General features: G+C 59.4%; 207 protein-coding genes and 3 tRNA genes (1 of these 210 running past the window's edge). 97 read left to right on the top strand and 113 right to left on the bottom strand.

Annotated features, from left to right (window positions below; genetic code table 11):
- The 4 genes from MHZ97_RS04775 to MHZ97_RS04760 form a co-directional block, all read right to left on the bottom strand.
- Positions 1 to 89: hypothetical protein (locus MHZ97_RS04775; protein ID WP_239313698.1), on the bottom strand; the 89-nt coding region annotated here is incomplete at its 3' end.
- Position 90: 1 nt separating this feature from the next.
- Complete coding sequence (locus MHZ97_RS04770; protein ID WP_239313307.1) at positions 91 to 444, bottom strand: hypothetical protein; 354 nt, start codon at positions 442 to 444, stop codon at positions 91 to 93.
- Between the two features lie 10 nt (positions 445 to 454).
- Positions 455 to 823 carry a flagellar hook-basal body complex protein FliE gene (fliE, locus tag MHZ97_RS04765; RefSeq protein ID WP_239313310.1) on the bottom strand — a complete coding sequence of 123 codons (369 nt, stop codon included), beginning with the start codon at positions 821 to 823 and terminating at the stop codon, positions 455 to 457.
- An 18-nt stretch (positions 824 to 841) separates the two neighbouring features.
- Complete coding sequence (locus tag MHZ97_RS04760; protein ID WP_374044223.1) at positions 842 to 1,861, bottom strand: sigma-54 interaction domain-containing protein; 1,020 nt, start codon at positions 1,859 to 1,861, stop codon at positions 842 to 844.
- A gap of 546 nt (positions 1,862 to 2,407) precedes the next feature.
- Here MHZ97_RS04760 and MHZ97_RS04755 point away from each other — a divergent pair.
- Genes MHZ97_RS04755 through MHZ97_RS04725 form a run of 7 tightly spaced genes read left to right on the top strand, consistent with a single transcriptional unit; the run spans position 2,408 to position 8,700 of the window.
- Complete coding sequence (locus MHZ97_RS04755; protein WP_239313330.1) at positions 2,408 to 3,292, top strand: FliM/FliN family flagellar motor switch protein; 885 nt, start codon at positions 2,408 to 2,410, stop codon at positions 3,290 to 3,292.
- Complete coding sequence (gene fliN, locus MHZ97_RS04750) at positions 3,285 to 3,683, top strand: flagellar motor switch protein FliN (RefSeq protein WP_239313333.1); 399 nt, start codon at positions 3,285 to 3,287, stop codon at positions 3,681 to 3,683. Before MHZ97_RS04755 ends, fliN begins: the two co-directional genes overlap by 8 nt.
- A complete protein-coding gene (gene fliP / locus MHZ97_RS04745) occupies positions 3,680 to 4,429 on the top strand; it encodes a flagellar type III secretion system pore protein FliP (RefSeq protein ID WP_239313346.1) in 750 nt (249 codons plus the stop codon). Before fliN ends, fliP begins: the two co-directional genes overlap by 4 nt.
- Positions 4,430 to 4,431: 2 nt before the next feature.
- Positions 4,432 to 4,704 carry a flagellar biosynthesis protein FliQ gene (gene fliQ / locus MHZ97_RS04740; protein ID WP_239313347.1) on the top strand — a complete coding sequence of 91 codons (273 nt, stop codon included), beginning with the start codon at positions 4,432 to 4,434 and terminating at the stop codon, positions 4,702 to 4,704.
- Between the two features lie 6 nt (positions 4,705 to 4,710).
- Positions 4,711 to 5,484, top strand: a complete 774-nt coding sequence (fliR, locus tag MHZ97_RS04735; RefSeq protein WP_239313349.1) for a flagellar biosynthetic protein FliR — start codon at positions 4,711 to 4,713, stop codon at positions 5,482 to 5,484.
- Positions 5,484 to 6,617, top strand: a complete 1,134-nt coding sequence (gene flhB / locus MHZ97_RS04730; RefSeq protein ID WP_239313351.1) for a flagellar biosynthesis protein FlhB — start codon at positions 5,484 to 5,486, stop codon at positions 6,615 to 6,617. Before fliR ends, flhB begins: the two co-directional genes overlap by 1 nt.
- Positions 6,604 to 8,700 (top strand): flagellar biosynthesis protein FlhA, encoded by a 2,097-nt coding sequence (locus tag MHZ97_RS04725; RefSeq protein WP_239313353.1) that lies wholly within the window; start codon positions 6,604 to 6,606, stop codon positions 8,698 to 8,700. The genes flhB and MHZ97_RS04725 overlap by 14 nt, the downstream gene beginning before the upstream one ends.
- Positions 8,701 to 8,730: 30 nt before the next feature.
- Here MHZ97_RS04725 and MHZ97_RS04720 read toward each other — a convergent pair whose 3' ends face one another.
- Entirely contained in the window at positions 8,731 to 9,720 is a 990-nt protein-coding gene (locus MHZ97_RS04720) for a lysozyme inhibitor LprI family protein (RefSeq protein ID WP_239313355.1), read from the bottom strand.
- A gap of 494 nt (positions 9,721 to 10,214) precedes the next feature.
- Here MHZ97_RS04720 and MHZ97_RS04715 point away from each other — a divergent pair, with 494 nt between their 5' ends.
- The 3 genes from MHZ97_RS04715 to MHZ97_RS04705 all read left to right on the top strand — a co-directional run bounded on the left by MHZ97_RS04715 (position 10,215) and on the right by MHZ97_RS04705 (position 12,253).
- On the top strand, positions 10,215 to 10,736 hold the full coding sequence (locus MHZ97_RS04715; protein WP_103794034.1) for a DUF2501 domain-containing protein: 522 nt from the start codon (positions 10,215 to 10,217) through the stop codon (positions 10,734 to 10,736).
- A 169-nt stretch (positions 10,737 to 10,905) separates the two neighbouring features.
- Positions 10,906 to 11,541, top strand: coding sequence for a hypothetical protein (locus MHZ97_RS04710; protein WP_103793828.1), 636 nt, complete (start codon positions 10,906 to 10,908; stop codon positions 11,539 to 11,541).
- A 34-nt stretch (positions 11,542 to 11,575) separates the two neighbouring features.
- Positions 11,576 to 12,253, top strand: a complete 678-nt coding sequence (locus MHZ97_RS04705; RefSeq protein WP_103793827.1) for a MarC family NAAT transporter — start codon at positions 11,576 to 11,578, stop codon at positions 12,251 to 12,253.
- Positions 12,254 to 12,447: 194 nt separating this feature from the next.
- Here MHZ97_RS04705 and MHZ97_RS04700 read toward each other — a convergent pair whose 3' ends face one another.
- The 3 genes from MHZ97_RS04700 to MHZ97_RS04690 are packed head-to-tail and all read right to left on the bottom strand — an operon-like array spanning position 12,448 to position 16,241.
- Positions 12,448 to 13,704 carry a cytochrome c gene (locus MHZ97_RS04700; protein ID WP_103793826.1) on the bottom strand — a complete coding sequence of 419 codons (1,257 nt, stop codon included), beginning with the start codon at positions 13,702 to 13,704 and terminating at the stop codon, positions 12,448 to 12,450.
- A 4-nt stretch (positions 13,705 to 13,708) separates the two neighbouring features.
- Positions 13,709 to 15,478 (bottom strand): GMC family oxidoreductase, encoded by a 1,770-nt coding sequence (locus MHZ97_RS04695; RefSeq protein ID WP_103793825.1) that lies wholly within the window; start codon positions 15,476 to 15,478, stop codon positions 13,709 to 13,711.
- Between the two features lie 34 nt (positions 15,479 to 15,512).
- Positions 15,513 to 16,241, bottom strand: coding sequence for a gluconate 2-dehydrogenase subunit 3 family protein (locus MHZ97_RS04690; protein WP_103793824.1), 729 nt, complete (start codon positions 16,239 to 16,241; stop codon positions 15,513 to 15,515).
- Positions 16,242 to 16,814: 573 nt separating this feature from the next.
- On the opposite strand from MHZ97_RS04690, the gene MHZ97_RS04685 reads away from it, so the two are divergent.
- From MHZ97_RS04685 to MHZ97_RS04675, 3 genes are all read left to right on the top strand, one after another.
- On the top strand, positions 16,815 to 18,386 hold the full coding sequence (locus MHZ97_RS04685) for an ABC transporter substrate-binding protein (RefSeq protein ID WP_103793823.1): 1,572 nt from the start codon (positions 16,815 to 16,817) through the stop codon (positions 18,384 to 18,386).
- A gap of 139 nt (positions 18,387 to 18,525) precedes the next feature.
- Positions 18,526 to 20,028 carry a helicase HerA-like C-terminal domain-containing protein gene (locus tag MHZ97_RS04680; RefSeq protein WP_239313357.1) on the top strand — a complete coding sequence of 501 codons (1,503 nt, stop codon included), beginning with the start codon at positions 18,526 to 18,528 and terminating at the stop codon, positions 20,026 to 20,028.
- A 41-nt stretch (positions 20,029 to 20,069) separates the two neighbouring features.
- Complete coding sequence (locus MHZ97_RS04675) at positions 20,070 to 21,350, top strand: DUF445 domain-containing protein (protein ID WP_239313360.1); 1,281 nt, start codon at positions 20,070 to 20,072, stop codon at positions 21,348 to 21,350.
- An 84-nt stretch (positions 21,351 to 21,434) separates the two neighbouring features.
- Here MHZ97_RS04675 and MHZ97_RS04670 read toward each other — a convergent pair whose 3' ends face one another.
- The 3 genes from MHZ97_RS04670 to lptF form a co-directional block, all read right to left on the bottom strand.
- A complete protein-coding gene (locus MHZ97_RS04670) occupies positions 21,435 to 22,340 on the bottom strand; it encodes an Rpn family recombination-promoting nuclease/putative transposase (RefSeq protein ID WP_239313363.1) in 906 nt (301 codons plus the stop codon).
- Between the two features lie 152 nt (positions 22,341 to 22,492).
- Positions 22,493 to 23,569: an LPS export ABC transporter permease LptG gene (gene lptG / locus MHZ97_RS04665; RefSeq protein WP_103793819.1), complete on the bottom strand. Its 1,077-nt coding sequence runs from the start codon at positions 23,567 to 23,569 to the stop codon at positions 22,493 to 22,495.
- Positions 23,569 to 24,669, bottom strand: coding sequence for an LPS export ABC transporter permease LptF (gene lptF, locus MHZ97_RS04660; protein WP_103793818.1), 1,101 nt, complete (start codon positions 24,667 to 24,669; stop codon positions 23,569 to 23,571). Before lptF ends, lptG begins: the two co-directional genes overlap by 1 nt.
- A gap of 257 nt (positions 24,670 to 24,926) precedes the next feature.
- On the opposite strand from lptF, the gene pepA reads away from it, so the two are divergent.
- From pepA to MHZ97_RS04645, 3 genes are all read left to right on the top strand, one after another.
- Positions 24,927 to 26,438 carry a leucyl aminopeptidase gene (pepA, locus tag MHZ97_RS04655; protein WP_103793817.1) on the top strand — a complete coding sequence of 504 codons (1,512 nt, stop codon included), beginning with the start codon at positions 24,927 to 24,929 and terminating at the stop codon, positions 26,436 to 26,438.
- A gap of 135 nt (positions 26,439 to 26,573) precedes the next feature.
- Complete coding sequence (locus MHZ97_RS04650) at positions 26,574 to 27,032, top strand: DNA polymerase III subunit chi (protein WP_033749344.1); 459 nt, start codon at positions 26,574 to 26,576, stop codon at positions 27,030 to 27,032.
- Positions 27,033 to 27,037: 5 nt separating this feature from the next.
- Entirely contained in the window at positions 27,038 to 29,893 is a 2,856-nt protein-coding gene (locus MHZ97_RS04645) for a valine--tRNA ligase (RefSeq protein WP_103793816.1), read from the top strand.
- Between the two features lie 77 nt (positions 29,894 to 29,970).
- Here the strand turns inward: MHZ97_RS04645 and MHZ97_RS04640 are convergent, their stop codons facing one another.
- Together MHZ97_RS04640 and MHZ97_RS04635 are read right to left on the bottom strand one after the other, a co-directional pair.
- A complete protein-coding gene (locus tag MHZ97_RS04640; RefSeq protein ID WP_239313366.1) occupies positions 29,971 to 30,585 on the bottom strand; it encodes a hypothetical protein in 615 nt (204 codons plus the stop codon).
- A 24-nt stretch (positions 30,586 to 30,609) separates the two neighbouring features.
- Positions 30,610 to 30,801 carry a hypothetical protein gene (locus MHZ97_RS04635; RefSeq protein ID WP_239313369.1) on the bottom strand — a complete coding sequence of 64 codons (192 nt, stop codon included), beginning with the start codon at positions 30,799 to 30,801 and terminating at the stop codon, positions 30,610 to 30,612.
- 95 nt (positions 30,802 to 30,896) lie between these two features.
- Between MHZ97_RS04635 and MHZ97_RS04630 the strand changes: the two genes are divergently transcribed.
- Positions 30,897 to 31,400 carry a GNAT family N-acetyltransferase gene (locus MHZ97_RS04630; RefSeq protein ID WP_239313372.1) on the top strand — a complete coding sequence of 168 codons (504 nt, stop codon included), beginning with the start codon at positions 30,897 to 30,899 and terminating at the stop codon, positions 31,398 to 31,400.
- On the opposite strand, the gene MHZ97_RS04625 is transcribed toward MHZ97_RS04630, so the two are convergent.
- From MHZ97_RS04625 to rraB, 3 genes are all read right to left on the bottom strand, one after another.
- On the bottom strand, positions 31,395 to 32,183 hold the full coding sequence (locus tag MHZ97_RS04625; RefSeq protein ID WP_239313375.1) for a histidine phosphatase family protein: 789 nt from the start codon (positions 32,181 to 32,183) through the stop codon (positions 31,395 to 31,397). The two genes, MHZ97_RS04630 and MHZ97_RS04625, sit on opposite strands and share 6 nt — an antisense overlap.
- A 623-nt stretch (positions 32,184 to 32,806) precedes the next feature.
- On the bottom strand, positions 32,807 to 33,568 hold the full coding sequence (locus MHZ97_RS04620; RefSeq protein ID WP_103793810.1) for a tRNA-(ms[2]io[6]A)-hydroxylase: 762 nt from the start codon (positions 33,566 to 33,568) through the stop codon (positions 32,807 to 32,809).
- A gap of 57 nt (positions 33,569 to 33,625) precedes the next feature.
- Positions 33,626 to 34,054, bottom strand: a complete 429-nt coding sequence (rraB, locus tag MHZ97_RS04615; RefSeq protein WP_033793365.1) for a ribonuclease E inhibitor RraB — start codon at positions 34,052 to 34,054, stop codon at positions 33,626 to 33,628.
- 163 nt (positions 34,055 to 34,217) lie between these two features.
- On the opposite strand from rraB, the gene argF reads away from it, so the two are divergent.
- The 6 genes from argF to nrdG all read left to right on the top strand — a co-directional run bounded on the left by argF (position 34,218) and on the right by nrdG (position 40,157).
- Complete coding sequence (gene argF, locus MHZ97_RS04610; RefSeq protein WP_239313378.1) at positions 34,218 to 35,225, top strand: ornithine carbamoyltransferase; 1,008 nt, start codon at positions 34,218 to 34,220, stop codon at positions 35,223 to 35,225.
- Positions 35,226 to 35,452: 227 nt separating this feature from the next.
- Entirely contained in the window at positions 35,453 to 36,388 is a 936-nt protein-coding gene (pyrB, locus tag MHZ97_RS04605) for an aspartate carbamoyltransferase (protein WP_103793808.1), read from the top strand.
- A 12-nt stretch (positions 36,389 to 36,400) separates the two neighbouring features.
- The gene (gene pyrI / locus MHZ97_RS04600; RefSeq protein WP_033793362.1) at positions 36,401 to 36,865 is read left to right on the top strand and encodes an aspartate carbamoyltransferase regulatory subunit; all 465 of its coding nucleotides are present in this window, start codon (positions 36,401 to 36,403) and stop codon (positions 36,863 to 36,865) included.
- A gap of 82 nt (positions 36,866 to 36,947) precedes the next feature.
- Positions 36,948 to 37,334 (top strand): 2-iminobutanoate/2-iminopropanoate deaminase, encoded by a 387-nt coding sequence (gene ridA / locus MHZ97_RS04595; protein ID WP_103793806.1) that lies wholly within the window; start codon positions 36,948 to 36,950, stop codon positions 37,332 to 37,334.
- Positions 37,335 to 37,542: 208 nt separating this feature from the next.
- Positions 37,543 to 39,681 carry an anaerobic ribonucleoside-triphosphate reductase gene (nrdD, locus tag MHZ97_RS04590; RefSeq protein ID WP_239313381.1) on the top strand — a complete coding sequence of 713 codons (2,139 nt, stop codon included), beginning with the start codon at positions 37,543 to 37,545 and terminating at the stop codon, positions 39,679 to 39,681.
- Positions 39,678 to 40,157 carry an anaerobic ribonucleoside-triphosphate reductase-activating protein gene (gene nrdG / locus MHZ97_RS04585; protein ID WP_103793804.1) on the top strand — a complete coding sequence of 160 codons (480 nt, stop codon included), beginning with the start codon at positions 39,678 to 39,680 and terminating at the stop codon, positions 40,155 to 40,157. The genes nrdD and nrdG overlap by 4 nt, the downstream gene beginning before the upstream one ends.
- Here the strand turns inward: nrdG and MHZ97_RS04580 are convergent.
- Complete coding sequence (locus MHZ97_RS04580; RefSeq protein ID WP_103793803.1) at positions 40,154 to 40,780, bottom strand: NAD-dependent epimerase/dehydratase family protein; 627 nt, start codon at positions 40,778 to 40,780, stop codon at positions 40,154 to 40,156. The two genes, nrdG and MHZ97_RS04580, sit on opposite strands and share 4 nt — an antisense overlap.
- Before the next feature lie 144 nt (positions 40,781 to 40,924).
- Here MHZ97_RS04580 and MHZ97_RS04575 point away from each other — a divergent pair, with 144 nt between their 5' ends.
- A complete protein-coding gene (locus tag MHZ97_RS04575; RefSeq protein ID WP_103793802.1) occupies positions 40,925 to 41,446 on the top strand; it encodes a type 1 glutamine amidotransferase domain-containing protein in 522 nt (173 codons plus the stop codon).
- 18 nt (positions 41,447 to 41,464) lie between these two features.
- Here MHZ97_RS04575 and MHZ97_RS04570 read toward each other — a convergent pair whose 3' ends face one another.
- Positions 41,465 to 41,911, bottom strand: coding sequence for a YhbP family protein (locus MHZ97_RS04570; RefSeq protein ID WP_239313384.1), 447 nt, complete (start codon positions 41,909 to 41,911; stop codon positions 41,465 to 41,467).
- A 90-nt stretch (positions 41,912 to 42,001) separates the two neighbouring features.
- Between MHZ97_RS04570 and MHZ97_RS04565 the strand changes: the two genes are divergently transcribed.
- The gene (locus MHZ97_RS04565) at positions 42,002 to 42,289 is read left to right on the top strand and encodes a GIY-YIG nuclease family protein (RefSeq protein ID WP_103794033.1); all 288 of its coding nucleotides are present in this window, start codon (positions 42,002 to 42,004) and stop codon (positions 42,287 to 42,289) included.
- On the opposite strand, the gene MHZ97_RS04560 is transcribed toward MHZ97_RS04565, so the two are convergent.
- From MHZ97_RS04560 to MHZ97_RS22285, 3 genes are read right to left on the bottom strand one after another with little or no spacing between them, the layout of a single operon-like run.
- Positions 42,273 to 42,779 (bottom strand): GNAT family N-acetyltransferase, encoded by a 507-nt coding sequence (locus MHZ97_RS04560; protein ID WP_239313387.1) that lies wholly within the window; start codon positions 42,777 to 42,779, stop codon positions 42,273 to 42,275. The genes MHZ97_RS04565 and MHZ97_RS04560 overlap by 17 nt on opposite strands.
- Positions 42,773 to 43,297: an SCP2 domain-containing protein gene (locus MHZ97_RS04555; RefSeq protein WP_103793799.1), complete on the bottom strand. Its 525-nt coding sequence runs from the start codon at positions 43,295 to 43,297 to the stop codon at positions 42,773 to 42,775. The genes MHZ97_RS04560 and MHZ97_RS04555 overlap by 7 nt, the downstream gene beginning before the upstream one ends.
- Positions 43,298 to 43,321: 24 nt before the next feature.
- Entirely contained in the window at positions 43,322 to 43,444 is a 123-nt protein-coding gene (locus MHZ97_RS22285) for a hypothetical protein (protein WP_255728864.1), read from the bottom strand.
- 56 nt (positions 43,445 to 43,500) lie between these two features.
- Here MHZ97_RS22285 and MHZ97_RS04550 point away from each other — a divergent pair, with 56 nt between their 5' ends.
- From MHZ97_RS04550 to MHZ97_RS04540, 3 genes are all read left to right on the top strand, one after another.
- Positions 43,501 to 44,496 (top strand): peptidase U32 family protein, encoded by a 996-nt coding sequence (locus MHZ97_RS04550; RefSeq protein ID WP_103793798.1) that lies wholly within the window; start codon positions 43,501 to 43,503, stop codon positions 44,494 to 44,496.
- A gap of 10 nt (positions 44,497 to 44,506) precedes the next feature.
- Positions 44,507 to 45,388 (top strand): U32 family peptidase, encoded by an 882-nt coding sequence (locus MHZ97_RS04545; protein WP_103793797.1) that lies wholly within the window; start codon positions 44,507 to 44,509, stop codon positions 45,386 to 45,388.
- 116 nt (positions 45,389 to 45,504) lie between these two features.
- Positions 45,505 to 46,515: a luciferase-like monooxygenase gene (locus MHZ97_RS04540; RefSeq protein WP_103793796.1), complete on the top strand. Its 1,011-nt coding sequence runs from the start codon at positions 45,505 to 45,507 to the stop codon at positions 46,513 to 46,515.
- A gap of 18 nt (positions 46,516 to 46,533) precedes the next feature.
- Here the strand turns inward: MHZ97_RS04540 and MHZ97_RS04535 are convergent, their stop codons facing one another.
- Positions 46,534 to 47,439: an AraC family transcriptional regulator gene (locus MHZ97_RS04535; RefSeq protein ID WP_103793795.1), complete on the bottom strand. Its 906-nt coding sequence runs from the start codon at positions 47,437 to 47,439 to the stop codon at positions 46,534 to 46,536.
- A gap of 179 nt (positions 47,440 to 47,618) precedes the next feature.
- On the opposite strand from MHZ97_RS04535, the gene MHZ97_RS04530 reads away from it, so the two are divergent.
- Complete coding sequence (locus MHZ97_RS04530; RefSeq protein ID WP_103793794.1) at positions 47,619 to 48,365, top strand: SDR family NAD(P)-dependent oxidoreductase; 747 nt, start codon at positions 47,619 to 47,621, stop codon at positions 48,363 to 48,365.
- Between the two features lie 71 nt (positions 48,366 to 48,436).
- Here MHZ97_RS04530 and MHZ97_RS04525 read toward each other — a convergent pair whose 3' ends face one another.
- The 17 genes from MHZ97_RS04525 to rlmE form a co-directional block, all read right to left on the bottom strand.
- Positions 48,437 to 50,347 carry a DEAD/DEAH family ATP-dependent RNA helicase gene (locus tag MHZ97_RS04525; protein WP_239313390.1) on the bottom strand — a complete coding sequence of 637 codons (1,911 nt, stop codon included), beginning with the start codon at positions 50,345 to 50,347 and terminating at the stop codon, positions 48,437 to 48,439.
- Between the two features lie 16 nt (positions 50,348 to 50,363).
- Positions 50,364 to 50,420: a protein YrbN gene (gene yrbN / locus MHZ97_RS22405; protein WP_100229640.1), complete on the bottom strand. Its 57-nt coding sequence runs from the start codon at positions 50,418 to 50,420 to the stop codon at positions 50,364 to 50,366.
- A gap of 105 nt (positions 50,421 to 50,525) precedes the next feature.
- Positions 50,526 to 51,410: a lipoprotein NlpI gene (nlpI, locus tag MHZ97_RS04520; RefSeq protein ID WP_033749316.1), complete on the bottom strand. Its 885-nt coding sequence runs from the start codon at positions 51,408 to 51,410 to the stop codon at positions 50,526 to 50,528.
- A 131-nt stretch (positions 51,411 to 51,541) separates the two neighbouring features.
- Positions 51,542 to 53,677: a polyribonucleotide nucleotidyltransferase gene (gene pnp / locus MHZ97_RS04515; RefSeq protein WP_103793792.1), complete on the bottom strand. Its 2,136-nt coding sequence runs from the start codon at positions 53,675 to 53,677 to the stop codon at positions 51,542 to 51,544.
- 307 nt (positions 53,678 to 53,984) lie between these two features.
- Positions 53,985 to 54,254 (bottom strand): 30S ribosomal protein S15, encoded by a 270-nt coding sequence (gene rpsO / locus MHZ97_RS04510; RefSeq protein WP_033749314.1) that lies wholly within the window; start codon positions 54,252 to 54,254, stop codon positions 53,985 to 53,987.
- 118 nt (positions 54,255 to 54,372) lie between these two features.
- Complete coding sequence (gene truB / locus MHZ97_RS04505) at positions 54,373 to 55,317, bottom strand: tRNA pseudouridine(55) synthase TruB (protein ID WP_239313393.1); 945 nt, start codon at positions 55,315 to 55,317, stop codon at positions 54,373 to 54,375.
- Positions 55,317 to 55,724, bottom strand: a complete 408-nt coding sequence (gene rbfA / locus MHZ97_RS04500; RefSeq protein WP_103793790.1) for a 30S ribosome-binding factor RbfA — start codon at positions 55,722 to 55,724, stop codon at positions 55,317 to 55,319. Before rbfA ends, truB begins: the two co-directional genes overlap by 1 nt.
- A gap of 65 nt (positions 55,725 to 55,789) precedes the next feature.
- The gene (gene infB, locus MHZ97_RS04495) at positions 55,790 to 58,477 is read right to left on the bottom strand and encodes a translation initiation factor IF-2 (protein ID WP_103793789.1); all 2,688 of its coding nucleotides are present in this window, start codon (positions 58,475 to 58,477) and stop codon (positions 55,790 to 55,792) included.
- Positions 58,478 to 58,494: 17 nt separating this feature from the next.
- Positions 58,495 to 59,982: a transcription termination factor NusA gene (nusA, locus tag MHZ97_RS04490; protein ID WP_033749311.1), complete on the bottom strand. Its 1,488-nt coding sequence runs from the start codon at positions 59,980 to 59,982 to the stop codon at positions 58,495 to 58,497.
- Positions 59,983 to 60,006: 24 nt separating this feature from the next.
- Positions 60,007 to 60,459: a ribosome maturation factor RimP gene (gene rimP / locus MHZ97_RS04485; RefSeq protein WP_033749310.1), complete on the bottom strand. Its 453-nt coding sequence runs from the start codon at positions 60,457 to 60,459 to the stop codon at positions 60,007 to 60,009.
- A 209-nt stretch (positions 60,460 to 60,668) separates the two neighbouring features.
- Positions 60,669 to 60,745, bottom strand: a tRNA-Met gene (locus tag MHZ97_RS04480).
- 59 nt (positions 60,746 to 60,804) lie between these two features.
- Positions 60,805 to 60,891, bottom strand: a tRNA-Leu gene (locus MHZ97_RS04475).
- 48 nt (positions 60,892 to 60,939) lie between these two features.
- Positions 60,940 to 61,275 carry a preprotein translocase subunit SecG gene (gene secG / locus MHZ97_RS04470; RefSeq protein WP_103794032.1) on the bottom strand — a complete coding sequence of 112 codons (336 nt, stop codon included), beginning with the start codon at positions 61,273 to 61,275 and terminating at the stop codon, positions 60,940 to 60,942.
- 216 nt (positions 61,276 to 61,491) lie between these two features.
- Positions 61,492 to 62,826 (bottom strand): phosphoglucosamine mutase, encoded by a 1,335-nt coding sequence (glmM, locus tag MHZ97_RS04465; RefSeq protein WP_103793788.1) that lies wholly within the window; start codon positions 62,824 to 62,826, stop codon positions 61,492 to 61,494.
- 7 nt (positions 62,827 to 62,833) lie between these two features.
- Positions 62,834 to 63,667: a dihydropteroate synthase gene (gene folP, locus MHZ97_RS04460; RefSeq protein WP_103793787.1), complete on the bottom strand. Its 834-nt coding sequence runs from the start codon at positions 63,665 to 63,667 to the stop codon at positions 62,834 to 62,836.
- Positions 63,668 to 63,748: 81 nt separating this feature from the next.
- Positions 63,749 to 65,674: an ATP-dependent zinc metalloprotease FtsH gene (ftsH, locus tag MHZ97_RS04455; protein WP_033749306.1), complete on the bottom strand. Its 1,926-nt coding sequence runs from the start codon at positions 65,672 to 65,674 to the stop codon at positions 63,749 to 63,751.
- 112 nt (positions 65,675 to 65,786) lie between these two features.
- Positions 65,787 to 66,416 carry a 23S rRNA (uridine(2552)-2'-O)-methyltransferase RlmE gene (rlmE, locus tag MHZ97_RS04450; protein ID WP_033749635.1) on the bottom strand — a complete coding sequence of 210 codons (630 nt, stop codon included), beginning with the start codon at positions 66,414 to 66,416 and terminating at the stop codon, positions 65,787 to 65,789.
- A 126-nt stretch (positions 66,417 to 66,542) separates the two neighbouring features.
- Between rlmE and yhbY the strand changes: the two genes are divergently transcribed.
- A complete protein-coding gene (yhbY, locus tag MHZ97_RS04445; protein ID WP_103793786.1) occupies positions 66,543 to 66,836 on the top strand; it encodes a ribosome assembly RNA-binding protein YhbY in 294 nt (97 codons plus the stop codon).
- 121 nt (positions 66,837 to 66,957) lie between these two features.
- Here the strand turns inward: yhbY and greA are convergent, their stop codons facing one another.
- Positions 66,958 to 67,434: a transcription elongation factor GreA gene (gene greA, locus MHZ97_RS04440; protein ID WP_103793785.1), complete on the bottom strand. Its 477-nt coding sequence runs from the start codon at positions 67,432 to 67,434 to the stop codon at positions 66,958 to 66,960.
- Positions 67,435 to 67,684: 250 nt separating this feature from the next.
- On the opposite strand from greA, the gene dacB reads away from it, so the two are divergent.
- Genes dacB through pmrB form a run of 3 tightly spaced genes read left to right on the top strand, consistent with a single transcriptional unit; the run spans position 67,685 to position 70,839 of the window.
- Positions 67,685 to 69,118: a serine-type D-Ala-D-Ala carboxypeptidase gene (dacB, locus tag MHZ97_RS04435; protein WP_103793784.1), complete on the top strand. Its 1,434-nt coding sequence runs from the start codon at positions 67,685 to 67,687 to the stop codon at positions 69,116 to 69,118.
- Positions 69,119 to 69,121: 3 nt separating this feature from the next.
- Positions 69,122 to 69,784, top strand: a complete 663-nt coding sequence (gene pmrA, locus MHZ97_RS04430) for a two-component system response regulator PmrA (RefSeq protein ID WP_103793783.1) — start codon at positions 69,122 to 69,124, stop codon at positions 69,782 to 69,784.
- Entirely contained in the window at positions 69,781 to 70,839 is a 1,059-nt protein-coding gene (gene pmrB / locus MHZ97_RS04425) for a two-component system sensor histidine kinase PmrB (protein WP_239313396.1), read from the top strand. Before pmrA ends, pmrB begins: the two co-directional genes overlap by 4 nt.
- Here pmrB and MHZ97_RS04420 read toward each other — a convergent pair whose 3' ends face one another.
- Positions 70,840 to 73,074, bottom strand: coding sequence for a TonB-dependent siderophore receptor (locus MHZ97_RS04420; RefSeq protein WP_239313399.1), 2,235 nt, complete (start codon positions 73,072 to 73,074; stop codon positions 70,840 to 70,842).
- 276 nt (positions 73,075 to 73,350) lie between these two features.
- Between MHZ97_RS04420 and fes the strand changes: the two genes are divergently transcribed.
- Genes fes through MHZ97_RS04405 form a run of 3 tightly spaced genes read left to right on the top strand, consistent with a single transcriptional unit; the run spans position 73,351 to position 78,734 of the window.
- Positions 73,351 to 74,562, top strand: a complete 1,212-nt coding sequence (fes, locus tag MHZ97_RS04415) for an enterochelin esterase (RefSeq protein ID WP_239313402.1) — start codon at positions 73,351 to 73,353, stop codon at positions 74,560 to 74,562.
- Positions 74,563 to 74,602: 40 nt separating this feature from the next.
- Positions 74,603 to 74,821 (top strand): MbtH family protein, encoded by a 219-nt coding sequence (locus tag MHZ97_RS04410; RefSeq protein ID WP_103793779.1) that lies wholly within the window; start codon positions 74,603 to 74,605, stop codon positions 74,819 to 74,821.
- Positions 74,814 to 78,734, top strand: coding sequence for an enterobactin synthase subunit F (locus MHZ97_RS04405; RefSeq protein ID WP_239313405.1), 3,921 nt, complete (start codon positions 74,814 to 74,816; stop codon positions 78,732 to 78,734). Before MHZ97_RS04410 ends, MHZ97_RS04405 begins: the two co-directional genes overlap by 8 nt.
- 157 nt (positions 78,735 to 78,891) lie before the next feature.
- Here the strand turns inward: MHZ97_RS04405 and MHZ97_RS04400 are convergent, their stop codons facing one another.
- Genes MHZ97_RS04400 through fepD form a run of 3 tightly spaced genes read right to left on the bottom strand, consistent with a single transcriptional unit; the run spans position 78,892 to position 81,655 of the window.
- Positions 78,892 to 79,692, bottom strand: coding sequence for an ATP-binding cassette domain-containing protein (locus tag MHZ97_RS04400; RefSeq protein WP_239313420.1), 801 nt, complete (start codon positions 79,690 to 79,692; stop codon positions 78,892 to 78,894).
- A complete protein-coding gene (fepG, locus tag MHZ97_RS04395; RefSeq protein ID WP_103793776.1) occupies positions 79,689 to 80,669 on the bottom strand; it encodes an iron-enterobactin ABC transporter permease in 981 nt (326 codons plus the stop codon). The genes MHZ97_RS04400 and fepG overlap by 4 nt, the downstream gene beginning before the upstream one ends.
- Positions 80,666 to 81,655, bottom strand: coding sequence for a Fe(3+)-siderophore ABC transporter permease (fepD, locus tag MHZ97_RS04390; protein ID WP_239313423.1), 990 nt, complete (start codon positions 81,653 to 81,655; stop codon positions 80,666 to 80,668). Before fepD ends, fepG begins: the two co-directional genes overlap by 4 nt.
- Positions 81,656 to 81,799: 144 nt before the next feature.
- Here fepD and entS point away from each other — a divergent pair, with 144 nt between their 5' ends.
- Entirely contained in the window at positions 81,800 to 83,050 is a 1,251-nt protein-coding gene (gene entS, locus MHZ97_RS04385) for an enterobactin transporter EntS (protein WP_103793774.1), read from the top strand.
- Here the strand turns inward: entS and fepB are convergent.
- The gene (fepB, locus tag MHZ97_RS04380) at positions 83,045 to 84,010 is read right to left on the bottom strand and encodes a Fe2+-enterobactin ABC transporter substrate-binding protein (protein ID WP_239313426.1); all 966 of its coding nucleotides are present in this window, start codon (positions 84,008 to 84,010) and stop codon (positions 83,045 to 83,047) included. The genes entS and fepB overlap by 6 nt on opposite strands.
- 177 nt (positions 84,011 to 84,187) lie before the next feature.
- Here fepB and MHZ97_RS04375 point away from each other — a divergent pair, with 177 nt between their 5' ends.
- From MHZ97_RS04375 to MHZ97_RS04355, 5 genes are read left to right on the top strand one after another with little or no spacing between them, the layout of a single operon-like run.
- Positions 84,188 to 85,366 carry an isochorismate synthase gene (locus tag MHZ97_RS04375; RefSeq protein ID WP_239313429.1) on the top strand — a complete coding sequence of 393 codons (1,179 nt, stop codon included), beginning with the start codon at positions 84,188 to 84,190 and terminating at the stop codon, positions 85,364 to 85,366.
- Between the two features lie 10 nt (positions 85,367 to 85,376).
- Entirely contained in the window at positions 85,377 to 86,993 is a 1,617-nt protein-coding gene (locus tag MHZ97_RS04370; protein WP_239313447.1) for a (2,3-dihydroxybenzoyl)adenylate synthase, read from the top strand.
- Positions 86,994 to 87,010: 17 nt separating this feature from the next.
- Positions 87,011 to 87,862, top strand: coding sequence for an isochorismatase (locus MHZ97_RS04365; protein WP_239313449.1), 852 nt, complete (start codon positions 87,011 to 87,013; stop codon positions 87,860 to 87,862).
- Positions 87,862 to 88,620: a 2,3-dihydro-2,3-dihydroxybenzoate dehydrogenase gene (gene dhbA, locus MHZ97_RS04360; RefSeq protein WP_239313452.1), complete on the top strand. Its 759-nt coding sequence runs from the start codon at positions 87,862 to 87,864 to the stop codon at positions 88,618 to 88,620. The genes MHZ97_RS04365 and dhbA overlap by 1 nt, the downstream gene beginning before the upstream one ends.
- Before the next feature lie 3 nt (positions 88,621 to 88,623).
- On the top strand, positions 88,624 to 89,040 hold the full coding sequence (locus tag MHZ97_RS04355; protein WP_224481558.1) for a hotdog fold thioesterase: 417 nt from the start codon (positions 88,624 to 88,626) through the stop codon (positions 89,038 to 89,040).
- 39 nt (positions 89,041 to 89,079) lie between these two features.
- Here the strand turns inward: MHZ97_RS04355 and cgtA are convergent, their stop codons facing one another.
- The 3 genes from cgtA to rplU all read right to left on the bottom strand — a co-directional run bounded on the left by cgtA (position 89,080) and on the right by rplU (position 91,065).
- Positions 89,080 to 90,252 carry an Obg family GTPase CgtA gene (gene cgtA, locus MHZ97_RS04350; RefSeq protein ID WP_103793768.1) on the bottom strand — a complete coding sequence of 391 codons (1,173 nt, stop codon included), beginning with the start codon at positions 90,250 to 90,252 and terminating at the stop codon, positions 89,080 to 89,082.
- Positions 90,253 to 90,480: 228 nt separating this feature from the next.
- Positions 90,481 to 90,738: a 50S ribosomal protein L27 gene (gene rpmA, locus MHZ97_RS04345; RefSeq protein WP_006121751.1), complete on the bottom strand. Its 258-nt coding sequence runs from the start codon at positions 90,736 to 90,738 to the stop codon at positions 90,481 to 90,483.
- 15 nt (positions 90,739 to 90,753) lie between these two features.
- Complete coding sequence (rplU, locus tag MHZ97_RS04340; RefSeq protein ID WP_033749281.1) at positions 90,754 to 91,065, bottom strand: 50S ribosomal protein L21; 312 nt, start codon at positions 91,063 to 91,065, stop codon at positions 90,754 to 90,756.
- Between the two features lie 256 nt (positions 91,066 to 91,321).
- Between rplU and ispB the strand changes: the two genes are divergently transcribed.
- Together ispB and MHZ97_RS04330 are read left to right on the top strand one after the other, a co-directional pair.
- The gene (gene ispB, locus MHZ97_RS04335; RefSeq protein ID WP_103793767.1) at positions 91,322 to 92,293 is read left to right on the top strand and encodes an octaprenyl diphosphate synthase; all 972 of its coding nucleotides are present in this window, start codon (positions 91,322 to 91,324) and stop codon (positions 92,291 to 92,293) included.
- Positions 92,294 to 92,542: 249 nt separating this feature from the next.
- A complete protein-coding gene (locus tag MHZ97_RS04330; protein ID WP_103793766.1) occupies positions 92,543 to 92,845 on the top strand; it encodes a helix-turn-helix transcriptional regulator in 303 nt (100 codons plus the stop codon).
- A 64-nt stretch (positions 92,846 to 92,909) separates the two neighbouring features.
- Here the strand turns inward: MHZ97_RS04330 and murA are convergent, their stop codons facing one another.
- From murA to mlaF, 7 genes are all read right to left on the bottom strand, one after another.
- Positions 92,910 to 94,169 (bottom strand): UDP-N-acetylglucosamine 1-carboxyvinyltransferase, encoded by a 1,260-nt coding sequence (gene murA / locus MHZ97_RS04325; RefSeq protein WP_103793765.1) that lies wholly within the window; start codon positions 94,167 to 94,169, stop codon positions 92,910 to 92,912.
- 66 nt (positions 94,170 to 94,235) lie between these two features.
- Positions 94,236 to 94,493 (bottom strand): BolA family iron metabolism protein IbaG, encoded by a 258-nt coding sequence (gene ibaG / locus MHZ97_RS04320; protein WP_033749277.1) that lies wholly within the window; start codon positions 94,491 to 94,493, stop codon positions 94,236 to 94,238.
- A gap of 115 nt (positions 94,494 to 94,608) precedes the next feature.
- Positions 94,609 to 94,914: a lipid asymmetry maintenance protein MlaB gene (mlaB, locus tag MHZ97_RS04315; RefSeq protein WP_033749276.1), complete on the bottom strand. Its 306-nt coding sequence runs from the start codon at positions 94,912 to 94,914 to the stop codon at positions 94,609 to 94,611.
- A gap of 2 nt (positions 94,915 to 94,916) precedes the next feature.
- A complete protein-coding gene (mlaC, locus tag MHZ97_RS04310) occupies positions 94,917 to 95,549 on the bottom strand; it encodes a phospholipid-binding protein MlaC (protein ID WP_239313455.1) in 633 nt (210 codons plus the stop codon).
- Between the two features lie 13 nt (positions 95,550 to 95,562).
- Positions 95,563 to 96,108 (bottom strand): outer membrane lipid asymmetry maintenance protein MlaD, encoded by a 546-nt coding sequence (gene mlaD, locus MHZ97_RS04305; RefSeq protein ID WP_103793763.1) that lies wholly within the window; start codon positions 96,106 to 96,108, stop codon positions 95,563 to 95,565.
- A gap of 4 nt (positions 96,109 to 96,112) precedes the next feature.
- Complete coding sequence (mlaE, locus tag MHZ97_RS04300) at positions 96,113 to 96,895, bottom strand: lipid asymmetry maintenance ABC transporter permease subunit MlaE (RefSeq protein WP_239313458.1); 783 nt, start codon at positions 96,893 to 96,895, stop codon at positions 96,113 to 96,115.
- A gap of 4 nt (positions 96,896 to 96,899) precedes the next feature.
- Entirely contained in the window at positions 96,900 to 97,715 is an 816-nt protein-coding gene (gene mlaF / locus MHZ97_RS04295; RefSeq protein WP_103793761.1) for a phospholipid ABC transporter ATP-binding protein MlaF, read from the bottom strand.
- A gap of 225 nt (positions 97,716 to 97,940) precedes the next feature.
- Between mlaF and MHZ97_RS04290 the strand changes: the two genes are divergently transcribed.
- The 11 genes from MHZ97_RS04290 to npr all read left to right on the top strand — a co-directional run bounded on the left by MHZ97_RS04290 (position 97,941) and on the right by npr (position 105,930).
- Positions 97,941 to 98,921 (top strand): calcium/sodium antiporter, encoded by a 981-nt coding sequence (locus MHZ97_RS04290; protein WP_239313461.1) that lies wholly within the window; start codon positions 97,941 to 97,943, stop codon positions 98,919 to 98,921.
- Positions 98,922 to 98,938: 17 nt separating this feature from the next.
- Positions 98,939 to 99,925, top strand: a complete 987-nt coding sequence (kdsD, locus tag MHZ97_RS04285; protein WP_103793759.1) for an arabinose-5-phosphate isomerase KdsD — start codon at positions 98,939 to 98,941, stop codon at positions 99,923 to 99,925.
- A gap of 13 nt (positions 99,926 to 99,938) precedes the next feature.
- Complete coding sequence (gene kdsC, locus MHZ97_RS04280; RefSeq protein ID WP_103793758.1) at positions 99,939 to 100,505, top strand: 3-deoxy-manno-octulosonate-8-phosphatase KdsC; 567 nt, start codon at positions 99,939 to 99,941, stop codon at positions 100,503 to 100,505.
- Positions 100,502 to 101,080, top strand: coding sequence for an LPS export ABC transporter periplasmic protein LptC (gene lptC / locus MHZ97_RS04275; RefSeq protein ID WP_239313464.1), 579 nt, complete (start codon positions 100,502 to 100,504; stop codon positions 101,078 to 101,080). Before kdsC ends, lptC begins: the two co-directional genes overlap by 4 nt.
- Positions 101,049 to 101,597 (top strand): lipopolysaccharide ABC transporter substrate-binding protein LptA, encoded by a 549-nt coding sequence (gene lptA / locus MHZ97_RS04270; RefSeq protein ID WP_239313467.1) that lies wholly within the window; start codon positions 101,049 to 101,051, stop codon positions 101,595 to 101,597. Before lptC ends, lptA begins: the two co-directional genes overlap by 32 nt.
- A 5-nt stretch (positions 101,598 to 101,602) precedes the next feature.
- Positions 101,603 to 102,328: an LPS export ABC transporter ATP-binding protein gene (gene lptB, locus MHZ97_RS04265; RefSeq protein ID WP_103793755.1), complete on the top strand. Its 726-nt coding sequence runs from the start codon at positions 101,603 to 101,605 to the stop codon at positions 102,326 to 102,328.
- A 47-nt stretch (positions 102,329 to 102,375) separates the two neighbouring features.
- The gene (gene rpoN / locus MHZ97_RS04260; RefSeq protein ID WP_239313470.1) at positions 102,376 to 103,809 is read left to right on the top strand and encodes an RNA polymerase factor sigma-54; all 1,434 of its coding nucleotides are present in this window, start codon (positions 102,376 to 102,378) and stop codon (positions 103,807 to 103,809) included.
- A gap of 21 nt (positions 103,810 to 103,830) precedes the next feature.
- Entirely contained in the window at positions 103,831 to 104,118 is a 288-nt protein-coding gene (gene hpf / locus MHZ97_RS04255) for a ribosome hibernation promoting factor (RefSeq protein ID WP_103793753.1), read from the top strand.
- A 154-nt stretch (positions 104,119 to 104,272) separates the two neighbouring features.
- On the top strand, positions 104,273 to 104,752 hold the full coding sequence (gene ptsN / locus MHZ97_RS04250) for a PTS IIA-like nitrogen regulatory protein PtsN (RefSeq protein WP_103793752.1): 480 nt from the start codon (positions 104,273 to 104,275) through the stop codon (positions 104,750 to 104,752).
- Between the two features lie 54 nt (positions 104,753 to 104,806).
- Positions 104,807 to 105,661 (top strand): RNase adapter RapZ, encoded by an 855-nt coding sequence (rapZ, locus tag MHZ97_RS04245; protein ID WP_033749261.1) that lies wholly within the window; start codon positions 104,807 to 104,809, stop codon positions 105,659 to 105,661.
- On the top strand, positions 105,658 to 105,930 hold the full coding sequence (gene npr, locus MHZ97_RS04240; RefSeq protein WP_033793304.1) for a PTS phosphocarrier protein NPr: 273 nt from the start codon (positions 105,658 to 105,660) through the stop codon (positions 105,928 to 105,930). The genes rapZ and npr overlap by 4 nt, the downstream gene beginning before the upstream one ends.
- Positions 105,931 to 105,933: 3 nt before the next feature.
- Here npr and mtgA read toward each other — a convergent pair whose 3' ends face one another.
- The 3 genes from mtgA to MHZ97_RS04225 form a co-directional block, all read right to left on the bottom strand.
- Positions 105,934 to 106,653, bottom strand: coding sequence for a monofunctional biosynthetic peptidoglycan transglycosylase (gene mtgA / locus MHZ97_RS04235; RefSeq protein ID WP_239313473.1), 720 nt, complete (start codon positions 106,651 to 106,653; stop codon positions 105,934 to 105,936).
- 892 nt (positions 106,654 to 107,545) lie between these two features.
- Positions 107,546 to 109,879 carry an aerobic respiration two-component sensor histidine kinase ArcB gene (arcB, locus tag MHZ97_RS04230; RefSeq protein WP_103793750.1) on the bottom strand — a complete coding sequence of 778 codons (2,334 nt, stop codon included), beginning with the start codon at positions 109,877 to 109,879 and terminating at the stop codon, positions 107,546 to 107,548.
- Positions 109,880 to 109,907: 28 nt separating this feature from the next.
- Positions 109,908 to 110,159, bottom strand: a complete 252-nt coding sequence (locus tag MHZ97_RS04225; RefSeq protein WP_239313476.1) for a hypothetical protein — start codon at positions 110,157 to 110,159, stop codon at positions 109,908 to 109,910.
- 569 nt (positions 110,160 to 110,728) lie between these two features.
- On the opposite strand from MHZ97_RS04225, the gene gltB reads away from it, so the two are divergent.
- Both gltB and MHZ97_RS04215 read left to right on the top strand, forming a co-directional pair.
- Positions 110,729 to 115,198, top strand: a complete 4,470-nt coding sequence (gltB, locus tag MHZ97_RS04220) for a glutamate synthase large subunit (RefSeq protein ID WP_103793748.1) — start codon at positions 110,729 to 110,731, stop codon at positions 115,196 to 115,198.
- 49 nt (positions 115,199 to 115,247) lie between these two features.
- Entirely contained in the window at positions 115,248 to 116,666 is a 1,419-nt protein-coding gene (locus tag MHZ97_RS04215; RefSeq protein WP_103793747.1) for a glutamate synthase small subunit, read from the top strand.
- Positions 116,667 to 116,718: 52 nt separating this feature from the next.
- Here MHZ97_RS04215 and sspB read toward each other — a convergent pair whose 3' ends face one another.
- The 5 genes from sspB to zapE all read right to left on the bottom strand — a co-directional run bounded on the left by sspB (position 116,719) and on the right by zapE (position 120,369).
- A complete protein-coding gene (gene sspB / locus MHZ97_RS04210; RefSeq protein WP_103793746.1) occupies positions 116,719 to 117,204 on the bottom strand; it encodes a ClpXP protease specificity-enhancing factor in 486 nt (161 codons plus the stop codon).
- 3 nt (positions 117,205 to 117,207) lie between these two features.
- A complete protein-coding gene (gene sspA / locus MHZ97_RS04205) occupies positions 117,208 to 117,849 on the bottom strand; it encodes a stringent starvation protein SspA (protein ID WP_033793297.1) in 642 nt (213 codons plus the stop codon).
- A gap of 327 nt (positions 117,850 to 118,176) precedes the next feature.
- Positions 118,177 to 118,569, bottom strand: a complete 393-nt coding sequence (gene rpsI / locus MHZ97_RS04200; protein ID WP_031375459.1) for a 30S ribosomal protein S9 — start codon at positions 118,567 to 118,569, stop codon at positions 118,177 to 118,179.
- 15 nt (positions 118,570 to 118,584) lie between these two features.
- Positions 118,585 to 119,013 (bottom strand): 50S ribosomal protein L13, encoded by a 429-nt coding sequence (rplM, locus tag MHZ97_RS04195; RefSeq protein ID WP_033793286.1) that lies wholly within the window; start codon positions 119,011 to 119,013, stop codon positions 118,585 to 118,587.
- A 228-nt stretch (positions 119,014 to 119,241) separates the two neighbouring features.
- Positions 119,242 to 120,369 (bottom strand): cell division protein ZapE, encoded by a 1,128-nt coding sequence (gene zapE / locus MHZ97_RS04190; RefSeq protein WP_103793745.1) that lies wholly within the window; start codon positions 120,367 to 120,369, stop codon positions 119,242 to 119,244.
- Between the two features lie 175 nt (positions 120,370 to 120,544).
- Between zapE and zapG the strand changes: the two genes are divergently transcribed.
- The 3 genes from zapG (at position 120,545) to degS (ending at position 123,585) form a co-directional block, all read left to right on the top strand.
- Positions 120,545 to 120,946, top strand: a complete 402-nt coding sequence (gene zapG / locus MHZ97_RS04185) for a Z-ring associated protein ZapG (RefSeq protein WP_033749631.1) — start codon at positions 120,545 to 120,547, stop codon at positions 120,944 to 120,946.
- Between the two features lie 111 nt (positions 120,947 to 121,057).
- Entirely contained in the window at positions 121,058 to 122,428 is a 1,371-nt protein-coding gene (degQ, locus tag MHZ97_RS04180; protein ID WP_103793744.1) for a serine endoprotease DegQ, read from the top strand.
- Positions 122,429 to 122,520: 92 nt separating this feature from the next.
- Entirely contained in the window at positions 122,521 to 123,585 is a 1,065-nt protein-coding gene (gene degS / locus MHZ97_RS04175) for an outer membrane-stress sensor serine endopeptidase DegS (protein ID WP_103793743.1), read from the top strand.
- 77 nt (positions 123,586 to 123,662) lie between these two features.
- Here the strand turns inward: degS and epmA are convergent, their stop codons facing one another.
- Positions 123,663 to 124,640, bottom strand: a complete 978-nt coding sequence (gene epmA, locus MHZ97_RS04170) for an elongation factor P--(R)-beta-lysine ligase (protein WP_103793742.1) — start codon at positions 124,638 to 124,640, stop codon at positions 123,663 to 123,665.
- A 133-nt stretch (positions 124,641 to 124,773) separates the two neighbouring features.
- Here epmA and MHZ97_RS04165 point away from each other — a divergent pair, with 133 nt between their 5' ends.
- A complete protein-coding gene (locus MHZ97_RS04165) occupies positions 124,774 to 125,298 on the top strand; it encodes a lipocalin family protein (protein WP_103793741.1) in 525 nt (174 codons plus the stop codon).
- Between the two features lie 33 nt (positions 125,299 to 125,331).
- Here the strand turns inward: MHZ97_RS04165 and MHZ97_RS04160 are convergent, their stop codons facing one another.
- From MHZ97_RS04160 to efp, 3 genes are all read right to left on the bottom strand, one after another.
- Complete coding sequence (locus MHZ97_RS04160; protein ID WP_033749247.1) at positions 125,332 to 125,466, bottom strand: entericidin A/B family lipoprotein; 135 nt, start codon at positions 125,464 to 125,466, stop codon at positions 125,332 to 125,334.
- 103 nt (positions 125,467 to 125,569) lie between these two features.
- A complete protein-coding gene (locus MHZ97_RS04155) occupies positions 125,570 to 125,701 on the bottom strand; it encodes an entericidin A/B family lipoprotein (RefSeq protein ID WP_103793740.1) in 132 nt (43 codons plus the stop codon).
- Positions 125,702 to 125,752: 51 nt separating this feature from the next.
- On the bottom strand, positions 125,753 to 126,319 hold the full coding sequence (gene efp / locus MHZ97_RS04150) for an elongation factor P (RefSeq protein ID WP_033793280.1): 567 nt from the start codon (positions 126,317 to 126,319) through the stop codon (positions 125,753 to 125,755).
- 41 nt (positions 126,320 to 126,360) lie between these two features.
- Between efp and epmB the strand changes: the two genes are divergently transcribed.
- Entirely contained in the window at positions 126,361 to 127,389 is a 1,029-nt protein-coding gene (epmB, locus tag MHZ97_RS04145; RefSeq protein ID WP_239313479.1) for an EF-P beta-lysylation protein EpmB, read from the top strand.
- A gap of 73 nt (positions 127,390 to 127,462) precedes the next feature.
- Here the strand turns inward: epmB and MHZ97_RS04140 are convergent, their stop codons facing one another.
- From MHZ97_RS04140 to MHZ97_RS04125, 4 genes are all read right to left on the bottom strand, one after another.
- Positions 127,463 to 127,819, bottom strand: a complete 357-nt coding sequence (locus MHZ97_RS04140) for a DUF4156 domain-containing protein (protein ID WP_103793738.1) — start codon at positions 127,817 to 127,819, stop codon at positions 127,463 to 127,465.
- Positions 127,820 to 128,014: 195 nt separating this feature from the next.
- Complete coding sequence (groL, locus tag MHZ97_RS04135) at positions 128,015 to 129,664, bottom strand: chaperonin GroEL (RefSeq protein ID WP_103793737.1); 1,650 nt, start codon at positions 129,662 to 129,664, stop codon at positions 128,015 to 128,017.
- Between the two features lie 45 nt (positions 129,665 to 129,709).
- Positions 129,710 to 130,003, bottom strand: a complete 294-nt coding sequence (locus tag MHZ97_RS04130) for a co-chaperone GroES (protein ID WP_033749242.1) — start codon at positions 130,001 to 130,003, stop codon at positions 129,710 to 129,712.
- Between the two features lie 237 nt (positions 130,004 to 130,240).
- A complete protein-coding gene (locus MHZ97_RS04125) occupies positions 130,241 to 130,699 on the bottom strand; it encodes an FxsA family protein (protein WP_033749241.1) in 459 nt (152 codons plus the stop codon).
- Between the two features lie 347 nt (positions 130,700 to 131,046).
- On the opposite strand from MHZ97_RS04125, the gene aspA reads away from it, so the two are divergent.
- The 6 genes from aspA (at position 131,047) to MHZ97_RS04095 (ending at position 136,768) form a co-directional block, all read left to right on the top strand.
- Positions 131,047 to 132,483 (top strand): aspartate ammonia-lyase, encoded by a 1,437-nt coding sequence (aspA, locus tag MHZ97_RS04120; RefSeq protein WP_033793295.1) that lies wholly within the window; start codon positions 131,047 to 131,049, stop codon positions 132,481 to 132,483.
- A 102-nt stretch (positions 132,484 to 132,585) separates the two neighbouring features.
- On the top strand, positions 132,586 to 133,887 hold the full coding sequence (locus MHZ97_RS04115) for an anaerobic C4-dicarboxylate transporter (protein WP_103793735.1): 1,302 nt from the start codon (positions 132,586 to 132,588) through the stop codon (positions 133,885 to 133,887).
- Between the two features lie 76 nt (positions 133,888 to 133,963).
- Positions 133,964 to 134,278, top strand: a complete 315-nt coding sequence (gene cutA, locus MHZ97_RS04110) for a divalent cation tolerance protein CutA (RefSeq protein ID WP_103793734.1) — start codon at positions 133,964 to 133,966, stop codon at positions 134,276 to 134,278.
- On the top strand, positions 134,254 to 135,954 hold the full coding sequence (locus tag MHZ97_RS04105) for a protein-disulfide reductase DsbD (protein ID WP_239313481.1): 1,701 nt from the start codon (positions 134,254 to 134,256) through the stop codon (positions 135,952 to 135,954). The genes cutA and MHZ97_RS04105 overlap by 25 nt, the downstream gene beginning before the upstream one ends.
- Positions 135,955 to 136,006: 52 nt before the next feature.
- Positions 136,007 to 136,585 carry a transcriptional regulator gene (locus tag MHZ97_RS04100; protein WP_103793732.1) on the top strand — a complete coding sequence of 193 codons (579 nt, stop codon included), beginning with the start codon at positions 136,007 to 136,009 and terminating at the stop codon, positions 136,583 to 136,585.
- A gap of 107 nt (positions 136,586 to 136,692) precedes the next feature.
- A tRNA-Phe gene (locus MHZ97_RS04095) sits at positions 136,693 to 136,768 on the top strand.
- 231 nt (positions 136,769 to 136,999) lie between these two features.
- Here the strand turns inward: MHZ97_RS04095 and argE are convergent.
- The 5 genes from argE to MHZ97_RS04070 all read right to left on the bottom strand — a co-directional run bounded on the left by argE (position 137,000) and on the right by MHZ97_RS04070 (position 141,605).
- Positions 137,000 to 138,151 (bottom strand): acetylornithine deacetylase, encoded by a 1,152-nt coding sequence (gene argE, locus MHZ97_RS04090; RefSeq protein ID WP_239313484.1) that lies wholly within the window; start codon positions 138,149 to 138,151, stop codon positions 137,000 to 137,002.
- Positions 138,144 to 138,818, bottom strand: coding sequence for a DUF1028 domain-containing protein (locus MHZ97_RS04085; protein WP_103793730.1), 675 nt, complete (start codon positions 138,816 to 138,818; stop codon positions 138,144 to 138,146). The genes argE and MHZ97_RS04085 overlap by 8 nt, the downstream gene beginning before the upstream one ends.
- Positions 138,815 to 139,249, bottom strand: a complete 435-nt coding sequence (locus tag MHZ97_RS04080; RefSeq protein ID WP_239313704.1) for a RidA family protein — start codon at positions 139,247 to 139,249, stop codon at positions 138,815 to 138,817. The genes MHZ97_RS04085 and MHZ97_RS04080 overlap by 4 nt, the downstream gene beginning before the upstream one ends.
- A gap of 18 nt (positions 139,250 to 139,267) precedes the next feature.
- Entirely contained in the window at positions 139,268 to 140,533 is a 1,266-nt protein-coding gene (locus MHZ97_RS04075) for an NAD(P)/FAD-dependent oxidoreductase (RefSeq protein ID WP_239313487.1), read from the bottom strand.
- Between the two features lie 151 nt (positions 140,534 to 140,684).
- Positions 140,685 to 141,605, bottom strand: a complete 921-nt coding sequence (locus MHZ97_RS04070; protein ID WP_103794029.1) for a LysR substrate-binding domain-containing protein — start codon at positions 141,603 to 141,605, stop codon at positions 140,685 to 140,687.
- A gap of 466 nt (positions 141,606 to 142,071) precedes the next feature.
- On the opposite strand from MHZ97_RS04070, the gene MHZ97_RS04065 reads away from it, so the two are divergent.
- From MHZ97_RS04065 to MHZ97_RS04050, 4 genes are all read left to right on the top strand, one after another.
- Positions 142,072 to 143,592, top strand: coding sequence for an amino acid ABC transporter permease/ATP-binding protein (locus tag MHZ97_RS04065; protein ID WP_239313489.1), 1,521 nt, complete (start codon positions 142,072 to 142,074; stop codon positions 143,590 to 143,592).
- A gap of 27 nt (positions 143,593 to 143,619) precedes the next feature.
- Positions 143,620 to 144,492, top strand: coding sequence for a phytanoyl-CoA dioxygenase family protein (locus tag MHZ97_RS04060; protein WP_239313492.1), 873 nt, complete (start codon positions 143,620 to 143,622; stop codon positions 144,490 to 144,492).
- Positions 144,493 to 144,511: 19 nt separating this feature from the next.
- Complete coding sequence (locus tag MHZ97_RS04055; protein ID WP_103793726.1) at positions 144,512 to 145,324, top strand: ABC transporter substrate-binding protein; 813 nt, start codon at positions 144,512 to 144,514, stop codon at positions 145,322 to 145,324.
- 66 nt (positions 145,325 to 145,390) lie between these two features.
- The gene (locus tag MHZ97_RS04050; RefSeq protein ID WP_239313495.1) at positions 145,391 to 146,122 is read left to right on the top strand and encodes a class II aldolase and adducin N-terminal domain-containing protein; all 732 of its coding nucleotides are present in this window, start codon (positions 145,391 to 145,393) and stop codon (positions 146,120 to 146,122) included.
- A 15-nt stretch (positions 146,123 to 146,137) separates the two neighbouring features.
- On the opposite strand, the gene MHZ97_RS04045 is transcribed toward MHZ97_RS04050, so the two are convergent.
- The 3 genes from MHZ97_RS04045 to MHZ97_RS04035 form a co-directional block, all read right to left on the bottom strand.
- Positions 146,138 to 147,307 (bottom strand): Gfo/Idh/MocA family protein, encoded by a 1,170-nt coding sequence (locus tag MHZ97_RS04045; RefSeq protein WP_239313498.1) that lies wholly within the window; start codon positions 147,305 to 147,307, stop codon positions 146,138 to 146,140.
- Between the two features lie 10 nt (positions 147,308 to 147,317).
- Positions 147,318 to 148,241, bottom strand: a complete 924-nt coding sequence (locus MHZ97_RS04040; protein ID WP_239313501.1) for a TIM barrel protein — start codon at positions 148,239 to 148,241, stop codon at positions 147,318 to 147,320.
- A 151-nt stretch (positions 148,242 to 148,392) separates the two neighbouring features.
- A complete protein-coding gene (locus tag MHZ97_RS04035; protein ID WP_239313504.1) occupies positions 148,393 to 149,418 on the bottom strand; it encodes a LacI family DNA-binding transcriptional regulator in 1,026 nt (341 codons plus the stop codon).
- 317 nt (positions 149,419 to 149,735) lie between these two features.
- On the opposite strand from MHZ97_RS04035, the gene MHZ97_RS04030 reads away from it, so the two are divergent.
- Both MHZ97_RS04030 and MHZ97_RS04025 read left to right on the top strand, forming a co-directional pair.
- Positions 149,736 to 150,767 (top strand): Gfo/Idh/MocA family protein, encoded by a 1,032-nt coding sequence (locus tag MHZ97_RS04030; RefSeq protein WP_239313522.1) that lies wholly within the window; start codon positions 149,736 to 149,738, stop codon positions 150,765 to 150,767.
- A gap of 21 nt (positions 150,768 to 150,788) precedes the next feature.
- A complete protein-coding gene (locus tag MHZ97_RS04025) occupies positions 150,789 to 151,673 on the top strand; it encodes a sugar phosphate isomerase/epimerase family protein (RefSeq protein WP_033793251.1) in 885 nt (294 codons plus the stop codon).
- Between the two features lie 4 nt (positions 151,674 to 151,677).
- Here MHZ97_RS04025 and MHZ97_RS04020 read toward each other — a convergent pair whose 3' ends face one another.
- The gene (locus MHZ97_RS04020) at positions 151,678 to 152,691 is read right to left on the bottom strand and encodes a Gfo/Idh/MocA family oxidoreductase (protein WP_103793720.1); all 1,014 of its coding nucleotides are present in this window, start codon (positions 152,689 to 152,691) and stop codon (positions 151,678 to 151,680) included.
- 97 nt (positions 152,692 to 152,788) lie between these two features.
- On the opposite strand from MHZ97_RS04020, the gene MHZ97_RS04015 reads away from it, so the two are divergent.
- From MHZ97_RS04015 to MHZ97_RS04005, 3 genes are all read left to right on the top strand, one after another.
- A complete protein-coding gene (locus tag MHZ97_RS04015) occupies positions 152,789 to 153,808 on the top strand; it encodes a LacI family DNA-binding transcriptional regulator (protein WP_103793719.1) in 1,020 nt (339 codons plus the stop codon).
- A gap of 89 nt (positions 153,809 to 153,897) precedes the next feature.
- Positions 153,898 to 154,764, top strand: a complete 867-nt coding sequence (gene yghU, locus MHZ97_RS04010) for a glutathione-dependent disulfide-bond oxidoreductase (protein ID WP_239313525.1) — start codon at positions 153,898 to 153,900, stop codon at positions 154,762 to 154,764.
- A gap of 11 nt (positions 154,765 to 154,775) precedes the next feature.
- Complete coding sequence (locus tag MHZ97_RS04005; RefSeq protein ID WP_239313528.1) at positions 154,776 to 155,069, top strand: DUF1330 domain-containing protein; 294 nt, start codon at positions 154,776 to 154,778, stop codon at positions 155,067 to 155,069.
- Between the two features lie 327 nt (positions 155,070 to 155,396).
- Here MHZ97_RS04005 and MHZ97_RS04000 read toward each other — a convergent pair whose 3' ends face one another.
- The 4 genes from MHZ97_RS04000 to MHZ97_RS03985 form a co-directional block, all read right to left on the bottom strand.
- The gene (locus tag MHZ97_RS04000) at positions 155,397 to 155,711 is read right to left on the bottom strand and encodes a hypothetical protein (RefSeq protein WP_103793716.1); all 315 of its coding nucleotides are present in this window, start codon (positions 155,709 to 155,711) and stop codon (positions 155,397 to 155,399) included.
- 89 nt (positions 155,712 to 155,800) lie between these two features.
- Positions 155,801 to 156,100, bottom strand: a complete 300-nt coding sequence (locus MHZ97_RS03995; protein ID WP_103793715.1) for a hypothetical protein — start codon at positions 156,098 to 156,100, stop codon at positions 155,801 to 155,803.
- A gap of 378 nt (positions 156,101 to 156,478) precedes the next feature.
- Positions 156,479 to 157,567, bottom strand: coding sequence for a YncE family protein (locus MHZ97_RS03990; RefSeq protein WP_239313531.1), 1,089 nt, complete (start codon positions 157,565 to 157,567; stop codon positions 156,479 to 156,481).
- 127 nt (positions 157,568 to 157,694) lie between these two features.
- Positions 157,695 to 158,612, bottom strand: a complete 918-nt coding sequence (locus MHZ97_RS03985) for a LysR family transcriptional regulator (protein WP_239313534.1) — start codon at positions 158,610 to 158,612, stop codon at positions 157,695 to 157,697.
- A gap of 86 nt (positions 158,613 to 158,698) precedes the next feature.
- Between MHZ97_RS03985 and MHZ97_RS03980 the strand changes: the two genes are divergently transcribed.
- Positions 158,699 to 159,775 carry a tartrate dehydrogenase gene (locus MHZ97_RS03980; protein WP_293648282.1) on the top strand — a complete coding sequence of 359 codons (1,077 nt, stop codon included), beginning with the start codon at positions 158,699 to 158,701 and terminating at the stop codon, positions 159,773 to 159,775.
- On the opposite strand, the gene MHZ97_RS03975 is transcribed toward MHZ97_RS03980, so the two are convergent.
- The 4 genes from MHZ97_RS03975 to MHZ97_RS03960 are packed head-to-tail and all read right to left on the bottom strand — an operon-like array spanning position 159,772 to position 164,192.
- Positions 159,772 to 161,100 (bottom strand): glycoside hydrolase family 28 protein, encoded by a 1,329-nt coding sequence (locus MHZ97_RS03975; RefSeq protein WP_239313537.1) that lies wholly within the window; start codon positions 161,098 to 161,100, stop codon positions 159,772 to 159,774. The two genes, MHZ97_RS03980 and MHZ97_RS03975, sit on opposite strands and share 4 nt — an antisense overlap.
- 18 nt (positions 161,101 to 161,118) lie before the next feature.
- The gene (locus MHZ97_RS03970; RefSeq protein ID WP_103793710.1) at positions 161,119 to 161,934 is read right to left on the bottom strand and encodes a carbohydrate ABC transporter permease; all 816 of its coding nucleotides are present in this window, start codon (positions 161,932 to 161,934) and stop codon (positions 161,119 to 161,121) included.
- Positions 161,934 to 162,806, bottom strand: a complete 873-nt coding sequence (locus tag MHZ97_RS03965) for a carbohydrate ABC transporter permease (RefSeq protein WP_239313540.1) — start codon at positions 162,804 to 162,806, stop codon at positions 161,934 to 161,936. Before MHZ97_RS03965 ends, MHZ97_RS03970 begins: the two co-directional genes overlap by 1 nt.
- A 54-nt stretch (positions 162,807 to 162,860) precedes the next feature.
- Positions 162,861 to 164,192 carry an extracellular solute-binding protein gene (locus tag MHZ97_RS03960; RefSeq protein WP_103793708.1) on the bottom strand — a complete coding sequence of 444 codons (1,332 nt, stop codon included), beginning with the start codon at positions 164,190 to 164,192 and terminating at the stop codon, positions 162,861 to 162,863.
- 547 nt (positions 164,193 to 164,739) lie between these two features.
- Between MHZ97_RS03960 and MHZ97_RS03955 the strand changes: the two genes are divergently transcribed.
- Complete coding sequence (locus MHZ97_RS03955; protein WP_239313543.1) at positions 164,740 to 165,339, top strand: GNAT family N-acetyltransferase; 600 nt, start codon at positions 164,740 to 164,742, stop codon at positions 165,337 to 165,339.
- Positions 165,340 to 165,351: 12 nt separating this feature from the next.
- Positions 165,352 to 166,443 (top strand): ABC transporter ATP-binding protein, encoded by a 1,092-nt coding sequence (locus MHZ97_RS03950; RefSeq protein WP_239313546.1) that lies wholly within the window; start codon positions 165,352 to 165,354, stop codon positions 166,441 to 166,443.
- Positions 166,444 to 166,498: 55 nt separating this feature from the next.
- Here MHZ97_RS03950 and MHZ97_RS03945 read toward each other — a convergent pair whose 3' ends face one another.
- Entirely contained in the window at positions 166,499 to 167,617 is a 1,119-nt protein-coding gene (locus MHZ97_RS03945) for an ROK family transcriptional regulator (protein ID WP_239313549.1), read from the bottom strand.
- 7 nt (positions 167,618 to 167,624) lie between these two features.
- On the bottom strand, positions 167,625 to 168,530 hold the full coding sequence (locus MHZ97_RS03940) for a BadF/BadG/BcrA/BcrD ATPase family protein (RefSeq protein ID WP_239313551.1): 906 nt from the start codon (positions 168,528 to 168,530) through the stop codon (positions 167,625 to 167,627).
- Positions 168,531 to 168,807: 277 nt separating this feature from the next.
- On the opposite strand from MHZ97_RS03940, the gene MHZ97_RS03935 reads away from it, so the two are divergent.
- Positions 168,808 to 169,965, top strand: a complete 1,158-nt coding sequence (locus MHZ97_RS03935; protein ID WP_103793702.1) for a Gfo/Idh/MocA family protein — start codon at positions 168,808 to 168,810, stop codon at positions 169,963 to 169,965.
- Between the two features lie 96 nt (positions 169,966 to 170,061).
- Here the strand turns inward: MHZ97_RS03935 and MHZ97_RS03930 are convergent, their stop codons facing one another.
- Positions 170,062 to 171,303: an MFS transporter gene (locus MHZ97_RS03930; protein WP_239313553.1), complete on the bottom strand. Its 1,242-nt coding sequence runs from the start codon at positions 171,301 to 171,303 to the stop codon at positions 170,062 to 170,064.
- A gap of 398 nt (positions 171,304 to 171,701) precedes the next feature.
- On the opposite strand from MHZ97_RS03930, the gene MHZ97_RS03925 reads away from it, so the two are divergent.
- The gene (locus MHZ97_RS03925; protein WP_239313555.1) at positions 171,702 to 172,280 is read left to right on the top strand and encodes a hypothetical protein; all 579 of its coding nucleotides are present in this window, start codon (positions 171,702 to 171,704) and stop codon (positions 172,278 to 172,280) included.
- A 282-nt stretch (positions 172,281 to 172,562) separates the two neighbouring features.
- Positions 172,563 to 174,953, top strand: coding sequence for a glucose/quinate/shikimate family membrane-bound PQQ-dependent dehydrogenase (locus tag MHZ97_RS03920; RefSeq protein ID WP_103794028.1), 2,391 nt, complete (start codon positions 172,563 to 172,565; stop codon positions 174,951 to 174,953).
- 66 nt (positions 174,954 to 175,019) lie between these two features.
- On the opposite strand, the gene MHZ97_RS03915 is transcribed toward MHZ97_RS03920, so the two are convergent.
- From MHZ97_RS03915 to MHZ97_RS03895, 5 genes are all read right to left on the bottom strand, one after another.
- Entirely contained in the window at positions 175,020 to 175,382 is a 363-nt protein-coding gene (locus MHZ97_RS03915; RefSeq protein WP_239313558.1) for a hypothetical protein, read from the bottom strand.
- A gap of 124 nt (positions 175,383 to 175,506) precedes the next feature.
- Positions 175,507 to 176,670: an XRE family transcriptional regulator gene (locus MHZ97_RS03910; RefSeq protein WP_239313561.1), complete on the bottom strand. Its 1,164-nt coding sequence runs from the start codon at positions 176,668 to 176,670 to the stop codon at positions 175,507 to 175,509.
- 98 nt (positions 176,671 to 176,768) lie between these two features.
- Positions 176,769 to 177,962, bottom strand: coding sequence for an MFS transporter (locus MHZ97_RS03905; protein ID WP_239313563.1), 1,194 nt, complete (start codon positions 177,960 to 177,962; stop codon positions 176,769 to 176,771).
- 106 nt (positions 177,963 to 178,068) lie between these two features.
- Positions 178,069 to 178,959 (bottom strand): LysR family transcriptional regulator, encoded by an 891-nt coding sequence (locus tag MHZ97_RS03900; protein WP_239313566.1) that lies wholly within the window; start codon positions 178,957 to 178,959, stop codon positions 178,069 to 178,071.
- A 69-nt stretch (positions 178,960 to 179,028) separates the two neighbouring features.
- On the bottom strand, positions 179,029 to 179,397 hold the full coding sequence (locus MHZ97_RS03895) for a helix-turn-helix domain-containing protein (protein WP_103793698.1): 369 nt from the start codon (positions 179,395 to 179,397) through the stop codon (positions 179,029 to 179,031).
- A 175-nt stretch (positions 179,398 to 179,572) separates the two neighbouring features.
- Here MHZ97_RS03895 and MHZ97_RS03890 point away from each other — a divergent pair, with 175 nt between their 5' ends.
- From MHZ97_RS03890 to MHZ97_RS03880, 3 genes are all read left to right on the top strand, one after another.
- Positions 179,573 to 180,232, top strand: a complete 660-nt coding sequence (locus MHZ97_RS03890) for a response regulator (protein ID WP_103793697.1) — start codon at positions 179,573 to 179,575, stop codon at positions 180,230 to 180,232.
- A complete protein-coding gene (locus MHZ97_RS03885; protein ID WP_103793696.1) occupies positions 180,229 to 181,584 on the top strand; it encodes a HAMP domain-containing sensor histidine kinase in 1,356 nt (451 codons plus the stop codon). The genes MHZ97_RS03890 and MHZ97_RS03885 overlap by 4 nt, the downstream gene beginning before the upstream one ends.
- A gap of 275 nt (positions 181,585 to 181,859) precedes the next feature.
- Positions 181,860 to 182,726, top strand: coding sequence for a nucleoside-specific channel-forming protein Tsx (locus MHZ97_RS03880; protein ID WP_033793233.1), 867 nt, complete (start codon positions 181,860 to 181,862; stop codon positions 182,724 to 182,726).
- A 203-nt stretch (positions 182,727 to 182,929) separates the two neighbouring features.
- Here the strand turns inward: MHZ97_RS03880 and yjdN are convergent, their stop codons facing one another.
- Both yjdN and MHZ97_RS03870 read right to left on the bottom strand, forming a co-directional pair.
- A complete protein-coding gene (yjdN, locus tag MHZ97_RS03875) occupies positions 182,930 to 183,367 on the bottom strand; it encodes a VOC family metalloprotein YjdN (protein ID WP_103794027.1) in 438 nt (145 codons plus the stop codon).
- A gap of 73 nt (positions 183,368 to 183,440) precedes the next feature.
- Positions 183,441 to 184,337 (bottom strand): LysR family transcriptional regulator, encoded by an 897-nt coding sequence (locus tag MHZ97_RS03870; RefSeq protein ID WP_103793695.1) that lies wholly within the window; start codon positions 184,335 to 184,337, stop codon positions 183,441 to 183,443.
- 104 nt (positions 184,338 to 184,441) lie between these two features.
- On the opposite strand from MHZ97_RS03870, the gene MHZ97_RS03865 reads away from it, so the two are divergent.
- From MHZ97_RS03865 to MHZ97_RS22280, 5 genes are all read left to right on the top strand, one after another.
- Positions 184,442 to 185,755 (top strand): amidohydrolase, encoded by a 1,314-nt coding sequence (locus tag MHZ97_RS03865; RefSeq protein ID WP_103793694.1) that lies wholly within the window; start codon positions 184,442 to 184,444, stop codon positions 185,753 to 185,755.
- Entirely contained in the window at positions 185,752 to 187,194 is a 1,443-nt protein-coding gene (locus MHZ97_RS03860; protein ID WP_103793693.1) for a M20 family metallopeptidase, read from the top strand. Before MHZ97_RS03865 ends, MHZ97_RS03860 begins: the two co-directional genes overlap by 4 nt.
- Positions 187,195 to 187,272: 78 nt before the next feature.
- A complete protein-coding gene (gene abgT, locus MHZ97_RS03855) occupies positions 187,273 to 188,793 on the top strand; it encodes a p-aminobenzoyl-glutamate transporter (protein WP_239313569.1) in 1,521 nt (506 codons plus the stop codon).
- Positions 188,794 to 188,979: 186 nt separating this feature from the next.
- Positions 188,980 to 190,392 (top strand): MFS transporter, encoded by a 1,413-nt coding sequence (locus MHZ97_RS03850; protein WP_239313572.1) that lies wholly within the window; start codon positions 188,980 to 188,982, stop codon positions 190,390 to 190,392.
- Between the two features lie 89 nt (positions 190,393 to 190,481).
- Entirely contained in the window at positions 190,482 to 190,604 is a 123-nt protein-coding gene (locus MHZ97_RS22280; protein ID WP_255728807.1) for a hypothetical protein, read from the top strand.
- Positions 190,605 to 190,863: 259 nt separating this feature from the next.
- Here the strand turns inward: MHZ97_RS22280 and MHZ97_RS03845 are convergent, their stop codons facing one another.
- The 4 genes from MHZ97_RS03845 to MHZ97_RS03830 form a co-directional block, all read right to left on the bottom strand.
- Positions 190,864 to 191,931 carry an XRE family transcriptional regulator gene (locus MHZ97_RS03845; RefSeq protein WP_239313575.1) on the bottom strand — a complete coding sequence of 356 codons (1,068 nt, stop codon included), beginning with the start codon at positions 191,929 to 191,931 and terminating at the stop codon, positions 190,864 to 190,866.
- Between the two features lie 150 nt (positions 191,932 to 192,081).
- Complete coding sequence (locus MHZ97_RS03840; protein ID WP_103794026.1) at positions 192,082 to 193,398, bottom strand: cytochrome c; 1,317 nt, start codon at positions 193,396 to 193,398, stop codon at positions 192,082 to 192,084.
- A gap of 10 nt (positions 193,399 to 193,408) precedes the next feature.
- Positions 193,409 to 195,193, bottom strand: coding sequence for a GMC family oxidoreductase (locus MHZ97_RS03835; protein WP_239313578.1), 1,785 nt, complete (start codon positions 195,191 to 195,193; stop codon positions 193,409 to 193,411).
- A 1-nt stretch (position 195,194) separates the two neighbouring features.
- Positions 195,195 to 195,926: a gluconate 2-dehydrogenase subunit 3 family protein gene (locus MHZ97_RS03830; protein ID WP_239313581.1), complete on the bottom strand. Its 732-nt coding sequence runs from the start codon at positions 195,924 to 195,926 to the stop codon at positions 195,195 to 195,197.
- Between the two features lie 297 nt (positions 195,927 to 196,223).
- Here MHZ97_RS03830 and sbmA point away from each other — a divergent pair, with 297 nt between their 5' ends.
- Positions 196,224 to 197,465, top strand: a complete 1,242-nt coding sequence (gene sbmA, locus MHZ97_RS03825) for a peptide antibiotic transporter SbmA (RefSeq protein WP_239313584.1) — start codon at positions 196,224 to 196,226, stop codon at positions 197,463 to 197,465.
- A 42-nt stretch (positions 197,466 to 197,507) separates the two neighbouring features.
- Here sbmA and MHZ97_RS03820 read toward each other — a convergent pair whose 3' ends face one another.
- From MHZ97_RS03820 to MHZ97_RS03805, 4 genes are all read right to left on the bottom strand, one after another.
- Positions 197,508 to 199,145 (bottom strand): dihydroxyacetone kinase subunit DhaK, encoded by a 1,638-nt coding sequence (locus MHZ97_RS03820; RefSeq protein WP_239313587.1) that lies wholly within the window; start codon positions 199,143 to 199,145, stop codon positions 197,508 to 197,510.
- Between the two features lie 109 nt (positions 199,146 to 199,254).
- On the bottom strand, positions 199,255 to 200,295 hold the full coding sequence (locus MHZ97_RS03815; protein ID WP_239313590.1) for a YncE family protein: 1,041 nt from the start codon (positions 200,293 to 200,295) through the stop codon (positions 199,255 to 199,257).
- 209 nt (positions 200,296 to 200,504) lie between these two features.
- Positions 200,505 to 200,714 carry a DUF1471 domain-containing protein gene (locus tag MHZ97_RS03810; RefSeq protein WP_103793686.1) on the bottom strand — a complete coding sequence of 70 codons (210 nt, stop codon included), beginning with the start codon at positions 200,712 to 200,714 and terminating at the stop codon, positions 200,505 to 200,507.
- Between the two features lie 215 nt (positions 200,715 to 200,929).
- Positions 200,930 to 202,090, bottom strand: coding sequence for an MFS transporter (locus tag MHZ97_RS03805; protein WP_239313593.1), 1,161 nt, complete (start codon positions 202,088 to 202,090; stop codon positions 200,930 to 200,932).
- Between the two features lie 104 nt (positions 202,091 to 202,194).
- On the opposite strand from MHZ97_RS03805, the gene MHZ97_RS03800 reads away from it, so the two are divergent.
- The gene (locus MHZ97_RS03800; RefSeq protein WP_103793684.1) at positions 202,195 to 203,154 is read left to right on the top strand and encodes an AraC family transcriptional regulator; all 960 of its coding nucleotides are present in this window, start codon (positions 202,195 to 202,197) and stop codon (positions 203,152 to 203,154) included.
- Here the strand turns inward: MHZ97_RS03800 and MHZ97_RS03795 are convergent.
- The 3 genes from MHZ97_RS03795 to gltP all read right to left on the bottom strand — a co-directional run bounded on the left by MHZ97_RS03795 (position 203,151) and on the right by gltP (position 207,216).
- The gene (locus MHZ97_RS03795; RefSeq protein ID WP_103793683.1) at positions 203,151 to 204,695 is read right to left on the bottom strand and encodes a PAS domain-containing methyl-accepting chemotaxis protein; all 1,545 of its coding nucleotides are present in this window, start codon (positions 204,693 to 204,695) and stop codon (positions 203,151 to 203,153) included. The genes MHZ97_RS03800 and MHZ97_RS03795 overlap by 4 nt on opposite strands.
- A gap of 188 nt (positions 204,696 to 204,883) precedes the next feature.
- The gene (gene murQ / locus MHZ97_RS03790; protein WP_239313612.1) at positions 204,884 to 205,783 is read right to left on the bottom strand and encodes an N-acetylmuramic acid 6-phosphate etherase; all 900 of its coding nucleotides are present in this window, start codon (positions 205,781 to 205,783) and stop codon (positions 204,884 to 204,886) included.
- A 131-nt stretch (positions 205,784 to 205,914) separates the two neighbouring features.
- The gene (gene gltP, locus MHZ97_RS03785; RefSeq protein WP_103793681.1) at positions 205,915 to 207,216 is read right to left on the bottom strand and encodes a glutamate/aspartate:proton symporter GltP; all 1,302 of its coding nucleotides are present in this window, start codon (positions 207,214 to 207,216) and stop codon (positions 205,915 to 205,917) included.
- A 550-nt stretch (positions 207,217 to 207,766) separates the two neighbouring features.
- Between gltP and acs the strand changes: the two genes are divergently transcribed.
- From acs to MHZ97_RS03770, 3 genes are all read left to right on the top strand, one after another.
- Positions 207,767 to 209,722, top strand: a complete 1,956-nt coding sequence (acs, locus tag MHZ97_RS03780) for an acetate--CoA ligase (RefSeq protein ID WP_239313615.1) — start codon at positions 207,767 to 207,769, stop codon at positions 209,720 to 209,722.
- A 143-nt stretch (positions 209,723 to 209,865) separates the two neighbouring features.
- Positions 209,866 to 210,195 carry a DUF485 domain-containing protein gene (locus MHZ97_RS03775; RefSeq protein ID WP_103793679.1) on the top strand — a complete coding sequence of 110 codons (330 nt, stop codon included), beginning with the start codon at positions 209,866 to 209,868 and terminating at the stop codon, positions 210,193 to 210,195.
- On the top strand, positions 210,192 to 211,841 hold the full coding sequence (locus MHZ97_RS03770; RefSeq protein WP_239313618.1) for a cation acetate symporter: 1,650 nt from the start codon (positions 210,192 to 210,194) through the stop codon (positions 211,839 to 211,841). Before MHZ97_RS03775 ends, MHZ97_RS03770 begins: the two co-directional genes overlap by 4 nt.
- A 421-nt stretch (positions 211,842 to 212,262) precedes the next feature.
- Here the strand turns inward: MHZ97_RS03770 and MHZ97_RS03765 are convergent, their stop codons facing one another.
- From MHZ97_RS03765 to MHZ97_RS03755, 3 genes are all read right to left on the bottom strand, one after another.
- The gene (locus MHZ97_RS03765) at positions 212,263 to 212,808 is read right to left on the bottom strand and encodes a YfaZ family outer membrane protein (protein WP_103793676.1); all 546 of its coding nucleotides are present in this window, start codon (positions 212,806 to 212,808) and stop codon (positions 212,263 to 212,265) included.
- A gap of 118 nt (positions 212,809 to 212,926) precedes the next feature.
- Positions 212,927 to 213,622, bottom strand: coding sequence for an LrgB family protein (locus MHZ97_RS03760; RefSeq protein ID WP_103794024.1), 696 nt, complete (start codon positions 213,620 to 213,622; stop codon positions 212,927 to 212,929).
- Positions 213,615 to 214,040 (bottom strand): CidA/LrgA family protein, encoded by a 426-nt coding sequence (locus tag MHZ97_RS03755; protein ID WP_103793675.1) that lies wholly within the window; start codon positions 214,038 to 214,040, stop codon positions 213,615 to 213,617. The genes MHZ97_RS03760 and MHZ97_RS03755 overlap by 8 nt, the downstream gene beginning before the upstream one ends.
- 103 nt (positions 214,041 to 214,143) lie before the next feature.
- Here MHZ97_RS03755 and MHZ97_RS03750 point away from each other — a divergent pair, with 103 nt between their 5' ends.
- The gene (locus MHZ97_RS03750) at positions 214,144 to 215,046 is read left to right on the top strand and encodes a LysR family transcriptional regulator (protein ID WP_103793674.1); all 903 of its coding nucleotides are present in this window, start codon (positions 214,144 to 214,146) and stop codon (positions 215,044 to 215,046) included.
- A gap of 14 nt (positions 215,047 to 215,060) precedes the next feature.
- On the opposite strand, the gene MHZ97_RS03745 is transcribed toward MHZ97_RS03750, so the two are convergent.
- Positions 215,061 to 215,200, bottom strand: the end of a protein-coding gene (locus MHZ97_RS03745) for a Na+/H+ antiporter (protein ID WP_103793673.1). 1,510 nt of this gene lie beyond the right edge of the window; 140 of the gene's 1,650 nt are visible here — the last part of the coding sequence; the start codon falls outside the window, past its right edge; the stop codon is at positions 215,061 to 215,063.

Genomic DNA, 215,200 nt, shown 5'->3' with positions numbered 1-215,200 from the left:
TTGTAGGTGGGCCAGTTGGTGATTTTGAATTTTTGCTTTGCCACGGAACGGTCTGTGTTGTCGGGAGGATGCGTGATCTGATCCTTCAACTCAGCAAAAGTTCGATTTATTCAACAAAGCCCCGTCCGGCATGACCGCACTGATCCCTTTAGCGGCCAGCGCCATACGCGCCTGAGGAAGCTTGCTTTCGGTGATCAAGATCTGCCCGCTGTTGGGGTCGATACGGTAGGGAATATTTTCTCCACCGAGGACCTCAACCACCTGCGAGACAGGGATCTGTTCCTGCGCACCATAGAGCGCGACATAGCCCTGATTGCGGTTCCACAGCGACGCAACAATAGCGATCGCTAACGCCGCGCCCCCGGCAATCATCCACACTCTGGTATTCATCAGGCCGGCTGGCAGGGCGCGCGCGGAAAGACGATCTTTGATTTTGTTTAGCACGGCACCGACCTTACAGCGGAGTATTCATTACTTCGTCGAGGGCGCTGTTCAGCTTGTTGCGCACCTGCATCATCGCCGAAAAGGCCACGCTGGCTTTTTGGCTCTCAATCATCGCCCCCGCCAGGTCGTCGCTCTGGCCCATATCAATGGCGGTCTGCTTTGCGCCCGCGCTGTGCTGTAATGCATCCACCTGGTTGATGGCGTGATCCAGCACGCGAGAAAAAGAGACGTTATGCTCACCGGCAAAGGCGTTATTAGCCGGCGCAATGACCGGGAACGCACCGGCCGCACCGGCAGAGGCCAGTCGCGCCGTTTGCCGCATCTGGTTCAGCAGCATCTGCTGAGTGGGTTGCATACCTGCAGCGCCTGTCTTGTCCATGATTTTTCCTTATAAACTTCAGGAATAGCGTTCAATATCAATGCCTTCATCGCGCATCGAGGCAAGGCGATAGCGCAGCGCTCTCGGCGTAATACCTAAAAACTCAGCGGTTTTTGATTTATTGCCTTTATGGCGTTTAAGCAGATCGATGATGTATTGATACTCAGCCAGACGACCGTGGAGCTTGACGTCCCTGATGCCGGAGCTGCCGCTCGCCTGCTCGCGATAGGCAGGCATAAGATCGACCGCGGGCGTTTCAGGCAGCGGCAGTCGAGGCCTGAGACCGAAATCCTCTGCGGTTATCTCTTCACCGTTACTCAGGATGATGCCCCGCTGAATCACGTTCTCCAGTTCGCGCACGTTACCCGGCCAGTCATAACCCAGCAGTGCCTTACGGGCCTCTTCGCTCAGGCGGATATTCCCCTGGTGGAAAGTGCGATATTTATCAATAAAACGCTGCACCAGCGGCAAAATATCCTGCCTGCGCTCGCGCAGCGGTTGGATATGAATAGGCACAACGGAAATACGGTAGAATAGATCCTGGCGGAAACGGCCTTCGGCAATTTCCTGCTGCAGATCCTTATTTGTGGAAGCAATCAGGCGAATATCCAGCGGGATACGTTTATGGCTTCCCAGGCGTTCAACCTCCTGCTCCTGCAAGACGCGCAGTAATTTTGCCTGCAGGGCGAGCGGCATATCGCCAATTTCATCCAGCAGCAGCGTGCCGCCATTAGCCTGCTCGAATTTACCCGCCACGCTGGCCACTGCCCCGGTAAATGCACCCTTTTCATAACCAAATAAAATGGCTTCCAGCATGCTTTCCGGAATGGCTGCGCAGTTAACCCCTACGTAGGGGGCAGCATGACCGCAGGCGTGCTTATGGATATATTTGGCGACGCACTCTTTACCCGTACCCGTTTCGCCAGTAATTAATACCGAAACATTATATTTTGCAACGCGACGCGCCAGTGAAATTACGCCAAGGCTGGCAGGAGAAACAGCGACAACGCTGTCTTCATGACGGTTTTCACGCCCAATGATAATGTTCATACCTGAGCCCCAACAACAGAGTAAGTTAATCAACAGCACGTTAGCGGTTTATTAAAAATGATAACAAACTTATTTTTCACGCTTGCGCTACAAGGAGAACTCAATAAGCCATTAACAATAAAAAAAACCACGCCCTGCGTACTTTTTTACAGGAAGCAAACCTTCCCTGAAAATAGTTTGCCCAGTATACGGCTCCGCTGTCAGTTGTCTTATTTTTAATGCGTATTAAACCATTAATCAATAAAAATCAACAATTTAAAATCGAAAATCAGTCTTAATAAATTCGAATTAATTATCGATTAATAACCGTTACCCCCTTGAAACAGAATGGCTTCGGCGGTCTAATTCTCATAATGAAAAAGGCACCGGTCTTTATCGTGGAGGTGTATCCGCTTCTGTTTATCTCTGGCGACACAAATCCGCCTGAAATCGATACTCCAGAAAAAAATTTTTACGTATGGTCGAAGCATCTGCTAGCGCGTCATAAAAACGCACGGCGGTTTTATCAGGCATTGTTATTAAAGCGGAATGATTATGTACCCTGCTACCCAGCGCATCAGAATCCATCAGCAGGATACGCTTCCTGAGCTGGAAACACTTGATATCAGCAAACTTGGTCGTCCATGGCATAAACTTCCTAAATCCATGAATGACAACTTTGACATTCTCGATGCACGCCTTGGCATTTATTTCCTGAAAAAGCTACGGGTAAACGCCACGCTGGAATCAATGACATTTTCTGTTGACCGTCACTTTAAACATGCACAGATCTTCTCCACATCCTATGGCAATCTCGGTTTTGTTATCGATCGCCTGCTGCTGCTGAATATCCTGCACGACTACTACGGTCTTAATAAAGAGAGCGTGCATATAGAGCCAGATGAGTCGATGCCGGTCACGAAAACGGAAGAGCGTTTACAAAGCAAGCTGGGGCTGGAGCTCACCTCTCTGATTATTTGTAAAGAGACGTTTGGTGAAAATATCGAGATAAAAATGGATTACTCCGCCGTTATTAATCAGTGGCCGTGGTGTATTACGTTTAATCTGGAAGGCTATAAACAGGGGAGTTTTAGCATACTGCTGGACAGGCACCACGTTGACCAGACGCTGGCCAATCTGCGCTCGCCTGTATCAAAAGAACACCGCCAGCAAAAAGCAGACTCCCTGAGTCCCTCTCAGCTAAAGCGCCTGTTTGACAGTTTGCCCGTCAGGCTGAACGGGCGGTTAGCCAGCCTGAACCTCACCGTGGCGCAAATCGCCGACATTAAACCCGGGGATATTATTCCCATCCCCCTCAACGAGCCGATGCCAGTGTTTATCGGTAAAGAGCAGATTTTCGAAGCCGCTATAGCCGAAGATTACGGCAAGCTTTTCTTCTGCGATATCCATGAAAAGACGCCCGAGAAACAATATGAGTGATTTACAACATGAGCTGAGCCAGTCTCTGGATTTGGACGATCTCAACCTCAGTGACATGCCGCAGGATGCGCTGGCGGAAGGCACTATCCGCAATGATTTACAGCCTGAGCCTTCTCACACCTCGATGCCCGATATGCGTCGTATGGCGCTGTTTAGCCGTATCCCGGTCACCCTGACGCTGGAGGTCTCCTCGGTGGATATACCGCTATCGGAACTAATGAATATCACCAGCGACTCGGTGATTGAGCTGGACAAAATGGCCGGCGAGCCTTTAGACATCAAAGTCAACGGCATCCCCTTCGGTAAGGCAGAAGTGGTGGTGCTGAATGATAAATATGGCCTGCGCATCATTGATTTCAACACCAAAGAGCTGGGTGAGCTGACCCAATGAACCGCGCGCTGACCCTGTGGGGCATAACGTTGCTGCTTTTCGGTGTGCTGTTAAATCAGCAGGCGATGGCGGCTGGTGATATCACGCTGCTCAGCACAACCGCGAATGGCGATGGCCAGGATTACAATATAAAAATTGAGATCCTGATCCTGATGACCCTGCTCGGCCTGCTGCCGATTATGGTTCTGATGATGACCTGCTTTACGCGCTTTATTATCGTGCTGGCCATTCTGCGCCAGGCGCTGGGCCTGCAGTCCAGTCCGCCGAATAAGATCCTGACCGGTATCGCCCTGGCCTTAACGTTACTGGTGATGAGACCGGTGTGGACCACGATTTACACCGATGCGGTTGAACCCTTTCAGAACGATCGCATCACCATGAAGCAGGCGCTGGCCAGGGCGGAAGCACCGCTGAAAAAGTATATGCTTGCCCAGACCAGTGAAAAGGCCATGGCGCAGATCATGACCATTGCGGGGGTAGAGGGGGATGCTCGCGAACAGGATCTGACCATCGTGACGCCAGCCTATCTGCTGAGCGAGTTGAAAACAGCCTTCCAGATTGGCTTTATGATCTATATCCCTTTCCTGGTGATCGATCTTATTGTCGCCAGTATTCTGATGGCAATGGGCATGATGATGCTATCGCCTCTTATCGTTTCGCTTCCCTTTAAGCTGATGCTCTTCGTGCTCTGCGACGGCTGGACGCTGATTGTCGGTACGCTCACCGCCAGCGTGCGGGGGTTATAGCCATGATGAATATGGACACCGCCGGCGACATTATGGCGGCCAGCCTTCACCTGGTGCTGATCATCTCTGCCGTGGCGATTGTTCCCAGCCTGCTGATTGGCCTGTGCGTGAGTATTTTTCAGGCCACGACGCAGATCAACGAACAGACCCTGAGCTTTCTGCCACGGCTGGTGGTCACGCTGGGCGTGCTGGTTTTCGCCGGAAAATGGATACTGACGCAGCTGGTGGATTTTACCGTCCAGTTATTTACTCAGGCGGCCGCGCTGGTTGGGTAGAAGATAATGGCTATTGATATTCAGGCACTGCTCACGCCGCTGATGGCACTGGTGCTCCCTTTTTTCCGTATTCTCGCCTTTATCCAGTTCGCACCGGTTCTCGATAACCGCGTCTTCTCGCGCCGGGTAAAAATCGGTGCCGCGCTGGCGCTGGCTATTATCATCACCCCCATGCTGCCAGAGCCGGTCGTGCTCACGGAACTGCTCTCGCTGCGCTCGGTGTTATTGATTGGCGAACAGCTGCTGTGGGGCGTGCTCTTCGCGACGGCGCTGCACCTGGTGTTTGTGGCGCTGCAGACGGCCGGGCATATTCTTTCCATGAATATGGGGCTGGCAATGGCGATGATGAACGATCCGGTCAACGGCAGCTCGACAACGGTGATCTCACAGATTATCTATGTCTTTTGCGCCCTGCTGTTTTTCATCACCGACGGCCACCTGCTGCTGGTCACTATCCTCTACAAAGGCTTTATCTACTGGCCCATCGGGCAGGCGATTAATCAGCCGACGCTGATGCTTGTCGCCCAGAGCCTGGGATGGATTATGGCTTCCGCCGTACTGATTGCGCTCCCGACCACCTTTGTCATGCTGATCGTTCAGGGGGGCTTTGGCCTGCTGAACCGTATTTCACCCACCCTGAATCTGTTCTCCCTCGGTTTCCCTATCAGCATGCTTTTTGGGCTGCTGTGCATCTCGATGCTGGTCACGCATATTCCTGAGCACTATCTCAATATGACTAACGACATTCTGGCGAAGCTTGACGCCATAAGGGTGCAGTAGTGTCCTCCAGCGGCGATAAAAGTGAAAAACCCACCCCCGGGAAGCTGCGAAAAGCGCGGGAAAAAGGGGATATTCCCCGGTCAAAAGATCTCTCAATGGCGGTGGGGCTTGTCGCTTCCTTTATTATTCTGGCGACGTTCCTGCCCTACTATCGCCAGCTTATCGGGGAGTCCTTTGCCGCCGCCGGACAGATGGCGAAGGATATCGATAACCCTGCGGTGCTTAATCAGTTTCTGCTGCTCAACCTGAGCGTGCTGCTGCGCTTTATCGCAACGCTTATCCCCATTCCGCTGGCCTGCATTCTCGCCAGTTTAATTCCCGGAGGATGGCTGTTTACGCCAGCCAAATTAAAGCCAGATTTCAAAAAGCTCAGCCCGATCGGCGGAGCAAAGCGCCTGTTTTCCGCCAGCCACTATACGGAGGTCGGCAAAATGCTGCTGAAATGCTCGGCGATACTGGCGGTGCTCTACCTGATGGTGGGCGATCACATGGAGGGACTTCTGCATCTGCAGCGCCTCTACCTGAACGAGGCCATCACCCGGGGATTTACCATTTTCCATCACGTTGTCAGCTATTTCATCGCTGTTATCGTCTTTTTTTCTCTGCTTGATGTTCCGCTGAGCAAATTTATCTACACCAAAAAAATGCGGATGACCAAACAGGAGGTGAAAGAAGAATATAAAAACAACGACGGTAACCCTCAAATTAAAGGCCGCATACGTCAGCTACAGCGGCAGATGGCGATGGGGCAAATTACCCTCACCGTACCGACCGCCGATGTGATCATCACTAACCCGACCCATTATGCGGTGGCACTGAAGTATGACCCGCAGCAGGCGGAAGCGCCCTATATCGTGGCAAAAGGGAGAGACGAGGTCGCACTCTGGATCCGTGAAGTTGGCGCTAACCACCATATTGAGGTGGTGGAGTTTCCGCCGCTGGCGAGAGCGGTCTACTACACCACCCGCGTTAACCAGCAGATCCCGGCTCAACTCTTTCGCGCCATTGCGCACGTTCTCACCTATGTCATGCAGCTTAAATCCTGGCGTGAAGGCCGCATTGAGCAAAAACCCCGCCTGAACAGGCAGATAGCCATTCCTCAAGAGGTATTAAAACACCATGGCGAACAGTAAGTTATCAAAGGTGTTCGGTATGCTCCGTAAGGGGCAGATTGCTGTGCCTGTCCTGCTTCTCAGCGTTCTGGCAATGGTTATTCTGCCGCTGTCGCCGCTGATGCTGGATATTCTGTTTACGTTTAACATCGTGTTAGCGGTTATTGTGCTGCTGGCCTCGGTAAATATGCAGCGCCCGCTCGACTTTGCCATTTTCCCGACGCTGCTGCTGATTACCACCCTGATGCGCCTGACGCTGAACGTGGCGTCTACGCGCGTGGTTCTCCTTAAAGGGCATGAAGGCGAAGGCGCGGCGGGTAAAGTCATCGAAGCCTTTGGTCAGGTGGTTATCGGTGGCGACTTCGTCGTGGGTTTTGTGGTGTTTATCATCCTGATGATCATCAACTTCGTTGTTGTGACCAAGGGTGCAGAGCGTATCTCGGAGGTCTCGGCTCGCTTTACGCTGGACGCCCTCCCCGGCAAACAGATGGCTATCGATGCCGATCTCAACGCCGGGTTAATCAACCAGCAGCAGGCGCGCAGCCGCCGTCAGGAGGTCGCCAAGGAGGCGGACTTCTACGGCGCGATGGACGGGGCATCCAAATTCGTCCGCGGCGATGCCATTGCCGGGATCATGGTCCTGATCATTAACGTGATTGGCGGGATCTGCATCGGTATCTTTAAATACGATTTAGAGGCCAGCGTCGCTTTCCGCCAGTATGTCCTGCTCACCATCGGTGACGGTCTGGTGGCACAAATTCCTTCCCTGCTGCTCGCCACCTCCGCCGCGATTATCGTAACGCGCGTCAGTGAAGGCAATGACATCAGCGATGAGATCAAAACGCAGCTTCTTTCAAAACCGAAGGTGCTCTACACCGCCGCGTTTGTGATGTTTATTCTGGCGATTGTGCCGGGCATGCCGCACATTGCTTTCCTGAGCTTTACCGCGCTGCTGTTATTTGCCGCCTGGCGCCAAAGCAAAGTGGTGCAGCCCGCCACACAAGAGATGGATATTGAGGCGATCAATGAGGCGCTGGCGCCTGACGCCTCCACGGCCATCACATGGGACAGCATCCCACTGGTTGAACCTATCGGTCTGAGCCTCGGCTACAAGCTTGTTACCCTGGTGGACGAGTCCAGGGGCAGCCCGCTTTCGCTGCGCGTTCGCGGGGTAAGGCAGGTTATTTCCGAACTCTGTGGGGTATTACTGCCGGAGATCCGCATACGCGAAAACTTCCGGCTAAAGCCCTCACAGTATGCGATCCACGTCAACGGCATACGCACGGCGGTGGCGGAAGTGCAGGCTGAAAAGCTGATGGCTATTCCCGGAACCGAACTCTACGGTGAAATTGATGGCGTGCTGGACACCGATCCGGCCTACGGTATGGCGATTGTGTGGATCGATCCCGACCAGAAGGCGAAGGCGCTTAATCTGGGGTATCAGGTGGTGGATTGTTCAAGCGTGGTCGCCACCCACGTTAACAGGGTCGCGCGTGAATATTTACCGGAGCTGTTCAACTATGACGATATCACCCATCTGCATGCTCGCCTGGCTCAGCAGGCACCTAAGCTTGCAGAGGACTTAAACGCGGCGCTCAACTTTAGCCAGCTTTTGCGCGTTTATCGCCAGCTCCTGCTTGAGCAGGTTTCACTGAAAGATATTGTGACCATCGCCTCAACGCTGCTGGAGAGCTCGGCCATCACGAAAGATCCGCTGCTGCTTACCGCCGATGTACGCTACGCGCTACGCCGCGCGCTGGTGCATAACATCAACGGCGATCGCCCTCAGCTGGCTGCCTGTACCATCGATAATCAGCTGGAAAACCTGCTGCTCAGCGCACTGAACCAGGCCCAGCAGGCAGGAAAAGTCACGCTGGATAACTTCCCGGTCGATCCCAATATCCTGACGCAGCTGCAAAATACGATGCCAGTGATTTACGAACAGATGAAGGCTAAAAATCTGCCTCCGCTGCTGCTGGTGACGCCGCAGCTGCGTCCGCTGATTTCCCGCTATGCCCGCCTGTTTGCAAAAGGGCTGCATGTGCTCTCCTACAATGAAGTGCCTGACGATGCGGATTTAAACGTGGTGGGCACGCTGGCGTAACGCGCAAAGCCCGGTAACCAGGAGGTGCCTTTATTGCTCCATATAGCGCATTCGCCATTGCGCTATGGTGCGCGGCATTTTACTGATATCGCTATTTTGCGTGCTGTAATAAGAGAAGGTCAGTTTACCTTTTTCATCAGGGGCAATTCTGGCTGCCCAGATATCACTGGCGTTATACATAATGATGGCGGTGCGGGTGTTGGCCGCCCCGCGCAGCCAGGATAAAATTACCGTGGCACCAATATTATCGATATCCTGGTGGTATATATAAGCATTAGCCGTCTGAATAAATTTCTGATAATCCTTCCCCACCAGCGCACGAAATTGCTGGTCTGTTTTTGCATCAGGCAGGATTTGCAGTGAAAGCAGCGTGGCTTCCGGGCGCGGGTCGTTTTCTGATCTTTCATAAATACCGTCAATAAAGGCGCCGCTGGGCATGGACAGGCTGCACCCCTTTTTACCGCTGCTAAAAACCTGAAGCGCACCGCTGCTTTCCGGAATCAGCAACACCTTGCAGCGTTTACTTCCCGCCATATTGTTGATGAGCAGCATGCCGTCTATCTTACGCGCTTCGCCGGTATAGGCCTCTTTATTCAGCCCGGACCAGATGCGAATATCAACATTTACCGTCCAGTCGGCGTTGTGGCTGAACTCAATCACTCCGCCGTTCATGTTTGCCGCGAGGGTATTCCACCAGCGTCCCTGCCAGATAAATTGCGCCGGGGCCTCAGCCAGCTTACCGATGCCCGCATAGTAGGCGCGCTCTATACAGCTTTCTGACGAACAGGTTTTGAGTGACTTCTGCCATGCCAGATACTCCTGATGAACAGGGTATCCTTCGCGGCGCGCCAGCGTATCGCGATAGTACGTTGCCATAATGTTATTAAGCCAGCTGAGATTTTCACTGTTACAAATCGTGTTCTCAAGGGGGGTCGCCGCACGCTGGCAGTTAACGGCAAACGCGCTGGTTGCTACTAATGACGCGAAAATTATGCATAAAACAGTCAGAAACTTTATCATTCCGAATACTTTTTAATCAAAGCGTCCGATATTCTGGCTAAATCGCGCTCAGGTTGCAATAAAACAAAATAGATTATTTACTTATTCACTCTATCAACAGCCTGCCGATGTCTATTTCTCTGGAATAATCTCACTTAATGTAAAAATCAATTCCCATTCAGGTTAAAAATAAAGCCACACAATAGACTAAAGGTTAAATAAAAATATTATTATGCCTGTGCTCCTTTGACGTTGATATTATGATGTGAGAATTGTGCTCGCGCAGGGCTTCTCCCGACACGCCGCCAGCCGCTCTGGTACGGAGCCATCACAATGCCGCCATTCATCACGCGGATGTTCACCGGCATGCCGCTGATATAGCCCGCCCTTCCTTACAGAATCCTCCGATTCCGCCCTCCCTTACCCGGTCGCCGGAACTTTCCCCCCTCAGATTCCTCTTAGCAAAGCTAGCGGCGCAACTCACGATGCGCAGCGTGAAGACAAACGAGGTTGAAATGAATAAAGCCACACAACGTACGATTTTAGGCATGGGGTTCAGCGCGCTGCTGTTAGCCGGTAGCGCGTCGGCGGCAAGCTGGCAGGATCAGCTGAGCAGCGCGGCGTCGCAGCTCAGCCAGCAGAACAGCAGCAACACCAGTGCGACCAACAGCACCGCGCAGAACGGCGGGCTGTCGCTCGGCTCGCTGACCGGCCTGCTGAACGGCGGTGACAAAGCGGTCAGCGCCAACAGCATGACCAACGCCGCAGGCGTGATGCAGTACTGCGTACAGCACAACGTGGTGGATAACAACGTCAAGTCGGTGAAAGAGCAGGTGCTGGATAAGCTCGGCCTGAGCAGCCAGACGGCGCAGACGCAAAACACCGACTACCAGCAGGGCATCGCCGGCCTGCTGAATACCGGCAACGGCCAGCAGCTGAACCTGCAAAGCCTGAGCAACTCACCGATGGGCGAGAAGCTGAAAACCAAAGCCTGTGACGTGGTTCTCAAACAGGGCAAGAAATATATCGGCATGTAATTTCAGCGCTGTAAGGCCGGGAGGAGCCCTCTCTCTTCCCGGCTAATCGCCGCCCGCGCGGTTGCGCGCGGCCATTTCACTTCAGTCTCTTATAACCTGTTCCGCCCACATTTCCCCGTCCGACTAACAGCGCTATAGTGAAGGTTTTAAGCCACAAAGGACAGCGCGCATGAAAGGCATCAACATTGCGATTTACTTCGATCCCGACCTTATTTTTGCCACGGTACATCAGCCAGACGGCAGCTACCTGAGCAAAAACTTTCAGTATGACGATGCGGTTATTGAAGAGATCTACCAGTGGCTGGAACAGTTCACGCCAAATCGCACCCATATTTGCCTGCTTGAGCACGACACCGCCGATATCCTTGCCGACGAACTGGTGGATAACGGCTATCACGTTCATCGCGTCAGCACCCATCTGATGCTGGAGTGGTTCACCTCCTCGCCGCCCGCCACCCCGGACGGCTCGCCGGTACGTGCGCTGCTGCGCTACCTGGAAGAGGAGAAGCCGGAGCAGTATGTGTCGCGCACGCCGCAGATTGAGGCGCTGCTCGATATGTTCGACGATCTCGACGCGCTGGAAGAGGTGGAAGAGGAAGATGACGAAGACAGCCTGCCGGATGACGTGCTGCGCCTGGTGAAGCAGAAAAAGATCACCGGCCTGGCGGCCGCACAGAGCCTGATCCCGGAGCTGAACGAGCGCATCCGCGAGCATCTGATGCGCTATCCAGAGCTGATGACGCCCGAACTGCTGGAAGATTTCTTCCCGGAGCTGCTGGAAGCGATGGAGCGGCCTAAACACTAGCCCTTCCTGACCACGCCATCTAAAGAGGACGTTTATGCAGGCATTATTTGAGGCCGTTGGATTAGGGCTGATTGTGCTGCTGCCGCTCGCCAACCCACTTACTACCGTTGCGCTGTTCCTGGGGCTGGCGGGCGAGATGAACTTCAGCGAGCGCAACCGCCAGGCGCGTCAGGCTTCCATCTATGTGTTCGCCATTATGATAGTGGCCTGGTATGCGGGTAATGCGGTGCTTAACACCTTTGGCATCTCGATTCCCGGGCTGCGCATTGCGGGCGGGCTGATTGTGGCCTTTATCGGCTTTCGCATGCTGTTTCCCGCGCAGCCGGTCGGCCACTCGGTAGAGGCGCAGCACAAGCAGGATGAGCTGGATAACAGCGACGCGCGTCAGGATACGGTCAATATCGCCTTTGTGCCGCTGGCGATGCCGAGCACCGCCGGTCCCGGCACCATTGCGATGATTATCAGCACCGCCTCGACGGTGAAAAGCGGCGTCGATTTTCCCGCGTGGGTGATTGCCGCCGCGCCGCCGCTTACTTTTCTGCTGGTGGCCCTGATCCTGTGGGGCGCGCTGCGCAGTTCAGGCAGCATTATGAAGCTGGTAGGGAAAGGCGGTATCGAGGCGATTTCGCGCCTGATGGGCTTTTTGCTGGTCTGTATGGGCGTGCAGTTTGTGATTAACGGCGTGCTGGAAGTGGCGCATAACTTCCATTAAAAAAGGGCACCGAGGTGCCCTTAATATTTTCAGGTAAGGTGCTGACGCGGGTGAGAAGGCCCGATCGCAAAGACGCAAAAGCGGCATCCCTGCCGGCTCGGCCCGCGACATCCTTGTCGCGGGACGCTTTGCTCTTCGGTCCTTCCCACCCGCTTGCAGACTTCTCAGCCGCCTGAAAGAAGACGCGGTGCCCTTTAGTCGTGCTTCAGCGACTTCCGCACATCCGCCACCTGATCCTTGCTCACCGCTGGCGCGTTGTTGCTCCAGCCCTGACGGATAAAGGTGGCGAGCTGCGCCACTTCGTCGTCGCTCAGACGCTGGCCGAAGCCCGGCATCGCCAGCGTCGACGGCGCTTTCTCGGTAGAGGGCTGCTGCGCGCCTTCCAGGATCGTATGGATCAGCCCGGTCGGATCTTTAGCGTTAACGATCGTCGCCTGATCCAGCTCCGGAAAGATCCCCGGCGCGCCCTTGCCGGTAACAAAGTGACAGGCGCCGCAGTTGTCGATATAGAGACGCTCGCCTTCGCTCAGGTTCTTCGCCGCCGTCAGCTTCGCCTCGGTCTGCTGCTGCGCCTGCACGTTGTAGGCCTGCAGCGGCGGATTGCCGCCGAGGAACTTCAGGTAGGCCGCGACCGCTTTAAGATCGGCGTCGGTCATGTGCGAGCTGCTGTGCTCAATCACCGACTTCATCTCGCCGCCCACCGCCGCTTTATCGTTGCGGCCGGTCTGCAGGTAATCGACGATCTCCTGTTCGCTCCAGCGCGGCAGACCGCGCAGCGACGGCACGTCCCAGTTGTTCAGGCTGCCGCCCGCCAGGAACTTCGCATCGCCGCTGTCGAGCGCCTTCTCGTTCATGCCGAGACCGCGCGGCGTATGGCAGCTGCCGCAGTGGCCAAGGCTCTCAACGATATAGGCACCGCGGTTGATCTCTTCAGAGGCGCCGCCAATTGGCTGGAACGGCTTGTCACTGGTAAAGGCCCAGTTCCAGAAACGCATCCCCCAGCGCTGGCTGAACGGAAAGCTCAGGCGAGTCTCCGGCGGCCGATCGGCGCTCGGCTGCACGCCCTTCATAAAGTAGAGATACAGCGCGTGCATATCTTCATCGCTGATTTTGGCGTAGTCGGGATACGGCATCGCCGGGTAGAGGCGCGAGCCGTCCGGCAGTACGCCTTTGCGCACCGCGTCGGAGAACTGCTGCTCGCTGTAGTTGCCGATGCCGTGCTCTTTGTCCGGCGTAATATTGGTCGAATAAATGGTGCCGAGGTTCGACTCAATCGCCAGTCCGCCAGCATAGTCCGGCTTGCCTGCGACAGAGTGGCAGGCCATACAGTCGCCGAGACGCGACAGGTATTCACCCTTCTTGATCAGCTGGGCTTCATCTTCCGCGTGCGCATGAGCAGCCATGCATCCCAGCAGCACGGCGTTGGCGAGTAACAATGATTTCAGTTTCATATGCTTATGCCTGTACCAGTGGACCGGGGTTCTTCAGATACTGTTCCTTGATCGCCTGCGCCGCCATCAGGGTAATCGCGCCGATGGTGTCGGTGGGGTTCGCCTGGAAGTTCTGCGGGAAGGCGTTGCCGCCCGGTACAAACACGTTATGCACGTCCCAGCTCTGCAGATACTTGTTGAGCGCAGAGGTTTTCGGGTTATCGCCCATGACCGCGCCACCCACGTTATGGGTGGAGACATATTTGGTCAGGTCGAAGTTGGCGTCCATCGGCAGGAAGCTCATGCTCATGCTGTCCGGATTCAGCTCTTTACTGATATTGCCGACGATGCCTTTCAGGTACTGCTGCAGCTTAAGTTCGTTCTGTTTCCAGTTAAAGGTCATGCGCAGCAGCGGCTGGCCGCGGTGGTCGGTGTAGTTCGGGTCGAGGTCCAGATAGACGTCGCGGTACGACTGGCAGGTCGTGGTGATGCTGATCTTCATGGAGTGGCCGTACCACTCTTCCAGCCCCTCTTTGTAGCCCATGCCCCAGCTCGGCGTGCCTTTCGGCAGCGAGGTGCCGATCGGCGTACCGGTGGCCTGCGAGCTGTGGATCTTCGCACCGCCGAGGAAGCCGAGGCCCGGACCGTCGAAGTTGCCCGGTGAGATGTCGTTGAACATCTGGCCGGTAGCGCCGGCGGTGGCGTACGGGTTGAAGTTTTTATCCTTGAAGAACAGGGTCGCGCCGCCGTTCGACAGGAAGGCGTAGTTGCGTCCTACCACACCCTCTTCGGTAATCGGGTTGTACGGCTTGCCGATGCCAGAGAGCAGCATCAGACGCACGTTGTAGAGCTGGAAGCTGGAGAGCACCACGATCTTCGCCGGCTGGAAGACTTCGTTGCCGTCGACGTCGTAGTAGATCACCCCTTTGGCGGTCTTCTTGTCGTCATGCAGCACGACCTTCACCACTTCCGCATGCACTTCGTAGGAGAAGTTCGGCATACGCTTCAGCGCATCCATTACCGCGGTCTGCGGCGAGGCTTTGGAGTAGTTCAGACAGGGGTACTTCGAGCAGTAGCCGCAGTAGTTGCAGGGGGCAATCTGGTTGCCGTAGGGGTTTTTCCACGCGCGAGAGACGCACGCCGACGGGTTGGGGAACGGATGGTAGCCCAGCTTCGTCGCCGCTTCTTTAAACATCACGTTGTTCAGCGTATCTTCCAGCGCCGGCAGCGGATAAGGCTCGGAGCGCGGGCCTTCAAACGGGTCGCCGCCTTCCAGAATCTGACCGCGCAGGTTGCCGGTGGTGCCCGACTGGCCGCAGATCAGCTCGAACTTGTAGTAGTAAGGCTCGATCTCATCCCAGGTAAACGGGAAGTCCATCACGCGCATATCTTCCTGCAGGATGCCCGGCTTGTAGGCCTCGTCCACGTAGGTTTTTAGCTTGATATCGGTTGGCGTCGGACGGATCAGTACCGCCGTCCAGTGCATGCCTGCGCCGCCCACGCCGGTGCCCGGCGCAAACGCGCCCCATTTGCGGGTCGGCAGCGCGGTCTGGGTGGTGTCGTAACGCACGGTGACCGCCACCTCTTTCGGCGTGGCGAACACTTTATTTCGCACGTTATAGGCGTATTCGTCAGCCGGTTTCGGGTAGGCGAAATCGGGGTAGTCGCGCTCGCCGCCGCGCTCTAAGGCGCGCACTTCAAGGCCCGCCAGCGCCAGTTCGATGCTCATCAGCGAGCCGGCCCAGCCGAGGCCGCAAACGACGACGTCGACTTCTTTTTTAGTAATCTGTGCCATGATAATCCTGTCTCAAATACCTGATTCAGCGCCGTTAAGCGCGTTCACCCATAAGGCTGACCGGCCCCAGCGGATAAGGCACGTTGTGCTGCTTCACCCATTCGGTGAAGCTGGCGCGCGCGCCGGGGAAGCCGATGGCGATCCAGGCTTTCATGCCTTTGTTGCCGCCGTACATCGGATCCGCGAGATAGCCGTGCTTGGTATCAGAGAGCAGCTGGCTGAAGAACTGCGACGCTTTCAGATTGCCTTCACCGAGCGCGGCGAAGTCGATGCCGTTCTTGTTGAGTTTGGTCAACACCTCATCTTTCTCTTCCAGCGTGAGCTGCTGGAACGGCTTGCTGTAGGTCGTCTGCACCCACTGCGTAACCAGCTTGATGGCGGTGTGGTACATCTGCTGCGGCGTGAACGGAATCTGGTAGCCGAAGGTGGGATCGGCGTGGACGTTGAACGGGCCCTGCAGGTAGATCTCGTCGCCAAACTCGCTGCTCTGCAGCTGCTGGTCGATAAAGATCGGCACGTTGGTTTCCAGCGCGCCTGGCGCTTTGCCTTTGCCGCCAGCCGGGATCAGGCGATCGGTCGCCGCCAGAATAAACTGCCACTCGTCCGCGCTAAAAAAGCCCGGTTTATAGTCGGCCAGCTCCGGCGCGGCCATTTCTGCCGCCTGCGCTGCGGTCAGTCCTTTTAAAACCAGGTCACTTAGCGGCAGCGCCAGTAGAGACCCGAGCAAAAACTTTCGTCTGGTGGTGGGTTTTTCAAGAAGCATAGCGGCACGACTCTCACTTGCTGTAAAAGTAATATATTTGTTAAACACAAATCTTATCGGTCATTTCCGCGGCAATATTAGGGATATAGATATGTCGAAATGTAAAAATAGAAGTTTAAATGTGTCTTAGTGAAAATTTATCATTGTGTTATTGAATGGTTACGGACGGGTAACAGGCTGTGAAGGCAGGAATTTTGTTTAAAACGACATAATCGCTGGTTATTTAACCAGAAAATTTGTGCGCAGGGCCAGTTTTATTTACGCAGGGTGACAGTTGCCGAAAATAATCAATCAAAAAAAATAATACTTCCATACAAGCTAATTCCCTTTATCGGTAACCCTATATTCACTTATTTACAGCAGCAATGACATATTGCGGAAAATGTGAGCGCGCCGGTATCAAACGGCTATTTGTCTGCGGATGAGAAATAAATAAATGCCTGTAATACCCGTCGCGGTAAAACAGCGAAAAACGCAGACGATTTTTTTGTGCAAAGCTCATAACAAAGCGGCATTTTGACTCTGGCGCGCCGTGGATATAGTCGGTTTATCAATGACTCAGGATAAACTTCTATGCGACGCATTTTGCTTGTGATGTTAAGCGCGCTGGCCTTAGCGCCGATGGCGCACGCCGGGACGCCGAAAGATACGCTGGTTATCGCCGTGCCGCTCGACGGCATTATCAGTTTTGACCCGGCGGAAAGCTTTGAAACGGTCAGCAATAGCAGCCTGCGTAATGTTTACCAGACGCTGGTGGAGCCGAATAAGGACGATCCGCAAAAGCTTTCGCCGCTGCTGGCGCGCAGCTGGCAGCAGGGCGAAACGCCCCATAGCCTGGTCTTCAACCTCAATCCCGACGCGCGCTTCGTCAGCGGCAATCCGGTGACCGCGCAGGATGTTATCTTCTCGCTGACGCGCGCGGTGAAGCTCAACAAAGCGCCCTCGTTTATTCTCGGCGAGTTCGGCTGGACGCCCGACAATATCGACAGCCAGTTCAAGGCCGCCGGCGATCGTCAGCTGGAGATCCGCTGGCCGGCGCAGATTGGTCAGGATCTGGCGCTGCGCCTGCTGACCGCACCGGTAAGCTCGGTGGTCGACAGCAAAACCGCGCTGCAGCACGCCAGCAACAGCGATACCGGCAATGGCTGGCTGAAGACCCATTCAGCGGGCAGCGGCGCGTTTTCTATCAAACAGTTTGTGCCGCTGCAGGCGCTGCTGCTGGAGGCCAACCCGCACGCCGCGCCACAGCCCCATCTGAAGCGCGTGCTGCTGAAGGGGGTCGCCGATCCCGGCACTCGCCGCCTGCTGATACAGCAGGGCGACGTGGATGTCGCCTATCAGCTCGGCCCCGATCAGATCGCCGCACTCAAAAGCGATGCGAACGTGCGCATCGACGCCTTCCCGTCGAGCCTGATTTACTACCTCGGCTTTAACACCAAAAATGCGCAGCAGCCCGTGCTCGGCAATCCGGCGCTGTGGCAGGCGGCGCGCTGGCTGGTTGACTACGACAGCCTCGCCAGCCAGCTGCTGAAAGGCCAGTACCGCGTCCACCAGAGCTTCCTGCCGGACGGCTTCGACGGCGCGCTCAACACCACCCCGTTCCACTACGACGTCGACAAGGCAAAAGCGATCCTGAAGGATGGCGGCATCGCGCCGGGCACGCATATCGCCCTGACGGTGGTCAATCAGCCGCCCTATATCGATGTGGCGCAGGCGCTGCAGGCGAGCTTCGCCAAAGCGGAGGTCAACCTGGATATCAAGCCGGTGGCGGAATCGGAGCTGTGGAGCAAAATGCGCGCCCGCGATTTTCAGTCCATCTTCGTTTACTGGGGCGCGGACTATATCGACCCGAATACCAACGCCAGCGCCTTCGCCTGGAACGTGCCGGGCGGCTCGAAAACCCTGGCATGGCGCGTGGGCTGGGATATCCCCGCGCTGAGCGCCGAGACGCGCAAGGCGGCGGGCGAAAGCGATGCCACGCAGCGCCGCGCGCTCTACACCCATCTGCAGACCGAAGTGCAGCAGAACTCGCCGTTCGTCACTATTCTGCAGGGCGCGCAGCAGGTGGCGGTGCGCAGCAACCTGAGCAACGTTAAGCAGGGCATTGGCGTCAGCATGCTGCTGCTGGATGAGGTGCAAAAATAACAGCCGTGGCGCGCGGGCAATAGCCAGCGCGCCACCCTTCGCCGTCTTTACGGAGCACCACCCTTTTAGCGCAATCCTCTCCTTTTCCCCGCCGCGCTTGCTATCCTTCAGACAATGTCCTTTGCCGGAGAGTGAACCTATGACCGCCCCGCTGCTTATTGCCCAGACGCCCGATGTGAAGCTGCACCTTCTGCCCGCGATGGCGAATCGCCACGGACTCATCACCGGCGCGACCGGCACCGGCAAAACCGTGACGCTGCAGAAGCTGGCTGAATCCTTCTCCACTATCGGCGTGCCGGTATTTATGGCGGATGTCAAAGGCGATCTGACCGGCATTGCCGCGCAAGGCGAGCAGAGCGAGAAACTGCTGGCGCGGCTGGCGAAAATTGGCGTCACCGCCTGGCAGCCGCAGCGCAATCCGGTAATGCTGTGGGATATCTTCGGCGAACAGGGCCATCCGGTGCGCGCCACCGTCTCCGATCTCGGCCCGCTGCTGCTGGCGCGCCTGCTAAATCTCAACGAGATCCAGAGCGGCGTGCTGCAGATTATCTTTCGCGTCGCCGACGATCAGGGGCTGCTGCTGCTCGACTTCAACGATCTGCGCGCGATGACGCAGTACATCGGCGACAACGCCAAAAGCTTCCAGACGCAGTACGGCAATATCAACAGCGCGTCGGTGGGCGCCATCCAGCGCGGGCTGCTGGCGCTGGAGCAGCAGGGCGCGGAGCACTTCTTCGGCGAGCCGATGCTCGATATCCGCGACTGGATGCGCGTCGACGCCGACGGCAAAGGCTTTATTAATATTCTGGCGGCGGACAAGCTCTACCAGCAGCCAAAGCTCTACGCCACCAGCCTGCTGTGGCTGCTGTCGGAGCTTTATGAAAATCTGCCGGAGGCGGGCGATCTGGAGAAGCCGAAGATGGTCTTCTTCTTCGATGAGGCGCACCTGCTGTTTAACGACGCGCCGCCGGTGCTGCTGGAGAAGGTTGAACAGGTGATGCGCCTGATCCGCTCGAAAGGGGTCGGCGTCTGGTTCGTCACCCAGAATCCCGCCGACGTGCCCGAAAGCGTGCTCGGCCAGCTCGGCAATCGCGTGCAGCATGCGCTGCGCGCCTTTACGCCGAAAGATCAGAAGGCGGTGAAGAGCGCCGCCGATACCCTGCGCGCCAACCCCGCCTTCAATACCCTTGAGGCGATTCAGGCGCTGGGCACCGGCGAGGCGCTGATCTCTTTCCTGGATGAGAAAGGCAGCCCCTCAGTGGTGGAGCGCGCTATGGTGATCGCGCCCGGCTCCCGTATGGGCCCGGTTAACCTCGACGAGCGCAACGGCCTGATTAACCACTCGCCGCTGGCGGGCAAATATGACGAGGAGATCGACCGCGAGTCCGCCTTTGAAAAGCTCTGTCAGGAGGTGAAAGGCGCCAGCGAGCAGGCTGACGCGCCGCTGGCGAAGGGCAATCAGGTCAAGGTCGACGATGGCATTCTCGGCGGGCTGAAAGAGGTGCTGTTCGGCCATACCGGCCCGCGCGGCGGCAAGCATGACGGCATCGTGCAGAGCGTGGCGAAGAGCGCTACGCGGCAGATAGCCAACCAGATTATTCGCGGCGTGCTCGGCAACCTGCTGGGGGGACGCCGTCGCTAAGGCAATTTCCGCCACGGTTTCGCCTCTGCTAAGCTGTGAGCATGGATAAATTACGCGAACTTAAACGGACGAAACGTCTGGCGCTCGGCCTGCTGCTGCTGGCCGCCGCCACCTTTATCACCACGCTTTTTCTGCCGCCGGGCTTCTGGATCAGCGGCGTGAAGGCGGTTGCCGAAGCGGCGATGGTCGGCGCGCTGGCGGACTGGTTCGCCGTGGTGGCGCTGTTTCGCCGCGTGCCGGTGCCCTTTATCTCGCGCCATACGGCGATTATTCCGCGCAATAAAGATCGCATTGGCGACAATCTGGGCCGCTTCGTGCAGGAGAAGTTTCTTGATACCGACTCGCTGCTGGCGCTGATCCGCCGCCACGATCCGGCGCAGATGCTGGCGCAGTGGCTTAACGCGCCGGGCAATGCCGATCGCGTCGGGCGTCATCTGCTGCAGGTGATGCGCGGCTTTCTCGATCTTACCGACGACGCGCGCATTCAGGCCTTTATGCGCCGCGCGGTGCATCGCGCCATCGATAAGGTCGATCTGTCGCAAACAGGCGCGGTGCTGCTGGAGAGCCTGACAAAAAACAACCGTCATCAGGAGCTGCTCGACGCAGCGATAGATCAGCTGCTGCGCCTGATGCATAAGCCCGCCACGCGCGATTTTATCGCCATGCAGATTGTGCGCTGGCTGAAGCGCGAGCACCCCATTAAGGCCAAAATGCTGCCGACCGAGTGGCTGGGCGAGCACAGCGCCGAGCTGGTCGCCAACGCCGTGGATTCAGTACTCGACGAGGTGGCGGCTGACCAGGGCCACGAGCTGCGCCTCGGCTTTAATCGCGCGGTGGATCGGCTGATTGAGAAGCTGAAGCACGATCCAGAGATGGCGGCGCGCGCCGAGGAGATTAAGCGCTGGATAAAAGAGGATGCCTCGCTGAACCGCTATATCGGCGAGCTGTGGAGCGATCTGCGCGCCTGGCTGAAAACCGATCTCAACAGCGACGATTCGCGCGTGCAGGAGAAGGTGCGCCAGGCGGCGCTGTGGCTGGGCGAGAACCTGGCGCGCGACGACGCGCTGCGCGCCTCGATGAACCGTCATCTGGAGGAGGCCGCGCGCAGCGTCGCGCCGGAGTTCGCCGCTTTCCTGACGCGTCATATCAGCGATACGGTGAAGAGCTGGGACGCGCGCGATATGTCGCAGCAGATTGAGCTGAATATCGGCAAGGATCTGCAGTTTATCCGCATTAACGGCACCCTGGTTGGCGGCACCATCGGGCTGATTCTCTATCTGCTGTCGCAGCTTCCGGCGCTGATGCCGCTGCTGGCGCGTTAAATCGCGTTGCTCTTACCGCCACAACCCGCTTTTTAAGGCGGGTTCTGGCGTAGGGTCAGGCGGAAAATGGTGCGGCTAAGTGGATTAGTTTACGCTGATGCGCGCCAGATCCTCTTCCTTCAGGCCGGTAGCCTGCAGGATCGCCTCACGCGGCAGCTTCATTTTTAGCAGGCTGCGCGCAACTTCGCGTTTGCCCTCAAGCATCCCTTCTCGTTTGCCCTCTTTGCGGCCTTCCTGCTTAAGCTGTTCTGCAATCGTCATCAGTGCGTCCTCCTGTTGCGGCATTCGCTGCGCCAGTTCACGAACAAAGGCACCGGCGTCTGTGGTTTCGCCTGCCTGAATAATATAGTTTACCAGCGAGAGTGTTTGTGATGAAGATTCGTCCGCCTGCAAAGCCGACACCAGCAGATCGATGACCTCTGCTAAATCGCGCTGACGAATATGTTTTTGCAGCAGCGTCAGCGCCGCCATTCGGCGGTGCTGCACAATCTCCTCGTCGGGAATAACGGTGACATCCACCAGCGGAAAAGCCTTGCCGTAAACAGCGGCGGCCAGCGCCGGGTCGCCGAACCCATCCAGCCAGCAGGTTGACCAGGGATAGGGGCTACGCTGACCGGCGTAAAACAGCACCGGTATCACCAGCGGCAGCTTCTTATGTCCGGCGTCAAGGTGGCGCTTCATTGCCGCCACCGCATAGCGCAGCAGCCGGAACGCCATCTGTTTGTCCGGCGTCGACTGGTGCTCTATCAGCACCTGCAGATAGCCGTCGTCGCCGCTTCGGGTTTTCATACTGTAGAGTACGTCACTAAAGTAAGGGCGCAGATCATCTTCCACAAAAGAGCCGGAGGCGAGCCTGAGCGTGCTGAGGTCGCAGAGCGCAAGGAGCTGCGGCGGAAGGTGGATTTCCATAAAGTCGCGCGCCACGTCTGGCTGGCTGAGAAGCTGGCGGAAGACAGCGTCGTGCGGCGTCGGCGTCGTTTTCTTCTTCATCTTTCCTGACTCTGAAAAAACCTCCGCAGAGCCTGGCATAGCTGAAAAAGAGAGTCATTAGCGATACCGGTAAAGACTACCGGTTTTCAGTAGGTTATAAGCATGAGGCCGCAATGTGCGGCCTCATTTTTGCGACTGTTTTGCTTTCGGGCTTAGCGCCGCTTAATCAGCAGGAACAGGCTAATGGCGAAGAACGCGGCGCTGGGCAGGATGGCCCCCATCACCGGCGGCAGGCCGTAAACCAGGCTCAGCGGGCCAAAAATCTGGTCCAGCACGTAGAACAGGAAGCCGAAGCTGATGCCCGTTACCACACGCACGCCCATCGACACGCTGCGCAGCGGACCGAAGATAAACGACAGCGCCATCAGCATCATGACCGCCACCGACAGCGGCTGGAAAATCTTGCTCCACATATTGAGCCGGTAGCGTCCCGACTCCTGGCCGCTCTGCTTCAGATACTTACTGTAGTTATAGAGGCCGCGAATCGACAGCGCGTCGGGATCGAGCGCCACCACGCCGAGCTTATCCGGCGTCAGGCTGGTTTTCCATTCGCCGCTCAGGCTCTGCGAGCCGCTAATCTGCTTCGGGTCGTTGAGATCTGACTCATCCACCTGCGCCAGATTCCAGCGTTTGTTCGCCTGGTCCCAGGTCGCGCTGGCGGCGTAGCGCACGCTCTTCAGACGACGATCGTCGCTGAAGTTATAGATGCTGACGCCGTCGAGCTGGTTATCGCCGCGCACCCGTTCGATATAGATAAAGTTATTGCCATCTTTCGCCCACAGGCCGTTCTGCGTCGACACCAGCGCGCCGCCGTAAAGCTGCGTTGCGCGGTAGTTGCGCGCCATCTGCTCGCCCGCCGGGGCCAGAAACTCGCCAATCGCCATGGTCAGCAGCACCAGCGGAATAGCGGTTTTCATCACCGACAGCGCCACCTGCATGCGGGTAAAGCCCGCCGCCTGCATCACTACCAGCTCGCTGCGCTGCGCCAGCGTGCCCAGGCCGAGCAGCGCGCCAAGCAGCGCCGCCATAGGGAAGAAGATCTCAATATCCTTCGGCACGCTGAGCAGCGTGTAGTAACCGGCGGCGAGCGCGGTATAGGCGCCCTGCCCGGTCTTGCGCAGCTGATCGACGAACTTGATGATGCCGGAGAGCGACACCAGCATGAACAGCGTCAACATGATGGTATTGAAAATAGTTTTACCGATATAACGGTCGAGAACGCGAAACATCAGACGGAACCTCCGCGGCTGAAGCGGGCGCGCACGCGGCGCATCGGCACCGTATCCCACAGGTTAAGGGCTACCGCCAGCAGCAGATAGCTGATATTCACCACCCACATCCAGATCGCCGGATCGAGCCGCCCTTTCGCCGCATTCGACTTCAGCGAGCTCTGCAGCAGGAAGAAGATCAGATAGAGCAGCATCGCGGGCAGCATCGACAGCACGCGTCCCTGACGCGGGTTGACCACGCTGAGCGGCACCACCATCAGCGCCATCACCAGCACCGCGAAAATCAGCGTAAAGCGCCAGTGCAGCTCCGAGCGGAACGCCGGGGTATCGTTGCTGAGCAGCGTAGTGAGATCGGACTGCTCGGCGTCGTTTGGATCGAGCGTCGCCTCTTTATAGCCGACGCGCGCCTGATAGTTGGTGAAGTCGGTAATGCGGAAGTCGCGCAGCATCGCCGTGCCTTCGAAGCGGGTGCCTTTATCCAGCGTCACCACCTGTGAGCCGTCTTTGTGCTGCTCCATATGGCCGCTGTCCGCCAGCACCACCGACGGCCGTGCGTTGCCTTTGGCGCGCAGCTGCGCCAGGAAGACGTTGCCGAACTGGTTACCCTTGACGTTTTCAATAAACAGCACCGAGTTGCCGTCGCTGGAGCTCTGGAACTGCCCAGCCGCAAGCGCCGCCGCGCCAGGGTTGGCTTTGGCGTTTTGCGTCACCTCGTCCTGATAGCGCGAGGACCAGGGGCCGAGCCAGATCACGTTGACCGCCGCCACAACGGAGGTGAGCAGCATCAACACCATCGCCGCCTTCACCAGCACGCTTTTGCCTAATCCGCAGGCGTGCATTACGGTGATTTCGCTGTCGGTGTAGAGCTTGCCCAGCGTCATCAGGATCGCCAGAAACAGGCTTAACGGCAGAATAAGTTGTGCCATTTCAGGCACGCCAAGCCCTAACAGAGTCAGAACGAGATTTGTTGGGATTTCGCCGTCCACCGCAGCCCCTAAAATCCGCACTAACTTCTGACAAAAGAAGATAAGCAGCAGGATGAAAAGGATAGCCAGCTGGCTTTTGAGCGTTTCCCGAACCAGATATCTAATGATGATCACGCTTAGTACGCCTGTGATAACTTGTCTTTTTGCAGGAAAATCGCTAGTTTCAACGCTTATTAGCCATTTTTCTTCATCAATGGCCTGCGTCGCAGCTAAAATGGTATGACAAACGCGTCAGGGTGGTGAAAATTAACGCATTGCCACACTAAACGTAGTTCGAACGCTGATTACCAACAAACTTTTTACCTCTGTGGTAACAAGCGGACCATTCTAGCGACAGCCGCGGCCGTTGTCTTTAAGATTCAGGAGAGTGCATGGAGTTCAGTGTAAAAAGCGGAAGCCCGGAAAAACAGCGCAGCGCCTGCATTGTTGTCGGTGTTTTCGAGCCGCGTCGTCTGTCGCCGATCGCCGAGCAGTTAGACAAAATCAGCGATGGCTACATCAGCGCCCTGCTGCGCCGCGGCGAGCTGGAAGGCAAAGTGGGCCAGACCCTGCTGCTGCATCATGTACCCAACATTCTTTCCGAGCGCATTCTGCTGATTGGCTGCGGCAAAGAGCGCGAGCTGGATGAGCGCCAGTACAAACAGGTGATCCAGAAGACCATCAACACGCTGAACGACACCGGCTCGATGGAAGCGGTCTGCTTTTTAACCGAGCTACATGTGAAAAGCCGCAATACCTACTGGAAAGTGCGTCAGGCGGTCGAAACCTCCAAAGAAGCGCTTTATAACTTCGACCAGCTGAAAAGCAACAAAACCGAGCCGCGCCGTCCGCTGCGCAAGCTGGTGTTCAACGTGCCGACGCGCCGCGAACTCACCAGCGGCGAGCGCGCTATCCAGCACGGCCTGGCGGTCGCCGCCGGCGTGAAGGCGGCAAAAGATCTCGGCAATATGCCACCCAACATCTGTAATGCGGCCTATCTCGCCTCCCAGGCGCGCCAGCTGGCGGACGCCTACAGCAAAAACGTCACCACGCGCGTCATCGGCGAACAGCAGATGAAAGAGCTGGGCATGAACGCCTATCTCGCGGTGGGCGCCGGCTCGCAGAACGAGTCGCTGATGTCGGTCATTGAGTACAAAGGCAACCCGGATGCGGAAGCGCGTCCTATCGTGCTGGTGGGCAAAGGGCTGACCTTCGACTCCGGCGGCATCTCCATCAAGCCGTCAGATTCGATGGATGAGATGAAATATGACATGTGCGGCGCAGCGTCGGTTTACGGCGTGATGCGCATGGTGGCCGAGCTGAACCTGCCGCTTAACGTGGTGGGCGTGCTGGCAGGCTGCGAAAACATGCCGGACGGCCGCGCCATGCGCCCGGGCGATGTGCTGACCACCATGTCCGGCCAGACGGTAGAAGTGCTGAATACCGACGCGGAAGGCCGTCTGGTGCTGTGCGACGCGCTGACCTACGTAGAGCGCTTCGATCCGGAAGTGGTCATCGATGTCGCAACCCTGACCGGCGCCTGCGTTATTGCGCTCGGCCATCACGTCAGCGGCCTGCTGTCGAACCACAATCCGCTGGCGCACGAGCTGATCGGCGCCTCCGAGCAGTCCGGCGACCGCGCCTGGCGTCTGCCGATGGCGGACGAGTATCAGGAGCAGCTGGAATCGAACTTTGCCGATATGGCGAATATCGGCGGCCGTCCCGGCGGCGCCATCACCGCCGCCTGCTTCCTGGCGCGCTTTGCCCGCAAATATAACTGGGCGCATCTGGATATCGCCGGCACTGCCTGGCGTTCGGGCAAAGCCAAAGGCGCGACCGGTCGTCCGGTGCCGATGCTGTCACAGTTCCTGCTGAACCGCGCCGGTCTTAACGGCGACGACTAAGCCTCGCTGCGCGCCGCTCTCAGGGGCGGCGCGCATTGATTTATATCACCGCAGACGCCATATCCATCTCATCGGGAAGTGCTACCGCGCGCCTTAGCTGGTAACATCGACACCTCTCACCCACAAGGCATTTCCATGAAAAACGCAACCTTCTACGTAATGGAAACGGACTCGCCCAGCGAAGAGCTGAGCGCCATCGAGGCGCTGGTGTGCGATCTGGCGGAAACGCGCTGGCGGGCGGGCAAACGCATTTTGATCGCCTGTGAAGACGAACAGCAGGCCATTCGGCTCGACGAGGCGCTGTGGCAGCGCCCGGCCAACGCCTTCGTGCCGCACAATCTGGCGGGTGAAGGTCCGCGCTACGGCGCGCCGGTCGAGCTCGCCTGGCCGCAGCGTCGCGGCAGCTCGCCGCGCGATCTGCTGATTAGCCTGCTGCCGCAGTTTGCAGATTTTGCTACTGCTTTCCATGAAGTGATAGACTTCGTACCCTACGAAGAGTCTCAGAAACAGCTGGCGCGCGACCGCTATAAAGCGTACCGCAGCGTTGGTTTCCAATTGAATACGGCCACGCCGCCGCAGCCGCAAACGACATAGCAGAAATGGAAAAAACATATAACCCGCAAGATATCGAGCAGCCGCTTTACGAGCACTGGGAAGAGCAAGGCTATTTCAAGCCTAACGGCGATACCAGCCAGGAAAGCTTCTGCATAATGATCCCGCCGCCGAACGTCACCGGCAGCCTGCACATGGGTCACGCTTTCCAGCAGACCATCATGGACACCATGATCCGCTACCAGCGCATGCAGGGAAAAAATACGCTGTGGCAGGTAGGTACCGATCATGCGGGCATCGCCACTCAGATGGTGGTGGAGCGCAAGATCGCCGCCGAAGAGGGCAAAACGCGCCAGGATTACGGCCGCGACGCCTTTATCGAGAAGATTTGGCAGTGGAAGGCGGAGTCGGGCGGCACCATTACCCGCCAGATGCGTCGCCTCGGCAACTCCGTGGACTGGGAGCGCGAGCGCTTCACCATGGATGAAGGCCTCTCCAACGCGGTGAAAGAGGTGTTCGTTCGCCTGCATAAAGAGAACCTTATCTATCGCGGCAAACGCCTGGTGAACTGGGATCCGAAACTGCGCACCGCGATTTCCGATCTGGAAGTGGAAAACCGCGAGAGCAAAGGCTCTATGTGGCATATCCGCTATCCGCTGGCGGACGGCGTGAAAACCGCTGAAGGCAAAGATTATCTGGTGGTGGCCACCACCCGTCCGGAAACCCTGCTGGGCGATACCGGCGTGGCGGTCAACCCGGAAGACCCGCGCTACAAAGATCTGATCGGCAAAGAGGTGATCCTGCCGCTGGTCAACCGCCGCATTCCCATCGTGGGCGACGAGCACGCGGATATGGAGAAAGGCACCGGCTGCGTGAAGATCACCCCGGCGCACGACTTCAACGACTATGAGGTCGGCCGTCGCCACAAGCTGCCGATGATCAACATCCTGACCTTTGACGGCGATATCCGCGAACGCGCCCAGGTGTACGACACCAACGGCGAAGTCAGCGACGCCTGCTCGGATGAGATCCCGGCGCAGTTCCAGAAAATGGAGCGCTTCGCCGCGCGCAAGGCGATTGTCGCCGCCGTGGACGAGCTGGGCCTGCTGGACGAGATTAAACCACACGACCTGACCGTGCCTTACGGCGATCGCGGCGGCGTTGTCATCGAGCCGATGCTGACCGACCAGTGGTACGTGCGTACCGCGCCGCTGGCGAAAGTCGCGGTCGAGGCGGTCGAGAACGGCGATATCCAGTTCGTGCCGAAGCAGTATGAAAACATGTACTTCTCCTGGATGCGTGACATTCAGGACTGGTGTATCTCCCGTCAGCTCTGGTGGGGCCACCGTATTCCAGCCTGGTACGACAACGACGGCAACGTCTATGTTGGCCGCAGCGAAGAGGAAGTGCGCAGCGAAAACAACCTGGGCGCGGACGTGGCGCTGCGTCAGGATGAAGACGTGCTCGACACCTGGTTCTCCTCTGGGCTGTGGACCTTCTCGACCCTCGGCTGGCCGGAGAACACCGAGGCGCTGCGCCAGTTCCACCCGACCAGCGTGCTGGTGAGCGGCTTCGACATTATCTTCTTCTGGATTGCCCGCATGATCATGCTGACCATGCACTTCCTCAAAGATGAGAACGGCAAGCCGCAGGTGCCGTTCAAGACCGTCTATATGACCGGTCTGATCCGCGACGAAGAAGGCCAGAAGATGTCGAAATCCAAAGGCAACGTTATCGATCCGCTGGATATGGTCGACGGCATCTCGCTGGAAGATCTGCTGGAGAAACGTACCGGCAATATGATGCAGCCGCAGCTGGCGGAGAAGATCCGCAAGCGCACCGAGAAGCAGTTCCCGCAAGGTATTGAGCCGTCGGGCACCGACGCGCTGCGCTTTACCCTGGCGGCGCTCGCCTCCACCGGCCGCGACATCAACTGGGATATGAAGCGTCTGGAAGGCTACCGCAACTTCTGTAACAAGCTGTGGAACGCCAGCCGCTTCGTGCTGATGAACACCGAAGATCAGGATTGCGGTCAGAACGGCGGCGAGATGACGCTGTCGCTGGCGGATCGCTGGATCCTCGCCGAGTTCAACAGCACGGTGAAAGCGTACCGCGAAGCGCTGGACAGCTACCGCTTCGATATCGCTGCGAATATTCTTTATGACTTCACCTGGAACCAGTTCTGCGACTGGTACCTGGAGCTGACCAAGCCGGTGATGAACAGCGGCAGCGAAGCGGAGCTGCGCGGCACGCGCAACACGCTGGTGACGGTGCTGGAAGCGCTGCTGCGCCTCGCCCACCCGATTATTCCGTTTATCACCGAGACCATCTGGCAGCGCGTGAAGGTGCTGAAGAACATCAGCGACGACACCATTATGCTGCAGCCTTTCCCGCAGTACGACGCGGCGAAAGAGGATGCGGAAGCGATGGCGGACGTGGAGTGGATGAAGCAGGCGATCGTCGCGGTACGTAATATCCGCGCCGAGATGAATATCGCCCTGAGCAAACCGCTCGACGTGCTGCTGCGCGACTGCTCTCCTGCGGCGCTGCGCCGTGTAGAGGCGAACCGCACCTTCCTGTCGCGCCTGGCGCGTCTGGAGAGCCTGACCATTCTGCCGGCAGGCGAAAAAGGCCCGGTTTCGGTGACGAAAATCATCGAAGGCGCCGAGCTGCTGATCCCGATGGCGGGCCTGGTGGACAAGGCGGCGGAGCTGGATCGTCTGGCGAAAGAGCTGGGCAAGCTCGACGTTGAGATTGAGAAGATCCAGACCAAGCTAGCGAACGAAGGCTTTGTCTCACGCGCACCGGAAGCGGTCGTGGCCAAAGAGCGCGAGCGCGTTGCCGAGCTGGAGCAGTCGAAAGCGAAGCTGATTGAACAGCAGGCGGTGATTGCGGCGCTCTGATTTAACGCCGCTTCCCTGAAAAAACCCTGCGCTACGGCGCGGGGTTTTTTATTGGCTGAGGCCGGAGGAACAGGGGGTCAGCGTGCCGACGATCGGAAGAGTGTGGTGAGCGCGCCCCCCATACGGACCTGATTGCTTTTCGCCAGCAGGCAGTACTGGCTCATGACGCTGAGCGCAGCTTTCGCCTTTTCATCCGTCTGCCGGGTGAAAGCGTTGTTTTTCAACGCCGTTTCCCGCAGCGCCCTGAGGCGTCTGGGGCAAACTAGCTGTACTTCCCCGTTTGAAAAGGCTTCTATTCCTTCAGTCAGACGCTCTGTGCCGTGAACTTTGCTCGCTCCCCAGATCTGTTCTGGAAAATAATAGCCGGGAAAGCTCTCTTCTTTAAACGCAAAGACTTTCTGTTGCCATCGTGCCATACCGACTATCCCAATGGCGCGCTGATTAATCTGTATAAGCTGAACGGAAAATAGCGAGAAAACGGCAATCACCAGCGCCGGGAACAACGCCATAACAGCTTTGAAAACCTGCTGAGCGTTAACTCTGTTGGTGAAAACAGAGAGTAACGCCAGCATAAAAAGCAGAATATAAATGGCAACGACAACAAGATATTTCACCCACGGCTTTTCATGTGAAAAATAGATATTCCCCTGCACCAGAAAGGCAAGAGGCACAACGGAGAACAGCGCAACCATTAATGCATACAGGGAGTAGCAGAGTTATAGAGAAAACGCTAAAGAACGCAGTGAGGTAATTAATATAGCAATCACGCCAGAGGCGTTATTAATGACAAGCGGGAAAACATCCAGCCTGCCTGTCCACTTTAAATGCCTCCACAGGTTAATAAAACCGGCAATAATAAAAAGCGGAAAAAGCGCTTTGATAATTTTAAAAACACGCCAAAAAGTCACTTAATGCCTCCATGCACCTTAATGAATATTGCTTTTCACCGACGATAATGCTATTTCTGGTGAATGACTAACCGAGTTAACCACGCTATTTCGCCATGATCCCTGAAACTCAGCCTTCACTTAAGCTGCGCCCCATCAGCGCCGCCGACAATTCCCATATCGCCCAGGTCATCCGCACCGTCTCGGCGGAGTTCGGCCTGACCGCGGACAAAGGCTATACCGTGGCCGATCCGCAGCTCGACAATCTGTATGAACTCTACAGCGCCGAGCACAGCGCCTACTGGATTGTTGAGCATCAGGGAAAAGTCATGGGCGGAGGCGGCGTCGCTCCCCTCGCCTGCAGCGCGCCCGATATCTGTGAGCTGCAGAAAATGTATTTCCTGCCAGAGGTGCGCGGCTTTGGCGTGGCGCGCGAGCTGGCGCTGCGCGCGATGGAGCATGCGCGTCAGCGCGGCTTCCGCCGCTGCTATCTGGAAACCACCGGCAGCCTGACGCGCGCGATCAGGCTCTACGAATCTCTGGGCTTCGAACATATTGATAACGCACTGGGTTGTACAGGCCATGTGGACTGCGAAGTCCGTATGCTGAAAACGCTATAGCCCGCGCTCGACGTAGCGCATATCGTTAACAGACTCAATCACGAACCTGCCGCTGTCGGTGTAGCGCAGCAGGGAGACGCTGGCGTTTTTTAGCGGCTGATTTGATCCTTTATCGCCCAGCGCCTGTAGCAGCGACGAAATAGCCAGACCGTGGCTGACCACAAGCACGTTGCCGCCGCCCTGCTGCTGAGCCTGTCGCGCTATGTCAGTCATGCTCTCTACCATACGTTTTGCTACCTGCTGAGCGCTTTCCGCCTGCACGGTTGACTTCATCCCCTCCAGCGCCGGCGAGCCTGACGCTTCCGCCCGTTTAATCGCATCGATGATGCCAGCAATATCGATCTTACCGGCGCTGTACGCTTCCATCAGCGCGGCGTCCGAGCTATAGCCCGCCTGATGCGCTGCGGCCGTAATCATGTTTTTATTCAGGTCCCCCTCGTACAGGCCAAAGCACACCTCGCGTAAACCTTTCTTCTCCTGGAGTAGCGGCGGATTTTTCCATGTTTTCATTACCAGCTGCGCCGTCTCTCTCGCCCTGCCCGCGTCGCTGGACCAGGCAGCGATAAAGGTTAGCGGCTGCAATCCTCGCCCCAGCTGCTCGGCAACCGCCACACCAGCGGGCGTCAGCGGCGTATCGGACCATCCCTGCGCGCGCTCCACCGTATTGAACATCGTCTTGCCATGACGCGTCACATAGAGCATCACATCGGCTGCCCAGGCGCTGCCGATAGTGCCGCCCAGCAACAGCGCGATAGCAAAGAGGGTCTTAAGCACGATTTTCATGGTTACTCTCCTCATTAATCATGTTGAATCTCTATTCAGTGGCAATTTGCGCCGACAGACGCTTTGCGCACATATAATTTTTCTGCGTATTATTAATCGGGTTATCCTTACTGTTTTTATATAACCAGCCAGAATTCAAAAGGTAAAAGCCAGGGCTAATTAAGCGCACTCTGCGCCAGTTAACATTTATATAGCGTTCGCAACCTCCGCTTCCGCTCGCTGAGTCTCTCGCCCGGCGCAGCAGTATAAACAGCCGTGATCTGCCGTTTATGCTGGTTTGCAGGGCGAGGTTTTACGGCGTTCTATAGCGCTGCGCCTTTATGGTATTGCGTTAACCTGTAAAAAACCCGACTCACGACAGCTTTTAATTAAAGATGCCGTGAGTCGGGTTTTGCTTGAAAATAACAATCCCGCAGTAATAAGGGGAATATATTTAATTGCCCGGCAGAAGTCAGGGCAATAAATAGCCTTTTGTGAGAGGTCACACAAAAAATAACAGGTTAAAAAGCGAGAAATGCCCCTTTACGCAGATAATGTACAGCGTGCGCAATCAAAATAGCCCCTGGCTAAACAGGCGTGAAAAAATGAAACGGCACCCTGATACCGCGTGCCGTTACAGAGATTTACCACGCCGGCACGCCGCTGTGAAAACGCAGCTCCGTATCCGGTTCGCTAATCAGCTTCGCTTCCGCTTCGCCAATCGCCCGCACGCGCGGCGTGATATCTTTCGGCGAGATCTGCGCTGCCAGGGCTAAATAGTCCTGATAGTGGCGCGCTTCCGAACGCAGCAGCGAGATATAGAACTTCTCCAGCTCCGCGTCCAGCCAGGGCGCCAGACTGGCAAAGCGCTCGCAGGAGCGCGCCTCGATATAGGCGCCGCAAATCAGCTTGTCCACCAGCGTATCGGGCTCGTGCGTAGTGATCTCCCGCAGCAGCCCTTTGGCGTAGCGGCTTGAGGTGATCTTTTTATAGGGCAAACCGCGCGCCTGCATAATCTCCCACACCTGATAAAAGTGGTGCAGCTCCTCTTTAATCAGCAGCACCATCTTCTCCACCAGATCGTCCGCCCAGGGCAGCTCATTGCGCACGATGATGCTTTTGGAGAGGTTTTTATGCGCCTGGATAAACTGGCTGTCGGGGTGCTCGCGGAAAATAAAATCTTCGTAGGGCTTAAGCCAGGCGAGGATCGCTTCGCCGCTCGGCTTGTCGGCGACATATTTACGGATCAGCCAGGTGGCGGTCTGCGCCGCTTTCAGTTCGCAAACCAGATGGTCGGTCAGCAGCAGCGTCAGATTTTCCGGTTTGCGCGCCTCGTCAATCCAGGCTTGCGGCGTGCGGCAGAGTAAAAACTGATAGACGGGTTCGAGCAGCGGTGCGTAGTTCATGTCGGTTCAAAAAGGCAGGATACGGGAAGGCGGAGCGCGCGGCTCCGCCAGGAGAACTCAGTGGCGTACGCCGTTATCTTCGTCGCCGTCGATAATGTCGCCGTCTTCGTCGTCATCTTCGTCTTCAGCGTCGGGATCTTCGAAGTAGGTGCCCCAGCCGTCATAATCGACGTTATATTTGCCGACCAGATTCACCAGCTGCTCAACCTGCGCGTCAATCAGCTCAGGCTTCAGCGCCGACTCGCTCAGGATATCGACACACATCACCGTGGTGCCATCCTCCAGCTCCAGCTCTTCCGGCTCGGTCACTTCATAGCCCAGCTTGAACGCATCAACGGCCGCTTTTTCCAGCGAGTCGAAGTTGTTGCAGGAGAGATGATGTTCAATGGTATAGAGCGCATCCGGATCGCTGCCATCTTCCAGCAGCTCATCAATGATCAGGCGTGTCTCTTCACGCTGCTCTTCCAGCAATGCTTCATATGCCATGGCGAATTCCCCTCAGTGTTCGGCAATAAACAAGTATTTTCCCACACTGCCCGGCGCGCCACTACTCAAAACGGAAAGTTTCTTTACGCTGGGGTTGAAAATGAATATTCATACGTTTAGATTGAATTTTCATTCAATCAGAATGGCTGCACTGGAGCCCGTTATGAGTCACCTTTTTCAACGCCACTTCCTTCGGCTGCTCGATTTTAGCCCGGCCGATATCATCTCCCTGCTCGACCTCGCCGCTGAATTAAAACGCGCTAAAAAAAACGGTAGCGAAACCCAGCGCCTGAAGGGCAAAAACATCGCGCTCATCTTCGAAAAAGACTCGACCCGTACCCGATGCTCTTTCGAAGTTGCCGCATACGATCAGGGCGCCAGCGTCACTTACCTCGGCCCGAGCGGCAGCCAGATCGGCCATAAAGAGTCGATGAAAGATACCGCCCGCGTGCTGGGCCGCATGTATGACGGCATCCAGTACCGCGGCTACGGCCAGGCGCTGGTGGAGACGCTGGCGGAATTCGCCGGCGTCCCGGTATGGAACGGCCTCACCACCGAGTTTCACCCGACCCAGCTGCTGGCTGATCTGCTGACCATGCAGGAGCATCTGCCGGGCAAGGCGCTGCACGAGATGACCCTGGTCTACGTGGGCGACGCACGTAACAATATGGGCAACAGCATGCTGGAAGCGGCGGCGGTGACTGGCCTGGATCTGCGCCTGGTTGCACCGAAAGGCTGCTGGCCAGACGCCGACCTGGTCGCCACCTGCCGTCAGGCGGCGCAGAAAACCGGCGGCAGCATTACCCTGACTGAGGATATCGCCGAAGGCGTCAAGGGCGCGGACTTTATCTATACCGATGTCTGGGTCTCAATGGGCGAAGCCAAAGCGGTGTGGGAAGAGCGTATCGCGCTGCTGCGCGGCTACCAGGTGAATCAGGCGATGCTGCAGCTGACCGGCAACCCGCAGGTGAAGTTCCTGCACTGCCTGCCGGCCTTTCATGACGATCAGACCACGCTGGGCCGCCAGATGGCCGAGCAGTATGGCCTGCACGGCGGGATGGAGGTCAGCGACGAGGTGTTTGAGTCGGAGCACAGCATTGTGTTCGATCAGGCGGAAAACCGCATGCATACGATAAAAGCGGTTATGGTTGCGACGCTGAGCCAGGCCTAGCCCGCCGCTCCGCAAACGTTTTCCCTTGATGCAAAATGGCGGACGGGTATAATGCGCCCCAATTTGCCGGAGGAAACATGCAACAGCGCAGCGCAAACATTCACGCGACATCACGCCTGAACGCAGGCGGCGCCCCTGTTTTTTCCGTCATCAACCCGATCGTAAAAAAAGCCCCTTAAGCAGGGGCTTTTTTTTGTCCGCAATTCGGTAGCGCAGAGAGGCGAACTATGGCTAACCCGTTATATCGCAAACATATTATTTCCATTAACGATCTCAGCCGCGACGAACTGGAGCTGGTGCTGCACACCGCCGCGCGGCTGAAAGCCAACCCGCAGCCGGAGCTGCTGAAGCACAAGGTGATCGCCAGCTGCTTCTTTGAAGCCTCAACGCGCACGCGCCTGTCGTTTGAAACGGCGATCCACCGGCTGGGGGCGTCGGTGGTGGGCTTCGCCGACGGCAGCAACACCTCGCTCGGCAAGAAGGGGGAAACCCTGGCGGACACGATTTCCGTGATCGGCACCTACGTCGACGCTATCGTGATGCGTCATCCGCAGGAGGGCGCGGCGCGACTGGCTACGGAATTTTCCGGCGGCGTGCCGATCCTTAACGCCGGAGACGGTGCCAATCAGCACCCGACCCAGACGCTGCTGGATCTCTTTACCATCCGTGAAACGCAGAGCCGGCTGGACAACCTGAGCATCGCTATGGTCGGCGACCTGAAATATGGCCGCACGGTGCACTCCCTGACGCAGGCGCTGGCGAAGTTCAACGGCAACCGCTTCTACTTTATCGCGCCCGACGCGCTGGCGATGCCGGCCTATATCACCGATACGCTGGATGAGCGCGGCATCGTCTGGTCGCGCCACGACAGCATCGAAGCGGTGATCCCACACGCCGATATTCTCTATATGACCCGCGTGCAGAAAGAGCGGCTCGACCCGTCGGAATATGCCAACGTCAAGGCGCAATTTATTCTGCGCGCGGCGGATCTGGCCGGCGCGCGCGACAATATGAAAGTGCTGCATCCGCTGCCGCGCGTTGACGAAATCGCCACCGACGTGGATAAAACGCCTTACGCCTGGTATTTCCAGCAGGCAGGCAACGGCATCTTCGCGCGTCAGGCTCTGCTGGCGCTGGTACTCAACAGCGAACAGGATCTGTAAGGAGCAATCGCCATGACTCACGACAACAAACTGCAGGTAGAAGCGATCAAGCGCGGCACGGTTATCGACCATATCCCCGCGCAGGTTGGGTTTAAGCTGCTGTCGCTGTTTCGGCTTACCGAAACCGACCAGCGCATCACCATCGGCCTTAACCTGCCCTCGGGCGAGCTGGGGCGCAAAGATCTGATCAAGATCGAAAACACCTTTCTCACCGAGGATCAGATCAACCAGCTGGCGGTCTATGCGCCGCACGCCACCGTCAACCGCATCGACGACTATGAAGTCGTGGCAAAAATCGCGCCGACGCTGCCGGAGCGCATTGAGCGCGTGCTGACCTGTCCAAACGGCAACTGCATCAGCCGCAGCGAGCCGGTTTTCTCCAGCTTTGCGGTGAAAAAGCGCGACGCCGAGGTGGTGCTGACCTGCAAATATTGCGAGAAAGCCTTTGCGCACCACGTGGTGCTCGGTCACTGGTAATCGCCCTGCTCGTCCCTATAATGGGGCGATGTTTCTCGCCAGCGGCGGCAAGCCGCCGCTGCGTCACTCTTAAGGAGCAAGTATGTCTCGCGAAATCAGTACGGAAAAAGCGCCAGCGGCGATCGGGCCCTATGTGCAGGGCGTGGATCTGGGCAATATGATCATCACCTCCGGGCAGATCCCGGTCGATCCGGCGACCGGTGCGGTGCCGGAGGCGATCGACGCTCAGGCGCGTCAGTCGCTGGAAAACGTCAAAGCGATCGTTGAAGCGGCAGGCCTGCAGGTTGGCGACATCGTGAAAACCACGGTTTTCGTCAAGGACCTTAACGACTTCGCTACCGTCAACGCCACCTACGAAGCCTTTTTTGCCGAGCATAACGCCAGCTTCCCGGCGCGCTCCTGCGTGGAAGTGGCGCGTCTGCCGAAAGATGTGAAGATCGAGATCGAAGCGATCGCCCTGCGCCGCTAAGGATCTGCTGCGCGCTGCGCCCGCAGCGCGTATCCCCTGTTCCGCCTTCCTGTCGTCAACACCGTCCTCGTTTTTCCTTCTGCCTGGCTTTGCGCCACGCCCCGCGCTTCTTTGTTTCAGGTCAAAACATCGGCGATTAAATTCTCCTGACATCCATATATAGTGGCTAAAATCCTTCCTGGCACAACATATAGGGGATGGAAAGAGCATGGCAAAGGTAGTGGTGAAGCGCGACGGCTGTCGCTCAGAGTTTGACGCAGCGAGAATCGAGGCGGCGGTAGCGGCGGCTGCGCGCGCGGCGCAGGTTGAGGATGCAGACTGGTGTGCGACGGTCGCTCAGCGCGTCAGCGAGAAGCTGGCCGACCGCGCCGAAGTGGATATCCGCGATATTCAGTTCGCGGTTGAAGAGACGCTGATGAGCGGCCCCTATCCGCAGCTGGCGCGCGCCTATATCGAATATCGTCACGATCGCGACGTGGCGCGCGAACAGCGTGGCAAGCTGCATCACGCCATTCGCGGCCTGGTCGATCAGACTAACGCCGCCCTGCTGAACGAAAACGCCAATAAAGACAGCAAGGTAATCCCGACGCAGCGCGATCTGCTGGCGGGGATCGTCGCGAAACACTACGCGCAGCAGCTGCTGCTGCCGCGCGACGTGGTGCAGGCGCACGAGCGCGGCGAGATCCACTACCACGATCTCGACTACTCCCCTTTCTTTCCCATGTTCAACTGTATGCTGATCGATCTGAAAGGCATGCTTACCAACGGCTTCAAGATGGGCAACGCCGAAATCGAGCCGCCGAAATCGATCGCCACCGCCACGGCGGTGACCGCGCAGATCATCGCCCAGGTCGCCAGCCATATTTACGGCGGCACCACCATTAACCGCATCGACGAAGTGCTGGCGCCCTTTGTGCTGCTCAGCATGGAGAAGCATCGCGCTATTGCCGCCGAATGGCAGATTGCCGACGTTGAGGCCTATGCGCGGGCGCGCACCGAGAAAGAGTGCTACGACGCCTTTCAGTCGCTGGAGTATGAGGTCAATACGCTGCATACCGCCAACGGCCAGACGCCGTTCGTTACCTTCGGCTTCGGGCTTGGCACCAGCTGGGCGGCGCGGCTTATCCAGCAGTCGATCCTGCGCAACCGCATCGCCGGGCTGGGTAAAAACCATAAGACCGCCGTCTTTCCCAAGCTGGTGTTTGCGATCCGCGAAGGGCTGAATCGCCGTCCGGGCGATATCAACTACGACATCAAGCAGCTGGCGCTGGAGTGCGCCAGCAAGCGTATGTATCCCGATATTCTTAACTATGACCAGGTGGTGAAAGTTACCGGCTCCTTTAAAACGCCGATGGGCTGCCGCAGCTTTCTTGGCGTCTATGAGGAAAACGGCGTCGAAATTCACGAAGGGCGCAATAATCTGGGCGTTATTAGCCTCAATCTGCCGCGCATTGCGCTGGAGGCGCAGGGCGACGAGGCGCGTTTCTGGACGCTGCTCGACGCGCGACTGGCGCTGGCGAAGCGCGCGCTGATGACGCGCATCGCCCGACTGGAAAAAACCAAAGCGCGCGTGGCGCCGATCCTCTATATGGAGGGCGCCTGCGGCGTACGGCTTAACGCCGATGATGAAGTGGGACCGATTTTCCGCAACGGGCGCGCCTCGCTGTCGCTGGGCTATATCGGCCTGCATGAAACCCTTAACGCGCTGAGCGGCGGCGCGCGCCATCCCTATGACGATCCCGCCCTGCGCGCTAAAGGGATTGAGATTGTCTCGCGCCTGCGCGCCGCGACCGACGCCTGGAAAGCGGAAACCGGCTATGGCTTCAGTCTCTACAGCACGCCGAGCGAAAACCTCTGCGACCGTTTCTGCCGCCTCGACGCCGCGCAGTTTGGCGTGGTGCCCGGCGTCACCGATAAAGGCTACTACACCAACAGCTTTCACCTCGACGTCGAGAAAAAGGTGAACCCTTACGACAAGATCGACTTTGAGGCGCCCTATCCGCCGCTGGCGAACGGCGGTTTCATCTGTTACGGCGAATATCCCAACGTGCAGCATAACCTCAAGGCGCTCGAAGATGTGTGGGACTACAGCTACGATCGCGTGCCCTATTACGGCACCAATACGCCGATCGACGAATGCTATGAGTGCGGCTTTACCGGCGAGTTCAGCTGCACCAGCCGCGGCTTTACCTGTCCGAACTGCGGCAATCACGATCCGGCGCGCGTCTCGGTGACGCGCCGCGTCTGCGGCTATCTCGGCAGCCCCGACGCGCGCCCGTTCAACGCCGGCAAGCAGGAAGAGGTGCAGCGGCGCGTCAAACATCTGGAGAGCGGACCGCTGGGATGATGCATTTTCATCGCTACTACGATGTCGACATCGTTAACGGCCCGGGCACGCGCTGCACGCTGTTCGTGGCCGGCTGCGAGCACCAGTGTCGCGGCTGCTATAACCAGAGCACCTGGCGGCTCGACTCCGGCACGCCTTTCACCCTGGCGCATGAGGAGCGCCTGATTGCCGATCTGCAGGATACGCGCATTCGTCGTCAGGGGCTTTCGCTGAGCGGCGGCGATCCGCTGCATCCGCACAACGTGCCCCATATTCGCCGGCTGGTGAAACGCGTGCGCGCGGAGTGTCCGGGGAAAGATATCTGGCTCTGGACCGGCTATCAGCGCGCCGAGCTAAGCTGCGCGCAGCGCGAAGTGCTGAGCTATATCGATGTGCTGATCGACGGGCGCTTCGTCGAGGCGGAAAAAGATGCGACGCTGCTGTGGCGCGGCAGCCGCAATCAGATTATCTGGGACCTGCACAAAGAGCGCAGCTAACGCGGGATCGCTCCCGACTCGATAATTTCAATGCGATCGCCGGCGGGCTGAAAGGCGCAGGCGTGCATGCACTTCGCCACCGCCAGCGCAGAGACCGAGCGCCAGTTGCCAGGCAGCAGGCCGAACAGCGGCGCCATCAGGCTCTCGCCGGTGCGTTTGCGCGAGCGCTCGCCCAGCAGCAGCGAAGGACGGATCAGCGTCAGTCGCGGCCAGCCCTGATGACGCAGCGCCGTCTCCATCTCGCCTTTTACCCGGTTATAGAAAAAAGGGGAATGGCGATTTGCGCCGTGCGCGCTGACCGCCACCATCTGCTTTGCGCCCAGCCGCAGCCCGCTCAGGCCGGTATCCACCACCAGCGTATAGTCGACGTGCAGAAACGCCTCTTTGCTGCCCGCCTCTTTTCGCGTGGTGCCGAGGCAGCAAAACACGCTGTCGATGGCGAGGTTGAGCGGCCGCAGCGCGTCGGTCAGGTCCGCCTCTACCGGATTAACCACCTTGTTCATCGGCGGCAGCGGACGACGCGTCGGCGCGATGATTTCGTCGACGCGCGCATCCGCCGCCAGCAAACGCAGCAGATGCGCGCCCACCAGTCCCGTCGCGCCGGTTACCAATACACGATGCATCTCGCCTCCCGCTAACCTGTTGCCATTAATCTGAAATATAGTCAGCTTTTGCCGCCCGGCTTGCATTTTTAGCACAAACAACCAGGCTTAACCTGTTCACCAGGAGAGCGCATCGTGCGCGAACCATCAATGAGGAGGGGAAAAATGAGCAAGAAGATTGCGGTGTTGATTACCGATGAATTTGAAGACTCAGAGTTCACCTCACCGGCCGACGCCTACAAGCAGGCGGGCTTTGAGGTGGTGACCATTGAGAAAGAGGCGGGTAAAACCGTCACCGGCAAGCAGGGCGAAGCGCAGGTGAAAATCGACCGCGCCATTGACGACGTCAGCCCGGCAGAATTTGACGCGCTGCTGCTGCCTGGCGGCCATTCGCCCGACTCGCTGCGCAGCGACGATCGTTTTGTCACCTTTACTAAAGAGTTCGTTGCCAGCGGCAAACCGATTTTCGCTATCTGCCACGGCCCGCAGCTGCTGATCAGCGCTAACGGCGTGCGCGGCCGCAAAATGACCTGCGTGAAGGCAATTGCTGTCGATCTGCGTAACGCCGGCGCGGACTTCTATGATGAAGAGGTGATTGTAGATGACGATCGACTCGTCACCAGCCGCACCCCGGACGATCTGCCCGCCTTTAACCGCGAGTCGCTGCGGATCCTTCAGGCGTCATAACGCCCTTTTCCCTTTCCCTCAGGGGAAAGGGATTTCACTCTCGTCACGCCGCCAGCTAATTTTCTTACCAAAACCCAGCGCGTTATCGGTCATCTTGACCTCCTCCAGCCGGATCTCCCACAGCGGTGCTGAGACTTTGCGCGCCACTGGAAAACGTTTTTGATAAGCCTTGCGCGCCTGCGCTTCCGCGTCGCCCTCAAGCCGCGCAATCTGACCGCGATACTGCACGCCTTTAATCAGCAGCACGGTTTTAGGCTGGCCGTTGACCGTGCCCGCGACCTGCGGATTGGCCTGCAGCAGCGCGCCGTGGCGCGTGTCAGGTTCCGTCATCAGCCAGAACGCCATGCGTGCCTCGTCGAACACGTAAAAGCAGTTAGCGCACCAGAGGTCGTTGTCGGCCTGGCAACAAAGCGAGAGGACATGCTGTTTTTTCAGGTAACGCACCAGATGAGAATGGTCAGACACCTTCTATTGCTCCGTGCAAAAATCGTCAGATAGCCGCCGCGCCGCTGGCGCGCTACACTGCCCGACAGTAAAGATTCAGGGATGCAGATTATGAATGAGGGCTGGCAGCTCTATATCGTCCAGACCGCCGCCGGCGCGCTCTACACCGGCATCACCACTGACGTGGCGCGGCGCGTCGAGCAGCATGCCGCCGGACGCGGCGCGCGCGCCCTGCGCGGCAGAGGCCCGCTGTCGCTGGTTTATCGCTGCGACGCCGGCGACCGCGCCGCGGCGTCGCGGCTGGAGTACCAGGTCAAGCAGCTCAGCCGCCAGCAGAAGCTGCGGCTGGTGGCACAACAGCCGGACTGCCTTGCCAGCTGGCTTACGCAAGCCGGTTAAACGGCTCGGCGAAATCGATCTCCCCTTCTGCGCCGACAAAGGCATCGTCCGCCAGGCGATAGATCTGAAATGCCGCTTCGCCGCCCTGCCAGCGGCAGCGCAGCCCGTGGCGCGCAGCTGGCTCAAAGCCGAAGCGATTATAGTAGGCCGGATCGCCCACCACCACGACCGCGCTGTAGCCGAACTCATTCAGCGTATCCAGCCCGGCGTAGATCAGCTGCTCGCCGATTTTCTGGCCGCGCACGCTTTCATCGACCGCCAGCGGTGCCAGGCCGACCCAGTTACGGTCTTCGCCCTGTAACGTCACCGGGCTGAACGCGGCGTAGCCCAGCACCTGGCCTTCGTCGTCCGTCGCGACCACGCCCAGCGTCAGCAGCCCGTCTTCCCGCAGCTGCTGCACCAGTTCGGCTTCCGCTTCGGTGCTGAAGCTGCGTCTTAACAAACTGTCGATGCTTGCCGCATCCACCCCAATTTCTGTGCGAATTAACATACAGTCTCCACGCGCGCCTGTGCGGCCTTCGCGTCCTGTTTCATTCCCGCTTCGACAAACGCAGCCAGCTGCTGCAGTCCCGTGCGCAACGCCGTGGGCATAGACTCAAGTTCCAGAGCATCCATCAGGTTTTTCACCTCCAGTCCCAGCTCTGTGTCGCCTTCGATCAGCAGACGACGCTGGAAAAACAGCATATCCGGATCCGCCTTACGGGCGGCGACCAGCAGCAGATCGTTTGCATTGCCGCGGAACCAGACGTCCGCTTCGGCATCCTGTACGACCCTGAGCTGGCCCTCTTCAATGGTAGTAATCCAGCGTAAACCCACATCTGCGATCTCAATACCCAGATGACGCGCCTGCAGAAAGTCTAACTCACCTTCCGCCAAAGCATGGCGAAATTGCCAGTTTAGGAGTTGTTGCAGAAAAGCTTTTTTTAACGGGAACGGGGTAAGCGAAACAGGTAAGGCCAGGAATTTCGGGCCTTTTTTCACTAACTCAGCACGTAACTGTTGAAACACGGGCGTCTCTCCCTTGTGGAAATTTCAGGTATATTGCCACATCCGCCGCCGCACGCCGCAGCCGAGATCAATAATTTCGCCGCCCCATTGCGCCAATTTTCCGCTATCCGTCGCCTCAACTGGCGATTCACTGCCCCAAATCAACATTTCGCCCCTGCCGCTTGCCTAGACTCGTCACCTTGTCCTGTCGACGAGGGATCACTATGGAACTGCTGTGTCCGGCCGGTAATCTGCCCGCCGTGCGTTCAGCGGTGGAGAATGGCGCCGATGCGGTGTATGTCGGACTGAAAGATGACACCAACGCGCGCCACTTCGCCGGGCTGAACTTTACCGATAAGAAGCTGGTGGAAGCGGCGCGCTATCTGCATCAGCATCGCCGTAAATTACATGTCGCTATTAACACCTTCGCTCACCCTGACGGCATGGGCCGCTGGCGGCGCGCCATCGACGTGGCGGCGCAGAACGGCGCGGACGCGCTGATCCTCGCCGATATCGCCACGCTGGAGTACGCCGCGCAGCGCTATCCCGAGGTTGAACGCCATCTGTCGGTGCAGGCCTCCGCCACCAATCTGGAAGCGGTGCGCTTCTACCATCGTCACTTTGCCCTGAGCCGGGTGGTGCTGCCGCGCGTGTTGTCGCTGCATCAGGTGAAGCAGCTGGCGCGCGAGACGCCGGTGCCGCTCGAAGTCTTCGCCTTCGGCAGCCTCTGCATCATGGCAGAGGGCCGCTGCTATCTCTCCTCCTGGCTGACCGGCGAATCGCCCAACAGCGCGGGCGCCTGTTCACCGGCGAAGTTTGTGCGCTGGCAGCAAACGGCTAACGGCATGGAGTCGCGCCTTAACGATGTGCTGATCGACCGCTACGCGGCGGATGAGAGCGCCGGTTATCCCACGCTGTGCAAAGGACGCTATCAGGTCAACGGTCAGCGCTATCACGTACTGGAGGAGCCCACCAGCCTGAATACCCTGACGCTGCTGCCGGATCTGCTGCGCGCTGGCGTCGCCTCGGTGAAGATTGAGGGACGCCAGCGCAGCCCGGCCTATGTGGCACAGGTGGCGCGCGTCTGGCGTCAGGCGATCGACCGCTGCAGGCACGCGCCAGAGAGCTTTGCGGTTACCGAGGCCTGGACGGCGGCGCTGGACGAACTGTCCGAAGGCTCGCAAACCACGCTTGGCGCTTACCACCGTGAATGGCAATAAGGAGAAGAGAATGCAATACGCAATCGGCCCGGTGCTGTGGTACTGGCCGACAGAGCAGCTGGCGAACTTTTATCAGCAGGCGGCAAACAGCAGCGCGGATATTGTCTACCTCGGCGAGGCGGTGTGCAGCAAACGACGCGCCACGTCGTTTCAGCGCTGGATGGAGCTGGCGCGCGAACTGGCAACCAGCGGCAAGCAGGTGGTGCTGAGCACGCTGGCGCTGCTGCAGTCGCCCTCGGAGCTGAAAGAGCTGAAGCGCTACGTCGACAACGGCGAGTTTCTGATTGAGGCCAACGATATCGGCACGGTGAACATGGCGGCCGAGCGCAAGCTGCCCTTTGTCGCCGGGCCTACGCTGAACGTCTATAACGTCGAAACGCTGCATCTGCTGGTGAAAGAGGGCATGACGCGCTGGTGCATGCCGGTGGAGATGTCGCGCGACTGGCTGCTGCAGCTGCTGCAGCAGAGCGAGGAGCGCAACATTCGCAGCCAGTTCGAGGTGGAGGTGCTGGGCTACGGCTATCTGCCGCTGGCGCTGTCGGCGCGCTGCTTTACCGCCCGCGCCGAAAATCGCGCCAAAGATGACTGCCAGACCTGCTGCATCAACTACCCTAACGGACGCCGCGTCCATTCACAGGAAGGGCAGCAGGTGTTCGTGCTCAACGGCATTCAGACCATGAGCGGCTACTGCTATAACCTCGGCAACGATCTGGTGGGCATGCGTGGCTGGGTCGATATTCTGCGCCTCTCGCCGCAGAGCCCCGCGACGCTGGAGGAGATTGCTCGCTTCCGCGCCAATGAAGAGGGCCAGTCGCCGCTGATGCTGGCCAGCGGCAACGACTGCAACGGCTACTGGCGTAAAGTGGCCGGCATGACGCTGCTGTCCTCCTGAAAGGCACATACAGGCTAGCCGCCTGCCGTTGTTAGCAGTTTTAATATGGGCATTATTACGTAATACTGGTTGGTGCAGGTCAATCATCACCTGCGCCATACCCAACTGGAGTGCCCATGTCTGAGAAAAAACCCCTTCGTCTTTCCGTGCTGGATCTGGCGCCGATTCCTCAGGGCTCGACCCCGCGCGATGCTTTTCATACCTCGCTGGCGCTGGCGCGTCAGGCGGAAGCGTTGGGTTATGAACGTTACTGGCTGGCCGAGCACCATAATATGACCGGCATCGCCAGCGCGGCGACGTCGGTGCTGATCGGCTACCTGGCGGCCAATACCACCACCCTGCATCTGGGATCGGGCGGCATTATGCTGCCGAACCATGCGCCGCTGGTGATCGCCGAGCAGTTCGGCACCCTGGCCTCGCTCTATCCCGGCCGTATCGATTTAGGCCTGGGCCGCGCGCCCGGCTCCGACCAGCGCACCATGATGGCGCTGCGCCGCCACCTCTCCAGCATCCATGCGGATACCTTCCCGGAGGATGTTCAGGAACTGATTAACTGGTTCGACGCCGACGAAGATGCGCAGCCGGCGGTTCAGCCCGTGCCTGGCCTGGGCATGAAAATTCCGGTCTGGCTGCTTGGCTCCAGCCTCTACAGCGCGCAGCTGGCGGCGCAGCTCGGCCTGCCGTTCGCCTTTGCGTCGCACTTTGCGCCCGATCAGCTGTTCCAGGCGCTGCATCTCTATCGTGAAAAATTCCAGCCGTCGGCGCGCCTGGAGAAGCCTTATGCCATGGTCTGCATTAACGTCGTGGCCGCTGACAGCGAGCGTGACGCGCGCTTCCTGTTTACCTCGCAGCAGCAGCAGTTTATCAACCTGCGCCGCGGTAAGCCGGGCCCGCTGCCTGCGCCGGTGGAAAACATGGATAACCTGTGGTCGCCGTCGGAGCAGTATGGCGTGCAGCAGGCGCTGAGCATGTCGCTGGTTGGCGATGCCGACAAGGTGCGTCACGGCCTGGCCGGACTGATGCGCGAAACCCAGGCGGATGAGATTATGGTCAACGGCCAGATCTTCGATACCGAGGCGCGTCTGCGCTCCTTCGCCATCGCGATGGAAGCGGCCCGCTCGCTGTAAGCTTTTCTGCGGTGGGCGCTACGACGCTTCCGGCCCCACCGCCAGCTGACGCACGTCGCGCGCGGGAGACCGGCCGTAAAAACGGCTGTACTCCCGGCTGAACTGCGACGCACTCTGATACCCCACGCGATAGCCCGCCGTACCCGCATCCAGCTTCTCCACCATCATCAGGCGTCGCGCTTCGTTAAGGCGCAGCTGCTTCTGATACTGCATCGGCGTCATCGCGGTGACCGCTTTGAAATGGTGATGCAGCGACGAAGCGCTCATGCCGACGCTGCTGGCAAGCCGGCCGATTTTTAACGGCTGATGAAAATTCTCCCGCAGCCAGCGTGCCGCACGCGCCACCTTGTTACCGGGCCGCTCCGCCAGCGCCATATTAAGGATGCGGCCCCCTTCCGGGCCGGTCAGCAGACGATAAAAGATCTCCTGCTCAATAAGCGGTGCCAGCGCGGCGATATCCTGCGGCTGATCCAGCAGGCGAATCAGACGGATGACCGCGTCCACCAGCAGCGGCGAAACTTTATGGGCGGCGATGCCGCGTTCGGTGCGCGCATCCAGCAGCGACGAGGTGAGCGGAAAGGTTTCGAGATAGCGCATTAACCGCGCTTCGTTGATGGCGATGCCAATGCCGAGATTGGGCTTCTCCGGCGTCGCAACGGTTACGCAGGAGCGCACCGGCATATCCATCGTCACCAGCAGCAGATCGCCAGGACCGTAATGAATAATTTCCTCGCCTATGCGCAGCGCTTTTCCGCCCTGCGCAACCAGCGCGAAGCTGGCCCACTGCGCATGGTAGGTTGGTTCCGATGGCCGCGAGCTACGGCCGAAAAAGAGAAAATCAATCGCGCTGTCGTGACGGCCATCGTCGGCCGCATGACGCGCGATAAGCTGCGCCAGATGCGCCAGCTGCGCCGGTTCCGCCATATTCTCCCTCCTTCTTCGCGAATAAATGCTGGCGAACATGTTACCTGAACCCGCAACGAACGCAGCCGCCTGGCCGCCAGATTTGCAGGATCGTGCAAGAGACTTGCAGGATTGCGCTACCGCACAATCAGCCTGAAAGCGCATATTTTGCAAACGCGATACTCAGGTGGAGAGACAAGATGAAAGCACTTGATGGAAAAATTGCGCTGGTGACGGGCGCCTCAAAGGGCATTGGCGCGGCCATCGCTACGGCATTTGGCGCGGCTGGCGCGCGCGTGGTGGTCAACTATCGCCAGGATGAGCCAGGCGCGGTGGATGTGGTGAGCGATATTCACACGCTGGGCAGCGAAGGGCTGGCGGTGCAGGCGGATATCTCGCGCGAAACAGACGTCGAGCGGCTGTTTGAAACCGCAGAGGCGCACTTCGGCACGCCCGATATTGTGGTCAATAACGCCGGCCAGTTTCATCACGGCGAGTTTGGCGCCCTGAGCCTGCTGGAGATGCAGCAGCAGATTAACGTGAACCTGCTCGGCACGCTGCTGGTTTGCCAGCAGGCGGCGCGGCGCTTTCCTGCGCGCGGCGGCTGCATTATCAATCTCAGCGCGCTGAACAGCCAGCAGAGCACGCCGGGTTCGGTACTCTGGGCGGCCACCAAAGGCGCTATCGATACGCTGACGCAGGGGCTGGCGCGCGAGCTGGGCCCGCGCAATATCCGCGTCAACGCGCTGGCGCCGGGTATTATTATGACGGAAGGGCTGCTGGCGGCCAAAAAGCTCAATCCGCAGCTTAAGGCGCAGCTGCTGGCGGCGACGCCGCTGGGGCGCTTCGGGCTGCCGGAAGATGTGGCGCAGGTGGCGCTGTTTCTCGCCTCAGAGGAGGCCGCCTATATCAGCGGCGAGCGCGTTCTGATAGCTGGTGGTGCCTGAGAAGAGAAAGAAAGGTAAAAAAAAAGGGAAGCCCGAAGGCTTCCCTTTTTATCAATCAGCCAGGCTGATTATCAGAACTCGCGACGACGCGGCGCTGCAGCAGCGCCCTCTTCGCGACGCGGACCGCGGCTGCCTTCACGGCTAAAGCTGCTACGTCCGCCTTCACGACCGCCTTCGCGACGCTCGGAAGAGAAACGACGTCCGCCTTCGCGACCACCTTCACGGTTGCCGCCGCCACGACGCTCGCCGCCGAAATCACGGCCGCCGCGACGTTCGCCGCGCCCTTCGCTCTGCGGCTGCGCATCGCCCAGCAGCTGCATATTCATCGGCTTATTGAGAATACGCGTGCGGGTGAAGTGCTGCAGGATATCGCCCGGCATGCCTTTCGGCAGCTCGATGGTCGAGTGGGTGCCAAACAGCTTGATGTTGCCGATGTAACGGCTGCTGATGTCGCCTTCGTTGGCGATAGCGCCGACGATGTGACGTACTTCAACGCCGTCATCACGGCCCACTTCAATGCGGTACAGCTCCATTTCGCCGACGTCGCGACGTTCACGACGCGGACGATCGCCGCCTTCGCGGTTGTCACGCGCTTCACGCGGCGCGCGGCGGTCATCACGACGGTCGTCGCGATCGCGGTACTCGCGACGCTGCGGACGCGGCGCATCCGGCTGTACGATCAGCGGACGTTCGCCCTGCGCCATTTTCAGCAGCGCGGCAGCCAGCGTTTCCATATCCAGCTCTTCCTGCGGAGAGAGTTTCTCCAGCAGAGCGCGATACTGGTCGAGATCGCTGCTTTCCAGCTGCTGCTGTACGCGCGCGGCGAATTTCTCCAGACGACGCTTGCTCAGCAGTTCGGCGTTCGGCAGTTCCACTTCTGGAATGGTCAGCTTCATGGTGCGCTCGATGTTGCGCAGCAGACGACGCTCGCGGTTCTCGACGAACAGCAGCGCGCGACCAGCACGACCGGCGCGGCCGGTACGACCAATACGGTGAACGTAAGACTCAGCATCAAGCGGGATGTCGTAGTTAACGACCAGGCTGATACGCTCAACGTCCAGACCACGCGCAGCAACGTCGGTGGCGATCAGGATATCGAGACGGCCATCTTTCAGACGCTCCAGCGTCTGCTCACGCAGCGCCTGGTTCATGTCGCCGTTCAGCGCGGCGCTGTTGTAGCCGTTGCGCTCCAGCGCTTCAGCCACTTCCAGCGTGGCGTTTTTGGTGCGCACGAAGATGATAGCGGCATCAAAATCTTCCGCTTCAAGGAAACGCACCAGCGCGTCGGTTTTACGACCGTACGCGGTCCAGTAAGACTGGCTGATGTCCGGGCGCGTGGTGACGCTGGACTGGATACGCACTTCCTGCGGATCTTTCATAAAACGTTTGGTGATGCGACGGATCGCTTCCGGCATGGTCGCGGAGAACAGCGCGGTCTGATGACCTTCCGGGATCTGCGCCATGATGGTTTCAACGTCTTCGATGAAGCCCATACGCAGCATTTCGTCAGCTTCGTCGAGCACCAGGCCACGCAGATTAGAGAGATCCAGCGTACCGCGTTTCAGGTGGTCGAGCAGACGACCCGGGGTGCCCACCACAATTTGCGGGCCCTGACGCAGCGCGCGCAGCTGCACGTCATAACGCTGGCCGCCGTAAAGGGCCACGACGTTGACGCCACGCATATGTTTAGAGAATTCAGTCATCGCTTCAGCAACCTGAACCGCCAGCTCGCGGGTCGGCGCCAGCACCAGGATCTGCGGTGCGCGAAGAGCAGGATCGATGTTGTTTAACAGCGGCAGCGAGAACGCTGCAGTTTTACCACTACCGGTCTGCGCCATACCCAGTACATCGCGGCCCGCCAGCAGGTGAGGAATACACTCAGCCTGGATCGGAGAAGGCTTAACGTAGCCCATGCCGTTCAGTGATTCGAGGATGTCGGCGTTCAGGCCCAGGTCAGCAAAAGTGGTTTGGATATCAGTCATGTAGTACACGTGCCTCTTAGATTGCGGCGGCCAGTCTACATAACTCGTCGTGAAAATTTTCAGTCATTTTCATCAAAAAGTGTGAACCGGCTCAAATTAGAAGTTTTGACGAACAGAAAGGCCCTCATCCCGGAAGATGATGACTTAACGGGTACTTCAGGCAATAAAAGTTCGTCAGCTATTGCTGGTCAGATTCTGATAAATCGTCTTGTGTCTGGCCGAGTTGCGCCAGTTCCAACAATGCGTATCGGTGTTCAACAAAGTTATTGACGTTGTTGGCCACCGCCAGTTTGAACAGCGCTTTCGCGTTGTCCTTCTCCCCCAGACTTAGGTAGTGCTTACCTAAATAGAAGTTGGTTTCACTGAGATGTTCAGCGAGCGAGGTGTTATCCGTTGCGTCTGCCTTGAGACGTTCCATCAGCGTGCTTTCACTGATGTCGCCAAGGTAGAATTCGACAATGTTCCATCCCCATTGATCACGGGCCGCTTTGTCGTAACGCTGCTGCAGCGCAACTTTCGCCTTATCAGCATCCATCTCGCGTTCATCGAGATAGAGCCACAGGCTGCGGAAAGGATCGTTGGGATCGTCTTGATAAAACGCCAGCAGATCATCTTGCGCTAACTTGTATCGACCGCCGTAATAGAGGGCGATACCACGGTTTAAATGCGCATAATTGTAAGTTGGATCAAGCTCAAGTACAGAATCAAACGCTTCATAGGCAGCATCAAAGTTGCCTGCCTGCGTTAAATATATGCCGAGATAGTTAAACACTTCCGGCATATCTGGTCTTATAGACAGCGCTTGCGAGAAATCGTTCCGCGCCAGTGCTCTCAGACCGAGACTATCATACAACACTCCGCGCTCATATAACAGCTGTGCGCGTTCATCATCGGTAAGGGCGCGACTGGCAAGAATTTGTTCCATGCGCGCCAGAATCACTTCCTGCTGCAGTGTGGGCTGTAGAGGTACTGCAAGAACTTCGTTCTTACGCCAATTGGAGTTGCTGCATCCTGCCAGCGTGATAGCTGTCGCAACAAAACACCAGCGCAAAAAAGGCTTCATTTCCCACTCCCGAATACAAACATTAGGACAACGCTCCTGTTATCCGCCTGCTGTGCACAAGGATTCCCGCCCTCGCGATGACACAAACGCCTCTCCCATCCGCGATGGGATAAGGAGAGGCAAACAGGGAATTACTCTGCGTCTGGTGCGCTGGTCACGGCAGCTTCTTCGCCCTGCGGCTTAGACTCTGTCGCTTCTTTGATGCTCAGACGGACGCGGCCCTGACGATCCACTTCCAGCACCTTAACCGGCACTTCCTGACCCATCTGCAGGTAGTCGGTCACTTTCTCTACGCGCTTGTCGGCGATCTGAGAAATGTGTACCAGACCTTCCTTGCCGCCGCCAATGGCGACGAAGGCGCCGAAGTCGACGATACGGGTCACTTTACCGCTGTAGATACGGCCCACTTCGATCTCGGCAGTAATCTCTTCGATGCGACGAATCGCCTCTTTCGCCTTCAGACCATCGGTCGCCGCGATTTTCACGGTGCCGTCGTCTTCGATCTCGATGGTGGTGCCGGTCTCTTCGGTCAGCGCGCGGATCACGGAACCGCCTTTACCGATCACATCTTTGATCTTGTCTGAATTGATCTTGATGGTGTAAATGCGCGGCGCGAACTCAGAGATTTCTTTACGCGGCGTGCTGATTGCCTGCTCCATCACGCCCAGGATGTGCAGACGCGCACCTTTAGCCTGATTCAGCGCAACCTGCATGATTTCGCGGGTGATGCCTTCGATTTTGATGTCCATCTGCAGCGCGGTGATACCTTCACGGCTACCGGCTACTTTGAAGTCCATGTCGCCGAGGTGATCTTCGTCGCCGAGGATATCGGAGAGCACGACAAACTTCTCATCTTCTTTCACCAGGCCCATCGCGATGCCTGCAACGGCCGCTTTGATCGGCACGCCAGCATCCATCAGCGCCAGTGAAGCACCGCACACGGAAGCCATAGAAGAAGAGCCGTTGGACTCGGTGATTTCAGAGACAACGCGCACGGTGTACGGGAACTCTTCCTGCTTCGGCATCACGGCCAGCACGCCGCGTTTCGCCAGACGGCCGTGACCAATTTCACGACGCTTCGGCGAGCCGACCATACCGGTTTCACCTACCGAGTACGGAGGGAAGTTGTAGTGGAACAGGAAGCTGTCGGTACGTTCGCCCATCAGCTCATCCAGGTTCTGTGCGTCGCGCGCGGTACCCAGCGTCGCGGCGACCAGCGCCTGCGTTTCGCCACGGGTGAACAGCGCCGAGCCGTGCGTGCGCGGCAGTACGCCGGTGCGCACGTCCAGACCACGGATCATATCTTTTTCACGGCCGTCGATACGCGGTTCGCCGTTCAGGATACGGGTACGCACCACGTTCTTTTCCAGACTGTGCACGATATCGCCGATTTCAGCGTCGTCCAGCGTCTCGTCTTCAGCCAGCAGCGCAGCGATGGTTTCATCTTTGATGACGCCAACCTGAGTGTAACGCTCCTGCTTGTCGGTGATGCGGTAAGCGTCGCTGATGCGCGCTTCGGCCAGCGCGGCAACGCGTGCGATCAGCGCATCGTTAGCCGGCTCAGGCTGCCAGTCCCAGCGCGGTTTGCCCGCTTCTGCGACCAGATTATTGATGTTTTCAATCACAACCTGCTGCTGCTCGTGGCCGAACACCACTGCACCCAGCATCTGATCTTCGGTCAGGATGTCCGCTTCGGACTCAACCATCAGTACCGCATTCTGCGTACCGGCAACCACCAGATCCAGACGGGACTGTTTGATTTCGTCAGCGGTCGGGTTCAGCACATACTGGTCGTTGATGTAGCCGACGCGCGCGGCACCGATTGGACCGTTGAACGGCAGGCCAGACAGCGCCAGCGCGGCGGAGGCGCCAATCATCGCAACGATATCCGGGTTAACCTGCGGGTTAACGGAAACCACGGTGGCGATAACCTGAACTTCGTTCACGAAGCCTTCCGGGAACAGCGGGCGAATCGGGCGGTCAATCAGACGCGCAATCAGGGTTTCGCCTTCGCTTGGACGGCCTTCGCGACGGAAGAAGCTGCCCGGGATACGGCCAGCAGCGTAGGTACGCTCCTGGTAGTTCACGGTCAGCGGGAAGAAGTCCTGACCTGGCTTAGCTTTTTTCTGGCCGACAACGGTAACGAATACCGCGGTGTCGTCCATGCTGGCCATAACGGCTGCGGTGGCCTGGCGCGCCATCATGCCGGTTTCCAGCGTGACGGTATGCTGACCATATTGGAATTGACGTACGATCGGGTTCAGCAAAATGAATTCCTTAACTTCGGGGCTACGCCTCACTGGCGTGCCATGGATTACCGATCCTCAGTTGCATCCTCGCGACTAATGACAACCCTTAACCGAATCTGCGGTAAAGCCTCTCATTAGCCGCGCGAACCTCTGCAAACGAAGATCACTCACTGCAACAATACATGAGTTTGGTCCGGATTGCTGCGCATTGCTCGAAAAAAGGGGCCGTAAAGGCCCCCTTTTCGTGAAACTCGCACGAATCTGATCGCAAGACGCGTTTTTTCGCAAACTCTCTGCGCTACATCCTTGATCAGATTCTTCAGACTTAGCGACGCAGGCCCAGGCTTTCGATCAGGCTGGTGTAGCGTGCAACGTCTTTACGCTTCAGGTAGTCCAGCAGCTTACGACGCTGAGATACCATGCGCAGCAGACCGCGACGGCTGTGGTGGTCTTTCTTGTGCTCAGAGAAGTGACCCTGCAGGTGGCTAATCTGGGCAGTCAGCAGTGCAACCTGAACTTCAGTTGAGCCGCTGTCGTTAGCGCCACGACCGTATTTAGCAACGATCTCTGCTTTAGCTTCTACGCTTAGAGACATAATAAACTCCAGTAATAAATGAATGTATGGGCGCCGATCTCTAATTCAGCTACCCGCTTTAAAGCCGCGCTATTCTACTCTTCGACCGATAGCAACGCAAATAGGACGTTGCGTAACGTTACGCGGGATACTCGACCACCAGACGACGCGGCGCCACGCGACCGTCATCGGCGATTTCCGCCATGCCGATAAATTTATGCGCATCGCCTTCCGTAACGCGTACCAGTCCCTGCTGCGGCGCATTCGCCGCCTCAACCGGCATGCCCTGCTTAAAAAAGGCAGCGACGGCAGAGGGCAGATTGACGATGGGGAACGCGTCCGCCGGGCTATCCATCGGCAGCAAAAGCGCGTCGAGCGGCGCGTAATCGGGCGTTTCCGCCGCGTTTACCGTCGCCGCCACGGCCTGCAGCTGCTCCAGCGTCATCATCTTTTCAATCGGATAGCGCGCTACCTGCAGGCGACGCAGCATAATCACATGCGCGCCGCAGCCGAGCGCCTCACCCAGATCGTCGATAATGGTGCGGATATAGGTGCCTTTGGATACGTGGATTTCCAGCTCCAGCTCACTGCCTTCCCAGCGAATAAACTGCAGCTCGAAAACGGTAATCGGACGCGCGTCGCGCGGCACGGTAATGCCTTCGCGCGCGTATTCATACAGCTTCCGCCCCTGATACTTGAGCGCCGAAAACATGGTCGGCACCTGCATGGTGTCGCCGCGAAAGCTCTCCAGCGCCGCGTCGAGCTCATCCTGGCTAAACGAGATCGGGCGAGTTTCGACGATATTGCCGTCGGCGTCGGAGGTATCGGTACGCTCGCCGAGGCGCGCGATAACGCGATAGCGCTTATCCGAGTCGAGCAGATACTGGGAGAACTTGGTGGCTTCACCGAGGCAGATCGGCAGCATGCCGGTCGCCAGCGGATCGAGCGCGCCGGTATGGCCCGCTTTATTGGCGTTAAAGAGACGCTTAACTTTTTGCAGCACATCGTTAGACGACGCGCCCTGCTGCTTATCGAGCAGGAACACGCCGTGGACGTCGCGACCGCGACGACGAGGACGACTCATCAGTCCTCCTTGTCATCTTCCGCCGGGTTCTCACCGCGGCGCTCAACGTCGTTTCTGATAACGTTCGTCACCAGGTTCGACATGCGCATACCTTCAATCAGCGAGTTGTCGTAGAAGAAGGTCAGCTCCGGCACAATGCGCAGGCGCATCGCTTTGCCGAGCAGAATACGGATATAGCCGGAGGCCTCTTTCAGCGCCTTCAGACCATTTTTCACCGCATCCTCATCTTTGTCGTTGAGGAAGGTGACAAACACTTTGGCATAAGCGAGATCGCGCGACACTTCCACGCCGGATACCGTCACCATCATGCCAAGACGCGGATCTTTAATCTCGCGCTGCAGAATGATGGCGATCTCTTTTTGCAGCTCCTGCGACACGCGCTGTGGACGGCCAAATTCTTTTGCCATAATCAACTCTCCAAAATAATTCGGGAGGCCAGCGGCCTCCCAAATTGCAACACATCGCGTAATGCTTATTCGATGGTGCGCTTAACTTCAATCACTTCGAACACTTCGATCATATCGCCAACGCGAACGTCGTTGTAGTTCTTCACGCCGATACCACACTCCATGCCGTTACGCACTTCGTTAACGTCATCTTTGAAGCGGCGCAGAGATTCCAGCTCGCCTTCGTAGATAACCACGTTGTCGCGCAGTACGCGGATCGGGTTGTGACGTTTGATATTGCCTTCGGTGACCATACAGCCCGCGATCGCGCCAAATTTCGGTGACTTGAACACGTCACGAACTTCAGCCAGACCGATAATCTGCTGTTTGAACTCCGGTGCCAGCATACCGCTCATCGCTGCTTTCACTTCGTCGATCAGATTATAGATGACGGAGTAGTAACGCAGGTCGACGTTTTCAGCATCGATGACGCGACGCGCAGAGGCATCGGCACGTACGTTGAAGCCGAGGATGATAGCGTTAGAAGCCGCAGCCAGCGTGGCGTCGGTTTCGGTGATACCACCCACGCCCGAACCGATAATCTTCACCTTCACTTCGTCGGTGGAGAGTTTCAGCAGCGAGTCGGAGATCGCTTCCACAGAACCCTGGACGTCGGACTTCAGCACGATGTTCAGCTCGGAGACTTCGCCTTCGGTCATGTTGGCGAACATGTTCTCCAGCTTGGCCTTCTGCTGACGCGCCAGTTTGACTTCGCGGAACTTGCCCTGACGATAGAGCGCAACTTCACGCGCTTTCTTCTCGTCACGCACCACGGTCGCTTCGTCACCCGCTGCCGGCACGCCGGACAGACCGAGGATCTCTACCGGAATGGACGGACCCGCTTCCAGCACTTCGCGACCCAGCTCATCACGCATCGCACGCACACGGCCATATTCGAAGCCGCACAGCACGATGTCGCCTTTGTTCAGGGTACCTTCACGCACCAGTACGGTCGCAACCGGACCACGACCTTTATCCAGGAAGGATTCGATTACCACGCCGCTCGCCATACCTTCACGGATAGCGGTCAGCTCCAGCACTTCCGCCTGCAGCAGAATGGCGTTCAGCAGGTCGTCGATGCCGGTACCGGCTTTCGCAGAGACATTGACGAACATGTTTTCGCCGCCCCACTCTTCCGGGATGATGCCGTACTGAGTCAGTTCGTTCTTCACGCGATCCGGATCGGCTTCCGGCTTATCGATTTTGTTAACGGCAACCACTACCGGCACGCCCGCCGCTTTCGCGTGCTGGATTGCTTCGATGGTCTGCGGCATCACGCCGTCGTCAGCCGCCACAACGAGGATAACGATATCCGTCGCCTGCGCACCACGCGCACGCATCGCGGTAAACGCGGCGTGGCCCGGGGTGTCCAGGAAGGTGATCATGCCGTTGTCGGTTTCGACATGGTAAGCACCGATGTGCTGGGTAATGCCGCCCGCTTCGCCCGAGGCGACTTTGGTCGAACGGATGTAGTCCAGCAGCGAGGTTTTACCGTGGTCAACGTGACCCATGATGGTCACGACCGGCGCACGGGATTCCTGCGCGGCATCGGTATCGCGATCGCTCATTACCGCTTCTTCCAGCTCGTTCTCGCGGCGCAGGATCACTTTGTGACCCATTTCTTCCGCAACCAGCTGAGCGGTTTCCTGGTCGATAACCTGGTTGATGGTCGCCATCGCGCCCATCTTCATCATCGCTTTGATGACCTGCGAACCTTTTACCGCCATTTTGTTAGCCAGTTCGGCTACGGTGATGGTTTCGCCGATGATGACGTCGCGGTTAACAACCTGAGCAGGTTTATTGAAGCCTTGCTGCAGTGCGCTTGGCTTGCGGTGTTTGCCGCCTTTGCCGCCACGGAACTGCGCGCGCGCTTCTTCGCGATCGGTTTTAGCTTCAGAATGCTTGTTGCCTTTCTTCGCCGGACGCGCGGCTTTAGCGGTGGTACGCGCACGCGCGCGGCCCGCTTCTACCTGCCGGTCGTTTTCGTCTTCCGCCTGACGGGCATGAGTAGAGGTAGTGACGTGATAGTCGCCTTTATCCTCTTCTTCAGGTTTCTCCCATTCAGCCGATTTTTCTTCGGCCAGGCGGCGCGCTTCTTCAGCGACGCGGCGTGCGTCTTCTTCAAGCTTACGGCGCGCTTCTTCTTCCGCTTTACGCTTCAGTTCAGCCGCTTCGGCTTCGCGACGGGCTTTATCGGACTGCGCAGCCTTGGTCATATCGTCGGTTTGATGATTCGTCACTTTTTCTTTTTCCGCTGCTTCACGCTTCGCCTTTTCAGCGGCTTCGCGCTTGGCTTTCTCTTCGGCTTCACGTTGCGCTTTTTCTTCAGCTTCGCGACGGGCTTGTTCTTCTGCCTCGCGTTGCGCCTGTTCTTCCGCTTCACGCTGAGCCTGGGCTTCTGCTTCAGCCTGTTCAGCTTCCGCATCACCTTTTACGTAGGTGCGCTTTTTGCGGACTTCGATTTGCACCGATTTACTTTTACCCCCGGTGCCTGGGATATTCAAGGTACTGCGCGTCTTACGCTGCAATGTTAACTTGCCTGAGCCGGTCTGACCATGCTCGCGATTGAGGTGAGACAATAAAGTTTCTTTCTCTTGCTGCGTGACCGCGTCGTTCTCCGACTTGCGGATCCCCGCGTCAGCAAATTGCTGAACCAGGCGATCGACCGGGGTCTGAATCTCTGCGGCCAGCGATTTTACGGTTACATCTGTCATGCTGTTCCTTCCTGTTATTACGCGTCATCGCCGAACCAGCAGATATTTCGCGCGGCCATAATCAGCGCGCCGGCTTGCTCATCATTCAGCCCTTCAATATCCGTCAGATCGTCGACACCTTGCTCGGCGAGATCTTCCAGCGTGCAAACGCCTTTCGCCGCCAGGCGGTACGCCAGCGTACGATCCAGGCCGTCGAGATTCAGAAGATCCTCAGCGGGCTCCTGATTACCACGGCTCTCTTCTTTCGCCAGCGCCAGGGTGGTTAACGCATTTTTGGCTCGTTCACGCAGGGCTTCTACGGTCTCTTCGTCCAGACCATCAACGTCCAGCAGCTCGTTGATCGGCACGTATGCCAGCTCTTCCAGCGAAGAGAAGCCCTCTTCCACCAGTACGGTGGCGAACTCTTCGTCGATGTCGAGATGTTTAGTAAACATATCAATAGCAGCATGCGCTTCGGCCTGGTGTTTCGCCTGCAGATCATCGACGGTCATCACGTTCAGCTCCCAGCCGCTCAGCTGGGAAGCCAGACGCACGTTTTGGCCGTTACGGCCGATCGCCTGAGCCAGATTGCCGGCTTCAACAGCGATATCCATGGTGTGGTTATCTTCATCAACCACGATTGACGCCACGTCGGCCGGGGCCATGGCGTTAATAACAAACTGCGCCGGGTTATCGTCCCACAGCACGATATCGATGCGCTCGCCGCCCAGCTCGCTGGAAACAGCCTGAACGCGCGCGCCGCGCATACCGACGCAGGCGCCGACCGGATCGATACGTTTGTCGTTGGTTTTCACCGCGATTTTAGCGCGTGAACCCGGATCGCGAGCCGCCGCTTTAATTTCGATGACTTCTTCGCCAATTTCCGGCACTTCGATGCGGAACAGTTCGATCAGCATTTCCGGTTTGGAACGGGTCACGAACAGCTGCGCGCCACGCGCTTCCGGACGTACGGCGTAGAGCACGCCGCGAATACGGTCGCCCGGACGGAAGTTCTCACGCGGCAGCATATCTTCACGCAAAATCACCGCTTCGGCGTTGCTGCCGAGATCCAGGGTGATATTGTCGCGATTCACTTTCTTCACCACGCCGGTGATGATTTCGCCTTCGTGCTGGCGGAACTGATCGACCACCATTGCGCGCTCGGCTTCGCGCACTTTCTGCACGATAACCTGCTTCGCGGTCTGGGTCGTAATACGGTCGAAAGTGACCGATTCGATCTGATCTTCAACGTAGTCGCCCAGATTGAACGCTTCATCCTCGAAGCGGGCTGCCTCCAGCGTGATCTCGCGCGTCGGCTGCGTCACCTCTTCTACCACTTCCCAACGGCGGAAGGTGTCGAAGTCGCCGCTTTTGCGATCGATGCTGACGCGAACGTCAATCTCTTGCTCATACTTCTTCTTGGTTGCAGTTGCCAGCGCGCTCTCCAGCGCTTCGAAGATTTTCTCACGCGGCAGGGCTTTTTCGTTAGAAACGGCTTCTACAACAGCTAAGATCTCTTTGTTCATCCTGGTTAGCCTCAATCCGGACTTTTAAAAGTGGGGGACCAGGTTCGCTTTCTGAATATTGCTCAGCGCGAACACCTCGTCTTTACCCTCAACGGTCACCGTCACCATCTCGCCGTCGACCGACTTGATGATGCCCTGCCATTTACGACGGTTCTGTACCGCCATACGCAGGACCAGACTGACTTCTTCGCCCGTATACCGCACGTAGTGTTCTGCGGTAAACATCGGGCGATCCAGTCCCGGTGAGGAGACTTCAAGGTTGTAAGCCACGGTGATGGGATCTTCCACATCCAGCACCGCGCTTACCTGGTGGCTGACATCCGCGCAATCATCGACATTGATGCCATCTTCACTATCAATATAGATGCGCAGGGTTGATGTGCGACCACGAACGAATTCAATACCGACCAGTTCATAGCCGAGCGCTTCTACCGGAGCCGATACCAACTCTGTCAATTTTTGCTCTAATGTGGACAAGCCCACCCCCAAGACATAAAAAAAGGGCTTAATAGCCCAGTGTTGCGATTTCCTGATAACAAAAAACCCCGAAAAATCGGGGCTTTTTGTGACTGGACCCTGTACGCCGCTAAGCGGCTCGGCACCGTCCAGAAGAATTTTTTTCAAAACTCGCTGCGATGCGCCCGTCGATGCATACAGTATATTTGAAAAAGAACTCTAAGGGAAAGTGGTTGCGGGGGCCGGATTTGAACCGACGACCTTCGGGTTATGAGCCCGACGAGCTACCAGGCTGCTCCACCCCGCGTCCGAAAACGTGACGAATGTTACGCCGATCTTGCGATATTTGCAAGTAAAACTCAGATTTGGTACCGAGGACGGGACTTGAACCCGTAAGCCCAATCGGGCACTACCACCTCAAGGTAGCGTGTCTACCAATTCCACCACCTCGGCACTGTTCAGACCGCGACTTGAATCTGTCGCGTCGCAAGCATGACGATCTTATTTCGGGATATCGTTACCCGGCGTTGCCGGTTGTGCAGGCTGAGTCGATTGCGTTGACTGCGCCGGCGCTGACAGATTTTCCCACTCGCTTCCTTTTGAAGTCTTATTGGTGTTCAGGTTACCCAGAACAAGGCTGATGATGAAGAACAGTGCCGCGAGAATGCCGGTGGTGCGAGTCATGAAGTTACCTGAACCCGTAGAACCGAACAGCGTTGCGGATGCGCCTGCACCGAATGAGGCTCCCATATCAGCGCCTTTACCTTGCTGCAGCATAATCAGACCCACAAGGGCGATGGCTACAATAAGGAAGATAACTAAAAGAGCTTCGTACATAATCAACCTGTTTCCTTGCGCGATAACCGCACAGTTAAGCTTCAGCCAGTATAGATGGGCCGTGTCGTCATCACCCATCAGAAGCGGGTGTGAATACTAACCAAAGGCGCCCCCCTCTGCAAGGGTAATTTTCACCGCCGCGATCGACTGCGGAAAAAAGCGCCACCCTGATGATTTTAACGGCGGATCGGCGTAAAACCGACCGCCGTTTGCGCCTTAAACGGCTTTGACCTGCTCGGCGATGCGATGCGCCAGTTCGGTTACCTGCGCTTCGTTTTCCCCTTCGACCATTACGCGAATCAGTGGCTCGGTGCCCGATTTACGCAGCAGCACGCGTCCGCGTCCAGCCAGGGTCTTTTCCACCTCCGCCGTCACGCTTTTTACCGTCTCGTCTTCCAGCGGGTCGCCGGATCCGCTGAAGCGCACGTTGACCAGCACCTGCGGCAGCATCTTCATGCCGCTACACAGATCGTGCAGGCTCATATGGTTGCGCACCATTGCAGTGAGTACTTGCAAACTTGCCACAATGCCGTCGCCGGTGGTGGTTTTGTCCAGCAGAATAACGTGGCCGGAATTTTCCGCGCCGAGACGCCAGTGCTTCTCCTGCATCTTTTCCAGCACGTAGCGGTCGCCTACTTTGGCCCGGGCGAAAGGAATGCCGAGCTGCTTCAGCGCCAGCTCGAGGCCCATATTGCTCATCAGCGTGCCGACCACGCCGCCGCGCAGCTGGCCCTGGCGCAGACCCTCGCGCGCAATGATATAGAGGATCTGGTCGCCGTCGACCCTGGCGCCCAGGTGGTCAACCATCATGATGCGGTCGCCGTCGCCGTCGTAAGCCAGGCCGATATCCGCCTTCTCCGCCAGCACGCGCTGCTGCAGCATACGCAGATCGGTCGCGCCGCACTCTTTATTGATATTCATGCCGTCGGGCTGAGTGGCGATAGCGATAACGGTGGCGCCCAGCTCGCGCAGCACGTTCGGCGCGATGTGGTAGGTGGCGCCGTTTGCGCAGTCGACCACGATTTTCAGGCCGTTAAGGCTCAGCTCGCTCGGGAAGGTACCCTTACAGAACTCAATATAGCGGCCGGCGGCATCCACGATACGGCTGGCGCGGCCCAGCTCGGCGGACTCAACGCAGGTCAGCGGCTTCTCCATTTCCAGCTCAATCGCCTCCTCTACCTCGTCCGGCAGCTTGGTGCCTTCGGCGGAGAAGAACTTGATGCCGTTGTCGTCAAACGGGTTGTGCGACGCGGAGATAACGATGCCCGCTTCGGCGCGGAAGGTGCGCGTCAGGTAGGCGATAGCGGGCGTCGGCATCGGGCCGGTAAAAGCAGCGGATAAGCCCGCCGCCGCCAGGCCTGCTTCCAGCGCCGACTCCAGCATATAGCCAGAGATACGCGTATCTTTGCCGATCAGCACCTTTCTTGAGCCGTGGCGCGCCAGCACTTTACCCGCCGCCCAGCCCAGCTTCAGTACAAAGTCAGGGGTGATTGGCGCTTCGCCGACCTTGCCGCGAATGCCGTCCGTACCGAAATATTTACGATTACTCATGCCTTAATTATCCTTTTGCTCTCCGTGTCGCTTCGACAACGCGCATCGCCTCGACCGTCTCTTTAACGTCATGTACGCGAACGATTTGCGCGCCCTGCATCGCGGCGATCACTGCGCAGGTCAGACTGCCCGTCAGACGCTGCGAAGGCCCGACGTTAAGCAGCTGACCAATCATAGATTTACGCGACATGCCCACCAGCAGCGGCAGTTCGAAATGGTGAAAATGGCTCAGGTGGGCCAGCAGCTCATAGTTGTGGTTGAGATTCTTACCGAAACCGAAGCCAGGGTCGAGCAGCAGATGCTCTTTTTTGATGCCGGCGGCCTCGCAGCGCGCAATCTGATTTACGAAGTAAGCATCCACTTCACTTACAACATCGCGATATTCCGGCGCCTGCTGCATAGTGCGCGGCTCGCCCTGCATATGCATCAGGCAGACCGGCAAATTAGCCGCCGCCGCCGCCTCCAGCGCGCCAGGCTCGGAGAGCGAGCGAATATCGTTAATGATGTGAGCGCCCGCTCGCGCCGCTTCGCGGATAACCTCAGCTTTCGAGGTATCTACCGAAATCCATACCTCGAAACGCTGCGCTATCGCCTCTACCACCGGAATGACGCGCGCCAGCTCCTCATCCACGCTTACCTCGTCCGCGCCCGGACGAGTCGACTCGCCGCCGACGTCGATGATAGTGGCACCCGCGTTAACCATTTCGTTGGTATGCGTCAGCGCCTCGACCAGCGAATTATGTTTTCCACCATCGGAGAAGGAGTCCGGCGTGACATTCAAAATACCCATCACATGGGGAAACGACAGATCGAGATGGGCATCACGGGCGTACAACTTCATGGGGAAACTCTCCTCTGATTACCTGATTACGGATGTAAAAAACCCCGGACCAGCCGGGGTTTTTGCAAGGGTGAAACCCTGTTACTTGTCGAACTGCTCTGACATGGTGTTGCCAGGATTCGGCGTACGCGGCTCATCGACCGGACGCGGCGCCTTTGGCGTACCGTTGCTGTCGGAGTTGCTGCCCGGATCTTCCCAGCCCGCTGGCGGACGCACTTCGCGGCGCGCCATCAGGTCGTCGATCTGCGGCGCGTCGATGGTTTCATACTTCATCAGCGCGTCTTTCATCGCGTGAAGGATGTCCATGTTCTCGCTCAGAATCCGGCGCGCGCGCTGGTAGTTGCTGTCGATCAGGTGTTTAACTTCCTGGTCGATAATGCGCGCGGTTTCGTCAGACATATGTTTCGCTTTCGCCACGGAGCGGCCAAGGAATACCTCGCCCTCTTCTTCCGCATAGAGCAGCGGGCCCAGTTTTTCCGAGAAGCCCCACTGCGTCACCATGTTGCGCGCCAGGTTAGTGGCCACTTTGATGTCGTTGGAAGCGCCGGTGGAAACGTGTTCCGCACCGTAAATAATCTCTTCAGCCAGGCGACCGCCATAGAGGGTAGAGATCTGGCTTTCCAGCTTCTGACGGCTGGCGCTGATCGCATCCCCTTCCGGCAGGAAGAAGGTCACGCCGAGCGCACGTCCGCGCGGAATAATCGTCACCTTGTGTACCGGATCGTGTTCCGGCACCAGGCGGCCGATAATAGCGTGGCCCGCTTCGTGGTAGGCGGTAGATTCTTTCTGCGCTTCCGTCATCACCATAGAGCGACGTTCCGCACCCATCATGATTTTGTCTTTCGCTTTCTCGAACTCAACCATTGATACCACGCGCTTATTGCCGCGGGCGGCGAACAGCGCCGCTTCGTTCACCAGGTTAGCGAGATCCGCACCGGAGAAGCCCGGCGTACCGCGCGCGATGATGCCTGCGTCGATATCGGTCGCCAGCGGCACGCGGCGCATATGCACTTTCAGAATCTGTTCACGACCGCGCACGTCCGGCAGACCAACCACGACCTGACGGTCAAAACGGCCTGGACGCAGCAGCGCCGGGTCGAGAACGTCTGGACGGTTAGTCGCGGCGATAACGATGATACCTTCGTTGCCTTCAAAGCCATCCATCTCAACCAGCATCTGGTTCAGGGTCTGTTCACGTTCGTCGTGACCACCACCTAAACCTGCACCGCGCTGACGACCGACGGCGTCGATCTCATCAATAAAGATGATGCAAGGCGCAGCTTTCTTGGCCTGTTCGAACATGTCGCGCACGCGAGATGCGCCGACGCCCACGAACATTTCCACGAAGTCAGAACCGGAAATAGTAAAGAACGGCACTTTCGCTTCACCCGCGATAGCTTTCGCCAGCAGGGTTTTACCGGTACCCGGCGGGCCCACCATCAGCACGCCTTTGGGAATTTTACCGCCCAGCTTCTGGAAGCGGCTCGGTTCGCGCAGATACTCGACCAGTTCACCCACTTCCTCTTTTGCTTCGTCGCAGCCTGCCACGTCAGCGAAAGTGGTTTTGATCTGATCTTCCGTCAGCATACGGGCTTTGCTCTTGCCAAAGGACATCGCGCCTTTGCCGCCGCCGCCCTGCATCTGACGCATAAAGAAGATCCACACGCCAATCAGCAGCAGCATTGGGAACCAGGAGATAAAGATCGAAGCCAGCAGGCTCGGCTCTTCCGGCGGTTCGCCAACCACTTTGACGTTTTTGGTCAACAGGTTATCGAGTAACTTGGGATCGTTGACAGGAATGTAGGTCGTGTATTTATTACTGTCTTTCTTGATTACGTTAATCTCACGCCCGTTAATACGTGCCTCGCGGACCTGATCCTGGTTCACTTCCGACAGGAAGGTTGAATAATCAACCCTACGGCCATTCGACTCGCTGGGCCCAAAGCTCTGGAATACTGACATCAGCACGACCGCGATGACTAACCAGAGAATCAGGTTTTTCGCCATGTCACTCAAGGGATTAACCTCATATTACAACGGTGTTAACAGACAGCGTAGGGTACTATATATCCTTCATACATGGAATCGCGGCCGGTGGGCTGCAACTTCATCAATTGGGCTATAGTTTGCGCCCTGTCGCCACAATGTACACTTCGCGCGAACGAGATCGCGAAGCGTCCGGCTTACGAATTTTCACTTTCGTAAACAGGGAGCGAATTTCCCGCAGGTATTCATCGAAGCCATCTCCCTGAAACACTTTCACTACAAAACTGCCGCCCGGTGCCAGGATATCCCGACACATTTCAAGCGCCAGTTCAACCAAATACATCGACCGGGGAATATCGACTGCCGGCGTCCCACTCATATTGGGCGCCATATCCGACATGACCACCTGCACTTTCTGATCCCCTACGCGATCGAGCAGCGCCTTGATCACCGATTCTTCACGGAAATCGCCCTGAAGGAAATCGACACCAACGATAGGATCCATCGGCAGAATGTCGCAGGCGATAACGCGTCCCGAAGAGCCGATCTGCTGGACCACATATTGCGACCAGCCGCCGGGTGCAGCACCCAGATCTACCACGGTCATACCGGGTTTGAAAAGCTTGTCACCCTGTTGTATTTCATCAAGTTTAAACCAGGCGCGCGAACGCAACCCTTTTTTCTGTGCCTGAAGCACATATTTATCGCTAAAGTGTTCCTGTAACCAGCGGCTAGAGCTGGCCGAACGCTTTTTACCCGTCATAATTTTCTCAACTAAATCGTCATCGCAGCGATAAACCTGCACGCAATGGGTTGCGTTGATTTGGTGATAACCCCGAGATGGCGGTAGAATGAACCGTTTTCAATCCCTGAGTAAGCAAAAAATACGATGAATCTAAGTACCAAACAAAAACAGCACCTGAAAGGCCTCGCCCATCCACTGAAACCTGTGGTCATGATCGGTGGCAATGGCCTGACCGAAGGCGTGCTGGCCGAAATCGAATCCGCGCTGGAGCATCACGAGCTGATCAAGGTAAAAATCGCCTCGGAAGACCGTGAAACCAAACAGCTGATCGTTGAGGCAATCGTGCGTGAAACCAAAGCCAGCAACGTGCAGGTGATCGGTAAAACGCTGGTGCTGTATCGCCCTTCTAAAGAGAGCAAGATTTCTCTGCCGCGCTAAACGCGTCGCCGGGCAACCGGCCAGAGAAAGTGCCATGCTCCTGCATGGGTTAAAAGGCCGCATCGCGGCCTTTTCCATTCTTTACATACAACCTCTACGCTGTTCAAAGCGTAGCTCTCTCTTAAAGGTATTCCACTTTAAGAATTTCGTACTCAACATCGCCGCCCGGGGTTTTGATAATGGTCACATCGTCCACCTCTTTACCTACCAGACCGCGCGCCATCGGCGAGTTGACCGAAATCAGATTTTGCTTAAAGTCCGCTTCGTCGTCGCCCACGATGCGATAGGTCGACTCTTCGTCGGTATCGGTGTTAAGCACGGTTACAGTGGCGCCGAAAATCACGCGGCCGTTGTTCGGCATCGTGGTGACGTCGATAACCTGCGCGTTAGAAAGCTTGGCTTCGATCTCCTGAATACGACCTTCGCAAAACCCCTGCTCTTCGCGCGCGGCGTGATACTCCGCGTTCTCTTTCAGATCGCCGTGCTCGCGCGCTTCAGCGATTGAGGCGATGATGCGCGGGCGTTTGACGGTTTTCAGTTCGTTCAGCTCTTCGCGCAGCTTTTCGGCGCCCCTTAACGTCATCGGAATCTGATTCATTTAAGCTCCTCGCTCTCTTTCCTGTTTTAACGGCGTCGTCCTGACCAGTGTCCACAGAAAAACCGGTTCTGCAGGGTCTGACCCTCGTTTTGCAAATAAAAGAATCCTGACCCGGAAAAGGTTCCGGGCCAGAAAGTGGTTTTGCATTTTGATACGTATTTTAACCCAGAGTTCCCTGCGGGTCATCGTTTACTTTCCACCGTAACGGGACGTAGTATTGACGCCTTCACCTGCCAGTTACCGCGAGATTATGCGATTTTCACGACTTGTTACCGGACTAACCTGTGCGTTTATGCTGCAGGCACAAGCAGCGCCCGTAGATGAATACATGCAGTATTTGCCGGATGGCGCCAATCTGGCGCTGATGGTGCAGAAGATAGGCGCCAGCACCCCAATAATCGATTATCACGGCAAACAGATGGCGTTGCCCGCCAGCACCATGAAGGTGATCACCGCGCTGGCGGCGCTGCTGGAACTGGGCGGCGACTACCGCTTTCAGACCACGCTGGAAACCAAAGGCGCCATCAGCGACGGCACGCTCAACGGCGATCTGGTCGCGCGCTTTGCCGGCGACCCGACGCTGAGCCGTCAGGATCTGCGCAATATGGTCGCCGCGCTGAAAAAGCAGGGCGTCACCCATATTAAAGGCAACCTGGTGATCGACACCTCGGTGTTCGCCAGCCATGACATGGCGCCAGGCTGGCCGTGGAACGATTTGACCCAGTGCTTCAGCGCGCCGCCGGGCGCGGCCATCGTTGATAAAAACTGTTTCTCCGTCTCGCTCTACAGCGCCAGCACGCCGGGCGAAACCGCCTTTGTGCGCATCGCCTCTTACTACCCCGCCCATATGTTCAGCCAGGTGCGCACTATCGGCCGCAACAGCGGCGAAGGACAGTATTGCGAACTGGACGTGGTGCCGGGCGAGCTTAACCGCTATACGCTGACCGGCTGCATGCGCCAGCGCGCGGAGCCGCTGCCGCTGGCGTTCGCCGTACAGGATGACGCCGCCTGGGCTGGAGAGATCCTCAAGCAGGAGCTGCGTCAGGCGGAGATTGATTACAGCGGTCACCTGGTGCGTCAGTCCCAGGTGACTTCGCCGGGCACCGTGCTGGCGTCGACCCAGTCCGCGCCCCTGCACACGCTGTTGCATACTATGCTGAAAAAGTCGGACAACATGATCGCCGACACGGTGTTCCGCACCATCGGCCATCACTATTTCAACGTGCCCGGCACCTTCCGCGCCGGATCGGACGCTATCCGCCGCATCCTGCGTGAGAAAGCCAATATTGATTTAGGCAACAGCATTCAGGTAGACGGTTCGGGGCTGTCGCGCCACGATCTGATCGCGCCGGATACCATGATGCAGGTGCTGCAGTACATTGCGAAAAACGACGCGACGCTGGACTACATCTCTATGCTGCCGCTGGCGGGCCACGACGGCACGCTGCAATATCGCGGCGGCCTGCACGAGGCGGGCGTTGACGGCAAAGTGTCGGCGAAAACCGGCTCGCTGCAGGGGGTCTATAATCTGGCTGGCTTTATCACCACCGCCAGCGGCGCGCGCGTCGCCTTTGTGCAGTACCTGTCGGGCTATGCGGTACCGCCGGAGGATCAGCGCACGCGGCGCATTCCGCTGGTGCGCTTCGAGAGCCGTCTCTATCGGGATATCTATCAAAACAACTAGCGTATGAAAATATTGATCGTTGAGGACGATGTACTGCTGCAGGGCGGCCTGACTCAGGCACTCAGCAGCCAGGGTTACGCCGTTGACTGCGCCGCCAGCGCCGCCGAGGCGGACGCGCTGCTGCACAGCGCGCAGTACAGTCTGATCGTGCTGGATCTCGGCCTGCCGGATCGCGACGGCGGCGATCTCCTGCGGCAGTGGCGGCGAGCCGGAATCGATCTGCCGGTGCTGATCCTGACCGCGCGCGACGCGCTCAGCGATCGCATCGAGGGGCTCGACGCCGGTGCCGACGACTATCTGATCAAGCCGCTGGCGCTGGCGGAGCTGCAGGCGCGCGTACGCGCCCTGATCCGCCGCTATCAGGGCCACAGCGACAACCTGCTGCGCCAGGGCGATCTGACGCTGAACCTCTCTTCGCAGCAGGTGCTGCTGGAGAATCAGCCGCTCGACGTGACGCCCAAAGAGTTTGCGCTGCTGACCCGTCTGCTGATGCGCATCGGGCAGAATGTGCATCGCGAAACGCTGCAGCAGGATCTCTACAGCTGGCAGGACGATACCGGCTCCAATACGCTGGAGGTGCATATCCACAATCTGCGCCGCAAGCTGGGCAAAGATCGCATCAAAACCGTGCGCGGCGTCGGCTATCGGCTGGAGAACCGTGAATGAACAGCATGCGTCAGCGCTTGCTGATTATGCTGGCGCTGATTCTGCTTACCTGTCAGATCATGAGCGCCTTCTGGCTGTGGCACGAAAGCCGCGAGCAGATTAGCTTTCTCGTCAACGAAACCCTCTCCGCAAAGGCGCGCAACGATCGCGTCGAAAATGAGATCCGCGAAGCGATCGCCTCGCTGCTGCTGCCCTCGGTGGTTATGGTCGGCCTGACGCTGGTGCTCTCCTTTTGGGCGATTAGCTGGATCGTCCGCCCGCTGCGAGCGCTGCAGACCAGCCTGGCGCAGCGCTCCGCCGATAACCTGACGCCGCTTGCCATTCAATCGGATATGGAAGAGGTGGCGGCGGTAACCGGCGCGATTAACCAGCTGCTGGCGCGCCTCGATCACACGCTGCAGCAGGAGCGGCTGTTCACGGCGGACGCCGCCCATGAGCTGCGCACCCCGCTCGCCGGGCTGCGCCTGCACCTTGAACTATTGCAGCAGCAGGGCGTGCCGCAGAGCGAGATGCTGGTGGCGCGTATCGATCAGCTGATGCATACCGTCGAGCAGTTGCTGATGCTGGCGCGTGCCAGCCAGGCGCTGGCCAGCGGCCACGCGCAGCCGGTGCGCTGGCTGACGGAAATTTTGCAGCCGCTGCAGCCGGAAATGCGCGAGCTGGTCGAACAGCGCCAGCAGCAGCTTGTCTGGCCAGACAAAGCGGTGGCGCAAAGCCAGGGCGAGCCGGTGCTGCTGCGCCTGCTGCTGCGCAATCTGCTGGAGAACGCCTCGCGCTATAGTCTACCTCAGAGCCAGATTGAAATTACGCTCGAAGAAAACGACGGGAATATCATTCTCAGCGTTATCGATGAGGGGCCGGGCATCGATCCCGACGCGGCGGAAGAGCTGACCAAAGCGTTTCGCCGTCGCGATCAGCGCTACGGCGGCAGCGGTCTGGGGCTGAATATCGTGCTGCGCATCCTGCAGATGCACTATGGCGAGCTGAAGCTCATTAATCGCAGCGATCGCAGCGGGCTAATCGCCCGCTGCACGCTGCCGTTGCGCCTGAACTGATCAGAAATGGGTATTCAGGCTGACGTAATAGGTCCGGCCTGATTCGTTATAGGTATTGGCGCCCGCGCCATAGAGCCAGGCACCGGTAGTGGCGTTGCCGGTGGTCTGCGCGTTGCCCTGGCGGTAGTGGCGCTTATCGAACAGGTTGTCGATGCCGAGCGTCACGCTGGCGAACTTATTCACCTCATAGGTGCCGCTCAGGCCGACCACTGAGTAAGGACTTACCTCATCGGTGGCGCTGCCGGTAACCGCATTACCTTTGTAGTCATACTTCTTCGGCACCTGCTTGCCGTACCAGGTCAGCGTGGATTGCAGCGACAGATCCTGCGTCGCCTGCCAGCTCAGCGTCGAGTTCAGCGTATAGTCGGGAATAATCGACAGGCGATCGCCGGTCTCTTTATTCTTGCTCTGCAGCATATAGGTGAAGTTGTTGTTCCAGCTAATGCTCTCCGTAACCGGAATATTGACCGTGCCTTCCAGCCCTTCCACCACCGCTTTCGGCACGTTCTCCCACTGATAGATGTCGGTGGTACCGTTAGAGGCTTTGCCGGACGGCGCATAGCCCGCTTCGATCTTGTTGCGGTAGTCGTTGCGGAACCAGGTCAGGCCCGCCTGATAGCCTTCATGCTTCCACTCCAGCCCAATCTCTTTGTTGATGCTGTTTTCCGCTTTCAGGTCTCGGTTGCCCTGCAGGTAACAGGCGCCGGTGCTGGCGGCGCAGCCCTGGCCGTTGCTGTAGAGCAGATAGTTCGGGTTGGTCTGATAAAGGCTCGGCGCTTTATAGGCGCGGCCAATGCCCATCTTCAGCGTGAAATCCTCCCCGAGCCCCTGAGAGAGATTAAGCGACGGACTCCAGTTATCGCCGACGATCGAATGGTGATCGAAGCGCAGGCTCGGCGTCAGCATAGTGCTGTCGGTCAGCTCCATATTGTCTTCGGCGAACAGCGAAAAGATTTCTGCCTGCGAATAGGGGCTGCGTCCGCTGCTGGCGATGCCCGGCACCGAACCGTTAGAAGCAACCTGGGTGGTCGACGAGGGATCTTTCATGCGCTGCTGGTTCCACTCGACGCCGAGGGTGGCGGTCTGGTTCACCAGCAGGTCGAACGGCACGCTGACTTCGCTGTGCAGCAGCACATCGTCCAGCTGAATGGTATTGAAGCCGCTGTTGGAGAAGATGCCTTCGGTGCCGCCGGCCAGCCCTTCATTGATGCGCGAGTTGCGCGTGTTCTCATAGCGCGCGTAGGTGTTGGTGCTGACGCCGTTATCCCAGGCGCCGGTCCACTTCACCGCGAAGTTCTGGCGGTAGAGACGGTTAGTCTCTTTGCCGTACAGGCTTTTTACCAGCGCGCTGGTATTGGTGTTCTGGGTATCGCCAGCATAGAGGTTGCCCTGACGGCTATAGCCCGCCTGCAACTCCAGCGCCTGCATCGGCGCGAACGCCCAGCGCAGCAGAGCGTTGATATCTTTGTTGACCACCCCTTCACGGCCGGCCGGATAGCTTCCGGCGTAGCTGCCGGTACGATCCGCCGCATGGCCTTCGTTGATGTCGTAAGCGTCCGCCTGGGTTTTCGCCAGGTTGCCGTAGAGACGGAAGCTGACGTCATCCCCCAGCGGCCCTTCCAGGCTAAAGTTGGTGCGGCGCGTGGCTCCCTCGTCCTTATGCTCCGGCACGTTGTAGTAGGCGTTCCAGGATCCGTGCCACTGCTGGTCATCATATTTTTTGGTGATGATGTTCACCACGCCGCCCGCCGCGCCGTTGCCGTAGCGCACCGCCGCCGGCCCGCGGATGACCTCAATGCGTTCAATCATCTCTGGCGGCACCCAGTTGGTGTCGCCGCGCGTATCCCGTTCGCCGCGCCAGCCGAGACGCACCGAGTTCCGGCTGGAAACCGGCATGCCGTCCACCAGAATCAGGGTATTTTCCGGCCCCATACCGCGAATATCGATCTGGCGATTGTTGCCGCGCTGGCCGCTGGTGGAGTTACCGGTGAGGTTGACGCCGGGCATGGTGCGGATGATTTCCGATACGTCGCGCGCAGGCGGACGCTTTTTAATTTCATCGGCGGTAATGGTGGAGACGCCTGGCGCCTGCAGGTTCTGCTGCGCCGCGCTTACCACCAGCGTATCGACGGTGCCGGACGCTGAAGAGGTGCTGGTGTCGGCCGCCTGCGCGCTGGTCGCGGCCAGACCGAGTTCAATGAGAATGGCTAATGACAAACGGGATAATGTAGGCATTTTTTATGTTCCTGGATTGCCTGCGAAAACCTTATCGTCTCCTGCAGGCGCGCCGGTAAAAGAGTCATTCCTTGCGAGCAAGCATTCCAGCCGCGCCCAGGCTCTCCTTTGCGGAACATCCGTCTGATAACACAGGCTGATGAGGCTGGCGGAACGCGCGCGCTCCGCGATGTTGGAGCGGGAAACACCCTATTGCAAATGCAAATAATTATCAATAGTATTCTTCATAACATCCGTGCAGCTTTGCGCGCTTCTGGCCCAGTAAATAAGCTCTCTATGACGTGGTTAACCAACGAAACCGGCAGTGACTCCTGGTGGCGAACATTACAGCAGCAGGGTCTTCCCCTTATCGAACCCGCCGATGATGGCGAATGCGGCGTCACCTTTTTCTGGCGCGATCCGCAGGGAAGTGAAACCACCTCCTCTACGCGCCGCGTCTGGATCAATATCACCGGCGTGACCGATCACCATCAGCGCGCCGCCCCCCGCTCTCTCAGCCGCATCCCTGGCACCGACGTCTGGTACTGGCGCACACAGCTGCCAGCCAGCTGGCGCGGCAGCTACTGCCTGATGCCCGACAGCGATGCCGCCGCCTTCGCGGGCGAGCCGGATATGGCGACCCTGCGCGCCTGGTGGCGCGAAAAATTCCTCACCGCGCAGGCGGATCCGCTCAATCCGCTACGCGGCTGGGCGGGCGGGCGCGGCATGCACGTCTCGCCGCTGCATCTGCCGGGCGCACCCGATCAGCGCGTCTGGCAGGCGGTTGATAGCGGCCGCGCCCCCGCCCTGCCGCTGCAGCACCATATCTGGCAGAGCGCGCGCCTCGGCAACTGCCGCTCGGTGTGGATCTACGCCACCGGCGAGGCGCAGTCGACCGAACGTCCGCTGGCGCTGCTGCTGGACGGCCAGTTCTGGGCCAACAGCATGCCGATCGCCTGGCCGCTGCAGCAGCTTACCGACGCCGGTGAGCTGCCGCCGGCGGTCTACGTCATGATCGACATCATCGATCGCGAACACCGCAGCCGCGAACTCCCCTGCAACCCCGACTTCTGGCTGGCTCTGCAGGAAGAGCTACTGCCGCAGCTGCAGGGCTGGGCGCCGCATCGCATCAGCGCCGCCGAGACGCTGGTAAGCGGACAGAGCTTCGGCGGCCTGTCGGCCGTCTATGCCGCACTTAACTGGCCGCGCCAGTTCGGCGGCGCCATCAGCCTTTCCGGCTCGTTCTGGTGGCCGGAACGCGGCCAGCCTGACGGCAGGCTGATCCAGCAGCTGCAGCAGGGCGACTACCGTCAGACGCCGTCGCGCTTTTATCTGGAGGCGGGACGTCGCGAGCAGCTGATTTATAAAGCAAACCAACAGCTTCAGCAGGAGCTGTGCGCCGCAGGGCACCAGGTCATTTTTCATCCGGTCGACGGCGGCCACGACGCGCTTTGCTGGCGCGGCGGCCTGCTCAATGGACTGAAAGCAATGTGGCAGCATCTTCTTTAAATCGCCTGGCTAGCCCGACTGTTGCGGGCAGGAGACCGATATGCAACCCAATCCCTTTGACGATCCGCAGCAGGATTGTCTTGTGCTGATCAACGATCGCCAGCAGTACAGCCTCTGGCCCGCTTTTCGCGCCCTGCCCGCTGGCTGGCGCAGCCTCTTCGGCCCGCAGCCGCAGGCGGAATGCCTGAGCTGGCTCAATGCGAACTGGCGCGATATTCGCCCGGCCCACCCGACCACCAACCGGAGCGACCATGTCTGAGACGCTGATGAACCCACACCATACCGACCAGAAAATCCTGCCGCTGGTGGCGGCGCAGCCCGGCATCTGGATGGCCGATCAGCTGTCGCAGCAGACTAACGCCTATGCGGTCGCGCACTTTGTCGAGCTGCGCGGCGAGCTGGACGGCGCGCTGCTGAGCAAAGCGATCGTCGCCGGTATGCAGGAGGCGGATACGCTGAACATGGCGTTTGGCGAGCATGAAGGCGAAGCGGTGCAGTGGCTGTCGCCGCAGACGTTCACCCTGCCTGAGATCCTCGATCTGCGTCAGCACGCCGATCCTGACGCCGCCGCCCGCGAACTGATGCGCGCCGATATGGCTGGCGATCTGCGCGTACTGAGCGGCGCGCCGCTGTGGCATCACCAGCTGATGCGCCTGGGCGAGCAGCGCTGGTTCTGGTATCAGCGCTATCATCACCTGGTGGTGGACGGCTTTAGCTTCACTGCTCTGACGCGCCGCATCGCCAACCTTTACACCGCATGGATGCGCGGTGAAACGCCGCAGCCGACGCCTTTTACCCCCTTCAGCGAGGTGGTCGAAGAGTATCAGCGCTATCAGGCTTCGCCGAGCTGGCAGCGGGATCGCGACTTCTGGCGCGAGAAAAGCGCGCAGCTGCCGCCGCCCGCCTCAATTTCTCCCCTGCCGCTGGCCGGACAGAGCGCCAGCACCGCGCTGCTGCGCCATACCTTCTCGCCAGATAGCACGCACTTTCAGACGCTGGTTCAGCAGATGGGCATCAGCGCGGCCGATGCTGCTTTTGCGCTGGTGGCGCTCTGGCTGGCGCGCCTGAGCGGCCAGAATGATTTCGCCGCCGGCTTTATCTTTATGCGCCGTATCGGCTCCGCGGCGCTCTGCGCCACCGGCCCCGTCATTAACGTACTGCCGATGGCGGTGCATTACGATCCCGCCCAACCGCTCAGCGCGCTGGCGCGTCAGCTGGCCGCGGAAGTGAAAAAGATGCGTCGCCATCAGCGCTTTGACGCCGAACAGGTGCAGCGCGACGCCGGCCGGCTCGGCGACGGCGATCCCCTCTACGGCCCGGTGATCAACCTGAAGATGTTCGACTATCAGCTCGACTTCAACGGGGTCGAAGGGATAACGCATCAGCTGGCGTCAGGCCCGGTGCGCGATTTGGAAATCGCGATCTATATCAGCGAACAGGGCGAACTGACGCTGGAGCTGCTGGCCAACGCCGCACGCTATCAGCAGGCGGTGCTGACGCAGCACGCCAGCCGTTTCGATCTGCTGCTGCGGCAGCTGACGGCGCAGCCGGATCGCCCCTGCGGCGAGCTGGATCTGCTGACCGAGGCGGAACATCAGCAGCTGGAGACGATCAACCAGACCGCGATGCCGCTGCCGGAGGCCACCCTCGACAGCCTGCTGCAGGCGCAGGTGCTGCGCACCCCCAACGCGCCCGCGCTGGCGGACGATCGCCACCAGCTCAGCTATCGCGAGATGCGCCAGCAGGTCGAGGCGCTGGGGCAGCAGCTGATCGCCAGCGGCGTGCAGCGCGGCGATATCGTCGCCGTGGCGCTGCCGCGCGCGGTGTTTCTGTCGCTGGCGCTGCAGGCAATTGTCAGCGTCGGCGCGACTTATCTGCCGCTGGATACCGGCTATCCCGACGATCGTCTGCAGATGATGCTGGAGGATGCCGCACCGAAAACGCTGATCGTCAGCCGCGCGCTGGAGACCCGCTTCGCCGCGCTGTCGCCGGTCGCCCCGCTCTTCTATGACGCGCTGCTGCCTGAGGTCGCCGCGCCCGCGCAGCCGCAGCCGCCGCGCCCGCAGGATGGCGCCTATCTTATTTACACTTCCGGCTCGACCGGCCGCCCGAAAGGGGTGCTGGTGGGCCATGAGGCGATCGTCAACCGTCTGCTGTGGATGCAGGCGAGCTATTCGCTCACCGCCGACGACGTGGTCTTGCAGAAAACGCCCAGCAGCTTCGACGTTTCGGTGTGGGAGTTTTTCTGGCCGCTGATGACGGGCGCGCAGCTGGTCATGGCGCCGCCGGACGCGCACCGCGATCCCGACGCGCTGCAGCAGCTCTTCGCGCGCTATCGCGTCACCACCACCCACTTTGTTCCCTCAATGCTGGCGGCCTTTGTCGCCTCGCTGCAGGAGGAGGAGGCCGTGGCGCGCTGCGCCAGCCTGCGCCGCGTCTTCTGCAGCGGCGAGGCGCTGCCCGCCGATCTGTCGCGCCAGTGGGAAGCCCTGACCGGGGTGCCGCTGCACAACCTTTACGGCCCGACCGAGGCGGCGGTGGACGTTAGCTACTACCCCGCGTTCGGCCCGGAGCTGGCGGCGGTAGAGGGTGCCAGCGTGCCGATCGGCTTCCCGGTCTGGAATACCGGCCTGCGCATCCTTGACGCGCGCCTGCAGCCGGTTCCGCCCGGCGTCGCGGGCGATCTCTATCTTACCGGCGTGCAGCTGGCGCACGGCTACCTCGATCGTCCCGACCTTACCGCCAGCCGCTTCGTCGCCGACCCGTTCGGCGACGGCACGCGCATGTACCGCACCGGCGACGTGGCGCGCTGGCTCGCTAACGGCGCGGTGGAATATCTGGGCCGCAGCGACGATCAGCTAAAGATTCGTGGACAGCGCATTGAGCTGAACGAGATCGACCATGCGCTGGCGGCGCAGCCCGGCGTGCAGCAGGCGGTCACGCACGCGGTGGTGCTGGGCAACGCCGACGCGCAGCAGGGCGACGCGCGTCAGCTGGTGGGCTATGTGGTGGCAGACCGCCCCGTTGATGGCGAGGCGATGCGCGCTGCGCTGGCGCAGCAGCTGCCCGCCCATATGGTGCCGGTGGCGATCGTTGCGCTGGAGGCGCTGCCGCTCAGCAGCAACGGCAAGCTGGATCGCAAAGCCCTGCCGCTGCCGCAGAGTCGCGCGCACGATGCGGGTCGCGCGCCGCTGCCGGGGCTGGAGACGCAGCTGGCAGAGGCGTTCGCCGCGCTGCTGGCGCGCGACAGCGTCGGCGCGCAGGAGGATTTCTTTGCGCTCGGCGGCCATTCGCTGCTGGCGATGCGGCTGGCGGCGCAGCTGCGGCGCGAGCTGAAGCTGCCAGTTTCCGTCGGCCAGATTATGGTCGCCTCGACGGTTGAGAAGCTGGCAGCGCTGCTGAGCGATGCGCAGGCGGCGCAAAACGCCGGTTTTGAGCCGGTGCTGCCGCTGCGCGTCGGCAGCGGGCCGACGCTGTTCTGCTTCCATCCGGCGTCGGGCTTCGCCTGGCAGTTCAGCGTTCTGCAGCGTTACCTGGACGCGCGCTGGTCTGTCGTCGGCATTCAGTCGCCGGACGCCAGCGGCCCGCTGAATCAGGCGGCGCACCTGGATGCGGTGTGCGACGCCCATCTCGCCACGCTGCGGCAGCAGCAGCCGCACGGGCCTTACTATTTCCTCGGCTATTCGCTGGGCGGCACGCTGGCGCAGGGCATCGCCGCGCGGCTGGAAGCGCTCGGCGAAGAGGTCGCCTTCCTCGGCCTGCTTGATACCTGGCCGCCAGAGACGCAAAACTGGGATGAAAAACGCGGCGAGAACCAGCTGGATCCGGCGGTGCTGGAAGAGGTGAACCGCGAGCGCGAGCAGTTTGTTGCCGCGCAGCGTCAGCAGGCGGGCGAAGGGTTAGAGGCGATGTTCGACGCGATCGAAGCTAACTACGCCAGTTCGGTACGGCTGCTGGCGACGGCGCGCAGCGCGCGCTTCAGCGGCCGCGCCACGCTGTTCCTCGCCACCGAGACGCAGCAGCCGGGTCAGGATGCGCGTCGCGCCTGGGCGCCCTATGTCGGCGAGCTGGAGGTGCGGCCGCTGGCGTGCGCCCACGTTGAGATTATCTCGCCGCGTATGTTTGAACAGATCGGCCCGCAGCTGCAGCAGCTGCTGGCGAAGTTTGCCTGACCGCCTTTTTGGCAGAGAGCGGAGTTGCCTGAAAAGCGTCTCGCGCCAGGCACAAAAGCGCAGCGTTGACCCGGTAACGGGCGCACCTCAGGGATGAGGTGCGTAGTGGCTCACTCGCCCGCTTCGGCACCCGCCCTTCAGCGCTTGCTGCAGCCCTTCAGCGCTTGCTGCGCCCCAGCGGCACAATCATCGGCGTATGCGCCACCGGATCCTCAACAATCATGCAGCGCAGCCCGTAGACCGCCTCAATCAGTTCCGGCGTCACGATCTCGGCCGGCCTGCCCTCGGCAACAACCTGGCCGTTGCGCATCGCAATCAGATGCGTAGCGTAGCGGCACGCCTGATTCAGATCGTGCAGCACCACCACCAGCGTGCGGCCATGCTGCTGGTTGAGATCCTGCATCAGCTCCAGCAGTTCGATCTGATGGGTAATATCGAGCCAGGTCGTGGGTTCATCCAGCAGCAGCAGCGGCGTCTGCTGCGCCAGCACCATGGCGATCCAGACGCGCTGGCGCTGGCCGCCGGAAAGTTGATCCACCGGCTGCGCGGCGATATCCGCCACGCCGGTGGCCCGCATCGCCTGCTGCACCGCCTCCTCATCCTCGTCACGCCAGCGGCCGAACAGCGGCTGATGCGGATAGCGCCCGCGCGCCACCAGCTCGCTGACGCTGATGCCGGAGGGCGCCTGCGAGCTTTGCGGCAGCAGGCCGAGACGCCGCGCCACCTCTTTGGTTGAGAGGCGCGAAATCGCCGCGCCGTCGAGCAGCACCTGCCCTTTCAGCGGCGGCGCCAGGCGGCTCAGCGCGCGCAGCAGCGTCGATTTGCCGCAGGCGTTAGGGCCGATAATTACCGTCAGTTCCCCATCAGGAATGGCGACCGATAGTCCCTCCGCCACGATTTTCTTCTCGTAGCCCAGCGTCAGCGCATCGCCCTGCAGGCGCGCAGTCTTCTCAGTCATTGGCGTCGCGCCTCCCTAATCAGTAGTGCAATCAGATAAAGCCCGCCGAGGCTGACGGTAATAACGCCGACCGGCAGCTGATAAGGCAGGAAAAGGTGCTGCGCGGCATAGTCCGCCGCCAGCAGCAGCAGCGCACCGCACAGCGCCGCCAGCGGCAGCGCGCCTTTGATCCCGCCGCACAGGCGACGAGCGATCTGCGGTGCCAGCAGGGCGACAAACGAAATCGGACCGGCCAGCGCGGTCGCGGCGGCGGTCAGCACCACGCCGAGCAGCATCAGCCACAGCCGGCTGCGCTCTACCGGCACGCCCAGCGCACAGGCGGTATCGTCGCCCATCTCCATCAGGCGCATACGTCGCGCCAGCAGCGCGGTCAGCAACAGCGCCGCCAGCAGCACGGCGATGACCGGCGCGGTTTTCGCCCAGGTAATGCCGTTGAGCGATCCTGCGCTCCATAGCCCGGCGCTGAGCGCCGCCTCAAGCGAGGCGCTGACGATCAGCCAGCCGTTAAGCGCCATCAGCAGCGCCCGTACGCTGATGCCGACGATAATCAGCCGGAAGGTTTCGACGCCGTTGCGCCAGGCGAAAAGATAGACCACGCCTGCGGTCAGCACGCCGCCCAGCAGCGCCGCCAGCGTCATGGCCTCGCTGTTTTGCTGAAACAGCACCAGCGCCACCAGCACGCCGCTATAGGCACCGGTATTAAAGCCGAGAATATCGGGGCTGCCGAGTGGGTTGCGCAGCAGCGACTGAAAAATCGCGCCGCTGACGCCCAGCGCCGCGCCGAGCAGCAGCGCCATCGCCACGCGCGGCAGCCGCCACTCCAGCACGATCAGCTGAACGTTGCGCGCCGCCTCGCCGTTGACCAGCTGCCAGAGCTGCGCCCCGCTAATCGGCAGCGCGCCGCGCGTAACGCCGAAAAAGGCCAGCAGCGCGCAGGCCGCCAGCAGCCAGATACCGTGCATCATCGCCCGACTCATATCTGCCCTCTCCCCAGCTTGCGGCGCACCAGCACGATCAGCATCGGCGCGCCGAGCAGCGCGGTAACCACCGCGACGCGCAGCTCGCCAGGCACCATCAGGCGGCCCAGTATATCGGCAGCCAGCAGCAGACAGGGGGTAATCAGCAGCGTGCCAGTCAGCATCCAGCGGTGGTCATTGCCCCACAGCCAGCGGGCCAGATGAGGAGTCATCAGCCCGACAAAGGCGATGGGGCCGACGGCGGCCGTGGCGGCGCCGCTCAGCAGGGCGATAGCCAGCAGCCCGAGCAGCTGGGTTCGCGCCACGCGCGCGCCGAGCGCCGTCGCCACATCGCCGCCCATGCTCAGGGTATTGAGCGAGCGCGCCAGCAGCAGCGCAATCAGCGCGCCGACCGCCACCGCTGGCCAGGTGGCGCGCAGCACGGCAAAGCTGCGAATATCCAGCGAGCCGCTGTGCCAGAAGCGCAGATGGTCGTAAATATCGGGATTAAGGAGAGAAAGCCCGGAGGTCAGCCCTTCCAGCACCGCGCCCAGTGCCACGCCCGCCAGGGTCAGGCGCACCGGATTAACGCGGCCGCCGCCGAGCGCGCCGGTCAGCGCCACCAGCAGCGACGCCAGCAGCGCGCCGAGGAAGGCGAAGCCGAGCCAGTCGGCGGGCGTATCCGCGCCGAACAGGGCAATGCCCAGCACCACGGCGAAGCCCGCCCCCGCGTTGACGCCGAGAATGCCGGGATCGGCGAGCGGATTGCGCGTCAGGCTCTGCATCAGCGCCCCCGCCAGCCCGAGCGCGCAGCCCGCCAGCAGGCCGGCAAGGGTGCGCGGCAGGCGCGCTTCGCGCACGATAACGCAGTCGGCGCTGCCGCAGCTGGTGGTCAGGGCAAGAGAGACATCATGAATGGCGATCGATTTGGCGCCGAGCATCAGGCTGAGCGCAAGCAAGAGCAACAGCAGCATCCCTGAGGCGGCTATTGCGATGAGATGGCGCATAACGTTCCGAACCTTCACTGTTCACTGACGCAGCGGTCGCGTCAATTTGATAATGATACTTGTTATCGTTATTACTCGTATTTTTGTATGTTACCATGATTCGCCTCGACTACAGCGAGGAAAACCGCAGCAAAAGGCGAAGCAATGAACAAACCCTCCCATCTCATCGATCTCAGCCTGTTGAAGACGCATCCCGCTTTTCGCGCCGTCTTTATCGCCCGTTTTATCTCTATCGTCGCGCTAGGCATGCTGGCGATTGCCGTGCCGGTGCAGATCCAGCAGCTGACCCGCTCGCCGGCGCTGGTCGGGCTCGCCGTTACCCTGGCGGGCGCAGGCATGTTTATCGGCCTGCTCACCGGCGGCGTGCTGGCCGATCGCTACGAGCGCAAACGGCTTATCCTGATTGCGCGCTCGACCTGCGGCCTCGGCTTTGTGGCGCTGGCCGTCAACGCCTCGCTGCCCTCCCCGTCCATCGGCGCGGTGTTTCTGCTGGGCCTGTGGGACGGCTTCTTCGGCGCGATCGGCGTGACGGCGCTGCTGGCGGCCACGCCGGCGCTGGTGGGACGCGAGAACCTGATGCAGGCGGGCGCGATAACGATGCTGACGGTGCGCTTCGGCGCCATTCTCTCGCCCGCCGTCGGCGGTCTGGTGCTGGCGCACGGCGGCGCGGCGTGGAACTACGGCCTCGCCGCCCTCGGTACGCTGCTTACCGTGCTGACCCTGCTGCGGCTGCCCCTGATGCCGCCGCCGCCACAGCCGCGCGAACATCCGCTGCGGGCGCTTGCCAGCGGCGTGCAGTTCCTGTTTTCTGCGCCGCTGGTCGGCATGGCGGCGCTGATCGGCGCGCTGGTCACGTTGGCGAGCGCGGTGCGCGTGCTCTATCCGGCGCTGGCGCCGCACTGGCAGGTCAGCCTTGATGAGCTGGGTCTGATGTATGCCGCCGTGCCGCTCGGCGCGGCGCTGGGGGCGCTGACCAGCGGCCGGCTGGCGCAGACGCCGCAGCCTGGCCGCCTGATCCTGGCCAGCGCCGTCGCCGCTTTCCTAGCACTTGGCGCCTTCAGCCTGATGCCGCAGTTCGCGCTCGGGCTGGCGTGTCTGGCGGCCTTCGGCTACTTCAGCGCCGTTAACAGTCTGGTGCAGTATCAGCTGATCCAGTCGCTGACGCCCGATGCCCTGCTGGGGCGCATCAATAGCCTCTGGACGGCACAGAACGTCACCGGCGATGCAATCGGCGCCGCGATGATCGGCGCGCTGGGGTCATGGCTGCTGCCGCAGCAGGCCGCCGCGCTGACGGGTTTCGGCGCGGCGCTGCTGGGAGGCGTGATGTGGATCCTGATGGCGAGACTGCGACGCTATCAACCGCCAGCACCGTCGCTGGCGGAAGAGGCGTCATGATTTAACGAACAGCTGCTCAAGACGCGTCAGCAGGTGGCTGGCGCTGTAGTAGTCAAGACGAAAGGTGTCGGCGCCCAGCGCATAAACCTGCTGCTGCTTTACCGCCGCGGTCTGTGCCAGGAACGGGTTCTGCATCAGCTGTTGCGCGCCCGGCTCTTCTGCGGCGAATAACAGAAAGGTGTTGCCGTTCAGGCCGCTGGCGACGTTTTCGCCGGAGAGCTGAATAATATCTTTGCGCTGGCCCATGCTGTGCGTTTGCTGCAGATCCGCAGGCGGCACGGCGAGCGTAAAGCCGAGCTGCTCCAGCAGCTTGCCCTGTGCCGATTCGCTGGTCCACAGATTCACCGCACGGCCGCCGCCGTTAAACACCATGGCGGAAACGGGCTGCGGCGGCAGCGTGATTTTCTGCTTCAGCGCCGCCTCTTGTGCATCGAACGCCTTTACGCGCGCCGCCGCGTCCGCCTCGTGGCCGGTCGCTTCGCCGAGCAGCGTGACCAGCTGCTGCCAGCTTTTATCGTCATAGTTCACCACCAGCGTCGGCGCGATAGCCGAGAACTGATCGACCAGCTTCAGAGCGGAATCGTTGCCGGTAGCGCTGACGATAATCAGATCCGGCGCTTCTGCGGCCACCGCTTCGGCGCTCGGTTCGCCAATATAGAGCCGCTTGAGGTTTTTACGCTTCGCGACGTCGCTCCACTGGCGGAAAAACCCCTGCTCGTCCGCCAGACGGCTGCCTGGCGCGGTCGCCCCGCTGGCGATTACCGGCGCGTCGATGGCCAGCAGCGACCCGGTCAGGGTCACGCTGGTAGAGACGATGCGCTGCGGCGCTTTCTCCAGGGTTATGCTGCCGCTGCCGCTTTGCAGCGTACGCGGCCAGCCGCCTTCGGCTCGCGCGTCAGAATTAGCCAGCACGGAGACGAAAGCCAGCGCGGCCACCGTGGTAAAAATCCGCTTAAACATAAGATTCAGCCCACCTTTAACTGTCAGACAAGGTTCTGCCGCCTCGGTGAATCAGGCTGAGATCGCACGCGCGATGCCGCGAATTTATTGACACTCCAGCCTAATCAACGTAGGTTACACAACCACAATACAAATGATAATCATTATTAGTTACCTTATCATTTATAGGTGAAAATTATGGTGGAAACGTTGACGTTTGGAAATCCCCTGCTTGAGGATTTCTCCGCACTGTGTCGGGGATTTGTCTTTACATCTCCGTGGCGCAGTATCGCTACGCAGGGCTGCTACACCACCATCGCCACGCCGGTGGCCGATGGTGACGCCCTGAACGGTGACTTTCAACAGCAGCTGCGACGCCACTTCGCCTGCGCAAAAAAGCAGGGCATCGCCCATCCGGTCCTGGTGGGCGCTATCCCCTTCGACGTTACGCAGCCCGCCGCGCTGTTTATTCCTGAATCGCATCAGACCTTTAACCGCGCCGATCTCCAGGCTGCGCTGCCCGGGGTTCCGCCGCCGCTGCCGCAGGTGCGCCGCCGCGCCGCGATGCCGGAGCACGATGTTTTTACCGCGATGGTGGCAGAGGCGGTCGCCGCCACGCAGCGCGGCGAGCTGGACAAGGTGGTGCTGTCGCGCCTGATGGATATCGTTACGGAACAGCCGGTGGATATCGCCGCGCTGATGCAGCGCATCGTGGCGCAAAACCCAAACAGCTATCACTTCCACCTGCCGCTGCCGCAGGGCGGTTCGCTGGTCGGCGCCAGTCCGGAACTTATGCTGCGCAAAAAGGGGCGTGATTTCAGCTCCTGTCCGCTGGCCGGCTCCGCGCGACGCGACGCCGACGCGCAGCGCGACAGGGCCGCGGGCGACGCACTGATGCAGTCGACGAAAGATCGTCACGAGCACAGGCTGGTGACCGATGCGATGCGCGACGTGCTGCAGCCGCGCAGCCGCCTGCTCTCGGTGCCCGCCACCCCTTCTCTGCTGACCACCGCCACCCTGTGGCATCTGGCGACGCAGATCGACGGCGAGGTGCTCGATGAGCAGGAGAACGCGCTGTCGCTCGCCTGCCTGCTGCATCCCACGCCCGCGCTGAGCGGCTTCCCACACAGGCGCGCGCAGCAGCTGATCCAGACGCTGGAGCCGTTTGACCGCCGCCTGTTCGGCGGTATCGTTGGCTGGTGCGACGACCAGGGCAACGGCGAATGGGTCGTTACCATCCGCTGCGGCACCGTACACGGCGCGCGGGTGCGCCTGTTCGCCGGCGCAGGCATCGTCGCGGATTCGCAACCTGAATCAGAATGGCGCGAGACCGGTGTCAAACTCGACACCATGCTGCGCGCTTTTGGACTGCAATAAAGGAACTCGTATGTCGATCCCTTACCATCGCTGGCCAGACGATCTGGCCGCGCGCTACCGTGAGAAAGGTTACTGGCTGGATGTGCCGATGACCGATATCCTGGCGCGCCATAAAGAGAGCGACGCCATCGCCGTTATCGAAGGCGATCTGCAGCTGAGCTATCGCCAGCTGGCGCAGCGCAGCGACAACCTCGCCGCCGCGCTGCAGCGTCGCGGGCTGAAAAACGGCGACACCGCGCTGGTGCAGCTGGGCAACGTCGCCGACTTCTACGTTACCGTTTTTGCCCTGTTCAAGCTGGGCGTGGCGTCGGTTTACGCGCTGTTCAGCCACCAGCGCACCGAGCTGCTGGCCTACGCCGCACAGATCGAACCTGCGCTGCTGATCGCCGATCGCCGCCATGCGCTGTTTGCCGACGACAGCTTTACTGACGCGCTGCGCGCTGCGCAGCCGTCGCTGCGTCAGGTCATCCTGCGCAACAACAGCCAGCCGGAAAACAGTCTGGAAGCGCTGATGGCCGACGCGGCGGGTGATTTCCAGCCGACGCCGACCGCCGCCGATGAGGTCGCCTTTTTCCAGCTCTCCGGCGGCAGCACCGGCACGCCCAAGCTGATCCCGCGCACCCATAACGACTACTACTACAGCATCCGCGCCAGCGACGAGATCTGCGCGGTCACCGCCGACACGCGTTATCTGATCGCCTTACCCGCGCCGCATAACTTTGCCATGAGTTCGCCGGGCGCGCTGGGCGTCTTCTACGCCGGCGGCCAGGTGATTCTGGCCGAGGATCCCAGCGCGACAAACTGCTTCCCGCTGATTGAAAAGCATCAGGTCACCGATACCGGACTGGTGCCCCCCGCCGTCAGCCTGTGGCTGCAGGCGATTCAGGAATGGGGCAGCAATCAGGCGCTGACGTCGCTACAGCGGATGCAGGTTGGCGGCGCGAAGCTGGGCGAAACGCTGGCGGCGCGCATTCAGAGCGAGATCGGCTGCCGGCTGCAGCAGGTGTTCGGCATGGCGGAAGGGCTGGTCAACTACACCCGTCTCGACGACGATGAAAAAACCATTCTCACCACCCAGGGCCGTCCGATTTCGCCGGACGATGAGGTGTGGGTAGCAGACGAGAACGGCGATCCGCTGCCGAGCGGCGCCGTTGGCCGCCTGATGACGCGCGGCCCCTATACCTTCCGCGGCTACTACAAAAGCCCGGAGCATAACGCAGCCAGCTTCGACGCCAACGGTTTTTACTGCTCGGGCGATCTGATCGAGATTAACCCGCAGGGTTACATCACCGTGCAGGGGCGCGAGAAAGATCAGATCAACCGCGGCGGCGAAAAGATCGCTGCCGAGGAGATCGAAAATCTGCTGCAGCGCCATACCGATGTGATCCACGCGGCGCTGGTATCGATGCATGACGAACTGATGGGCGAAAAAAGCTGCGCCTTTATCGTCGCGCGCCAGCCGCTCAAGCCAGTGGCGCTGCGCCGCCATCTGCGCGAGCTGGGCGTCGCCGAATATAAGTTGCCCGACCGTATTACCTGCGTGGATGAACTGCCGCTGACCCCGGTCGGCAAAGTAGACAAGAAACGCCTGCGCCAACAGCTTGCCGATCAACAAGCGCAAGCCTGACCTGTTCCGGAGATTTTATGGCTATTCCAAAACTGACCTCATATTCGCTGCCCGCCGCCGCCGAGCTGCCCGCCAATAAGGTGAAATGGACGCTGGAGCCGCAGCGCGCTGCCCTGCTGATCCACGATATGCAGGCCTACTTCCTTAACTTCTGGGGTGAAAACAGCCCGCTGGTCAATCAGGTGGTAGAGAACATCGCGCGCCTGCGCGCCTGGTGCAAGTCGCAGGGCATCCCGGTGTTCTATACCGCGCAGCCCAATCAGCAGAGCGACGAGGATCGCGCGCTGCTGAACGATATGTGGGGACCGGGCCTGAACAAGCATCCAGAGCAGCAGAAGATTGTCGATGCGCTGGCGCCCGACGCTGAGGATCAGGTGCTGACCAAGTGGCGCTACAGCGCTTTTGTCCGCTCGCCGCTGGAGTCGATCCTGCAGGAGATGGGACGCGATCAGCTGATTATCACCGGTGTCTACGCCCATATCGGCTGTCTCACCACCGCCACTGACGCCTTTATGCGTAACATCCAGCCCTTTATGGTGGCGGACGCGCTGGCGGATTTCAGCCGTGAAGAGCATATGATGGCGCTGACCTATACCGCCGGACGTAGCGGCAAAGTGGTAATGACTGCGGATTTAATGCCGCTGCCGCTCAGCAAGGACGATCTGCGCGCGCTTATTCTGCCGCTGCTGGAAGATGACGAGGTGCCGGAAGATGATGAGAACCTGATCGACTACGGTCTCGACTCCGTGCGCATGATGGCGCTGGCGGCGCGCTGGCGTCAGGCGCACGGCGATATCGACTTCGTAAGCCTGGCGAAAAATCCCACTATCGACGGCTGGTGGGCGCTGCTGTCACGGGAGACAGCCTGATGAGCCAGCGCTTTGACTTCAGCCGCAAGCAGGTCTGGGTGACCGGCGCAGGCCAGGGCATCGGTTACCATACCGCGCTGGCGTTTCACGCGGCGGGCGCACAGGTTCAGGGCTTCGATCTGCGCTTTCACGATATTGACTACCCTTTCGCCTGCCACACGCTTGACGTGGCCGATGCCGGACAGGTGAAAACGCTCTGCCAGCGCCTGCTGGCGCAGCAGCCGCGCCTCGACGTGCTGGTAAACGGCGCGGGCATCCTGCGTATCGGTGCCACCGACGAGATCTCTGCCGCCGATTTCCAGGCATGCCTGGCGGTCAACGTCGGCGGCGCCTTCAATATGTTCCAGCAGACGCTGCCGGTGTTTCGCCAGCAGCGCGCGGGCGCAATCGTCTCTGTCGCCTCGAACTCGGCACACGCGCCGCGTATCGGCATGTCAGCTTACGGCGCGTCGAAAGCCGCGCTGCGCAGCCTCACACTGACGGTCGGCCTGGAGATGGCACCCTATGGCGTGCGCTGCAATATCGTTTCGCCCGGCTCGACCGATACCGAGATGCAGCGCAGCCTGTGGCATACGCCGACCGCCGAGCAGGAGATGATCGACGGCTTCCCGGATCAATATAAGCTCGGCATCCCGCTGCGCAAGATCGCCACGCCGCAGGAAATCGCCCACAACGTGCTGTTCCTCGCCTCGGATCTCGCCAGCCATGTGGTGCTGCAGGATATCGTGGTTGACGGCGGCGCGACGCTGGGAGCCTGACCGATGGCGATCTGGAAACGCGAGACCGATCTCGACGCGCTAAACGCCATCGGCGAGCACTCGCTGGTGGCGCATATTGGCATCCGCTTTACCGCTATCGGCGACGATTATCTGGAGGCGACCATGCCGGTTGACGCGCGCACCCATCAGCCCTTCGGCCTGCTGCACGGTGGTGCGTCGGTGGTGCTGGCGGAGTCGATGGGCTCGATCGCCGGCTATCTCTGCACCGAAGAGGGCAAAAGCGTGGTCGGCATTGAGGTAAACGCCAGCCATCACCGTTCGGTCTCCAGCGGCGAAGTGCGCGGCATCTGCCGCCCGCTGCATATCGGCTCACGCAATCAGGTGTGGCAGATTGAAATCCGCAACGCGCGCGGCCAGCTCTGCTGCTCGTCGCGGCTGACGGTGGCGGTGCTGGGGTAATGAAAAAGGGACAGCTTTCGCTGTCCCTTTTCTTCGGCATTAACGCTGGTAGATGATTTCGACGCCTTCGTCGTCATCTTCGTCCCAGTCGTCATCCCACTCTTCATCTTCTTCTTCAGCCACGCTTTCCATCGTCTCACGGTGGTAGTCATCCCACATGAACTCGACTTTCTCGGGCTTCTTCTCTTCTTCTTCCGCTTCTTTCGGGTTGGCGTTGATGAAACTCATCACGTCCCAGCAGAGATCCTGCACGCCCTGACGGCTTGCCGCGGAGATCAGATAATATTTCTCTTCCCAGCCCAGCGCCTCGGCGATCGCTTTAGCGCGCGCCTGCGCTTCTTCTTCGCTAATCAGGTCAACTTTGTTGAACACCAGCCAGCGCGGCTTGTTGAACAGCTTGTCGCTGTACTTCTCCAGCTCGCCAAGAATAATGCGCGCGTTTTCCACCGGATCGGACTCATCGATCGGCGCGATGTCGATCAGGTGCAGCAGCACGCGGCAGCGCTCAAGGTGCTTCAGGAAGCGGATACCGAGGCCAGCGCCTTCGGCGGCCCCTTCAATCAGGCCTGGAATATCGGCGACAACGAAGCTCTGCTCGCTGTCCATGCGCACCACGCCCAGGCTCGGCACCAGGGTGGTGAACGGGTAGTCCGCCACTTTCGGCTTCGCCGCCGAGACGGCGCGGATAAAGGTCGATTTACCGGCGTTCGGCAGACCCAGCATGCCGACGTCGGCCAGCAGCATCAGCTCCAGCTGCAAATCGCGCTTCTCGCCCGGCGTACCCATGGTTTTCTGACGCGGGGTACGGTTTACCGAGGATTTAAAGCGCGTGTTGCCCAGGCCATGCCAGCCGCCTTTGGCGACCATCAGCTTCTGCTCGTGACGCGTCATATCGCCCAGCGTTTCGCCGGTGCCCTGATCGATGACGCGCGTGCCGACCGGCACCTTGACGATAATGTCCTGACCGCGTTTGCCGGTACAGTCACGGCTCTGGCCGTTCTGACCGCGTTCGGCGCGGAAGGATTTCTCAAAGCGGTAGTCAATCAGGGTATTCAGGTTCTCGTCAGCGACCAGATAAACGTCGCCGCCGTCGCCGCCGTCGCCGCCGTCCGGGCCGCCTTTCGGAATATATTTTTCACGGCGGAAGCTGACGCAGCCATTGCCGCCGTCGCCGGCAACCACCAGGATTGTCGCTTCATCAACAAACTTCATTTTCTTTCTCCGTCACACAATCGTCCGCGCGCCTTACGGGCTGCGGACGGGTCCGCCAGGGTCTGTCTGCGCTGACCGGCGGCGGATAAATCAGGACTGATTTGCATCAGACGTACATAAAGTGTACAGCAATACAGAACGACAGGTCGCAGAATGTAAAAAGCCCCGCAATGGCTGCGGGGCTTTTATTCGTGCGTTCAGACAGTCGCTGTCTGCGTCACGACAACCTTACTCAGCAACGATGCTGATGTATTTACGGTTGTTCGGACCTTTCACTTCGAATTTAACTTTGCCGTCTGCGGTAGCGAACAGGGTGTGGTCACGACCACAACCTACGTTGTTACCGGCGTGGAATTTAGTACCACGCTGACGAACGATGATGCTACCTGCCAGAACAGATTCGCCACCGAAACGTTTTACACCCAGACGTTTTGCATTGGAGTCACGACCGTTACGAGTCGAGCCACCAGCCTTTTTATGTGCCATTTGTCAGATCTCCTCTTAAGCGCTGATGCCAGTAATTTTCACATCAGTGAACCACTGACGGTGGCCAGCCTGCTTACGGTAGTGCTTACGACGACGAAACTTAACGATTTTAACTTTCTCGCCACGACCGTGAGCAACGATTTCAGCTTTGATAACGCCGCCTGAAACCAGTGGCGCGCCGATTTTCACGTCTTCGCCATTTGCGATCATCAGCACCTGGTCAAACTCAATGGTTTCACCGGTTGCGATGTCCAGCTTTTCCAGGCGAACGGTCTGACCTTCGCTTACTCGGTGTTGTTTACCACCACTTTGGAAAACCGCGTACATATAAAACTCCGCTTCTGCGCATGCCTTTCGTTCATCAGGCGGCGCGATAAATATTCACAATAGGGCGCGAATTCTACGCAAATCTCCAGCAGAAGACAAGAGCACTTTGCACTCTCTTGCAGAAAAAAAACACAGGCCGATCGCAAACGTTTCTCATCTGGAAAATTCAAGTACAATCAGTAACAGATTACCTGAACTCAGGCTGGTTAAAGCACGTACCATGAGCCGTTGAAACGAGTCAAAGCTGAACAGACGAATGAACTTAGAACAAATTAATGAATTAACCGCGCAGGATATGGCGGCCGTCAACCAGACCATCCTCGACCAGCTGAATTCCGAGGTCTCGCTGATTAACCAGCTTGGCTATTACATCATCAGCGGCGGCGGCAAGCGCATTCGCCCGATGATCGCCGTGCTTTCGGCGCGCGCGCTCGGCTACCAGGGCGAGCTGCACGTCACTAACGCGGCGCTGATCGAATTTATCCACACCGCGACGCTGCTGCATGACGACGTGGTGGATGAATCCGATATGCGCCGCGGCAAAGCCACCGCCAACGCGGCGTTCGGCAATGCAGCCAGCGTGCTGGTCGGCGACTTTATCTATACTCGCGCCTTCCAGATGATGACCAGCATGGGTTCGCTGCGTATCCTGGCGCTGATGTCCGAAGCGGTGAACGTGATTGCCGAAGGCGAAGTGCTGCAGCTGATGAACGTCAACGATCCCGACATCACTGAAGAGAGCTACATGCGGGTGATTTACAGCAAAACCGCGCGTTTGTTCGAGGCGGCCTCTCAGGCATCCGCCATTCTTGCCGAGGCCACGCCGGCGCAGGAGAAAGCGATGCAGGATTACGGACGCTTTCTCGGCACCGCTTTCCAGTTAATCGACGATCTGCTCGACTACAGCGCCGACGGCGCCACGCTGGGCAAAAATACCGGCGACGACCTGAGCGAAGGCAAGCCGACGCTGCCGCTGCTGCACGCGATGCATAACGGCACGCCGGAGCAGACGAAGATGATCCGCGAGGCGATCGAACAGGGCAACGGCCGTCACCTTCTCGAACCGGTGCTGGCCGCCATGCAGCAGTGCGGCTCGCTGGAGTGGACGCGCAAGCGCGCCGAGCAGGAGGCAGACAAAGCGATCGCGGCGCTTAGCGCGCTGCCGGAATCGCCCTGGCGCAGCGCCCTCGAATCGCTGGCGCATATGTCCGTACAGCGCGATTTCTGATACCCCTTCGGAGCTGCCGCCGCAGCTCCGCTGTTTCCCCCTTACCCGCTTCACTTTTTCCAGAAACGCCCCCTCAGATGTTGCCGTGCTTTTGCGTAGCGGCGCGCACTTATCGGAACCGGACCAAAAATTACTGGAAATAACAAGAAACTTTCTGATATATAAACTCCAGAAGCTTCCAGATAGCGGAAGAACAGCGCGCTTCGCTGCACCGGGAATATTTCACGCAAGGAACAAGGAGAATGCGATATGAAAAAAAGGAGGGAAGACTGGCATCCCGCCGATGTGATTGCCGCACTGCGCAGACGCGGCACGACGCTGGCGGCGCTGTCGCGCCAGGCGGGCCTGAGTTCATCCACGCTGGCCAATGCCCTTTCGCGTCCCTGGCCGAAAGGAGAATGGCTGATTGCGGAGGCGATTGACGTCCATCCCGCCGAGATCTGGCCAAGCCGCTACTACGATCCGCAGACCCAGCTGCTGCTGGATCGCAAAAAGCGCATTCGATCCCCGACGGGAGACAAAAAGCGCAAGCAGGATCCTGCCAGCGCCTGAAGATCCATCAGGCAAAAAAAAACCAGCCGCGCTACCGTGGCTGGTTTTCTTGTTGAAGCCGTGCTTATTCAGCGCTTACGCGTTCAATCTGCGCGCCCATCGCCTTCAGTTTGTCTTCAATGTGCTCATAGCCGCGATCGATATGGTAGATGCGATCCACCAGCGTCGTGCCTTCAGCAATGCAGCCCGCCAGCACCAGGCTCGCCGACGCCCGCAGATCGGTCGCCATCACCTGCGCGCCAGAGAGTTTTTCCACGCCGTGACAGATAGCGGTGTTGCTCTCGATTTCCGCGTGCGCGCCCATACGGATCAGCTCGGGAATATGCATAAAGCGGTTTTCGAAAATGGTTTCGGTGATCACGCCCGTCCCTTCCGCCACCAGGTTGAGCAGCGTGAACTGCGCCTGCATATCGGTCGGGAAGCCCGGATGCGGTGCCGTACGCACGTTGACCGCTTTAGGGCGTTTGCCGTGCATGTCCAGGCTGATCCAGTCTTCGCCGGTTTCAATGTCGGCACCCGCGTCGCGCAGCTTCGCCAGTACGGCGTCCAGCGTATCGGGCTGAGTGTTGTGACACAGCACTTTGCCGCCCGAGATCGCCGCTGCAACCAGGAAGGTGCCGGTTTCGATACGGTCCGGCAGGACGCGATAGACGCCGCCGCCCAGACGCTCAACGCCTTCGATGGTGATCTTGTCGGTGCCTGCGCCGCTGATCTTCGCGCCCAGCGTAATCAGGAAGTTAGCCGTATCGACAATTTCCGGCTCGCGCGCGGCGTTCTCGATAATGGTAACGCCGGTCGCCAGCGTCGCCGCGCTCATGATGGTCACGGTCGCGCCTACGCTCACTTTATCCATCACGATATGCGCGCCTTTCAGGCGGCCGTCGACAGAAGCCTTAACGTAGCCCTCTTCCAGCTTGATCTCGGCGCCCAGCTGCTCCAGGCCCGTAATATGCAGATCGACCGGACGCGCGCCGATGGCGCAGCCGCCCGGCAAAGAGACCTGTCCCTGACCAAAGCGCGCTACCAGCGGGCCCAGCGCCCAGATAGAGGCGCGCATGGTTTTCACCAGTTCGTAGGGCGCACAGTAAATATCAACCTTGCTGGCGTCGACGTGGACGGAGCCGTTGCGCTCAACCTTCGCACCCAGCTGGCTCAGCAGCTTCATTGTGGTATCGATATCGCGCAGCTTCGGCACGTTCTGGATCTCGACCGGCTCTTCAGCCAGCAGCGCAGCAAACAGAATCGGCAGCGCGGCATTTTTCGCCCCGGAAATGGTCACTTCACCACTCAAGCGGGTGGGGCCTTGCACACGAAATTTGTCCATTAACACGGCTCTCAATTAACTAAAGACGGGAAGAACTCGCCAGCGGCGAGCGCCCATGATGAAGGCTCAGAAACCGTTGAGTTTACGGTCGCGCGCCCATTCAGCAGGGGTATAAGTTTTAATGGAGACGGCATGAATGCGGTTGTCAGCGATGTATTCCATCAGCGGCGCGTAAACGGCCTGCTGTTTTTTCACACGGCTCAGCTCGCCAAACATTTCACCCACGGCAATTACCTGAAAGTGGCTGCCGTCGTTGCTCATCACATGGACTTCGTCCAGCGGCAGCGCTTTCATCAGCACGGCCTGAATTTCACTGTTTTCCATTGCTCATTACTTAAGTTGTAAATAATAAAGGGTGACATCTTAGAGGAAAGCGACGGACTCTTAAACATGCAAAAGCCCCTGCGCAAAACAGGGGCTTAAGGGAGTGAGAAAGGGATCAGCTGCTTTTTTCCGCAGAAACAATAATCTGCTGAAGATTGTAGAGAGTGATCAGCGACTGCAATTTCTCGCTGATGCCGCTAAAACGCGGCGTGACGCCCTGAGCACGGGCGATTTCGCGCAGGTGTACCAGCAGCGCCAGCCCGGCCGAATCGACGCGCGCCAGCCCGGAGACGTCGATAATCTCCGCTTTGTCGATCAGCGTGTCGCGCTGCTGCCACAGCGCCAGCAGCGTATCGCGGTTCAGTTCGCCGTACAGCGACAGCGTGCTGGCGTCACGCTGCCAGCGTAATGACTCATGCATCGTTACTGTTTATCCAGCGTAATCGGCTGCGCCGCATAGGTCTTAAGCTGCGCGGTCAGGCCGTCGATGCCTTTGGTGCGCAGCAGATCGCTCCACTCGTTCTGTTTGGTAGTGATCATGCTGACGCCTTCCGCCACCATGTCATACGCCTGCCAGTTGCCGCTCTGGCTGTTCTTACGCCACTGGAAATCGAGACGAACCGGCGGGCGGCCGTTGGGATCGACAATGGTCACGCGGATGGCGATGATTTTAGCGTCGCCCAGCGGCTGCTCCGGCTGGATCTGATACGTCTGGCTGTGGTAGAGCGCCAGCGCCTGACCGTAAGCCTGCGCCAGATAGTCGCCGAAGGCGTTGAAGTAGGCTTCGCGCTGCGCCGGCGTTGCTTCGCGGTAGTAGCGGCCCAGCACTAACGCGCCGGCATACTTAATCTGCACGTAGGGCAGCAGCTCCTGACGCACGATGTCGCGCAGGTAGTTGGGGTTCTGCTTGATCTTCGGCTGCTCATTTTTCAGGCGCGTAAAGGTCTTCGCCGCCGCTTCGTTCATCAGCTTATAGGGGTTGGTTTGATCGGCGGCATTCGCCGCGGCCAGCGGCGCGATAACCAGCATGGCGACCATCAGTAAACGTTTAAACATCGATTGTTACCTCTCAGGGTTGGGCCGGGGCCGCAGGCGCGCCATCTTCGGCCTGCGGATCCTTGTTATCCGTATCGTTTTTATTGTCGCCGCCGCTCTTATACAGGAACTGACCGATCAGGTCTTCCAGCACGATAGCCGACTTGGTATCGCGGAGCGTGTCGCCATCTTTTAACATCGCCGAGCCCAGCTCGGGATCGTCAAAGCCTAGATTCAACGCTAAAAACTGCTCGCCGAGTAAGCCCTGCGTGCGGATCGCCAGCGAGCTGGTGTCGGAAATCTTATTGGCGTACTCGTCGCTGATCGCCATGGTGACGCGCGGCAGCAGCGTTTTAGGTTCAAGGGAGATGTCGGTGACGCGGCCAATCACCACGCCGCCGATTTTAACCGGCGAGCTGACTTTCAGGCCGCCAATATTATCGAAGGTGGCGTAAAGCTGCCAGGTCGGCTGGGTGCCGAGCGACTTAAGATCCGCCACGCGCAGGCAGAGAAATAACATCGCCACCAGCGCCAGAAGCATAAACACGCCAACCCAAATTTCGCTTTTTTTGCTTTGCATTGCATTAGTTCCCAAACATCAGTGCTGTCAGCACAAAATCCAGACCGAGCACCGCCAGCGAGGCGTGTACCACGGTGCGCGTCGTCGCGCGGCTAATCCCTTCAGAGGTCGGAATCGCGTCGTAACCGTTAAACAGCGCGATCCAGGTGACCGTCACGGCAAAAACGGCGCTTTTGATAATGCAGTTGATTACGTCAGTGCGGAAATCGACCGCGTTTTGCATCGCCGACCAGAAAAAGCCGGGGTCGATGCCCTTCCAGCTCACGCCGACCAGCGCGCCGCCAGCGATGCCGACGGCGGTAAAAATCAGCGTCAGCAGCGGCATGCTGATAAAGCCCGCCCAGAAGCGCGGCGAGACGACGCGGCGCAGCGGGTCTACCGCCATCATCTCCATGCTGGAGAGCTGTTCGGTCGCCTTCATCAGGCCAATTTCCGCCGTCAGCGCCGAGCCGGCGCTGCCGGCAAACAGCAGCGCAGTGACCACCGGCCCCAGCTCGCGCAGCAGCGACAGCGCTACCAGCATACCGAGGCTGGTTTCCGCGCTATAGGTGGTCAGCACCAGATAGCCCTGCAGCCCCAGCACCATGCCGATAAACAGCCCGGACACCATAATGATTAACAGCGACAAGACGCCGACGCTGTAAAGCTGTTTGATCAGCAGCGGCGCGTGTTTGCGAAAGGCGGGTTTCCCTACCAGCGCGTGAAACAGCATTAAGCCCGCCCGACCAAAGGTGGAGCAGGTATTGATTCCCCGGCGTCCTAATGACGCCAGCGCCCTTAACAACATTGGCTTACACTCTCCCTGAGCCGGTTAAATCGGCAAGATAGTCTCCGGCGGCAAACCGGAACGGGACAGGTCCGTCCGCAATCCCATCCAGAAACTGACGCACGCGCGGATCGGGGTTTTGCCGCAGCTCTGGCGTGCTGCCCTGAGCGATAATTTTCTGGCCGGCCACGATATAGGCTCTGTCGGCGATGCTGAGCACTTCCGGCACGTCGTGCGACACCACGATGCAGGTCAGGCCCAGCGAATGGTTCAGCTCGTCGATCAGCTTGACCAGCACACCCATGGTAATAGGATCCTGGCCGACGAAAGGTTCGTCGAACATGATCAGCTCCGGCTCAAGCGCGATGGCACGCGCCAGCGCCGCGCGCCGCGCCATGCCGCCTGAAAGCTCCGCCGGCTTTAGCTGTGCCGCGCCGCGCAGTCCCACCGCTTCCAGCTTCATCATCACCGTGCTGTGCAGCAGCGGCGCAGGAAGCTGCGTATGTTCGCGCAGCGGCCAGGCCACATTTTCATACACGGTCAGATCGGTGAACAGCGCACCGGACTGAAACAGCATGCTCATTTTTTTACGGGTTTCATAAAGCTTCGCGCGCGACAAGCTGGGAATATTTTCACCGCGAAACCAGATCTCGCCCCGATCGGGCTGCAGCTGGCCGCCGATCAGGCGCAGCAGCGTCGTTTTACCTATGCCCGACGGGCCCATAATGGCCGTGACTTTTCCCTTTGGCACCGTCAGCGAAATATCGTCGAAAATCGGACGATCGCCGCGTGAAAAACTGACGCCACGAACCTCAACCAGGTTCGTTTCCTGTTGGTCCATTATTACCTCTTCTGTGGATCGGGCGTTATAAAGCCTACGATGGTAGCCTGTAACGCGCCAGTTCACGATAGCATTACAGAAACTTACTGCCTTCATTTGGCGAAAGCGGGCATAAAATTTACTTTTGCCGCTCAGACGGTCAAAATCAGCGCCTGTTTCTGATGACAGAACCTGAAACCTGCTGCACAAGACGTGACGGCAACGCATTTCATCCAAGGATTTTCCATGTTTGTAGCCTCTGCCCTGCTGATCGTTGGTTTGATTTTACTGGCTTATGGCGCCGATCGCCTGGTGTTTAGCGCCGCGATACTCTGTCGATCCTTTGGTATCCCGCCGCTGATTATCGGCATGACGGTCGTCAGCATCGGCACCTCGCTTCCGGAGATGATCCTCTCTTTTTCGGCGGCGCAGCATGGCCAGATGGATCTTGCCGTTGGCACCGCGCTGGGCTCCAACATCACCAATATCTTATTGATACTCGGCGGCGCGGCGCTGCTGCACCCTCTGAACATATACTCCAATCTGATTCGGCGCGAACTGCCGCTGATGCTGCTGGTCTCACTACTCAGCGGCCTGATGCTGTTTGATAACTACCTGAGTCGCCTTGACGGCCTCGGCCTGATCGCTATCGCCATCGCCTATCTGCTGGTGGCGATCCGCTTTGCGCGCCGCGCCGAACGCGACAATAGCGATACCCTGACGCGCGAACAGCTTGCGGAGCTGCCGCGCGAAGAGAGCGGCAATACGGTGGCCTTTCTCTGGCTGGCGGTCGCGCTGATTATTTTGCCGATGTCGACGCGCATGGTGATCGATAACGCCACCGCCTTTGCCGACTATTTCGGCGTCAGCGAGCTGGTGATGGGCGCGACGTTAATCGCCGTCGGTACCAGCCTGCCAGAGCTGGCGACGGTGGTGGCGGGCGCGCTGAAAGGCGAAGATGATATCGCCATCGGCAATCTGATTGGCGCCAATATTTATAATATCGCCATCGTGCTGGGCCTGCCCGCGCTGCTTAACCCCGGCGGCGTGGACGAGCACGCCTTCGCGCGCGATTACTGGGTGATGCTCGGCGTCAGCGCGCTGTTCACCCTGCTCTGCCTGCAGCGCAGCCGCCGCATCGGCCGCGTCGCGGGCGCCCTCTTACTCTGTGGTTTCATCGTCTGGGGCGCGCTTTTGTGGATTCAGCCCGCTTTCCTCGACGGATAACAAAGGACCGATTTGCCATGTCAACTCAGCTTTCAAACGCGAATTTCGACTTTCAAGCGGCGGGAAAAGCGGTACTGCGCATCGAGCGTGAAGGTCTGGAGCAGCTGGACCAGTATATTAACGACGACTTTAGCCGCGCCTGTGAGATGATCTATCGCTGTCAGGGCAAAGTGGTGGTGATGGGCATGGGCAAGTCGGGCCATATCGGTAAAAAGATGGCCGCCACCTTCGCCAGCACCGGCACGCCCGCCTTTTTTGTGCATCCGGGCGAAGCCAGCCACGGCGACCTCGGTATGGTCGGCCGCGGTGATGTGGTGCTCGCCATCTCTAACAGCGGCGAGTCCAACGAGATTCTGGCGCTGATCCCGGTGCTGAAGCGGCAGCATGTGCCGCTTATCTGCCTTACCAGCCGTCCCGAGAGCGCCATGGGCCGCGCCGCCGACGTGCATCTCTGCGTGAAGGTGCCGCAGGAAGCTTGCCCGCTCGGGCTCGCCCCGACCACCAGCACCACGGCAACGCTGGTCATGGGCGACGCGCTGGCGGTGGCGCTGCTGGAGGCGCGCGGCTTTACCGCAGAAGATTTCGCCCTGTCGCATCCGGGCGGCGCGCTGGGACGCAAGCTGCTGCTGCACGTTAGCGACATCATGCACAGCGGCGACGAGATCCCGCACGTTACGCGCGACGCCTCGCTGCGCGACGCGCTGCTGGAGATTACGCGCAAAAATTTAGGGCTGACGGTTATCGTTGACGATCTGATGAAGATTGAAGGCATTTTTACCGACGGCGACCTGCGCCGCATCTTCGATATGGGCATCGACTTTCAGAAAGCCACCATTTCGGAAGTGATGACGCGCGGCGGCATTCGGGTTCGCCCCAATATGCTGGCGGTCGAGGCGCTGAACCTGATGCAAAACAAAAACATTACCGCTGTGCTGGTGGCCGATGACGATCGTCTGCTCGGTGTGGTACATATGCATGACATGCTGCGCGCCGGCGTAGTCTGAACAGGAAACAAGAATGTCGGTAAATACTTCCCTGGTGGAAACCTGCTACGGTCCGGTCAGCGCGGAGGTGATGGCGCGCGCCAGCCAGATCCGTCTGCTGATTTGCGACGTCGACGGCGTTATGTCGGACGGCCTGATCTATATGGGCAATAACGGCGAAGAGCTGAAAGCTTTTAACGTGCGCGACGGCTTCGGCATCCGCTGTTTGCTAACCTCTGATATAGAGGTGGCGATTATTACCGGACGCAACGCGCGCCTGATGGAAGATCGCTGCAAAACCTTAGGCATTCGGCATCTTTACCAGGGTCAGTCCGATAAGCTTTTGGCCTATCGCGAACTTCTGGATAAACTGTCGCTCTCCGATGAGCAGGTCGCCTATATCGGCGACGATCTTATCGACTGGCCGGTGATGGCCCGCGTAGGGCTGAGCGTGGCGGTCGCGGATGCGCACCCGGTGCTGCTGCCGCGCGCCCATTACGTTACGCATATTGCGGGCGGGCGCGGCGCAGTGCGCGAACTGTGCGACCTGATTTTAATGGCGCAGAACAAATTTGAGGATGCCAAAGGGCAATCGGTATGAGTAAAAGCAGGCGTTGGATAACGCTGATTCTGGCCTTAATTGCGCTGGTGCTGATCGGCTGGAACCTGACCAGCCAGGATGACAGCAGCGCGCCGATCGCCACCAGCGATCAGGAGCCGACCTACACCAGCGCGAATTCAAACACCGTGGTCTATAACCCGCAAGGGGCGCTGGCTTACAAACTGGTGTCGGAAAAAGTGACCTATTTCGCGGCGGATGAGGTGAGCTGGTTCGATAAGCCAGTGATGACCACCTACGACGAAAATAAGGTGCCGACCTGGTCGGTGCGCGCCGATAAAGCCAAACTCACCAAAGATCGTATGCTTTATCTGTATGGTCACGTCGAGGTCAACACCCTGACGCAGGATTCGCAGCTGCAGCGCATCAAAACCGACAACGCGCAGGTCAACCTCGTCTCGCAGGATGTGACCTCTAACGATCAGGTGACGTTGTTTGGGCGCGGTTTTAACTCTACCGGCATGAAGATGCGCGGAAATTTACGGACGAAAAACGCCGAGTTGATTGAAAAGGTCAAAACTTATTATGAAATTCAAAATGCACAACAACAGCCTTAAGTTTTTCCTGGTCGGCGCCCTGCTGGCGGCCAGTGTACCCGCGCTGGCGGTGACCGGCGACTCGGACAAGCCCGTTAATATCGATTCCGAAAACCAGGCGCTGGACCTGCAAGGCAATGTGGCGACCTTTACCGGCAACGTCATCGTGACCCAGGGAACGATCAAAATCACCGCCGATAAAGTGGTGGTGACGCGTCCCGGCGGCGACAGCAACAAAACCATCGTGGACGCCTGGGGCAATCCCGCCACCTTCTATCAGATGCAGGACAGCGGCAAGCCGGTTAAGGGCCACGCCGCTAAGCTGCACTATGAGCTGGCAAAAGATTTCGTCGAGCTGACCGGCAACGCTTATATCGAGCAGCAGGACAGCAATATCAAAGGCGATCGCATTACCTATCTGGTCAAAGAGCAGAAGATGCAGGCCTACAGCCAGGGCCAGAGCAAACGCGTCACCACCGTACTGGTGCCGTCGCAGCTGCAGGACAAAAACGCTAACAGCCCGAAAAAGAGTAACTGATCGCTATGGCCACTTTAATCGCAGAAAATCTGGCGAAGGCCTATAAAGGCCGTCGCGTGGTAGAAGATGTCAGCCTGCAGGTGAAATCGGGCGAGATCGTCGGTCTGCTCGGCCCTAACGGCGCGGGCAAGACCACCACCTTCTACATGGTCGTCGGCATCGTGCCGCGCGACGCTGGCCGCATCGTGATCGATGAGGATGATATCAGCATCCTGCCGCTGCACGCGCGCGCGCGCCGCGGCATCGGCTATTTACCGCAGGAGGCGTCGATTTTCCGCCGTCTCAGCGTCTATGACAACCTGATGGCAGTGCTGCAAATCCGCGACGATCTCACCGAAGAGCAGCGTCAGGATCGCGCTAACGAGCTGATGGATGAGTTTCATATCGGCCACCTGCGCGACAGCATGGGTCAGGCGCTGTCGGGCGGCGAGCGCCGCCGCGTTGAGATTGCGCGCGCCCTGGCGGCCAATCCTAAATTTATCCTGCTGGATGAACCCTTCGCCGGCGTCGACCCTATTTCGGTTATCGACATCAAAAAAATCATTGAGCACCTGCGCGACAGCGGGCTCGGCGTGCTGATTACCGACCACAACGTCCGTGAAACCCTGGCGGTTTGCGAGCGCGCTTATATCGTGAGTCAGGGGCGCCTGATTGCTCACGGCACGCCAAATGAAATTCTTGAAGATGAGCAGGTTAAACGGGTTTATTTGGGCGAAGAGTTCAGACTCTGATAAGGTGTCGTTAATACGATGTTTGCTTAGGAAATCCCGTCCTGAATATGAAGCAAGGTTTGCAACTCAGGTTCAGCCAACAGCTGGCAATGACTCCACAGTTGCAGCAGGCAATCCGGCTGCTGCAACTCTCTACGCTTGAGCTGCAGCAAGAGCTGCAGCTGGCGCTGGAGAGCAATCCGCTGCTGGAACAGGCTGACGTGCATGAAGAGGTCGACAGCCGCGACTATCAGGAAGATGAGGTGCTGGACACGCGCGAAGCGCTTGAACAGAAAGAGATGCCGGACGATCTGCCGCTCGACGCCACCTGGGACGAGATCTATACCGCAGGCACCCCTTCCGGCACCGGCACCGACTATCAGGACGATGAGCTGCCGGTCTATCAGGGCGAAACCACCCAGTCGCTACAGGACTATCTGATGTGGCAGGTGGATTTAACGCCGTTTACCGATACCGATCGCGCTATCGCCACCTCGATCGTCGACGCCATCGACGATACCGGATACCTCACCGTTTCGCTTGACGAGATCCTCGACAGCATGGGCGATGAAGAGCTGGCGCTGGAGGAGGTCGAGGCGGTGCTGAAGCGTATTCAGCGCTTCGATCCGGTCGGCGTCGGCGCGCGCGACCTGCGCGACTGCCTGCTGGTGCAGCTTTCCCAGTTCGCGCCGACCACGCCGATGCTGGCCGAAGCGCGACTGATTGTCAGCGAGCATCTCGACCTGCTGGCTAACCACGATTTCCGCAGCCTGATGCGCGTCACCCGCTTCAAAGAAGATGTGCTGAAAGAGGCGATGCTGCTGATCCAGTCGCTGGATCCGCGTCCCGGCCAGTCGGTGCAGACCGGCGAGCCGGAATATGTCATTCCCGATGTGCTGGTGCGCAAGGTCGGCAAGCGCTGGACGGTGGAGCTGAACGCCGACAGCGTGCCGCGCCTGCGCATCAACCAGCACTACGCCGCAATGGGCGGCGCGGCGCGTAACGACAGCGACAGCCAGTTTATCCGCAGCAATCTGCAGGAGGCGCGCTGGCTGATCAAGAGTCTGGAAAGCCGCAACGACACGCTGCTGAAAGTGACGCGCTGCATCGTCGAGCAGCAGCAGGCCTTTTTCGAGCAGGGCGAAGAGTTTATGCGTCCGATGGTGCTGGCGGATATCGCCCAGGCCGTGGATATGCATGAATCCACTATTTCTCGCGTCACCACGCAGAAATACCTGCACAGCCCGCGCGGCATCTTTGAACTCAAATATTTTTTCTCCAGCCACGTCAATACCGAAGGCGGCGGCGAAGCCTCCTCTACGGCGATCCGCGCGCTGGTGAAAAAATTAATCTCGGCGGAGAATCCCGCTAAACCCTTGAGTGACAGTAAGCTCACCTCCATGTTATCTGAACAGGGCATCATGGTGGCGCGCCGGACCGTCGCTAAATATCGCGAGTCTTTATCTATCCCGCCCTCCAACCAGCGTAAACAGCTGGTTTGACCGAAATGAGAAGGAAGACCTATGCAGCTGAACCTCACTGGGCAAAACGTTGAAATCACCGAACCACTGCGTGAATTCATCACCACGAAATTTGCCAAACTGGAACACTACTTCGATCGTATCAATCAGGTTTATATTGTTCTGAAAGTGGAAAAGGTCACTCAGGTTGCGGAAGCAACTTTACACGTCAACGGCGGCGAGCTGCACGCCACGTCGGAAGCGGAAGATATGTACGCGGCGCTGGATGGACTGGTGGATAAACTGGCCCGTCAGCTAACCCGGCACAAAGACAAACTGAAAAAACACTAACCTTCACGCTTGCAGCGCGCTTGCCGCGCTCAGGGCGGCCAGGATGGGGCGGATTAACCGCCCCGTTTTGCCATCTGTGCAAGCGCCACGGGATACCGCGCAGCTGTTTAGCGCGGCAGGCCTGCGGCTCTGTGAACTCGCAAGTGAAACGACAATGAACAACGATCTGACACTGGAACTGAGCACCGTGCTGACGCCGGACTGTACGCGCAGCGGCGTACACTGCCAGAGTAAAAAGCGCGCGCTTGAAATTATCAGCGAGCTGGCAGCGAAGCAGCTTAATCTGCCGCATCAAACGCTGTTTGAAGCGATCCTGACCCGTGAACGTATGGGCAGCACCGGCATCGGCAGCGGTATCGCGATACCGCACGGCAAGCTGGAAGAGGATACGCTGCGCGCCGTCGGCGTCTTTATCAGCCTCGACCAGCCTATCGCCTTCGATGCGGTGGACAACCAGCCGGTCGACCTGCTGTTTGCGCTGCTGGTGCCGGCGGATCAGTGCAAAACCCACCTGCACACCCTGTCTCTGGTCGCCAAACGGCTGGCGGACAAAACCGTGTGTCGCCGCCTGCGCGCGGCGCAGAGCGATGAAGAACTCTACGCCATTATTACAGAAGCTCCAGAGGAGCAGTAACGCGCGCAGCGCTTTTACCGGCGTGCGCGCCGGTTTAAAACGGGAGAGAAGGTCATGGTGCTGATGATCGTTAGCGGTCGGTCAGGCTCAGGAAAATCGGTGGCGCTACGCGCGCTTGAAGATATGGGGTTCTACTGCGTCGATAACTTGCCGGTCGTGCTGTTGCCGGAGCTGGCCAACTCGCTGGTGGAGCGCAATATTTCGGCCGCGGTAAGCATCGACGTGCGCAACATGCCGGAGTCGCCGGAGGTGTTCGAACATGCGCTGAATAATCTGCCAGACGCCTTTTCGCCGCAGCTGCTGTTTCTGGATGCCGATCGCAATACGCTTATCCGCCGCTACAGCGACACGCGCCGCCTGCACCCCCTCTCCAGCAAAAATCTGTCGCTGGAAAGCGCCATCGATGAAGAGAACGACCTGCTGGAGCCGCTGCGCTCCCGCGCCGATTTGATTATCGATACCTCTGAAATGTCGGTTCACGAGCTGGCGGAGATGCTGCGCACGCGCCTGCTGGGCAAGCGCGAACGCGAACTGACGATGGTGTTCGAATCTTTTGGCTTCAAGCACGGCATCCCTATCGACGCCGACTACGTTTTCGACGTGCGCTTTCTGCCTAACCCGCACTGGGATCCCAAGCTGCGGCCGATGACCGGCCTCGATCGCCCCGTGGCGGCCTTTCTCGATCGCCATACTGAAGTACACAATTTTATCTATCAGACGCGCAGTTACCTGGAGTTATGGCTGCCGATGCTGGAAACCAATAACCGCAGCTATCTCACCGTCGCTATCGGCTGTACCGGCGGTAAACATCGTTCGGTCTATATCGCCGAGCAGCTGGCGGACTACTTCCGCTCACGCGGCAAAAACGTGCAGTCGCGCCATCGTACGCTGGAAAAACGCAAATCATGACCGTCAAACAAACCGTGGAAATTAAAAACAAGCTGGGGATGCACGCCCGTCCGGCCATGAAGCTGTTTGAGCTGGTGCAGAGCTTCGACGCCGAGGTATTGCTGCGTAACGAATCTGGCACCGAGGCGGAGGCGAGCAGCGTTATCGCCCTGCTGATGCTCGATTCGGCGAAAGGCGGTCATATAGAAATTGAAGCCAGCGGCCCCGAAGAGCGCCAGGCGCTGGCTGCGGTTATCGAACTTTTCGAGGCTGGCTTCGACGAAGAGTAAGCGCTAGTTAAGATGATGGCGCTGTAAAAAGCCCTCTCCGCCCAGCTGGCGCATCTGGCGCATAATCCACTGCTGACGCTGTCGCACATAGCCTGAGGGCGCATCGGCGCGAAAACGGATAGGATTGGGCAGTACCGCCGCCAGCAGCGCCGCTTCTGCAATCGTCAGGCGGCTGGCCGGCTTATGAAAATAGCGCTGCGCCGCCGCTTCCACGCCGAAGGTTCCCTGACCAAACTCAGCGATATTGAGATAGACCGTCAGGATGCGACGCTTGGTCCAGACGGTTTCGATGCCGACCGTTAATCCTGCCTCCAGCCCTTTGCGCACCCAGCTACGCCCGTCCCAGAGAAACAGGTTTTTTGCCGTTTGCTGCGACAGCGTCGAGGCGCCGCGCATGCGTTCGCTTTCGCTGCCCAGCGCCGTTTCAATCGCGTCGACGTCAAAACCCCAGTGGTCAGGGAATTTTTGATCCTCCGCAGCGATTACCGCCAGCGCCATCCAGGGCGATATCTCGTCGTGGCCCACCCAGTCGGCGTGCGCCACATAGTGAAAATCGCCGCGCAGCCAGGCGCCGATTTGCCGTTCCGCCATCACCGCTGAAAACGGCACCGGCAGAAAGGAAAACAGCACAATTCCCGCGACCCAGATAGCTGCTATCGCCACCACCGCGCCGATAACCGCACGCTTAACCCGCTGCCAGCGGTTCCCTTTATTCTTGCTCATGCAATGTTCTCTTACCTGTTCCCTGCATTAATCAATTTCCGACGTAATAAAAGTCTCGTCCCGGTCACAATCGCTGAAGAAGCGCCAGAATGTGCGCGTCAGATAACCGGCACGGCGCTATTTTATCTGTAAAATATTGAAACAGATCGAATGACATCAAGCACTTCCGTGAAAAAGGAATCGGTTCCATACTTCAGGCCGCCTTATCACCTTTCCCGCCCTATACTTAATTATTTGTGATAAGCGCCTGCATGAATGATTCACTTTTCTAAACTTTGCCGCTTGGCGCAATGTTGTGCTTTTCACCAATTGATGCGAATGCTTACACAACATGCAACCTCGGACGGCTAATTTGCTCGCCCGGGCGCGCCCCGGCTCCCTGGATTTTATGTCGCGTCCTCCGTAAATTTACAGGACTTAATTCAAATCTGGAACTTTAAAGGCGCGCTTTCCAAAACGTTTTGGATAAAAGCACGGAAATAGCATCTTAGACTTTATATTTCATGCAGTTACCCTACATCAGACCGCTAAAAACCGCCGTGCGACTTTTTCGCTGCTTTAAGACCATGCTCTTGTCGTTACGACAGGCAAAAACCGCGCAAAAAATGCAACAATTGGTCAAAATGAGCGCAATGCAACGCAGAAATTAATTCCTTGCTTGACTGTGTTGCCAAATTAATGTTTTCTGTATTTAAACGCTGCTCAACATCACACATTTTAATGAATCTTTACCTGGTCATTGATGAATTTGCTAAGGTGATGACAGACGTTAACCGATACCACGCTGCTGCACTTAAACTCCTCCAAGTATAGCAACAGCGACTTTTTCCCTGGTGTTGGCGCAGTATTCGCGCACCCCGGTCTTCGACTGGGGTCATTTTTTTTCAGGCCTCTACTTTTCTCTTTCCGCTACCCAGTCGCGCAGCACCTGAACGTCATGTCGCCACTCGTGCTTTAACTCTTCCACCCATTCACCTACGTTGTCCCACCATGCCGGCAGCTCCGGGCTCTGGATCTGTTTCGCGACCTGTTGCAGATGCTGTAGCCCTACCGATCCCGCAGCGCCTTTGATTTTGTGTCCCTCTTCCGCAATGCCTTTTTGATCGCGCGCCATCAGATTTGAATCGAGCACCTCCAGATAGCCAGGCATCATCTGTTCAAACATCGTCAGGCTCTGCGTAATCAGGCCGGGACCAACCAGTTCGATATATTGCTCCAGCATCGGCACATCCAGCAGCGTGCGTCGCTTGTCGTCGCTTTCCGGGTGGGCAGCGTCAGCCTCGTCGCTCTGGTGATCCCAGAACTTCTTAATCATCGCGGTCAGCGCCGGAACCGAGAGCGGCTTACTCAGCACGTCGTCCATACCCGCCTCCAGGTACTCTTTCTTGTCCTTGAGCACGTTGGCGGTCAGCGCCACCAGCGGCGGCAGGCTGGCGTCTGGATAGCGCTGATGGATAGCGCGCGAAACGTCGAGTCCAGTCATATCCGGCAGCTGGATATCGAGCAGGGCGAGATCGAACTCCAGCGGGTCGAACATCTCCAGCGCGGCCTGGCCAGTCATGGCAACCTCAACGCTGCAGCCAAGCTTCTCCAGCACCGAGCGCGCCACAATCACGTTCAGCTCGATATCTTCCACCAGCAAAACGTGCAGCGCCGGCAGCGGCATGCTGTCGTCTCTGCTGTCATCCTCGACCTCTTCCGCCACGCGCGGCGCCTTAATCAGCACGGTAAAGCAGGAGCCCTGTCCCGGCGCGCTGCGCACGGTGATATCGCCGCCCATCGCCTGCGCCAGACGGCGCGATACCGCCAGGCCGATGCCGGTGCCGGTCGCCGGCTTGCCGCCATGCTGATCTTTTACCTGATAGTACATGGCGAAAATTTTATCCTGCTCCTCCTGCGGAATGCCCTGTCCGGAGTCTTCCACCTCAAAGCGCAGCGTCTCGTTCGGCTCGTAGGCGACGCGCACCACGATTTCGCCCTGCTGGGTGAACTTCACCGCATTGCCGATCAGGTTCCACAGGATCTGGCGCAGGCGCGTGCCGTCGGCGCAAATTTTGTGCGGCAGCGGTAGCTGGGGTGCCATAACGAACTTCAGCCCTTTCGGCTGCGCCAGCAGCCCGGAAAGGTTCTCCAGATCCGCCAGGAAGCCGGTGAAGTCGAGCGGCTGATTATCCAGCTGCACTTTGCGGCGCTCGATCTTGTCGACTTCGATAACGTCGTTAAAGATGTTGCCGAGCGTAATTGCTGAAACGTGAATGGTTTTCAGGTATTTCAGCTGCTCCTGATTGAGATCGGTATCGAGCAGAATGCGGCTCAGGCCGACAATGCCGTTAAGCGGCGTACGCAGCTCGTGACTGATAGTAGAGATAAAGGTGGTTTTCTCCCGGCTGGCGTTCTCCAGGGCGTCCTGGTAGCGCTTACGCTCGGTAATATCGCGGCCGAAGCCCATCAGCCCGCTGCGCTTGCCGACGCGGTCGTAGTACGGCACCTTACGGATTTCAAAACAGGCCTTGCGTCCGTCCGGGTATTGCAGCCACTGTTCATAGGTGAGCGAGACGTTATGGCGGAAAACCTTCTCATCCGTCTCCAGCACTTTCGTCGCGGCGTCGTCGTCATAGATATCGCGCGGCGTCAGGCCAATCAGCTGCTTTTCGCTTTTGCCGGTCAGCAGCTCCATGGCGCGGTTACAGCCGGAGAACTGCTTGTCGATATTGCGGTAGAACACCAGATCGGGCGAGGCGTCGAGGAACGAGCGGAGAAACGAGGATTGCTGCTCCAGTTCTATCTGCGCCTGCTCGCGGCGAGCCATCTCTTCGCGCAGCTTATCCATTACCTGTTCGCGCGCCTGCTCCGCCTTAATACGATCGGTAATTTCCTGATTGAGCTGGGTGATGGTCTCTTTCATCTGCTGGTTCAGCTCTAAATCGCGGGTGCGCATCTCTTCCAGCTTGTCCACCAGCCGCGACAGACGCTGACGCGACTCCTCCAGCTGATCGACCACAACAGAGAGAAAGTAGACCGCCCAGGGCGTAATCAGCAGTCCGAAGAATACCGAGCGCACCACGTCGATGCTCTCGACATGCCCGCGCAGCACCATGGTCACCGCCATCTGGACTATCATCGCCAGCACCACCAGCGCTGACGCCAGCAGCAGCGAAAAACGCACCAGTCCCAGCTTAACCATCAAATCAACATAATACTGCGCCAGCAGGCGAATCTGTTTCATACGAACTCCCTGGAAAAGAACAGGCTCATCATAGCGTAATTATCCTGCCGATGGCGCGACGAAGCGCCGGAAAGCGCGCGTTATGCCCCGTTATGGTGCATCTGACGCCACGATCGCCGACGATAGCCGCGCTGGCGCTAAATTGCTTGACTAATTGCGCCAACCGAATAATCTGGAGGGCCGCCTGCTTTCCGGCGAGCGTGATCCAGACCTTTCTTTTTCTTTGCCGACAGCCTCTTGTTGTCCCGGCACTGCTTTTCCTTTTTGCATAGCCATTCATTTTAACTGCCTGAATAATCGCGCCCGCTATGATTAATTTTACTTATGACGCCTGCGCATTTGCGGCAAAAAGGCTGTTATAAGAAAAACAGATACATGACGTGTGGGTAATCTGCTATCCAGCAGATTATGCTGTCAAACCCCTTCAAACCAGCACCTAAAAGGGATATGACGGCTGCATGACAGTGAGAGAGTTCACATTTCCGCCTGGCGGCGAGCGTTGCCGACAGAGCCTTTTTTGCCTGTAAAAACTAAACTATTCAAATAGTTAATTGATAAAAGCTGGCTAAAAAGACGACCAGGAACGCTATTTGACCTTATTCCGCTTTCCCGATAAGTTGGAAATCCGCTGGAAGCTTTCTGGACGGGTGCTCAACCCGTCATATTTATGCAGTAACAGAGATTCCCCCTGTAACAAGACCACGACGCTTGTGACAACGACGCCAAAGGCCAGACAGATGGGGCGACACAGGAGTGCAGCGCACGATGCGCGCCAGCCTGTCGCTTAGCACTTTCTGCGCCCGTAGCCCGACCAAAGGGAATCCACAGAGCCTGGGGAGGTTCACTGAAATGTTGTATGACAAATCCCTTGAAAAGGATAACTGTGGTTTCGGCCTCATCGCCCATATAGAAGGCGAACCTAGCCATAAGGTAGTGCGTACCGCAATCCACGCGCTGGCCCGTATGCAACACCGTGGCGCGATCCTTGCCGACGGCAAGACCGGCGACGGCTGTGGTCTGTTATTACAAAAACCTGACCGCTTCTTCCGCGTTGTCGCGGAGGAGAAGGGCTGGCGCCTGGCAAAAAATTACGCCGTAGGCATGCTGTTCCTCAGCCATGATGAGGAAGAGGCTCAGGCGAGCCGCCGCATTGTGGAAGAGGAAGTGGTCCGTGAAACCCTCTCTGTGGTCGGCTGGCGCGACGTGCCGGTCAATCAGGACGTGCTGGGAGAGATTGCCCTCTCCTCTATGCCGCGCATTCAGCAGCTGTTTATTAACGCCCCGGCCGGCTGGCGTCCGCGCGATATGGAGCGTCGCCTTTATATGGCGCGTCGCCGTGCGGAAAAGCGCATCGAGCAGACCGACGATAAAGCGTTCTACATTTGCAGCTTCTCAAACCAGGTCAATATCTATAAAGGCCTGTGTATGCCGGCTGACCTGCCGCGCTTCTATCTCGATCTGGCGGACCTGCGTCTGGAATCGGCTATCTGCCTGTTCCACCAGCGCTTCTCTACCAACACCGTGCCGCGCTGGCCGCTGGCGCAGCCGTTCCGCTATATGGCGCATAACGGCGAAATCAACACCATTGCCGGTAACCGTCAATGGGCGCGCGCCCGCGCCTACAAATTCAACACGCCGCTGATCCCCGATCTGCAGAACGCCGGGCCGTTCGTCAATGAAACCGGCTCCGACTCCAGCTCGATGGACAACATGCTGGAGCTGTTCCTGAACGGCGGCATGGACCTGGTGCGCGCGATGCGCCTGCTGGTGCCGCCCGCCTGGCAGAACAACCCGGATATGGATCCAGAGCTGCGCGCCTTCTTCGACTTTAACTCCATGCATATGGAGCCGTGGGATGGCCCGGCGGGCATTGTAATGTCCGACGGCCGCTACGCCGCCTGTAACCTTGACCGTAACGGTCTGCGTCCGGCGCGCTACGTCATCACCAAAGACAAGCTGATCACCTGCGCCTCAGAAGTGGGCATCTGGGATTATCAGCCAGACGAAGTGGTGGAAAAAGGCCGCGTCGGCCCAGGCGAGCTGATGGTGATCGACACCCGCATCGGGCGCATCCTCCATTCAGCGGAAACTGACCACGATCTCAAGAGCCGCCATCCCTACAAAGAGTGGATGGAGAAAAACGTTAAGCGTCTGGTACCGTTCGAAGATCTGCCTGATAACCAGGTCGGCAGCCGCGAGCTGAACGATCCGCTGCTGGCAACTTACCAGAAGCAGTTCGGCTACAGCAGCGAAGAGCTAGATACCATTATTCGCGTACTGGGCGAGAACGGCCAGGAAGCGGTCGGCTCGATGGGCGACGACACGCCGTTTGCCGTGCTCTCCAGCCGCCCGCGCATTATTTATGACTATTTCCGCCAGCAGTTCGCGCAGGTCACCAACCCGCCGATCGATCCGCTGCGCGAAAACCACGTCATGTCGCTGGCCACCAGCATCGGTCGCGAGATGAACGTCTTCTGCGAAGCGGAAGGCCAGGCGCATCGCGTCAGCTTTAAGTCCCCTATCCTGCTCTGGTCTGACTTTAATCAGCTGACCACTCTGGAAGGCGAGTACTATCGCGCCGATACGCTCGACTGCACCTTCGACCCGGCGACGCAGACTCTGGAGCAGGCAGTGCACGCGCTGTGCGACGAGGCGGAGCGTATGGTGCGCAACGGCACCGTGCTGCTGGTGCTCTCCGATCGCGCCATCGCCGAAAACCGCCTGCCGGTTCCGGCACCGATGATCGTCGGCGCGGTGCAGACGCGTCTGGTAGAGAAAAGCCTGCGCTGCGACGCCAACATTATCGTTGAGACCGCCAGCGCGCGCGATCCGCACCACTTCGCCGTCCTGCTCGGCTTTGGCGCGACCGCGATTTATCCTTACCTGGCCTATGAATCGCTGGCGAAGATGGTCGACAGCAACGTTATCGAAAAAGATTACCGCGCCGTGATGCTGAACTACCGTAACGGCATCAATAAAGGCCTGTATAAGATCATGTCCAAAATGGGCATCTCGACCATCGCCTCCTATCGCTGCTCGAAACTGTTTGAAGCGGTGGGCCTGCATGCGGATGTATCCAGCCTCTGCTTTCAGGGCGTGGTCAGCCGCATCAGCGGCGCCAGCTTCGCCGACTTCCAGCAGGATCTGACCAACCTGGCGAAGCGTGCCTGGCTGCAGCGCAAGCCGCTGGATCAGGGCGGCCTGCTGAAGTATGTCTACGGCGGCGAGTATCACGCCTATAACCCGGACGTGGTAGGGACGCTGCAACGCGCCGTAGAAAGCGGCGAATACAGCGACTATCAGGCCTATGCGAAGCTGGTAAACGAGCGTCCGGTCGCGACGCTGCGCGATCTGCTGGCGCTGCAGCCTGGCACCGGCGCAGTGCATATCGACGACGTCGAGCCGGCCAGCGAGCTGTTTAAACGCTTTGATACCGCAGCGATGTCTATCGGCGCGCTCAGCCCGGAGGCGCATGAGGCGCTGGCCGAAGCGATGAACTCCCTCGGCGGCTACTCTAACTCCGGCGAAGGCGGCGAAGATCCGGCGCGCTACGGCACCAGTAAAGTGTCGCGTATCAAACAGGTCGCCTCGGGCCGCTTCGGCGTCACGCCAGCCTACCTGGCCAACGCCGACGTGATCCAGATTAAAGTGGCGCAGGGCGCGAAGCCAGGCGAAGGCGGTCAGCTGCCGGGCGACAAAGTCACGCCCTACATCGCGAAGCTGCGCTACTCGGTGCCGGGCGTCACGCTGATTTCGCCGCCGCCGCATCACGATATCTACTCGATTGAAGATCTGGCGCAGCTGATTTTCGACCTGAAGCAGGTTAACCCCAAAGCGATGATTTCGGTGAAGCTGGTCTCGGAGCCAGGCGTTGGCACTATCGCCACCGGCGTGGCGAAAGCCTATGCCGACCTGATCACCATCGCCGGCTATGACGGCGGCACCGGCGCCAGCCCGTTAAGCTCGGTGAAATATGCGGGCTGCCCGTGGGAGCTTGGCCTGGTGGAAACCCAGCAGGCGCTGGTCTCCAACGGTCTGCGCCACAAGATCCGTCTGCAGGTCGACGGCGGCCTGAAAACCGGCCTGGACATTATTAAAGCGGCGATCCTCGGCGCAGAGAGCTTCGGCTTCGGCACCGGGCCGATGGTGGCGCTGGGCTGTAAATATCTGCGTATCTGTCACCTGAACAACTGCGCAACTGGCGTAGCGACCCAGGACGACAAGCTGCGTAAGAACCACTATCACGGCCTGCCCTTCAAGGTAACTAACTACTTTGAATTTATCGCGCGCGAAACCCGCGAGCTGATGGCCAGCCTGGGCGTGAAGCGTCTGACTGACCTTATCGGCCGCACCGATCTGCTGAAAGAGCTGGATGGCTTCACCGCCAAGCAGCAGAACCTGGATCTCTCGTCGCTGCTGAAAACCGCGACGCCGATGCCGGGCAAAGCGCTGCACTGCACCGAAGGCAGCAACCCGCCTTTCGACAAGGGCGAGCTGAATAAAGCGCTGCATGACCAGGCGATGCCGTTTGTGGAAGCGAGACAGAGCAAGACGTTCTTCTTTGATATTCGCAACACCGACCGCTCCGTAGGCGCGACGCTCTCTGGTGCTATCGCGGCGATCCACGGCGATCAGGGCCTGGCGGCAGATCCGATCCGCGCGCACTTTTCCGGCACCGCCGGTCAGAGCTTCGGCGTGTGGAACGCAGGCGGCGTCGAACTGACGCTGACCGGCGACGCCAACGACTACGTCGGCAAGGGAATGGCGGGCGGCATGCTGGCGATTCGTCCGCCGGTCGGCTCCGCGTTCCGTAGCCATGAGGCGACCATTGCGGGCAACACCTGCCTTTATGGCGCGACGGGCGGCAAGCTGTTCGCCGCAGGCCGCGCGGGCGAGCGTTTCGCGGTGCGCAACTCGGGCGCGATCACGGTAGTCGAGGGGATCGGCGACAACGGATGTGAATATATGACCGGCGGCATCGTCTGCGTGCTGGGCCGCACCGGCGTTAACTTCGGCGCTGGCATGACGGGCGGCTTCGCCTACGTGCTGGATGAAGACGGCGAGTTCCGCAAGCGCGTCAACCCGGAGCTGGTAGAAGTGCTCAACGTCGACGAGCTGGCGATCCATGAAGAGCACCTACGCGGTCTGATCACCGAGCATGTGCAGCACACCGGCTCCAGCCGTGGCGAAGAGATCCTCGCCAACTGGCCGCTCTGGTCGTCGCGCTTCGCGCTGGTTAAACCGAAGTCCAGCGACGTTAAAGCGTTGCTGGGTCACCGCAGTCGTTCCGCAGCCGAGCTGCGCGTGCAGGCACAGTAATAGTTCGTCCTGCCCGGTGCGCCGGGCAGGATAGCCGTAAGAGGTTACGATGAGTCAAAACGTCTATCAATTTATCGACCTGCAGCGCGTTGATCCGCCAAAGAAGCCGCTGAAAATTCGTAAAATTGAGTTTGTAGAAATTTATGAGCCCTTTTCTGACAGCCAGGTGAAGGCGCAGGCCGATCGCTGTCTCTCCTGCGGTAACCCTTACTGCGAGTGGAAGTGTCCGGTTCACAACTACATCCCTAACTGGCTGAAGCTGGCGAACGAAGGCCGCATTATTGAAGCGGCGGAGCTGTCGCATCAGACCAATAGCCTGCCGGAAGTCTGCGGACGCGTCTGCCCGCAGGACCGTCTGTGCGAAGGTTCCTGCACCCTGAACGATGAGTTCGGCGCGGTCACCATCGGCAATATCGAGCGCTACATCAACGATAAAGCGATGGAGATGGGCTGGCGGCCAGATATGTCGCACGTTAAACCGACCGGCAAGCGAGTGGCGATTATCGGCGCGGGTCCGGCGGGCCTCGCCTGTGCGGACGTGCTGACGCGCAACGGCGTTAAAGCGGTGGTTTACGATCGCCATCCAGAAATCGGCGGCCTGCTGACCTTCGGCATTCCGTCGTTCAAGCTGGAAAAAGAGGTGATGATCAAACGCCGCGAGCTCTTTACCGAAATGGGCATTGAGTTCCAGCTGAATACGGAAGTGGGCCGCGACGTGCAGATGAGCGACCTGGTGAATGCCTATGACGCGGTCTTCCTCGGCGTCGGCACCTATCAGTCGATGCGCGGCGGGCTGGAGAACGAGGATGCGCCGGGCGTCTATGACGCGCTGCCGTTCCTGATCGCCAATACCAAACACACCATGGGCTTTGCGCAGCAGGACGATCAGCCCTACATAAATATGGAAGGCAAGCGCGTGGTAGTGCTGGGCGGTGGCGATACCGCGATGGACTGCGTACGCACCTCTATCCGTCAGGGCGCGACGCACGTCACCTGCGCCTATCGCCGTGACGAAGCCAACATGCCAGGTTCAAAACGCGAGGTGAAAAACGCGCGTGAAGAGGGCGTAGAGTTTCAGTTTAACGTGCAGCCGCTGGGCATCGAAATCAACGCCAGCGGTCGCGTCAGCGGCGTAAAAGTGGCGCGCACCGAGATGGGCCAGCCGGATGCGGCAGGACGTCGCCGCGCGGAGATCGTGGCCGGCTCCGAGCATGTACTGCCCGCAGACGCGGTCGTTATGGCGTTTGGCTTCCGTCCGCACAAAATGGAGTGGCTGGCCGACTTCAGCGTAGAGCTGGACGGTCAGGGACGCATTATCGCGCCGGAACAGGCTGAAAGCGCCTTCCAGACCAGCAACCCGAAAATCTTCGCCGGCGGCGATGCGGTGCGCGGTTCGGATCTGGTGGTAACGGCGATTGCCGAAGGGCGCAAAGCCGCCGAAGGCATCATGGACTATCTGGAAGTGTAAGGTTCACGCAGCGACAAAAAAGCCGGCTATCGCAGCCGGCTTTTTTTATGCTCTATTTCACCACGCGCAGCGACGGACGATTGCCGCGCGGCGGCGGATCGTCATCCGGCGAGGGATCCTCTTCAGGAGCGTCGTCCGGGCGGTCGCCATCGATCACTGACATAACAGGATCGACCGGCGCCTCTTCAGCGTCCTGCACGCCCAGCTCGTAGGCCGGCTCCGGCTCAAACATGGTGCCCGCGCCGTTTTCCCGCGCGTAGATCGCCAGAATCGCAGCCATCGGCACCGAGACCTGGCGCGGCACACCGCCGAAACGCGCGTTGAAGCGCACTTCGTCATTGCCCAGCTCCAGATTACCCACCGCACGCGGCGCAATGTTCAGCACAATCTGTCCATCGCGCGCGTATTCCAGCGGCACCTGAACCCCTTCCAGATTGATGTCGACCACCAGATGCGGCGTTAGCTGGTTGTCGAGCAACCAGTCGTAAAAGGCGCGCAGCAGGTAAGGACGGCGGGCTGAGAGTTGCGACATTTCCATAGGTTAGCCCCGGGCTTGCAGGCGCATTTCACGTTCCGCTTCCGTCAGTGAAGCGAGGAAAGAGTCACGCTCAAATACGCGATTCATGTAGCCTTTCAGCTCTTTCGAACCGGCGCCAGCCAGATCGATGCCCATTGACGGCAGACGCCACAGCAGCGGTGCCAGGTAGCAGTCTACCAGGCTAAACTCTTCGCTCATAAAGAACGGGGTGCGGGCGAACAGCGGCGCAATTGCCAGCAGCTCTTCGCGCAGCTGCTTGCGCGCGGCTTCCGCTTCCTGACCGCTGCTTTTTTCAATGATGTGCATCAGGCTATACCAGTCCTGCTCGACGCGGTGCATCATCAGACGGCTTTCGCCGCGCGCAACCGGGTAGACCGGCATCAGCGGCGGATGCGGGAAGCGCTCGTCCAGGTACTCCATGATGATACGCGATTCATACAGCGTCAGTTCGCGATCTACCAGCGTCGGCACGGTGCGATACGGGTTGAGGTCAATCAGATCCTGCGGCAGGTTATCCATTTCGACCTGCTCGATCTCTACACTAACGCCTTTTTCAGCCAGTACGATGCGTACCTGATGACTGAAAATGTCAGTAGGACCGGAAAACAGCGTCATTACCGAACGTTTGTTGGCAGCGACAGCCATGAAAACCTCCAAGTTTGTTCACAAAAAGTTACTGCGAATAGCCAACCACACGGCGACTCACCTGCTCAATCGTTCGCTCACAGCCCGCGTAAGATCTGTCTTTCCGACATCCTGAGGGTTGACCGACATCACACGCCGACTTATGGGCGCAAAGTGACACAGAGTTTACCAGATTTTGGGCAGCTTGTGGGCGAGGATTCGAGATTTGCGGGGAATTTGCGAGCAGCGCAGGGGTTTTACGCGTTTTTTGACGCAACGGGGTAGAAAATAAAAAACCCGCCGAAGCGGGTTTTTTGTGCCAATCGCAGCAGCCGAAGCCGCAAACAATTAACGCTTGGAGAACTGCGGACGACGGCGTGCTTTACGCAGACCGACTTTCTTACGTTCAACCTGACGCGCGTCACGGGTAACGAAGCCCGCTTTACGCAGTTCAGCACGCAGAGATTCGTCGTACTCCATCAGAGCGCGGGTGATGCCGTGACGGATCGCACCTGCCTGACCAGAAATACCACCACCTTTAACGGTGACGTACAGATCGAATTTACCAACCAGGTCCAGCAGCTCCAGCGGCTGACGAACTACCATGCGGGCAGTTTCGCGACCGAAATACTGTTCCAGAGAACGTTGGTTGATAACGATGTTGCCACTGCCCGGCTTGATAAATACGCGAGCGGTGGAGCTTTTGCGGCGACCAGTGCCGTAGTTTTGAGTTTCAGCCATTGCCTGTAATCCCGATTAAATGTCAAGAACTTGCGGTTGCTGTGCCGCATGGGTGTGCTCGTTGCCCGCGTAAACTTTCAGCTTACGGAACATTGCACGGCCCAGCGGGCCCTTCGGCAGCATGCCTTTAACCGCGATTTCAATCACACGCTCAGGACGGCGAGCAATCATCTCTTCAAAGGTCGCCTGTTTGATACCACCGATGTGGCCAGTGTGGTGATAGTAAATCTTGTCAGTACGCTTGTTGCCGGTAACGGCGACTTTGTCAGCGTTCAGAACGATGATGTAATCACCGGTATCAACGTGCGGAGTATATTCCGCTTTATGCTTACCACGCAGACGGCGCGCCAGTTCAGTCGCCAGGCGACCCAAGGTTTTGCCAGTTGCGTCAACAACATACCAGTCACGCTGTACGGTTTCTGGTTTAGCTGTAAAAGTTTTCATCGAAAAGCTTACCCAAATTAAGTTACACGTTGGTGAAAACCCAAACGCTTAAGTAAACGGTTGAGGCTCACACGACCATTTTGACCAGCAAGCCTACCCCTTCGGATAGAGTTACCGGAGCACAACGGATTCGGGAAATAAATCCAGTTGCTGTAACGTGGGGTCGCAAGATTATAGAGAAGTCGATTGCAAAAATCGAACCCTATTTGATCTTTTTCTTGCGCCCTCTCAGGGCAGATGCGGCAGGCGCAAATACTCCTCGCTCTGCATTTCCTGCAGGCGCGACAGGCAGCGCTGATACTCAAATTTCAGCCGCGTGCCCTGATAGATTTCGAACAGCGAGGTTTCCGCCGCGACCACCAGCTTGACGTGACGCTCGTAGAACTCATCCACCAGCGCGAGGAAGCGCCGCGCCTGATCCTCGGTTTTATAGATCATCACCGGCACGTCGTAGAGCAGCACGCTGTGAAAACGGCGCGACAGCTCGATATAGTCATGCTGGCTGCGCCCTTCTCCGCACAGCGTCAGGAAATCGATCGCCAGCACCCCTTCGCTGACGCCCAGCGTCGCCATCTGGCGATGGTTAATCTCCAGCACCGGCGCGTCGTCGCGCGCGCTGCCCGCCAGCGCCTTAAACATACGCTCCATCTCGGCGTGGGTCGCCTCGTTCAGCGGCGCGTTCCACAGGTGCGCCGAGGTCAGCGTGCGCAGGCGGTAGTCGATGCCGGCATCGACGTTCATCACGTCGCAGTGCTGTTTGATCTGCTCAATCGCCGGCAGAAAGCGCGCGCGCTGCAGGCCGTTGCGATAGAGCTCGTCCGGCGGAATGTTTGAGGTCGCTACCAGCGTAATGCCGCGCGCGAAGAGCGCCTCCATCAGCGTGCCGAGCAGCATAGCGTCGGTAATGTCGGAGACGAAAAATTCGTCGAAGCAGAGAATGTCCGTTTCGGCTTTAAAGCGGTCGGCAATGATCAGCAGCGGGTCGCTCTGCCCCTGCAGCTGCGTCAGCTCTTCATGCACGCGCAGCATAAATCGGTGAAAGTGCAGACGCAGTTTGCGGTTGCCAGGAATAGACTGAAAAAACAGATCCATGACCCAGGTTTTACCGCGTCCTACGCCGCCCCACATATAGAGGCCACGCACCGGCGCCTGCGCGTCGGTTTTCTCTTTGCCCATCAGTCTGGACAGGCGGCCGAACAATCCTTTGCCGCTGGCGGGCTGCTCGGGCTGACGTGCAAGTAAGGCCCGCTGAACGGCGTCCAGTCGGGTAATTGCATCGCGTTGTACATCATCGGGTTTAAAGTCGCCCTGCGACAGCGCCTGCTCATAGCGCGCAAGCGGAGATAAGGTTTGCATGGTTCTCTCAGAATCCCTGAAAAGGTCTTATTCACAGTTCGGTTGACGAAAAAAAGGCCGCCCTACACTAAGGCATGCCGCCTCAGAGTTCCACATCCATAAGATTAACGGGTATAGTGACTACTATTGAAATGGTGGATGCCCTACAAACAACGGAAATTACATGGGAGTCATTATGACCTGGGAATACGGGTTAATTGGTTTAGTCATTGGCATTATTGTCGGCGCGGTTGCCATGCGTTTCGGTAACAAAAAACTGCGCGAACAGCGCAGCATGCAGTATGAGCTGGAGAAATCCAAAGCAGAGCTGGCGGACTACCGCGAAGAGCTGACTAACCACTTTGCACAGAGCGCCGAGCTGCTGGATAACATGGCGCGCGACTACCGCCAGCTTTATCAGCATATGGCAAAAGGATCGAACGATCTGCTGCCGAACCTGCCGGGCGAGAAAAACCCCTTTGCCTATCAGCTGACGGAAGCGGAAGCGGATAACGATCAGGCACCGGTTCAGATCCCGCGCGACTATTCCGAAGGCGCGTCAGGCCTGCTGCGCGGCGAACGCGCTGCGCGCGACTAATCTTATTGGGGCGTAACCCGGTTGCGCCCCGCATTTTTGCGAACCCAGACCCTGAATCAGCTGTCACATACGTTTACTCCCCCCACTATTCGCAGCGAGAGCGTTGTAGCAATGAAAAAACAAGCACGTCTGTTAAGCGCATTAGCCTTGAGTATCGGAATGAGCCTGGCCGCAACGCCTGCGGCGATGGCGACCCTGCCCGCGCAGATTCAGGGCCAGCCGCTGCCCAGCCTGGCACCGATGCTGGAAAAAGTGTTGCCGGCGGTGGTCAGCGTTCATGTTGAAGGTACGGAAACCGCCAGCCAGGCGCAGGATATTCCCGAGCCGTTGAAGCGCTTCTTCGGTCAGGGGCCGGGCGGCGATCAGGCGCAGCCGTTCGAGGGGCTGGGCTCCGGCGTAATTATCGACGCGGCTAAGGGCTACATCCTCACCAACAACCACGTGGTCAATGGCGCGGACAAGATCAGCGTGCAGCTGGGTGACGGCAGCGAATATGATGCGAAGCTGATTGGTCATGACGAACAGACCGATATCGCGCTGATTCAGGTAGAAGGCGCGAAGAATTTGACGCAGGTGAAGATCGCCGACTCCGATCAGCTGAAAGTTGGCGATTTCGCCGTGGCGATCGGCAACCCGTTCGGGCTGGGCCAGACCGCCACCTCCGGCATTATCTCGGCGCTGGGCCGCAGCGGACTTAATCTGGAAGGGCTGGAAAACTTTATTCAGACCGACGCCGCGATTAACCGCGGCAACTCCGGCGGCGCGCTGGTCAATCTCAACGGCGAGCTGATCGGTATCAACACCGCGATTCTGGCGTCGAGCGGCGGCAATATCGGCATCGGCTTTGCGATCCCGAGCGACATGGCGATGAACCTGGCGCAGCAGCTGATCAAATATGGCGAAGTGAAGCGCGGCCAGCTCGGCATCAAGGGCACCGAGATGACGGCGGATATCGCCAAGGCGTTTAACGTCGATGCGCAGCGCGGCGCCTTCGTTTCGGAAGTGCTGCCGCAGTCCGCCGCACAGAAAGCGGGCGTTAAGTCAGGGGATATCATCACCTCGATTAATGACAAGCCGATCACCAGCTTCGCCGAACTGCGCGTAAAAGTGGGCACCACCGCGCCGGGCGAGAAAGTGAAGCTCGGCCTGCTGCGCGACGGCAAACCGCTGTCGGTAGAGGTGACGCTGGAGCAAAGCGCTCAGACCACCGCCAGCGCGCAGCTGATGTCGCCTGCGCTGCAGGGCGCGATGCTGAGCGACGGCGCGACCAAAACCGGCGACAAGGGCGTGAAGATCGACAGCATCGAAAAAGGCACGCCGGCTGAGCAGGTCGGGCTACAAAAAGATGACGTGATTGTTGGCGTGAACCGCACGCGCGTCACCAGCCTTGCCGAGATGCGCAAAGTGCTGGAGGGCAAACCGCCGGTGCTGGCGCTGAACGTGGTGCGCGGCGACGAGTCTATCTACCTGCTGCTGCGTTAATTCCTGCTACAGGCGAACAACACAAGCGCGTGTTTGTTCGCCTTTCTCGTGCTATTCTGCCCTGCGATCTCCCCCTGGCATAAGTTAACACCATGTTTCCTAAACTTTTGCGTTCAGTGGTGTTGGGCCTGATTGTCGCGGGCATTTTGCTTGCGGCGCTGCCCGCACTGCGCATGGGCGGCACCAGCGCCCTTCTTAACCATGAAGACAGCGAAGACGAAACGCCCTTCAGCTTTAACGCCGGCGTCCGCCGCGCCGTGCCTGCCGTGGTCAACGTCTACAACCGCAGCGCCCACGGCAATAACAACCGCGGCATTACTACGCTGGGCTCCGGCGTGATCATGAACGCCAAAGGTTATATCCTGACCAACAAGCACGTTATTAATAACGCCGATCAGATTATCGTCGCGCTGCAGGATGGCCGCTTTTTTGAGGCCAACCTGGTCGGCTCTGACGCCATGACCGATCTGGCGGTGCTGAAGATCACCGCCTCCAGCCTGCCGGTGATCCCGATTAACCCGCACCGCGTGCCGCATATTGGCGACGTGGTGATGGCAATCGGCAATCCCTATAACCTGGGGCAAACCGTCACGCAGGGCATTATCAGCGCCACGGGCCGCGTCGGCCTCAGCTCCTCGGGACGCCAGAACTTCCTGCAAACCGACGCCTCTATCAATCAGGGCAACTCCGGCGGCGCGCTGATTAACTCGCTGGGCGAGCTGATGGGCATCAATACCCTGACCTTTGATAAAAGCAACGACGGCGAGACGCCGGAAGGCATTGGCTTTGCCATCCCTACCGCGCTGGCGAGCAAGATTATGGACAAGCTGATCCGCGACGGCCGCGTTATCCGCGGCTATATCGGCATCACCGGGCGCGAGCTGCCCGCCCTGCACAATCAGGGCAGCGGCATCGATCACGTTCAGGGCATTATCGTCAGCGTGGTGACGCCGGACGGTCCGGCGGAGAAAGCGGGCGTGCAGGTCAACGACGTGCTGCTGAGCGTGAACGGCAAACCGGCCATCTCCGCGCAGGAGACCATGGACCAGGTCGCGGAGATCCGCCCAGGCTCAGTGATTAAAGTCGAGGTGCTGCGCAACGATCGGAAGCTGACGCTGCCGGTGACCATTCAGGAGTTTCCCGACAGCGGGAATTAACCGAGCGTCTTTCCGGCCGCAACGGCATTAAAACGCGGGTAGCGGGAACCGAAGAGCAAAGCGTCCCGCTATCTCGTTTAGCTGCGATCCACCGGAAACGCGATAACCTCACTCAGGGAATCCGCCTTCAGCGCCAGCATAATCAAACGATCCACGCCCAGCGCCACGCCGGAACAGGCTGGCATGCCGTGCGCCAGCGCATCCAGCAGATAAGTATCGACCGGATGCTGAGGCAGCCCGCGCGCCGCGCGCCGACGGTTATCCTGCTCGAAACGCTGACGCTGTTCGCGGCTGTCGGTCAGCTCGCGGAAGCCGTTCGCCAGCTCCACGCCTTTGTAGTAGACCTCGAAACGCTCCGCGACGCGGTGATCCTCGGTGCTGATCTCGGCCAGCGCCGCCTGGCTGGCAGGAAAATGATAGACGAAGGTCGGCTTATCAATGCCGATCTTCGGCTCCACGCCCAGCATAAACAGCAGCATCAGCAGGGTATCGCGATCTTCTTCGCGGTTCGCCAGCTCGCCTTCTCCCAGCTTCTCCGCCGCTTCGCGCAGCTGCGCCTTATCGGCTGACAGCGGGTCGAGATCGAGATGGCGAATAAACGCCTGCTGATAAGAGAGCGATTCCGCGCTGTCGCACTCCAGCACCTGCTGCAGCAAATCGTCAACCTCGTTCATCAGGCGGTACATATCGTAGTGCGGGCGATACCACTCCAGCATGGTGAATTCAGGGTTATGGTGACGCCCCGCCTCTTCATTGCGGAAACAGCGCCCCATCTGATAGATCGGTCCGCTGCCTGCCGCCAGCAGGCGCTTCATATGGTATTCCGGGCTGGTCATCAGCCAGAGATCGCGTCCCTGCGTTGCGCCGGGACCGACAAAGCGCGTCTGGAAGGGCACCAGATGGATATCGGTGACGGTTGCCTGGCTCATCGCCGGCGTATCCACCTCCAGCACGCCGCGATCGGCAAAGAAACGTCGGATTTCCGCAAGGATAGCCGCTCGTTTCAACAAATTGGCAATAGGTGCGCTCGGCTGCCAGCTTGCCGTTTCGCTCATGTTGATGACTCCTTATAAAATAAGGGGTGGAAGTCTACCTGTATTGCATCCGGCAGACAATCAGCCGTCCGATACCAGAGAAAGATCGCAGCGGCACCTATACTTAATCTGTTCAATCAAAAAGGAATCGTTTATGTCTCCATGGAAAACCTTTATCGCAGGCCTCGGTTCAATGCTGTCAGTAGCCTGCTCTACTACGCCCCCAAAAAACGTTACCGTCGTCGAAGGGTTCGACAGCCAGCGCTATCTCGGCACCTGGTATGAGATCGCGCGCCTCGATCACCGCTTCGAGCGCGGCCTGGAACAGGTTACGGCGACCTACAGCCCGCGCGACGACGGCGGTCTGAAGGTCATTAACCGCGGCTACAAGCCGCAGAAGCAGAAATGGCAGGAGAGCGTAGGCAAGGCGTACTTTACCGGCGATCCGCAGCGCGCCGCGCTAAAAGTCTCTTTCTTCGGGCCTTTCTACGGCGGCTACAATGTTATCGCGCTGGACAAGGAGTACCGCTATGCGCTGGTATGCGGTCCGAATCGTCACTACCTGTGGATATTGTCGCGCACGCCGCAGCTGGATGAGGGCGTGAAGCAGAAGCTGGTGGATCAGGCGCGGCAGGCCGGTTTCCCGGTGGAAGAGCTGATTTGGGTCAGGCAGAAATAACCGGTACGACAAGATCGTACCGGCTTGAAGAAATTACTGCGCAGTACGCTGAATAGCCTGGCCGCCCGCTTCTACATCCTCGCCGACACCTCGCGTGGTGTTGCAGGCGGACAGCAGAGAAGAGAGCACCAGCACTGAGAAAATCGCAACAATACTTTTCTTTAACATGGCAATATCCTTTTTGTGGTTGCAGTCAAGTACAGCGCTTTAAGCATAGACTGCTTATGGCCAAACGTACTGAAACACACCGAAAAAAGGTTATCGGACAGGACTATTTTGCCGCGCGCGAAATAGCGCCGCCAAGGTGGGAAACATCTTCGCCGAAGCCATGAAAGGTATTGCAGGCGCTGAGCGCTGAACAGGCCAGCAGCGCAAGAGTGAAAAGCAGTAGCTGTTTTTTCATTCTTCTTTACTCACACAGGAAAAAGGCGCATCCCGGGATGCGCCTTCGCACTTATTTTACGCGTGAAACGTATTCGCCGGAGCGGGTATCGACTTTAACCACTTCGCCGATCTGGACGAACAGCGGCACTTTAACCACGGCGCCGGTCGCCAGTTTAGCAGGCTTGCCGCCGGTGCCAGCGGTATCGCCTTTCAGGCCCGGATCGGTTTCAATGACTTCAGCTTCGATAAAGTTCGGCGCCTGTACGGCGATAGCTTTGTTGTTCCACAGGGTGACGATACACTCTGCGTTGTCCTGCAGCCACTTCTGCACATCTTCCAGCACTTTGGATTCAACCTGATACTGCTCAAAGGTTTCCGGGTGCATAAAGTAGAAGAAGTCGCCGTCGTTATAAGAGTACTGCAGCGTCATATCAATAACGTCCGCGCCTTCAGCTGAGTCGGTAGACTTGAAGGTTTTCTCAACGCGCGTGCCGGTCAGCAGACGACGCATTTTTACGCGTGCGAATGCCTGGCCTTTACCTGGCTTAACGAATTCACTGGATTCGATGGCGTAAGGCTCGCCTTCGAACATGATTTTAAGACCGGAACGAAAATCGTTGCTAAGATAAGTCGCCATAAAGGCCCTCTGTAAATATTGAACTGGTAATAGCCAAAAAAATGGCACACATTGTAACCCTAAAAACCCCTTCCAGAGAAGATTGGTTGCAGCAACTTGCTGATGTTGTCACCGAACCTGATGAATTACTACGTCTTTTAGGCCTTGAAGGGCATGCGGAACTGGCCGCTGGCCGCGACGCCCGCCAGCTTTTTGCGCTGCGCGTGCCGCGCGCCTTTATCGCCCGCATGAAGCCGGGTGACGCGCAGGATCCTCTGCTGCTTCAGGTGCTTACCCAGCGCGAAGAGTTTGTCCAGGCGCCGGGCTACAGCGCCGATCCGCTCGACGAACAGAGCAGCGTCGTACCGGGCTTATTGCATAAATACAGAAACCGCGCCCTGCTGCTGGTCAAAGGCGGCTGCGCGGTCAACTGCCGCTACTGCTTCCGTCGCCACTTCCCCTATCAGGATAATCCCGGCAACAAGCGCAGCTGGCAGGGGGCTATCGACTATATCGCCGCTCATCCCGAGCTGGATGAAATTATCTTCTCCGGCGGCGATCCGCTGATGGCGAAAGATCATGAGCTGGCGTGGCTGATTGAGGCGCTGGCAGCTATACCGCATCTGAAGCGTCTGCGTATCCATAGCCGCCTGCCGGTGGTTATTCCGGCGCGCATCACCGATGAACTGTGCCGAATGCTGGCGGAGACGCGCCTGCAGGTTTTGATGGTGACGCATATTAACCATGCGCAGGAGATCGATGCGTCGCTGGCGGCGGCGATGCAGCAGCTGAAGCGCGCCGGCGTGACGCTGCTAAACCAGAGCGTGCTGCTGCGCGGCGTCAATAACGACGCCCAGGCGCTCGCCGATCTCAGCAACGCGCTGTTCGACGCGGGCATTCTGCCCTACTACCTGCACGTTCTCGATAAGGTGCAGGGCGCGGCGCACTTTTACGTCTCTGACGACGAGGCGCGCGCGCTGGTGCGCACGCTGCTGACAAGGGTGTCCGGCTATATGGTGCCAAAGCTGGCGCGAGAGATTGGCGGCGAGCCGAGCAAAACGCCGCTCGACCTGCAGCTGCGTCAGGCGTAGCGCGCCTGCTTTGCGCGCGCAAAAATTAACGGCCGGTTAAAACCGGCCGTTTTCTACAGGATGGCGAACGCGATCAGGCTTTCGCCGGGCACTTGTAGACCTGCCCGTTCATTTTGCTGTCCAGAGGCGCGAAAGCGGACCACAGGTTTTGCGTCGGGCTGGTGGCGCCGTAAATCACATTGCCGCCCATTTCCGCTGCGCGGTTGCGCAGATCGTTAGCTGCGCCGCGCAGCGAGCTGCCCTCGCCGCCGGAACCGCTCAGCCAGTTACTCTGTGAACCGGTGACATTACCCAGCAGCTGACATTCGCTGCCCGGTTGTTGATCGGTGAAGGTGACACGTTCGCCGCCAGCGCTCAGCTGGTGAGAGCTGCTGCATCCCGCCAGCAACAAGGTACTGACTGCCAGTCCGAGCAAGAGGTTAATCCGCATTGTAATCCCCATTTATTATCATCAGTATCGGGCGGCAGCGTAGCAGAAAAGTATCTCTTTTTTCTGAACATTCATTGCCCTGAGCCCGCAAAGCCGAAGGTTTGCGCCCTTACTTATACCCTTTTCATCCGCAAAAGAAAAACCCCCGACCGTTTCCGATCGGGGGTTTTTCAGAGAGCAAAAGCGTCAGGGCAATTACATCATGCCGCCCATACCGCCCATGCCACCCATGCCGCCAGCGCCAGCACCTAAGTCAGGCGCGTCGCTTTTCGGCAGGTCGGTCACCATGCATTCGGTGGTGATCATCAGACCAGCAACAGAGGCCGCGTACTGCAGGGCAGAACGGGTCACTTTGGTTGGGTCCAGGATACCGAAGTCGATCATGTTGCCGTACTCTTCAGTCTGCGCGTTGTAACCGTAGTTACCGTCGCCCGCTTTCACGTTGTTAGCGACAACAGACGGCTCTTCGCCGGCGTTAGAGACGATCTGACGCAGCGGTGCTTCCATTGCGCGCAGCGCAACTTTGATACCGACGTTCTGATCTTCGTTCTGACCACGCAGATCGGCCAGCTGTGCTGCAACGCGAACCAGCGCCACGCCGCCACCCGCTACCACGCCTTCTTCTACCGCAGCACGGGTTGCGTGCAGGGCATCTTCAACGCGGGCTTTCTTCTCTTTCATTTCAACTTCAGTTGCTGCGCCTACTTTCAGAACGGCCACGCCGCCTGCCAGTTTCGCTACGCGCTCCTGCAGTTTTTCTTTGTCGTAGTCAGAGGTTGCTTCTTCAATCTGCTGACGAATCTGGGTTACACGGCCCTGAATCGTCGCCTCTTCACCCACGCCATCGATGATGGTGGTGGTGTCTTTGTTGATAACCACGCGTTTTGCCTGGCCCAGATCTTCCAGCGCCGCTTTTTCCAGCTCCATACCGATCTCTTCAGAGATAACGGTACCGCCGGTCAGGATAGCGATATCCTGCAGCATCGCTTTACGACGGTCGCCGAAGCCCGGCGCTTTCACCGCAGCAACTTTCACGATGCCGCGCATGGTGTTGACCACCAGCGTTGCCAGCGCTTCGCCTTCAACGTCTTCAGCAACGATCAGCAGCGGTTTGCCTGCTTTAGCAACGGCTTCCAGCACCGGCAGCATTTCGCGGATGTTGGAGATTTTTTTGTCAGCCAGCAGGATGAACGGTGATTCCAGCTCAACTGCGCCCGTTTCCGGCTTGTTGATGAAGTACGGAGAGAGGTAGCCGCGATCGAATTGCATACCTTCAACCACGTCCAGCTCGTCCTGCAGACCGGTGCCTTCTTCAACGGTGATAACGCCTTCTTTACCCACTTTTTCCATCGCCTGGGCGATCAGGGTGCCGACGCTCTCATCGGAGTTAGCGGAAATGGTGCCGACCTGAGCGATAGCTTTAGAGTCTGAGCAAGGAACAGAGAGCGCTTTCAGCTGCTCAACCGCTGCAACAACGGCCTGGTCGATACCGCGCTTCAGATCCATCGGGTTCATACCCGCAGCCACAGCTTTCAGGCCTTCGGTGATGATTGACTGCGCCAGTACGGTTGCGGTGGTGGTACCGTCGCCTGCTGCGTCGTTCGCTTTAGAGGCAACTTCTTTCACCATCTGCGCGCCCATGTTTTCGAACTTGTCTTCCAGTTCGATCTCACGCGCTACGGACACGCCATCTTTCGTGATGGTCGGTGCACCAAAAGATTTATCCAGAACCACGTTACGGCCTTTCGGGCCCAGGGTAACTTTTACTGCATCTGCCAGTACGTTCACGCCGCGCAGCATTTTTACGCGAGCGTCATTACCGAATTTTACGTCTTTAGCTGCCATTTCAATTGTCCCTTAAATTCGTTTCGTTCAGTGAGTTCCGCGTAATTACGCTTCAACAATCGCCAGAATGTCGCTTTCAGAGATGATCAGCACTTCTTCGTTGTCGATCTTTTCAGTTTTCGCGCCGTAGCCTTCGCTAAAGATCACCAGATCGCCAACTTTAACGTCCAGCGGCTTCACTTCACCATTTTCCAGGATGCGACCATTGCCCACGGCCAGTACTTCGCCACGGGTTGATTTGCCTGCTGCAGAGCCGGTCAGAACGATGCCGCCAGCAGATTTAGCTTCAACTTCTTTACGCTTGACGATAACGCGATCGTGCAACGGACGAATTTTCATTAGATAGCTCTCCTTTGAGAAGTCCAATCATTCAGTTTCTGGGTTGAACGCCGGGCTGCAGGGCTTCCGGCCTCGTGGTGCAAGAGATAGGGTCGGTTAAAATGGCTTTCAAGGGGCGCCAGGACAATTTTTTTACCTGGCGATGACAACTGCCCATATTTTGCACAAAAGGGCCGCGTTTCGCGCCGCGTATAAAAAAAGCGCGACCTCAGGTCACGCTTCTCTTCTGAACCGCCTTTAGCGATCGTGGCGATCGTCATGGCCGATGCGGTCGCTGTCCTTGCGCTCATACTCGCCATCCACGGTAAATCCGCTGTCCGGGCCGGCGCCAGGGCCGCGCCAGACGCGCAGGTGGGGCATCAGCTTCAGGGTCAGATGCTTTTGCACCGGCGGCAACAGCAGCAGCAGGCCGAGGAAGTCGGTAAAGAAGCCAGGCAGCAGCAGCAGGAAACCCGCGATGATCAGCGACACGCTTTTAATCATCTCTTCGGCCGGGCTCTCGTTGCGCGCCAGCTTCTCCTGCATCAGCATAAAGTTTTTCATGCCCTGGTTTTTCACCAGCGACACGCCGATTGCCGAGGTGAAAATCACCAGCAGCATGGTCAGCAACACGCCCAGCGCGTGAGCCACCTGAATAAACAGGGTGATCTCAATCCAGGCGAGCGCAAAAATAATGATTAACGGTAACCAGCGCACCGTATTCTCCTTTTAGTCGGGCTGCTCTGCGTCAGGCAGGCAGCGGAAAATGCCCTGTCAAACGGCATAGCCATGAGATGGGCCTGCCGTAACGCTAATTCAACCGCTGTTTTCAAATATTTACAGAAGGGTTAAATTTGTGCGTCATCTCACATATCGTAGTTATTGCAGCAATAATTGATGCATGGATACCTGTCCATGCTCGCGCTTTAGCCCGGCGGCAGCATATGATCGTGCGCGCCGGTGTCGAGGCGGATACACTGTCGGCTCCGGCTTTCCACGACAAATCAATACATCACCTGTGATGGATAGCGCCAGCGCAAGCGGCCAATAACAAGAAGGTTATCATGGCGAACAACATTCGTATCGAAGAAGACCTGCTAGGCATGCGTGAAGTCCCCGCGGATGCCTACTACGGCGTTCATACTCTGCGTGCGATTGAAAATTTCCGTATCAGCAACAGTAAAATCAGCGACATCCCTGAATTCGTACGCGGCATGGTGATGGTGAAAAAAGCCGCCGCGCTCGCCAATAAAGAGCTGCAAACCATTCCGCGCAATATCGCCAACACCATTATTCAGGCCTGCGACGAGGTGCTGAATAACGGCAAATGCATGGATCAGTTTCCGGTCGACGTCTATCAGGGCGGCGCGGGCACCTCGGTCAATATGAACACCAACGAAGTGCTGGCCAATATCGGGCTGGAACTGATGGGCCACCAGAAAGGCGAATATCAGTTCCTTAACCCCAACGATCACGTCAATAAATGCCAGTCCACCAACGACGCCTATCCCACCGGCTTCCGTATCGCGGTCTACAGCTCGATTCTCAAGCTGCTGGACGCGATCAAAGAGCTGGGCGAAGGCTTTGAGCGCAAGGCGGCGGAGTTCGAAACCATTCTCAAGATGGGCCGCACCCAGCTGCAGGACGCGGTGCCGATGACGCTCGGCCAGGAGTTCCACGCTTTCCACGTGCTGCTGAACGAAGAGACGCGCAGCATTCTGCGCACCGCCGAGCTGCTGCTGGAGGTGAACCTGGGTGCCACGGCGATCGGCACGCGCCTCAACACGCCGGACGGCTATCAGCAGCTGGCGGTGCAGCGTCTCGCCGAGGTGAGCAACCTGCCGGTGGTGCCAGCGGAAGATCTGATCGAAGCGACCTCCGACTGCGGTGCTTACGTGATGGTGCACTCGTCGCTGAAGCGCCTGGCGGTGAAGCTATCGAAGATCTGCAACGACCTGCGCCTGCTCTCTTCCGGCCCGCGCGCAGGCCTGAACGAGATCAACCTGCCGGAACTGCAGGCGGGCTCCTCGATTATGCCCGCCAAGGTCAATCCGGTGGTGCCGGAAGTGGTGAACCAGGTCTGCTTCAAGGTGATTGGCAACGACACCACCTTAACCATGGCGGCGGAAGCGGGCCAGCTGCAGCTCAACGTTATGGAGCCGGTTATTGGCCAGGCGCTGTTCGAGTCGATCAGCATTCTCACCAACGCCTGCTACAACCTGCTGGAGAAATGCGTTAACGGTATTACCGCTAACAAAGCGGTGTGCGAAGCCTACGTCTTTAACTCCATCGGCATCGTGACCTACCTCAACCCGTACATTGGCCATCACAACGGCGATATCGTCGGCAAGATCTGCGCGGAAACCGGTAAAAGCGTGCGCGAAGTGGTGCTGGAGCGCGGCCTGCTGACCGAAAGCGAGCTGGATGACATCTTCTCGGTGCAGAACCTGATGTACCCGGTCTACAAGGCGCGTCGCTATACTGACGAAAACGAACAGTAGGTCTGTTTTCACAATGCGAAAAAAGGCGCGCCGCGATCAACACGGCGCGCCTTTTTATTTGGTACATAACCGGCTCTTTTTCTCACTCTTATGAGGTGACGAATGATCGTCGTTGAATTAGCGATCGTCCTGCTGGCGATCTGGTTAGGCGCGCGTCTGGGCGGTATCGGGATCGGATTCGCCGGCGGGCTGGGCGTGCTGGCGCTGACGCTGCTCTGCGGGCTGAAGCCCGGCGCTATCCCCTTTGACGTGATTGAGATCATTATGGCGGTCATCGCCGCTATCGCCGCGATGCAGGTCGCGGGCGGCATGGATTATCTGGTTAGCCTGGCGGAACGGCTGCTGCGCCGCCATCCGCGCTACGTCACGCTGCTGGCGCCGCTGGTGACTTATACAATGACGCTGCTGGCGGGCACCGGCCATACCGCCTTCTCGACGCTGCCGGTGATAGCCGAAGTGGCGAAAGAGCAAGGCGTGCGCCCGTCGCGTCCACTCTCCATCGCCGTGGTCGCCTCGCAGATCGCCATCACCGCCTCGCCGCTCTCCGCCGCGGTGGTGTTCTTCGCCTCGCTGCTGGAGCCGCGCGGCGTCGGCTATATCGCCCTGCTGGCGATCGCCATCCCCTCAACGATGATCGGCCTGTTTCTCGCCGCGCTGGTCACCAACTTCCTCGGCAAAGAGCTGCACGAAGATGAGGTCTATCAGGCGCGCCTGGCCAGAGGCGAAGTCAAGCTGCGCGGGGCGAGCCGCTATGAAGAGAAGCCCGGTGCCAGACGGTCGGTGCTGCTGTTTCTGGTCGGCATCGTCGCGGTAGTGCTCTACGCCACCGCTATCAGCGACGGCGTAGGCCTGATTGCCAATCCGCCGCTGCCGCGCAACGAGGCGATCGTGGTCTTTATGCTGACCATCGCTACCCTGATCTCACTGAGCTGCAAAATCGACACCAGCGCTATTCTCAGCGCCAGCACCTTTAAGTCGGGCATGAGCGCCTGCGTCTGTGTGATGGGCGTCGCCTGGCTCGGCGATACTTTTGTCAAAGCGCATATTGGCGAGATCCAGCAGCTGGCGGGTGATTTGCTGCAGCAGGCGCCCTGGCTGCTGGCGGTGGCGCTGTTTTTTGCCTCCATGCTGCTCTATTCGCAGGCGGCCACCGCCAAGGCGCTTATGCCCGCCGCGCTGCTGCTGGGGGTGTCGCCGCATACCGCCATCGCCTCCTTTGCCGCCGTTTCTGCGCTGTTCGTGCTGCCGACCTATCCGACGCTGCTGGCCGCCGTCGAAATGGACGACACCGGCTCGACGCGCATTGGCAAATATGTGTTTAACCACGCCTTTATCGTGCCGGGCGTGCTGGCGATTGCGCTGTCGGTGCTGTTCGGCTTTTTAATCGGCGGCCTGGTGCTGTAGCACGGTTACAACCGGTAAAGCCTGACGTGCGGCGAGCGTGCTATCATCCTCGCTTTCCGCAACCAGGAGCGACGCGATGAACGCCGTTGTGATTCTTTGTACCGCGCCGGATGAAGCCTGCGCGCGAAGGCTCGCCGCTCAGGCGCTGGAGGCGAAGCTTGCCGCCTGCGTTACGCTGCTGCCCGGCGCCACTTCGCTTTACGTCTGGCAGGGCAAGCTGGAGCAGGCCAGCGAAGTCCAGCTGCTGTTAAAAAGCAGTACCACGCACCAGCAGGCGCTGATGGATCTGCTTAAGCGCGAACACCCCTTTGAAGTGCCTGAACTGCTGGCGCTACCGGTTCAACATGGAGACAGTGAATACTTGTCATGGCTGCACGCATCTCTTGTCTGATCGCCTTTGCGCTGGCGCTGTTTATCGCGCTGCCGGCGCAGGCCTCCATTTTCTCTCCAAACGCCAGCAGCCGCTTTGTCCCCGTGGACCAGGCGTTTGCTTTCGATTTCAGCCAGCAGGGCCAGCAGCTGACGCTCAGCTGGAAGGTAAAAGAAGGCTACTACCTTTACCGTCAGCAGATTCATGTCAGCGCGCAGCAGGCGCAGATCGCGCCGGTGGAGCTGCCCCCAGGCCAGCCGCATGAAGATGAGTTTTACGGCAAAAGCGAAATCTACCCGCAGGATCTCAGCGTACCGGTGCAGCTACGCCAGGCCGCCAGCGGCGCCAGCCTCAGGGTGACCTATCAGGGCTGCGCGGCGGCGGGCTTCTGCTATCCGCCCGAGACGCGCACCATCCCGCTAACCGCGGTGGCCGCCGACGCGACGCCGCCAGCGGTCAGCGTCCAGCCCGCGTCGGCCGCGCCGCTGCCCTTCTCGCCGCTCTGGGCGCTGCTGATCGGCATCGGCGTCGCCTTTACCCCCTGCGTGTTGCCGATGTATCCGCTGATCGCCGGAATTATTCTCGGCGGCCAGCGCAGTGGCTCCTTGCTGCGGCTGTTTAGCCTGGCGTTAATCTACGTGCTGGGCATGGCGCTGACCTATACGCTGCTGGGCGTGGTGGTTGCGGCGGCGGGCCTGCGCTTTCAGGCGGCGCTGCAGCATCCTTATGTGCTAATCGGTTTATCGCTGATTTTCACCCTGCTGGCGCTGTCGATGTTCGGCCTGTTCCAGCTGCAGCTGCCCGCCAGCGTTCAGACGCGCCTTACCCTGTGGAGCAACCGCCAGCAGGGCGGCTCGCTGCCGGGGGTGTTCCTGATGGGCGCGCTGGCGGGCCTGATCTGCTCGCCCTGCACCACCGCGCCGCTTAGCGCTATTCTGCTCTATATCGCCCAGAGCGGTAATCTCTGGACCGGCGCGGGCACGCTGTGGCTCTACGCGATGGGCATGGGCCTGCCGTTGATCCTGGTGACGATGTTCGGCAACCGCCTGCTGCCGAAAAGTGGTCCCTGGATGCAAACGGTTAAGCAAGGTTTCGGCTTCGTCATCCTGGCGCTGCCGGTATTTTTGCTGGAACGCGTGCTGGGTGATACGTGGGGCGTGCGGCTCTGGAGCGCGGTGGGCGTCGCCGGTTTCGCCTGGGCCTTTTGCCACAGCCTGCGCGGCCAGGGCGGCAAATGGCGGCTGGTGCAGATAGTGATGCTGGCGGCGGCGCTCGTCAGCGCCCGTCCCTTGCAGGAGTGGGTCTGGGATGCACCGGCCGCATCGCCGACGGCGGCGCCGCTGCCCTTTAAACATATTGCCTCTGCGCCGCAGCTCGACACGGCGCTGCAACAGGCCAACGGCCGCGTCACCATGGTCGATCTCTACGCCGACTGGTGCGTGGCGTGCAAAGAGTTTGAAAAATATACCTTCAGCGAGCCGGGCGTGCGTGAGGCGCTGGGCCGCTACCAGCTGTTGCAGGCAAACGTCACCGCGAATAACGCCACGGATAACGCCCTGTTGCAGCATCTTCAGGTGCTCGGCCTGCCGACCATCCTGTTTTTCGATGCGCAGGGCCGTGAGATCCCCGGCTCGCGCGTGACGGGCTTTCTCAACGCGGAGGATTTCCGCACACATTTGCAGAATCGGGCGCGTTGAACGACACTGGAATTCCCGCCATCGGCGGACTGGTAAAGAGAGGAGACGTCATTTGCAGCGTGAACAGATACTCGAGCATGCGTTAAATGCGCTCGAAAAACATGGACTGGCGGCGACGACGTCATTATTACCGCAGCTGGCGGCCAGCAGCGAAGTGACGCTGCCGCAGCTGGAAGCGCTCTGGCGCGACAGCGACGCCCTGCTCTACGATGCGCTGCGCTATCACGGGCAGCAGATCGACAGCTGGCGGCGTCAGGTATTGCTCAGCGAGCTGGACGGCGAGCAGAAGCTGCTGGCGCGCTATCATGTGCTGAGTGAGCAGGTGCAGAAAGGCCGCTTTCCCGGCTGCCTGTTTATTGCCGCCTGTAGCTTTTATCCGCAGCCGGATCAGCCGGTACACCAGATTGCCGAGCAGCAGAAACAGGCTTCCTGGCATTTCACCCACGCCATTCTGGTAGAGCTGGGGCTGGATAATCCGACGATGGTGGCGGACCAGCTTGAGCTGATCCTGGAAGGCTGCCTCAGCAGGCTGCTGGTGAAGCGCAATGTGCAGGACGTGGCGACAGCCAAACGCCTGGCGGAAGATGTGCTGCGCATCGCGCTGTGCCGGGCTAACGGCGCTCTGGCCTAGGGTTTTGCCGCTTTTGCCTGAAAATCAGGCAATCAGTCACGTTTTCCCGCTTTTTTACCGGAAAGGCGTTGACGCGAAGCGGCCATTACGGTTTAATGCGCCCCGTTGCCCGAATAGCTCAGTCGGTAGAGCAGGGGATTGAAAATCCCCGTGTCCCTGGTTCGATTCCGGGTTCGGGCACCACTAATTAGAGAACCCAGCCTTATGGCTGGGTTTTTGCTTTTGTGCGGAACCCGTTCATCGAACCGGTTCGATGACCTCGCCGCGTCCAGCGGCTCGCCCTGCGGGTTTGTCGCGCAGGCGCGACAAAGCAAAAATGCTCCCGGCATTTTTGTCCGGGTTCGGGCACCAAAATTTGAAACCCTCGCTTCGGCGGGGGTTTTTGCTTTGTGCGCAATCCGTCGTCGCACCCGGTTAACCGGCGCGCATCCAGTCGCAAAGATTGCCCAGCATCTTCATGCAGCGCTCAAGCTGCTCGACAGCGACAAACTCGTCCGCCTGATGTCCCTGTGCCATACTCCCCGGCCCGCATACCAGCGTCGCAATGCCAATCTCGTCGAACAGTCCCCCTTCCGTGCCAAAGGCGACGGTGGAAAAGGTGTCGCTGCCGCTCCACTGCGACAGCCAGCGGGCGAAGTCGCTCTGCGGATCGGTCAACAGGCCGGGATAGGCGCCCAGCGGCTGAAATGCAATCTCACTCTCCGGCGCCCGCTCGCGCATCGCGGGCAGCAGCTGGTCGCGCGCAAAGGCCGCGATATTCTCCAGCACGCCATCAACATCGGCCGCCGGCAGGGTGCGCAGCTCAAAGTCGAACTGGCAATCCTGCGGCACGATATTGAGCGCTGCCCCGCCCTGAATCGTGCCGACCTGCAGCGTGCTGAACGGCGGATTGAACCGCGCATCCTGCGTCTGCCGCAGCGACTCGCTGACGCTGGCGATATGGCCAATTAGCTGCGCCGCCTGTTCGATGGCGTTAACGCCCTCTGGCGCATAGGCGGAATGACAGGCGCGGCCGCGCACCTGACAGCGCATCGCCACTTTGCCTTTATGACCGTAAACCGGGCGCATTGCCGTGGGCTCGCCGATTATGCAGAGCGCGGGCTTTTCCGGCGATGCGCTGAGGTGGGCCACCAGCGAGCGCACGCCCAGACAGCCAACCTCCTCGTCGCAGGAGAAAGCGAGATGTAGCGGCATCCGCAGCGGCTGCGCTAAAAAGCGATCCAGCGACGCCAGCACGCAGGCGATAAACCCTTTCATATCGGCGCTGCCGCGGCCATAGCAGCGCCCGTCGCGCTCGGTCAGCGCAAAAGGCGGTACCGTCCAGCGCTGTCCGTCGACCGGCACCACGTCGGTATGGCCCGACAGCAGCACCCCGCCGTCGCCCGCCGGCCCCAGCCGCGCATAGAGGTTGGCTTTAGCGCCGCTCTCGTCATAAAAAAGCTCAGCCGTAACGCCGCGCCGGGCAAGGACGTCGCGGATAAAGCCGATCAGCGCCAGGTTCGATTCACGGCTGGTGGTATCGAAGGCGAGCAGCGCCGACAGCGTCTCGCGCAGCGCGCTATTCATCGCCCGGCACGCCGTAGCTCGGCGCGTCGCGCGGATCGAGCGCGCGCGTCACGTAGGCCTCCATCTGCGGTTCGTAGGCGAGCCACAGCCGCGACAGCTCGCCGACCGGATCCTCGTCAGCCCAGTCCACGCGCAGATCCACCAGCGGCCAGGTGTAGTCATCCACCACCTTCACGGCGGCGGAATGCACCGGCCCCGCCTCGCCGCCGCGCGCGATGCCCGCCTGAAGCGCGGCGATCAGTCGGCTGGCAAGCTCGCCGGAAGAGGCATCAAACGCGGCAACCATCGCGTCGATTACCGCGCCGTCCGCCAGCATATTGCCCGCCGCCACGCAGTTTTCACCCTGCGCCACCTTCCAGACACCCAGGGTTTCGCTGCCGCTGAAGTGCGCCACCTCGCCGGCGGAGTCGATCACCGTGACCTGACGATAGTCGCTAAAGCGATCCTCCGCCAGCGCCAGCTTCAGCGCCTGCTGCGCCGACGCGCCCGCTTCCAGCTGCGCCAGGATCTGCTGTCCCAGCGCGGGCAGGGTAATGTTCTGGCTGGAGACCGCGCCCGTTCCCGCCTGCAGCCAGGGGCAGCGCGCGCCGACCGCGATGCTGGAGGAGCTGATGGCAACGCCCAACTGCCCGCTCTCTGGACAGCGCGCGCTAATCGAAAGGGTCATGACGCCTCCTTACCGTGCCAGCTATCCGGGATCACGGCGATGACGTCAATCTCCATCAGCCACTGCGGCTGCGCCAGCGCCGACACCACCAGCCCGGTTGAGATGGGGAAAACGCCTTTTAGCCATTTGCCTACTTCCAGGTAGACCGGCTCGCGGTAGCGCGGATCGGTGATATAGGTGGTGGTTTTCACGATATGGGACAGGTCGCTGCCCGCCTCTTCCAGCAGCTGCTTGACGTTCTTCATCGCCTGCGCCGCCTGCAGGCCCGGTTCGCCCAGCCCGACCAGATTACCGTCGAAATCGGTACCGACCTGGCCGCGGACGTACACGGTGTTGCCTGCGCGCACCGCCTGACAGAGATCGTTATCGAGCGCCTGATTGGGATAGGTCTCTTTGGTGTTAAACATGCGAATACGGGTATGGGTTGGCATCATGGCTCTCCTGCTGGGTTAAAAGGGCGACGCGGTCTGGTAGTGCTGATACTGGCGCTGAATCGCAATCTGGTCGGCGATATATTTCGCGTCGTGCCAGACGCCCCAGATAAAAGTAGAGCCGCGCCGGGAGAGCCAGGGCAGGCCGAGAAAGTAGACGCCCGGCTCGGCGGAAACGCCGCGATGGTGCTGCGGTTTGCCCTTCTCATCAAAGGCGTCGACCGCCAGCCAGCTGTAGTCCGCCACATAGCCGGTTGCCCAGATAATGCTGTTCACGCCCGCGCTGGCGAGGTTGAGTTCGCTGAGCGGATGGGCGACGCAGGCGGGATCGGGCAGGAAATGGCGCGCCTCCGGCTCCTCCGGCAGATCGAGGCCGTTGCGGGCGATATAGTCATCCGCCGCATCCAGCAGCGCCAGATAGCTGGCGTCGCCGCGCGCGATGTTCTGCGCGAGGTCGGGCTGAAACCGCACCGTTTCGCCGTCGAACGCCTGGGTCATGCCGACCAGACAGACACCCTGGTTCGCCAGCGCGCGGAAATCTACGGTATGGCCGCCGCGCGCCCCGCTGACGGCGATGGTGACGTGCTCTTTACCCGGCTGGCTCGCCGCCGCGTCCCACATGCCGAGCACCCCCAGCCACCAGCAGAAATCGCGGTTGCGATAGGCGCGCGGTGGGCGATCGTGCGGGCCAACCGAGAGATAGACCCTTCTGCCCGCGCGCTGCAGCTCATCGGCGATCTGCACGCCAGAGGATCCGGCGCCGATCACCAGCACGCCCCCCTCCGGCAGCTGCTGCGGGTTGCGGTAGTCAGCGGAGTGGATCTGCGTCAGGCGCTCGCTGCGCGGCGCGATCCCCGGGATAACCGGCTTCTGAAAGGGGCCGGTGGCCGCCACGATGCGCTGCGCCTCAATCACGCCCTCCGAGGTGTACACGGTAAATCCTGCCCGCCCGCTGTTGCGCTCCACGCGCAGCACCTCCACGCCGGTGCGGATCGGCGCATGAAATTTTTCCGCGTAGGCGACGAAGTAGTCCGCCACCTTCTCTTTGGCGACGAAGCTGTCGGGCGCACACTCCGGAAACGCCATGCCGGGAAAGCGGTCGTGCCAGGCCGGGCCATTCGCCACCAGCGAATCCCAGCGCCCGCTGCGCCAGGCTTCGGCGATGCGGTTTTTCTCCAGCACCAGGTGCGGCACATCGAGGCGGCTCAGGTGTTCGCTCATCGCGACGCCCGCCTGCCCGGCACCAATCACCAGGGTATCAGTCTCTGTTTTCATCTCTGTCATTTCCGCGTCCTTCAACCAGCCGCCGGCCGATATATTCACCATAGGGAAGGTTTCCAAGACTATTTGAGCCGACAGAGCGGGTAAAATATTATAAAGCTAACACCTGCATAGGAATTTATTAGGCTGCGCGGCCTACTCGCCTGAAAAAAAATTATTGACGCAACGGCGCAGGAAAAAGTTCGGCACGACGACAATATTCCATAAACAATTGCGCCGGCCGTGTCGGCTCATTATTTTGCAGATAGGCCATTATCAGCATCGAATCCGCCATCTCATCTTCAATCTCAAGGTGAATTAGTTGCTGTCCGTCGTAGGTAATATCGGAGCAGGGACGCGTCACCAGCACGGAAAAACCTAATCCCTGGCCCACCATGCAGCGCACCATTTCAATTGAGGGCGAACTGTAGGCGACCTCAGGATGATAGCCCTTCTCTTTAAAGATGCGGATAAAGTAGTTTTTGCTCGGGATCGCATCCAGCAGGATCATTGGTTCGCGGCTCAGCTGCTGCAGCGTCACCGTCGCCTGGCGCGCCAGCGGATGCGCGGCGGGCAGCAGCGCATAGGGCCGATGCGGCGCGTTCAGCGGTTCTTTTTTGATGGAGTGGTCGAGATCGAGATCGTAAAGAAACGCCAGGTCGAAACGTCCGCGGTGCAGCCCGTGCATCAGCTCATGCTGCTCGCCGTCATACAGCTCGATGGTGATATCGGGATAGATTTTTTTAAACCCGGCGATAAGCTTCGGCAGGTAGAGCGGCGCGGCTGACTCAAAGCAGCCAACGGCGATGGTGCCGGAAACCAGCTGATGCTCGGCGCGCGAGTTCTGCTCAAACTCATAGGAGAGCCGCAGCAGATCGCGTGCCTTCTCGTAGAAACGGCGACCGCCCGGCGTCAGGGAGACCCCCTGCGCGTGGTGGCGAATAAACAGCTGCTGATCAAAGGTATCTTCCAGGTTTTTAATGGCGATGGAGATAGAGGGCTGCGCGATATGCAGCTGGCGTGACGCTTCGGCGATGCTCTCTGTTTCGACCACCGTGACAAAGTACTTAAGCTGTTTCAGCGTGAATCGCATCATAAAAACCTTACTTATCTCTTTTAGCGTGCTCGACTGGCGCGCTTTTTTACAGGTCTCTTTTCTCTGCAAGGGCCATGCCACTCCTGCGCCCTGTTAATGCGCAGCCTGCTGGCGTGCGGCGCGCATCAAAAAATATCCTTTGTTGCTGATATATCAACGCCTGAATAAATCTAATTCTGTCGCAAAAAACATTTATTTTTATCACTGCATCATTTTGGCACAGGACTGCTCTTTAACAGAGCAACCCATTGGCGAGCTAAATTGCGCCCAATGAAAAAGCGCCCCTTTTTAAATTAATCAGCGCGGAGCATCATTTTCCGCCGTTTTTTGGCTGGATAGTTTTTTTAAAGTCTGAAGGCAACAATTTACTAATTGCCTCAAATTAGCCGCTGCCGCCATAGTGTGAATATATCGACAGCGGCGAATTTTCTGGAATTCGCGTTTATTTGAGCGAGTGAAATGCCTCATGACTTTTAACTGGAACTATATGTTCAGCCTGTTCAGCGACGCCGAATTCTGGCTGGCGACCTGGACCGTCATTAAACTGAGCTTGCTCACCTGGGGCATCAGTATCGTAGTGGGATTTATTCTCGCGCTGGCGAAGCAGTCGAACCGCCTGCTGTTCAACCTGCCGGCGCGCGGCTATATCTGGCTGTTCCGCAGCCTGCCGCTGCTGGTGCTGCTGATTTTCGTCTATAACCTGCCGCAGGCCGCGCCGGGAACCTCTGCGCTGCTGAGCGATCCCTTCTGGGCGGGCCTGATCGCTATGGTGCTCAGCGAAAGCGCCTATATCGCCGAAATTCATCGCGGCGGACTGCTGTCGATTCCCAAAGGCCAGAGCGAAGCCGCGCGGGCGCTCGGCCTGCGCTTCGCCGGTATCCAGTGGCGCATCATTATTCCGCAGGCGGTGCGCGTCGCACTGCCCGCGCTGGCGAACGAATATATCGCCATCGTTAAGCTCAGCTCGCTGGTATCGGTGATCTCCCTGACCGAGATCCTGATGGTCGGCCAGCGTCTCTATTCGCAGAACTTCCTGGTGATGGAGACCATGGCGGCGGTCGCCTGCTACTACGTGCTGATCGTGACGGTGTTCGACTTCCTGCTGAAGCAGCTGGAGCGCCACCTCGACGTTACCCAGCGCCGTCCGTCAGGCAAGGTGGATGACCAGCTTTTCGCGCTGGCGCAGCGCGGGGCCACCCCACTGGCGCGCCCGGCGGCGCAGAGCAGCGGCCCGGCGCTGCAGGCCTCGCGCCTGCATAAGGCCTATAACAATGTTGAAGTGCTGGGCGCGGTCAGCCTGCAAATCCAGCCGGGAGAAGTGGTGTCGGTCATTGGCCCCTCCGGCTCCGGCAAAACCACGCTGATCCGCCTGCTGAACGGGCTGGAGCAGATCGACAACGGCGAAATCCGCATTAACGGCCAGCCCTTTATCCATCTCACCCAGCAGGGCGAGCAGAAGCCGCGCTTTATTGAGCACGCCGAACACCGCCTCAACATCGGCATGGTCTTCCAGAGCTTCAACCTGTTCCCGCATCTCAATGTGCTGGACAACCTGATGCTGGCGCCGCGCTACCACCGCCTGGCAGCGCGCGACGAACTCAGGCAGCACGCCTGCGAGCTGCTGCACAAGGTCGGCATGCTGGAGCACGCGTGGAAATATCCGCACCAGCTCTCCGGCGGCCAGCAGCAGCGCGTCGCTATTGCCCGCGCCCTGATGATGCGTCCGCAGATCATGCTGTTTGACGAACCGACCTCGGCGCTCGATCCGGAAAAGGTCAACGAAGTGCTGCAGGTGATTGAAACCCTGGCGCATGAGGGCATCACCATGGTGATCGTCACCCATGAGATGAACTTCGCCTTTAAGGTCTCTGACCGCATCGTATTTATGGAAAAGGGCCGCGTTGTCTGCGACGACGCGCCGCAGGCGATGCGCAGCGGGCAGCACCCGCGCGTTGAAGCCTTTTTAAAAGATGTTTCTCTGGCTTAACCCATTTAACCCGCACGAGGGAAAATCATGATCGAACAGTGGCAGATAGATCAGTATCACCAGCAGGGGTTTCTGGTGGTGGAAAACGTATTGAGCGCAGGAGAGATCGCCGCGCTGCAGCACGATTTTGACGGCTGGGTGGAAGAGAGCCGCAGCCAGCAGGCGGCGTACGGCGACACCCTGGACGGCCGCGCGCGTTTCGATCTGGAAAGCGATCACCGCGCCGACCATCCGTCGCTGCGCCGCGTCAGCTCGCCAACCGAAATCTCTGCGGCCTATCGCCACGCCGCGCTGCAGTCGCGCATGGCGCAGATTGCCGGCCAGCTGACCGGCGGCCAGGGCGCGCGCTTTCACCACAGCAAGATCAACTCCAAGCTGCCGCACACCGCTACCAAAGTTGAGTGGCATCAGGATTTTCTCTTCACGCCGCACAGCAACGACGACATCGTCACCGCGCTGCTAATGGTCAGCGAAGTTACCCCGGAAAACGGCCCGCTGAACGTGGTGCCGGGCAGCCATAAAGGCCCGCTCTACTCCCACTGGCAAAACGGCCGCTTTACCGGCGCGGTGGATCAAACGGTGGTCGAAGCGGAGTGCGGCCAGCCTGCCGCCTGTTTCGGCCCGCCAGGCTCGGTCTGCTTTATGCACACGCGCCTGCTCCACGCCTCCAGCCCCAACGAAACCGCGCTGCCGCGCACGCTGTTTATCGCCGTCTATGCGGCGGAAGACGCCCTGCCCTTCGGCGAAAACCCGCTGCCGAGCCGGGACGCCGGCGCGCTGGTGTCTGGCCAGGAGAGCGGCACCATCCGCAGCACCGCCAACCAGTTCCGTCTGCCGCAGAAGCCGAGCGGCGCATCCTTCTTTGTTCAGCAGGCTGGCAACGATCTTGCCCGCGCCTAATCGCCACCACGGAGGCTCTATGAAATCTGTTGCCCTGACTTTTTTGGCCGCCAGCGTCGCGCTGGGGTCGTTTAGCGCCTCGGCGTTCCAGCAGCCGGGGAAAATCATCGCCGGTTCCGATATGACCTTTTTCCCCTATGAATATATTGAGAACAACAAACCGACCGGCTTTGATATCGAGTTTCTCGACGGGCTGGCGAAGGTGATGGGCCGCCAGGCGGTTAACCTTGATACCCGCTTTCCTAACCTGATCACCGGCCTGCAGGGCAACCGTTTCGATATCACCAACTCCTCGATGTACATCACCGCAGAACGCCTGAAGGTGATCGATATGATCCCCTATCTCAAGAGCGGCGAAGCGATCCTGTCGCTGAAAGGCAGCGCCTACCAGCCGAAAACGCCAGAAGAGTTTTGCGGCCATAAAATTGGCTCAATGGGGGCCACCTCCTGGCTGCAGCAGCTGCATAAGCTCTCTGCCGACTACTGCGTGAAGAACGGTAAGCCACCTATCGCCATCAGCGAATACACCACCGATCCGCAAACCACCCAGGCGATGCTGTCCCATGCGGTCGAGGCACAGATCACCGACGCCGCCGTGGCGCGCGGCGTGGTGCAGAAGCTGGGCAACCGGGTGCAGATCTCCTCTGAAACGCTGATCTATCCGGTGCTGAACGGCTTCGGCGTGAAGAAAGGCAACGATGAGGTGAAGCAGGCGCTGATCGACGGGCTGGAGAAGTACAGCAAAACGCCGGCGTACGCCGCGCTGCTGAAGAAGTATAACTTTGAGGCTCCCAGCGCAGAGGATATCAAAACCCTGATGCCGCAGCCGTAAGCCCGACGCGGGCGTCAGGCAAGCGTCGCCCGCGTTCCCTTCTCAATCCCCTGTCAGGAGAGATTTATGGCGCTCTCGTTTGAAGAACAAACCCGCATCGATCTTGCCGCCACTTTTCGCATTATTGCCCATCTGGGCATGCACGAGGCGGTGGCGAACCACTTTAGCGCGGCGGTCTCCCACGACGGCAAGCAGTTTCTGCTCAATCCGAAGTGGAAGCACTTTTCCCGCATTCGCGCCAGCGATCTGCTGCTGCTCAACGCCGACGATGCCGCCTGCGCGCAGCGCGACGACGTGGACGCCACCGCCTGGTCGATTCACGGCCAGATCCACCAGCGCCTGCCGGAGGCGCGCGTGGTGCTGCATCTGCATCCGGTTTATACCACCAGTGTCGCCTGTCTGGCGGAGCCGCATATCCCGCCGATCGATCAGAATAGCGCGCGCTACTTTAACCGCGTGGCGGTCGATACCCTTTACGGCGGTATGGCGGACACGGTAGAGGAAGGCGCGCGGCTGGCGCGCCTGCTGGCGGGCAAAAGCCGCCTGCTGATGGGCAACCACGGCGTAATGGTCACGGCGTCCCATATCGGCGAAGCCTTCGACGATATCTGGACGCTGGAGCGCGCCTGCCAGATCCTGGTCACCGCCTGGTCCACCGGCCAGCCGCTGAAAATCCTCAGCGACGCGGTGGCGGAAAAGACGGCGCGCGCCTGGGAAGGCATCCCCGACTTCTCGCGCCAGCATTTCGAGGAGATGAAGGCGCTGATGATCGCCGCCGATCCGTCGCTGCTCGACTAGCCTCTCAGCGGGCCGCTAACATTCGACCCAGACCGCGCCCGCCTCCGCCGATTTAACGCACTGCTCGACCCAGCGCACGCCCGCCAGCCCGGCATGGACGTCGGGATACCAGAAGGTTTGCAGAAAGGCGGCGTCGCCGCGATCGCTGGCGGCGAACGCCTGCGCGAAGCGGCGATAGAGATTCGACCAGGCTTCGAACAGCCCCTCGGCATGGCCGCCGCCGATGCGGTCCTCTTCCAGCGCGCGCGCCGCCAGGTAAGGCATGCCGCGCTCAAGAATGCGCACCGGTTCGCCCTGCACCTCATAGCGCAGCTGGTTGGGCTGTTCGTCCCACCACTCCAGGCTCGCCTTCGCGCCGACGATGCGGATCTTCTGGCCGTGCATCGACCCGCAGTTTACCGCCGAGGCCCAGAGCGTGCCCACCGCGCCGTTGTCATACTCCATCATCACACAGGCGTTATCCTCCAGCGGCGCGCGCGTGGCGACAAAGCTCTGCCGCGCGCAGAGCAGCCGTTTAACCTTAAGCTGCGGCGCCATCGTCTCGGCAAGGAACAGCGTGTGGGTCGCCAGATCGCCCAGCACATAGCTGGGGCCGACGAAGCGGGGATCGACGCGCCAGCGCGTGCTGGGATTTTGCAGCTCCACCGCCTCATGGTGAAAGCCGTGGGCGAACTGCATATTGACGATGCGGATCTCCCCCAGCATCCCCTGGGCGATCATCTCCCGCGCCTGCTGGATCAGCTGATGCCCCGCATAGCCGTAGGTGACGCCGATCAGCCGCTTTTTCTCCGCGCACAGCCGCTCCAGCTCGTCCGCCTCCTGGGTGGTAAAGCAGAGCGGCTTTTCGCACACCACGTGCAGCCCGGCGTTGAGCGCTGCGCGGCAGATCGCAAAGTGGGTATTATTGGGCGTGGCGATGGAAACCGCTTCAATGCCATCCTCGCGCGCCGCTTCGGCGGCGAACAGCGTGTCGTAGTCGGGATAGCAGCGTTCGGCCGCCACGCCCAGCGAGACGCCGAAGGCGCGGCCGCGCTCGGCATCGATATCAAACGCGCCCGCCAGCAGCTGAAAGTTGCCGTCGCGCAGCGCCGCCGAGCGGTGAATATAGCCAATCTGGCTGGTGCCGCCGCCGCCGATCATGCCCCAGCGCAGGGCGCGATCCACCCCTTTTGTACCATTTATCATCGTCTTCTCCTTAAAAACCCACGGATTTGAGATAGCTCAGGCTGGCGCTGACGTCGCGCAGGCTGGTGTCGGCCTGGCGCGGATCGCGCTCCTGCTCCAGCGTGATCCAGCCCTGGTAGTCCTGCCCGGCCAGAAAGGCGCGCACGGCCGGATAGTCGATAGCGCCCTGGCCAATCGGGCACATCACCCCTTCGGCGCAGGCGCTGAAGAAGTCGAGGCCGCGGGCCAGCACGTCGCGCCAGACCGCCTCGTTGACATCTTTGAAGTGGAGATAGTCGATGCGGTGCCAGTAGCGCCGCAGCGCGGCGATGGGATCCATGCCCGCATAGTAGAGATGGCCGGTATCGAGGCAGAGCCCGGCCACCTCATGCGGAATATCCTGCACCAGCTGCGCCAGCTCGTCGGCGAACTCAATGCTGCCGCCCGCGTGCGGATGGATCACCGGCCGCACGCCGTAGTCGCGCCAGGCGATCTCGCTGATTTGCGTGATATGGCACATCAGGCGCTGCCACTCCGCCGCCCCGAGGCGCGGCGCGCGTTCAGACTGCCCGGCCAGTCGGGCGCGCTCGGGGTTGCCGAAGTCGATAATCACCAGATAGGGCGCGGGCGCGTTGTCGCCGTGGGTCTTCGCGGCGGTGGGTATCTGTGACAGGGTGCGGCACAGCCTGTGCGTCAGCGCGATCATTGCCGGAAAGTTAGCCTCGCTGACCAGATCGTCGAACAGCGTGGCGGCGACGATCGACAGGCCGTGCTGGTTCAGGGCGCGGCTGAGCTGCTCTGGATCCACTGGCAGATAGCGCCACGGCCCAAGCTCAATGCTGCGGTAGCCCGCCTGCGCCGCTTCGCGCAGTACGGTCTGCCACGGCGGCAGAAAGGGATTGTCGGGATTATCCACGCCCCAGCTACAGGGCGCGTTGGCGATATGGATGGTCACGATAGCTCTCCGGGCAGGCACATTTGCCGCGAGTATCGAATATATTTTCCATATCAAACAACCTTGGAAGTTTTATTCTTTGATAGCGATCATAGTTATTTTTATCAGAAAAATGATAGAAAATTATCATTTAAATCAGTAACTAAATGATTTACATGTTTTCTCTGGTGATAATCTCGAAAGGCAGCACCACCTGCTGATAGCGCGCGTCGCCCTCGTTCTGGCGCTCAGTGCAAAGCCGCACCACGGCCGCCGCCATCGTCTCGATGTTATGGCGCAGCATCACTGTGATAGTGCCGTCGATAAGCGCCAGTTCCCCCTCCTGCACCGGCCCGTGACAGAGCAACATGACCCTGCGCTGCGCCTGTTCGCGCAGCGCGCGCACCACCCCCTCGATGCCGCCACACGGCGCATAGATCAGCTGCAAATCGGCGTGCTCCTCCAGCAGCGCCTGCGCGGCGCGATAGCCACCCTCGACGCTTTCACGGGTGTTGAGCGGCTCAAGCACGCGCTGCGTCGCCCCATATTCGCGCATCCCGGAGCGAAAGCTGATTTCGCAGCTCTCCTGGCAGGTAAAGCGGTGATCGCCGAGCAGCACGCCGACGCTGCCGGGCTGACGCAGCAGATGCTGCGCCATCCAGGCGGCGGTGCGCCCCGCCTTCTGATTATCCACCCCGATATAGCCCGCCTGGCCACAGGGCGAAAAGTCGGAAAAGAGTGCGTAGACCCGCACGCCCTGACGCGATACCGCCTGAATGGCATGGCGGATCAGCGGATGATCGAGCGCCACCACGCCGATTGCGTCGACGCGCGTTGCCAGCGCGCGCAGCGATTGTGCCGCCTGCTCCACCTCGTCGATGCCGTGGGTGATGAAAAGCGGCTCGACGCCGGCGGGATGGTGCGGTACGGCCTGTTCGCGCAGCGCCTCGCTCAGCTGCTGGTAGAGTGAATAGTCGGTAGAGAGCAGCAGAAATCCCATGCGCAGCGTCGCCGTCGGCGGCGAGCCGGCGTGCAGCAGCCGGGCCTGCGCGTGGCGATAGCCTAAGCGGCTGGCCGCCGCCAGCACCTTCTGTTCAGTTGCGCCGCGCACCGGGGCGCGCTGGTTCAGCACGCGATCGACCGTCGCCACGCCTACGCCCGCTTCGCGCGCGATGGCGCTCATAGTGACTTTCGTCATGCTCTGTTGCCTCCTGAGAAGGTTGAAATAGCTCGCTTTCGCTATCCTACCCGCCCCGGCGCGCTGGCCCGACTTTTTGATAAAAAACCGCGCGTAAATTTGATCCTCTTCGCATAATGAAACATTCATTTCCAAATCAGTTCCCTTCGGAAAATACATTTGCTAGAAATTTTCCGCAATTCGCCTGCGAAAAGGCTGATGGAATTCCATCAGCAAAAGGTTAGAGAAGGCAGCCTCCGGCTTTCTATAGTGAAAGCCTGACGGATGCGCGTTACGCCGTCGCGCGCCATTAACAGAATGATAAATACGGAGATGTTATGTTTCCCTCTACCTTACCGGCGCCGCGCCTGCCCGATGCGCAACAGATCCCGACGCTGCGCTGGGGCATCGTCGGCCCTGGCTGGATCGCCGACCATTTCGCCAGCGCGCTTTGCCAGCACACCCGCCAGCAGCTGACGGCAGTTTCATCGCGCCGCTATGACAAGGCGCAGGCGTTCGCCGACAAATGGTCGATTCCCCACGCCTGCGCCGGCATCGATGCGCTGCTGGCACGCGAGGATATCGACGCGGTCTATATCGCCACGCCGCATAACCATCACTTCCCCGACGGCCTGCGCGCGCTGCAGGCGGGCAAACATGTGCTGATTGAAAAGCCGCTGGCGCTTAACGCGCGCGAGGGTGAAGCGCTGCAGCAGGCGGCGCGCCAGGCGGGACGGCTCTGTGTCGAGGCGATGTGGTGCGACTTCGCGCCGAAGTATGACGTTATCCGCCAGCTGCTGGCGGATGGCACACTGGGCGACATTCACAGCCTGATCGCCGATCACGGCGAGTTTTTCACCCCGGATCACCGCATTTTCAATGCCGACCTCGCCGGCGGGCCGATGCTCGATCTCGGCAGCTATTTAATCGCCTTCAGCATTCTGGTCGGCGGCGCGCCCGAACGCATCGCCGCGCAGGGTGAACCCGCGCCAGGCGGCGTCAACGGTCAGACCGCAATGCTCTTTACCCATGCGCGCGGCGTGCAGTCGGTGCTGCATACCACCCTGTTCAGCAATACGCCGGGCACGGCGGTAATCGCCGGACGCGACGCCACGCTCTGCCTCGACGGCCAGTTCTACGCGCCGGGTAATTTCCGCCTGGTCTCCAGCGATAAGCGCCGGACGCTGCACTGGGAAGAGCCAGCCAACCGCTATCAGCAGCTCTGCCATGAGATTAACCACTTCGCCTGGTGCATCGGCCAGAGCCTGACGGATTCGCCGATCCGCTCGCTGGCAACCTCGCTGCAGACGCTGCGCGCGATGGATGAGGTGCGTCGGCAGACTGGCGTGGTATTCAACGAAGAACGCTAACTTAAGCCTGGAGTCGTGAAGATGAAAATCGCTTTTGATGTGGATGTAATAAGAGATATGGGTATTACCCGCATGGTGCATCAGGTGGCCGAATGGGGATACAACTATATCGAGCAGTCGCCCCATCCGCAGATCAACCCTTTCTATAAGCACCCGAAAGCCAGCCGCGAAATTATGCGCGAATATAAAAACGCGCTGAACGCCACCGGCGTGGAGATCTCCTCGTTTATCGTCGTCTATCGCTGGTCCGGCCCGGACGAACTGCGGCGTCAGGCGGCGGTAAAAAACTGGAAGCGCATGATTGAGATTGCGGTAGAGATGGGCGTGCAGGTGATCAATACCGAGCTTTCCGGCAACCCCAATGAGCCGGAGATCTGCGAAGAGATGTTCTACCGCTCAATGGAGGAGCTGCTGCCCCTGTTCGAGCGCGAGAATATCCGCGTCGAAATCCAGTCGCATCCGTGGGATTTCTGCGAGAACAGCAACGAAACCGCCGATATGGTGAAGTCGTTCCGCAGCGACAACGTGAAATATGTTTACAGCGTGCCGCACACCTTTTTCTACGACAACGGCAAGGGCGACGTCAGGCCGATGCTGGAGTATGCCGGCGAGGATCTCTCCCATGTGCTGATCGCCGATACCATGAACCATACCAAACACTGCCGCTATATCGTTAACCCGCCGGGCGTGGACGCCACTATCCACCAGCACGTCGGCGTCGGCGAAGGCGAGGTCGATTTCGACACGCTGTTCCAGACGCTGCGCGAGATGGACTTCGCCAACCGCACCTATAAAGTGGGCGGCGAATCCATTATCGCCTCTGCGCTGTTCGGCTACCCCGAGAAGATGAAGACGCAGGCGGTAGAGACGCGCGAGCTGATCGAGCGCGAACTGCTGAGCCGATAAGCGCCTATGCCAGTCGCTCGACCTTGACGAAGCGTCCGCTGGTCAGCGACTCGCACGCCGCCTCGGCAATCGCCTGCGCCTGCAGACCATCCATCAGGCCAGGCAGATCCGCCACCGTTTCGCCGCCGAGATGACGCAGGAAGGCGTCAAGCTGAGCGTAGTAGGTGTCGCGCACGCGGCTGAACCAGTCCGGGAAAAGGCCAGGCTGAGTGATGCCGCTTTGCTGATAGAGCGTCGCGCCGCGCATCGCCTGCGGCTCCGACGCCAGCATGCCTTGCGATCCCACCACGCTGATGCGCTCGTCATAGCCGTATCCGGTACGGCGGGTGTTATCGAGCTGTGCCAGCGCGCCGCGTTCCAGCCGCATAATCAGCACCGAGGTATCGACATCACCGAAGTCGCGCAGCGCAGGCTGCGCCAGCGCCGCACCCAGCGCGCCGACGGTATCGACCTCGTCGCCGGTCAGAAAACGCAGCAGATCGAAAAAGTGGATCGCCTGATCGCGCATCTGTCCGCCCGACGCGCGCAGGTAGTCGAGAGAGGGCATCTCAGACGCGCGGCACACCATCTGGATCAGCTCCGGCGCGCCGATTGCGCCCTGCTGAAGCTGCTGCTTCAGCTGCTGGTGGCTGCGGTCGAAGCGGCGGTTAAAGCCGACGGTGACCGGCACCTTCAGCGGCGCGAGGCTCTCCACCACCGCGCGCGCCTTCGCCAGCGACAGATCGATCGGCTTTTCGCAGTAGACCGCCTTGCCAGCCCCTGCCGCCTGCGCCAGAAAATCGGCGTGCGTCGGCGTTGAGCTGGCGATCAGCACCGCATCGATATCGTTGCGATTCAGCGCCTCGCTGACGCGCCCCGCCCGCGTGCCATAGCGCTGCGCCAGCGCCTCGGCGCGCGCCGCGTCGAGGTCGCACACCAGCGCCAGATGCGCGCCCGGATGCGCCGCCAGATTCGCGGCGTGTACCTGACCAATAAAGCCGCTGCCGATCAGGGCAACGCGTTGAGTTACAGGGGACATTTCGATCTCCTCTTCACAGTTCGGGATAGCTGACCTTGTCAAAATAGCCCGTTCTGTCAGGCTGGCTGAATGCAGAAATTGATGGAATTCACTCAGCATGAAGCGAATGACGCTCACTAATCTGGCGCGCGCCGCCGGCGTCGGCGTGGCGACCGTAGACCGGGTGCTTAACGATCGCGGCGGCGTGTCGCCAGCGATGACGAAGAAGGTGCTGGAGGCGGCGCGCGCGGCGGGCCTTAACCGTATTCTGCCGGAAGAGCACCGCCAGCCGTGGCAAATCGAAGTGATCCTCAGCGGCACCGACGCCTTTTTCTTTCGCCAGCTGGCGCAGGATTTCCAGCAGCTGGCCGACGCGCTCGGCTATCGTCGCCTGCGCCTGCAGCGCACCTTTATCGCCGAGAACGCGCCGGAGAAGCTGGCAGCGCATATTCTCGCCAGCAGCCGCAGAGTCGACGGGCTGATGGTCTTTGCCCATGAACATCCCGCGATTTACCAGGCGCTGCGCGACTGCAAAGCGCGCGGCGTACCGGTGATTACCCTGGTGTCCGACCTGCCCGACGCCGAGCGGCTACTGCACGTCGGCATCAATCAGCTGCAGGCTGGCCGCACCGCCGGGCTGATGATGGGCAGCATGCTGGCACGCGCGGGCGAGGTGCTGATGGTCAGCGGCCGCGTCGACTATCGCGCGCATCGCCAGCGCATCGAGGGATTCCGCGACGTGCTGCAGCAGCGCTTTCCCCATCTGGCTCTGCGCGAGGTGCTGGCCGGTCTGGAGGATCGCTCGCGCATCAGCAAGCTGCTGGAGAAGGCGCTGGTGGCATCCCCGTCGATAGTCGGCGTTTACAATACCGGCTCTGGCAACAGCGCGATTTCGCAGGCGCTGGCGCGCCATCGCCGCGAACGCGACGTGGTTTACATCACCCACGAGCTTTACGCCACCACGCGCCAGCTGCTGCAGCAGCGCATTCTCACCTTAACGCTCGATCAGAATACCCAGCGCCACGCCCAGCTGGCGCTGAACCTGCTTTTGCAAAAGCTGGAAAAAGGCGGTGATTTTTCCACTTATGCGGATGGCCGCGTCGACTTTATGCTCTATACCCAGGAGAACGTCGACTAGTGAACGCCAGCAGGGTTAAACCGCAATTATTCGCCCTGCTACACTCAGAGACGTCTGACACCTTCTCATCAACAAGGCGAACCCACACTATGTCGGAAAACAGTTATCAGCCCGCAACAGTCTGGAAATGGGATCCGGAAGCCAAAGGCAACGGCGCAAAAACCAACCGCCCCATCGCAGGCGCAACCCATGAAAAAGCGCTGCCGGTCGGCAAGCATCCGCTGCAGCTCTATTCGCTCGGCACGCCCAACGGCCAGAAAGTGACGATTCTGCTGGAGGAACTGCTGGCGGTCGGCGTCAAAGAGGCGGAGTATGACGCCTGGCTGATCCGCATCGGCGACGGCGATCAGTTCGGCAGCGGCTTTGTTGATATCAACCCCAACGCCAAGATTCCGGCGCTCAGCGACCATTCGGTGAACCCGCCGCAGCGCGTGTTTGAGTCCGGCAATATTCTGCTCTACCTGGCGGACAAGTTCGGCCATTTCCTGCCAGACGATCTGGCGGGCCGTACCGAAGCGCTGAACTGGCTTTTCTGGCTACAGGGCGCCGCGCCCTTCGTCGGCGGCGGTTTCGGCCACTTCTACCACTACGCGCCGGAGAAAATCGAATACGCCATTAACCGCTATACGCTGGAGACCAAGCGCCTGCTCGACGTGCTCGATCGCCGTCTGGCGGAGAGCCGCTTCCTTGGTGGCGACGCCTATACCATCGCCGATATCGCCACCTGGCCCTGGTTCGGCGGCCTGGTGCTGAACAACCAGTATGGCGCAACCGAATTCCTCGACGCCAAATCCTACAAGAACGTGGTGCGCTGGGCGCAGGAGATCGCCGAGCGTCCGGCGGTTATCCGCGGACGCAAAGTGAATCGCGTGATGGGCGATCCGGCCGAACAGCTGCACGAGCGCCACGACGCATCCGATTTTGACACCAACACCGAAGATAAACGCCAGGCGTAAAGGAGCCGACAATGAGCGCATATGTAATCTTTATTCGCGACAAAATTACCAACCCTGAAGAGTTCGCTATTTACGGCGAGAAAGCGGGCAAAGCGCGCGGCGATCACCCTATTACGCCGCTGGCGTTTTATGGACAGCTGGAGACGCTGGAAGGGCCGGAAGCGGACGGCGTGGTCGTTCTGGAGTTTCCAACGGCTGAGGCAGCGCACGGCTGGTATGACAGCCCGGAGTATCAGGAAGCTAAACAGCACCGCCTGAAAGGTGCAGAGTACCGTGTCGTGCTGGTGCAGGGCGTCGATCAGTAATCGCGTTCCGCTAATCTGCATTCATAAGCCGTAGCCTCAGGGCGCGGCTTTTTTATTTCCTCCCGGTAACCTGCTCGCAATAAATTAGCCATCAATAAAAAGAGAAAAAAGTAACAGACAGGATCGACAACTCAAGCGATATAAACACAGCCTCTTCTGAAAATTAAAACTCCGCAGCCTTCTGCTACGGAGTTTTTCCAGACTCGTGACGCTCCAGGCAGACATTAGCGTCCTTTAAATAATATTATTAAAAGGATTTTGTAATTACACATAAAACAAATAAAAAAACGCTGCCAAATAAATCAGAGTCGCTAAAGATTTTTCGTGTTATACCAGGGCTACACTGTCGCTGGTGCCGTAATTCTTACGGAAGTCGGCGCCATAGGCCGCGACGGCATCTCTGCCCCACAGCGCGCCGATAAAGGTTCCGACAACCGGGCCGACAATACAGCCGAAAATCAGGCCGACAACCTGAGCAATAGGGCCGAATACGGCGCTACGGCTGGCGCTGCCGCCCACTGCCGCGCCAGTCGCCAGGCCTTCAAAGAAGCCCCATGCTGCGCCTTCTGCTGCTTCGCCCACCGAGGAGACGATTGCACCGCCGCTGACGATTTCAGTTTCAATAACAGATAATTCACGCATGATTAATTTCCTTATATATTAATATGATGACTACTGAAAACTCCATTAAAGCCCCTTTAATGAAGAGGGTACTGGCGCAACACTTTCGGCTAGCTGGAATAGCGCGTCCTGACATCAGCCGCATAGGCTGCGACCGCCTCTCTGCCAGCCATTGCGCCCATAATCGCGCCCACGATCGGGCCAATAACACCGCCAAAAATTGCCCCTATGCCCTGAGAGATAATGCCAAATATGGCGCTACGGCTGCCGCTTCCACCCACGGTAACACCGGTCAGGAATCCATCCAGCGCGCCCCAGACAATGCCTTCAAGAAAAGCGCTTACCTGATCGGCAGTCGCCGGCGCACCACCGCTTACGATGCTGAGCTCGTATTGTTTTAACGTTCTCATTATTTTCACCTTCGATAATAAGTGAATAGCAGTATTCTGTTTATTTGAAGAGAAGCAAAGCTCATTGATTCAGTAGAATACAGCAGCTATTCGCCAGAAAAAATAGTAAAAACATCCATTTTCATGGCGCATTAACGCTATCATTTCAGGTGTAAAAACAGAGCGGCGTTAATTACGCCAGGGTTAACAGCGGGTATACTTTTCCGGGCATGTCTTTTAGACAGAAAATAGCAATATATCCTGTGGTAAAAAATAATGTAGCTATAACATTATTTCCAGTAATAGAATATATTCACCGGTCGCAGGGAAAGGGAGCCTGATTCATTCACCGGAAAAGAGCCGCCACAGGTGAAGCCGTGAGGCGGCCCTTTATAAACCTTAATTCAGCGCTATGCGCGCCACGCTGTCCGGCCCTTTGCTGCTGTGATCCTTGTTAAAGCCCTGCTTGATGGTGACATAGAGCGTCTGCCCATCCGGCGTGACCAGCAGGCTATTGGGATGCCCCTCGAACGACCAGCTGTTTTTCACCGCGTAGGTGGTGGCGTCAAGCTGCAGCACCTTCTGCGATTCACGCTGGCTGATATAGATCTCGTTGCGTTTCGCGTTGAATTTAATGCCCAGCGCGTCGCCGCCAATGCGTTTGATTACCTTGCCGGTGCGCTCATCGAACACCAGAGTGGTTTTCGCTTTCGAGTTGTCGGTCACGAACAGACGGCCGGTTGCCGGATCTTCCGCCATGTTCAGCAGCAGATACTCTTTGCCGTCGCCCGCGGTCAGACGCTTCTCAATCTTATGGCTGCGCGGGTTGATCACCAGGATTTCGCCGCCGCCGTTCGCGGCGTAGATGCGATCGGTTACCGGCGAGTAGATAATGCCAGTGACCCATTTGCCAGCATTTTTAATGCGGCTCTTCAGCTTCATGCTCTGCGCGTCCACCACCCAGATAACGCCCGGATCGCCCACGCCGCCGATATAGAGCTGGTCGTTATGCAGGAAAATCTCACGCGCGCCGAACGGGAACCCCTTTTCGTTGCGCTCGCTGAACAGGGTGCGCGCCAGCACCTTGCCTTTAACCGGGTCGATCTTCGAGACGCCGCCATCCAGCGTATTGGTCACGTAGAGCAGGCTGCCGTCCTGGTTCATGGTCATGCCGAAGTTTTTCAGGTCGGTATAGCCTTTGCCGGTGGTCTCCAGCGTGGTGGGATCGAGGCGATAGATCACGCCGCCGCTGACATCCTTAAAGGCGTCGGCGCTGGCGACGTAGAGCGCTTTGGCGCCCGGCACGTAAGCCATCTCATACAGGCCAAAGCCGAGTTCGCGCTGTTTCACCGCAGAGGCGGGCTGCGCGGCGGCAGCGGCGGCGGGCGCCTCGGCTTTTTTCGCCGGTGCCTGACAGGCCGAGAGGCCAAAAGCGGCGGCCAGCGCCAGAGCAAGCGCGGCGTGACGCGGACTGAACAGAGATTTCATGCATGACTCCCTTGGGAAATGATGCGCCGCCGCCCGGCTCAGCCGTTGCGGTCAGCGCTCAAAAAGAATGAGAATCATACTCATTAACAATCAGTGTGTAAATGTTGTCCCGCTGCGGCGGCCTCCTCTAGTTCTCCTGCTTTAAGCGCGCCTGCAAGAAATCCACAAAGGCGGTAATGCGCGCGGGAAGCTGCCGCTGCGCCTGCCATACTGCGAAAATATCACCGTCGGGCGCCTGCCATTCAGGCAGTACGTGCAGCAGCTCGCCGCGTTCTACCGCGTGGCGCGCATCCCACCACGAGCGCAGCAGAATGCCGTGGCCGTCCAGCGCCATGCGCATCGCGACCTCGCCGTCGTTGGTCAGCAGCGTGCCGCGCACCTTCTGGCTGACGCTCTCGCTGCCCTGCACAAAGCGCCACAGGGTGAAATCCCCTTCATGCTGGCGCAGCAGAATACAGTTGTGCTGCGCCAGCGCGTGAATATCGGCAGGCAGGCCGCAGCGCGCAGCGTAGGCGGGCGAACAGCAGAGAATGCGTGGATTGGCGCGCAGCCGGCGCGCCACCAGCCGCGAATCGGGCGGCTCCCCGACGCGCACGTCAATATCGACGTTGGCATCAAGAAAATTAAGCGGCTGGCTGCTGAGCTGCAGCGACAGCGCCAGTTCGGGATGCAGCGCCGCGAACGCCGATACGCAGGGCGCGACGTGGCGGCGGCCAAAGCCGAACGAGGCGTTGATATTGAGCGTGCCGCGCAGCACCTGAGTCTGGCTGCTCACCGCCTCCTCCAGCGCCGCCAGCTGATCGAGCAGCGGACGCGCGCCCTCCAGGTAGCGCCGTCCTTCCACCGTCAGCTCCAGCCGTCGCGTGGTGCGCCTCAGCAGCTGCACGCCGAGGCGTCGCTCAAGCTGGCTGAGACGCTTGCTGACCGCCGCCAGCGACAGGCCGAGATCGCGCGCCGCCGCCGTCAGGCTGCCAAGGGAGGCGATGCGCACAAAGAAGGCGAGATCGTCGGTGGAGGTGCGGGATTCTCTACTTTGATTCAACATTGGCTTGCGTTTCAGGCTAATTATTTCCCGGTGATGCAAAGTTATACTGCGCGGACAATTCGAACATCAACCCTGCGAGGTGCCCTGTGTCTGAAAAAATCCATCGTATTGCCGTCATTCCCGGCGACGGTATCGGTAAAGAAGTGATGCCGGAAGGCGTCCGCGTGATGAACGCGGCGGCCGAAAAGTTTGGCATTGCGCTGCGCTGGGAGTGGTTCGACTTCGCCAGCGCCGAATACTGGCAGCAGCACGGCAAGATGCTGCCCGACGACTGGTTCGCGCAGCTAAAAAGCTTTGATGCGATCTATTTCGGCGCGGTGGGCTGGCCGGCGATCGTGCCGGATCACGTCTCGCTGTGGGGATCCCTGCTGCAGTTCCGCCGCGAATTCGATCAGTACGTCAACCTGCGGCCGGTGCGCCTGATGCCTGGCGTTAAGGCACCGCTGGCGAACCGTAAGCCGGGCGACATCGACTTTTACGTGGTGCGAGAAAACACCGAGGGCGAATACACCAGCGTCGGCGGCACCCTGTTCCCCGGCACCGAGCGCGAAGTGGTGATCCAGGAGACGGTGATGACGCGCGTCGGCGTCGACCGCATCCTGAAGTTCGCCTATGAGCTGGCCAACAGCCGCCCGAAAAAGCACCTCACCTCCGCCACCAAATCCAACGGCATCGCCATTACCATGCCCTACTGGGACAAGCGCGTCGAGGCGATGGGCGAGCACTACCCGCAGGTCAGCGTCGACAAGTACCATATCGATATTCTTACCGCCAACTTCGTGCTGCACCCCGACTGGTTCGACGTGGTGGTCGCCAGCAACCTGTTCGGCGACATTCTTTCCGATCTCGGCCCCGCCTGCACCGGCACCATCGGTATCGCCCCCTCGGCCAATATCAATCCCGAAGGCCTCTTCCCCAGCCTGTTTGAGCCGGTACACGGCTCCGCCCCCGACATCGCGGGCAAAAGCGTGGCCAACCCCATCGGCCAGATCTGGTGCGGGGCGATGATGCTGGAGCATCTGGGCTATAAAGCGGCGGGCGACGCGGTGCTCGACGCCATTGAACGCACGCTGGCGCAGGGCGAGTGCCTGACGCGCGATCTCGGCGGCGACGCCAGCACCGAAGCGCTCGGCGCAGCGGTTGCCGCCGCGCTCAACGCTTAATCGGTGACGAAAGGCTGCGGATTCCAGCCTGGCGGCAGCGGCTCAGGCCGCTCAACCGCCAGGTGATGCCAGCGCAGATTTTCGACCCCGCGCGCAAAGAGCGCAGGCAGGCCGCCGGGATAGCGCTCCACGCCGAACGCCTCCCCGGTCGCGGGATCGAGCCGGTAGGCGTTATCCAGCCCCATGCCGGTGGGCGCGTCCGGATTGCACGGCGGCCGAATATCAAACTGCCCCTGCGCGCCATCGCGGCTGACCACCTGACGCAGCTGCACATCGGCGATCAGCACGTCGCGAATATCGCCCGGCTGCGCGGCGTGCAGGTTAATCGCCCCTTCCGCCACGCCGCTCGCCTGCGTGAACTGCAGCTGCTCAACCCGCCCCGGCCGCACCGCCGGATCGCGCGGACGCACCGACACAAACAGCGGATCCGCTTTGCCCCAGTGGCACGGTGGCGCGTAGTGGCAGACAAACGTCAGATGGCTGAACAGCAGACGCCGCATGGCACCGCCGTCGCGCGACAGAATGCCGATGCCGCGGTTGGAGTCAAACAGGGTGCAGTTGGTGACGGTGACATCCTCGATATCGTCAAAGGTTTCGGTGCCGATCTTAAAGGCGCAGCTGTAGGAGCGCAGCAGGCAGTTGCTGATGGTGATCTGCCGCGCGGGGCGGCGTAGCGCCTCGGGCTTCCAGGTGGTTTTGATGCAGATGGCGTCATCCGCCGCGCTAAAGTAGCTGTTGCTGACAAACACCGCCTCGCAGCTGTCGATGTCGAGCGCGTCGGTATTGGGCATCGTCATGGCGTTGTCGATGGTGAGGCGATCGATATGCACATGGCGGCAGCTGACCAGATGCACCGTCCACATCGGCGCCTGGACAATGGTGAATCCCTCCAGCGTCACCTGCTCGCACGCTTCGAACACGATGATGCGCGGCCGATCGGCGTGCGGCAGCCGGTAGCCCTGGGCGTCGCGCCCGGCGGCGAACCAGACCTCGCCGTCACCGTCGATCCTGCCTTTACCGCTGATGGTCAGATTACGCTGGCCAAGCGCGTAAAGCAGGACGTTATGCGACTTCTCAGCGCTGCTCAGGGTCCGAAAGCGTTGATAATCGGCGCGCTGCGGGCTGGCGAGCAGCACCGCACCCGCCTCCAGGTGCAGTTCAAAGTCGGAAGGCAAATTTAGGCAGCCGCTGCGATAGCGTCCGGCGGGCAGCGTCAGGCGACCGCCGCCTGCCGCGGCGATGCGATCGATGGCGCGTTGCAGCACCGTCGTATCCAGGGTTTCGCCGTCGGCGGCGGGATGAAAATCAGCAAGAGAAAGATGCATTGTGCGGTATCTCACATTTTACTTTACGGCCCCTTCGGTGACGCCGCTGATAAACTTGCGCTGGAAAATCAGGAACACCACCACCAGCGGCAGGATCACAATCATCGCCCCCGCCATCAGCACCGGAATATCGATGGTGTTTTTGTTCTGAAAGAACATCATGCCGATCGGCAGCGTGCGCAGCTCATCTTTGTTAACCAGAATCAGCGGGATCAGGAATTCGTTCCAGGTCCAGATAAACAGCAGCAGTCCCAGCGTCGACAGGGTTGGCCAGATAGCGGGCACCAGAATGCCCCAGAGAATTTTGATCCGCGACGCGCCATCCATTACCGCCGCCTCTACCAGCTCTTTCGGCACCTGCTGGAAGGCGCTGGCGATCATCAGGGTGGTAAAGGGTAGCGACAGGGCGATCTGAGGCAGGATCAGTGCCAGCCAGGTGTTGGTCAGCCCCATCCAGCGCAGCTCATGGTAAAGCGGAATAATAAAGGCCTCGCTCGGCAGCACCATCCCCAGCGCCAGCATCGCTGCTATCGCCTTTTTGCCGGGGATCCTCAGCCAGGCAAAGCCAAACCCGGCCAGAATACCCAGCAGCACGCTGCACAGCACTACCGGGATCACCACCAGCACCGAGTTAAGAAAATAGACGTTGAAGTGGCCCTGCTGCCAGGCGGTCAGGTAATTTTTGAAGTTCAGCGAGGCGGGCAGCGTAAACACCCCCTGAAACAGCTCCATCTGGGTTTTGAATGAGGTCATCAGCGCCATCAGAAACGGCAGAATGGTCATCAGCGCCACTATCCAGATCAGCGCGCGTGAAATCACCGGCGTGCTTCGCATCAGTAACGCTCCTTTAAGGCGAGATGGATCAGGTAGTTAATCCCCAGCACAATCAGCATGCTGAATACCGCCACCGACGAGGCGTAGCCGAAATAGTGCAGGTCAAAGCCCTGCTTATACATAAAGATATTGGTGACCATGGTCGAGGTGCCAGGCCCGCCCTGGGTCATCACGTAAATCAGGTCAAAGGCTTTCAGGCTGGCGATCACCGTCAGCAGCAGAGCGATACGCAGCTCAGGCCGCAGCCCCGGCAGCGTAATGCGCATAAACTTCTGGCGGCGCGAGGAGCCATCAAGATCGGCCGCCTCCAGCAGCGAGGGATCCATACGCTGCAGCCCCGCCATAAACAGCACCAGGCAGAAGCCAAAGAAGTACCAGGTTGCTACCAGCCCTACGGCGGGTAGCGCCCAGGTAAAATCGCCGAGCCACGACATCGCCAGCTGCGGCAGCCCAATGGCGCGCAGCAGCTGATCGATCGGCCCAAACGCCGGGTTATAGAGCCAGCGCCACACCACGCCCAGCACCGCCATCGGCATAATATAGGGCAGGAAAAAGAGGATACGCAGCACGCTGCGTTCGCCGTTGCTGCGGGTGTCATACAAAAAGCTGCACAGCAGTAGCCCCACGCCGATGGGCAGCAGCGTATAAAACAGCATCAGAATGGCGTTATTGCCCAGCGCTATCCAGAACACCGGATCGCTGAACATGCGCAGATAGTTGCTGACGCCGCTGAAGACCGGCAGCGAGGTGCCATCCCATTCGGTAAAGCTGATGCCCAGCGAGGCCAGCAGCGGCAACAGCAGAAAGACCGTATAGACCAGCACCGCAGGCAGAACATAGAGAAAATTACGCCAACCGCTTAGATTCAACATAACCGTACTCGTGGCTCAGAACGCTCAGGCCCGGCAGCACGCCGGGCCACCGGCTTAGTGCTTCAGGGTTTTCAGGTAGCGCTGATAGTTGTTGTCGAAGTTAGCCACCATCTGATCGGCCGTCTGACGGCCCGCCAGCAGCAGCTGGACGTTCTGATTCAGCTCGGCGTTCATGGTGGGGGTCGCCCAGTCCACGTAGTGCCCTAAACCGTCATAGTCGTTAAGCGTCAGCCAGACCTGATAGGCTTCCGCCAGCAGCGGGTTATCAGCGGGCATTTTGGCAGCTTTACTGGTGCTCGCCGGCAGGAAGCCGACCTTCAGCCAGCGGTTGGCCATCGCATCGGAGACCATATAGTTGATAAACTTCGCCGCCGCGTCCTGCTCCGCTTTGCTCTTCGCGGTGCTGGTCACGGAGAAGGCGAGATCGGTGCCGCCGACCATCAGCGGCTGCTTCACGCCCTCGCCTGCCGGCATCGCCGCGAAGTGGATATCTTTATTATCTTTAAACTGGCCCAGATACCAGGTGCCGCTGACCAGAAAAGCCGCCTGGCCGTTCTGGAACAGCGTCGCGGCGTCATCATGGCCGATCCCCTGGAAGCCGGGGAAGAAATAGCCTTTATCGGTCCAGCTCTTCATCATGGTGGCGGCGTTGACCAGCTTGCTCTCTTTGAAGGTGCCGCCCACATCGTAAATCAGATCGTCCAGCGCCTTGCGGTCGCGGCTCTCAATCTGCGCCTGCCACAGGGTGCTGAGCAGCTGCTGCCCCATATTGCCATCCAGCAGGCCCAGCATCATCGGCGCGGTGCCCTGCTGCTTCAGCTTCGCCATTGCGCTTTCAAGCTCCGCCAGCGTTTTCGGCGGCGCGATACCCGCCTTATCCAGCAGCGCTTTGTTGTAGTAAAGCCCGACCATCTCGCCGAGGCTGGCGATACCGTAAAGTTTGCCGCTGCCGAACTCCCCGCTGTCGGACCAGCGGTTACGCTTCAGAATCGAGTCGGGGAAGCGGGTGGTCCAGCCGTTGCTGGCGGCGTAGCCGTCGAGCGGCAGCAGCAGTTTATCTTTCACCAGCGAGCCCATATCGCCGCCGCCCTGATTCACCTGGGCGATCTGCGGCCCGTCACCGGCCGTCAGCGCCAGCTTGAGCGGGATGCGCGTATCTTCAAAGGAGTGAACCGAGCGGTTAATCACGATGCCGGGGTTCTGCTGGGCAAATTCTTTAATCCCTTCGTCAACTGCCGCCGTCTGCTGCGGATAGTTGTAGATATCCCACTCATTGAGGGTCACGGCGGCGTGGGCGGCATGCGTAACGCTGCCCGCCAGCAAGCCCGCCGCCAGCAGCCGACCCAGATTGCGAATTCGGAACAAACGAACGGAGGAAACAGCCATTATGCTTACCTTCTTCAGACCAGGATCGGCATCCCTTCATCTCACCGTCTGCCATCCCGCAGACTGAAGCCGCACAGCAACGCACCTCCTCATACTTACTTTAATAAAAAAATAAAGTCAAACGGCCCGCGGCGCGAATTGCAACGCTGTGAGCGCGCGCAAATAAACAGCAGTCAGGCGGCAAAAGCAGCAGGCTACGCGGCCCACTGCGCCCTTTACCCTGACGGCATAGCGCCAGCCAGGCTTTGCGCAGCAGAATAATCCAGAAGGATAATCGCAAAATAACGCCCTGATAAAACATATGAAAATCCTATAACGCTCACACTTTTCGCTTTTCGCCGGGCGCAATTCGCCCGCCAAAGGCCGCAGTTTGGGCGTGTTGGCGATCACAGATGCGCATCAGAATGTGGGTAAAGGTTGCTGAACGAGCTGGGTTAGTGCGATAAGGTAATTATTCTATCTTGAAAACTAAGTCCGCTTTCATTAACGTAACTTTTCAGCTGCGGCACTGGGCAATCCTTAACCTGTTCACTCACGAGAATTGATCATGGCGAATCAAGGTGTCATTCGTCCGGCCACCCCGGCGGACTATCCGGCGCTCTACCGCATCTGCCTGGAAACAGCGGATGCCGGCGGCGACGCCAGCGCGCTCTACTCCGATCCCGACTACCCCGGCCAGCGTTTTGCCGTGCCCTATGCCCGCTTCGCGCCGGACTTCGCCTTTGTGCTGGAGCGGGCGGGTGAGGTGCAGGGCTATGTGGTGGCCGCGCCTGATACGCGCGCCTTTGAGGCGCAGCTGCAGGCAGAATGGTGGCCGCAGCTACAGGAAAAATATCGTCAGCGCAGCGCCAGCGCCCCGCTCGACAGCAAAGTGCTCGACGCCATCCGTCACCCCGACCAGGCGGCTGAGACGCTGGTGGCGCAGTGGCCTGCCCATCTGCACATCAATCTGCTGCCTGCGGCGCAGAAAGGCGGCTGGGGCCGCAAAATGATTGAGCATGAACTGGCAGCGCTGCGGGCAGCAGGGGTCAGCGGCGTTCATCTGGGCGTCAGCCTGCAGAACGAGCAGGTCTGCGCCTTCTATCAGCGCATGGGGTTTACCCCGATTATGCGCAGCAATGCCATCTACATGGGCCAGTTACTCTGAGTGAGGTAGCCGATGACCAGCCTGCGCCTGCAGAATGTGAAGAAGTCTTACGACAACGTTAATGTGATCCATGGCATCGACCTGACGATTAACAGCGGCGAATTTGTGGTGTTTGTCGGGCCTTCCGGCTGCGGTAAATCGACGCTGCTGCGCATGATTGCCGGGCTGGAAGAGATCAGCAGCGGCCAGCTGCTGATTGAGGAGCAGGATATGACGCGCCAGCCCGCCACCGAGCGCGGCATCGCCATGGTGTTTCAGTCCTATGCGCTCTACCCCAATATGACGGTGCGCGGCAACCTGGCCTATCCGCTGGAGGTGATGAAAAAATCCAAAGCGGAAATCAGCCAGGCGATTGAGCAGACGGCGGCGCGCCTGCACCTCACCGAGCTGCTTGACCGTCTGCCGCGCGCCCTGTCCGGCGGCCAGCGGCAGCGCGTGGCGATTGGCCGCGCCATCATTCGTCATCCACGCATTTTCCTGTTTGATGAGCCGCTCTCCAACCTTGATGCGGAGCTGCGCCTGCAGATGCGCATTGAGATCGCCCGACTGCATGCCTCCCTCGGCAATACCATGATCTACGTTACCCACGATCAGCTGGAGGCGATGACGCTGGCGGACCGGATCGTGGTGCTGCGCCAGGGACGCATCGAGCAGGCAGGCGCGCCGCTGACCCTCTATCACGATCCCGATAACCTGTTTGTCGCCGGTTTTATCGGGTCGCCAAAGATGAACTTTCTGCAGGCGCAGATTGCCGCGGCTGGCGAGGGTGAAGTGCAACTGCGCGTGCCGGCGCTGAAGATTGAGAACCTGGTGCTGAAAATCGCCGCGCCCTGCCGCGAGGGAGATCAGGTCACGCTGGGCATTCGTCCCGAGCATTTCCAGCCTGCCGCGCAGACGCCTGAGGCACAGCGCTTTACCGGCGAGCTGGCTTATGGCGAGATGCTGGGCCACACCAACTATCTTTACCTGGATATTGGCCGTGAGCAGATGCTGGTGGTGGAGGAGCGGGAGGCGATTGCGCGCGATCTGGGTAGTCAGGTTGCACTGGGCATTTCCGCCGCGCACTGCCTGCTGTTTGATGCGCAGGGCATGCGCCTGCGCTAGAGGTAAGTATAGAGATTAACGGGCGCGCGTCGCCCGTTTTTACTGGCGGTGCGTCTCAGGCGACCGGCTCTTCATCAGCCTGCGCGGCCAGCAGATCAAGCAGACGATTAACGGCAAAACCCGCTGCGCCCAGCGCCCACATCCGGTTGGATTCGGTCAGAAACTGCAGCGGCGTCATATGCGGCGTCAGCTTCAGGCGGTATGCCTGGAAGCTCTGGGTAATGTTATCGAGCAAAATGCGCGACGCCATATGCGGCTCCATCGCCAGATAAACCACATCCGGGTCATACGCCACCGACAGGTTCGCCAGCGAAATGCCCAGTTCGCGCCCCGCCTCTTCCAGCGCGGCCAGCACCTCTGGCGTAGGACGCTGATCGAGGGCCTGTAGGGTAACGCCCTCAATATTCTCCTGTGCGGCAACCCGCTGCAGAATGGCGCGCGAGGAGGCAACATCCTCCAGCAGCCGCAGCGAGCCATCGCCGACCAGTCCATTGCCAATCTCGCCCGCTTTGCCGTGGCGTCCCCGGTAGAGCTGGCGATTAAGAATGATGCCGGCCCCGATGCCCTTGCCGTAGGTGGCGATAACCGCTGACTGCGCGGTGCCGAGCTGGCCAAACACCAGCGCAGCCATCGCCATCGCATTGGCGTCGTTCTCAATAAAAACCGGCAGCGAGAAGCGCTCCTCCAGCAGGCTGGCGATGGGCACGTTATCCCAGTCGAGAACTTTCGAGCGGATACAGTAGCCATTCTCGGCGTCCACCAGCCCCGACAGCGCCAGCCCGATAGCGCCGACGCGCCTCTCCTCAACGCCGCGCAGGAATTTCGCCAGCGCGTCGCCGAGCTGGCGCGGCGTCAGCGTGCCCGACGGCATTTGCTGTTCGCCCAGCAGGTTGCCGCTGAGATCGGTCATGACGATCAGGTTACGCTCAGCGTTAAGCTGGATGCCAATTACGCTGGCGCGGTCGGGATTAAGCCCCAGCAGCGTTTTAGGCCGCCCCATTGAGACGCGACGCAGCCCCAGCTCCTGGACAATCTCTTGCGCCAGCAGGCGATTGGTCGCTTGCGAAACCGTCGACATGCTGAGTCCGCTGCGAACTTTCAAATCGGACTGACTAATGGGCGCGTTTTCAACAATCAACCGCAGAATGCGCGCGGTTACGTTGGGAGCGGTCATAAATTCCTCAATTAATAGCCCTGACGCGATCGGCTCTGGCCGAGAAAGCGGGATGCGCACCGGCAAGCTTCAGCGCCCCGCTTAACGCATCGCCCTGCGGCGTCGCCAGAGAGGCCTGAATATCCGCTGCCAGCCAGCGATGAACTGGCGCGGCCAGACCGCCCATCAGCGCCACGCGCCCGCTGCTTAACGCCATCAGGCGACGCACCATCAGGCCGATATCGGCGGCGGTCTGCGACAGCAGATGCTGCGCGTGACCATCGCCAGCGTCGGCGGCGGCGAAAACCTGCGGCACGACGCGCGCCCAGTCAGCGGGCACGGCCGTGCGGGTCCAGAGCAGCATGCTCTCCGGGCTATGGTCGAATTGCGCCATCAGCTGATGGGTAAAATCGCTGGGTTCAACCACGGCTTCGTGAGCCAGCAGCGCCAGCCGCAGCGCGCGCCGCCCCAGCTCTGCGCCCGACCCCTGGTCGGAGAGAGCAAATCCCCAGCCCCCCAGCAGCGTAAAACGCGTGCCGTCCCAGGCGGCGCCCTGGCTGCCGGTGCCGGTGATAAATACCGCGCCAGGCTCTCCACCGTGCGCGCCTGCGCAGGCGATCTCAACATCGCTGACCACCCGTAACGCCGCGCAGGCGGGTTGCCAGCCGGCCAGCCGTGCCTGTACTGAGGCAACGTTGGCACCGGCCAGTCCGGCGACCAGCGACGTTTCCCCCAGCGCCTGCGGCGTCAGCCCGGCCTGTAAAAATACCTTATCGATCAGTGCGCCAACGCGAATCAGCGCCGCATCATAGTCAGACCAGACGTTGGCTGGTCCGCCAGTCGCTTCGGCCAGAACGTTACCGTGTAGGTCGGTTAACCGCGCGCGACACTGGGTGCCGCCGCCATCAATGCCAAGGAGATAGTGTGCCTGCACGCGCTTCCTCCCGCCCCCGCTGCTTAAGAGATATCGCCATAATGAGCGAACGATAGGGTAAAAAAACTTAAATCGCAATAACAAATAAATATGGCAAAAACGCTGTGTAATTTTATCTTTATTTAACATATGGATAATAAAAACATGCTCACATTATCCGCAGCGCGATATTGACATTAGTTTTTCTGTCGTAATAAGTTGGCTAACACATAATCACCAGCCGCGCCTGGCAGCGAGCGGGCTCTGCACCATCCGGTTTCAGGATCAGGGGTTTACCATGAAAGTAGGCATCATCGGTCTCGGCTTTCGTCTGTCCCACATTATCAAAGAGTTCAACAAGGCTGACGACGACTTCTCCGTCGTTGGCTATTACGACCCGACACCCGCCGGGTTGCCCAACCTGCACAGTTTCGGCATTGAACCCGGCCAGGCGTTCGACTCGATTGATGCGTTACTGCAGCACGGCGGAATGGATCTGGTGCTGGTGGGCTCGCCTAACTTCCTTCACCTTGAACATGTCGGCCAGGCGCTGGCGGCGGGCTATACCGTCTTTACGGAAAAACCGGTCGTTATCAATGAAGAGCAAACCATGGAGATGGCGAAGCTGGTGCGCCAGTATGGCGAGGCGCGCATTCTGGTCGGCCTGGTGCTGCGCTATTCACCGCTTTATCACGACCTGCTGGCCGCGCGCGACGCCGGCCAGCTCGGCGAGATAACCTCTATAGAAGCGACAGAACATATCAAGCCGTACCACGGTGCTTTCTTTCAGCGCGACTGGCGGCGGCTGGAAAAATATGCCGGTCCCTACATTCTGGAAAAGTGCTGTCACGATATCGATCTTTATCAGGGGCTTGTGCAGCAGCGCCCGGCGCGGGTAGCCAGCTTTGGCGGACGTAAATCCTTTACCCCCGATCATGCGCCGCAGGGCGCCGTGACCCCAGACTCTGAGGTCTACCACATCAAACCCAGCGGCTGGTCCAGCACCGATGCGGTGTTTGACAGCGATGCCGACATCGTCGACTACCAGACCGCCCTGATTGAATATGCGGGCGGAGCCACCCTCGCCTTTCATGCCAATCTCAACGTGCCTGATGAGTTTCGTCGTTTCTGCGTGATGGGCACCGCCGGCATGGCGGAAGGCGATTTCGTGCGCAACTACTTCCGCGTACACAATGCGCGCAGCGGCGAGAAAGAGGTTGAAACCGCCTACAGCGGCAACGCCTACGATGGCCATTACGGCGCGGACGCGCTGATGGCGGAAGAGATAGTGAAACACATTAAACAGGGAACGCCGCTGAAAGTTTCAGTGGTGGACGCGCTGGAAGCGGGCCTCACCGCAATAAAAATCGATGAGGCACGCAAAACCCGCAGCGTGGTGGATATGCGCGAAAGCTGGCAACACTTTGACGCCAACCTGGGAAAAACAGGGGCCTGACGGCCTCTCCTGCGGCGCGCCGTCCCCCGTCGCGCTTCAGGCTGTGATTAGCGGTATGACTGGCAGCTCACTGTAACCGGCCTCACGGCCGGTTTTTTATGCCGGGCCGTTTTCGTTCTCCAGCTTCTGCCGCTTACGTAAATGCGGAAACAGCGCCATCCATAGTCCGACCACCACCAGCGTGCCGATGCCGCCAATCGCCGCGGCGGGCACTGCGCCGAACCAGGCGGCCAGCATCCCCGACTCGAACTCTCCGAGCTGATTCGAGGTATTGATAAAAATGGCATTAACCGCGTTAACGCGGCCGCGCATATCATCCGGGGTATCGAGCTGTACCAGCGCGCCGCGGATTACCATGCTTACCATATCGAATCCGCCGAGCGCGGCCAGCGCCAGCAGCGACAGCCAGAGCTGGGTCGACAGCGCGAACACCAGCGTCGCGACGCCGAACCCCGCCACCGAGCCGAACATAATCATACCGACATGCTTTTCCAGCTTGTTGCGGCTGAGCCATAGCCCCACCAGCAGCGCACCTACCGACGGCGCACCGCGCAGCAGGCCGAGCCCCCAGGGACCGGTATGCAGAATATCCTGGGCGAAAATCGGCAGCAGCGCCGTTGCGCCGCCGAGCAGCACGGCGAAAAGATCGAGCGAGATAACGCCGAGCACATCTTTGCGATCGCGGATAAAGCGCACCCCGGCAAAGAGATTGGGCAGATTCATCGGCAGACGCGGCTGCGGCGGGCGCTCGTAGCGCAAGCGCGCCACCAGCAAAAGCGACAGCAGATAAAAAGCGGCGGAGACGCCATAGACGACGTCCGGGCCAGCGACATAGAGCAGACCGCCCAGCGTTGGACCGACAATAACCGCCGCCTGGCTGCCGACCGAGGTCGAGGCCATGGCGCGCGCAAGAATGGCGGGCGGCACCAGCGAAGGCAGCATTGAAGTAATAGCGGGCCACTCCAGCGCTTTCGCCACCGAAATAAGAAACACCAGTCCCCAGATCTCAACTTTGCCGGCCCAGTTGAACAGGGTTAAAAGCAGCAGCGCCACCAGCGCGACGCACTCGATCAGCTGGCCCAGCAGAACGATGCGGCGACGGTCGAGCTGATCGGCGAGATGACCGGCGGGCAGCGCCAGCAGCACCGACGGCAAAAACTGCATTAGCCCGATAATGCCCAGCGCCATCGCGCTGTTGGTCAGGGCATAGATCTGCCAGCTAATAGCGACGGAAAACATCTGAAATCCAAACGATGAGCAGGTGCGCGCCAGCCAGAACGCAACAAACGCCCGATGCTTTAACAGCGATTCATCCGCTGTCTGTTCCACAGAATTCATAATTTATCCCGTTAATCAGTCTGCCGGTTCACGTCATAGCGCGAACCTCTCTTTTTAATCTGCGCAGGCGAACGCGCAGCACAGCGTGCTTGATTTCTCCTCGCCTGGCAATGTCGGGATGTGCTTTAGCCTGTCGCTAAAATGCGGCGCAGAGCGGCAGCTTTATTATTGACTATTATCAGACTATTTATTTCCAGAAAGACAAAATTAGGTCCATTAAATTATTAAGTATTCTTTGTGATGCACGTTATTAGCCGCGCAATAAGGCGCATAAAAAGGATGACGACTTTAATATTTCCGTTTTATATTGAGTCCAGCAGTAACCTGAGCGTTACCTTGAGAAACACTTATAACTTTGTCCGACTTTTTCTTTTAACCAGAGATGCATGGAAAATAGCTTGTACAATCCAGATGTTACTGAAAATATTCTCGGCCCTGCAGGCACCCTGCTGGGTTTTTGTTATTCAAAACCTTACTTACTGGATGATGCAGAGGAAATCAATAATAATGGCGATATAGTTACATGGAAAAATCAATGTCCACATGAAGCGGCATTAATGATTATTCCCGTTGCCCTGAAGCAGCTTAAACAAATCATTGCCGCACCGGATCAATATTTTTGCTGGCAACATCCGCGCGTTCGCCTGGCCATTAACTATGAGGCGTTAAAAGCGTGCCGCCTCGCTTTGCCTGAAATAACAAATGTTTTTCAGTTCTGGTTGCTCGACTTCGCGCCGCCCGGCGCAGACTGGCGACTGATTGACTCTTTTCCCTTTTCCGGCATCGTGTTAAGCGAAGATTTCTTTAACACTAATTATCAAAAATTCACCTTCCCCTTTTTATTATCTTCATTTGCTGAAAGAGAAATTAAGGTTATTGTCCGCAGCCCCCAGCCTGTCCCGCCCGACGAGGTGATGAAGACGCTAAATATATCGGGATGGCAGCAGCAACGACGCGCAGGCAGCCTTATCTGCTGACGCACCGAGGAAAAACCCAAACGCTGGCGTTGTGAGCGAACCCTGAGCGCCATAACGCAGCGTTAACCTCATAAAATGTTGTAGTAATCGCGCCGTTAAGCGTAAAGCGCCAAAAAAATCAAACCTCTTAACGTTTTTACTATAAAATTTAACTCACACGGATCAAGATGCTCACGGGAAGAGCAGCATTGAACACCTGCTTTCTTACGTACTTTATATAACGTGAAAACAGCGTAATTCGTTGTTTTCTGTGTTTTTATGGCAACAAACGAGGTCGACATTATGGGGAAAAGTTCCTCATCTTTTGGCGTAATTCGTTTCCTGACGGTGCTGTTCGCATTCCTGACGGGCGCGTTTATGCTGATTGGCGGTGGTTGGTTAGCCGCTATCGGAGGTTCCTGGTATTACGTTATCGGCGGTGTGGTTATGCTTATCACCGCTTATCTGCTGTCACGTCGCAAAAGCACCGCGCTGGTTCTCTATGCGCTGCTGCTGATCGGCACCCTGATCTGGGGCGTGTGGGAAGTCGGCACCGACTTCTGGGCCCTGGCGCCGCGCACCGACGTGCTGGTAATTTTTGGCGTCTGGCTGATCCTGCCTTTTGTTTACCGTAGCGTAAACGCTGGCAGCAAAGCCGCGCTGGGCAGCATGGCTGTCGCGCTGATCGCCAGCGCACTGGTGCTGGCGTATGCGGTATTTAACGATCCGCAAACGGTCAACGGCAAACTGCCGGAGACCGCGCAGAACGCCACGCCGGCGCAGCCGCTGAGCAATATCGACGATGCCGACTGGCCCGCCTATGCGCGCGACCAGCAGGGTACGCGTTTCTCGCCGCTGAAACAGATCAACGAAGGAAACGTGAAGAACCTGCAGGTTGCCTGGCAGTTCCAGACCGGCGATCTGAAGACCCCTAACGATCCGGGCGAAATTACCGACGAAGTGACGCCGATTAAAGTCCGCGACACCCTCTACCTCTGCTCGCCGCACCAGATTCTGTTCGCGCTCGACGCGACCACCGGCAAGCAGAAGTGGAAATTCGATCCGGGTATGAAACCGAATCCGACCTTCCAGCATATGACCTGCCGTGGCGTCTCTTACCACGAAGTGCCTGCGGCGGCCGATGCTGCTAACAGCCAGCCTGCGCTCTGCTCGCGCCGTATTTACCTGCCGGTAAACGACGGTCGTCTGTTCGCGCTGGATGCGGAAACTGGCGCACGCTGCCCTGCCTTCGGCAACAACGGCGAGCTGGATCTGCAGCACAAGCAGCCGGTAACCACGCCGGGTCAGTATGAGCCGACGTCACCGCCGGTTATCACCGATACCACCATCGTTATGGCGGGCGCGGTAACGGATAACTACTCGACTCGCGAGCCTTCTGGTGTGATTCGCGGCTTCGACGTTAACACTGGCAAACTGCTGTGGGCCTTCGATCCGGGCGCGAAAGATCCTAACGCGATTCCGGCTGACGAACACACCTACACCATGAACTCGCCTAACTCCTGGGCACCGGCGGTTTATGATCCGAAACTGGATATCGTTTACCTGCCGATGGGCGTCTCTACCCCGGATATCTGGGGCGGCAACCGTACCCCGGAGCAGGAGCGCTACGCGAGCAGCGTGCTGGCGCTGAACGCCACCACCGGTAAGCTGGTGTGGTCATATCAGACCGTGCATCACGACCTGTGGGACATGGACCTGCCGTCGCAGCCGACGCTGGCCGACATCACCGATAAAGATGGTAATACCGTTCCGGTGATCTACGCCCCGGCGAAAACCGGTAACATCTTTGTGCTGGATCGTCGTACCGGCAAGCCGGTAGTGCCTGCGCCGGAAACCCCGGTTCCGCAGGGCGCGGCCAAAGGCGATCACGTTTCGCCGACGCAGCCGTACTCCGAGCTGACCTTCCGTCCGAAGCAGAATCTGACGGACAAGGATATGTGGGGCGCGACCCTGTATGACCAGCTGGTGTGCCGCGTGATCTTTAAGCGTCTGCGCTATGAAGGTCCGTTCACCCCGCCGTCTGAGCAGGGCACCCTGGTGTTCCCGGGTAACCTGGGCATGTTCGAATGGGGCGGCATCGCGGTCGATCCGCATCGTCAGATCGCTATCGCTAACCCAATGGCCCTGCCGTTCGTCTCTAAACTGGTGCCGCGCGGTCCAGGCAACCCGATCGAGCCGCCTGAAGGCGCGAGCGGCGGTTCTGGCACCGAAACCGGTATCCAGCCGCAGTACGGCGTGCCGTACGGCGTTGAGCTGAACCCGTTCCTGTCGCCGTTTGGTCTGCCGTGTAAGCAGCCGGCCTGGGGCTACGTTTCTGCCGTCGACCTGAAAACCAATGAGGTGGTCTGGAAGAAACGTATCGGCACCACGCGCGACAGCGCACCGGTTCCGCTGCCGTTCAAGATGGGTATGCCAATGCTGGGCGGTCCGATCGCTACGGCTGGTAAAGTCTTCTTTATCGGCGCGACCGCAGACAACTATCTGCGTGCCTTCAGCACCGAAACGGGTGAGCTGCTGTGGCAGGCGCGTCTGCCGGCTGGCGGCCAGGCAACGCCGATGACCTATGAAGCGAATGGCAAGCAGTACGTTGTTATCGCGGCGGGCGGTCACGGCTCCTTCGGCACCAAACTGGGCGACTATGTGATCGCCTACGCGCTGCCTGACGAGAAATAAGCGCTCGTTAAGCAACGACGCAACGCTGATGCCGGTCACCTGTGACCGGCATTTTTTTTGGTCGCTTCAGGAGAATTTTTCCAGCAGCGCTTCGCGGATAGAAGGCTTCATGGTTAAGCCGCGCTCGAGGAAGGCCTGAAAAAAGCGCAACGCCTCTGCCTTGCTAATGATCCTGCGCTTAACGGCTTCTTCCAGAATGCCTCCATGCCGGGAAACCTTTATTCCTCTTTCCTGACAGGTTTTATAGACCGCGTTATCGGCAGACAAGCAGGTCGCCTGCTGCAGGCGCGCCTGGATAACACAGCTAATATCAGCATGCTTAAGCGCGCGCCTGCGCTCTTTTATCTCCTGCATTTCGGCGTAGTGTTCGGGTTCATAGTCGTTGGTGAAGGTGTAAGGCAACTGCAACTGCGCCAGCGTTTGCTGCACGTCCAGCTGGAATTTCACCTTAAGCTCTTCGCAGACATAGGGGTCGATCCATACGCCGTCGGGAAACAGCTGCCAAATCAGTGCTAAGCAGCCGCACTCATAGAAATCGGAAAGCACATTGGTATCAATTACGCATCTGGGGCATTGAAAAGGCATCCTCGCCAGCCTCCTGATCGGCGTACCATTTTTCCAGCAGCACGCTTAATTCCTTTCTGTTGAGCTCCAACAGATCCGACAGGAATGATTCAGACGCCGTTCCTGCCTCCCACGCTTTGCGCGACAGCACCAGCAGGCGCCCTTTATAGCTGAGCGGCTCCCTGATCGGGCTGGGTTCTTCTCTGTTCCAGCCTTTATGCTGCACGATCTCCCGCAGCCAGGCGGCATTTTTTGGCGATATCAGCCTGCATTTGCTCAGGCGTTCGACCATACAGGCAAAGGAGACGCGGTAGATGCTTTTCAGCCGCAGCACCGTCTCTTCATAGGCCCATCCACCGCCCTGCATAGAGAATTGCTTGCGCAGCGCGTGTTCAGGAATCAAAAAGCAGGCAGCAAAATGATTAGCGACCTTTTCCTCAGGGGAGACCGATTTGCCGCGCGTTTTATAGGTTTTTGCCGGGCCGGTATAGTCATCGCGATGAAAAATAATATGCGCGTACTCGTGACAGATGCTGAAAATCTGTCGCTCCACCGAGACGGAAGGATGATTGTTGACGTAGATCGCCGTGCCATATTTGTTGCTAAAGGCTGAAAAACCGGAAGCCAGCCCCTCTTCAGCCTGATGGCTAAACGGTATGACCCGGATATCAAACGACTCCAGCAGCGCCACAATATCGCCAACGCAGGTGGCGTCGCCGATGCCAAGACGACGACGCTCTTCTGCGGCTTTATCTTCGACCCTTAGCAGGTCCTTTTCTCTGGCAGTAAAAATCGGGAGAGAGCTGGGGAGATCTTCCGGCTGCCTGGCGTCTGCGGCCTCTTCAATGGCGTAGATATTTTTTAACTTGCCGATCAGCGCGCTGCGCAGCTCGCTGTCCAGCATGGCGGGATTGTCCGCCCGCATGGCGAAGCGAAACGTGCCTTCATCGCTATCGTAAAAATAGCCGATCGGTTTGTTATAAAGCTTACAGAGTGCAATCAGCTGAGTAACGCTCGGCACGCCCTGCGCCTGCTCGAACTTACTGTAGGTTTGTCGAACCACGCCAATCGCATCGGCGACGGCGACGGCGCTTAAGCCCGCGTCTGCACGGGCTTCAAGCAATCTCTTCGCAATATATTCCTGAATATTCATAAGTTACTCCCGGTTAACACTATCGGGAACTGTTCAAGCTTCCATGTTAATTATGGCATACAGTATCAGCTCACCTGTTTTCAGGATAATGATTAAAATTAATGATCGCGGCTTTTCCTCCAGTTCACTGCCCCACACAACAACAGCACCGCCGCCGTCAGCAAAAACACCGGCCGCATACCGAAGGCGCCACCGATAAAGCCACCGAACAGCGGGCCGCTCACCTGACCGATATATTGCGCAGACGTCGAGTAGCCCAGCATGCGTCCGACCTGCCCTTCCGGCACGCTATGGCGAATTATCGCCGTAATACAGGGCAGCAGCCCGCCGAGGGCCATCCCCATCAGGAAGCGCAGCGCCACCAGCTGCCACGCGGCGGTAATAAACGCCTGCGGGATCAGCAGCGCCGCGCAGGCCAGCAGACCGGCGATCAGCACGCGCCAGTGGCCGATGCGGTCAGCCAGCTTGCCCAGCCGCGGCGCGGAGAGAATGCTGCCCAGCGCGGCGGCGGCCATCACCAGCCCGGCGGTAACGGTAATGGCGCGATCGCCGGTAACGAACTGCCCAATATAGAGCGTGATAATTGGCTCAATCGACATATTGGCGAAAATCAGCAGCATGCCCGACAGCCACATCAGCTTTACCACGCCGCTGACGGCGCCGGAGGCGCTGTCGGCGGCGCGCGTTGCCGCAGGCGGACGCGGCTGCTCTTTAAGCAAAAAGGTGGTCGCCAGAAAGGCGAGGAAAATTACGCCGCCGGTCAGCCAGAAGGTATGGCGAATGCCGATCAGCGGCGGCAGCACGCCGCCCAGCAGCGGACCGACAACGTTGCCCGCCATAATGCCGGAAGAGAGCACGCCCAGCGCCCAGCCGGTCTGCGCCTTCGGCGTCTGCGACGCCACCAGAATGGTAGAGCCGGAGGCGTAGCCGCCGAGCAGCCCCGCCAGCAGCCGCAGCGCCACCAGCTGCCAGGGCGCGGTCGCCATGCCAATCAGCGCCATCGCCACCGCCATGCCGAGGCTGGCGCGGATCAGCATCAGCTTGCGGCCATAGCGATCCGCCAGCCTGCCCCAGAGCGGCGCGGTCAGTGCGGCGCTGAAAAAGGTTGCGCCGTAGGCCAGCCCGGACCAGCGCGCGATGGCCGCCGGTTCCGTTACGCCGAGCTGCCGCACATAGAGCGGCAGAAAAGGCAGCAGCAGCGTCATTGCGACAATCGTGCTGAACGAGCCCAGCACGCATACCCATAAGTTTCGTTTCCAGATTTGCGCGTCTGGCGCGGCGATCGCTTCCATCAGGCCTCCTTTTTGACTGGCTTTTAGGCTAGCGTCGTTGTCGTGGGAACAACAGTAGCGGCGCGATAATTACTCAGCGCCGCCCGCTGTTGCTGGAGAGCAACAATCAGCCGCTCAGCGCGGCGACCAGCGCGTCGCACAGCAGGCTGACCGGCGCGGCAGGCTGCGCCTCCTTCAGCAGCAGATAGCTTTGCAGGCGATCCATCTGCCACTCCGCCAGCAGCTGAACAATTTCGCTGCGCGCCAGCGACGCCTGCGCCATATAGGAAGGCAAATAGGCGATGCCGCTGCCCGCCTGGGCGGCGTTAAGCAGCGCCATGCTGTTGTTGGCGCGAAAGCGGCTGCGCACGTCGACCGCCAGCCGCTGCTTATCGCGGCGAAATGGCAGCGCGGCGGTATGCGCCGGCCCGTGAAACATCAGCAGGTCGTGGCGCGGCAGCATATCGGGATGGGTAACAGGCGGGCGCTGCGCCAGATAGGCCGGTGCAGCATAGAGTCCCCACTCAATATCGCCTAACAGCCGGACGTGCGCGCCCTGCGGCGCGCGGGCGCGGATCGCCACGGCGATATCGACCTGTTCCTCCAGCCGATCGCTGCCGCGATCGGTCAGGTCGAGATCGACATTGATATGGATATGGCGACGCAAAAAGAGGTTGAGCACCGGCGCGACGCACTGGCAGCCGTAGGTGACCGGCGCCTGCAGCCGCACGTTGCCCGCGACGTTCTGATGCAGCTGCTGAACAAAGGCGTCGGCGCGCTGCATCTCCGCCAGCATGCGGGTACAGAAGGGATAGTAGGCCTGGCCCAGCTCGGTCAGCGCCATATTGCGCGTGGTGCGATACAGCAGCTTAAAGCCGAGCCGCACCTCAAGCCGGGCGATCTCCCGGCTGACGTGGGATTTAGAGAGGCCGAGCGCGCGCGCGGCCTCGCTGAAGCTTTTGCACTCTACCACCCGGGCGAACATCATCATCGCCGTTAAGTTTTCGCTGTTATCCATAATCGTCTTCGTCCGCCGCAAAAAAGCAGACTAAACAATTCAGCTATCCGTTACACCTGTTAGCTGGCCTCAGCTTGCCATCGCCAGCGGAAACAGCAGACGATCCGGCTCAACGCGGCGCTGACGGCGCAGCTGCCCCGGCGTGACGCGAAAATAGTTTTTAAAGGTTCGCGTGTAGGCCTGCTGGGTGTCGAAACCGTAGTTCATCGCCACCTGCAGAATCGCCTCGTTACTGTTCAGCAGCAGCAGCGCGGACTCCGTCAGGCGGCGCTGACGAATATATTCCGCCAGCGAAAAGCCGGTGTGCTGACGAAACAAACGCTGCAGATGCCAGCGGGAATAGCCTGAGCGGCGCGACACCTCATCCAGATGGAGATCCTGGCCTAAGTTATTTTCAATCCACTGCAGCAGACTACGAATAAATTCGCGCTGATTCATGAGTTCCTCCTGATACGGCATGATGTTCAGTGAACCCATTGTAACGGGGAAAATTTATCCCTTAATTAGCGAAAAATTAGCGCAGAATTAGCATCGCGCCGCCGTGCGGCGGCTTTAATTCTGTGCTAATAATCCCGGCGTAAACTGAGGCCAGTCACTGACGAGGCGATCTTCCATGCGCGTACTTTTGGTTGAAGATGATGAAATGATCGGCGCTAACCTGCAGCAGGCGCTCGAAGCCGCAGGCTGGTCGGTTGACTGGGCGCGCGACGGCGTCTTCGCCCATCACGCCTGGAATGAGGGCGACTATACCTGCGTGCTGCTCGATCTCGGCCTGCCGCGCGACGATGGCCTGCAGGTGCTGAAGCGCGCGCGCGGACGCGGCGATACCACGCCGGTGCTGATTTTAACGGCGCGCGACACGGTGGCGCAGCGCGTGCAGGGGCTCGACAGCGGCGCCGACGACTACCTTCTGAAACCGTTCGACCTGCAAGAGGTGCTGGCGCGCATGCGTGCAATCACCCGTCGTCGCCACGGCGCAGCGGACTCGCTGCTCGGCAGCGGCGACGTTCAGCTGGATATGATGACGCGCGAAGTGCTCTATAAGGGCCAGCGCGAGCAGCTTACCGCGCGCGAATATGCCCTGCTTTACGCCCTGCTGGAGCGTCCCGGCGCCATCCTGTCGCGCGAGCAGCTGGAGAACCGCATCTACGGCTGGGGCGAAGAGGTAACCAGCAACGCGGTGGACGTGCTGATCCACGGCATGCGCCGCAAGCTCGGCAACGACGCCATCCGCAACGTGCGCGGGCTTGGCTGGCGCGTGCCTGCGTTATGAAACCTTTTACTTTTATGCGCTCCCTGCGCAATAAGCTGCTGAGCACGCTGCTGCTTATCCATCTGCTGATGATCGGCGGCGTAACCTGGTATTTCTTTAGCTGCTACGGCGACATGATCGGCACCATGAAGGACGACCAGCTGTCGAAAATTGCCGACGCCTGGGCGACCAACAAAACGATCCCGGCGCTGATGCCGCTGATGCTGCACGCCGACAAAATGAAAAGCGCCTATGTCGTGCAGCTGTGGGACAGCAACGGCAGGCTGCGCGCCAGCTCCTGGCCGGAGCTGCATGCGCCGCTGCAGGCGCAAAAAGGCTGGCACGATATCGACGTTGGCGGCTGTGACGAGTGCGCCTGGCGTATCTACACCCGTCCCGGCGAGCCAGGCAGCGAAATTAAAACCATTCAGGTGATGCATAACCTCAGCCATATGCGTGCCGAGATGGTGAGGCGCGCGCTGGCGGCGATTATTCCCCTGATTTTGATGATGCCGCTCTCGCTGCTGGTTATCTGGCTGGTGGTGCGCAAAATCACCCGCGATCTGCGCGTCGCCTCGCGCGAGATCGCCGCGCAGGAGACGCTGCATCCCCATCTGGTGTCGCCCGAGGGGCTGCCGGACGAGATCCTGCCGCTGGTTGAGGCCTACAACTCACTGCTGAACAAGCTGCGCGCCGCCTGGTCGTCGCAGCGCCAGTTCCTGGAGGACGCGGCGCATGAGCTGCGCACGCCGGTCACCGCGGTGACGCTGCAGCTGGAGAACCTGCGCCAGCATATTCAGCCGGGCGAAGCGAGCCGCCAGTTCGATCAGCTGGAGGCGGGCGTAACGCGCACGCGACATCTGGTGACGCAGCTGCTGAATATCTCACGCCAGGAAGATAAAACCCTGGTCGCCTCGGTAGAGAATATTGAGCTGGAAGATCTGCTGAAAGAGAGCATCGAGCAGCTGATGGTGGTGGCCGACAAGCGCGGCATCGACATCGGCTTTAACGGCTCGACTCGCTATCGCCTGCAGGCGAGCCGCTCCGAGCTGCGCAGCCTGTTCGATAATCTGATCGGCAACGCCATGCTGCACACCCCGGAAGGCAGCCTGGTGGATGTCCTGCTGCATGAGGTCGGGGATCGCACGGTGGTCGATATCGTCGATAACGGCCCCGGCATGCCCGAGGCGTTTATCGATCGCGCCTTTGACCGCTTTACCCGTTCGCCGACGGTAAAGGCGCAGGGCAGCGGCCTGGGCCTGTCGATTGTGCGCAGCGTTGCGCAGAAACACCATATCCAGGTTTCCCTCTCCAACTGCCTCAATCCGCAGGGCGCCATCTGCGGGTTACAGGTTCGCGTCACCCTGCCCTGATTTTCACGTTCGCGCGCAATGCCGACAACGTAAACGGTTGCGGCGTTCCGTTCGCCACCGCTTAATTTCGTGATGAACTTCACAATTTCACGTAAATGCAATGCAACACATTTTGACAAACGTGAGCAAAATCTATTTTCTATCGCTCTGTAACGGTCAGGCTACGCAGGTCAAAAACCGGCTGTAAAAAACGGTTACATCTTCGCCGCCCCACTCTGGGATCGATTTTACTCTGGCTGCGTCCCCGCGCGGTCAAAAGCATGTGGTTAATGATAATGAAATTTAAAACCTTGATAGCAGGCGCCTTGCTGGCGACATCCCTGAGCAGCGGCGCGCAGGCCGCAGAAAGCGATCCGCAATACCTTTCCGACTGGTGGCATCAGAGCGTCAACGTGGTGGGCAGCTATCACACCCGCTTCGGACCGCAGTTCAATAACGATGTCTATCTGGAATATGAAGCCTTCGCGAAAAAGGACTGGTTCGATTTCTACGGCTATCTCGATCTGACCAATTTCTTCGGCATGGGTAACAGCAACGCCAACGGCATCTTTGACCACGGTTCGCCGATGTTCATGGAAATTGAGCCGCGTTTCTCAATCGATAAGCTGACCGGCACCAGCCTGGCCTTCGGCCCGTTCAAAGAGTGGTATTTCGCCAACAACTATATCTACGATATGGGCCGCAACAGCGATAACCGCCAGAACACCTGGTATATGGGTCTCGGCACCGACATCGACACACACAGCGACGTCGGCCTGTCGCTTAACGTCTACGCCAAATACCAGTGGGAAAACTACGGCGCGGCGAACGAGAACAGCTGGGATGGCTATCGCTTCAAGGTGAAATATATGGTGCCGATTACCACCCTGTGGGGCGGCAACCTGAGCTATATCGGCTTTACCAACTTTGACTGGGGTTCCGACCTGCGCGACAAATCAGACGCGTCGCGCACCAGCAACTCCATCGCCTCCAGCCATATTCTGTCGCTGGGTTACGACCACTGGCATATCTCCGCCGTGGCGCGTTACTTCCATAACGGCGGTCAGTGGGCGGATGGCCAGGAGCTGAACTTTGGTCGCGGACCTTTTGAAGTGAAATCTACCGGCTGGGGTTACTACCTGGTGGCGGGTTACAACTTCTGATAAAAGCGGGCGATCAATTATCTGCCCGCTTGAAAGTAGTGCCTGTCGCAGGAGAGCTGGCCCGATCGCAGAGATGCAAAAACGGCTATGCCAGCTCGACCTGCGCAAATACGCACCTCATCCCTGAGGTGCGCCCGTTACCGGGCTGACGCGATGCGTTATGGGAAAACGCTCACCGCGTAAACACACTACCTTAACCAGACTTACTGCTGCGGTTTCACCACATTGATGCGCCACGGAATGCCAAACTTATCGATAAACATGGCGAAGCCGTCTGACCAGAAGGTCTCCTGCCACGGCGTTGTGACTTTACCGCCCGCCGACAGCTTTTCAAACCAGGCTTTACCCTGATCCACATCGGTGGTCGACAGACTGACCGCATAGCCCGCATGTTCTGAAGCTGGCGGCTGATCGGTGTTGCCGTCGCTCAGCATCAGTTCACCCTGACCAATACGCAGATGAGCGTGCATGATTTTCTCCGGCGGCAGCGGCGGCGCAGACTGGTCGCCCACCTGTTCACCCTGATCCGGCATATCGCCAAAGGTCATTTTGTACAGCAGTTCGCCCTCGGTGGCGGCCAGGTAAAAATCGATCGCCTCTTCGCAGCGGCCATAGAGAAACAGATAAGGACTGACTTGCATCTTCACCTCCATTTGTCGGTTGGATTTCTTACAGCACCTTAACAGTGTAGACGATCGACCTAATACCCTGTTTTTACTGGCAATATCGCCGAAACAGCTGCGCCATATAGGCGCTCATCGGCGTCAGTGCGGTCTCTTTGCGCTGAATCAGGTAGAAGGTCGCTTTTGGCAGCGGCTCGTCCAGCTCCAGCGCCACCAGCTGGTGCCCCAGCACCGGATCGTTAATCACATCCACCGACAAAATGCTGACGAAATCGCTCTGCGCCACCAGACTGGTGCAGGCCATAAAGGTTTCGCAGGAGACCACGATTTTCGGCGCCATGCCGCGCTCGCCAAACAGATCGTGCAGCAGTCGGTAATAGCTGCCTTTCGGCGTCGGCATCGTCCAGTCGCACTGCTGCAACTCCGCCAGCGTGCGCGCCTTTTCCAGCGGGTGCCCTTTGCGCACCACCACCTTGTAGTCGCGCTGCATCATTTTCTCGAAGCTCAGCTCCTGATCGAGATGGCTCTGGTCGTAGGTGTTGATGGTGAAATCGAGTTCGCCCTGGCGCAGCTCCGGGATCATCGACACCAGCTGCCCCTCAACAATACGCACCTTTACCTGCGGATATTCGCGGTGAAACTGGGTGATAACCTGCGGCATGATGGTGCGCGCCACGCTGCCGCCCACCCCGATATTCACCCGTCCGCCTGCCAGCCCCAGCCGCTGCTGAATATCCTCCTGCGCCACACGTAATTCTTCCAGCACCAGACTCGCATGGCGAAAAAAGTTATCACCTACGTCGGTTAACACCACACCCTGCTGGCGGCGAATAAAGAGTTTTGCGCCTAAAACCTGCTCAAGTTCCTGAATCGCTTTGGTCAGCGCTGGCTGGGAAAGCCCGGAAAGACGGCCTGCGGCGCGGATACTGCCCTGGCGCGCCACCTCTACAAAGGCGCGCAGCTGATGCAATTTAAGCTGTGACGGCATGATAACCACGGTTTATCAGGAGAAAGTTATTCGCATCTTATGCGGTCCGCGCGCCTTGTGTAAATTCGACGCTGTGCATAAAAAACCATCAATAAGGATTTCCTATGACAACCCTCTCCGAGCAGGTCCAAGCGCTGGCACCGCAGATGCAAAGCTGGCGCCGCGATCTCCATCAGTACGCCGAATCTGGCTGGCTGGAATTTCGCACCGCGACGCGGGTGGCCGACGCGCTACACAGGCTGGGCTATCAGCTGCAGCTGGGCCGCGAGGTGATTAACGCCGAGGCGCGCATGGGGCTGCCCGACGCCGAAATCATCAAACAGCAGGAGGCGCGCGCGCTGCAGCAGGGTGCGCTGCCCCAGTGGCTGCCCGCGTTCTCCGGCGGCTTTTGCGGCATCGTCGCCACGCTCGAGACTGGCCGACCCGGCCCGGTCATGGGGTTCCGCGTCGATATGGACGCGCTCGATCTTAATGAGAGCCAGGCGGCCGATCACCTGCCGCAGCGCGAAGGCTTCGCCTCCTGCAATCCCGGCATGATGCACGCCTGCGGCCACGACGGCCATACCACCATCGGGCTGGCGCTCGCCAGCGTGCTGATGGCGATGAAGTCGCAGCTGAGCGGCACCCTCAAACTGATTTTCCAGCCCGCTGAAGAGGGCGTCCGCGGCGCGAAGGCGATGGTGGAAGCGGGCGTGGTGGACGATGTCGATCTCTTTACCGCCATCCATCTCGGCACCGGCGTGCCCGCTGGCGAACTGGTATGCGGCAGCGACAGCTTCCTCGCCACCACGAAGCTCGACGTGCGCTTTACCGGCGTCGGCGCGCACGCGGGCGGCAAGCCTGAAGAGGGGCGCAACGCGCTGCTGGCGGCGGCGCAGGCCACGCTGGGGCTGCACGGGCTGCCCCAGCACAGCGGCGGCGTGGCGCGCGTCAACGTCGGCGTGCTGCAGGCGGGAACCGGCCGCAACGTGGTGGCTGACACCGCGCTGATGAAGGTGGAGACGCGCGGCGCCAGCAACGAGGTCAACGACGATATCTATCAGCAGGCGCTGCGCGTTATCGCCGGCGCAGCCGCGATGTACGGCGTGGAGTATGAGGTGAAGCTGATGGGCGCGGCGCGCAGCTGCACGCCGACTCAGCCCTGGGTCGATTTTCTCCACCAGCAGGCGGAGGCGCTGGGCATCTTCGACTCGGTGGTGGACCGCAAGGCGCAGGCCGCCGGATCGGAAGACGCGACCTACATGATGGAGCGCGTCAAACAGCGCGGCGGCCAGGCGACCTACGCCATCTTCGGCTGCGAGCTGGCGGCGGGTCACCATAACGCCCGCTTCGACTTTGACGAAAGCGTGATGGGCAAAGCGGTGCAGATGCTGGCGACGCTGGCGCTCAACCAGGCGCAGTTCGGAGGCGGACGATGAACGCGGATCGCCTTGCCGACTATATCGACACTCACCAGGCGCGCTTCACCGCCCTCAGCGACGCCATCTGGGAGACGCCAGAAACCCGCTTCGCCGAAGTCCGATCCAGCGCGCTGCTGGCTGATGCGCTGGAGCAGGAAGGCTTCACCGTGACGCGCGGCGTCGGCAATATCGAAACCGCCTTTATCGCCAGTACGGGCGAAGGCCAGCCGGTGATCGCCATTCTTGGCGAGTTCGACGCGCTGGCCGGGCTGAGCCAGCGGGCGGGCTGCGCGCGGCCGGAGCCGCTGGAGGCAAACGGCAACGGCCACGGCTGCGGCCATAATCTGCTCGGCACCGCGGGGCTGGCGGCGGCGTTCGCGCTGAAGGCGTGGCTGGCGCAGCACGGCGGACGCGGCACGGTGCGCTTCTACGGTTGCCCCGGCGAAGAGGGGGGATCGGGTAAAACCTTTATGGTGCGCGAGGGGCTGTTCGACGATGTCGACGCCGCCGTTACCTGGCATCCCGAGGGCTTTAGCGGCCTGTTTAATCTCAGCACGCTGGCCAACATCCAGGCGGCATTTCAGTTCAAAGGGGTGGCGGCGCACGCGGCCAACTCACCGCACCTGGGCCGCAGCGCGCTTGATGCGGTGACGCTGATGAACACCGGTGCCAACTTTTTGCGCGAGCATATCGTGCAGGAGGCGCGGCTGCACTATGCGGTGACCAACAGCGGCGGCGTCTCGCCCAACGTGGTGCAGGCCGATGCCGAAGTTCTCTACCTGATCCGCGCGCCCGAGCTGCCGCAGGCGCAGGAGATCTACCAGCGCGTAATCAATATTGCCAAAGGCGCGGCGCTGATGACCGACACCCAGGTCAGTGTGCGCTTCGATAAGGCCTGCTCTAACTATGTGCCGAACCGCGCGCTGGAGGCGGTGATGGAGCGTTATTTGCATCACTTCGGTCTGCCGCACTACAGCGACGACGAGCGCGCCTTCGCCGCCGATATCCGCGCCACGCTGAGCGAGGAGGATCTGCGCAACGCGCGGCTTAATGCGGCGCGCACCGGCGGCGAGGCGGGCGCGGCCTGGATTGAGGCGCACGGCGACAAGCTGCTGATGGATGAAGTCGCGCCCTGCGCGGCGACGCGCGAGCTGCTCTACGGATCCACCGACGTCGGCGACGTCAGCTGGGTGACGCCCGTTGCGCAGTGCTTTGCACCCTGCTTTACCTTCGGCACGCCGCTGCACACCTGGCAGCTGGTGGCGCAGGGACGCACCACCGTCGCGCACAAGGGGATGCTGCTGGCGGGCAAAGTGATGGCCGCCACCGTGCTGGAGCTGCTGACCGATGCGCAGGCGCTGGCGCGCTGCCGCGCCGAATTTGAACGGGCGCGCCGCGCGCAGCCCTATAGATGCCCGATTCCTGCAGGCGTCACGCCTTCAAAACTGGCCAGCTGAGCCGCGGCCGCGCCGCCGGGCGCGGACCGATAACACAATAAAAAAACGCAAACACGACCATTCAAGACGAGGAATATCATGACCATAATGTCGGAGAGTCGCAGCCCTGGGAAAGTGTTCGGCTGGATAGAGCGGGTCGGCAACAAAGTCCCCAATCCCTTCCTGCTGTTTGTTTATTTAATCCTGGTGCTGATGGTAGCCACCGCGATTATCAGCTCGCTCGATCTGGCGGTGAAAAATCCGGTCAGCGGCGAGATGGTGCGCGTTAATAACCTGCTGAGCGTCGCCGGCCTGCAGTGGATCCTGCCCAATATCATCAAAAACTTCAGCGGCTTTACGCCGCTCGGCTCGATTCTGGCGCTGGTGCTCGGCGCGGGCCTGGCGGAAAAGGTTGGCCTGCTGCAGTCGCTGATGGTGAAGATGGCGTCACGCGTGAGCCGCCGCTACGCCAGCTATATGGTGCTGTTTATCGCCTTTTTCAGCCATATCTCCTCCGATGCCGCGCTGGTGGTGATGCCGCCGCTCGGGGCGCTGATCTTTCTCGCCGTGGGCCGTCATCCTGTGGCGGGCCTGCTGGCGGCGATTGCCGGCGTCGCCTCCGGCTTTACCGCTAACCTGCTTATCGTCACCACCGATGTGCTGCTCTCCGGCATCAGCACCGAGGCGGCGAAGGCGGTGAGCGATACGGTACAGGTCAGCGTGATCGATAACTGGTTCTTTATGGCCACCTCGGTGATTGTGCTGACCGTGGCGGGCGCCATTCTCACCGATAAATTTATCGAACCGCGCCTGCCGCAGTGGAATGAGGGCAGCAGCGAGCGGCTGGCGGCCCTGACGCCGCTGGAGAATCGCGGCCTGCGCGCGGCGGGCATTGCGGCGCTGCTGTTTATCGGCGTGCTGGCGCTGCTGGTGGTGCCGGAACATGCGCCGCTGCGCGATCCCAAAACCGGCAGCATTGTGCCCTCGCCCTTCATTCGCGGCATCGTGCCGATCATCATTCTGTTTTTCTTCGTGGTGGCGATCGTCTATGGCGCGGTGACAAAGCAAATTCGTCGTCCCGACGATATTCCGCAGCTGCTGGTTGAGCCGATGAAAAGCATGGCGGGCTTTATCGTTATGGTGTTTCCGCTGTCGCAGTTTGTGGCGTTCTTCAACTGGAGCAACATGGGCAAGTTTATGGCCATCGGGCTGACCGACGTGCTGGAGAGCGCGGGTATCAGCGGCGCGCCCGCCTTTCTCGGCCTGATGTTCCTGTCGGCCTTTCTCTGTATGTTTATCGCCAGCGGATCGGCGATATGGTCGATCCTCGCGCCGGTATTCGTGCCGATGTTTATGCTGCTCGGCTTTCACCCCGCCTTCGCCCAGATGATCTTCCGTATTGCCGACTCGGCGGTGCTGCCGCTGGCGCCGATGTCGCCCTTTCTGCCGCTGTTTCTCTCCTTTCTGCAGCGCTACCTGAAAGGTGCCCAGCTCGGCACCTATTACGTGCTGATTTTCCCCTATCCGGTGGTCTTCTTTATCACCTGGATCGCGCTGCTGCTCGCGTGGTATGCGCTGGGGCTGCCGATTGGGCCGGGCGTCTGGCCGCAGATGCCTTAGCGCTCTCGCCAGGGAGGGCGAAAAGTGCAACGTACGTTGCTAAAAACTCACCAACACCCCTCTCGGCAAGGATCGCCGAATTGATTATTCTGCTGTTTCTTCGCTTGCTAACAGTCACTATTTTTATAACGTCGCCACGCCGTTAGCGAGACAGGCAAACACCGTCACACCGAGGTTAATAAAATAATGACAACCACCTGCACTTCAGGGATGGCGCCGGGGTGCGCTGCGCCGTCGCCGAATAACAGCTTAGCGGCGCGCATCGACGCCCTGCCTTCGTCACGCGGCTTATGGCGTTTTATTACGCTGCTGGCGCTCGGCGGCTTTTTTGAGCTCTACGATCTGTTCGAAACCGGCTATATCAGCGCCGGGCTAGTGGCCGCCGGTATCTTCCACACCGGCAGCGCGGGCGTGTTCGGCATCGCCGATCAGGCCGCCTTCGCCTCCGCCACCTTTCTCGGCCTGTTTGTTGGTGCCAGCCTGCTTGCGCCCTGGGCCGACCGCTTCGGTCGCCGCCTGACGTTTATGTGCGCGCTGGCGTGGTATGGCGTTTTCTCGCTGCTGATGGCCTTCCAGCAGAGCGCGGAGATGATTATTCTGTTCCGCTTTCTGGTGGGCATCGGCCTCGGCATCGAGCTGGTGACCATCGACACCTATCTTTCAGAATGGGTGCCGACGCATCTGCGCAGCCGCGCCTTCGCCTTCTCTTTTTTCGTGCAGTTCCTCTCGGTGCCAACGGTGGCGCTCATGTCCTGGTGGCTGGTGCCGCAAACGCTGTTAAGCCTCGAAGGGTGGCGCTGGGTGGTGATTGCAGGGGCACTCTGTTCGCTGATTATCTGGTTTATCCGCAAAGATCTGCCGGAGTCGGCGCGCTGGCTGGCGCAGCAGGGCCGTCATCAGGAGGCGCATCAGGTGCTGAGCGCGATGGAGAAACGCTGCGGCGTCGCGCCCGGCGCAGATTTTCCGCCGGATGACGCGGCGGCGCAGCTGCCGAAACGCGGCCGCTTCGGCGAGATCTGGGCGCCCGCCTACCGCAAGCGTACCCTGATGCTGGTGGTGATGAACTTCTTTCAGGCGATCGGCTTTTTCGGCTTCGGCAACTGGCTGCCCGCGCTGCTGTCGGGCAAAGGCGCGACCGTCACCCACAGCCTGCTCTACGCCTTTTTTATCACCCTCGCCTACCCGCTCGGCTCGCTGATCTGCAGCCGCTACGCTGACAGGATCGAGAACAAATGGCAGATTGTTTTATCCTGTCTGATGACGGTGGTGTTCGGCACGCTGTTCGCCTTCCAGACTAATCCGGTGCTGCTGATACTCTGCGGCTTTCTGATCACCTACTCCAACGCCTGGCTGACCTTTAGCTATCACGCCTACCAGACGGAGATTTTTCCCACCCATATCCGCGCCCGCGCGGTCGGCTTTTGCTACTCCTTTAGCCGCCTCTCAACGGTGTTCAGCAGCATTCTTATCGGGATGATTTTGCAGTATGCGGGCAGCCAGGGCGTTATCGCCTTTATCGTGCTGAGTATGCTGATGGTGATGCTGTCGGTGGGGGTTTACGGGCCAAAAACGCGCGGGATCGATCTGGAGAATATTTAACTGTCTGGCTGCGGGTCTCTGGACAGTCCCTGAAATGCTCTGTCCCAGGGTAAACGCCTGCCGCTCGCGCGCATCAGCAAGTAAGCGCGATGAGCGGCAGCGTGGTCTATCAGGGCGTAGCGCACCATTTCTTCCACCAGCCACAGCGTTCCTCTCACCTCGACCTGTTCAGCCTGCGCCGCCAGCCGCAGCGCTTTGTCGCCAGTCAGTAGCGGACATTTTTCCTGTCGCGCCAGCGCCAGAGCGAAACAATCATAGCGACTCGGCCCCTGAAATCGCGTTACCAGCTGGCTAACATAGCGCAATGTTTCTGGCGTCATTTCACCGAGATGAAGGCCCTGTTCCAGCAGATAAGCATGGTGCTCTGCCAGCTCGTCCTAGAAGAGCAAATCGGGTACGGTGAACTGATAAGGAAGATGGAACAGAAAGCGAATAAGTTCGCCTTCTTCCAGATCGATCAGGATGTTTGCATCACTGATAAGAATCAACATCGGGCGATTCCAGTTTTCGCGCGCGGTGGAACTGAGACAGCGAGATGCCCAGCAGCTCGGCAGCCTTAGATTCGCTAATTATCCCTTCTCCCAGGCCGCGGAAAACAAGCTGTGCGAACAGGCTGGTCTCCTCCGGCGGACAGGCCTCACCCGGCTCCAGCGTTCGCCAGTGACGCACTGAAAACAGCATAAAAAGCTTTTGCCGGGTCTGGTCGCTGATAATACCCAGATCGGCGGCCCGATAGACGCACGCCATCATGCTCAGACCCGCTTCCTGCTTAAGCATATAGAGCTCACGCACTTCAAGGGTATGCCGGCGCGCGCCTAATCGCTGTCGCATCGTGCTGGCGGGCAGCAGAAAGGCTCCGGCGAAGCGATGGCACGCTTTCTCTTCATCCAGTTCGTCTGCCAGCCGATGATGCAGCACAAGGTGGCCAAGCTCGTGCGCCAGCGTAAAGCGCTGACGATCGCCGGGCCATTTCCCTGAAATCACAATAACAGGCATACCGTTGACCTTCGCCTGACAACCGTCGAATTTTTCTGCGTGATCCGCCTGCGTGACGATAACCAGGATGCCCTGTCGCTCAAGGAGATCGATCAGGCTGGAAACAGGCTGACTGCCTAGCCCCCACTCTTCTCTCAGGCTGTTCGCCGCTTTTTCAACCTCGTCGTAATTTGTCAGCCGTCGGGTAGTGAAACGTGGCGCGGTAAAAGTGGGAACGGGAAAATGCGGCCAGAGAGCGGCCAGCTCCATCCAGCGCTCCACCTGGTCAATGATGTCTGCATGAATGCGCGTTAACGCCTTTTTCGTAAGATTACTGCGCTTACGGTACTCAATCTCTTTAAGCTCTATCGTGGTGGGGCGAAAAAAATATTCGTTTCTCACCCCCAGCGCGCGCGATATTTTGAGCAGCACAGCCGAGCCCGGCATACTTTCATTATGCTCGTACTTCTTGATCATATTGGCGCTGACGCCCGCCAGCACGCCAAGCTCTCTCATTGACAGGCCGGACGCAGCGCGGGCACGAAACAAACGCTCACCAAACATGTCAATCTCCTGTGGTTTACAAAAAAAGAAAACAGCAAATTTCCGTAAACCGGATTATGCGCGCGCGATGCTGCATTTTCAATCAAAAGGGAGAGGAGAAAGCGGCAGGAAAAGGCGCTCCAGCCTGAGCCGGAGCGCCGTGATACAGGATTACTGATTTTCGAGTTGGTGGATATCCGCGCTGCCCTGATAAGGCTGAATAGTCTTATCTTTACGCAGCTTCGCCACATCCTTCGCCGTGACGTCTGACTTGCCGCCGTTGCCCCAGCTGGTGCGGATAAAATTCACCACGTCCGCGACCTGCTGATCGTCCAGCCGCCAGCCGAACGCCGGCATGGTAATGGTGGTCGGCGCGCCTTTCACGCCGGGCAAGGTGCCGCCCGCCAGCACGATATGGATCAGCGAGGTGGGATCCTCGGCCATCACCACCGGGTTGCCGCGCAGCGCCGGGAAGAAGCGCTGATAGCCGCTGCCGTCAGTTTTATGACAGGCCGCGCAGCTATCAACATAGACCGAGGCGCCGGTCGCGCTGTCGTCGCCTTTCCACAGCGCTTTCGCCGTGGCGTCATCGACGCTAAACGCAGCCTGGTTCGGGTCCTTCGCGCCGAGCGACTTCAGATAGTGGGCGATCGCCGCGATATCCTTATCGCTGAGATGCTGCAGGCTGTGCTCAACCACCTCGGTCATGCCGCCAAACGCAGCGGTATGGTCGTTGCGACCGTAGCGCAGGAACTGACGCAGATCCTCTTCGCTCCAGCGGCCCAGCCCGTCACGGTTATCGCCGCGCAGGTTGCTGGCGGTCCAGCCGTCAATCGGCGCGCTGCTGCCCGCCAGATAGTCGCTGCCTTCACCGTTGTTCAGGGCTTTCTCCTGCATAGTGATGCTGCGCGGCGTATGGCAGGCACCACAGTGGCCCAGCCCTTCCACCAGATAGCGCCCGCGCGCCAGCTCAGGATCTTCCTGCGCCGCCGGCTGGAACGCCTTCACGTCCGGCGCGAACATCGTGCGCCAGATAGCCAGCGGCCAGCGCATCGACAGCGGCCAGGGAATGTCGCTTTTATGGTTAGCCTGCTCCACCGGCGCCACGCCGTGCATAAAGTAAGCGTAGAGCGCCTGCATATCTTCGTCGCTTACCACCGCATAAGAAGGATAAGGCATCGCTGGATAGAGGGTATCGCCATTCTTCGCCACGCCGTGACGCACCGCCTTCTGGAAGTCGTCGTAGCTGTAGTCGCCAATACCGGTCGCTTTGTCCGGCGTGATATTGGTGGAGTAGATGGTGCCGATCGGCGTCGCCATCGGCAGGCCGCCGGCGAAAGGTTTGCCATCTTTGCTGGTGTGACAGGCGACGCAGTCGCCCGCGCGCGCCAGATACTCGCCGCGTTTTACCCGATCGCCGCCGTTGTCGTCCGCCAGTGCGGCAAAGGTCATCGTGCCCAGAATCAGGGCCAGTAAGCCGTTTTTCATCGCCATTTCCTTATGCCTGCACCAGTGGACCCGGGTTTTTCAGATACTGTTCGCGGATCGCTTTCGCCGACCAGTAGGTCAGCGCCGCCACCATGCCCGTCGGGTTATAGCCCAGCCCCTGCGGGAAAGCGGAGGCGCCCGGTACAAAGACGTTCGGCACGTCCCAGCTCTGCAGATAGCGGTTAACCGCGCTGGTTGAGGGATCCTCCCCCATAATGGCGCCGCCGCTGATGTGCGTAGTCTGATAGACCGTGGTGTCGAAATGGCTGCCCGGCTTTTTCGCGCCGCCGATAATCATCTTCGGGCTCATCGCTTCGGCAATTTTATGCATCTTGCCCACCATAAACTGCGCCATTTTGATGTCGTTATCCTGCCAGTCAAAGGTCATGCGCAGCAGCGGCTGGCCGTGGGCATCTTTGTAGTTGGGATCGAGATCGAGGTAGTTCACGCGGTAGGACTGGTGCGCGCCGTGGGCGTCCATCGAGACGTGGTGCGTATAGGTATCCGCCACCGCCGCTTTCCACTTGCTGCCCCAGTTCGGCGTGCCGGTTGGGGTCGGCAGGCCAGAGATCGGTTTGGTACCCGCCTGGTTGACCCAGAACGGCGAGCCGCCGACGAAGCCGTGCGGCCCGTGGTCGAAGTTGTCGGCGTTGAAGTCGTCGACGCCAACGCCCGCGCCGCCCGCGCCGATAAAGGGGTTGGTGGTGGTGTTTTTGTCGAACAGCGCCTTCAGGGTCGAGATGTTCTGATAGGCGAAGTTACGGCCGACGGTGCCTTCGTTGGTGATCGGGTTATAGGGCTTGCCGATGCCGGAGAGCAGCATCAGGTGGACGTTGTGGAACTGGAACGCTGACAGGATCACCAGATCCGCCGGCTGCACCACCTCACGCCCCTGCGCGTCGACATAGGTGACGCCGGTGGCGCGCTTTTTGTCGTCGGTCAGGTTGACGCGCAGCACGTAAGAGTTATTGCGCAGCTCGAACTTCGGCTCCTGACGCAGCGCAGGCAGGATATTTACGTTCGGCGACGCTTTCGAGTACATGTAGCAGGCGTAGCCGCTGCAGTAGCCGCAGAAGTTGCACGGCCCCATCTGTGCGCCGTAGGGGTTGGTGTAGGGGCCGGAGGTGTTGGCCGACGGCAGATCGTAGGGGTGATAGCCCACCGACTTCGCCGCCTCGGCAAACAGCTGCGCCGAGTAAGTGCGCTTCTGCGCCGGCAGCGGGAATTTATCGGAGCGATCCGGCGCAAACGGGTTGCCGCCCTTATTTTTGCCGACTACCTGCCCTTTAATGCTCCACGGCGTGCCGGAGGTGCCGAAGACTTTTTCCGCCTTGTCGAAGAACGGCTCCAGCTCATCATAGGTGACGCCAAAATCCTGGATAGTCATCCCTTCCGGGATAAAGTTTTTGCCGTAGCGCTCTTCATAGTGGCTGCGCTGGCGCAGCTCGGTCGGATCGACGCGGAAGTGGACGCCAGACCAGTGCAGCCCTGCGCCGCCGGTGCCGGTGCCCGGCAGAAAGGCGGCCAGCTGGCGATAGGGAACCGCCGTCTGCGAGGCGTCGTGACGGATAGTCACGGTGCTTTTCGACAGATCCTGGAACAGCTTTTTGCGAATATTGTAGGTCAGCTCGTCAATCGACTGCGGATAGGAGCCGTCTGGATAGGTGTCGCGATGCGGGCCGCGCTCCAGCGCCACCACGTTCAGACCCGCTTCGGTCAGCTCTTTCGCCATAATTGCCCCGGCCCAGCCGAAACCGACAATCACCGCGTCTGCTTTTTTCATCTCGTTTGCCATGTTACGCACGCTCCCCGCGAATCGATACTGACGGGAACGGATAGCGTTCGCCGCGCTCTACCCAGTCCATAAAGTCGGCGCGCGCGCCTGGGAAGCCGATCAGCTTCCAGCCCACCATATTCTGGTTGCCGCCGTGAATCGGGTCGCTGAAGAAGCCTTCGCGGGTGTTCTGGATCAGAAAGGCGAAGAAGGTTTTTGCCGGCAGCTGGCGGAAATCGGCCTCACCGCTCTCCATCGCCTGCAGCAGTGCGTCCTGCTGCTCGCCGCTGAGATCGGCAAAGACCTTGCCGTGCTGGCGCTTGCTGTAGTCGTCGGCGTCCGCCAGTCCCAGACGGTAGATCTGCTGCGGCACCAGCGGCAGCTGATAGCCCAGCTCTTTCGGCAGGTCCGGATTGAACGGCCCCTGCATATACCAGTTGGCACCGGTGGCGTAAGGGGTGTTCATCTGGCGGTCGATAAATTCCGGCACGCCCGCTTCCAGCGCGCCTGGGCCGCGCTCATCATTGGGGATCAGGCGGGCGACGGCAGCCTTGATAAAGGCGAACTCTTCTGCGGTAAACCAGCTGGGCTGGTAGTCGCGCGCCGGCTGCGCCGCTGCGGGATCGGCAGCCTGCACCGCGGGTGCCATGCTGAAGCCGCCGACGACGGCGCTGCCCGCCGCCATCGCTGGCGCCAGCGCAATGGTTCTTAACAGAAAATCCCTGCGTGTCTGCCCACGTTTTTGTTCTGACATGACATTGCCTCAGTACCGCTTATAATGCGGCATGAAAGTTAAACAGTTGCGTTGTAATGGTTTTTTTATGCGGATTAAGGGTTACAGCAGCACTGTTACCGGTAACAGCGGCCGCTAGTGTAACACTGTTGTGGTGAAACATTTAGTTCGCCGAAACAAATTCGCACAAATTCATTAACATCTCGTCGAAATGCTTTACCTGACGCACCGGATAACTGTCACTACCAGAAACAACACTCAACAGACAGATAATGCTAAAAGACGTTATAAAAGAGTGCACACAACAGCGGAGAGCCTATGTTTAAGTCCTTTTTCCCCCGGCCAGCGCTGTTTTTCAGCTCGGCAGCGATCTGGAGTCTGATCGCGATTTTTGCCTGGTTCGGCTTTGCCGATGACCTGCCGTCCCGCTGGCCAGCGCTGCATGCCGCCGTCCAGCAGCCGCTGCCGACCACGGCCGCGCGTTTTATCGCCCCCAGCCAGCTCTGGTTTTATGGCTACTACTGGATAGTGGTGGCGCTCTTCGCCCTGGCCTGGCGGGTTATTGATAACCATCCCTGGCAGCGCTGGTCGGTGTGGGGATCGGCGCTGATTATCTTTGTCACCTGGTTTGGCGTGCAGGTCGGCGTCGGGGTCAACGCCTGGTATGGCCCGTTTTACGATCTTATTCAGCAGGCGCTGACCAAAGCAGGGTCGGTGCCGATTAGCCGTTTTTACGCGGAAGTGATGGCTTTTCTCGGTATCGCCCTGATAGCGGTGGTGATTGGCGTGATGAACTCGTTCTTTATCAGCCACTGGGTGTTCCGCTGGCGTACCGCGATGAACAACTACTATATGCACAACTGGCAGCGCCTGCGTAAGGTCGAAGGCGCGGCGCAGCGCGTGCAGGAAGACACCATGCGCTTCGCCAGCACGCTGGAAGACTGGGGCGTGAGTTTTATTCAGGCGATTATGACGCTGGTGGCCTTTTTGCCGGTGTTGATCGGCCTGTCGCATCACGTCAAGGATGTGCCGATTCTCGGCAATATCCCCTATGCGCTGGTGATCGCGGCGCTGCTCTGGTCGCTGTTCGGCACGGCGCTGCTGGCGCTGGTAGGCATCAAGCTGCCGGGGCTGGAGTTCCGCAATCAGCGGGTCGAGGCGGCCTATCGTAAAGAGCTGGTCTACGGCGAAGATAATGCCGATCGCGCGACGCCGCCGACGGTGCAGGCGCTGTTCAGCCGCGTACGCTTTAACTATTTCCGCCTCTACTTTCACTATCTCTACTTTAATATCACCCGCATTCTCTATCTGCAGGTCGATAACGTATTCGGCCTGTTCGTGCTGTTTCCCTCTATTGTGGCGGGCACCATTACGCTCGGGTTGCTGAACCAGATCACCAACGTTTTCGACCAGGTGCGCTCCTCGTTCCAGTACCTGATTACCTCCTGGTCGACGCTGGTGGAGCTGATGTCGATCTACAAACGTCTGCGCAGTTTCGAGCAGATTCTGCAGGATATCCCGCATCAGGAGATGATGCGCGAAGCGGCGGAAAACGAGTAGCCACTGAAGCTGTCCCCACGGCGGGGACAGCTCCGCCCGGCATCACACCAGCGCGGCGAAAACCTTCTCCACGGCCCAGGCGCCGGGATCTTTTACCCCATCCAGCGTCTGCTGATTAAGGTAGGAGGCGCGTCCCGCTCTGGCGCTCTGCATCTGCGCGGTGGAGTCGGCGCCCTGCGCCGCCGCCGCTGCCGCCTCCGCCAGTGAGCTGCCCGCCGATAGCGCCGCCAGCGCCGGCTCCAGCGCATCCACCAGCGTACGGTGGCCAATCTGCGCGCCGCCGTAGTGCTTCATCTGCTCCAGCCCCTGCGTCAGCGCCTGCGGCAGCGTACCCCCCTCCGCCAGCCGCTGCCCCGCCGCGGTAAACAGAATCGACATCAGCACGCCGCTCGAGCCGCCCATTACCGTCGCCAGCTGTTCGCCCACCAGCGCGAACAGCGTCGGCAGATCCGCCAGCGGCAGCTGCTGCGCCTCCAGCGCGCTTTTCACCTTGCGCGCGCCGGCGGCGAAGGTCGAACCGGTGTCGCCGTCGCCTACTTTCGCGTCCAGCGCGTTCAGCTCCGCTTCGAGATCGATCAGCGTCTGCGCCACGCGGTCAACTATCTGCGCCGTGCGTTCGTCCTGAGAGGGGGTAAATTCAACGTTGCTGACCACGCGCTGGCTGCTCAGCGTGGTCACTGACTCCACCGCATGGACTGGCGCCCAGCCCAGCACCTCGACCGGCGCTTTCAGCGCCTCGAGAAACGCCGCTTCCACCTGCAGCACCGTCAGCGAAAAGCCTTTCATATCGAGCGCGCTTACCAGGGTCGCCGGGCCGATTAAATGGCTGATCTGCGCCGCCAGCGGGCTTTTCAGCACGTCGCGCGTTACCAGCGCCAGCTCCAGCATCGAGAAGCCGCCGAGGTTGTTCACCATCAGCACCGCGCGGGTGCCGGAAGAGAGATGTTTAGCCAGCTTCTCCGTCATAAGGGTGACCAGCTGCTCGCTGTTTTGCGTATCCAGCGTAATAACGCCCGGCTCGCCGTGAATGCCCATACCCAGCTCGCTCTCGCCCTCTTTCACGCGGTTGTCGCGCTTTTCGCCGGGAATATGGCAGGTGGAAAAGGCGACGCCAATGCTCGCCGTGCCCTTGATGGCGCGCTGGGCCAGGGTTTTCACCTGCGCCAGCGACTGCCCCTGCTCTGCGGCGTAGCCGGCGATTTTGTGGATCAGGGCGGTGCCGGCGATGCCGCGCGGCTGCGGGTTGTCCGGCAGGGCGATATCGTCCTGCACCATTACCATCTCTACCTGGTAGCCCATCGCGCGCGCCTTCTCCGCCGCCAGGCCGAAGTTAAGCCGGTCGCCGGTGTAGTTTTTCACAATCAGCAGGCAGCCGGCGTCGCCGGTGACGTTGATAATGGCGCTCAGCACCGCGTCGACGCTGGGGGAAGCGAAAATATCGCCGCAGACCGCCGCGGTCAGCATCCCTTTGCCAACGAAGCCGGCGTGCGCCGGTTCATGCCCCGAGCCGCCGCCCGAAATCAGCGCCACCTTGCTTTTGTCCCAGTCGTTGCGCACCACCACCCGAATATCGTCGCCTAAGTCGAGGCGGCTGAGGTTATGCCACGGCGTGCTCAACAGCACGCCCTCTATCGCTTCGTTGACCAGATTATTTTTTTCATTCATCAGGAACTGGCTCATTGCATCTTCTCCAATGGTGTTGATGCCGCCAGGCAGCGGCACGCTAATAAAGGTAGCCGAAGAAATGCAAAGGGCGGCGCAGCGGCCGCCCCTGAAGAGGAGGGTCAAATTAAAGCGCGATACGCATCACGCTGTCGGGATCCTTCGGTGGTTCTTTGCGCGACCCCGGCTGCTTGACGCTGACGTAGAGCGTGCTGCCGTCGGCGGAGAGCGCCAGGCTGTTAGGCAGCCCTGCGGTTTTAACGCTGCGCTTCACTTTATAGCTGCTGGCGTCGATGATGCTGACCTCGCCCGCTTTGCGGTGCGTGACGTAGAGTTCGTTGCGCTGCGCATTGAACAGCACCGCCAGCGACTCCGGCACCGCGATCCCCTGGATCACCTTGCGATCGTGCAGATCGACCACCAGCACCTGCGGCTGTTTTGAATCGCTGAGGAAGGCGCGCTGGCCCTGCGTATCGAGCGCAATATTCAGGAAAAAGTGTTCTTTGTCGCCGCTGATTTTCTCACGCTGTTCAATCGCGTTGGTGCGGGTGTTGATGGTAACCAGCTCGCCGTCGGCGTTGGTCACGTAGAGTTTTTGCCGCTCGCTGTCGAGCGCCAGGCCGGTGGCCATTTTGCCGGTGTTCGGCACCACGCTGATAAGCTGCAGGGTTTTGCCATCCACCACCCAGACCACGCTCTGCGGCCCCAGTCCGGTGACGTAGACGCGGTTGGTTTTGGTATCAACGGCGATCTCGCGCGGCTGCAGCGGGCGCACGCCCTCGCCGCGCTGGCGGCCGTCCAGCACCAGCGTGTTGATCACCTTGCCGCTCACGGCGTCGATGGCGGTCAGCGCGCTGCTGACCGTATTGCCAATGTAGAGCACGTTGGTTTGCGGGTTAATCGCCGCGCCAAAGCTTTTCAGCTCGGTGGGGATGGTTTGTTTAATCGCCAGGTTTTGCGCATCGAGGCGGAACACCGCGCCGCCCGGCGCGTCTCTGCCCTGTGATGCGGCAAGGAACAGCGTATTGTCGCTGGGGCTAAAAGCGAGTTCATAGGCGCCTTTGCCGATCGGCTGGGTAAGGTCGTTCGCATGCGCCAGCATGCCGGAAGCGGAAAAGAGCGCGGTGGCGAGCAGCGTCACACGCAGCGCAGAGGATAAGGATTTCATGATCTCTCCATAGCAAAAATTCACCGCCGTCAGGCAGTGCTGGAAAGCTCACATTGCAAACCAGACAAAAAAGCGAAACGGCCCTAAGGCCAGCAGAGACAGTTTTTTTGGCAAATCATAAGGATTTATCGCCGAAAGGGAAGCGGTTTCACCCGCTTAAACGCCGCCAGGACGCCCGCAGGCGTCCTGTCAGCAACAGCCGGTCAGGCTTATTTCAGCAGTTCAGCCGTCATATGTACGCCGTTGTTGGTGTAGGCTTCGGTCACTTTGTAAGATGCGCCCGCTTCTTTCGCCTGCGCCGCGATTTTGGCTTCCGCACCGTCAAGGGTAGAGTCGGTAGCGGTGACGCTCTGCGCAAAGCTGGTCAGGGGAAGAACAGAGAGAGCGATAACAGCAGCAAAAGTTTTGATAGTTTTCATGGTCAATTCCTCGGTAGATGTTTATTCAGGTAAGGCGTGTCGCCTTGTTGATATGAATAATAGACCGGGGAAGCTGCTGCTGATAGCGGAGATAATTGCCGTTCTTTATCAAATTTACTGAAAGTCAAAGCGCACATTAGGTGTAGCGGCGCCGCAAAAGGTTAACCCACTGGCATAAAGAAAAAGGGCAGCATATTTTGCTGCCCATTTGCCTGTTAGCCGTGATGTCGCACGCGAGTAAAGATAGTGACAGAGGCGAGCAGCATCAGCACGCCGCTGGCGAGAAAGACGCCGCCTGCGCCCTGCAGGTCGAACATCCAGCCGCCCGCCGCAGCCCCGCCGGTGATCGCCAGCTGGATGGTGGCCACCAGCAGGCCGCCGCCCGATTCCGCGTCGTCCGGTACCGCGCGCGAGATCCAGGTGGACCAGCCGGTCGGCATCGAACCAAACGCCAGCCCCCACAGCGCCACGCCCGCGGCCACCAGCCAGGAGAGATCGGCAAAGCTCACCAGCGCCATCGCGCTCAGCGTCAGCGATACGCTGCGCGTCACCAGGTAGCCCGCCAGCGAGGTGCCGATGAAGTTCGCCACGCCAAACGCCAGCAGCACCAGCGAGAGCTGATTAAGGCTGAGCTGCGCGCTGCTCTCAAGGAACGGACGCAGGTAGGTAAAGAAGGCGAAGTGGCCGGTGAACATCATAATCACCGCCAGCATGCCCCAGCGCATCAGCCCGCTGCGCAGCAGATCGAGCACGCCGCCGCTGCGCGCTTTATTCTCTGGCGGCATCGCCGGCAGCGTAAAGCACTGCCAGATCAGCGCCAGCCCGCCCAGCCCGGCGGTCAGCATAAAGATATTGCGCCAGCCGATCAGGCCGCCAAGATAGCTGCCGAGCGGCGCGGCGATAATGGTTGCCAGCGAAATGCCGCTGAAAACGATCGACAGGGCGCGCGGCACCTGATCGCTGGGCACCAGCCGCATGGTGATAGCGGTAGAGAGCGTCCAGAAGCCGCCGATCGCCATGCCGAGCAGCACGCGCGCCAGCAGGATCAGCGTCAGGTTGCTCGCCAGCGCCACCAGCAGCGCCGAGGCGACCAGCAGCAGCGTAAAGGCCAGCATCACCACGCGGCGATCGAGCCGCCGCGTGACGCTGCCCACCACCAGACTGGTCAGCAATGCCACCAGCGCGGTCACCGTTACCGTTTGTCCCGCCTGCCCTTCCGACACCTGCAGCGAGGCGGCGATCGGCGTCAGCAGGCTGACCGGCAGAAATTCGGCGGTGATCAGGCCGAAGACCCCAAACGCCATTGAAAATACCGCGCCCCAGGCTGGACGCGCGGGTACGGAAACCTCATCAGCCACTTCGCTACTCAGACTCATGCAGCTTCTCCATAGAAAATTTATTAAGGCTGGAGCATAGAGGCTGCGGGCAAGACGATCTATGATGGTGACACCTTCATTATTGATAATTCGTCTGGAATGCAATGAGCCATTATGAAGATCTGACCAGCGAGCTGCTGATGGGGATGCGGCTGCACGGCGTGACCTATCAGCGCATTCAGCTCGCCGCGCCCTTCGGCCTGCGCTATGAGCATGCGCCGGGCCGCGCGCAGTTCCACTTTGTCGGGCGCGGGCCGCTGCTGGTGCGCGGCGCGTCGGGCGCCATCTTCACGCTTAATACCGGCGACGCGCTGCTGATCCCCCACGGCAAACCGCACAGCCTGCTTTCATCACCCGACGCCGCGACTGAGAATATTGCCGCCTACGTCAGCAAGCCGATCTGCGACAGCGTCTGCGCCATCGGCGCGCCTGCCGACGCCTGCGACGACGAGGAGAGCGTGATCCTGTTCAGCGCCTGTATGAAGTTCGAGCTGGGGGGCATGCAGCCGCTGATCAACACCATGCCGGATATCATGCTGGTGAGCACGCTGCTGTCGCAGTACCCGGAGATCCAGCCGATTCTCGACGCCATGGAGCGGGAATCGCGCACGCGCCACGCCGGGTTCGCTGGCATTCTGTCGCGGCTGGCGGACGTGGTGGCGGCGCTGATCGTGCGCGGCTGGGTAGAGAACGGCTGCGGCCAGGGCAGCGGACTGGTGCAGGCGATGCGCGATCCGCGCCTGAGCAAGGCGATTGCCGCGATGCACCGCGAACCGGGAGAGAACTGGACGGTCGAGCGGCTGGCGCGCGTGGCGGGCTGCTCGCGTTCGGTATTTGCCGAGCGCTTTCAGCACGCCACCACCATGACGCCGCTGCGCTATCTCACCGAGCTGCGCATGCGGCTGGCGGTGCAGCGCATCGTCAATAACGGCGAAGCGGTAGAGGTGGTGGCGTTTCAGCTCGGCTACGGCTCGCTGGCCGCCTTTAGCCGCGCCTTTAAGCGCATCGTTGGTCAGCCGCCCGGCGCACTGCGCGCCGGACGGGTAGAGGCGCGCGCCTCTTAGCGGAAGACGCTGATCGCCTCCACCAGCCGGTTGGCCTGGTGCGTCATACGGCCGGACGCCTCGGCGCTCTCCTGCACGCGCGCGGCGTTGCGGTGGGTAATATCGTCGAGATCCTCGACCGCCGAAGAGACCTCGCTCAGCGCGGTAGACTGCTCGGCGGTAGCGGCGCTGATCTGCGCAATCAGCGACGAGACGTTCTGCACCTGCGCGACAATATCCTGCATGGTGCGTCCCGCCGCGTCGGCGTGGCGGCTGCCGAGCTGCACGCGGCTGGCGCTGGTTTCCACCAGGCTTTTGATTTCGCTGGCGGCCTTCGCGCTGCGCTGCGCCAGGCTGCGCACCTCTCCTGCCACCACCGCAAAGCCTTTGCCCTGCTCGCCCGCGCGCGCCGCCTCTACCGCCGCGTTAAGCGCGAGGATATTGGTCTGGAAGGCGATGCCGTCGATCACGCTGGTGATGTTGGCGATGCGCTGCGAACTTTCGGCGATCTCCGCCATCATGCCGACCATCTCCTGCATCACGTCGCCGCCCTTGCTCGCCGCCTGGCTGGTGCGCGCCGAAAGGGTATTCACCTCGCCTGCCGTTTCGGTGTTGCTTTTCACCGTGGCGGTCATCTCGTTCATGGTGGCGGCGGTCTGCTGCACGTTGGCCGCCGCCTGTTCGGTACGGCGGCTCAGCTCGTTGTTGCTGCTGGCGATGGCGTCGCTGGCGCTGAGGACATTAATCGCCTGGCCGCTGACGTCATCCACCAGCCAGCGGAACATCAGGCCGAGCTGGCCGACGGCGCGCAGCGTCATGCCCACCTCATCGACGCGGTCCATCTGCTCGACCTTATGGCTGGCACCGGTCGCCACGCTCAGCGCCTGCTGGCAAATGCGCTCGATCGGGCGCGAAATCTGCTGCTCCATCCACAGGCTGGTCAGCAGCAGCAGGATCGCCATGCCGCCGCTAAAGCAGCCCAGTGAGGCAGGCGTCATGCCGAGCAGCGCGGCACTGAGCGCCGCCAGCGGCAGCAGCGTCATCAGCGGCAGGCGAATGCGCCAGCGCAGCGGCAGCGTTTTCAGCAGCGATGTGACGCGACGCCAGCCGGTGCGGACTATCAGCCCTTTATGAAAGCGGCGCCCTTTGGCCCGTCCTTCACGAAAATCGCGGTAGAGCGCTTCGGCGCCGCGGATTTCCGCTTCGCCTGGCTTGGTGCGCACCGACATAAAGCCCTGCACCTTGCCGTTGCGCACGACCGGCACCGCGTTGGCGCGCACCCAGTAGTGGTCGCCGTTTTTACGGCGGTTTTTTACCAGCGCCGACCAGGGTTCGCCCTGCTTCAGCGTCATCCACATATCAGCAAAGGCTTCCGGCGGCATATCGGGATGGCGCACCATATTGTGCGGCTGGCCGTTGACCTCTTCCGGCGAAAAGCCGCTGACGTCGATAAAGGCGTCGTTGGCGTAGGTGATGTTGCTGTTGATATCGGTGGTCGACATCAGGGTCGCGTCATCGTCAAACACGAATTCGCGCTGGGTGACTGGCTGATTGTTACGCATGGCGGGTCCTTGAAAGGGCTGCGGAATGTCGGGAGATTATCAGTTATGTTTTTTTATATTTTCGGCAGCGAAAGACCCCAGCTTTAGAGGTGATAATAAATTTTCACCGCTAAAAAAGCGGCTGGCGAGCAATTAACCCGTCAGCCGCTTATTTATAAATCGTTAGCCCTTTTTAATAATCCTGTCGATCACCCCTGCAGGGCGCGGCGGATAAAACCCTGATGCGTCTTGAGCCGCGCGCGGGCTTCTGCGGCGTCGATATTGGCCAGCAGCATCAGGATAGCGGTTTTGCAGTGGCCGTCGCAGGCCGCCAGCGCGCGGCTGGCGCTCGCGTCGTCGCAGTCGGTGGCCTGCATAACGATGTTGATCTGGCGCTGTACCAGCTTCTGATTGGTGGCCTCAACGTCGACCATCAGGTTGCCGTAGACTTTGCCGCTGCGGATCATCGCGCCGGTGGTGAGCATATTAAGCACCAGCTTTTGCGCGGTGCCCGCCTTCATACGTGAGGATCCGGTCACCACTTCCGGGCCGACCACTGGCGTAAGCGCGATATCCGCCGCCTGCGCCAGTGCGCTGTTGGGATTGCAGGTGAGCGCCGCCGTGGTGGCACCGAGCGCGCGGGCGTACGCCAGCGCCCCCAGCACGTAGGGGGTGCGGCCGCTGGCGGCAATACCCACCAGCACATCTTTCGCGCTGAACTGGATATCACGCAGATCCTGCGCGCCCTGCTCGCGGTCATCCTCTGCGTTTTCTACCGCCTGCAGTATCGCCTTGTGGCCACCGGCGATAAGCCCCACAACCTGGTCGCGCGGCGTGCCGAACGTTGGCGGGCATTCGCTGGCGTCGAGGATGCCGAGCCGTCCCGAAGTGCCCGCGCCGCTGTAAATCAGGCGGCCGCCCTGCGCGAAGGCGGCGACGATAGCATCAACCGCCTGGGCGATCTGCGGCACGATCGCTTCAACCGCCAGCGCCACTTTTTTATCTTCGTCGTTAATGACGCGCAGCATCGCGTCGGTCGAAAGCTCGTCGATGTTCTGGCTGGCCGGGTTACGGCCTTCGGTGATGAGCTGGCTGAGGTCGATTGTCATGGGACGTGCTCCGGGCGTGATTTATCCAGGCCCGGTTTTATCATATTTGCGGGATAAAAAAAGGGTTCAGACGAGGTCTGAACCCTGTTATATGGCCAGGTGTTGCCTGAAAAGCCAGGTCAACGGATGGATTAGCTCGCCGTTTGCGCGCGCAGCTTCAGCTCGTAGGCTTTCGCCTGCTCGGCGTCGAACTGGTTCTCCCAGCGGGCGATGACCAGCACCGCCAGCGCGTTGCCGATAACGTTAAGAGCGGTACGCGCCATATCCATGATGCGATCGACGCCCGCGATAAAGGCCAGGCCCTCCAGCGGAATACCGACGCTGCCCAGCGTCGCCAGCAGCACCACGAAGGATACGCCCGGTACGCCTGCGATGCCTTTTGAGGTCACCATCAGCGTCAGCACCAGGATAATCTCATCGGTCAGCGACAGGTCGATGCCGTAAAGCTGCGCGATAAAGATGGCGGCGATGCTCTGATAAAGCGTTGAGCCGTCCAGGTTAAAGGAGTAGCCGGTCGGCACCACGAAGCTGGTGATCGCCTTCGGCGCGCCGTAGGCCTCCATCTTCTGCATAATGCGCGGCAGCACGGTTTCCGAACTGGAGGTTGAATAGGAGAGGATCAGCTCATCTTTCAGAATACGCATCAGGGTGGTGATGCGCAGCTTACAGAAGCGCGCCACGCCGCCGAGGATAACGAACGCGAAGAAGAGGATGGCGGCGTAAACCAGCAGCACCAGCTTCGCCAGCGGCCACAGCGAGGTGAAGCCGAAGTTGGCGATGGTCACGGCGATCAGGGCGAAGACCCCCACCGGCGCGTAACGCATAATCATGTGCGTCACTTTAAACATGGTTTCCGACACGCTGCGGAAGAGGTTGACCAGCGGATCGCGCTGCTCTGACGGCAGCGCCGACAGGCCCATACCGAACAGCACCGAGAAGAAGATAATCGGCAGCATGTCGCCCTTCACCAGCGAGGCGAAGATATTCTGCGGGATCAGCGACAGAATGGTGGTGACCAGGCTGTGAGGCCCGTTCTGCACCGCTTCGGTCGTGGCTTCATACTTAGAGATGTCCACCGTTGCCAGCGTTGACATATCAATGCCGGTGCCGGGTTGAAACACGTTAGCCAGCGTAATGCCGACCACAATGGCAAGGGTGGTGATCACTTCGAAATAGACGATAGTTTTAACGCCAATACGTCCCAGTTTCTTTGCATCGCCCACGCCGGCGATGCCGACAATCAGCGATGAAATAACGATAGGCACAACGATCATCTTGATCAGATGAATAAAGATGTCGCCCGCCGGGCTGAGAATGTTGGTGATTAACCATTCACGATCGTCTGGCTGATTATGCAGCACTGAACCGACAACAATGCCGAGCACCAGCGCAATCAGAATCTGCCAGGCCAGGCTTATTTTAAAACCTTTCATAACGCGTTATTTCCTCAGTCAAAACCCCTATTGCTACGCTGCGAAGGTGCAGAGAAGGATACACACAGGGAAGTGAGCAAAAGCCCGGTAAATTAGAGGGTTATTGAGGACAGCGTCCTCTACGAAAATGCGAAAATTCCCGTACTATTTTCAGACGCCGTCTGGTTGAGTCCTGCTGAGCAGGGGCGAGATAAGTACCATTTTCACTGTGGTAAATGCAACCCCTGGCGCGTTCGATTAAAGATTAGCCACTCTTATAGCATAAAATGCTGTTTGGTTATAAAAACCCTAACTTGCTGTTATGAAAAGTAATAGTTAGCAAATTTTCCGCATAGCTATGCAGCGCTGCGCAAAAAGGCGGCGGGATCGTTTGCTCTATTTTTCACCAGCTGCAGGTGCTGGCAGCGGCGGGTACCTGTCGACTTTTGCAACAGATCTCAGGCGGGCAAGCGCTGTCGTGATCTGAGGCGCAAAAAAGAAACAAAGCACTGGCTCAGGCTTCACTTAACCTTTGATTGACATATCATTAACATCTTCAAGGAGATCCGCCATGAGCCAACAACATAAACACCCGATACCTGCCGGCATCGCCGCGAATGCCCTGATCACTGCCGAGCAGTATCAGACGATGTATCAGCAGTCCGTCAGCGACCCGGATGCGTTCTGGGGCGAACAGGGGAAAATCCTCGACTGGATCAAGCCCTACAGCAAAGTGAAAAACAGCTCTTTCGCGCCGGGCAATATTTCTATTCGCTGGTATGAGGACGGCACGCTCAATCTGGCGGCCAACTGCCTCGATCGCCATCTGGAAAAGCGCGGCGACCATCCCGCAATTATCTGGGAGGGCGACGACGCCAGCGAAAGCAAGACCCTGACTTTTCGCCAGCTGCATCACCAGGTGTGCCGCTTCGCCAACGTGCTGCTGTCGCTGGGGGTGAAAAAAGGCGACGTGGTGGCGATCTATATGCCGATGGTGCCGGAAGCGGCGGTGGCGATGCTGGCCTGCGCGCGCATCGGCGCGGTGCATTCGGTGATTTTCGGCGGCTTCTCGCCGGAAGCGGTAGCGGGCCGCGTGGTGGACTCCAGCGCGAAGCTGGTGATTACCGCGGATGAAGGCGTGCGCGCCGGACGCCCTATCCCGCTGAAGAAAAATGTCGACGACGCGCTGAAAAACCCTACCGTCAACAGCGTGAAAAACGTGGTGGTGCTGAAGCGCACCGGCCAGTCGATCGGCTGGCAGGAGGGCCGCGATCTCTGGTGGTCAGACTTAATGGATAAAGCCAGCGAGCAGCACGCGCCCGCCGAGATGCAGGCGGAAGATCCGCTCTTTATTCTTTATACCTCTGGATCGACCGGCAAGCCGAAAGGGGTGCTGCACACCACCGGCGGCTATCTGGTCTATGCGGCGACCACCTTTAAGTATGTGTTTGATTACCACCCGGAAGATATCTACTGGTGTACCGCCGACGTCGGCTGGGTCACCGGCCACAGCTATCTGCTCTACGGGCCGCTGGCGTGCGGAGCCACCACGCTGATGTTCGAAGGCGTGCCGAACTGGCCGAAACCGAGCCGCATGGCGGAAGTAGTGGATAAGCACAAGGTAACGCTGCTCTATACCGCGCCGACGGCGATCCGCGCCCTGATGGCGGAGGGTGATAAGGCGATCGCTGGCACCAGCCGCCAGAGCCTGCGCATTATGGGCTCGGTGGGCGAACCCATTAACCCGGAAGCCTGGGAGTGGTACTACAACAAGATTGGCGACGGCCGCTGTCCGATTGTCGATACCTGGTGGCAGACCGAAACCGGCGGTTTTATGATTACGCCGCTGCCGGGCGCGACTGAGCTGAAAGCGGGCTCCGCGACCAAACCCTTCTTCGGCGTGCAGCCCGCGCTGGTGGATAACGAAGGCAATCCGCAGGAGGGCGCGGCCGAAGGCAACCTGGTGATCACCGACTCCTGGCCTGGCCAAGCGCGTACCCTGTACGGCGATCACGACCGCTTCGAGCAGACCTACTTCTCTACCTTCAAGAACTGCTATTTCAGCGGCGACGGCGCGCGGCGCGACGAAGATGGCTACTACTGGATCACCGGCCGCGTCGACGACGTGCTTAATGTCTCCGGCCACCGGCTCGGCACCGCGGAGATCGAGTCCGCGCTGGTGTCGCATCCCAAAATCGCCGAAGCGGCGGTCGTGGGCATTCCGCACAGCATTAAAGGCCAGGCGATCTACGCCTATATCACTCTGAACCACGGCGAAGAGCCGTCGCCGGAACTCTATACCGAGGTGCGCAGCTGGGTGCGGAAAGAGATTGGCGCCATCGCCACCCCCGATATCCTGCACTGGACCGATTCGCTGCCGAAAACCCGCTCCGGCAAGATTATGCGCCGCATTCTGCGCAAGATCGCCGCGGGCGACACCAGCAATCTGGGCGATACCTCTACGCTGGCCGATCCCGGCGTGGTGGACAAACTGCTGGAGGAGAAGCAGGCGATCCGTATGCCGTAACCGTCTTACCGGCGGGAGGTCTCTTCTTCCCGCCGCCCTTTCCTTACGCAGTGTGTTTCTGAAGTCACATAACAATATCTGACCAGGCCTTTCTCGCGCAGCGGCGTGAGGCTGCCGCCTGCATAACCTCTGGAGAAACTGTGATGAACGACGCCCTTTCCACTCAGGAGGCGCTCAATCAACGGATTGAACGTCACCCGCGCTTTCAGGAGCTGGTGCATAAGCGCCAGCGGTTTGCCCTGCTGCTGTCGCTGATTATGCTGGTGCTCTACGTCGGCTTTATTCTGCTGATCGCCTTCGCCCCCGGCTGGCTCGGCACGCCGCTGCATGACGGCACCAGCGTGACGCGCGGCATCCCCATCGGCGTGGGCCTGATTGTTATTTCTTTCGTGCTGACCGGCGTTTACGTCTGGCGCGCCAACGGCGAATTCGACCGCCTGACGAAGCAGATCCTCAGCGAGGTAACCCCATGAAGCGTCTTTCTCTCTGGCTGCTGGCGCTGCTGCCCGCCTCCGCGCTGGCGGACGCCCTGACCGGCGCGGTGCAGAAGCAGGGCACAAACTATCAGGCGATCGGCATGTTTGTGGTGTTTGTCGCCGCCACCCTGGGCATTACCTACTGGGCGTCGAAGCGCACCCGCTCGCGCAACGACTACTATACCGCGGGCGGCAATATTACCGGCTTCCAGAACGGGCTGGCGATGGCGGGCGACTTTATGTCCGCCGCCTCCTTTCTCGGCATCTCCGCACTGGTTTACACCTCCGGCTACGACGGACTGATCTACTCCCTCGGCTTCCTGGTGGGCTGGCCGATGATCCTGTTCCTGATTGCCGAGCGCCTGCGCAACCTCGGTCGCTACACCTTCGCCGACGTCGCCTCCTATCGCCTGCAGCAGAAGCCGATCCGCACCCTCTCCGCCTGCGGCTCGCTGGTGGTGGTGGCGCTCTATCTGATTGCGCAGATGGTGGGCGCGGGCAAGCTGATCCAGCTGCTGTTCGGCCTCGACTACCATATCGCCGTGGTGCTGGTCGGCATTCTGATGGTGCTCTACGTGCTGTTCGGCGGCATGCTGGCGACCACCTGGGTGCAGATTATCAAAGCGGTGCTGCTGCTGTTCGGCGCCAGCTTTATGGCGATTATGGTAATGAAGGCGACCGGCTTCAGCTTTAATACCCTCTTTACCCAGGCGATGGCGGTACACCCGAAAGGCGCGGCCATCATGCAGCCCGGCGGACTGGTAAAAGATCCTATCTCGGCACTGTCGCTGGGGCTGGGGCTGATGTTCGGCACCGCCGGCTTGCCGCATATTCTGATGCGCTTCTTTACCGTGGCGGATGCGCGCGAGGCGCGTAAAAGCGTCTTCTGGGCCACCGGCTTTATGGGCTATTTCTACTTCCTGACCTTTATTATCGGCTTCGGCGCGATCCTGCTGGTCGGGGCGAACCCCGCCTTTAAGGACGCCAGCGGCGCGCTGATTGGCGGCACCAATATGGCGGCGGTGCATCTGGCGAACGCGGTGGGCGGCAGCACCTTCCTCGGCTTTATCTCTGCCGTGGCCTTCGCCACCATTCTGGCAGTGGTTGCCGGGCTGACGCTGGCGGGCGCCTCGGCGGTGTCGCACGACCTTTACGCCAGCGTTATTCGTAAAGGCCAGGCGACCGAGCGTGAAGAGCTGCGCGTGTCGAAGATTACCGTACTGGTACTGGGGGTGGTGGCGATTGCGCTGGGCATCCTGTTTGAGAAGCAGAACATCGCCTTTATGGTCGGCCTCGCCTTCTCTATCGCCGCCAGCTGTAACTTCCCCATCATCCTGCTGTCGATGTACTGGTCGAAGCTGACCACGCGCGGCGCGATGGTCGGCGGCTGGCTGGGGCTGATCACCGCGGTGGTGCTGATGATCCTCGGCCCGACGGTCTGGGTGCAGGTGCTGGGCCACGCGTCGCCGGTTTACCCCTATGAGTATCCAGCGCTCTTCTCGATGATCGTCGCCTTTGTCGGCACCTGGCTCTTCTCGGTCACCGACCATTCGCCGCAGGGTGCGCAGGAGCGCGGCCGCTTCCGGGCGCAGTTTATCCGCTCGCAAACCGGCATCGGGATTTCGCAGGGCAAATCGCACTAATCTGGCTGTTTCCCCGCCAGCGTTCCCGGACGCTGGCGTTTTTATCCCCATCCCGGTGTAAATAGCGACTCATCGCATGATGCAAGGATCGCTACGCTGCGGTTGACCGCTAACCCGGCTAAAAGGCGTTTTGGCGAGCTCATAAGCAAAGCGCAGCACAAAGCCGTTACCCTCACCCAGAATGGCCGCACGGCCTTTATCTGTTTACCAGCGAGCGTATGTCGCCTTTAAGCCATGCAAACCGGAAAGCCTGCGCGCCAGAGTGGCTCGCGCTATTGCTCAGACGGCACAGGGTTAGCTGCACGCCGCAAGGTCTACAAATCATTGCGCTCGCCTGCCCAAAGCGGTGAAAAAGCGTCAGCCCTGGCAATAAAAAAGCCGGTCACGTAAGTAACCGGCTCAAAGGCTTTTAGGGCGATGATTAGAAACGCAGCGAAGCGCCGACGTACGGGCCGTCGACCAGCACGTTGTCTTTACGGCCGCCTTTGTTGTTCAGCTCGATATACTGATAGCCTACGCGCAGGTTCAGCAGTGAAATCGGCGTGAAGCTCAGGCCGCCAGCGGCTTCCTGATAGCTGTCGAGATGGTCGGTCAGACCTTCCGGCGCGTAGTAGTATTCGCCGTACAGGCCCCACATGTTGTTGAAGCTGTACTGCGCGCCGCCGCCCAGCGCCACGGCGAAGCCATCTTTACCATCTTCAGGATGGGTGAAAATGGTCTTGGCAGTCGGCGCCAGACGCAGGCCGCCGATATCGACGTTGTAACCCAGTCCCAGACCGTAGGTGCTGCCGTCGTGATCGCTGCGCAGCCAGTTGCCTTTAAGGAACAGGCCAGGCGAGGTGGTGCCCAGACCGACGTTCAGATTTGTGTTGTGCTCGCCAACATCCACGCTGCCTTCGATAGCCTGCGCTGCGCCGCTCATCAGCACCAGACCCAGTGCGCTCCCGGTAACAAGTTGCTTAAACATGATTCCACTCCATGAAAGGACAATAATTTCGGCGCAAAGGTTAACAGTCTGAAATCCCCTGACAACTCTATTTGGCAACCTTTACGTAAACAGACATGTCGATCGGTATTTTTTGTTGTCAGGCCGCCCACATTACATGAGCAATAAGCGGTGCCAGCACCACCGTCACCACGCCGGAAAGCATCATCACCAGGCTGGCAACCACGCCCTCCTGCTCGCCGAGCTGCCAGGCGCGCGCCGTGCCAGCCCCGTGCGAGGCCGCGCCCAGGCCCGCCCCTTTCGCCACGCCCTGCCGGATAGCGATGCGCAGAAACAGTACGTCGCCGATCGCCATGCCGAATACGCCGGTGATCACCACAAACAGCGCCACCAGATCGGGCTGGCCGCCGATAGGCTTCGCCGCCGCCAGCGCGAAAGGCGTGGTGATAGAGCGCACCGCCAGGCTGCGCTGGATCGACTCGGGCAGCGTCAGCAGCCGCGCCAGCCACACCGAACTGCACACCGCCACCAGCGTGGCGGTCAGCACGCCAGCGCTGAGCGACAGCCAGTGGCGGCGGATAATCGCCATGTTCTCATACACCGGCACGGCGAAGGCCAGCGTCGCCGGGCCGAGCAGCCAGAGCAGCCAGTGGCTTTCGGCGATATAGTCCTGCCAGGAGACGTGCGTAATCAGCAGCAGCCCGACCAGCAGCACCGGCGTCGCCACCAGCGGCATCAGCAGCAGCGTGCGCCAGCGGCGATAGAGGCGTTTATTAAGGAAGTAGATCAGCAGCGTAACCGCCAGGCAGAGCAGGCTAAGGATAAAATCACGCATCGCGCTGCTGCCTGCGCGCCGCGCGCGCCACTTCATACTGGTAGAGGCGATCGACCACCAGCGCGGTAGAGGCGAGCACCAGCATGGTGCTGAGCGCGATCACCACGCAGATGCGCCAGCCGTCGACGCGCAGCAGATCGCCGTAGTTCACCACCGCCACCACCGCGGGAATAAAGAACAGCAGCATCTCTGCCAGCAGCCAGCGCGAGCCCGCCCTGACCCAGCGCAGCGGCAGCACGCGCGTGACGATCAGCACCAGCAGTAGCAGCATGCCGACGATATTGGCGGGCAGCGGCAGATGCAGCCAGCTCACCAGACGATCGCTGGCGATAAACATGCCGATATAGAGCAGCAGCTGTAGCGGCAACCAGAGTCGTTGCAGCCGGCCCACGCGCTGCGGGCTGAGCGCTAACGCCATTTTCTTCTCTCCCTTCCTCAGATTCAGCGCGTAGTATAAATCCGCAACAGAAGGTGAAAAAAATGAATTAAAATTATTCTAATCATGCCAAAAGGGAATAGTTATGGACGTCCGCGCTTTACGCTACTTCACCGAGGTGGTGCGTCAGCAGAGTTTTACCCGCGCCGCGCAGAAGCTCTACGTTACGCAGCCCACCATCAGCAAAATGCTGCGCCAGCTGGAAGAGGAGCTGGGCTGCACGCTGCTGCTGCGTGACGGACGCAAGCTGCATCTGACCGACAGCGGTCAGGCGGTCTACCAGCGCGGGCTGGCGATTTTGCAGGAGTTTCACCAGCTTGAGGCGGAGATCGGCGACATTAACCAGCTTAAGACCGGCGAGCTGCGCCTCGGTATTCCGCCGATGGTCGGCATGCAGATCGCCGGCTCGATCTCAGCCTTTCGCCGCCGCTATCCCGGCGTCGCGCTCAATATCTCCGAGTTTGGCGGCCTGACCGTGCAGCAGGCGGTGCTGGCGGGCAGCCTGGATATCGCGCTCACCGCCCTGCCGGTCGATGCCGATCTGCCGCTCAATACGCTGCCGCTGATGCACCATCCGCTCTGCGTGCTGGTGCCGCGCCAGGCCGCCTGGCTTAACCGCAGCCATATCGCGCTGACGGAGCTGGCGGCGCATCCGCTGCTGATTTTTAACGAAGAGTTCTCTCTGAACCGCCAGCTGATGAAGGCGTTTCAGCGCCTTGGCGTGACGCCGCATATTGCGGTACGCAGCGGCCAGTGGGATTTTCTGGCGGCGATGGTGCAGGCGGAGATGGGGCTGGCGATCCTGCCGGAGCCGATCTGTCAGCGGCTCGATAAGCAGTCGCTGCTGTGGCTGCCGCTGGAGTCGGAGCTGAAGTGGAGTCTGGGATTGATCTGGCGCGAGGGAAGCTATCTGTCGCGCAGCGCGCAGGCGTGGATCGCCTGCTGCCGCGAACACTGGCCGGATGAAGCGCCGCGCCTGTCGGTCTAGGCGCGGCGCGCGGCTTACTCTTCTTTTTCGATCAGCAGCGCTTCCAGCAGGTCGAGATCGCGCAGCAGCCGCTGCATACTCTCATCGGAAATCTGCTGCGTCGCGCGCAGGTGATAGACCTCGGCGCGCTCGGCGCGCAGCGCGGTCAGGCGGA

It is taken from the genome of Pantoea sp. ACRSC, from assembly GCF_022346785.1.
Taxonomy (GTDB): Bacteria; Pseudomonadota; Gammaproteobacteria; order Enterobacterales; family Enterobacteriaceae; genus Pantoea; species Pantoea alvi.
Note: the sequence above shows the minus strand (reverse complement) of the source record. Positions and strands in the feature narration are given on the sequence as shown.

Bases quoted from the DNA above. Each gene is read 5' to 3' on its own strand.
- MHZ97_RS04370 (WP_239313447.1), top strand. From the start codon at position 85,377: ATGTCGATCCCTTACCATCGCTGGCCAGACGATCTGGCCGCGCGCTAC.
- MHZ97_RS03945 (WP_239313549.1), bottom strand. From the start codon at position 167,617: ATGACCGCTCCCAACGTAACCGCGCGCATTCTGCGGTTGATTGTTGAA.
- mlaF (WP_103793761.1), bottom strand. From the start codon at position 97,715: ATGGACCAACAGGAAACGAACCTGGTTGAGGTTCGTGGCGTCAGTTTT.
- nrdG (WP_103793804.1), top strand. From the start codon at position 39,678: ATGATGCATTTTCATCGCTACTACGATGTCGACATCGTTAACGGCCCG.
- sbmA (WP_239313584.1), top strand. From the start codon at position 196,224: ATGTTTAAGTCCTTTTTCCCCCGGCCAGCGCTGTTTTTCAGCTCGGCA.
- MHZ97_RS03845 (WP_239313575.1), bottom strand. From the start codon at position 191,931: ATGTTTGGTGAGCGTTTGTTTCGTGCCCGCGCTGCGTCCGGCCTGTCA.
- lptC (WP_239313464.1), top strand. From the start codon at position 100,502: ATGAGTAAAAGCAGGCGTTGGATAACGCTGATTCTGGCCTTAATTGCG.
- MHZ97_RS04645 (WP_103793816.1), top strand. From the start codon at position 27,038: ATGGAAAAAACATATAACCCGCAAGATATCGAGCAGCCGCTTTACGAG.
- fliP (WP_239313346.1), top strand. From the start codon at position 3,680: ATGAACCGCGCGCTGACCCTGTGGGGCATAACGTTGCTGCTTTTCGGT.
- MHZ97_RS04165 (WP_103793741.1), top strand. From the start codon at position 124,774: ATGTCTCCATGGAAAACCTTTATCGCAGGCCTCGGTTCAATGCTGTCA.
- MHZ97_RS03835 (WP_239313578.1), bottom strand. From the start codon at position 195,193: ATGGCAAACGAGATGAAAAAAGCAGACGCGGTGATTGTCGGTTTCGGC.
- nlpI (WP_033749316.1), bottom strand. From the start codon at position 51,410: ATGAAGCCTTTTTTGCGCTGGTGTTTTGTTGCGACAGCTATCACGCTG.
- fliN (WP_239313333.1), top strand. From the start codon at position 3,285: ATGAGTGATTTACAACATGAGCTGAGCCAGTCTCTGGATTTGGACGAT.
- MHZ97_RS03815 (WP_239313590.1), bottom strand. From the start codon at position 200,295: ATGAAATCCTTATCCTCTGCGCTGCGTGTGACGCTGCTCGCCACCGCG.
- kdsD (WP_103793759.1), top strand. From the start codon at position 98,939: ATGTCAACTCAGCTTTCAAACGCGAATTTCGACTTTCAAGCGGCGGGA.
- folP (WP_103793787.1), bottom strand. From the start codon at position 63,667: ATGAAGTTGTACGCCCGTGATGCCCATCTCGATCTGTCGTTTCCCCAT.
- degQ (WP_103793744.1), top strand. From the start codon at position 121,058: ATGAAAAAACAAGCACGTCTGTTAAGCGCATTAGCCTTGAGTATCGGA.
- infB (WP_103793789.1), bottom strand. From the start codon at position 58,477: ATGACAGATGTAACCGTAAAATCGCTGGCCGCAGAGATTCAGACCCCG.
- rraB (WP_033793365.1), bottom strand. From the start codon at position 34,054: ATGGCATATGAAGCATTGCTGGAAGAGCAGCGTGAAGAGACACGCCTG.
- dhbA (WP_239313452.1), top strand. From the start codon at position 87,862: ATGAGCCAGCGCTTTGACTTCAGCCGCAAGCAGGTCTGGGTGACCGGC.
- MHZ97_RS03995 (WP_103793715.1), bottom strand. From the start codon at position 156,100: ATGAGAACGTTAAAACAATACGAGCTCAGCATCGTAAGCGGTGGTGCG.
- MHZ97_RS04075 (WP_239313487.1), bottom strand. From the start codon at position 140,533: ATGACAGAGATGAAAACAGAGACTGATACCCTGGTGATTGGTGCCGGG.
- MHZ97_RS04620 (WP_103793810.1), bottom strand. From the start codon at position 33,568: ATGAACTACGCACCGCTGCTCGAACCCGTCTATCAGTTTTTACTCTGC.
- argE (WP_239313484.1), bottom strand. From the start codon at position 138,151: ATGAATAGCGCGCTGCGCGAGACGCTGTCGGCGCTGCTCGCCTTCGAT.
- lptB (WP_103793755.1), top strand. From the start codon at position 101,603: ATGGCCACTTTAATCGCAGAAAATCTGGCGAAGGCCTATAAAGGCCGT.
- MHZ97_RS03750 (WP_103793674.1), top strand. From the start codon at position 214,144: ATGGACGTCCGCGCTTTACGCTACTTCACCGAGGTGGTGCGTCAGCAG.
- MHZ97_RS03985 (WP_239313534.1), bottom strand. From the start codon at position 158,612: ATGTTGAATCAAAGTAGAGAATCCCGCACCTCCACCGACGATCTCGCC.
- MHZ97_RS03960 (WP_103793708.1), bottom strand. From the start codon at position 164,192: ATGGCTGTTTCCTCCGTTCGTTTGTTCCGAATTCGCAATCTGGGTCGG.
- MHZ97_RS04625 (WP_239313375.1), bottom strand. From the start codon at position 32,183: ATGAAAATCGTGCTTAAGACCCTCTTTGCTATCGCGCTGTTGCTGGGC.
- MHZ97_RS04105 (WP_239313481.1), top strand. From the start codon at position 134,254: ATGGCTGCACGCATCTCTTGTCTGATCGCCTTTGCGCTGGCGCTGTTT.
- gltB (WP_103793748.1), top strand. From the start codon at position 110,729: ATGTTGTATGACAAATCCCTTGAAAAGGATAACTGTGGTTTCGGCCTC.
- MHZ97_RS04650 (WP_033749344.1), top strand. From the start codon at position 26,574: ATGAAAAACGCAACCTTCTACGTAATGGAAACGGACTCGCCCAGCGAA.
- MHZ97_RS04535 (WP_103793795.1), bottom strand. From the start codon at position 47,439: ATGGCGGAACCGGCGCAGCTGGCGCATCTGGCGCAGCTTATCGCGCGT.
- MHZ97_RS03930 (WP_239313553.1), bottom strand. From the start codon at position 171,303: ATGAATTCTGTGGAACAGACAGCGGATGAATCGCTGTTAAAGCATCGG.
- MHZ97_RS03850 (WP_239313572.1), top strand. From the start codon at position 188,980: ATGACAACCACCTGCACTTCAGGGATGGCGCCGGGGTGCGCTGCGCCG.
- MHZ97_RS22280 (WP_255728807.1), top strand. From the start codon at position 190,482: ATGAGCGGCAGCGTGGTCTATCAGGGCGTAGCGCACCATTTCTTCCAC.
- MHZ97_RS04640 (WP_239313366.1), bottom strand. From the start codon at position 30,585: ATGGTTGCGCTGTTCTCCGTTGTGCCTCTTGCCTTTCTGGTGCAGGGG.
- MHZ97_RS03900 (WP_239313566.1), bottom strand. From the start codon at position 178,959: ATGGATAACAGCGAAAACTTAACGGCGATGATGATGTTCGCCCGGGTG.
- MHZ97_RS04155 (WP_103793740.1), bottom strand. From the start codon at position 125,701: ATGAAAAAACAGCTACTGCTTTTCACTCTTGCGCTGCTGGCCTGTTCA.
- dacB (WP_103793784.1), top strand. From the start codon at position 67,685: ATGCGATTTTCACGACTTGTTACCGGACTAACCTGTGCGTTTATGCTG.
- MHZ97_RS03775 (WP_103793679.1), top strand. From the start codon at position 209,866: ATGAACGACGCCCTTTCCACTCAGGAGGCGCTCAATCAACGGATTGAA.
- MHZ97_RS04045 (WP_239313498.1), bottom strand. From the start codon at position 147,307: ATGATAAATGGTACAAAAGGGGTGGATCGCGCCCTGCGCTGGGGCATG.
- mlaC (WP_239313455.1), bottom strand. From the start codon at position 95,549: ATGTTTAAACGTTTACTGATGGTCGCCATGCTGGTTATCGCGCCGCTG.
- abgT (WP_239313569.1), top strand. From the start codon at position 187,273: ATGACCATAATGTCGGAGAGTCGCAGCCCTGGGAAAGTGTTCGGCTGG.
- sspB (WP_103793746.1), bottom strand. From the start codon at position 117,204: ATGGAAATGTCGCAACTCTCAGCCCGCCGTCCTTACCTGCTGCGCGCC.
- aspA (WP_033793295.1), top strand. From the start codon at position 131,047: ATGGCGAACAACATTCGTATCGAAGAAGACCTGCTAGGCATGCGTGAA.
- murQ (WP_239313612.1), bottom strand. From the start codon at position 205,783: ATGACAATCGACCTCAGCCAGCTCATCACCGAAGGCCGTAACCCGGCC.
- argF (WP_239313378.1), top strand. From the start codon at position 34,218: ATGAGTCACCTTTTTCAACGCCACTTCCTTCGGCTGCTCGATTTTAGC.
- MHZ97_RS04695 (WP_103793825.1), bottom strand. From the start codon at position 15,478: ATGGCACAGATTACTAAAAAAGAAGTCGACGTCGTCGTTTGCGGCCTC.
- MHZ97_RS03935 (WP_103793702.1), top strand. From the start codon at position 168,808: ATGAAAGTAGGCATCATCGGTCTCGGCTTTCGTCTGTCCCACATTATC.
- MHZ97_RS03810 (WP_103793686.1), bottom strand. From the start codon at position 200,714: ATGAAAACTATCAAAACTTTTGCTGCTGTTATCGCTCTCTCTGTTCTT.
- MHZ97_RS04680 (WP_239313357.1), top strand. From the start codon at position 18,526: ATGACCGCCCCGCTGCTTATTGCCCAGACGCCCGATGTGAAGCTGCAC.
- efp (WP_033793280.1), bottom strand. From the start codon at position 126,319: ATGGCGACTTATCTTAGCAACGATTTTCGTTCCGGTCTTAAAATCATG.
- murA (WP_103793765.1), bottom strand. From the start codon at position 94,169: ATGGACAAATTTCGTGTGCAAGGCCCCACCCGCTTGAGTGGTGAAGTG.
- MHZ97_RS04020 (WP_103793720.1), bottom strand. From the start codon at position 152,691: ATGTCCCCTGTAACTCAACGCGTTGCCCTGATCGGCAGCGGCTTTATT.
- ibaG (WP_033749277.1), bottom strand. From the start codon at position 94,493: ATGGAAAACAGTGAAATTCAGGCCGTGCTGATGAAAGCGCTGCCGCTG.
- glmM (WP_103793788.1), bottom strand. From the start codon at position 62,826: ATGAGTAATCGTAAATATTTCGGTACGGACGGCATTCGCGGCAAGGTC.
- pmrA (WP_103793783.1), top strand. From the start codon at position 69,122: ATGAAAATATTGATCGTTGAGGACGATGTACTGCTGCAGGGCGGCCTG.
- MHZ97_RS04715 (WP_103794034.1), top strand. From the start codon at position 10,215: ATGAATAAAGCCACACAACGTACGATTTTAGGCATGGGGTTCAGCGCG.
- MHZ97_RS03770 (WP_239313618.1), top strand. From the start codon at position 210,192: ATGAAGCGTCTTTCTCTCTGGCTGCTGGCGCTGCTGCCCGCCTCCGCG.
- sspA (WP_033793297.1), bottom strand. From the start codon at position 117,849: ATGGCTGTCGCTGCCAACAAACGTTCGGTAATGACGCTGTTTTCCGGT.
- MHZ97_RS03910 (WP_239313561.1), bottom strand. From the start codon at position 176,670: ATGAATATTCAGGAATATATTGCGAAGAGATTGCTTGAAGCCCGTGCA.
- degS (WP_103793743.1), top strand. From the start codon at position 122,521: ATGTTTCCTAAACTTTTGCGTTCAGTGGTGTTGGGCCTGATTGTCGCG.
- arcB (WP_103793750.1), bottom strand. From the start codon at position 109,879: ATGAAACAGATTCGCCTGCTGGCGCAGTATTATGTTGATTTGATGGTT.
- MHZ97_RS04160 (WP_033749247.1), bottom strand. From the start codon at position 125,466: ATGTTAAAGAAAAGTATTGTTGCGATTTTCTCAGTGCTGGTGCTCTCT.
- rbfA (WP_103793790.1), bottom strand. From the start codon at position 55,724: ATGGCAAAAGAATTTGGCCGTCCACAGCGCGTGTCGCAGGAGCTGCAA.
- MHZ97_RS03905 (WP_239313563.1), bottom strand. From the start codon at position 177,962: ATGGAAGCGATCGCCGCGCCAGACGCGCAAATCTGGAAACGAAACTTA.
- MHZ97_RS04720 (WP_239313355.1), bottom strand. From the start codon at position 9,720: ATGATAAAGTTTCTGACTGTTTTATGCATAATTTTCGCGTCATTAGTA.
- fliR (WP_239313349.1), top strand. From the start codon at position 4,711: ATGGCTATTGATATTCAGGCACTGCTCACGCCGCTGATGGCACTGGTG.
- MHZ97_RS03795 (WP_103793683.1), bottom strand. From the start codon at position 204,695: ATGCGTAACAATCAGCCAGTCACCCAGCGCGAATTCGTGTTTGACGAT.
- ispB (WP_103793767.1), top strand. From the start codon at position 91,322: ATGAACTTAGAACAAATTAATGAATTAACCGCGCAGGATATGGCGGCC.
- MHZ97_RS04115 (WP_103793735.1), top strand. From the start codon at position 132,586: ATGATCGTCGTTGAATTAGCGATCGTCCTGCTGGCGATCTGGTTAGGC.
- MHZ97_RS03885 (WP_103793696.1), top strand. From the start codon at position 180,229: ATGAAACCTTTTACTTTTATGCGCTCCCTGCGCAATAAGCTGCTGAGC.
- epmA (WP_103793742.1), bottom strand. From the start codon at position 124,640: ATGAGCGAAACGGCAAGCTGGCAGCCGAGCGCACCTATTGCCAATTTG.
- yghU (WP_239313525.1), top strand. From the start codon at position 153,898: ATGTCGGAAAACAGTTATCAGCCCGCAACAGTCTGGAAATGGGATCCG.
- cutA (WP_103793734.1), top strand. From the start codon at position 133,964: ATGAACGCCGTTGTGATTCTTTGTACCGCGCCGGATGAAGCCTGCGCG.
- entS (WP_103793774.1), top strand. From the start codon at position 81,800: ATGAACAAACCCTCCCATCTCATCGATCTCAGCCTGTTGAAGACGCAT.
- acs (WP_239313615.1), top strand. From the start codon at position 207,767: ATGAGCCAACAACATAAACACCCGATACCTGCCGGCATCGCCGCGAAT.
- MHZ97_RS03830 (WP_239313581.1), bottom strand. From the start codon at position 195,926: ATGTCAGAACAAAAACGTGGGCAGACACGCAGGGATTTTCTGTTAAGA.
- cgtA (WP_103793768.1), bottom strand. From the start codon at position 90,252: ATGAAGTTTGTTGATGAAGCGACAATCCTGGTGGTTGCCGGCGACGGC.
- lptG (WP_103793819.1), bottom strand. From the start codon at position 23,569: ATGTTTCGCGTTCTCGACCGTTATATCGGTAAAACTATTTTCAATACC.
- fepD (WP_239313423.1), bottom strand. From the start codon at position 81,655: ATGCGCCATCTCATCGCAATAGCCGCCTCAGGGATGCTGCTGTTGCTC.
- MHZ97_RS03890 (WP_103793697.1), top strand. From the start codon at position 179,573: ATGCGCGTACTTTTGGTTGAAGATGATGAAATGATCGGCGCTAACCTG.
- MHZ97_RS04365 (WP_239313449.1), top strand. From the start codon at position 87,011: ATGGCTATTCCAAAACTGACCTCATATTCGCTGCCCGCCGCCGCCGAG.
- MHZ97_RS03865 (WP_103793694.1), top strand. From the start codon at position 184,442: ATGACAACCCTCTCCGAGCAGGTCCAAGCGCTGGCACCGCAGATGCAA.
- MHZ97_RS04030 (WP_239313522.1), top strand. From the start codon at position 149,736: ATGTTTCCCTCTACCTTACCGGCGCCGCGCCTGCCCGATGCGCAACAG.
- MHZ97_RS04725 (WP_239313353.1), top strand. From the start codon at position 6,604: ATGGCGAACAGTAAGTTATCAAAGGTGTTCGGTATGCTCCGTAAGGGG.
- MHZ97_RS04405 (WP_239313405.1), top strand. From the start codon at position 74,814: ATGTCTGAGACGCTGATGAACCCACACCATACCGACCAGAAAATCCTG.
- MHZ97_RS03760 (WP_103794024.1), bottom strand. From the start codon at position 213,622: ATGCGTGATTTTATCCTTAGCCTGCTCTGCCTGGCGGTTACGCTGCTG.
- MHZ97_RS04015 (WP_103793719.1), top strand. From the start codon at position 152,789: ATGAAGCGAATGACGCTCACTAATCTGGCGCGCGCCGCCGGCGTCGGC.
- rpoN (WP_239313470.1), top strand. From the start codon at position 102,376: ATGAAGCAAGGTTTGCAACTCAGGTTCAGCCAACAGCTGGCAATGACT.
- MHZ97_RS04630 (WP_239313372.1), top strand. From the start codon at position 30,897: ATGATCCCTGAAACTCAGCCTTCACTTAAGCTGCGCCCCATCAGCGCC.
- MHZ97_RS04215 (WP_103793747.1), top strand. From the start codon at position 115,248: ATGAGTCAAAACGTCTATCAATTTATCGACCTGCAGCGCGTTGATCCG.
- MHZ97_RS04410 (WP_103793779.1), top strand. From the start codon at position 74,603: ATGCAACCCAATCCCTTTGACGATCCGCAGCAGGATTGTCTTGTGCTG.
- fepB (WP_239313426.1), bottom strand. From the start codon at position 84,010: ATGTTTAAGCGGATTTTTACCACGGTGGCCGCGCTGGCTTTCGTCTCC.
- MHZ97_RS03880 (WP_033793233.1), top strand. From the start codon at position 181,860: ATGAAATTTAAAACCTTGATAGCAGGCGCCTTGCTGGCGACATCCCTG.
- pyrI (WP_033793362.1), top strand. From the start codon at position 36,401: ATGACTCACGACAACAAACTGCAGGTAGAAGCGATCAAGCGCGGCACG.
- MHZ97_RS03805 (WP_239313593.1), bottom strand. From the start codon at position 202,090: ATGAGTCTGAGTAGCGAAGTGGCTGATGAGGTTTCCGTACCCGCGCGT.
- greA (WP_103793785.1), bottom strand. From the start codon at position 67,434: ATGAATCAGATTCCGATGACGTTAAGGGGCGCCGAAAAGCTGCGCGAA.
- MHZ97_RS04060 (WP_239313492.1), top strand. From the start codon at position 143,620: ATGATCGAACAGTGGCAGATAGATCAGTATCACCAGCAGGGGTTTCTG.
- rpsI (WP_031375459.1), bottom strand. From the start codon at position 118,569: ATGGCTGAAACTCAAAACTACGGCACTGGTCGCCGCAAAAGCTCCACC.
- gltP (WP_103793681.1), bottom strand. From the start codon at position 207,216: ATGAAAGGTTTTAAAATAAGCCTGGCCTGGCAGATTCTGATTGCGCTG.
- nusA (WP_033749311.1), bottom strand. From the start codon at position 59,982: ATGAACAAAGAGATCTTAGCTGTTGTAGAAGCCGTTTCTAACGAAAAA.
- MHZ97_RS22285 (WP_255728864.1), bottom strand. From the start codon at position 43,444: ATGTTGATTTGGGGCAGTGAATCGCCAGTTGAGGCGACGGATAGCGGA.
- MHZ97_RS03970 (WP_103793710.1), bottom strand. From the start codon at position 161,934: ATGCGAAGCACGCCGGTGATTTCACGCGCGCTGATCTGGATAGTGGCG.
- MHZ97_RS04355 (WP_224481558.1), top strand. From the start codon at position 88,624: ATGGCGATCTGGAAACGCGAGACCGATCTCGACGCGCTAAACGCCATC.
- MHZ97_RS04705 (WP_103793827.1), top strand. From the start codon at position 11,576: ATGCAGGCATTATTTGAGGCCGTTGGATTAGGGCTGATTGTGCTGCTG.
- pmrB (WP_239313396.1), top strand. From the start codon at position 69,781: ATGAACAGCATGCGTCAGCGCTTGCTGATTATGCTGGCGCTGATTCTG.
- yjdN (WP_103794027.1), bottom strand. From the start codon at position 183,367: ATGCAAGTCAGTCCTTATCTGTTTCTCTATGGCCGCTGCGAAGAGGCG.
- MHZ97_RS04710 (WP_103793828.1), top strand. From the start codon at position 10,906: ATGAAAGGCATCAACATTGCGATTTACTTCGATCCCGACCTTATTTTT.
- MHZ97_RS04225 (WP_239313476.1), bottom strand. From the start codon at position 110,159: ATGAATGGCTATGCAAAAAGGAAAAGCAGTGCCGGGACAACAAGAGGC.
- MHZ97_RS04035 (WP_239313504.1), bottom strand. From the start codon at position 149,418: ATGACGAAAGTCACTATGAGCGCCATCGCGCGCGAAGCGGGCGTAGGC.
- MHZ97_RS03840 (WP_103794026.1), bottom strand. From the start codon at position 193,398: ATGAAAAACGGCTTACTGGCCCTGATTCTGGGCACGATGACCTTTGCC.
- npr (WP_033793304.1), top strand. From the start codon at position 105,658: ATGACCGTCAAACAAACCGTGGAAATTAAAAACAAGCTGGGGATGCAC.
- MHZ97_RS04080 (WP_239313704.1), bottom strand. From the start codon at position 139,249: ATGCCAACCCATACCCGTATTCGCATGTTTAACACCAAAGAGACCTAT.
- MHZ97_RS03990 (WP_239313531.1), bottom strand. From the start codon at position 157,567: ATGAAATCTCTGTTCAGTCCGCGTCACGCCGCGCTTGCTCTGGCGCTG.
- lptA (WP_239313467.1), top strand. From the start codon at position 101,049: ATGAAATTCAAAATGCACAACAACAGCCTTAAGTTTTTCCTGGTCGGC.
- MHZ97_RS03965 (WP_239313540.1), bottom strand. From the start codon at position 162,806: ATGTTGAATCTAAGCGGTTGGCGTAATTTTCTCTATGTTCTGCCTGCG.
- MHZ97_RS04005 (WP_239313528.1), top strand. From the start codon at position 154,776: ATGAGCGCATATGTAATCTTTATTCGCGACAAAATTACCAACCCTGAA.
- kdsC (WP_103793758.1), top strand. From the start codon at position 99,939: ATGTCGGTAAATACTTCCCTGGTGGAAACCTGCTACGGTCCGGTCAGC.
- MHZ97_RS04685 (WP_103793823.1), top strand. From the start codon at position 16,815: ATGCGACGCATTTTGCTTGTGATGTTAAGCGCGCTGGCCTTAGCGCCG.
- fliQ (WP_239313347.1), top strand. From the start codon at position 4,432: ATGATGAATATGGACACCGCCGGCGACATTATGGCGGCCAGCCTTCAC.
- rpsO (WP_033749314.1), bottom strand. From the start codon at position 54,254: ATGTCTCTAAGCGTAGAAGCTAAAGCAGAGATCGTTGCTAAATACGGT.
- MHZ97_RS04290 (WP_239313461.1), top strand. From the start codon at position 97,941: ATGTTTGTAGCCTCTGCCCTGCTGATCGTTGGTTTGATTTTACTGGCT.
- MHZ97_RS04690 (WP_103793824.1), bottom strand. From the start codon at position 16,241: ATGCTTCTTGAAAAACCCACCACCAGACGAAAGTTTTTGCTCGGGTCT.
- pepA (WP_103793817.1), top strand. From the start codon at position 24,927: ATGGAGTTCAGTGTAAAAAGCGGAAGCCCGGAAAAACAGCGCAGCGCC.
- MHZ97_RS03920 (WP_103794028.1), top strand. From the start codon at position 172,563: ATGGGGAAAAGTTCCTCATCTTTTGGCGTAATTCGTTTCCTGACGGTG.
- MHZ97_RS04375 (WP_239313429.1), top strand. From the start codon at position 84,188: ATGGTGGAAACGTTGACGTTTGGAAATCCCCTGCTTGAGGATTTCTCC.
- mlaE (WP_239313458.1), bottom strand. From the start codon at position 96,895: ATGTTGTTAAGGGCGCTGGCGTCATTAGGACGCCGGGGAATCAATACC.
- MHZ97_RS04420 (WP_239313399.1), bottom strand. From the start codon at position 73,074: ATGCCTACATTATCCCGTTTGTCATTAGCCATTCTCATTGAACTCGGT.
- mlaB (WP_033749276.1), bottom strand. From the start codon at position 94,914: ATGCATGAGTCATTACGCTGGCAGCGTGACGCCAGCACGCTGTCGCTG.
- MHZ97_RS03765 (WP_103793676.1), bottom strand. From the start codon at position 212,808: ATGTTTAAGCAACTTGTTACCGGGAGCGCACTGGGTCTGGTGCTGATG.
- zapG (WP_033749631.1), top strand. From the start codon at position 120,545: ATGACCTGGGAATACGGGTTAATTGGTTTAGTCATTGGCATTATTGTC.
- MHZ97_RS03950 (WP_239313546.1), top strand. From the start codon at position 165,352: ATGACCAGCCTGCGCCTGCAGAATGTGAAGAAGTCTTACGACAACGTT.
- MHZ97_RS04140 (WP_103793738.1), bottom strand. From the start codon at position 127,819: ATGCGGATTAACCTCTTGCTCGGACTGGCAGTCAGTACCTTGTTGCTG.
- MHZ97_RS04700 (WP_103793826.1), bottom strand. From the start codon at position 13,704: ATGAAACTGAAATCATTGTTACTCGCCAACGCCGTGCTGCTGGGATGC.
- hpf (WP_103793753.1), top strand. From the start codon at position 103,831: ATGCAGCTGAACCTCACTGGGCAAAACGTTGAAATCACCGAACCACTG.
- MHZ97_RS04070 (WP_103794029.1), bottom strand. From the start codon at position 141,605: ATGATGCGATTCACGCTGAAACAGCTTAAGTACTTTGTCACGGTGGTC.
- pyrB (WP_103793808.1), top strand. From the start codon at position 35,453: ATGGCTAACCCGTTATATCGCAAACATATTATTTCCATTAACGATCTC.
- MHZ97_RS04130 (WP_033749242.1), bottom strand. From the start codon at position 130,003: ATGAAAATTCGTCCGTTGCACGATCGCGTTATCGTCAAGCGTAAAGAA.
- MHZ97_RS03820 (WP_239313587.1), bottom strand. From the start codon at position 199,145: ATGAGCCAGTTCCTGATGAATGAAAAAAATAATCTGGTCAACGAAGCG.
- MHZ97_RS04545 (WP_103793797.1), top strand. From the start codon at position 44,507: ATGCAATACGCAATCGGCCCGGTGCTGTGGTACTGGCCGACAGAGCAG.
- ridA (WP_103793806.1), top strand. From the start codon at position 36,948: ATGTCTCGCGAAATCAGTACGGAAAAAGCGCCAGCGGCGATCGGGCCC.
- MHZ97_RS04525 (WP_239313390.1), bottom strand. From the start codon at position 50,347: ATGACTGATATCCAAACCACTTTTGCTGACCTGGGCCTGAACGCCGAC.
- rlmE (WP_033749635.1), bottom strand. From the start codon at position 66,416: ATGACGGGTAAAAAGCGTTCGGCCAGCTCTAGCCGCTGGTTACAGGAA.
- ftsH (WP_033749306.1), bottom strand. From the start codon at position 65,674: ATGGCGAAAAACCTGATTCTCTGGTTAGTCATCGCGGTCGTGCTGATG.
- MHZ97_RS04675 (WP_239313360.1), top strand. From the start codon at position 20,070: ATGGATAAATTACGCGAACTTAAACGGACGAAACGTCTGGCGCTCGGC.
- MHZ97_RS04540 (WP_103793796.1), top strand. From the start codon at position 45,505: ATGTCTGAGAAAAAACCCCTTCGTCTTTCCGTGCTGGATCTGGCGCCG.
- MHZ97_RS04560 (WP_239313387.1), bottom strand. From the start codon at position 42,779: ATGTTAATTCGCACAGAAATTGGGGTGGATGCGGCAAGCATCGACAGT.
- MHZ97_RS04055 (WP_103793726.1), top strand. From the start codon at position 144,512: ATGAAATCTGTTGCCCTGACTTTTTTGGCCGCCAGCGTCGCGCTGGGG.
- fes (WP_239313402.1), top strand. From the start codon at position 73,351: ATGACGTGGTTAACCAACGAAACCGGCAGTGACTCCTGGTGGCGAACA.
- epmB (WP_239313479.1), top strand. From the start codon at position 126,361: ATGGCACACATTGTAACCCTAAAAACCCCTTCCAGAGAAGATTGGTTG.
- MHZ97_RS04550 (WP_103793798.1), top strand. From the start codon at position 43,501: ATGGAACTGCTGTGTCCGGCCGGTAATCTGCCCGCCGTGCGTTCAGCG.
- MHZ97_RS04050 (WP_239313495.1), top strand. From the start codon at position 145,391: ATGGCGCTCTCGTTTGAAGAACAAACCCGCATCGATCTTGCCGCCACT.
- ptsN (WP_103793752.1), top strand. From the start codon at position 104,273: ATGAACAACGATCTGACACTGGAACTGAGCACCGTGCTGACGCCGGAC.
- mlaD (WP_103793763.1), bottom strand. From the start codon at position 96,108: ATGCAAAGCAAAAAAAGCGAAATTTGGGTTGGCGTGTTTATGCTTCTG.
- groL (WP_103793737.1), bottom strand. From the start codon at position 129,664: ATGGCAGCTAAAGACGTAAAATTCGGTAATGACGCTCGCGTAAAAATG.
- rplM (WP_033793286.1), bottom strand. From the start codon at position 119,013: ATGAAAACTTTTACAGCTAAACCAGAAACCGTACAGCGTGACTGGTAT.
- MHZ97_RS04755 (WP_239313330.1), top strand. From the start codon at position 2,408: ATGTACCCTGCTACCCAGCGCATCAGAATCCATCAGCAGGATACGCTT.
- yhbY (WP_103793786.1), top strand. From the start codon at position 66,543: ATGAATCTAAGTACCAAACAAAAACAGCACCTGAAAGGCCTCGCCCAT.
- MHZ97_RS04085 (WP_103793730.1), bottom strand. From the start codon at position 138,818: ATGACCCTTTCGATTAGCGCGCGCTGTCCAGAGAGCGGGCAGTTGGGC.
- zapE (WP_103793745.1), bottom strand. From the start codon at position 120,369: ATGCAAACCTTATCTCCGCTTGCGCGCTATGAGCAGGCGCTGTCGCAG.
- MHZ97_RS04670 (WP_239313363.1), bottom strand. From the start codon at position 22,340: ATGAAGAAGAAAACGACGCCGACGCCGCACGACGCTGTCTTCCGCCAG.
- rapZ (WP_033749261.1), top strand. From the start codon at position 104,807: ATGGTGCTGATGATCGTTAGCGGTCGGTCAGGCTCAGGAAAATCGGTG.
- MHZ97_RS04025 (WP_033793251.1), top strand. From the start codon at position 150,789: ATGAAAATCGCTTTTGATGTGGATGTAATAAGAGATATGGGTATTACC.
- secG (WP_103794032.1), bottom strand. From the start codon at position 61,275: ATGTACGAAGCTCTTTTAGTTATCTTCCTTATTGTAGCCATCGCCCTT.
- MHZ97_RS03870 (WP_103793695.1), bottom strand. From the start codon at position 184,337: ATGCCGTCACAGCTTAAATTGCATCAGCTGCGCGCCTTTGTAGAGGTG.
- MHZ97_RS03975 (WP_239313537.1), bottom strand. From the start codon at position 161,100: ATGCATCTTTCTCTTGCTGATTTTCATCCCGCCGCCGACGGCGAAACC.
- mtgA (WP_239313473.1), bottom strand. From the start codon at position 106,653: ATGAGCAAGAATAAAGGGAACCGCTGGCAGCGGGTTAAGCGTGCGGTT.
- MHZ97_RS04575 (WP_103793802.1), top strand. From the start codon at position 40,925: ATGAGCAAGAAGATTGCGGTGTTGATTACCGATGAATTTGAAGACTCA.
- MHZ97_RS04330 (WP_103793766.1), top strand. From the start codon at position 92,543: ATGAAAAAAAGGAGGGAAGACTGGCATCCCGCCGATGTGATTGCCGCA.
- rpmA (WP_006121751.1), bottom strand. From the start codon at position 90,738: ATGGCACATAAAAAGGCTGGTGGCTCGACTCGTAACGGTCGTGACTCC.
- MHZ97_RS03755 (WP_103793675.1), bottom strand. From the start codon at position 214,040: ATGGCGTTAGCGCTCAGCCCGCAGCGCGTGGGCCGGCTGCAACGACTC.
- MHZ97_RS03860 (WP_103793693.1), top strand. From the start codon at position 185,752: ATGAACGCGGATCGCCTTGCCGACTATATCGACACTCACCAGGCGCGC.
- fepG (WP_103793776.1), bottom strand. From the start codon at position 80,669: ATGAGTCGGGCGATGATGCACGGTATCTGGCTGCTGGCGGCCTGCGCG.
- MHZ97_RS04530 (WP_103793794.1), top strand. From the start codon at position 47,619: ATGAAAGCACTTGATGGAAAAATTGCGCTGGTGACGGGCGCCTCAAAG.
- truB (WP_239313393.1), bottom strand. From the start codon at position 55,317: ATGAGTCGTCCTCGTCGTCGCGGTCGCGACGTCCACGGCGTGTTCCTG.
- MHZ97_RS04000 (WP_103793716.1), bottom strand. From the start codon at position 155,711: ATGCGTGAATTATCTGTTATTGAAACTGAAATCGTCAGCGGCGGTGCA.
- rplU (WP_033749281.1), bottom strand. From the start codon at position 91,065: ATGTACGCGGTTTTCCAAAGTGGTGGTAAACAACACCGAGTAAGCGAA.
- MHZ97_RS04565 (WP_103794033.1), top strand. From the start codon at position 42,002: ATGAATGAGGGCTGGCAGCTCTATATCGTCCAGACCGCCGCCGGCGCG.
- MHZ97_RS04580 (WP_103793803.1), bottom strand. From the start codon at position 40,780: ATGCATCGTGTATTGGTAACCGGCGCGACGGGACTGGTGGGCGCGCAT.
- fliE (WP_239313310.1), bottom strand. From the start codon at position 823: ATGGACAAGACAGGCGCTGCAGGTATGCAACCCACTCAGCAGATGCTG.
- MHZ97_RS03955 (WP_239313543.1), top strand. From the start codon at position 164,740: ATGGCGAATCAAGGTGTCATTCGTCCGGCCACCCCGGCGGACTATCCG.
- MHZ97_RS04065 (WP_239313489.1), top strand. From the start codon at position 142,072: ATGACTTTTAACTGGAACTATATGTTCAGCCTGTTCAGCGACGCCGAA.
- MHZ97_RS04400 (WP_239313420.1), bottom strand. From the start codon at position 79,692: ATGACTGAGAAGACTGCGCGCCTGCAGGGCGATGCGCTGACGCTGGGC.
- MHZ97_RS03800 (WP_103793684.1), top strand. From the start codon at position 202,195: ATGAGCCATTATGAAGATCTGACCAGCGAGCTGCTGATGGGGATGCGG.
- nrdD (WP_239313381.1), top strand. From the start codon at position 37,543: ATGGCAAAGGTAGTGGTGAAGCGCGACGGCTGTCGCTCAGAGTTTGAC.
- MHZ97_RS03895 (WP_103793698.1), bottom strand. From the start codon at position 179,397: ATGAATCAGCGCGAATTTATTCGTAGTCTGCTGCAGTGGATTGAAAAT.